This is a genomic window from Trinickia camelliae (genome assembly GCF_053525655.1).
Map to the genome: position 1 here is coordinate 1 of NZ_JBCHAA010000012.1, position 226,877 is coordinate 226,877.

The 226,877-nt window shown below is 63.9% G+C and carries 204 protein-coding genes, 2 tRNA genes, 1 pseudogene and 1 riboswitch (1 of these 208 running past the window's edge); of the genes and pseudogenes, 91 read left to right on the forward strand and 116 right to left on the reverse strand.

Annotated features, from left to right (window positions below; translation table 11 throughout):
• Positions 1–370: 370 nt before the first annotated feature.
• Entirely contained in the window at positions 371–1,792 is a 1,422-nt protein-coding gene (locus AAHK20_RS19745; protein ID WP_449183202.1) for a xylulokinase, read from the reverse strand.
• Positions 1,793–2,200: 408 nt separating this feature from the next.
• Here AAHK20_RS19745 and AAHK20_RS19750 point away from each other — a divergent pair, with 408 nt between their 5' ends.
• Entirely contained in the window at positions 2,201–3,619 is a 1,419-nt protein-coding gene (locus tag AAHK20_RS19750) for a nucleobase:cation symporter-2 family protein (protein WP_449183203.1), read from the forward strand.
• A 177-nt stretch (positions 3,620–3,796) separates the two neighbouring features.
• Here AAHK20_RS19750 and AAHK20_RS19755 read toward each other — a convergent pair whose 3' ends face one another.
• From AAHK20_RS19755 to AAHK20_RS19765, 3 genes are all read right to left on the reverse strand, one after another.
• Complete coding sequence (locus AAHK20_RS19755) at positions 3,797–5,353, reverse strand: efflux transporter outer membrane subunit (RefSeq protein ID WP_449183204.1); 1,557 nt, start codon at positions 5,351–5,353, stop codon at positions 3,797–3,799.
• A gap of 85 nt (positions 5,354–5,438) precedes the next feature.
• Entirely contained in the window at positions 5,439–8,630 is a 3,192-nt protein-coding gene (locus AAHK20_RS19760; RefSeq protein ID WP_449183205.1) for an efflux RND transporter permease subunit, read from the reverse strand.
• A gap of 18 nt (positions 8,631–8,648) precedes the next feature.
• A complete protein-coding gene (locus tag AAHK20_RS19765) occupies positions 8,649–9,869 on the reverse strand; it encodes an efflux RND transporter periplasmic adaptor subunit (protein ID WP_449183206.1) in 1,221 nt (406 codons plus the stop codon).
• A 401-nt stretch (positions 9,870–10,270) separates the two neighbouring features.
• Here AAHK20_RS19765 and AAHK20_RS19770 point away from each other — a divergent pair, with 401 nt between their 5' ends.
• Positions 10,271–10,936 (forward strand): TetR family transcriptional regulator, encoded by a 666-nt coding sequence (locus AAHK20_RS19770; RefSeq protein ID WP_449183207.1) that lies wholly within the window; start codon positions 10,271–10,273, stop codon positions 10,934–10,936.
• Here AAHK20_RS19770 and AAHK20_RS19775 read toward each other — a convergent pair.
• Positions 10,933–11,559: a cysteine hydrolase family protein gene (locus AAHK20_RS19775; protein ID WP_449183208.1), complete on the reverse strand. Its 627-nt coding sequence runs from the start codon at positions 11,557–11,559 to the stop codon at positions 10,933–10,935. The two genes, AAHK20_RS19770 and AAHK20_RS19775, sit on opposite strands and share 4 nt — an antisense overlap.
• 153 nt (positions 11,560–11,712) lie before the next feature.
• On the opposite strand from AAHK20_RS19775, the gene AAHK20_RS19780 reads away from it, so the two are divergent.
• On the forward strand, positions 11,713–12,711 hold the full coding sequence (locus AAHK20_RS19780) for a helix-turn-helix domain-containing protein (protein WP_449183209.1): 999 nt from the start codon (positions 11,713–11,715) through the stop codon (positions 12,709–12,711).
• 67 nt (positions 12,712–12,778) lie between these two features.
• On the opposite strand, the gene AAHK20_RS19785 is transcribed toward AAHK20_RS19780, so the two are convergent.
• The 6 genes from AAHK20_RS19785 to AAHK20_RS19810 form a co-directional block, all read right to left on the reverse strand.
• Positions 12,779–13,540, reverse strand: a complete 762-nt coding sequence (locus AAHK20_RS19785; RefSeq protein ID WP_449183210.1) for an SRPBCC family protein — start codon at positions 13,538–13,540, stop codon at positions 12,779–12,781.
• Between the two features lie 34 nt (positions 13,541–13,574).
• A complete protein-coding gene (locus AAHK20_RS19790; protein WP_449183211.1) occupies positions 13,575–13,934 on the reverse strand; it encodes a DUF427 domain-containing protein in 360 nt (119 codons plus the stop codon).
• 235 nt (positions 13,935–14,169) lie between these two features.
• On the reverse strand, positions 14,170–14,658 hold the full coding sequence (locus AAHK20_RS19795; RefSeq protein WP_449183212.1) for a carboxypeptidase-like regulatory domain-containing protein: 489 nt from the start codon (positions 14,656–14,658) through the stop codon (positions 14,170–14,172).
• Positions 14,659–14,891: 233 nt separating this feature from the next.
• Positions 14,892–16,379, reverse strand: a complete 1,488-nt coding sequence (locus tag AAHK20_RS19800) for a DegQ family serine endoprotease (protein WP_449183213.1) — start codon at positions 16,377–16,379, stop codon at positions 14,892–14,894.
• Positions 16,380–16,521: 142 nt separating this feature from the next.
• Positions 16,522–17,820, reverse strand: a complete 1,299-nt coding sequence (locus tag AAHK20_RS19805; RefSeq protein WP_449183214.1) for an ATP-binding protein — start codon at positions 17,818–17,820, stop codon at positions 16,522–16,524.
• A 13-nt stretch (positions 17,821–17,833) separates the two neighbouring features.
• A complete protein-coding gene (locus AAHK20_RS19810; protein WP_449183215.1) occupies positions 17,834–18,496 on the reverse strand; it encodes a response regulator in 663 nt (220 codons plus the stop codon).
• Positions 18,497–18,768: 272 nt separating this feature from the next.
• On the opposite strand from AAHK20_RS19810, the gene dacB reads away from it, so the two are divergent.
• From dacB to AAHK20_RS19825, 3 genes are all read left to right on the forward strand, one after another.
• Positions 18,769–20,382 carry a D-alanyl-D-alanine carboxypeptidase/D-alanyl-D-alanine endopeptidase gene (dacB, locus tag AAHK20_RS19815; protein ID WP_449183216.1) on the forward strand — a complete coding sequence of 538 codons (1,614 nt, stop codon included), beginning with the start codon at positions 18,769–18,771 and terminating at the stop codon, positions 20,380–20,382.
• 293 nt (positions 20,383–20,675) lie between these two features.
• Positions 20,676–21,614, forward strand: coding sequence for a sterol desaturase family protein (locus tag AAHK20_RS19820; protein WP_449183217.1), 939 nt, complete (start codon positions 20,676–20,678; stop codon positions 21,612–21,614).
• 94 nt (positions 21,615–21,708) lie between these two features.
• Positions 21,709–22,902: an SGNH/GDSL hydrolase family protein gene (locus AAHK20_RS19825; RefSeq protein ID WP_449183218.1), complete on the forward strand. Its 1,194-nt coding sequence runs from the start codon at positions 21,709–21,711 to the stop codon at positions 22,900–22,902.
• A 130-nt stretch (positions 22,903–23,032) separates the two neighbouring features.
• On the opposite strand, the gene AAHK20_RS19830 is transcribed toward AAHK20_RS19825, so the two are convergent.
• The 9 genes from AAHK20_RS19830 to AAHK20_RS19870 form a co-directional block, all read right to left on the reverse strand.
• Entirely contained in the window at positions 23,033–24,073 is a 1,041-nt protein-coding gene (locus AAHK20_RS19830) for an L-threonylcarbamoyladenylate synthase (protein ID WP_449183219.1), read from the reverse strand.
• A gap of 16 nt (positions 24,074–24,089) precedes the next feature.
• Positions 24,090–25,310 carry a 5-(carboxyamino)imidazole ribonucleotide synthase gene (locus AAHK20_RS19835; RefSeq protein WP_449183220.1) on the reverse strand — a complete coding sequence of 407 codons (1,221 nt, stop codon included), beginning with the start codon at positions 25,308–25,310 and terminating at the stop codon, positions 24,090–24,092.
• 76 nt (positions 25,311–25,386) lie between these two features.
• A complete protein-coding gene (gene purE, locus AAHK20_RS19840; protein WP_449183221.1) occupies positions 25,387–25,908 on the reverse strand; it encodes a 5-(carboxyamino)imidazole ribonucleotide mutase in 522 nt (173 codons plus the stop codon).
• A gap of 17 nt (positions 25,909–25,925) precedes the next feature.
• On the reverse strand, positions 25,926–26,816 hold the full coding sequence (locus tag AAHK20_RS19845; RefSeq protein ID WP_449183222.1) for a phosphoribosylaminoimidazolesuccinocarboxamide synthase: 891 nt from the start codon (positions 26,814–26,816) through the stop codon (positions 25,926–25,928).
• 192 nt (positions 26,817–27,008) lie between these two features.
• Entirely contained in the window at positions 27,009–28,073 is a 1,065-nt protein-coding gene (fba, locus tag AAHK20_RS19850; RefSeq protein ID WP_449183223.1) for a class II fructose-bisphosphate aldolase, read from the reverse strand.
• A 218-nt stretch (positions 28,074–28,291) separates the two neighbouring features.
• A complete protein-coding gene (gene pyk / locus AAHK20_RS19855) occupies positions 28,292–29,728 on the reverse strand; it encodes a pyruvate kinase (RefSeq protein ID WP_449183224.1) in 1,437 nt (478 codons plus the stop codon).
• Positions 29,729–30,195: 467 nt separating this feature from the next.
• A complete protein-coding gene (locus tag AAHK20_RS19860; protein WP_449183225.1) occupies positions 30,196–31,389 on the reverse strand; it encodes a phosphoglycerate kinase in 1,194 nt (397 codons plus the stop codon).
• A gap of 333 nt (positions 31,390–31,722) precedes the next feature.
• Complete coding sequence (locus AAHK20_RS19865; protein WP_449183226.1) at positions 31,723–32,049, reverse strand: AzlD domain-containing protein; 327 nt, start codon at positions 32,047–32,049, stop codon at positions 31,723–31,725.
• Positions 32,046–32,819, reverse strand: coding sequence for an AzlC family ABC transporter permease (locus AAHK20_RS19870; protein WP_449183404.1), 774 nt, complete (start codon positions 32,817–32,819; stop codon positions 32,046–32,048). Before AAHK20_RS19870 ends, AAHK20_RS19865 begins: the two co-directional genes overlap by 4 nt.
• 223 nt (positions 32,820–33,042) lie before the next feature.
• Between AAHK20_RS19870 and AAHK20_RS19875 the strand changes: the two genes are divergently transcribed.
• The 7 genes from AAHK20_RS19875 to moaC all read left to right on the forward strand — a co-directional run bounded on the left by AAHK20_RS19875 (position 33,043) and on the right by moaC (position 38,300).
• Positions 33,043–33,963, forward strand: coding sequence for a branched-chain amino acid transaminase (locus tag AAHK20_RS19875; protein WP_449183227.1), 921 nt, complete (start codon positions 33,043–33,045; stop codon positions 33,961–33,963).
• Between the two features lie 61 nt (positions 33,964–34,024).
• Positions 34,025–34,219, forward strand: coding sequence for a zinc-finger domain-containing protein (locus AAHK20_RS19880; RefSeq protein ID WP_449183228.1), 195 nt, complete (start codon positions 34,025–34,027; stop codon positions 34,217–34,219).
• 127 nt (positions 34,220–34,346) lie between these two features.
• A complete protein-coding gene (gene waaF / locus AAHK20_RS19885) occupies positions 34,347–35,381 on the forward strand; it encodes a lipopolysaccharide heptosyltransferase II (RefSeq protein ID WP_449183229.1) in 1,035 nt (344 codons plus the stop codon).
• Positions 35,382–35,463: 82 nt separating this feature from the next.
• Positions 35,464–35,916, forward strand: coding sequence for a nuclear transport factor 2 family protein (locus tag AAHK20_RS19890; RefSeq protein ID WP_449183230.1), 453 nt, complete (start codon positions 35,464–35,466; stop codon positions 35,914–35,916).
• 48 nt (positions 35,917–35,964) lie between these two features.
• Positions 35,965–37,026 carry a YheT family hydrolase gene (locus AAHK20_RS19895; protein ID WP_449183231.1) on the forward strand — a complete coding sequence of 354 codons (1,062 nt, stop codon included), beginning with the start codon at positions 35,965–35,967 and terminating at the stop codon, positions 37,024–37,026.
• Positions 37,019–37,597 carry a DUF2946 family protein gene (locus AAHK20_RS19900; protein WP_449183232.1) on the forward strand — a complete coding sequence of 193 codons (579 nt, stop codon included), beginning with the start codon at positions 37,019–37,021 and terminating at the stop codon, positions 37,595–37,597. The genes AAHK20_RS19895 and AAHK20_RS19900 overlap by 8 nt, the downstream gene beginning before the upstream one ends.
• A gap of 226 nt (positions 37,598–37,823) precedes the next feature.
• Positions 37,824–38,300 (forward strand): cyclic pyranopterin monophosphate synthase MoaC, encoded by a 477-nt coding sequence (gene moaC, locus AAHK20_RS19905; protein ID WP_449183233.1) that lies wholly within the window; start codon positions 37,824–37,826, stop codon positions 38,298–38,300.
• 3 nt (positions 38,301–38,303) lie between these two features.
• Here the strand turns inward: moaC and AAHK20_RS19910 are convergent, their stop codons facing one another.
• The 8 genes from AAHK20_RS19910 to recA form a co-directional block, all read right to left on the reverse strand.
• Positions 38,304–40,091 carry a PglL family O-oligosaccharyltransferase gene (locus AAHK20_RS19910; RefSeq protein WP_449183234.1) on the reverse strand — a complete coding sequence of 596 codons (1,788 nt, stop codon included), beginning with the start codon at positions 40,089–40,091 and terminating at the stop codon, positions 38,304–38,306.
• Positions 40,092–40,233: 142 nt separating this feature from the next.
• A complete protein-coding gene (locus tag AAHK20_RS19915) occupies positions 40,234–40,845 on the reverse strand; it encodes a pilin (protein ID WP_449183235.1) in 612 nt (203 codons plus the stop codon).
• A 109-nt stretch (positions 40,846–40,954) separates the two neighbouring features.
• Positions 40,955–41,680 (reverse strand): TerC family protein, encoded by a 726-nt coding sequence (locus tag AAHK20_RS19920; RefSeq protein ID WP_449183236.1) that lies wholly within the window; start codon positions 41,678–41,680, stop codon positions 40,955–40,957.
• Between the two features lie 258 nt (positions 41,681–41,938).
• On the reverse strand, positions 41,939–42,820 hold the full coding sequence (gene sucD, locus AAHK20_RS19925; protein ID WP_136894786.1) for a succinate--CoA ligase subunit alpha: 882 nt from the start codon (positions 42,818–42,820) through the stop codon (positions 41,939–41,941).
• A gap of 28 nt (positions 42,821–42,848) precedes the next feature.
• Positions 42,849–44,030: an ADP-forming succinate--CoA ligase subunit beta gene (sucC, locus tag AAHK20_RS19930; protein WP_449183405.1), complete on the reverse strand. Its 1,182-nt coding sequence runs from the start codon at positions 44,028–44,030 to the stop codon at positions 42,849–42,851.
• Positions 44,031–44,064: 34 nt separating this feature from the next.
• A complete protein-coding gene (locus AAHK20_RS19935; protein ID WP_449183237.1) occupies positions 44,065–44,739 on the reverse strand; it encodes a DUF2889 domain-containing protein in 675 nt (224 codons plus the stop codon).
• A gap of 166 nt (positions 44,740–44,905) precedes the next feature.
• Positions 44,906–45,628 (reverse strand): recombination regulator RecX, encoded by a 723-nt coding sequence (gene recX, locus AAHK20_RS19940; RefSeq protein ID WP_449183238.1) that lies wholly within the window; start codon positions 45,626–45,628, stop codon positions 44,906–44,908.
• A 10-nt stretch (positions 45,629–45,638) separates the two neighbouring features.
• On the reverse strand, positions 45,639–46,709 hold the full coding sequence (gene recA, locus AAHK20_RS19945; RefSeq protein WP_449183239.1) for a recombinase RecA: 1,071 nt from the start codon (positions 46,707–46,709) through the stop codon (positions 45,639–45,641).
• Between the two features lie 285 nt (positions 46,710–46,994).
• Between recA and AAHK20_RS19950 the strand changes: the two genes are divergently transcribed.
• The 7 genes from AAHK20_RS19950 to AAHK20_RS19980 all read left to right on the forward strand — a co-directional run bounded on the left by AAHK20_RS19950 (position 46,995) and on the right by AAHK20_RS19980 (position 55,480).
• Positions 46,995–47,750 carry a response regulator gene (locus tag AAHK20_RS19950; RefSeq protein ID WP_449183240.1) on the forward strand — a complete coding sequence of 252 codons (756 nt, stop codon included), beginning with the start codon at positions 46,995–46,997 and terminating at the stop codon, positions 47,748–47,750.
• Between the two features lie 9 nt (positions 47,751–47,759).
• Entirely contained in the window at positions 47,760–49,391 is a 1,632-nt protein-coding gene (locus AAHK20_RS19955; RefSeq protein WP_449183241.1) for a sensor histidine kinase, read from the forward strand.
• Positions 49,392–49,618: 227 nt separating this feature from the next.
• Positions 49,619–51,277 carry an MFS transporter gene (locus AAHK20_RS19960; protein ID WP_449183242.1) on the forward strand — a complete coding sequence of 553 codons (1,659 nt, stop codon included), beginning with the start codon at positions 49,619–49,621 and terminating at the stop codon, positions 51,275–51,277.
• Positions 51,278–51,401: 124 nt separating this feature from the next.
• Positions 51,402–51,478 (forward strand) — tRNA-Met (locus AAHK20_RS19965).
• Positions 51,479–51,796: 318 nt separating this feature from the next.
• Positions 51,797–52,639 carry an abortive infection family protein gene (locus AAHK20_RS19970; protein ID WP_449183243.1) on the forward strand — a complete coding sequence of 281 codons (843 nt, stop codon included), beginning with the start codon at positions 51,797–51,799 and terminating at the stop codon, positions 52,637–52,639.
• Positions 52,636–53,598, forward strand: coding sequence for an abortive infection family protein (locus AAHK20_RS19975; RefSeq protein ID WP_449183244.1), 963 nt, complete (start codon positions 52,636–52,638; stop codon positions 53,596–53,598). The genes AAHK20_RS19970 and AAHK20_RS19975 overlap by 4 nt, the downstream gene beginning before the upstream one ends.
• Positions 53,599–53,815: 217 nt before the next feature.
• On the forward strand, positions 53,816–55,480 hold the full coding sequence (locus AAHK20_RS19980) for a TIGR04141 family sporadically distributed protein (protein ID WP_449183245.1): 1,665 nt from the start codon (positions 53,816–53,818) through the stop codon (positions 55,478–55,480).
• A gap of 212 nt (positions 55,481–55,692) precedes the next feature.
• Here the strand turns inward: AAHK20_RS19980 and AAHK20_RS19985 are convergent, their stop codons facing one another.
• The 3 genes from AAHK20_RS19985 to AAHK20_RS19995 form a co-directional block, all read right to left on the reverse strand.
• On the reverse strand, positions 55,693–56,340 hold the full coding sequence (locus tag AAHK20_RS19985; protein WP_449183246.1) for a hypothetical protein: 648 nt from the start codon (positions 56,338–56,340) through the stop codon (positions 55,693–55,695).
• A gap of 8 nt (positions 56,341–56,348) precedes the next feature.
• Positions 56,349–56,561 carry a hypothetical protein gene (locus AAHK20_RS19990; RefSeq protein ID WP_449183247.1) on the reverse strand — a complete coding sequence of 71 codons (213 nt, stop codon included), beginning with the start codon at positions 56,559–56,561 and terminating at the stop codon, positions 56,349–56,351.
• A 161-nt stretch (positions 56,562–56,722) separates the two neighbouring features.
• Complete coding sequence (locus tag AAHK20_RS19995; RefSeq protein ID WP_449183248.1) at positions 56,723–57,385, reverse strand: hypothetical protein; 663 nt, start codon at positions 57,383–57,385, stop codon at positions 56,723–56,725.
• 572 nt (positions 57,386–57,957) lie between these two features.
• Between AAHK20_RS19995 and AAHK20_RS20000 the strand changes: the two genes are divergently transcribed.
• The 4 genes from AAHK20_RS20000 (at position 57,958) to AAHK20_RS20015 (ending at position 63,277) form a co-directional block, all read left to right on the forward strand.
• Positions 57,958–58,740 (forward strand): COG4705 family protein, encoded by a 783-nt coding sequence (locus tag AAHK20_RS20000; RefSeq protein WP_449183249.1) that lies wholly within the window; start codon positions 57,958–57,960, stop codon positions 58,738–58,740.
• Positions 58,741–58,769: 29 nt separating this feature from the next.
• Positions 58,770–59,207 carry a hypothetical protein gene (locus tag AAHK20_RS20005; RefSeq protein ID WP_449183250.1) on the forward strand — a complete coding sequence of 146 codons (438 nt, stop codon included), beginning with the start codon at positions 58,770–58,772 and terminating at the stop codon, positions 59,205–59,207.
• Positions 59,208–59,746: 539 nt separating this feature from the next.
• Positions 59,747–60,889 (forward strand): porin, encoded by a 1,143-nt coding sequence (locus AAHK20_RS20010; protein WP_449183251.1) that lies wholly within the window; start codon positions 59,747–59,749, stop codon positions 60,887–60,889.
• Between the two features lie 438 nt (positions 60,890–61,327).
• Entirely contained in the window at positions 61,328–63,277 is a 1,950-nt protein-coding gene (locus AAHK20_RS20015; protein ID WP_449183252.1) for a putative bifunctional diguanylate cyclase/phosphodiesterase, read from the forward strand.
• Between the two features lie 315 nt (positions 63,278–63,592).
• On the opposite strand, the gene AAHK20_RS20020 is transcribed toward AAHK20_RS20015, so the two are convergent.
• Both AAHK20_RS20020 and AAHK20_RS20025 read right to left on the reverse strand, forming a co-directional pair.
• The gene (locus AAHK20_RS20020) at positions 63,593–64,189 is read right to left on the reverse strand and encodes a class I SAM-dependent methyltransferase (RefSeq protein WP_449183253.1); all 597 of its coding nucleotides are present in this window, start codon (positions 64,187–64,189) and stop codon (positions 63,593–63,595) included.
• A 98-nt stretch (positions 64,190–64,287) separates the two neighbouring features.
• Entirely contained in the window at positions 64,288–65,001 is a 714-nt protein-coding gene (locus AAHK20_RS20025; protein ID WP_449183406.1) for a FadR/GntR family transcriptional regulator, read from the reverse strand.
• A 181-nt stretch (positions 65,002–65,182) separates the two neighbouring features.
• On the opposite strand from AAHK20_RS20025, the gene dgoD reads away from it, so the two are divergent.
• Complete coding sequence (gene dgoD, locus AAHK20_RS20030; protein WP_449183254.1) at positions 65,183–66,331, forward strand: galactonate dehydratase; 1,149 nt, start codon at positions 65,183–65,185, stop codon at positions 66,329–66,331.
• A gap of 220 nt (positions 66,332–66,551) precedes the next feature.
• Positions 66,552–66,854 carry a hypothetical protein gene (locus AAHK20_RS20035; protein WP_449183255.1) on the forward strand — a complete coding sequence of 101 codons (303 nt, stop codon included), beginning with the start codon at positions 66,552–66,554 and terminating at the stop codon, positions 66,852–66,854.
• 34 nt (positions 66,855–66,888) lie between these two features.
• Here the strand turns inward: AAHK20_RS20035 and AAHK20_RS20040 are convergent, their stop codons facing one another.
• Positions 66,889–67,821 carry a CopD family protein gene (locus AAHK20_RS20040; RefSeq protein ID WP_449183256.1) on the reverse strand — a complete coding sequence of 311 codons (933 nt, stop codon included), beginning with the start codon at positions 67,819–67,821 and terminating at the stop codon, positions 66,889–66,891.
• Between the two features lie 372 nt (positions 67,822–68,193).
• Here AAHK20_RS20040 and AAHK20_RS20045 point away from each other — a divergent pair, with 372 nt between their 5' ends.
• The 5 genes from AAHK20_RS20045 to AAHK20_RS20065 all read left to right on the forward strand — a co-directional run bounded on the left by AAHK20_RS20045 (position 68,194) and on the right by AAHK20_RS20065 (position 73,333).
• Positions 68,194–68,460 (forward strand): BufA1 family periplasmic bufferin-type metallophore, encoded by a 267-nt coding sequence (locus tag AAHK20_RS20045; RefSeq protein ID WP_449183257.1) that lies wholly within the window; start codon positions 68,194–68,196, stop codon positions 68,458–68,460.
• Between the two features lie 223 nt (positions 68,461–68,683).
• Positions 68,684–69,418, forward strand: a complete 735-nt coding sequence (locus AAHK20_RS20050) for a c-type cytochrome (protein ID WP_449183258.1) — start codon at positions 68,684–68,686, stop codon at positions 69,416–69,418.
• A gap of 21 nt (positions 69,419–69,439) precedes the next feature.
• Entirely contained in the window at positions 69,440–70,738 is a 1,299-nt protein-coding gene (locus AAHK20_RS20055; protein WP_449183259.1) for a c-type cytochrome, read from the forward strand.
• A gap of 140 nt (positions 70,739–70,878) precedes the next feature.
• Positions 70,879–71,499 carry a PAQR family membrane homeostasis protein TrhA gene (trhA, locus tag AAHK20_RS20060; RefSeq protein ID WP_449183260.1) on the forward strand — a complete coding sequence of 207 codons (621 nt, stop codon included), beginning with the start codon at positions 70,879–70,881 and terminating at the stop codon, positions 71,497–71,499.
• Positions 71,500–71,689: 190 nt separating this feature from the next.
• Positions 71,690–73,333 (forward strand): DEAD/DEAH box helicase, encoded by a 1,644-nt coding sequence (locus AAHK20_RS20065; protein ID WP_449183261.1) that lies wholly within the window; start codon positions 71,690–71,692, stop codon positions 73,331–73,333.
• 32 nt (positions 73,334–73,365) lie between these two features.
• Here AAHK20_RS20065 and AAHK20_RS20070 read toward each other — a convergent pair whose 3' ends face one another.
• The 3 genes from AAHK20_RS20070 to AAHK20_RS20080 all read right to left on the reverse strand — a co-directional run bounded on the left by AAHK20_RS20070 (position 73,366) and on the right by AAHK20_RS20080 (position 76,892).
• The gene (locus AAHK20_RS20070; protein WP_449183262.1) at positions 73,366–73,917 is read right to left on the reverse strand and encodes a pyridoxamine 5'-phosphate oxidase family protein; all 552 of its coding nucleotides are present in this window, start codon (positions 73,915–73,917) and stop codon (positions 73,366–73,368) included.
• A gap of 213 nt (positions 73,918–74,130) precedes the next feature.
• Positions 74,131–74,958, reverse strand: a complete 828-nt coding sequence (locus AAHK20_RS20075) for a ferritin-like domain-containing protein (protein ID WP_449183263.1) — start codon at positions 74,956–74,958, stop codon at positions 74,131–74,133.
• Positions 74,959–75,254: 296 nt separating this feature from the next.
• A complete protein-coding gene (locus AAHK20_RS20080; RefSeq protein ID WP_449183264.1) occupies positions 75,255–76,892 on the reverse strand; it encodes a gamma-glutamyltransferase family protein in 1,638 nt (545 codons plus the stop codon).
• Positions 76,893–77,191: 299 nt separating this feature from the next.
• On the opposite strand from AAHK20_RS20080, the gene AAHK20_RS20085 reads away from it, so the two are divergent.
• Positions 77,192–77,971 carry a DeoR/GlpR family DNA-binding transcription regulator gene (locus AAHK20_RS20085; RefSeq protein ID WP_449183265.1) on the forward strand — a complete coding sequence of 260 codons (780 nt, stop codon included), beginning with the start codon at positions 77,192–77,194 and terminating at the stop codon, positions 77,969–77,971.
• Positions 77,972–78,367: 396 nt separating this feature from the next.
• Positions 78,368–78,565: a hypothetical protein gene (locus AAHK20_RS20090; protein ID WP_137331073.1), complete on the forward strand. Its 198-nt coding sequence runs from the start codon at positions 78,368–78,370 to the stop codon at positions 78,563–78,565.
• Positions 78,566–78,757: 192 nt separating this feature from the next.
• Here AAHK20_RS20090 and AAHK20_RS20095 read toward each other — a convergent pair whose 3' ends face one another.
• Entirely contained in the window at positions 78,758–79,162 is a 405-nt protein-coding gene (locus AAHK20_RS20095; protein WP_449183266.1) for a hypothetical protein, read from the reverse strand.
• Between the two features lie 165 nt (positions 79,163–79,327).
• On the opposite strand from AAHK20_RS20095, the gene glpD reads away from it, so the two are divergent.
• The 4 genes from glpD (at position 79,328) to AAHK20_RS20115 (ending at position 84,225) form a co-directional block, all read left to right on the forward strand.
• Complete coding sequence (glpD, locus tag AAHK20_RS20100; protein ID WP_449183267.1) at positions 79,328–80,902, forward strand: glycerol-3-phosphate dehydrogenase; 1,575 nt, start codon at positions 79,328–79,330, stop codon at positions 80,900–80,902.
• 145 nt (positions 80,903–81,047) lie between these two features.
• The gene (glpK, locus tag AAHK20_RS20105; RefSeq protein ID WP_449183268.1) at positions 81,048–82,547 is read left to right on the forward strand and encodes a glycerol kinase GlpK; all 1,500 of its coding nucleotides are present in this window, start codon (positions 81,048–81,050) and stop codon (positions 82,545–82,547) included.
• A gap of 113 nt (positions 82,548–82,660) precedes the next feature.
• Entirely contained in the window at positions 82,661–83,368 is a 708-nt protein-coding gene (locus AAHK20_RS20110) for an MIP/aquaporin family protein (RefSeq protein WP_449183269.1), read from the forward strand.
• Between the two features lie 170 nt (positions 83,369–83,538).
• A complete protein-coding gene (locus AAHK20_RS20115) occupies positions 83,539–84,225 on the forward strand; it encodes an HAD family hydrolase (RefSeq protein ID WP_449183270.1) in 687 nt (228 codons plus the stop codon).
• Positions 84,226–84,334: 109 nt separating this feature from the next.
• Here the strand turns inward: AAHK20_RS20115 and ribB are convergent, their stop codons facing one another.
• The 3 genes from ribB to AAHK20_RS20130 all read right to left on the reverse strand — a co-directional run bounded on the left by ribB (position 84,335) and on the right by AAHK20_RS20130 (position 87,483).
• Positions 84,335–85,039, reverse strand: coding sequence for a 3,4-dihydroxy-2-butanone-4-phosphate synthase (gene ribB, locus AAHK20_RS20120; RefSeq protein WP_449183271.1), 705 nt, complete (start codon positions 85,037–85,039; stop codon positions 84,335–84,337).
• Between the two features lie 122 nt (positions 85,040–85,161).
• Positions 85,162–85,339: riboswitch (FMN riboswitch) on the reverse strand.
• 133 nt (positions 85,340–85,472) lie between these two features.
• Entirely contained in the window at positions 85,473–86,150 is a 678-nt protein-coding gene (locus AAHK20_RS20125) for a helix-turn-helix domain-containing protein (RefSeq protein WP_449183272.1), read from the reverse strand.
• 157 nt (positions 86,151–86,307) lie between these two features.
• The gene (locus tag AAHK20_RS20130; RefSeq protein WP_449183273.1) at positions 86,308–87,483 is read right to left on the reverse strand and encodes an MFS transporter; all 1,176 of its coding nucleotides are present in this window, start codon (positions 87,481–87,483) and stop codon (positions 86,308–86,310) included.
• Between the two features lie 116 nt (positions 87,484–87,599).
• Here AAHK20_RS20130 and AAHK20_RS20135 point away from each other — a divergent pair, with 116 nt between their 5' ends.
• The 5 genes from AAHK20_RS20135 (at position 87,600) to AAHK20_RS20155 (ending at position 92,427) form a co-directional block, all read left to right on the forward strand.
• Entirely contained in the window at positions 87,600–88,568 is a 969-nt protein-coding gene (locus AAHK20_RS20135) for a LysR family transcriptional regulator (RefSeq protein WP_449183274.1), read from the forward strand.
• Between the two features lie 105 nt (positions 88,569–88,673).
• A complete protein-coding gene (gene miaB / locus AAHK20_RS20140; RefSeq protein WP_449183275.1) occupies positions 88,674–90,044 on the forward strand; it encodes a tRNA (N6-isopentenyl adenosine(37)-C2)-methylthiotransferase MiaB in 1,371 nt (456 codons plus the stop codon).
• Between the two features lie 42 nt (positions 90,045–90,086).
• Complete coding sequence (locus AAHK20_RS20145; RefSeq protein WP_449183276.1) at positions 90,087–91,157, forward strand: PhoH family protein; 1,071 nt, start codon at positions 90,087–90,089, stop codon at positions 91,155–91,157.
• Between the two features lie 67 nt (positions 91,158–91,224).
• The gene (ybeY, locus tag AAHK20_RS20150) at positions 91,225–91,716 is read left to right on the forward strand and encodes an rRNA maturation RNase YbeY (RefSeq protein ID WP_449183277.1); all 492 of its coding nucleotides are present in this window, start codon (positions 91,225–91,227) and stop codon (positions 91,714–91,716) included.
• Between the two features lie 153 nt (positions 91,717–91,869).
• A complete protein-coding gene (locus tag AAHK20_RS20155) occupies positions 91,870–92,427 on the forward strand; it encodes a gamma-glutamylcyclotransferase (protein ID WP_449183407.1) in 558 nt (185 codons plus the stop codon).
• A gap of 54 nt (positions 92,428–92,481) precedes the next feature.
• Here the strand turns inward: AAHK20_RS20155 and AAHK20_RS20160 are convergent, their stop codons facing one another.
• Positions 92,482–92,685: a hypothetical protein gene (locus tag AAHK20_RS20160; protein ID WP_449183278.1), complete on the reverse strand. Its 204-nt coding sequence runs from the start codon at positions 92,683–92,685 to the stop codon at positions 92,482–92,484.
• A gap of 163 nt (positions 92,686–92,848) precedes the next feature.
• Positions 92,849–93,445, reverse strand: a complete 597-nt coding sequence (locus AAHK20_RS20165) for a DUF4337 domain-containing protein (RefSeq protein WP_449183279.1) — start codon at positions 93,443–93,445, stop codon at positions 92,849–92,851.
• A 258-nt stretch (positions 93,446–93,703) separates the two neighbouring features.
• On the opposite strand from AAHK20_RS20165, the gene AAHK20_RS20170 reads away from it, so the two are divergent.
• The 7 genes from AAHK20_RS20170 (at position 93,704) to AAHK20_RS20200 (ending at position 102,061) form a co-directional block, all read left to right on the forward strand.
• Positions 93,704–94,597 carry a CorC family transporter gene (locus AAHK20_RS20170; RefSeq protein ID WP_449183280.1) on the forward strand — a complete coding sequence of 298 codons (894 nt, stop codon included), beginning with the start codon at positions 93,704–93,706 and terminating at the stop codon, positions 94,595–94,597.
• A gap of 96 nt (positions 94,598–94,693) precedes the next feature.
• The gene (gene lnt, locus AAHK20_RS20175; protein WP_449183281.1) at positions 94,694–96,418 is read left to right on the forward strand and encodes an apolipoprotein N-acyltransferase; all 1,725 of its coding nucleotides are present in this window, start codon (positions 94,694–94,696) and stop codon (positions 96,416–96,418) included.
• 191 nt (positions 96,419–96,609) lie between these two features.
• Entirely contained in the window at positions 96,610–97,617 is a 1,008-nt protein-coding gene (glyQ, locus tag AAHK20_RS20180) for a glycine--tRNA ligase subunit alpha (protein ID WP_449183282.1), read from the forward strand.
• A gap of 15 nt (positions 97,618–97,632) precedes the next feature.
• Entirely contained in the window at positions 97,633–99,768 is a 2,136-nt protein-coding gene (glyS, locus tag AAHK20_RS20185; RefSeq protein WP_449183283.1) for a glycine--tRNA ligase subunit beta, read from the forward strand.
• Between the two features lie 10 nt (positions 99,769–99,778).
• Positions 99,779–100,342, forward strand: coding sequence for a D-glycero-beta-D-manno-heptose 1,7-bisphosphate 7-phosphatase (gene gmhB, locus AAHK20_RS20190; protein ID WP_449183284.1), 564 nt, complete (start codon positions 99,779–99,781; stop codon positions 100,340–100,342).
• 48 nt (positions 100,343–100,390) lie between these two features.
• Positions 100,391–101,149, forward strand: a complete 759-nt coding sequence (locus tag AAHK20_RS20195; protein WP_449183285.1) for a lysophospholipid acyltransferase family protein — start codon at positions 100,391–100,393, stop codon at positions 101,147–101,149.
• A gap of 45 nt (positions 101,150–101,194) precedes the next feature.
• Positions 101,195–102,061: a M48 family metallopeptidase gene (locus AAHK20_RS20200; protein WP_449183286.1), complete on the forward strand. Its 867-nt coding sequence runs from the start codon at positions 101,195–101,197 to the stop codon at positions 102,059–102,061.
• Positions 102,062–102,077: 16 nt separating this feature from the next.
• On the opposite strand, the gene gloA is transcribed toward AAHK20_RS20200, so the two are convergent.
• Positions 102,078–102,464: a lactoylglutathione lyase gene (gloA, locus tag AAHK20_RS20205; RefSeq protein ID WP_449183287.1), complete on the reverse strand. Its 387-nt coding sequence runs from the start codon at positions 102,462–102,464 to the stop codon at positions 102,078–102,080.
• 222 nt (positions 102,465–102,686) lie between these two features.
• On the opposite strand from gloA, the gene AAHK20_RS20210 reads away from it, so the two are divergent.
• Positions 102,687–103,619 (forward strand): DMT family transporter, encoded by a 933-nt coding sequence (locus AAHK20_RS20210; protein ID WP_449183288.1) that lies wholly within the window; start codon positions 102,687–102,689, stop codon positions 103,617–103,619.
• A gap of 17 nt (positions 103,620–103,636) precedes the next feature.
• Here AAHK20_RS20210 and rsmA read toward each other — a convergent pair whose 3' ends face one another.
• The 4 genes from rsmA to AAHK20_RS20230 form a co-directional block, all read right to left on the reverse strand.
• Positions 103,637–104,476 carry a 16S rRNA (adenine(1518)-N(6)/adenine(1519)-N(6))-dimethyltransferase RsmA gene (gene rsmA, locus AAHK20_RS20215; RefSeq protein WP_449183289.1) on the reverse strand — a complete coding sequence of 280 codons (840 nt, stop codon included), beginning with the start codon at positions 104,474–104,476 and terminating at the stop codon, positions 103,637–103,639.
• A gap of 30 nt (positions 104,477–104,506) precedes the next feature.
• On the reverse strand, positions 104,507–105,505 hold the full coding sequence (gene pdxA / locus AAHK20_RS20220; RefSeq protein WP_137331048.1) for a 4-hydroxythreonine-4-phosphate dehydrogenase PdxA: 999 nt from the start codon (positions 105,503–105,505) through the stop codon (positions 104,507–104,509).
• Positions 105,506–105,513: 8 nt separating this feature from the next.
• Positions 105,514–106,899: a peptidylprolyl isomerase gene (locus tag AAHK20_RS20225; protein WP_449183290.1), complete on the reverse strand. Its 1,386-nt coding sequence runs from the start codon at positions 106,897–106,899 to the stop codon at positions 105,514–105,516.
• A gap of 66 nt (positions 106,900–106,965) precedes the next feature.
• Positions 106,966–109,347, reverse strand: coding sequence for an LPS-assembly protein LptD (locus AAHK20_RS20230; protein ID WP_449183291.1), 2,382 nt, complete (start codon positions 109,345–109,347; stop codon positions 106,966–106,968).
• Positions 109,348–109,573: 226 nt separating this feature from the next.
• Here AAHK20_RS20230 and AAHK20_RS20235 point away from each other — a divergent pair, with 226 nt between their 5' ends.
• Positions 109,574–110,608: an aminoglycoside phosphotransferase family protein gene (locus tag AAHK20_RS20235; RefSeq protein WP_449183292.1), complete on the forward strand. Its 1,035-nt coding sequence runs from the start codon at positions 109,574–109,576 to the stop codon at positions 110,606–110,608.
• Positions 110,609–110,614: 6 nt separating this feature from the next.
• A complete protein-coding gene (gene murU, locus AAHK20_RS20240; protein WP_449183293.1) occupies positions 110,615–111,355 on the forward strand; it encodes an N-acetylmuramate alpha-1-phosphate uridylyltransferase MurU in 741 nt (246 codons plus the stop codon).
• Here the strand turns inward: murU and AAHK20_RS20245 are convergent.
• Positions 111,294–113,234: an ABCB family ABC transporter ATP-binding protein/permease gene (locus AAHK20_RS20245; RefSeq protein ID WP_449183294.1), complete on the reverse strand. Its 1,941-nt coding sequence runs from the start codon at positions 113,232–113,234 to the stop codon at positions 111,294–111,296. The genes murU and AAHK20_RS20245 overlap by 62 nt on opposite strands.
• A gap of 325 nt (positions 113,235–113,559) precedes the next feature.
• On the opposite strand from AAHK20_RS20245, the gene AAHK20_RS20250 reads away from it, so the two are divergent.
• Positions 113,560–113,955 carry an acyl-CoA thioesterase gene (locus AAHK20_RS20250; protein WP_449183295.1) on the forward strand — a complete coding sequence of 132 codons (396 nt, stop codon included), beginning with the start codon at positions 113,560–113,562 and terminating at the stop codon, positions 113,953–113,955.
• Between the two features lie 91 nt (positions 113,956–114,046).
• On the opposite strand, the gene AAHK20_RS20255 is transcribed toward AAHK20_RS20250, so the two are convergent.
• Together AAHK20_RS20255 and AAHK20_RS20260 are read right to left on the reverse strand one after the other, a co-directional pair.
• Positions 114,047–117,163, reverse strand: coding sequence for a sensor domain-containing protein (locus tag AAHK20_RS20255; protein ID WP_449183296.1), 3,117 nt, complete (start codon positions 117,161–117,163; stop codon positions 114,047–114,049).
• Between the two features lie 158 nt (positions 117,164–117,321).
• Entirely contained in the window at positions 117,322–117,804 is a 483-nt protein-coding gene (locus tag AAHK20_RS20260; protein WP_449183297.1) for a nitrate reductase associated protein, read from the reverse strand.
• 139 nt (positions 117,805–117,943) lie between these two features.
• Between AAHK20_RS20260 and fdhD the strand changes: the two genes are divergently transcribed.
• Positions 117,944–118,768 (forward strand): formate dehydrogenase accessory sulfurtransferase FdhD, encoded by an 825-nt coding sequence (gene fdhD / locus AAHK20_RS20265; protein ID WP_449183298.1) that lies wholly within the window; start codon positions 117,944–117,946, stop codon positions 118,766–118,768.
• Positions 118,769–118,801: 33 nt separating this feature from the next.
• On the opposite strand, the gene AAHK20_RS20270 is transcribed toward fdhD, so the two are convergent.
• The 18 genes from AAHK20_RS20270 to AAHK20_RS20355 all read right to left on the reverse strand — a co-directional run bounded on the left by AAHK20_RS20270 (position 118,802) and on the right by AAHK20_RS20355 (position 141,186).
• The gene (locus tag AAHK20_RS20270; protein WP_449183408.1) at positions 118,802–119,656 is read right to left on the reverse strand and encodes an enoyl-CoA hydratase; all 855 of its coding nucleotides are present in this window, start codon (positions 119,654–119,656) and stop codon (positions 118,802–118,804) included.
• Between the two features lie 13 nt (positions 119,657–119,669).
• Positions 119,670–120,869 (reverse strand): acetyl-CoA C-acyltransferase, encoded by a 1,200-nt coding sequence (locus AAHK20_RS20275; RefSeq protein ID WP_449183299.1) that lies wholly within the window; start codon positions 120,867–120,869, stop codon positions 119,670–119,672.
• Positions 120,870–120,903: 34 nt separating this feature from the next.
• A complete protein-coding gene (locus AAHK20_RS20280) occupies positions 120,904–123,336 on the reverse strand; it encodes a 3-hydroxyacyl-CoA dehydrogenase/enoyl-CoA hydratase family protein (protein WP_449183300.1) in 2,433 nt (810 codons plus the stop codon).
• Between the two features lie 134 nt (positions 123,337–123,470).
• A complete protein-coding gene (locus AAHK20_RS20285) occupies positions 123,471–125,258 on the reverse strand; it encodes an acyl-CoA dehydrogenase C-terminal domain-containing protein (protein ID WP_449183301.1) in 1,788 nt (595 codons plus the stop codon).
• A gap of 54 nt (positions 125,259–125,312) precedes the next feature.
• Positions 125,313–125,912 (reverse strand): TetR/AcrR family transcriptional regulator, encoded by a 600-nt coding sequence (locus tag AAHK20_RS20290; protein ID WP_137331034.1) that lies wholly within the window; start codon positions 125,910–125,912, stop codon positions 125,313–125,315.
• Between the two features lie 212 nt (positions 125,913–126,124).
• Positions 126,125–127,417 (reverse strand): cardiolipin synthase ClsB, encoded by a 1,293-nt coding sequence (gene clsB, locus AAHK20_RS20295; protein WP_449183302.1) that lies wholly within the window; start codon positions 127,415–127,417, stop codon positions 126,125–126,127.
• Positions 127,414–127,890, reverse strand: a complete 477-nt coding sequence (gene nudB / locus AAHK20_RS20300) for a dihydroneopterin triphosphate diphosphatase (protein ID WP_449183303.1) — start codon at positions 127,888–127,890, stop codon at positions 127,414–127,416. The genes clsB and nudB overlap by 4 nt, the downstream gene beginning before the upstream one ends.
• 185 nt (positions 127,891–128,075) lie before the next feature.
• Positions 128,076–129,878: an aspartate--tRNA ligase gene (aspS, locus tag AAHK20_RS20305; RefSeq protein WP_449183304.1), complete on the reverse strand. Its 1,803-nt coding sequence runs from the start codon at positions 129,876–129,878 to the stop codon at positions 128,076–128,078.
• A gap of 61 nt (positions 129,879–129,939) precedes the next feature.
• Complete coding sequence (locus tag AAHK20_RS20310) at positions 129,940–130,590, reverse strand: DUF502 domain-containing protein (RefSeq protein ID WP_449183305.1); 651 nt, start codon at positions 130,588–130,590, stop codon at positions 129,940–129,942.
• A gap of 99 nt (positions 130,591–130,689) precedes the next feature.
• Entirely contained in the window at positions 130,690–131,067 is a 378-nt protein-coding gene (locus AAHK20_RS20315; RefSeq protein WP_449183306.1) for an FmdB family zinc ribbon protein, read from the reverse strand.
• 158 nt (positions 131,068–131,225) lie between these two features.
• Complete coding sequence (locus AAHK20_RS20320; protein WP_449183307.1) at positions 131,226–131,870, reverse strand: class I SAM-dependent methyltransferase; 645 nt, start codon at positions 131,868–131,870, stop codon at positions 131,226–131,228.
• Between the two features lie 36 nt (positions 131,871–131,906).
• Entirely contained in the window at positions 131,907–133,484 is a 1,578-nt protein-coding gene (gene ubiB, locus AAHK20_RS20325; RefSeq protein ID WP_449183308.1) for a ubiquinone biosynthesis regulatory protein kinase UbiB, read from the reverse strand.
• 15 nt (positions 133,485–133,499) lie between these two features.
• On the reverse strand, positions 133,500–134,147 hold the full coding sequence (locus tag AAHK20_RS20330) for a ubiquinone biosynthesis accessory factor UbiJ (RefSeq protein WP_449183309.1): 648 nt from the start codon (positions 134,145–134,147) through the stop codon (positions 133,500–133,502).
• Positions 134,148–134,255: 108 nt separating this feature from the next.
• On the reverse strand, positions 134,256–135,266 hold the full coding sequence (locus AAHK20_RS20335) for a Tim44 domain-containing protein (protein WP_449183310.1): 1,011 nt from the start codon (positions 135,264–135,266) through the stop codon (positions 134,256–134,258).
• A 36-nt stretch (positions 135,267–135,302) separates the two neighbouring features.
• On the reverse strand, positions 135,303–136,034 hold the full coding sequence (gene ubiE, locus AAHK20_RS20340) for a bifunctional demethylmenaquinone methyltransferase/2-methoxy-6-polyprenyl-1,4-benzoquinol methylase UbiE (protein ID WP_449183311.1): 732 nt from the start codon (positions 136,032–136,034) through the stop codon (positions 135,303–135,305).
• A gap of 128 nt (positions 136,035–136,162) precedes the next feature.
• Positions 136,163–136,576 (reverse strand): gamma-butyrobetaine hydroxylase family protein, encoded by a 414-nt coding sequence (locus AAHK20_RS20345; protein ID WP_449183312.1) that lies wholly within the window; start codon positions 136,574–136,576, stop codon positions 136,163–136,165.
• Between the two features lie 90 nt (positions 136,577–136,666).
• Positions 136,667–137,095: an HIT family protein gene (locus AAHK20_RS20350; RefSeq protein WP_449183313.1), complete on the reverse strand. Its 429-nt coding sequence runs from the start codon at positions 137,093–137,095 to the stop codon at positions 136,667–136,669.
• A 32-nt stretch (positions 137,096–137,127) separates the two neighbouring features.
• Complete coding sequence (locus AAHK20_RS20355) at positions 137,128–141,186, reverse strand: DUF3683 domain-containing protein (protein ID WP_449183314.1); 4,059 nt, start codon at positions 141,184–141,186, stop codon at positions 137,128–137,130.
• 540 nt (positions 141,187–141,726) lie between these two features.
• On the opposite strand from AAHK20_RS20355, the gene ilvA reads away from it, so the two are divergent.
• The 3 genes from ilvA to queF are packed head-to-tail and all read left to right on the forward strand — an operon-like array spanning position 141,727 to position 144,998.
• Complete coding sequence (ilvA, locus tag AAHK20_RS20360) at positions 141,727–143,250, forward strand: threonine ammonia-lyase, biosynthetic (RefSeq protein ID WP_449183315.1); 1,524 nt, start codon at positions 141,727–141,729, stop codon at positions 143,248–143,250.
• An 18-nt stretch (positions 143,251–143,268) separates the two neighbouring features.
• Positions 143,269–144,174, forward strand: a complete 906-nt coding sequence (locus tag AAHK20_RS20365) for a 5'-nucleotidase (protein WP_449183316.1) — start codon at positions 143,269–143,271, stop codon at positions 144,172–144,174.
• Positions 144,171–144,998: an NADPH-dependent 7-cyano-7-deazaguanine reductase QueF gene (queF, locus tag AAHK20_RS20370; RefSeq protein ID WP_449183317.1), complete on the forward strand. Its 828-nt coding sequence runs from the start codon at positions 144,171–144,173 to the stop codon at positions 144,996–144,998. Before AAHK20_RS20365 ends, queF begins: the two co-directional genes overlap by 4 nt.
• 47 nt (positions 144,999–145,045) lie before the next feature.
• Here the strand turns inward: queF and AAHK20_RS20375 are convergent, their stop codons facing one another.
• From AAHK20_RS20375 to AAHK20_RS20390, 4 genes are all read right to left on the reverse strand, one after another.
• Complete coding sequence (locus tag AAHK20_RS20375) at positions 145,046–145,936, reverse strand: LAPAL motif-containing putative phage structural protein (protein ID WP_449183318.1); 891 nt, start codon at positions 145,934–145,936, stop codon at positions 145,046–145,048.
• 119 nt (positions 145,937–146,055) lie between these two features.
• Positions 146,056–146,448, reverse strand: a complete 393-nt coding sequence (locus AAHK20_RS20380) for a RidA family protein (protein ID WP_449183319.1) — start codon at positions 146,446–146,448, stop codon at positions 146,056–146,058.
• A 102-nt stretch (positions 146,449–146,550) separates the two neighbouring features.
• Entirely contained in the window at positions 146,551–148,032 is a 1,482-nt protein-coding gene (locus AAHK20_RS20385; RefSeq protein WP_449183320.1) for an N-acyl-D-amino-acid deacylase family protein, read from the reverse strand.
• Positions 148,033–148,035: 3 nt separating this feature from the next.
• Positions 148,036–148,929 carry a MurR/RpiR family transcriptional regulator gene (locus AAHK20_RS20390; protein ID WP_449183321.1) on the reverse strand — a complete coding sequence of 298 codons (894 nt, stop codon included), beginning with the start codon at positions 148,927–148,929 and terminating at the stop codon, positions 148,036–148,038.
• A gap of 135 nt (positions 148,930–149,064) precedes the next feature.
• Between AAHK20_RS20390 and AAHK20_RS20395 the strand changes: the two genes are divergently transcribed.
• On the forward strand, positions 149,065–150,342 hold the full coding sequence (locus AAHK20_RS20395) for an amino acid deaminase (RefSeq protein ID WP_449183409.1): 1,278 nt from the start codon (positions 149,065–149,067) through the stop codon (positions 150,340–150,342).
• 35 nt (positions 150,343–150,377) lie between these two features.
• On the opposite strand, the gene AAHK20_RS20400 is transcribed toward AAHK20_RS20395, so the two are convergent.
• Positions 150,378–150,836 carry a MarR family winged helix-turn-helix transcriptional regulator gene (locus AAHK20_RS20400; protein ID WP_449183322.1) on the reverse strand — a complete coding sequence of 153 codons (459 nt, stop codon included), beginning with the start codon at positions 150,834–150,836 and terminating at the stop codon, positions 150,378–150,380.
• Positions 150,837–150,865: 29 nt separating this feature from the next.
• A complete protein-coding gene (locus AAHK20_RS20405; RefSeq protein ID WP_449183323.1) occupies positions 150,866–152,458 on the reverse strand; it encodes an MDR family MFS transporter in 1,593 nt (530 codons plus the stop codon).
• A gap of 125 nt (positions 152,459–152,583) precedes the next feature.
• On the opposite strand from AAHK20_RS20405, the gene AAHK20_RS20410 reads away from it, so the two are divergent.
• Positions 152,584–153,429, forward strand: coding sequence for an EcsC family protein (locus AAHK20_RS20410; RefSeq protein ID WP_449183324.1), 846 nt, complete (start codon positions 152,584–152,586; stop codon positions 153,427–153,429).
• Here AAHK20_RS20410 and AAHK20_RS20415 read toward each other — a convergent pair.
• The 9 genes from AAHK20_RS20415 to AAHK20_RS20455 all read right to left on the reverse strand — a co-directional run bounded on the left by AAHK20_RS20415 (position 153,399) and on the right by AAHK20_RS20455 (position 164,254).
• Positions 153,399–154,358, reverse strand: coding sequence for an alpha/beta hydrolase (locus tag AAHK20_RS20415; protein WP_449183325.1), 960 nt, complete (start codon positions 154,356–154,358; stop codon positions 153,399–153,401). The genes AAHK20_RS20410 and AAHK20_RS20415 overlap by 31 nt on opposite strands.
• A gap of 199 nt (positions 154,359–154,557) precedes the next feature.
• On the reverse strand, positions 154,558–154,992 hold the full coding sequence (locus AAHK20_RS20420; protein ID WP_449183326.1) for a CHRD domain-containing protein: 435 nt from the start codon (positions 154,990–154,992) through the stop codon (positions 154,558–154,560).
• Between the two features lie 282 nt (positions 154,993–155,274).
• Positions 155,275–155,667 (reverse strand): surface-adhesin E family protein, encoded by a 393-nt coding sequence (locus AAHK20_RS20425; protein ID WP_449183327.1) that lies wholly within the window; start codon positions 155,665–155,667, stop codon positions 155,275–155,277.
• A gap of 132 nt (positions 155,668–155,799) precedes the next feature.
• On the reverse strand, positions 155,800–160,257 hold the full coding sequence (locus AAHK20_RS20430) for an ATP-binding protein (protein ID WP_449183328.1): 4,458 nt from the start codon (positions 160,255–160,257) through the stop codon (positions 155,800–155,802).
• Positions 160,258–160,267: 10 nt separating this feature from the next.
• Positions 160,268–161,014, reverse strand: coding sequence for an aquaporin Z (aqpZ, locus tag AAHK20_RS20435; RefSeq protein WP_449183329.1), 747 nt, complete (start codon positions 161,012–161,014; stop codon positions 160,268–160,270).
• 187 nt (positions 161,015–161,201) lie between these two features.
• Positions 161,202–161,846 carry a response regulator gene (locus tag AAHK20_RS20440; protein ID WP_449183330.1) on the reverse strand — a complete coding sequence of 215 codons (645 nt, stop codon included), beginning with the start codon at positions 161,844–161,846 and terminating at the stop codon, positions 161,202–161,204.
• Positions 161,847–161,990: 144 nt separating this feature from the next.
• The gene (locus AAHK20_RS20445; protein WP_449183331.1) at positions 161,991–162,671 is read right to left on the reverse strand and encodes a response regulator; all 681 of its coding nucleotides are present in this window, start codon (positions 162,669–162,671) and stop codon (positions 161,991–161,993) included.
• A 162-nt stretch (positions 162,672–162,833) separates the two neighbouring features.
• The gene (locus AAHK20_RS20450; protein ID WP_449183332.1) at positions 162,834–163,544 is read right to left on the reverse strand and encodes a response regulator; all 711 of its coding nucleotides are present in this window, start codon (positions 163,542–163,544) and stop codon (positions 162,834–162,836) included.
• A 131-nt stretch (positions 163,545–163,675) separates the two neighbouring features.
• A complete protein-coding gene (locus tag AAHK20_RS20455; protein WP_449183333.1) occupies positions 163,676–164,254 on the reverse strand; it encodes a transglycosylase SLT domain-containing protein in 579 nt (192 codons plus the stop codon).
• Between the two features lie 249 nt (positions 164,255–164,503).
• Here AAHK20_RS20455 and AAHK20_RS20460 point away from each other — a divergent pair, with 249 nt between their 5' ends.
• A complete protein-coding gene (locus AAHK20_RS20460) occupies positions 164,504–164,644 on the forward strand; it encodes an entericidin A/B family lipoprotein (RefSeq protein ID WP_137331004.1) in 141 nt (46 codons plus the stop codon).
• 143 nt (positions 164,645–164,787) lie between these two features.
• Here the strand turns inward: AAHK20_RS20460 and AAHK20_RS20465 are convergent, their stop codons facing one another.
• Both AAHK20_RS20465 and AAHK20_RS20470 read right to left on the reverse strand, forming a co-directional pair.
• Entirely contained in the window at positions 164,788–165,312 is a 525-nt protein-coding gene (locus tag AAHK20_RS20465) for a single-stranded DNA-binding protein (protein WP_449183334.1), read from the reverse strand.
• Positions 165,313–165,511: 199 nt separating this feature from the next.
• Positions 165,512–166,699, reverse strand: a complete 1,188-nt coding sequence (locus AAHK20_RS20470; RefSeq protein ID WP_449183335.1) for an MFS transporter — start codon at positions 166,697–166,699, stop codon at positions 165,512–165,514.
• 127 nt (positions 166,700–166,826) lie between these two features.
• Between AAHK20_RS20470 and uvrA the strand changes: the two genes are divergently transcribed.
• Positions 166,827–169,688, forward strand: coding sequence for an excinuclease ABC subunit UvrA (gene uvrA, locus AAHK20_RS20475; RefSeq protein ID WP_449183336.1), 2,862 nt, complete (start codon positions 166,827–166,829; stop codon positions 169,686–169,688).
• Positions 169,689–169,741: 53 nt separating this feature from the next.
• Entirely contained in the window at positions 169,742–170,830 is a 1,089-nt protein-coding gene (locus tag AAHK20_RS20480; RefSeq protein WP_449183337.1) for an AI-2E family transporter, read from the forward strand.
• 79 nt (positions 170,831–170,909) lie between these two features.
• Here the strand turns inward: AAHK20_RS20480 and purU are convergent, their stop codons facing one another.
• The 5 genes from purU to AAHK20_RS20505 form a co-directional block, all read right to left on the reverse strand.
• Entirely contained in the window at positions 170,910–171,779 is an 870-nt protein-coding gene (purU, locus tag AAHK20_RS20485) for a formyltetrahydrofolate deformylase (protein WP_449183338.1), read from the reverse strand.
• A gap of 29 nt (positions 171,780–171,808) precedes the next feature.
• Positions 171,809–172,654 carry an NUDIX hydrolase gene (locus AAHK20_RS20490; protein WP_449183339.1) on the reverse strand — a complete coding sequence of 282 codons (846 nt, stop codon included), beginning with the start codon at positions 172,652–172,654 and terminating at the stop codon, positions 171,809–171,811.
• A 24-nt stretch (positions 172,655–172,678) separates the two neighbouring features.
• Entirely contained in the window at positions 172,679–173,293 is a 615-nt protein-coding gene (locus AAHK20_RS20495; protein ID WP_449183340.1) for a LysE family translocator, read from the reverse strand.
• A 44-nt stretch (positions 173,294–173,337) separates the two neighbouring features.
• Positions 173,338–173,904: an adenine phosphoribosyltransferase gene (locus AAHK20_RS20500; RefSeq protein ID WP_449183341.1), complete on the reverse strand. Its 567-nt coding sequence runs from the start codon at positions 173,902–173,904 to the stop codon at positions 173,338–173,340.
• Positions 173,905–174,029: 125 nt separating this feature from the next.
• Positions 174,030–176,015 carry a monovalent cation:proton antiporter family protein gene (locus AAHK20_RS20505; protein ID WP_449183410.1) on the reverse strand — a complete coding sequence of 662 codons (1,986 nt, stop codon included), beginning with the start codon at positions 176,013–176,015 and terminating at the stop codon, positions 174,030–174,032.
• Positions 176,016–176,181: 166 nt separating this feature from the next.
• Between AAHK20_RS20505 and kdsD the strand changes: the two genes are divergently transcribed.
• From kdsD to AAHK20_RS20560, 11 genes are all read left to right on the forward strand, one after another.
• On the forward strand, positions 176,182–177,165 hold the full coding sequence (kdsD, locus tag AAHK20_RS20510; protein ID WP_449183342.1) for an arabinose 5-phosphate isomerase KdsD: 984 nt from the start codon (positions 176,182–176,184) through the stop codon (positions 177,163–177,165).
• 1 nt (position 177,166) lies between these two features.
• The gene (locus AAHK20_RS20515) at positions 177,167–177,706 is read left to right on the forward strand and encodes a KdsC family phosphatase (RefSeq protein WP_449183343.1); all 540 of its coding nucleotides are present in this window, start codon (positions 177,167–177,169) and stop codon (positions 177,704–177,706) included.
• 5 nt (positions 177,707–177,711) lie between these two features.
• Positions 177,712–178,308, forward strand: coding sequence for an LPS export ABC transporter periplasmic protein LptC (lptC, locus tag AAHK20_RS20520; RefSeq protein ID WP_449183344.1), 597 nt, complete (start codon positions 177,712–177,714; stop codon positions 178,306–178,308).
• A 29-nt stretch (positions 178,309–178,337) separates the two neighbouring features.
• On the forward strand, positions 178,338–179,018 hold the full coding sequence (lptA, locus tag AAHK20_RS20525; RefSeq protein WP_449183345.1) for a lipopolysaccharide transport periplasmic protein LptA: 681 nt from the start codon (positions 178,338–178,340) through the stop codon (positions 179,016–179,018).
• Positions 179,015–179,824: an LPS export ABC transporter ATP-binding protein gene (lptB, locus tag AAHK20_RS20530; protein ID WP_449183346.1), complete on the forward strand. Its 810-nt coding sequence runs from the start codon at positions 179,015–179,017 to the stop codon at positions 179,822–179,824. The genes lptA and lptB overlap by 4 nt, the downstream gene beginning before the upstream one ends.
• A gap of 192 nt (positions 179,825–180,016) precedes the next feature.
• On the forward strand, positions 180,017–181,528 hold the full coding sequence (locus AAHK20_RS20535; protein ID WP_449183347.1) for an RNA polymerase factor sigma-54: 1,512 nt from the start codon (positions 180,017–180,019) through the stop codon (positions 181,526–181,528).
• 169 nt (positions 181,529–181,697) lie between these two features.
• Positions 181,698–182,069, forward strand: coding sequence for a ribosome hibernation-promoting factor, HPF/YfiA family (gene hpf / locus AAHK20_RS20540; protein WP_137330991.1), 372 nt, complete (start codon positions 181,698–181,700; stop codon positions 182,067–182,069).
• A 238-nt stretch (positions 182,070–182,307) separates the two neighbouring features.
• Complete coding sequence (gene ptsN, locus AAHK20_RS20545; protein ID WP_206997576.1) at positions 182,308–182,820, forward strand: PTS IIA-like nitrogen regulatory protein PtsN; 513 nt, start codon at positions 182,308–182,310, stop codon at positions 182,818–182,820.
• Positions 182,821–182,960: 140 nt separating this feature from the next.
• A complete protein-coding gene (hprK, locus tag AAHK20_RS20550) occupies positions 182,961–183,929 on the forward strand; it encodes an HPr(Ser) kinase/phosphatase (RefSeq protein WP_137330989.1) in 969 nt (322 codons plus the stop codon).
• Between the two features lie 84 nt (positions 183,930–184,013).
• Complete coding sequence (rapZ, locus tag AAHK20_RS20555; protein ID WP_449183348.1) at positions 184,014–184,907, forward strand: RNase adapter RapZ; 894 nt, start codon at positions 184,014–184,016, stop codon at positions 184,905–184,907.
• 37 nt (positions 184,908–184,944) lie between these two features.
• Positions 184,945–185,580: an LON peptidase substrate-binding domain-containing protein gene (locus tag AAHK20_RS20560; RefSeq protein WP_449183349.1), complete on the forward strand. Its 636-nt coding sequence runs from the start codon at positions 184,945–184,947 to the stop codon at positions 185,578–185,580.
• Positions 185,581–185,612: 32 nt separating this feature from the next.
• Here the strand turns inward: AAHK20_RS20560 and mutY are convergent, their stop codons facing one another.
• Both mutY and mutM read right to left on the reverse strand, forming a co-directional pair.
• The gene (gene mutY, locus AAHK20_RS20565) at positions 185,613–186,713 is read right to left on the reverse strand and encodes an A/G-specific adenine glycosylase (protein WP_449183350.1); all 1,101 of its coding nucleotides are present in this window, start codon (positions 186,711–186,713) and stop codon (positions 185,613–185,615) included.
• Positions 186,714–186,736: 23 nt separating this feature from the next.
• Entirely contained in the window at positions 186,737–187,567 is an 831-nt protein-coding gene (mutM, locus tag AAHK20_RS20570; RefSeq protein ID WP_449183351.1) for a bifunctional DNA-formamidopyrimidine glycosylase/DNA-(apurinic or apyrimidinic site) lyase, read from the reverse strand.
• 87 nt (positions 187,568–187,654) lie between these two features.
• Between mutM and AAHK20_RS20575 the strand changes: the two genes are divergently transcribed.
• The 8 genes from AAHK20_RS20575 to hisC all read left to right on the forward strand — a co-directional run bounded on the left by AAHK20_RS20575 (position 187,655) and on the right by hisC (position 194,855).
• Complete coding sequence (locus tag AAHK20_RS20575; protein ID WP_449183352.1) at positions 187,655–189,511, forward strand: tetratricopeptide repeat protein; 1,857 nt, start codon at positions 187,655–187,657, stop codon at positions 189,509–189,511.
• The gene (gene lolB, locus AAHK20_RS20580) at positions 189,511–190,143 is read left to right on the forward strand and encodes a lipoprotein insertase outer membrane protein LolB (RefSeq protein ID WP_449183353.1); all 633 of its coding nucleotides are present in this window, start codon (positions 189,511–189,513) and stop codon (positions 190,141–190,143) included. The genes AAHK20_RS20575 and lolB overlap by 1 nt, the downstream gene beginning before the upstream one ends.
• A gap of 59 nt (positions 190,144–190,202) precedes the next feature.
• On the forward strand, positions 190,203–191,084 hold the full coding sequence (ispE, locus tag AAHK20_RS20585) for a 4-(cytidine 5'-diphospho)-2-C-methyl-D-erythritol kinase (protein ID WP_449183354.1): 882 nt from the start codon (positions 190,203–190,205) through the stop codon (positions 191,082–191,084).
• A 53-nt stretch (positions 191,085–191,137) separates the two neighbouring features.
• Positions 191,138–191,214: transfer RNA gene (locus AAHK20_RS20590), tRNA-Gln, on the forward strand.
• A 43-nt stretch (positions 191,215–191,257) separates the two neighbouring features.
• Positions 191,258–192,214, forward strand: a complete 957-nt coding sequence (locus tag AAHK20_RS20595; RefSeq protein WP_449183355.1) for a ribose-phosphate pyrophosphokinase — start codon at positions 191,258–191,260, stop codon at positions 192,212–192,214.
• Positions 192,215–192,377: 163 nt separating this feature from the next.
• Complete coding sequence (locus AAHK20_RS20600; protein WP_449183356.1) at positions 192,378–192,995, forward strand: 50S ribosomal protein L25/general stress protein Ctc; 618 nt, start codon at positions 192,378–192,380, stop codon at positions 192,993–192,995.
• Between the two features lie 129 nt (positions 192,996–193,124).
• Positions 193,125–193,727, forward strand: coding sequence for an aminoacyl-tRNA hydrolase (gene pth / locus AAHK20_RS20605; protein ID WP_449183357.1), 603 nt, complete (start codon positions 193,125–193,127; stop codon positions 193,725–193,727).
• Between the two features lie 60 nt (positions 193,728–193,787).
• Positions 193,788–194,855: a histidinol-phosphate transaminase gene (gene hisC, locus AAHK20_RS20610; RefSeq protein WP_449183358.1), complete on the forward strand. Its 1,068-nt coding sequence runs from the start codon at positions 193,788–193,790 to the stop codon at positions 194,853–194,855.
• 94 nt (positions 194,856–194,949) lie between these two features.
• Here hisC and AAHK20_RS20615 read toward each other — a convergent pair whose 3' ends face one another.
• From AAHK20_RS20615 to rsmD, 3 genes are all read right to left on the reverse strand, one after another.
• The gene (locus AAHK20_RS20615) at positions 194,950–195,207 is read right to left on the reverse strand and encodes a YfhL family 4Fe-4S dicluster ferredoxin (RefSeq protein WP_137330977.1); all 258 of its coding nucleotides are present in this window, start codon (positions 195,205–195,207) and stop codon (positions 194,950–194,952) included.
• Positions 195,208–195,328: 121 nt separating this feature from the next.
• Entirely contained in the window at positions 195,329–195,835 is a 507-nt protein-coding gene (gene coaD, locus AAHK20_RS20620) for a pantetheine-phosphate adenylyltransferase (RefSeq protein ID WP_449183359.1), read from the reverse strand.
• 111 nt (positions 195,836–195,946) lie between these two features.
• Positions 195,947–196,561 (reverse strand): 16S rRNA (guanine(966)-N(2))-methyltransferase RsmD, encoded by a 615-nt coding sequence (gene rsmD / locus AAHK20_RS20625; RefSeq protein ID WP_449183360.1) that lies wholly within the window; start codon positions 196,559–196,561, stop codon positions 195,947–195,949.
• A gap of 276 nt (positions 196,562–196,837) precedes the next feature.
• Here rsmD and ftsY point away from each other — a divergent pair, with 276 nt between their 5' ends.
• Positions 196,838–197,965 (forward strand): signal recognition particle-docking protein FtsY, encoded by a 1,128-nt coding sequence (gene ftsY, locus AAHK20_RS20630; protein ID WP_449183361.1) that lies wholly within the window; start codon positions 196,838–196,840, stop codon positions 197,963–197,965.
• Positions 197,966–198,062: 97 nt separating this feature from the next.
• Here ftsY and maiA read toward each other — a convergent pair whose 3' ends face one another.
• Entirely contained in the window at positions 198,063–198,707 is a 645-nt protein-coding gene (maiA, locus tag AAHK20_RS20635; protein ID WP_449183362.1) for a maleylacetoacetate isomerase, read from the reverse strand.
• Between the two features lie 32 nt (positions 198,708–198,739).
• Entirely contained in the window at positions 198,740–199,438 is a 699-nt protein-coding gene (locus AAHK20_RS20640; protein WP_449183363.1) for a fumarylacetoacetate hydrolase family protein, read from the reverse strand.
• 175 nt (positions 199,439–199,613) lie between these two features.
• Between AAHK20_RS20640 and ybiB the strand changes: the two genes are divergently transcribed.
• Positions 199,614–200,591 carry a DNA-binding protein YbiB gene (ybiB, locus tag AAHK20_RS20645; RefSeq protein WP_449183364.1) on the forward strand — a complete coding sequence of 326 codons (978 nt, stop codon included), beginning with the start codon at positions 199,614–199,616 and terminating at the stop codon, positions 200,589–200,591.
• A 398-nt stretch (positions 200,592–200,989) separates the two neighbouring features.
• Complete coding sequence (gene leuA, locus AAHK20_RS20650) at positions 200,990–202,645, forward strand: 2-isopropylmalate synthase (RefSeq protein ID WP_449183365.1); 1,656 nt, start codon at positions 200,990–200,992, stop codon at positions 202,643–202,645.
• A 165-nt stretch (positions 202,646–202,810) separates the two neighbouring features.
• Here leuA and AAHK20_RS20655 read toward each other — a convergent pair whose 3' ends face one another.
• A complete protein-coding gene (locus AAHK20_RS20655) occupies positions 202,811–203,194 on the reverse strand; it encodes a nuclear transport factor 2 family protein (protein ID WP_449183366.1) in 384 nt (127 codons plus the stop codon).
• 46 nt (positions 203,195–203,240) lie between these two features.
• The gene (locus AAHK20_RS20660; RefSeq protein WP_449183367.1) at positions 203,241–203,804 is read right to left on the reverse strand and encodes an acyloxyacyl hydrolase; all 564 of its coding nucleotides are present in this window, start codon (positions 203,802–203,804) and stop codon (positions 203,241–203,243) included.
• A gap of 361 nt (positions 203,805–204,165) precedes the next feature.
• On the opposite strand from AAHK20_RS20660, the gene rpoH reads away from it, so the two are divergent.
• The 5 genes from rpoH to cydX all read left to right on the forward strand — a co-directional run bounded on the left by rpoH (position 204,166) and on the right by cydX (position 208,648).
• Positions 204,166–205,101: an RNA polymerase sigma factor RpoH gene (gene rpoH, locus AAHK20_RS20665; protein ID WP_449183368.1), complete on the forward strand. Its 936-nt coding sequence runs from the start codon at positions 204,166–204,168 to the stop codon at positions 205,099–205,101.
• 329 nt (positions 205,102–205,430) lie between these two features.
• Complete coding sequence (cydP, locus tag AAHK20_RS20670) at positions 205,431–205,718, forward strand: cytochrome oxidase putative small subunit CydP (protein WP_449183369.1); 288 nt, start codon at positions 205,431–205,433, stop codon at positions 205,716–205,718.
• On the forward strand, positions 205,705–207,300 hold the full coding sequence (locus AAHK20_RS20675; protein ID WP_449183370.1) for a cytochrome ubiquinol oxidase subunit I: 1,596 nt from the start codon (positions 205,705–205,707) through the stop codon (positions 207,298–207,300). The genes cydP and AAHK20_RS20675 overlap by 14 nt, the downstream gene beginning before the upstream one ends.
• 34 nt (positions 207,301–207,334) lie before the next feature.
• Positions 207,335–208,471: a cytochrome d ubiquinol oxidase subunit II gene (cydB, locus tag AAHK20_RS20680; RefSeq protein WP_449183371.1), complete on the forward strand. Its 1,137-nt coding sequence runs from the start codon at positions 207,335–207,337 to the stop codon at positions 208,469–208,471.
• A gap of 60 nt (positions 208,472–208,531) precedes the next feature.
• Entirely contained in the window at positions 208,532–208,648 is a 117-nt protein-coding gene (gene cydX, locus AAHK20_RS20685) for a cytochrome bd-I oxidase subunit CydX (protein WP_449183372.1), read from the forward strand.
• Positions 208,649–208,883: 235 nt separating this feature from the next.
• Here the strand turns inward: cydX and nagE are convergent, their stop codons facing one another.
• The 4 genes from nagE to nagA all read right to left on the reverse strand — a co-directional run bounded on the left by nagE (position 208,884) and on the right by nagA (position 215,521).
• Positions 208,884–210,647 (reverse strand): N-acetylglucosamine-specific PTS transporter subunit IIBC, encoded by a 1,764-nt coding sequence (nagE, locus tag AAHK20_RS20690; protein ID WP_449183373.1) that lies wholly within the window; start codon positions 210,645–210,647, stop codon positions 208,884–208,886.
• Between the two features lie 171 nt (positions 210,648–210,818).
• Complete coding sequence (gene ptsP / locus AAHK20_RS20695; protein ID WP_449183374.1) at positions 210,819–213,404, reverse strand: phosphoenolpyruvate--protein phosphotransferase; 2,586 nt, start codon at positions 213,402–213,404, stop codon at positions 210,819–210,821.
• A 13-nt stretch (positions 213,405–213,417) separates the two neighbouring features.
• Positions 213,418–214,425 carry an SIS domain-containing protein gene (locus tag AAHK20_RS20700; RefSeq protein WP_449183411.1) on the reverse strand — a complete coding sequence of 336 codons (1,008 nt, stop codon included), beginning with the start codon at positions 214,423–214,425 and terminating at the stop codon, positions 213,418–213,420.
• On the reverse strand, positions 214,418–215,521 hold the full coding sequence (gene nagA / locus AAHK20_RS20705) for an N-acetylglucosamine-6-phosphate deacetylase (protein WP_449183375.1): 1,104 nt from the start codon (positions 215,519–215,521) through the stop codon (positions 214,418–214,420). Before nagA ends, AAHK20_RS20700 begins: the two co-directional genes overlap by 8 nt.
• Positions 215,522–216,047: 526 nt before the next feature.
• Between nagA and AAHK20_RS20710 the strand changes: the two are divergent.
• Positions 216,048–216,476, forward strand: a pseudogene (locus tag AAHK20_RS20710) (MarR family winged helix-turn-helix transcriptional regulator); the annotation flags it as partial.
• A gap of 148 nt (positions 216,477–216,624) precedes the next feature.
• Here AAHK20_RS20710 and AAHK20_RS20715 read toward each other — a convergent pair.
• The 7 genes from AAHK20_RS20715 to AAHK20_RS20745 all read right to left on the reverse strand — a co-directional run bounded on the left by AAHK20_RS20715 (position 216,625) and on the right by AAHK20_RS20745 (position 223,925).
• Positions 216,625–217,437 carry a MetQ/NlpA family ABC transporter substrate-binding protein gene (locus AAHK20_RS20715; protein WP_449183376.1) on the reverse strand — a complete coding sequence of 271 codons (813 nt, stop codon included), beginning with the start codon at positions 217,435–217,437 and terminating at the stop codon, positions 216,625–216,627.
• A 246-nt stretch (positions 217,438–217,683) separates the two neighbouring features.
• Positions 217,684–219,534 (reverse strand): methyl-accepting chemotaxis protein, encoded by a 1,851-nt coding sequence (locus tag AAHK20_RS20720; RefSeq protein ID WP_449183377.1) that lies wholly within the window; start codon positions 219,532–219,534, stop codon positions 217,684–217,686.
• A gap of 209 nt (positions 219,535–219,743) precedes the next feature.
• Positions 219,744–220,358 (reverse strand): SCO family protein, encoded by a 615-nt coding sequence (locus AAHK20_RS20725; RefSeq protein WP_449183378.1) that lies wholly within the window; start codon positions 220,356–220,358, stop codon positions 219,744–219,746.
• A gap of 7 nt (positions 220,359–220,365) precedes the next feature.
• Positions 220,366–221,268: a heme o synthase gene (gene cyoE, locus AAHK20_RS20730; protein WP_449183379.1), complete on the reverse strand. Its 903-nt coding sequence runs from the start codon at positions 221,266–221,268 to the stop codon at positions 220,366–220,368.
• A gap of 5 nt (positions 221,269–221,273) precedes the next feature.
• The gene (locus AAHK20_RS20735) at positions 221,274–222,383 is read right to left on the reverse strand and encodes a COX15/CtaA family protein (protein WP_449183380.1); all 1,110 of its coding nucleotides are present in this window, start codon (positions 222,381–222,383) and stop codon (positions 221,274–221,276) included.
• Between the two features lie 49 nt (positions 222,384–222,432).
• Positions 222,433–223,104: an SCO family protein gene (locus tag AAHK20_RS20740; RefSeq protein WP_498063347.1), complete on the reverse strand. Its 672-nt coding sequence runs from the start codon at positions 223,102–223,104 to the stop codon at positions 222,433–222,435.
• A gap of 59 nt (positions 223,105–223,163) precedes the next feature.
• Complete coding sequence (locus AAHK20_RS20745; RefSeq protein ID WP_449183382.1) at positions 223,164–223,925, reverse strand: SURF1 family protein; 762 nt, start codon at positions 223,923–223,925, stop codon at positions 223,164–223,166.
• Between the two features lie 87 nt (positions 223,926–224,012).
• On the opposite strand from AAHK20_RS20745, the gene AAHK20_RS20750 reads away from it, so the two are divergent.
• A complete protein-coding gene (locus AAHK20_RS20750; protein WP_137330950.1) occupies positions 224,013–224,225 on the forward strand; it encodes a twin transmembrane helix small protein in 213 nt (70 codons plus the stop codon).
• A gap of 216 nt (positions 224,226–224,441) precedes the next feature.
• Here AAHK20_RS20750 and AAHK20_RS20755 read toward each other — a convergent pair whose 3' ends face one another.
• The 5 genes from AAHK20_RS20755 to ctaD all read right to left on the reverse strand — a co-directional run.
• Entirely contained in the window at positions 224,442–225,299 is an 858-nt protein-coding gene (locus AAHK20_RS20755) for a cytochrome c oxidase subunit 3 (protein ID WP_449183383.1), read from the reverse strand.
• Between the two features lie 151 nt (positions 225,300–225,450).
• Positions 225,451–225,657, reverse strand: coding sequence for a DUF2970 domain-containing protein (locus AAHK20_RS20760; RefSeq protein ID WP_449183384.1), 207 nt, complete (start codon positions 225,655–225,657; stop codon positions 225,451–225,453).
• A gap of 19 nt (positions 225,658–225,676) precedes the next feature.
• Positions 225,677–226,282 carry a cytochrome c oxidase assembly protein gene (locus tag AAHK20_RS20765; protein WP_449183385.1) on the reverse strand — a complete coding sequence of 202 codons (606 nt, stop codon included), beginning with the start codon at positions 226,280–226,282 and terminating at the stop codon, positions 225,677–225,679.
• A 44-nt stretch (positions 226,283–226,326) separates the two neighbouring features.
• Positions 226,327–226,461, reverse strand: coding sequence for a cytochrome oxidase small assembly protein (locus AAHK20_RS20770; protein ID WP_449183386.1), 135 nt, complete (start codon positions 226,459–226,461; stop codon positions 226,327–226,329).
• A 111-nt stretch (positions 226,462–226,572) separates the two neighbouring features.
• Positions 226,573–226,877 carry the 3' end of a cytochrome c oxidase subunit I gene (gene ctaD / locus AAHK20_RS20775; protein ID WP_449183387.1) on the reverse strand. It continues 1,312 nt past the right edge of the window, so the window shows 305 of its 1,617 coding nt (coding positions 1,313–1,617); its start codon lies beyond the right edge, outside the window; the stop codon is at positions 226,573–226,575.

Genomic DNA, 226,877 nt, shown 5'->3' on the forward strand with positions numbered 1-226,877 from the left:
CTTTCACTTCGATCAGCACTTCGCCCGCGCGCGGCCCTTCGAGATCGACCTCTTCGATCGTGAGCGGTGCGCCCGCTTTCCATGCGATGGCTGCTTTTGTCTTCATCGTGATTGCTCCCTTGTGCTCTGAGTACAGGCGTCGAATCGACTTAGGGCCAATTCGATCGTTCGATACGGCGGCGACTCACTGCGTCACCGTCAATGCGTGCCGTCCGGCTTCGGCCGATGATCGCCTGAAAGCGCGCGGCTGTCGTTCGGCGGTCGGCCGCATGCTTGCCAATTTGCGTCATCGTCGTCGGCGCTCGTGGCTCGGCAGCGGCGCCGCTGCGCGTCAACTGCCGACTGTCGTGTCGCGCGTTAGTTTATTAGCTTAAGCAGATGCCGAAAACCAGCTTTCCGTGCGCTGATACAAGTCGATGAAACGCGCGTGGCGGGCGGCGAGCGCAGCGTCGCGCTGCGGACTCGCCACGAGCGTCGCCGCCGGCGTGAGCGCCGCGAGATCGGCGGCATGCCAGTGGCCGCTCGCGAGCCCCCCGAGCATGGCGGCGCCGCGCGCCGCGGCGTTCGGGCAATCGACCGCATGCAACTCGGCCTCCAGCGCGTTCGCGAGCAACTGCCGCCAGCGCGCATCGACCGAGCCGCCGCCTGCAAGACGCAGCGACCGCACCGGCGCACCGTTCGCGCGGATCGCATCGAGCCCGGCACGCAGCGAGAAGGCGACGCCTTCGAAAGCGGCACGCATCATCGTCGCGCGCGAATCGCTGAGCGCCATGCCGAGCCAGCCGCCGCGCGCGGCCGGGTTCATCCAGGGCGAACGCTCGCCGGTCAGGTAGGGCAAGAACGTCAGCGTGGTCGAAGGGTCAGTGCCGAACGCGTCCTGATACGCGTCGGCCCATGAATACGACAGCCAGCCCCGCACGGCTTCGAGCGCAACGCCGACGTTCTGCATCGCCGCCATCCGGTACCAATGATCAGTCGACGCGCGATACGCGTGCAGTCCGCGAGCCGCTTGCGGCGCAGCCGTCGCTAGCACGACGATCTGGCCGCCGGTGCCGGTGGTCAGGAGCGCGTCGCCGTCGTGCGCGAGACCGCTGCCGAGCGCAGCGCAAGGCGTGTCGCCCGCGCCGACCGCAAGCACGATGCCTTCGCGCAAGCCGAGCGCGCGAGCCGCGTCCGCCGACAGCGTGCCGCCCGCCGCATAAGACGGCGCAAGCGGCGCGAACCATTGCGGCGGCAAGCCAAGCGCGTCGATCTGCGCGCGGTCCCACGCGCCCGACGTGTCGGCAAGCGCAGTCGCGCACGCATCGGACGGATCGGTCGCGACCACCCCGCCCAGCGCCGCGCGCAGCCAGTCCTTCGGCTGCAACGCCCAGCGCGTCGCGGCCGCCGACTGCGGCTCGTTGCGCACGATCCAGCGCAAGAGCGGCCCGGCCATGCCCGGCGCAACCGGATTCGGCTGCGGCTCGGGCCATGCGTCGAGCAGGCCGGCCGCGCGCGTGTCGGGCCAGAGCAGCGCCGGCCGCACCGCGCTGCCGTCCTCGGCCGTCAGCACGACACCGTGCATCTGCCCCGAAAAACCGATCGCGCACACCGCATCGCGTTCCTGCGCAGGCAAGCGCGCCGCCGCTTCGACGAGCGCGCGCCACCACACCTCGACGTGCATCTCTGCCCAGCCCGGCTGCGGCGTCTCGACGGCGTACGCGACGCTTGCGGTTGCGCATTCGCGTCCGTCGCCGTCGATCGTCGCGAGTTTCAGGGAGCCAGTGCCAAGATCGATGCCGAGAAAACGCATAGCGAAAAGTGTGATCGGGTGGAGTCGTCATCGATGATAACCGCGCCGCGAATTCGGGCCCGACACACCTGCCCGAATCTTCGCCGCCGGCTGAAGAACGGCGTCTGGCGCGGGTTTACCCACCCATGCGCGCCGCGACGCCAAAACACCACTATGCTCGTATCGAAATACACCCCATAGCCACATCGACACGTCGCGATCCGCCATCGCAGCCGACGGATCCGCGCAACACGCTTCGTACGGGCCTCCGTCCGCCCGACGCGGCGCGCGCGGCGCCGCTCATACGTCTTTTCGCATGCAGCGCATATCGATGCCGGAAAGTACGGAATAGCCTCCAGCGGTCTTGTTGGGGCTTTTCGTTCCGCATACCTTGGAGGCACCCAAAAACGAGATATTGGAGTGAGACACATGCAATCGAATTCGGTCCATCCGGTCGACGAGCGACTGCCCTTCGGGCAGCTGCTCACACTCGGCATTCAACACGTGCTGGTCATGTACGCCGGCGCGGTCGCGGTGCCGCTGATCGTCGGCGGCGCACTGCACCTGCCGAAAGACCAGATCGCCTTCCTGATCAGCGCCGACTTGTTCTCCTGCGGCATCGCCACGCTGATCCAGACCCTCGGCCTGTGGATCTTCGGCATCCGCCTGCCAGTGATCATGGGCTGCACGTTCGCCGCTGTCGGCCCGATGGTCGCGATCGGCACCAACCCCCATCTCGGCATTCTCGACATCTTCGGCTCGACGATCGCCGCCGGCGTCATCGGCATCGTGCTCGCGCCGATGATCGGCAAGCTGCTGCGGTTCTTCCCGCCGGTCGTGGTCGGAACCGTGATCGCGGTGATCGGGCTGTCGCTGATGGAAGTCGGCATCAATTGGGCAGCAGGCGGCGTCGGCAATCCGGATTACGGCAATCCGCTCTACATCGGCCTGTCGCTCATCGTGCTCACGCTGATCCTCCTGATCAACAAGTTCGGCCGCGGCTTCGTCGCCAATATCTCGGTGCTGCTCGGGATCGTCGCGGGCTTCGTGATCGCGTTCGTCACGGGTCACGTGAACACCGAAGGCGTGACGGCCGCCCCGTGGGTCGGCTTCGTGATGCCGTTCCACTTCGGCCTGCCGCACTTCGACCCGCTCGCGATCGCGACGATGGTCACCGTGATGTTCGTCACGTTCATCGAATCGACGGGCATGTTCCTCGCGGTCGGCGACATGGTCGAGCGTCCGGTCGATCGCGAGACGCTCGTGCGCGGCCTGCGCGTCGACGGCCTCGGCACGTTGATCGGCGGCATCTTCAACTCGTTCCCGCATACCTCGTTTTCGCAGAACGTCGGCCTGATCGGCGTGACCGGCGTGAAGAGCCGCTTCGTCTGCGCCACGGGCGGCGTGATCCTCGTGCTGCTCGGCTTGTTCCCGAAGATGGCTCAGGTCGTGGCGTCGGTGCCGGCGTTCGTGCTCGGCGGCGCGGGCATCGTGATGTTCGGGATGGTCGCGGCCAACGGGATCAAGGTGCTGTCGCGCGTCGACTTCGTGAAGAACCACAACAACCTGTTCATCGTGGCAGTGAGCGTCGGCCTGGGTCTCGTGCCGGTGGTTTCGCCGCACTTCTTCCAGCAACTGCCGGGCGCGCTGTCGCCGGTTCTGCACAGCGGCATCCTGCTCGCGTCGGTGTCGGCGGTCGTGCTGAACCTGATCTTCAACGGCGTGAAGGGCGAGAAGGACGCGAAGAAGGACATTCGGCAAGCTGGCCGCGATCTCGAACGGCATCCTGACGCGGCGCCTTCCGCGAGCGGTCATGAGCTCGAGCGGCGGATTGCGGATGCGCATTGAGGTGATTTGACGCGAACCGCTAGTGCTCGCAACCATCACCCCTGAATGAAAAAAGCCACGGGAGACCGTGGCTTTTTCCTTTGCTGCTGTGCTTTGCTGCGTGAAGCGGTAATCGACCCATCGACAACACACAGCGGAGTCAGCGAGTTCGCCCCGCTGCTTCCGCTGTCGTCCTGATCACCCCGCCTTCGCCGCCGACGCCGGCACGGCCGCAGCCGGAGCCGCGGCAGCCGGTGCGGACGCCCCAGCCGGCTGATCGGCCGAGCCGTAGTCGGCCGTGTCGTCAGCCGGACGCGGCGTATCGCCCGTGTGCTGGATCCAGCCGCCACCCAGCGCGACGTACAGATCCACCAGGCTCGTGAGCCGGTTCACGCGCGCGTTGATCAGCGACTGCTGCGCCGAATAGAGCGCGGTCTGCGCTGCCAGCACCGCCAGATAGCTGTCGACGCCGTTGTGATACCGCAGCTCCGACAGATCGAGTGCACGCTGCTCCGCGAACACATCGCGCTCGAGCGCCGCGATCTGCTGGTCGTAGGTGCCGCGCGCGGCGAGCCCGTCGGCGACCTCGCGGAACGCCGACTGAATCGACTTCTCGTACTGCGCGATCTGAATCTTCTTCTGGACGTTCGCAAGATTCAGGTTGGCGATATTGCTGCCACCCTCGAAGATCGGCAGGTCGATCGTCGGCGCGAAGGTCCATGCGAACGAACCCGGCTTGAAGAGCCCGCCGAGCGTCGGGCTCGCCGTGCCCGCCGAACTCGTCAGCGAGATCTTCGGGAAGAACGCCGCACGAGCCGCGCCGATATTCGCGTTGGCCGCGAGCAGGTTCTCCTCGGCCTCCATGATGTCGGGACGGCGCGTGAGCAGATCTGACGGCAGGCCCGCGGGAATGTCGGTCAGGATTTTCTGATCGCTAAGCGACAAGCCCGGATCGAGATCGGCCGGCAACGGCTCGCCGAGCAGTAGCACGAGCGCGTTCTCGGCCTGCGCGCGCTGGCGCGCCTCCGCCTGCATGTTCGCCTGCGCCTGCTCGACCACGGTTTGCGCCTGACGCAAATCGAGTTCCGAGCCGGTGCCGTTGTCGAACTGCAGCTTCGTCAGGTTGTACGAGTCCTGCGCGGTCTTCAGCGTTTGCTCTGTGATCCGCAGCAGGTCGTCGAACGAAAGCATCGTCAAGTACTGGTCGGCGACTTGCGAGACGAGCGAGATTTCCGCCGCCTTGCGTGCCTGTGCCGTCGACAAGTATTGCGCGAGCGCCTGGTCCTTCAAGCTGCGGATACGGCCCCAGAAGTCGATTTCCCACGACGTCTGCAGACCGACGTTGTAAGTCCGCGAGATCGTCTGGTCGAAGAGCGACAAGTCCTTCGGCGTGCGCGAGACGCTGCCGGTTCCCACCGCATTGAGCGTCGGGAACAGCTCCGCGCGCGTGATGCGGTACTGCTGCTGCGACGCCTCGACGTTCAGCACCGACACGCGCAAGTCGCGGTTGTTCTTCAGCGCGATCTCGATGACCTGCTGCAGACGCGGGTCGGCGAAGAACTCGCGCCAGCCGATGTCGCTGGCGGCCGCGCCGTTCGCTGTGCGCTCGGCGCCGCTGCCCGGCTGCGTCTGATAGACGCCGCCGGTCGGGAACGACGCCGGCACCGGAGCGGCCGGACGATTGTAGTGCGGCTCCATCGTGCAGCCGGCCGCGAAAACGCCGACTGCGATGGCAATCAAAGAAAGTTTTCGCATCCCAGCACGCGCCGGGCCGCCCCAAGCGTGCTGGGACGCCCCCTCGGGGGGCAGCGAACGAAGTGAGCGTAGGGGTCGTTTCATTTTAATGTCCTTCCTTGCCCGAACCGTTGCCGTTCGAGTCCTTATGCAGCGCGTCCGACAGCCGCATCGCCTCATCCGGATCTTCCTTCTCGCCCGAGAACTTCGAGCGGATCACGACGAAGAACATCGGGATCAAGAAGATGGCGAAGAAGGTCGCTGTCAGCATCCCGCCGATCACGCCCGTGCCGATCGCGTGCTGGCTCGCCGAACCGGCGCCGTTGCTGACCGCGAGCGGCATCACGCCGAGAATGAACGCCATCGAGGTCATCAGAATCGGCCGCAACCGCAGGCGGGCGGATTCGAGCGCGGCTTCCACCGGCCCCATCCCTTGACCCTGCTGCAGTTCCCGCGCGAACTCGACGATCAGAATCGCGTTCTTCGCCGACAGACCCACGGTGGTCAACAGACCCACCTGGAAGAACACGTCGTTTTCGAGCCCGCGCAGCGTGGCGGCCAAGAGTGCGCCGATCACGCCGAGCGGCACGACCATGATCACCGAGAACGGAATCGACCAGCTTTCATAGAGCGCCGCAAGGCACAGGAACACGACGAGGATCGAGATCGCATACAGGATCGGCGCCTGCGAGCCCGACTGGATTTCCTGGAACGACAAGCCGGTCCACGAGTAGCCGATGCCCGGCGGGAGCTTCGCCGCGATTGCTTCCATCGCCTTCATCGCCTGGCCGGTACTCTTGCCTTCCGCAGCCGCGCCCTGGATTTCGACCGACGAGATACCGTTGTAGCGTTCGAGCTTCGGCGAGCCGTAGGTCCAGTGGCCAGTCGCGAATGCGCTGAACGGCACCATCCCGCCCGCACCGTTGCGCACGTACCAGATGTTCAAGTCGTCCGGGTTCATGCGGAATGGCGCGTCGGCCATCACGTACACCTTCTTGATCCGGTTGTCGGTATCGAGGAAGTTGTTCACGTACTGCGATGCCCACGCGATCGAGAACGTCTGGTCGATCGCCGACGCCGACACGCCCAAGGCCTGCGCCTTCTCGCGATCGATGTCGATCTTGTACTGCGGCGTGTCGTTCAGGCCGTTCGGACGCACGAGCGCGAGCGTCGGGTCTTTCGAAGCCATGCCGAGCAGCTGGTTACGCGCGGCCATCAGCGCTTCGTGGCCGAGACCCGCGTTATCGGTCAGCTCGAAGTCGAAGCCCGATGCGGTACCCAGTTCAGGAATCGACGGCGGATTGAACGGGATCACCATCGCGTCCTTGTAGCCCGCGTAGTGCATGAACATCCGCTGGATGATCGCCTGAACCTTCTCGTTCTTGTGCTGGCGCTGCGAGTAGTCCTTCAGCTTGACGAACACGAGACCGGAGTTCTGGCCGCGGCCGGCGAAGCTGAAGCCGTTCACCGTGAACGCCGATTCGACCAGATCCTTTTCCTTCGTGAGCAGGTAGTCGTTGATGTTCTCGAGCGTCTTTGCGGTCGTCTCCATGGTGGAGCCCGACGGCGTCTGCACGATCACGAACATCAGGCCCTGGTCTTCGTCAGGCAGGAACGACTTCGGCAGCTTCACGAACAACAGGCCGACCGCCGCGATCACCGCGAGATAGATGATGAGCCAGCGGCCCGAGCGCTTGATCACGTGAAACACGCCCGAGTGGTACTTGTCGCGGCTCTTCTCGAAGGTCCGGTTGAACCAGCCGAAGAAGCCCTTCTTCGCTTCCTCATGGCCTTTTTCGATCGGCTTGAGAATCGTCGCGCAGAGCGCCGGCGTCAGAATCAACGCGACCAGCACCGACAGCACCATCGCCGACACGATGGTCAGCGAGAACTGCCGGTAAATCGCGCCGACCGATCCGCCCGAAAAGGCCACCGGCACGAACACCGCCGACAGCACGAGCGCCACGCCGACGAGCGCGCCGGTGATCTGGCCCATCGCCTTCTTGGTCGCCTCTTTAGGCGACAAGCCCTCTTCGGCCATCACCCGCTCGACGTTCTCGACCACCACGATCGCATCGTCCACCAGCAAGCCGATGGCGAGCACGAGACCGAACATCGATAGCGTGTTGATCGAGAAGCCCACGAGCTGCATGATCGCGAACGTGCCCAACAGCACCACGGGCACCGCGATCGTTGGGATCAGCGTGGCCCGCAGGTTCTGCAGGAACAGGTACATCACGAGGAACACGAGCACGATGCCTTCGAGCAGCGTCTTGATCACGTCCTCGATCGACAGCTTCACGAACGGCGTCGTGTCATACGGGTACTTCACGACGAGGCCGTGCGGGAAGTACTTCGACAGCTCGTCGACCTTCTGCTTCACTTCCTTCGCCGTCTGCAGCGCGTTCGCGCCCGTCGCGAGCTGAATCCCGAGACCCGCAGTCCATTGCCCGTTGTACTTCGTCTCGAAGTTGTACGTTTCGCCGCCCAGATCGATGCGCGCGACGTCCTTGATGCGAACTTGCGAGCCGTCCTGGTTCACCTTCAGCAGAATGTTGCCGAACTGCTCAGGCGTACGCAGAAGCGTCGATTCGGTGATGGTCGCCTGGATGACCTGCCCCGGCTTCGCCGGCGTGCCGCCAATCTGGCCGCCCGCGATCTGCACGTTCTGCGCCGAGATCGCGTTCGTCACGTCGACGGGTGTCAAGCTGAAGTTGTTCAGCTTGTTCGCGTCGAGCCAGATCCGCATTGCGTACTGCGTGCCGAACAGCGTCACCGTACCGACCCCGTCGAGACGGCTGATCGGGTCCTTGACGTGCGAGGCCACGTAGTTCGCGAGGTCGTAGCGGTCCATGCTGCCGTCTTCGGAGTTGAAGGCGAGCACCAGCAAGAAGCTGCTGCTCGACTTCGTCACAGTCGTGCCGAGCTGCTGCACGACCTGCGGCAGAAGCGGCGTGGCAAGCGACAGCTTGTTCTGCACCTGCACCTGCGCGATGTCCGGATTCGTGCCGGCGGCGAACGTCAGCGTGATCGTCGCGGTACCGGAGTCATCCGAAGTCGACGACAGATACAGCAAGTGGTCGAGACCGCTCATCTGCTGCTCGATCACCTGCGTGACGGTATCTTCCACCGTCTTCGCCGACGCGCCCGGATAGCTGGCGCTGATCTGGATCGACGGCGGCGCGATGGTCGGATACTGCGCGATCGGCAAACTGAAGATCGACGCGATACCCGCGAGCATCAAAATAATCGCGATCACCCATGCAAAAATCGGGCGATCGATAAAGAACTTTGCCATGAAGCAGGCTCCCTGTTATTACGCGCCCGATGCGCCGTGCGCCTGCTGCGCGCCGCTTGCCGCGGGGGCCGCGCCGGCCGCCGCGCCGGATGTGGGGCTCGCCGGCATCTGCGCCGGCACCGCCTTCACTTCCATCCCCGGGCGGACCTTTTCGGTGCCCTGCACGATCACCCGGTCGCCCGGCTGCACGCCGCTCTCGACGATCCAGTCCGCGCCATGCATGCCCGCCGTGACGAGCGTGCGCGGCGCGACCTTGTTGTCCTGACCGACGACCAGCGCAACCGCCTCACCCTTCGGGTTGTGCGTGACGCCGATTTGCGGCACGAGCATCGCGTTGTCGTTTACGCCCTCTTCGATGTGCGCACGCACGAACATGCCCGGCAGCAGCACGCGATTCGGGTTCGGGAAAATCGCACGGACCGTGACCGAGCCCGTGGTTTGATCGACCGTGACGTCGGAGAACTGCAGCTTGCCCGGCTCAGAGTAGGTGCGGCCGTCTTCGAGGATCAGCGACACCTTCGCGGCGTTCGGGCCGCTCGTCTTCAGGCGGCCTTCCTGCACATCGCGGCGCAGGTTGAGGCCTTCCAGGCTCGATTGCGTCAGATCGACGTAGACCGGGTCGATCTGCTGGATCGTGTCCATCAGCGTCGCCTGGCTCGCTTGCACGTAAGCGCCCGGCGTGACTTGCGACACGCCCGTGCGGCCGGTGATCGGCGAGATCACGTCGGTATAGCCGAGATTGATCTGCGCGGTCTCGACCTGCGCGCGGCCGGCGGCCACATCGGCCTCGGCCTGGCCTTGCGAGGCGACGGCGTTGTCGTAGTCCTGCTTGCTGACTGCGTTGGCGGCCACCAGCACCTTGTAGCGGTTGGCCTGCGCGGTGACCGACACCAGGTTCGCCTGGGCCTTCGCGAGCGTGGCCTTCGCGTTGTTGAGCGTGGCGATGTAAGGCGCCGGATCGATCTTGTACAGGCGTTGGCCGGCCTTCACTTCACTGCCTTCAGTGAAGTCGCGCGACAGCACGATGCCATCGACCCGCGCGCGCACTTGCGCGACGAGGAAGGCGTTGGTGCGGCCCGGCAGCTCGGTGACGACCGGTACGGCCGATTGCTGGATGGTGACGACGCCGACTTCCGGCGTTTGCTGCGGCGGTGCCGATTGTTTTTGTCCGCATGCTGCAAGAAATACGGCAGCCGTCGCGACACTGATTAAGCGGTATGGAACCCGTTCGACGCGCATGGAGCGACCTCTGTCAATGACTGAGAATGAAAAGTGTGCCGGCGCTTCTGCCCCCGCGGAACGCGCAGCACAAATACGTCCTGAGACGTTGGATCGATAGCCCGGATGCGGTCGTCAGGGTCGTCGGCGCAGCGCGCCGCGCCGAGAAAGCGCCGCATGACACCGCCGTGACAATGCGCGGTGATTAGCCTTGGGGCAGGCAACAGTGACGGATATTACCCGGGTTTACAGCTAGGCTATTCAATCGTCTGCGTGATTATATATACAATCACGAATGTACGTAAAAGTACGCTCGCGTGTTGGGACGATCAGGGCGAGTAGAAACTACTCAACAGACCCTTCCCTATAGTTATATAGAGAATGACCTCACCGCTTCATCCGGTAGAGAGCCAAAACGACAAATGGTCAGACGAACCAAGGAAGAAGCCCAGGAAACGCGACATCGAATTCTCGATGCCGCGGAACACGTGTTCTTCGAAAAAGGCGTTTCGCGCACATCGCTCGGAGACATCGCGCAGCATGCCGGCGTGACGCGCGGCGCCATCTATTGGCATTTCGCCAACAAGGGCGACCTGTTCACGGCCATGTTCGACCGCGTGCTGCTGCCGCTCGACGAGCTCGGCGCGGCGTCGCTGGATCCGCAGGAAGCCGACCCGCTTGGCCGGCTCAAGGAAATCGTCAACTGGTGTCTGCGCAGCACGGCGACCGACCCGCAGCGCCGCCGGGTGTTCGACATCCTGTTTCTGAAGTGTGAATTCGTCGAGGACATGGGCCCCGTCATGGCGCGTCATCAGACGAACATGCGCGACGGCCTGCAGAAAATCGAGGGCGGCTTGAAGAATGCCGTGTCGAAAGGCCAACTGCCCGCCGACCTCGATACGCAAAAGGCGGCAACCATCCTGCATGCGTTGGTCGGCGGATTCCTGCGCGATATGCTGATCCTGCCCGACAAGGTCGATATCGCCACGCATTCGGAGCAGCTCGTCGACGCGTGCTTCGACATGCTGCTCTATAGCCCCGCGTTGCGCGGGGCGGCGCCGGAACCGGGCTCGACACTGGACACTTAACGCGCGCGAGCCTTCTGGTTCGACGCGTAAATCGAGCCCCGCTGCGGCAGCGCGCCGGACGCGAGCGCGGCGATCCACTCGTCGGTGCCCAGCACCGCTGCGAAGCGCGATTGCAGCACGACGCTGAACACGCGGTGGATGTCCTCCGCGCTCGCGTATCCCGCGGCATTCTCATACGGCACGGCCCCGGTCGCGTCCGACAGAAACTCCACCGCATAGCCCGCATGCAGCGCGTGATTGATCGTCGACGCGTCGCAGTTGTGGGTCATGTAGCCGACGATGGTCAACGTGTCGATTTCGTTCTCCTTCAGCCAATCGGCGAGATCGGTGCCGGTGAATGCGCTAGGCAGCGACTTCTCCAGGTAGTGATCGCGAGGGCGCGACGCGACGACCGAGTGCAACTCCCCACCCTCCGAACCGCGCGCAAATATTGGCGCAGTGGTCGGCGCGAAGTTCTGCACGACGACGACCGGCACCGATGCGACGCGCGCCGCATCCATGGCGCGGCCGATGTTGGCGAGCGACACGTTGACGTCCGGGTATTCGATCGGCAGATCGCCGGTCACGTATTCGTTTTGGACGTCGATCACGATCAGCGCGCGGCGCGGGTTGGCTTGGGACATGGTGCGGCTCCTTTTCGAGGTTGGTGTTTGTTTTCGCTTCGTTCGCCAAGGCAGCGACGGGAGCCATTCTTCGCTTTTACGCGCGCCGCAGATAGTGGCCTGAATGACAATATTCGCTAGAATCGGGCCAACGCCATTTACGTAGAGTCGTCGATGCCGCGAGAGACTTCCACCGCCAGTCCCGCAGCAATGGCCGCCGGGACACACGTCGTCGCCGTCGTCGCTTTCGACGGCATCAGCCCTTTCCATCTGTCCGTGCCATGCCTCGTTTTCGGTGAAGACCGCAGCGCGGGCGGCGTGCCGCCCTTCGAGTTGCGCGTTTGCGCCGCCGAACCCGGCACGCTGACGACGACCGCCGGCTTTACGATCACCGCGCCCCACGGTCTCGATGCGATCAACGACGCCGATATCGTCGTCGTCCCGAGCTGGCGCGACACTGGCGAAGCACCGCCCGCCGCTCTCCTCGACGCCTTGCGCGCCGCCCACGCACGCGGAGCGCAACTGGTTGGCCTATGTCTCGGCGCGTTCGTGCTGGCGGAAGCGGGCGTCCTCGACGGCCGCCCCGCCACGACCCACTGGGCCTGGGCCGACGCGTTCGCCCACCGCTACCCGAACGTCCGGCTGGACCCGGCCGTGCTCTACGTCGACGACGGCAACATCTTGACGTCGGCCGGCACTGCCGCGGGCATCGACTGCTGCCTGCACGTGCTGCGCAAGCTCTGCGGCGCGCAGGCGGCGAGCTACACCGCGCGGCGGCTCGTCGTGCCACCGCATCGGCAAGGCTCGCAGGCGCAGTTCATCGAGCAGCCGATCGCCGCCGACGCGCGCGACGGCCGGCTCGCCGAACTGCTCGACTGGGTCCGTGCCAATCCGCGCGAGCCGCACACGCTCGACTCGCTCGCCGAGCGCGCGCTGATGAGCCGGCGCACTTTCACGCGGCGCTTCCGGCAAGCGACAGGGACGACGGTCAGCGCGTGGCTCCTTGCCACGCGCCTCTCGCGAGCGCAGCAAATGCTGGAGATGACGGAGCAATCCGTCGACGCCATCGCCGACGCAGCGGGATTCGGCTCGACGGTATCGATGCGCCAGCACTTCGCCGACGCACTCAAAACGTCGCCTTCGGCGTACCGGCGGGAGTTCAGGGGAGCTTGAAAAGCGGACGGAGAGCGCGCCGGACCGACCGCACGGCGCGCTGAATGGAAAGAAACAGGTTAGCTCGTCAGCCGAACCAGCGCGACGCGTATAACAGCACGGCGACGAAGAAGACCATCGCCGCCCACGCCCACGCGGGCATCGCATGCGGCTCATGTCCGCGATGGAGCCCGTGCGCGCGGGTGCTGACGAGCGTGCCGGCGGCGCGACCCGTCAGGGTCCCGCCCGCACCATGCGGATAGGCGCGGCGCGCGATGCCGGCCAGATTGATCGGCCGCAGAAAGACGTGCTGACGCCGGCCATGCCCGCCGCGCGCGCGGTTCGGCCCCAGCCCGTGCTTGGCCTGCACGACCGCGCAGAACTCCGTGAAAAAGTCGTCGGCGAGCTCGTGCATCGCGTTTTCAATTTGGCGCGGCGGCAGTTCGGTCAGCGGGCCAGTGAGCGTCGCCCAGACGGAGTAGTCGATCCGCGTGGAGGGTTCCGCTTGCGAAGCATCCGACGACGCGGCGCCGCTCTCCGCATCGGCCCGCAGCGCGACGTCGATCTGGCCTCGCAACGCACCGACACCCGGCGCACGCGCCTTGAAGTTGAGCGTGCGATGCGGCGCGTCGACGGCCGTGCCGTTCTGGCTCGCCACGTGCGCACGCACGTCGTAGCGGGCCCTGAGCGGGCCGAGCGGCACGGTCAGCGTGAGCACGTACTCGCCGCCCACGAGGCGTGCGAACGATTCGCAGTTTTCGAGGCTTGCGCGCAGCAGCGCGAGATCCTGCAACGCGTCCCAGACCGCGGACGGTGCAAGCGGAATGCGTAACGCGTCGTTCAGTTCCATGGCGATTTCCCCCTATGCACGCGCGATTGCGGGATCAAGACGTCTGATCGATGCGATCGACGCGCGATGCATAAAACGCCAAATACCCTTTGATTTGGGCGGCCATTTCGAGCGGTTCCTCATAGGTCCAAACCGCGTTTTCGACGAGACCGTCCTCGGTTTGCAAATGGAAATACGATGCATGTCCCTTGTAGGGACAGAACGATGTATGGTCCGAGCGCTTGAGCCGCGCCATGTTGACGTCTTCGCGCGGGAAATAGGTGACGTCGGGAAGGCCCGTTTCGCTCAGCGTGAGCGCGTGGAGGGTATCGGCAACCGTGACGCCATAGTGGATCACCCGCACCCGATGGCGGTTCCGCACGATCTCAATGCGATGGTCGTCGACGTTCGTCATTGCTTTCCCCTGTACATCTCGTGCGCGGCCTGTGCCGCCGATGTGCCGCCGCTTCTCGGGCGACAGCCAACGGCGTGTGTTTGGATAGGGCCGGTGCGTAGCCTGGGGCTTTTTTGCAGCGCTCGCTCTGCATGGGACAAAAAAAAGCCACGGCGTCCGTGGCTTTTATTATGGGCGAAACTCGTGTCGCTTGTGCGCGCTTCCGATCGCTACTGGAAATTCCCTATGGCTGGTCTCAAAGGGCGTTCCAATAAAAGTCCGCTTTGGTACTGCCGCTGCCCGAAATCGTCACCGTTTTCTTCTGATCCTGGCCGTTATACGTCGCATGCACGGTGTAGCGGCCGGGACGAAGCCTGACGAGCATATACGGCCCGCGCGATTGCGCGTTGAGCACTTCGCCGTCGTGCGCGTTGACGATCCTCACGTGCACGTCCGCCAGAAATTCCGAACTCGGCCCGGTGAAGCGCATGGCAAGCGGCCAGTCGTGCTGGGCCCGCTTGAGCGCGGCCGACTCGTCGCTGCCCACGCCGCCCGACACGAACGACACCTCGCCTTGCTGTTGGATCTGCGGCATGCCGCCGCCGTTCGCATTGCCGGCGCTGCTGTTGTCGGTCGTCGAGCCGCCCACCGTGCCCGACTGCGCAAACGCGCCGCCCGCCGCACCGAGTGCGAGCGCCGCGGCAACCGCCGCGATCGCCGCTCGCTTGTTGCTTGGCGTGTTCATTGACTCTCCTTTCGTCGTAAATGGATTCGAATGGGTTGTCTGTCTTGGAGCAATTTGCGCGCCTGCAGGGAACGGCCCCCACGCTCACTTCGTTCGCTGCCCCCCAAGGGGGCGATCAGTACGCTTGGGGCGGCCCGGCGCGTACTGAAACGAACGCGCCGCACCGTCCATGGTAGGACGGTGCGGCGCGTTTGGAACAGCCTCCGATGCCCGCGGGCAACGGTTCGCGGCAATTAGCCGAGATCGACCGGCACAAAGATCTGGGCATTGTCGCGCTGGATCAGCAGCGCGATGCTATTGCCCGCCTTCGAGATCATCTCGCGCAGTTGATCCGCATTCGACACCGGACGACCGTTGACCGCGAGAATCACATCGCCCGGCTGAATGCCCGCGGTTGCCGCAGGCCCCGACGATTGCTGCACGAGCAGCCCGTGCGTGAGCGACGCGCCGCTCTTTTCCTGCGGCGTCAGCGGACGGACCGCCACGCCCAAGCGCCCTTGCTCCTGTGACTGCGTGTCGTTCGAGGCCACCTTCGCGTCCGTGAGCGCGCCGATCGTCGCGGTCACATCCTTCTTGGCCTTGTCGCGCCAGACCTGGATGTCGGCCTTGCTGCCCGGCTTGATGCCCGCGATCATCGACGGCAGGTCGGTCGAATCGTTGATCGCCGTGCCGTTCACCGCGAGAATCACGTCGCCCGCTTGCAGGCCCGCCTTCGCGGCCGGGCCGCCCGGATCGACCGAGCTCACGAGCGCGCCGTTCGGCTTTTGCAGCCCGAACGAATCGGCGAGCGTCTGGTTGAGGCCCTGCACCGCGACGCCAAGGCGCCCGCGGCTCACGTGGCCGGTCTTGACGAGCTCGTCCTTGACCTTCATCGCCTCGTTGATCGGAATCGCGAACGACAGACCCTGGAAGCCGCCCGTCTGCGAGTAGATCATCGAGTTGATGCCGATCACCTCGCCCTGCAGATTGAAGAGCGGTCCGCCCGAGTTGCCCGGGTTCACCGGCACGTCGGTCTGGATGAACGGCGTGTAGTTCTCGTCAGGCAGCGAGCGCGACTTCGCGCTGATGATGCCCGAGGTCACCGTGTTGTCGAAGCCGTACGGCGAGCCGATCGCGACGACCCACTGGCCGACCTTGCTCTGGCGCGGGTCGCCGATCTTCACGGTCGGCAGATCCTTCGCATCGATCTTGAGCACCGCGACGTCCGAATCCTTGTCCGCGCCGACGACCTTCGCCTTGTATTCGCGCTTGTCGGTCAGCTTGACGGTGACGACGTTCGCGCCGTCGACAACGTGCGCGTTGGTCAGGATGTAGCCGTCCGGGCTGATGATGAAGCCCGAGCCGAGGCTCGCGCTCGGCTGATCGCCCTGGCCGCCGTCATCGCCGCCCTGGCCCGGCATCTGGCCGTAGAAGTGCTTGAAGAACTGGTAAAACGGGTCGCTCGGATCGATCGGCAATTGCTGCATCGATTGGCGCTGCGACACCTGCTTCACAACGTGCTTGGCGCTGATGTTCACGACGGCCGGGCCATAGGTTTCGACCAGACCGGAAAAATCGGGGATGCCGGTCTTCGCGGCAGCTTCGGCAGGCATCAGCGCCGCAGCCTGGGCGGACTGGATGATCTGCGGGTCGGTATGGCGGGTGCCGGCGACGTATCCCGCCGACAACGCAACGGCGACCGCGATGGCGACGGCGCTGCGAGACAGAATCTTGGTATTCATCGAAGGAACCTCCTTGGTGACGTACGCAGAGTAAGGGTGCTGTCTTAAAGGAGTCTTAACGACGAATTTCAGCGGAAATACGGCCAAATTGCCGCGTCTCGCGCACGGCGGGCCGCATTCGCGCCCGCACTCGACGCGCCGCTCAGAACCGCACGCTGACGAGAAGGCCGCCGAGCGGCGCGTCGTCCAGTTCGATCTCGACGCCGTGCTGGACCGCAATGCGCTTGACGATCGCGAGCCCCAGGCCGCTGCCCGACACGTCGGTGCGCGCCCGCGCCGAGGTGTCGCGATAGAAGCGGTCGAACACGCGCTCGCGTTCGTCCTCGGGAATGCCGGGGCCGCTGTCGGCGATATTCACGCGCGGATGGCCGTCGGGATCGAGCGCGAGCGAGACGTCGATCCGGCCGCCCTCCGGCGTGTATTTCACGGCGTTGTCGAGCAGATTGCCGAACATCACGCGCAGCGCTTCGGCATCGGCCGTCACATTGGCGGACTGCGCCTCTTCAAAGCCGAGATCGATCGCGCGCCGCTGCGCGAGCGGCGCGTGCGCTGCCACGCACTCGGCAAGGAGCTGGCGCAGGTCGAGCGACTTTCTCGCGCCCGCGCCATCCGGCTCGGCACGCGCGAGCGCGAGCAATTGCTCGGCAAGACGCGTTGCGCGCGTCACGCCGGCCTGCAAATCAGCGAGCGCTTCGCGGCGCGCATCGTCGTCATGCGCGCGCGCGACCAGTTGCGACTGGATCTGTACCGCCGCGAGCGGCGTGCGCAGTTCGTGAGCGGCGTCGGCGACGAACGCCTTTTGCGTATCGAGCGCGGCTGAAAGGCGCGCGAGCAGTCCGTTCAATGCGCGTACGAGCGGCCGCACTTCGAGCGGCAAGCGTTCGTCCGGCAGCGGATCGAGCGCTTCGGGGCGGCGCGTTTCCAGCGCGCGCGTCACGCGCGCGAGCGGCGCGAGGCCGCGCCCGACGATCCCCCAGACGGCCAGACCGAGAAACGGCAACACGACGATCAACGGCCACAGCGTGCGCAGCGCGACGTTCGCGGCTAGCCGGTTGCGCACCGACAGCGGCTGCGCGAGCTGCACGACGTTATCGCCGACGATCGCGCCATACACACGCCACTCGCCGCGGTCGGTGCGCTCCGTCGAAAAGCCCAGCTCGGCGCGCGGCGCGAGCGGTGCGCGTGGATGCGAGTAGTACATCAGTGCGCCGTTGCGATTCCAGATCTGGATCACGACGCCCTCGTCGGCATCGGAATGCGCGCCGAGGATTTGCGCGAATGGCTCCGACGGCAGCGCCGCGGCGATCTCCTGCAGCTGGTAATCGAACAGCTCGTTGGCTTCGGCGAGCGCCTGCCGATAGATCAGCCAGCCCGCGAGGCCCACGCCCGCGACGACGATCGCAACGAGCCAGAACAGCAATTGACGACGAATCGAACTCATGGAGAGAGTGGTCTCACGCTTCCTTGGCGATCATGTAGCCGAGGCCGCGTACGTTGCGGATCAGATCGGCGCCAAGTTTTTTGCGCAGCGCGTGGATATAGACCTCGACCGTGTTGCTGCCGATCTCCTCGCCCCAGCCGTACATCTTGTCTTCGAGCTGGCTCTTCGAGAGCACCGCGCCGGGACGCGCCAGCAGCGCTTCGAGCAGCGCGAATTCGCGCGCGGACAGCGCGACCGGTGCGCCGTCGAGCGTGACTTGGTGGGAAGCGGGATCGAGCGTCAGCGCGCCGTGACGCATCACCGATTCGCTGCGCCCCGACTGACGGCGAATCAGCGCGCGCATTCGCGCGCCGAGTTCGTCGAGATCGAATGGCTTGACGAGATAGTCGTCGGCGCCGGCGTCGAGACCTTTGACGCGGTCCGCGACCGCATCGCGAGCCGTGAGGATCAGCACCGGGCACGCATGGCCTCGGGCTCGCAAGGTACGCAGCACGTCGAGGCCGTCGCGCTTCGGCAAGCCCAGATCGAGCAGCATGAGATCGTAAGATTCGCCGGTCGCGGCGGTCAGCGCGGCCTCGCCGTCCTGCACCCAATCGACGGCAAAGCCCTCGCCGCGCAACGCCTTGCGCACGCCTTCGGCAATCATCCGGTCGTCTTCGACAAGCAATACGCGCATCGGTGTTTATCCCGCGGCAAAGATGTGTAATGAACCCATTTTAACGTCTCGCGTGCGCCACGCGGCGCGCGCTCTTTTTCCGCAGCGCCGCAGCATGTCTCTACAATGAGCGCTTTTGGCGCGGCATGGCGCAATGGCACGGTCGCGGCGACGCTATTGCGCTGCTATTGCACGCGCGCCAATCGTGTTGCCTGCCCGCTTGTCGCGATCGATGTCGCCACGACGTTCGCTGTCGTCGCTTCGATCGACTTGATTTACAGAACCAGCCGTCCATGACGAACGCATTTCTCTCTTCAGTTGCACGCCGCGCACTGCCGCGACGCGTGTCTCACCCCGCACCGCTTTCGTCATCGATCACCTCATCGCTCACGTCATCTAGCAACGAATCGCAAAAGCCGAATCGTTTTCATCGCTCGAAGACACTCGCACGCATCGCCGTCGCTTTGCTGACCTGCACCGCGCTCGCCTTCGCCGCGCCGGCCGAGGCGCGCAAGAAAGCGCGCCATCCGGCCGTCAGCGTCACGACCGTTTTGCCCGCACCGGTCATGAGGGGACTCGAAAAAGCGCACGTGCCGCTGACGGCGGTGAGCGTGGTCGTCGAGAAGATCGGCGATCGCACGCCGATCCTCGCGTTGAACGCCGGCAAGCCGATGATGCCCGCCTCGACAATGAAGCTCGTCACCACCTACTCGGGCCTGTCGATCCTCGGCCCGGACTATCGCTGGCGCACCAACGCCTACGCGGACGGCACTGTCGACGAGCATGGCGTCCTGCACGGCAACCTCTACATCCAGGGGACGGGCGATCCGAAGCTCGTACCGGAAGAGCTGATCGATCTCGTCGACAAGATTCACAAGGCCGGCATCACGGGCATCGACGGCGCCCTGGTGCTCGACAAGCGCTTCTTCGATCCGTCGACGCGCGACCTCCCGCCGTTCGACGACGACGCCACCGCCCCGTACAACGTCGGCCCCGACCCGCTGCTGTACGCCTTCAAATCGCTGACGTTTACGCTGACACCTTCACCCGACGGCACCGTCGCGATCGACGTGCTGCCGGCGCTTTCGCAACTGCAAATCGACAACGAACTGCACGCGACGCGCGGCGCGTGCGTCGGCGCGGAAACCGCGGTCACGCCGACCGTCACGCCGGAGGCGAGCGGCACCGTCGCCGCGCTGTTCTCGGGCGACTACCCGGTGCGCTGCGGGATGCGCTCGATCAACCTCGCGGTGCTCGACCACTCGCAGTTCTTCGCGGGCGGATTCCTCGCGCTGTGGCAGCAGACGGGCGGCACCTTCAACGGCGCGACGCGCGAAGGCCCCGTGCCCGTCGATGCGCGCCTGGTCGCGACTCACCAAGGCCCGGTGCTGTCCGATATCGTTCGCGACATCAACAAGTTCAGCAACAACGTGATGGCGCGCAACCTGTTCCTCACGATCGGCGCGGTCAAGGAGAAGCCGCCTGCGACGCCCGAGAAGTCCGCGAATACGATCCGCGCGTTTCTGAACGCGAACGGTCTGCCGATGCCGGAGCTCGCGCTCCAAAACGGCTCGGGATTGTCACGCGACGAGCATATTTCGGCGTTGTCGCTCGCCGACTTGCTGCAGCACGCGAATGCGAGCCCCGTCGCGCAAGTGTTCGTCGAATCGCTGCCGGTAGCGGGCGTCGACGGCACGATGCGCAACCGCTTGAAATCCGCGCCGGTGCTCGGCAATGCGCACATCAAGACCGGCACGCTGCGCGATGTGCGCGCGATCGCCGGCTATGTGGCCGGGGCGGACGGACAGAGCTATGTGGTCGTCAGCATCATCAATGACGAGCACGCGGAAGCTGCGCGCGCGGCGCACGACGCGCTGCTCGAGTGGGTATATCAAGGCGCTCGCTAAGCATCAACTAAGCCTCCACCCGGCGTGCCGAGCGCGCCCTCCCACCTCCCTCCATTCCCATTTCTCCCAGCCGCCCCCGCGTGCTGGGAGAAACCCTCACCCGCCTTTACAGACGGCGCCTGCATCGAATAATCCTTCTACGAAGAATGGCGCGGCGCGTGACGCGACCGTGTACGCTGTCGGGCAATGTCCGAAGCGCGAAATCATGCTCGATTGCGTGACGCGATACTCGGTACAACTCGACAGCGTTCACGCTGCAACAAGACCAACTCGAGACACGGAGGGAGACGCCCATGCAATTCGATGCCGAATTGCTCCTGCTCGCGATGGCGCCCGTCTTTCTCGCATGCATCGGCTGGGAGGCGTGGCACCTGCGGCGCGCACGCCCGAACGCGCAAATCTACCGATGGGCCGACACGCTTTGCAACGCGTCGCTCGCCCTCATGCATCAAGCCGCCGACAAGCTCGCATGGCTCGCGGTCATTCCGCTGTACGCCTTCGTCTACGATCATTTCCGGCTGATTACGTGGCATGCCGGATGGCTGTCGTTCGCCGTGTTGTTCGTCGCCCAGGATTTGCTCTACTACGTCTTCCACCGTAGCAGTCATCGCGTGCGCTGGTTGTGGGCCGCGCACGTCGTCCATCATTCCTCCGAGCGGCTCAATTTATCGACCGCGTTCCGCCAGAGTCTCATGTATCCGATTGCCGGCATGTGGGCGTTCTGGACGCCGCTCGCCGTGCTCGGCTTTCCGCCCAAGCAGATCGTCGCGATCGTCCTCATCAATCTCGCGTTCCAGTTCTTCGTCCACACGCAGGCGATCGGCCGGCTCGGCTGGCTCGAATACGTCTTCAACACGCCGTCGATCCATCGCGCGCATCACGCCCGCAACCCGCGTTATATCGATCGCAACTACGCGGGCGTGCTGGTCGTCTGGGATCGCCTGTTCGGCAGCTTTGTCGATGAAGACCCGCGCGAAGCCCCCGAGTACGGAATCGTCGAGCCGCTGCGCAGCTACAACCCGCTCAAGGCGACGTTTCACGAATGGGCCTCGATGGCCGCCGATGCGGCGCGCGCCGAGCGCTTCACCGACAAGCTGCGCGCTCTGTTCGGTCCGCCCGAATGGGCTGCGGCGTTTCACGGCGCGAGCGATATCCGCATTGGCTTGCCAGTACCAGAAAGCGGGTTGCGCGAACCCGACACCCAGGCATTTCCAACATCGCGCAAGACATGACAGATTCTGTAAGCTGTCGCTACGCCGCGCCTCACAAGCGGCGAGCGCTGCCTGCAACACACGGCCAAGCCGCACATTCGAGGAGATGAGATAGATGGAACAAAGCAAAAAGACACAGCCCAAGGGCCTGCTGCGCGTCGCGCAAACGGCCGTCGCCTGCGCCGCGTTCGCGCTTCTGGCGGCTTGCGGCGGCGGGGGCAGCAGCAGCTCGACGACCAGCAACAGCAGCACGCCGCCGGGCGGCGTATCGCTGCAGGTCGTGTCGTTCGGCACGAGCCTTTCGGATGTCGGCACCTATTCCCCGTTCATCCTGCCGAGCTTCGGCGGCGGCAAGTTCACGACGAATCCTGGCCAGGTCTGGACGCAAAACGTCGCGAACTACTACGGCGGCACCCTCACGCCGGCCTATCTCGGCGGCTTCAGCGTGCAACTCGCCGCAGCCGGCGGTCTCGGCTACGGGGAAGGCGGCGCGCTCATCAGCGGGGAACAAGGCATCGGCTGGGCGCCGAACGACGCCGCGGCAACGACGATGCCGGTCGTCGACCAGGTCACCAACTATCTGAACGCCCACGGCAGTTTCAATTCGAACCAGCTCGTGCTCGTCGAAGGCGGCGCAAACGACATCCTGACGAACGCGACGGCCATCGGGACCGCCGTGCAGACCGGCGTAGCCAATGGCACCTATCCGAGCCTCTCGGTCGCGGTCCAGGCAGTCACCTTGTCGACACTCGGACCGGCTGCGCAGGCGTTTGTCACGCAAGTGGGCAAAATCCTCGCCGCCGGCGCAACCAAGGTCGTGGTCGTCAACGTGCCCGACATCGGCCAGACGCCGCTCGGTATCTCCGAAGGCGCGACGGGCTCAGCGCTCCTGAGCGGTATCACGCAGACCTTCAACGGCATCGTGCAGGCCGGACTGGCCCAAGCGGGCCTTTCGTCGAAGGTGATCTACGCCGACGCATTCACGTGGCTCGACCAAAGCGTTCTGCCGAATGTTTCGTCGCTCGGCTTCCAAGTCGGGAACACGGGCACAGCGTGCAATCTGGCGCAGATGCAGGCGAACGCCACTCAGTATGGCCAACAGAACCCGTCCGCACTCAACGGGCTGACGCCTGCGCAGTTCGGCGCGCAATTCGCCTCGTCGCTGTTCTGCTCGCCGCAGACGCTGACGGTCGCGGGCGCAGACCAGACCTACGTGTTCGCGGACTCGATTCACCCGTCGACGCATACGCACGCGCTTTTCGCCCAATTCATCGAGAGCAAGGTTGCGGCGGCAGGCATCGGTCATTGATCGCGGTGTCGACGTGATATAGCCGTTCGATCAGGACGGCAAACAGAAACGCCCGGCTTGGTTCAAGCCGGGCGTTTTGCTTTTGAGGCGCTGTCGATCCGATCGATTGGAAAGGCGCGTGGCGGTGCGCTCAGCCCTGCGCTTCGAACGCCGCCGCCGCACGGCCGAGCCGGTCGTTGACCGCGATCCACTCGATCGTGTCGGGCAGCTTTTCGATCAGAATGCGCGCAACATCCGCGCGATCGAGCGCTCGCAGCAAGCCGTAAAGCTCACGTGCGTACGCAAGCGGATCTTCGGGCGCCGCAACGAAATGCACACCTTCCGCGCCTGCCCAGCGGCCCGCACGCGACTTGCGTGCAACGAGCGCCACGCGCTCGCCGGCATCGCGCGCGGCGCTCAAGATCGGCTCCAACGCTTCGAACGGCAGCAACGCGAGCGGCGTGCGCGGGGCATAGTGGGCCTTCAACGTGCCCGAGGCGCGCGGCGCGGTGGCGTCGCTGCCGTCTGGCAAGCGCGGAGCGACGCCCAGCACGTCGGCGAGATCCTGCGGCGTCACGTGACCCGGGCGCAGCAGCGCCGGAAAGCCGCGCGACAAGTCGAGAATCGTCGACTCGATTCCGACATCCGACGAGCCGCCGTCGAGCACGTGAATCGCGTCGCCGAATTCATCGCGCACGTGCTGAGCCGAGGTCGGGCTCACGTGACCGAAGCGGTTCGCGGACGGCGCCGCGACACCGCCATGCCCGCCGCGCCGCGCGCCGAACGCATCGAGCAGTGCCTGCGCGACCGGATGAGACGGGCAGCGCAGCCCCACCGAATCCTGTCCTCCACTGACCGCCGCGGGAATATGCGCGGCGCGCTTCAGGATCAGCGTGAGCGGTCCGGGCCAAAACGCGTCGATCAGTTTTTGCGCCTCGGCGGGTAAATGCTCGACCCAGTAGTTCGGGTCGCCATGCGGCGCGAGGTGGACGATCACCGGATGATTCGCCGGGCGCCCTTTCGCCGCATAAATGCGCGCGACGGCCTCCGGGCTCTCGGCGTCACCGCCGAGACCGTAGACCGTCTCGGTCGGAAAGGCGACGAGCTGACCGGCATCGAGCAGTTCGGCGGCATGCGCGATCTGCTCGTCCGTCACGGCGGGGGCCGAAGGGAAATTCGAACGAATGGGCATCGATCGGCGGCCGGCGTCAGCCAAGCGGAATATGCAGCAGCCGCGCGCAGTCGCGAGCGGCCGTGCGGGCTTCGTCGAGCGTCGCGGCGGTGAAGTTCACATGCCCCATCTTGCGGCCGGGACGCGCGTCCTCCTTGCCGTACAAATGAAGGCGTGCAGCCGGCATCGCGGCGACTTCATGCCAGGGCGGCGTCACGGGAACGACCTTCGACGCCGCTCCCGGCGCACTCTTCGGCGCTTCGTGGAACCAGACATCGCCGAGGATGTTGAGCATGACGGCCGGCGAATGCTGGCGCGTGTCGCCGAGCGGCATCGCGGTCATCGCGCGCACTTGCTGCTCGAACTGGCTCGACGCGCACGCGTCGACGGTGTAGTGCCCGGAGTTGTGCGGACGCGGCGCCATCTCGTTCGCGACGAGCGAGCCGTCTTCCAGCACGAAGAATTCGACGCACAGCACGCCCACGTAGCCGAGCGCGTCCGCGATCCGCAAGGCCGCCTGCTGCGCCTGCTCGACAAGCGCCGCGCTAGCATCCGGCGCAGGAACCATCGTGTGCGCCAGCACGCCGTTGCGATGCGCGTTCTGCGCAAGCGGGAACACCGCCGACGCGCCATTCGCGCCGCGCGCAATCAGCGCCGACACCTCGAACTTCAGCGGCAAGCGCTTTTCGAGCACGCACGGCACGCCGCCGAGCGACGCATGCGCCTCGCGCACTTCCTCGGCATTACGCACGCTCACCTGACCCTTGCCGTCGTAGCCGAGCCGCGCGGTTTTCAGAATGCCGGGCAGCACGGCTTCGAGTTCCGCGTCGCCGATCGCCGCGAGCGCATCGGACGACTCGATCGCCACATGCGGCGCCACCGGCACGCCCGAGCCGGCGATAAACCGCTTCTCCGCGATCCGGTCCTGCGCGATCGCGACGCAGCGCCCCGCCGGGCTCACGAACGTCGTGCGCGCGAGGAAATCGAGGCTGGCCGCAGGCACGTTCTCGAACTCGGTCGAGACCGCCGCGCACAAGCGCGCGAGTTCGGTGAGCGCCGCCTCGTCGGTGTAGGCGGCGCGCAGGTGCTTGTCCGCCACCGCGCCGGCCGGGCTGGTTTCGTCGGGGTCGAGGACTGCGACGCGATAGCCCATCGCCTGGGCAGCGAAGCAGAACATGCGGCCGAGCTGGCCGCCTCCCACCATGCCGAGCCAAGCGCCGGGCAGAATTGGAGAAACGGGGGTGTTGTCTGAATTCATCTCAGTGGTCGGTCGCGCCCGACGCATGCGCATCGGGCCGGGGTCAAACGGATTCCTGCATGCAGGCCGAAAAGCCTCAAAGCTCGGGCAGCACCATCGCGTGGGCGGCCTCGTTCTGCCGCACGCGGAATGCAGCGAGCCGGTTCGCGTAGTCCGCCGAGGTCGTGCTCAACAGCGCGATCGCGAACAGCGCCGCATTCGCCGCGCCCGCTTCGCCGATCGCGAACGTGGCGACCGGCACGCCCTTGGGCATCTGCACGATCGAATGCAGCGAATCGACGCCCTTCAGATACTTGCTCGCGACCGGCACACCGAGCACCGGCACGGTGGTCTTGGCGGCCAGCATGCCGGGCAGATGCGCCGCGCCGCCCGCGCCCGCGATGATCGCGCGCAGTCCGCGCTCGCGCGCGCGCTCGGCGTAGTCGAACATCTCATCGGGCATGCGGTGCGCGGACACGACCTTCGCTTCGTACGGCACGCCGAACTCCTGCAAGATCGCGACCGCGTGCTTCATCACGTCCCAATCGGAACTGGACCCCATCAGGACGCCGATGAGCGGCGCGCTATGCGTGTGGGCGGTCTGGACGGCTTCGGTCATCGTTGGGCTTTCCTTTATCAAGCGAGCTTCTGCCCGGTGAGGCGTTCGAGCGCTTCCTGGTACTTCTCGCTCGTCTTCGCGATCACGTCGTCCGGCAGCTTCGGCGCAGGCGGCTCTTTCTTCCAGTCTTGCGTTTCGAGCCAGTCGCGGACGAACTGCTTGTCGAACGACGGCGGATTCGTGCCGACCTGGTACTGATCCGCCGGCCAGAAGCGCGACGAATCGGCGGTCAGGGCTTCGTCCATCAGATACAGCGCGCCGTGATTGTCGAGGCCGAATTCAAACTTCGTGTCGGCGATGATGATGCCGCGCGTTGCCGCATATTCGGCGGCTTCCTTGTACAGCTTGATCGAGATGTCGCGGATCGTGGCCGACAGCTCGGTGCCGATGCGGCGCTCCATCTCATCGTAGGTGATGTTTTCGTCGTGATGACCCATCTCCGCCTTCGCGGCCGGCGTGAAAATCGGCTCGGGCAGCTTCTGCGCGTTTTGCAGGCCCGGCGGCAGTTGCACGCCGCACACGGCGCCCGTCGCCTGGTAGTCCTTCCAGCCGCTGCCGGCCAGATAGCCGCGCACTACGGCTTCGACAAGGATCGGCTCGAGACGCTTCACGACCACCGCGCGGCCCTTCACCTGCTCGACTTCGTCCGCCGCGACAACCGTCTCGGGTGCGACGCCCGTCATGTGGTTCGGGACGATGTGCTTGAGCTTGTCGAACCAGAAGTTCGCCATGTGGTTCAGCACCTGACCCTTGCGCGGAATCGGCTCGCCCATGATGACGTCGAACGCGGACAGGCGGTCGGTCGTGACGATCAGGAGGCGATCGTTGCCCACGGCGTAGTTGTCGCGGACCTTGCCGCGGCCAAGCAGAGGCAGCGAGCGGAGCGTGGATTCGTAGAGGGTAGACATCGTCGTGGGCCGTGTGTGGTGAGTTGGGGTGAAAAACGAGCTAAATCCGAACCAAAATCGGGCAAAACAACGTTAAAAAACTTGTCTTAAACAAAAGCCAAACGCCGTTCCCCAAATGATGCGGGAACGGCGATCGGTCGACAACTCGGCCGTCCGGCCTAAGCCGAAAGCGGCGCGAGCAGTCCGCCAGGCTTAGCGCACGACTTGTGCGAGTTCGCCCGACTTGTACTTCTCGGCGATCTTGTCGAGCGGCAGCGGCTTGATCTTGCCCGCCTGGCCTTCGCAGCCAAACGCCAGATAACGGTCGACACAGATCTTCTTCGCGGCTTCGCGCGCCGGCTTCAGGTAGTCGCGCGGATCGAACTTGCCGGGATTTTCCACCATGTAGCGGCGGATCGCACCGGTGATCGCAAGGCGCAGGTCGGTGTCGATGTTGACCTTGCGCACGCCGTGCTTGATCCCTTCCTGAATTTCCTCGACGGGAACGCCGTAGGTTTCCTTCATGTCGCCGCCGAACTCGCGGATTTCCGCGAGCAGCTCCTGCGGCACCGACGACGAACCGTGCATCACCAAGTGCGTATTCGGGATGCGCGCGTGGATTTCCTTGATGCGGTCGATCGCGAGGATGTCGCCCGTGGGTTTCTTCGTGAACTTGTACGCGCCGTGCGAGGTGCCGATCGCAATCGCCAACGCGTCGCACTGGGTCTTGCGAACGAAGTCGGCAGCCTGCTCGACGTCGGTCAGCAGTTGCTCGCGCGTCATCGTCCCTTCCGCGCCGTGGCCGTCTTCCTTGTCGCCCTTCATCGTTTCGAGCGAGCCGAGCACGCCCAGCTCAGCCTCGACCGTCACGCCGATCGCGTGCGCCATTTCGATGACTTTGCGCGATACGTCGACGTTGTACTCGTACGACGCAACCGTCTTGCCGTCGGCTTCCAGCGAACCGTCCATCATCACGCTGGTAAAACCGCTGCGGATCGCCGCCATGCACACCGCCGGCGACTGGCCGTGGTCCTGGTGCATCACGACCGGGATGTGCGGATACGACTCGATCGCCGCTTCGATCAGGTGACGCAGGAACGGCTCGCCCGCGTATTTCCGCGCGCCGGCCGACGCCTGCATGATGACGGGCGCGCCGACCTGGTCGGCGGCGGCCATGATCGCCTGCACTTGCTCCAGGTTGTTCACGTTGAACGCGGGCAACCCGTAGCCGTTTTCGGCTGCGTGATCCAGCAGTTGACGCATTGATACGAGAGGCATGCTTGTACTCCTTGGATTGAACGAATCTTTTTGCTTGGCGGCAGCCGAGGTGCGGCGCCGGTGCGGTTAGGCGCAATTTTATCGCGAAGCGCGTCGCGCTCCGGTGCGTTTGCGAACGCCGGCTCGTGACCGGCGCCGCAAACTTCGTTCCTATCACGGCAAATGCGGCAAATAAAGCGCAAAAAATGCCGCGAAATATCGCGGCATCCGACACACGCTCAGAACGCCTCGCCGACGCGCACGATCTTCAGCGTGTTGGTGCCGCCGGCCTGCCCCATCGGCTCGCCGACAGTCAGCACGACCATGTCGCCGCGCGACGCGTGGCCCTTCGACACGACCACTTCGAGCGCGCGCTGCAGCGCCGCGTCGCGGTCGTTGTTCGACTCGACGGGCAGCGGCGTCACGTTGCGGTAGAGCGCCATCGCCCGCTGGCTGTTGATGCGCGGCGTGAGCGCGAAGATCGGCACGTGGGTCCAGTGACGCGACATCCACAGCGCGGTCGAGCCCGACTCCGTGAGCGCGACGATCGCCTTCGCACCGAGGTGGTACGCGGTGAAGAGCGCGCCCATCGCGATCGATTGGTCGATGCGGGTGAACGTGCGGTCGAGGAAATCCTTATCGAGCTCCACATGCTCCGACTTCTCGGCCTCGACGCAGATCGCGGCCATCGTCTCGATCGTCTGCACCGGGTATTTGCCCGCCGCCGATTCGGCCGACAGCATGACCGCGTCGGTGCCGTCGAGCACCGCGTTGGCGACGTCCGACACTTCGGCGCGCGTCGGCACCGGCGCGTGGATCATCGATTCCATCATCTGGGTCGCGGTGATCACGAACTTGTTCGAATCGCGCGCCATGCGGATCATGCGCTTTTGCAGCGCGGGCACCGCCGCGTTGCCGACTTCGACGGCCAAATCACCGCGCGCGACCATGATGCCGTCCGACGCGTCGAGAATGCCCTGCAGCACCGGAATCGCCTCGGCGCGCTCGATCTTCGCGATCATCTTCGGCTTGATGCCGTACGGCATGCCCGCGATGTTCGAAAGCTGGCGCGCCATTTCCATGTCGGTCGCGTTCTTAGGGAACGACACCGCGATGAACTCGACACCGATCGACATCGCCGTCTTGATGTCCTCCATGTCCTTCGCGGTCAGGGCCGGCGCGGTCAGGCCGCCGCCCTGGCGGTTGATGCCCTTGTTGTTCGACAGCTCGCCGCCGACCTTCACGACCGTGTGGATCTCTTCGCCGATCACGCGCTCGACCGTCAGCACGATGAGGCCGTCGTTCAGGAGCAGGACGTCGCCGGCCTTCAGGTCGCGCGGCAGATCCTTGTAGTCGAGGCCGACGCGATCGTCGTTGCCGAGCTCGCAGCCGGCGTCGAGGATGAACGGGTGGCCCGGAACGAGCGTGGTCTTGCCGTTTTCGAACTTGCCGACACGGATCTTCGGACCTTGCAGGTCGGCCATGATGCCGACCTCGCGGCCCGCGATGCGCGCCGCCTCGCGCACGAATTCGGCGCGCTGGCGGTGATCGTCGGCCGTGCCGTGCGAGAAATTGAGCCGCACCACGTCGGCCCCGGCTTGAATCATCTGCAGCAGAATTTCCGGCGTGCTGGATGCCGGGCCGATGGTGGCGACAATCTTGGTGGCGCGATGCATGAGTCTCCTCGTCTGAGTGGAATCGCTGGGATTAACAACGCTGCGAGTCGGGTGCGATGGCTGCGCCGCTAACGGTGCAGCCGGCTGGATTGCGCCGGTTTGGGCCGGCGTCTCATGGTCGGTCAGAATGGGAGCTGCTGCGCCAGCAGGCTCAGCCGGTGCTTTCGCACCGGGCTGCGCCGCCGGTTGGGACACTGCAACGGCCGCCGCTTGCGCGGCTGCCGAGGTGGCTGAATCGACTGCTTGCTCGGCCGACTGACCGCGGGGGCGCGCGGTGGGGTGGTCAGTCGTCGAAGCTGTGGTGGTGTTTTCCGTCACATCGGCCGGGCGGGCTGACGCCGTGGCCGATGCGTTTGCGGTGGCGTTTGCAGTAACTTCTGCGCCCGGCGCGACACGCGCGCCGGACTTCGCCTTAGCCGGCTTGACAAGCTTTGCCGGCTTACCCGAGGGAGCGCGCGCCGACACGATCAGGCCCGCGCTTCGAGCACTTCGACCGCGGGCAGCTTCTTGCCCTCGAGGAACTCGAGGAACGCGCCGCCGCCCGTGGAGATATAGCTGACCTTGTCGTGGATGCCGTACTTCGCGATGGCCGCGAGCGTATCGCCGCCGCCGGCGATCGAGAACGCGGGCGACTTCGCGATCGCCTCGGCGAGCGTCTTGGTGCCGTTGCCGAACTGGTCGAACTCGAACACGCCGACCGGGCCGTTCCAGACGATTGTGCCCGCGCTGCCGAGCTGGGTGGCAAGCGCTTTGGCCGTCTCCGGCCCGATGTCGAGGATCATGTCGTCGTCTTCGATCTGGCTCACGGGCTTGGTCACGGCCGCGGCCGTCGGCGCGAATTCCTTCGCGGTGACGACGTCGCTCGGGATCGGCACCGACGCGCCGCGCGCGCGGGCCGCATCGATGATCGCCTTCGCTTCGTCGACCAGATCCGTTTCCGCCAGCGACTTGCCGATCTTGAGGCCGGCCGCGAGCATGAACGTGTTCGCGATGCCGCCGCCGACGATCAGCTGATCGACCTTCTCGGCCAGCGACTTGAGGATCGTGAGCTTGGTCGACACCTTCGAGCCCGCGACGATCGCCACGAGCGGGCGCTTCGGGTTGCCGAGCGCCTTGCCGAGCGCGTCGAGCTCGGCCGCGAGCAGCGGGCCGGCGCAGGCGATGGGCGCGTACTTCGCGATGCCGTGCGTGGTGGCCTCGGCGCGGTGCGCGGTGCCGAACGCATCGTTGACGTAGACGTCGCAGAGCTTCGCCATTTTCTGCGCGAGCTCGTCGGAATTCTTCTTCTCGCCCTTGTTCACGCGGCAGTTTTCGAGCAGCACGACCGAGCCGGGCGCGACGTTCACGCCGTTCTCGACCCAATTCGCGACGAGCGGCACGTCGCGGCCGAGCAGCTCGGCCAGGCGCTTCGCGACCGGCGCGAGCGAATCTTCCGGCTTGAATTCGCCCTCGGTCGGGCGTCCAAGGTGCGAGGTGACCATCACGGCGGCGCCGGCGTCGAGCGCGGCCTTGATGGCCGGCACCGAGGCGCGGATGCGGGTGTCTTCGGTGATGTTGCCGTCGTCGTCCTGCGGCACGTTGAGGTCGGCGCGAATGAACACGCGTTTGCCGGATAGCTTGCCTTCTGAGATCAAATCGGAGAGACGCAGTACTTGGCTCATAAGAATCGATTTTGCGGGTTGATTGGAAGGCGAGTCTTGCGCGGTGCGCCGCCGGCTTGTCTCCAGGGCCGGCCTCCGTTCCGGACTGCGAAGGGCCCAAAGCGGCCTCGAAGCGATCCGGAAGCGGCCCGAAAGGCTTGGCCCGCCGTGCGCGTCGCAGCGTGAGCCGCGCCGCGGCACCACGAGCGCACCGCAACAGAAAACGAGCATTTTAGCCGATCCCCATGTCGGACTGACCCGTCCGGGAGCGAATGTCTCGTATTTGGCGGCAGCGCGATATGCTGCGACGCAGCAGCAAGCGCCTCATCCGCACGCCGCGCGAACGCCGGTCCGCTAGACCAGAAACCGCATCGCGGTAAAAACCAGCATGCCGACGACGATCGTCCCGATCATGCTGCGGCGCCACAAAAACCATGCAAGACCGGCCAGCGAGCCGTAAAACGCATGGTTCGCGAGACCAAACGACACCGCCCCACCGGACGTCACCAGCACGTCCGGAAGGACTACGGCGATCAGAGCGGCCGCCGGCGCGTAGCGCAGTCCGCGCTGCACGCGCTCTGGCAGCACCGTGCGCTCCCCGCCGATCAGGAACAGCGCGCGAGTCACCGCAGTGACGACGAGCATCCCGAAGATGGCGAGCCAGATTTGCGTCGTCGTCATTGCGCGTCTTCCGCTTGGTTGTGAGGGCTGCCGCCCTTGCCCGCGGCCCGGACGCGCTTCAAATCGGCGCGCTCGGCCATCAGATCGGCCACGCTGCCAGCGGCGAGCGCGGCAAGCACGGCAAGCGGCAGCGCAAGCCGATAGGGCAGCGCATTGGCAAGCAGCGCGACGATCCCGGCCACGACGACTGCGACCAGCGTCGAGCGGCTCACGATCGCCGAGATCATGATCGGGATCAGCGCGAGCGTGCCGGCGAGGTCCAAGCCCCAGCTGTCGGGAAAGAGGCTCGCGAGCAGGATGCCGATGATCGACGAGACCTGCCACGTGACCCAGCTCGTCAACGACATCCCCCAGAAGTAGGCTTGCTTGCCCGGCACGTGGCCGATGGCGAAGTTCTTTTTCTGGAACAGCAGGTAGACCAGGTCGCCGTTGAAGTACCCGAGCACCAGCCGGCGCGGCAACGACAAGTAGGAGAAGTGCGGCGCGAGCCCGGCGCTGAAGATCACGAAGCGCGTGTTCACCATGGCCGCGGTGAGCAGCACGGTCCAGACCGGCAGCTTGGCGGCAAGGAGCGGCAGCACGGCGAGCTGCGACGACCCGGCGTAGACCAGGAGCGACATCGCGAGCGCCTGCGGCACGGTCAGCACCGATTTGCTCATCGCGATGCCGGTGACGAGCCCCCACGAGAACATCGCTGTCAGGGTCGGCGAAATCGTGCGGACGCCCTGCTTGAAGGCGGCGCGGTCGGTGTCGGACAGGCGGGCGAGCATGGCGTGGCGGTGGCGGCGGAACACCGGAAGAGCGTGTGGGCGAAATCGGGACCAGACCGGGTAGTCTGCGCTTGTCTCGGGCCTCGTTGCCGCTCGAGTCCGCCGGTTTGGGCGAGCGGCAAATTATAAGATGAGGCGGCGCGCAAACGCCCGGCCCAGATGCAAAAGACGCTAAAATGTGCCCCTTATCGCCTGAAACGCCCCACCCCGTTAGGAGAAACGTATGTCAATGGCCGATCGCGACGGCAAGATCTGGATGGACGGCAAGCTGATCGACTGGCGCGATGCCAAGATCCACGTCCTGACCCATACCCTGCACTACGGCATGGGCGTTTTCGAAGGCGTGCGGGCTTATCAGACCGATAGCGGCACCGCGATCTTCCGTCTGAAAGAACACACGAAGCGCCTCTTCAATTCCGCCAAGATTTTCCAGATGGACGTGCCGTTCGATCGCGAAACGATCGAAGGCGCGCAGCGCGAAGTGGTGCGCGAAAACAAGCTCGAATCGTGCTACCTGCGTCCGATCATCTGGGTCGGCTCGGAAAAGCTCGGCGTGTCCGCCAAGGGCAACACGATCCACGTCGCCATCGCTGCTTGGCCGTGGGGCGCCTATCTCGGCGAAGACGGGCTCGCCAAGGGCATCCGCGTCAAGACCTCGTCGTTCACGCGCCACCACGTGAATGTGTCGATGGTGCGCGCGAAGGCGTCCGGCTGGTACGTGAATTCGATTCTCGCGAACCAGGAAGCCACCGCCGACGGCTACGATGAAGCGCTCCTGCTCGACGTGGACGGCTACGTTTCGGAAGGCTCGGGCGAGAACTTCTTCCTCGTGAACAACGGCAAGCTGTACACGCCCGATCTGTCGTCGTGCCTCGACGGCATCACGCGCGACACCGTCATCACGCTCGCGAAAGACGCCGGAATCGAAGTGATCGAAAAGCGCATCACGCGCGACGAAGTCTATACGGCCGACGAAGCGTTCTTCACCGGCACCGCCGCCGAAGTCACGCCGATCCGCGAGCTCGACAACCGCACGATCGGCAGCGGCGCGCGCGGCCCGATCACCGAGAAGCTGCAATCGGCGTTCTTCGACGTGGTCGCTGGCAAGAACCCGAAATACGCGCACTGGCTGACTAAAATCTAATTCCGGCGCCGCCCGCGAGAGACGAGCGGCGCACACACGCATACAACGAGAAATTGTCCTCATGAGCGAAATCAAGGAAATGCCGCTGGTCGAACTGACCGCGAAGGATCTGCCCGCGTACTGCCCGAATCCGAAGATGGATCGCAAGATGACGCATCCGCGCGTGTTCATCGACGTGACGCACGGCGAAGCTCGCTGCCCGTACTGCAGCACGCGCTACAAGCTGCGCGACGGCGAGGTCATCCGGGGTCATTGAGCCCGCGCGGACTGCGCCCGGTGCCCGCCGGCCGCTCGCGCCGGCGCTGTCACCCGTTCTCCTACACAACCCAAACGCGACGCGCACCCGCGCGCCGCGTTTTCTCACGACATCGGAATCCCTACTGATGCGTCGCGCGTTGGTTATCGCCCCAAATTGGATTGGTGACGCATTGATGGCGCAACCGCTGTTTGCGCTCCTGAAGAAACTCCATCCGCGCATCGCGATCGATGCGGTCGCGCCCGGGTGGGTCGCGCCCGTGCTCGAACGGATGCCGGAAATCCGCGACGTTTACGCGACCGATCTCGCCCACGGCAAGCTGCAATTGCTGCGCCGCTGGCAACTTGCAAGCGACTTGCGCGACGTCGGCTACGACGCCGCCTACGTGCTGCCGAATTCGCTCAAATCGGCGCTGATTCCGTGGCTGGCGGGAATCGCGCTGCGCATCGGCTACACCGGAGAAAACCGCTTCGGCCTCTTGAACGTGCGCCACGCGAATCCGCGCAAGGACGAGCGGCCGCCGATGAGCGGCCATTACGCCGCCCTCGCCTACGCGCCCGGCGCCAACGTGCCGAAGCTGCAGGAAAGCCTGCCGATGCCGCGGCTCGAGTCTGATCTCAATGAAGCGTCGCGCGTGTCGGCGCGCTTCAACCTCGACACGCGCGTGCCGCTCGTCGTGTTCTGTCCCGGCGCGGAATACGGCGCCGCCAAGCGCTGGCCGCCCGAGCATTTCGCGGCGCTCGCGCAGATCGTCGGACAGTCGTTCCCGTACACGCAGATCGTCGCGCTCGGTTCCGGCAAGGACAGCCCGATTGCCCAGCAGATCTCCGAGCGCGCGCCGAACGTGCGCAACCTGTGCGGACAAACGTCGCTTAGCGAAGCCTGCGCGCTGATCTCGCGCGCAAGCGCCGTCGTCACCAACGATTCAGGCCTGATGCACGTCGCGGCCGCCCTGCGGCGCCCGCTCGTGGCCGTCTACGGCTCGACGGATCCGCGCCACACGCCGCCATTGTCGGAGCTCGCAAAGGTACAATGGCTGCATCTCGAATGCAGTCCCTGTTTTCAGCGCGAATGCCCGCTGGGCCATCTGAACTGCCTGCGTGAATTGAGCGCGGAACAGGTGTTCGGCGACCTGCGCGGGATGCTGCTCGGCGAGCGCTGACGCACGGAAGCCGCGAATCGTTTGTGCGTTCAATATCCCTGACCGAAACGGCGCGCCGCCGCGCGCAAGAGACTAACGAGCCATGCCACGTTTTGCCCGCCTCTTTGAAGCCGCAGCCGATTCCCTCAACGCGTTCTACCAGGCCGTCACGGATGGCAGCATCGACAGCATGATGAGCCTGTGGATCGACGAGGACTTCGCGAGCTACATCTGCGCGGACGGCTCGCACTGGCACGGTCTCGAGCACATTCGCGCGGGGCTTGCGGCGCAGTTGGAAGCGGGAGCGTTGCCGGCATCGATCGAGCCGCTCGACATTCGCGTCTACGACAGCCTCGGCACCGTCGTCTACGCGATCGCCGAAGCGCACCAGCCGGCCGATCCGCTCGACACGCCGCGCATGGTGTTCTCGACGTACGTGATGGTTCACGAGCGCGGCGAATGGCGCATCGCGCACATTCACGCGAGCCCGATGCCGGAAGAAACGGCCACGCACTTTGCCGCGAAGTTGCGGCACGGACAGGGGCCGCTGCACTGAGCGCGCAGAGCGCTTGATGGGTAGAGATTGGGTTTGTGGGGGGATGGCATGAGTACGGCGCATAAGAACTCGGCGTCGATGCCGGCGGCCGAAAGGTCCGCAAAGGGCGGCAGCGCGCTCGTCGACATGCTGTACAACCCGCCGCTCTGGCTCCCGACGAGCCACGCACAGACCATCGTTCCCGCGCTGTTCGGGCGCCGCCCTTCCGTCGACTACCGGCGCGAGCGCTGGGACACGCCCGACGGCGACTTCATCGAACTCGACTGGCTCGATTACCGCGCACGGGGCGCAACCGCCACACCCGCCTCGACCGCGCCGCTCTTCGTGCTGTTCCACGGCCTCGAAGGCAATTCGGACTCGCATTACGCGCGCACGCTGATGTCGGCCGCCTATGCGCGCGGCTGGCACGGCGTCGTTCCCCACTTCCGCAGCTGCAGCGGGCCGCTCAACCTGATGCCGCGCTTCTACCACCTCGCCGATAGCAACGAAGTCGACTGGGTCCTGCGCCGCTTGCGCGGCGTGCATCCGGGACCGATCGTCGTCGCGGGCGTGTCGCTCGGCGGCAACGTGCTGTTGCGCTGGCTCGGCGAGCGGCGCGAAGACGCGTCGTTCATCGCGGCGGCGGCGGCCATCTCGGCGCCGCTCGACGTCCACGCGGGCGGGCACGCGCTCGCGCAAGGCTTCTCGAAGGTCTACACGAGGAGCTTCCTGAAGACGCTCAAGCACAAGGCGCTCATGAAGCTCGACCAATACCCGGGCCTTTTCGATCGCGACGCGATGCTCGCGAGCCGCACGATGTACGAGTACGACAACGTCGTCACCGCACCGCTGCACGGCTTTCGCAATACCGACGACTACTGGACGCGCGCGACCACGCGCCCGCTTCTGCCGCACGTCGCCGTGCCGACGCTCGTCCTCAACGCACGCAACGACCCGTTCCTGCCGTGCACGGCGCTGCCGACGCGCGCGGACGTCTCGGCTGCGATCGAGCTCGACCAGCCCGACGCGGGCGGCCACGTCGGCTTCATGACGGGGCCGTTCCCGGGCCGTATCGACTGGCTGTCGCGCCGCGTGTTCTCCTACCTCACGCCCTTCGCTATCGATGGATGAAATCGTCAAACAGGCGCTCGCCAAATGGCCGAACGTGCCGCATTGCACCGGATGGCTACTGCTCGACCGGCGCGGAGACTGGCGCATGCGCGATGAAGCGGCGCAGGCGTCCGGCGCGAGCGGCACGCCAATCCGTCATGCGGCGCTGATCGGCTTCATCTGCCGCAACTACGAGTCCGACGAGCGCGGCCAGTGGTTCTTTCAGAACGGGCCGCAGCGCGTGTACGTCGAATTGGCCTATACGCCGTGGATCGTGCGGCTGGCGCGCGATGCCGCTGGCGGCGGTGCACTGACGCTGACCGATCAGACTGGGGGCGTGTTCGAGCCCGCAGCTGTGTTTGCCGACGATGAAGGCGGCATCCTGTTCGCCAATGCGGCTGAGCCGGCGCGCGTCGCAGCGCTGCACGACCATGACCTCGATTTGTTCGCGGACTCGTCGACGCTGTCCGCCGATGGGCTCGGCGGTCAGTTCCACTGGCGTGTGGGTGTCGATTTGGCGCTGCAGACGGTGCTGCGCGCGGAGGTGGCGGCGCGTTTCGGGTTTGTTGCAAGTCCGGCGGCGTCGCAGTAACAGCGCGCTCACCGCATGTGCAAGACGCACACACGCGCACGCACCAATCCGAACTCCGGCAACTGGCGCGACCTGCCGCGGACACCGCCGCTGCTATGATGGGCGCCCTCTAGCGACACATGGGACCGAAACAGGCCCCCTTAAGCGCTAACAGCTTTCCATGAGGCCGGACTCAGCGCCAAGGCGCCAAGTCCGAATCGACATCTCGCCGACAAAGGAGCCCGACATGCCAGAACTCACCCATTTCGACTCAGCCGGCCAGGCCCACATGGTCGACGTCGGCGGTAAGCAAGAAACTAAGCGCATCGCGCTCGCGCGCGGTTCGATCCGCATGCTGCCTGAGACGCTCGAGCTGATCCGCGGCGGCAACGCCAAGAAGGGCGACGTGCTCGGCATTGCGCGTATTGCGGCGATCCAAGGAGCGAAGCGCACCGCCGACCTGATTCCGCTGTGCCATCCGCTCGCGTTGACGCGCGTCACCGTGGATTTCGCACTCGACGACACGCTGCCGGGCGTCGTCTGCACCGCGCAGGTCGAGACACTTGGCCGCACCGGCGTCGAAATGGAAGCGCTGACGGCTGTGCAGGTCGGCTTGCTGACGGTCTACGACATGTGCAAAGCCGTCGATCGCGGGATGACGATCACTGAAGTGAAGGTGCTCGAAAAGCACGGCGGCAAGTCGGGAGATTGGGTCGCGCCGTAACGGTCAATCGTCGCTATCGTCATCGTCCGGCGTGACGTCCTTGGGCGGCAAGCCGTACTTCTTCACCAGTTCTGCCTTGAAACCGGCCAGCACCGCCTGCTGCTGGTCGCACAGCGCGTAGAGCGAAGCGAGTTGCGACGGCCAGTCGTGCAGTTCCTCCGCGAAGATCTTCAGGCGCGCCACCGTATCGAACGCCGCGCTCTGCTGCCCGTCGAGCGCCTGAAGCACCGCGTAGCGGCGCAACACGGTCTCGCCCGGCAATAGCGCAATCGCCTGCTTATGCATGTCGAGCTTCATCGGCAGATCCTTGCGGTCGATCGGCAGCAGCGTCGCCATCCCGTACTCGCCCCAGGCGTTAAACAGGAACGACGGATCGGCGCGATATTCCTCCGCGGGATGTGAGCCGTAATACAGCACCTCCGAACGCTGGTAGTCGCGGTAGATCGGATACAGCGCAGCCAGACCGCCGACGACGAGCACCACCTGGATGCCAAGCGACAACCCGCTCGGCACGAATCGCAGCGGTTTGGTTTCGAGAAGCCCGAAGATGAACATCGCCGGCAGCAGGAAGAACATGTACTGCTGCGGATATTCGACGAGCGCGTGCATCAGCAGCACGCCGATGAGCGCAACACCGAACACGCGCGGCGCGCACTGCGGTGCGCTCACCACGCGTACGAGCCAAGCCAGAAGGCCGATCAGGAGAATACCGAGGCCGATCAGCCCGGACTTCGCGAGCAGGTCGATGAAGATGTCGTGCGAGTTGTTCGCGATTTCGACGCCGCCAAGCGCGTTCGCGAGCGCGAACTGAAAGCGCGGAAACTCCCCCCAGCCGACACCGAGAAGCGGATGCGACTTGAACATCGTCAAGCCGTATTTCCAAAGCGCGATGCGCGGCGCGATCTGGCCTTGGTCCTTGAAGCGGTCCGCTGCCGATACGGCCAGATCAAGGTTGTAGTGCACGTTGGCCCAGCGCACCGCCACGTTCACGACGAGGAAGATCGCGACGAGCGCGAACGGAATCAGCCATTCGCGCGTATTACGCCGCGCGCCGCCATGCCTGCGCGATTCGGCGGCCGCCATCCAGAAGCCCGCGACGACGATCACGCCCGTCTGCAGCCAGGGCCCGCGCGACACGGTAAGCGCCTGCCCGAGCGCGCAGATCGCCGACACCAGCGCCCACAGAACCAGGTTGAGCCGGCGCGTTTGCGCGAGGAACATCGCACCTGCCATGCCGAACGCGATCACGGTGGCGAGGTGATTCGCCTGCGCCATGTTGCCGAACGGCCGGCGCTCGACGGTGATGTTGTACGCAACGACGAACGGCGAGAAACGCACCTCCGCATGAAAGAGCTGGACCAGCTGACACAGCACCGCGAAAAGCGCGCCGGCGATCAGCGCGCCCGCCGCCCAGCGCAACGCGTCCTCGGACATGCTCGCGCGAGCGAACCCATAGCCCGCGTGCACAGTCATGAAGGCGGCGAGCAGGAAACCGGCGCCAAGCCAGTTCATCGACGGCTGGGCGACCGGCAGCAAGAATGTCTGCGCTACGAGCACCAGGCCGAACGCAAGCGGCACGAGCGCGACGACGGGCGAAGCGTACGGAATGCGCGGCCGCGCGCTCGTCACGAGAAACAAGACGCCGGCGCCGACCAGCAAATACAGCGCGAGCGCCGTGAATTCCGCGTAGAAAGTCGGGATCGGATAGGTATGGTTGGTGACCGCGTAGGGAAGAATCAACGCGAAAGCCAACAAAACCAGCGACAAATAACGTGCAAATGGGGAGGGCATGAGGAACCGGTGGCGTCAGCAACCGGCGCACTATACAAAAAAATTCTTTCACTGTGCGCCGGACGACGGGAATATCGGCGAATTCGCGAGCCGCGTGTTGCGGCGACGCCATCCGGCAAGCGACCGCCCTACCCCTGTGCGATCACGCGCGGCACTCGGGCGGCGCCAGATTCGCGGGCAGCGTCGGGGCGTCGGACGGCAGCGGTCCCGCTCCCGGAGCCGGCAGCGACGACGCGCTCTTGCCGCCCGCGAAGCACTCCCACGTCACCGAACCGGCGAGCGCCGCGCCCTTCGAAAGCGCGATGCGCGCCGTCGGCGTATCCGCATTGTCGGGCAGCGATGGCACCAGCACGAGCGTATTGGAGCCCTCGGGCGCAACGCGCGTTGAATAGCTCACGGTGATTTGACCAGTGTCGTCGTCGATACGCACCGACTCGACGTTGCGCGTGGCCGGCGGCGCCGAGTAGCCTCCAGCGAGCCCATTGCCGCTGGCCGCGTTCTCAGCGACGGCAAGCCGCGCCGACGACGCCAGCGACAAGCCCTCGCCCACCCGGCTGCGCGCCAGATAGTCCTGATAAGCGGGGATCGCATACGCGGCAATGACCCCGACGATCGCGAGCACGATCATCAACTCGATCAGCGTGAAGCCGGCCTTGCGGCACGTACGCGCGATGCGGGCGCCCCATAGCCCGGCAAGAGAAAAGGGCGAGCCGCCGCTGCGGCTCGAGATACGGAGAAGAGAAAAAACGGACATCGGCTGGCTCCCTGAATGAAAACGCCTGCCCGGAAACTGGGCAGGCGTCCTCATCGTAGCCAGCGGGGGGAATGCCCGGCACTCGGCCGGTCGGCTAACGTGCGGGCAATCAGTGCGAGCCGGAGGAGGCGCTCGCGTCAGCGCGCCGCACGGCCCGTCGCTTGAGGCAATACCCGACGATGACCACGAACACCGCTCCCGCAATGTGCGCGCCGTATTCGGCGGCGGGCGTATCGAGCAACGGCCAGCGGTCGCCTGCCGGATCGTTGATGATGAGGCCGCCCGCGATCCAGCCGAGCAGCGCCGCGCCGAGCGTGACGATGATCGGGAAGCGATCGAGCAGCTTCAGCACCAGCGTGCTGCCCCACACGATCAGCGGAATGCTGAGGATGAGGCCGAAGATCACGAGCGCGATCCGGTGCTGCGGATCAGCGGTTTCGGCCGCGCCGGCGATGGCGATGACGTTGTCGAGGCTCATCACCGCGTCGGCGATGACGATCGTCTTGATCGCGGACAGCAGCTTGTCGGCAGGCTTGATGTTTTCATGGACATCGTGTGCCGGCGCCATCAGACGCACGCCGATCCACAAGAGCAGCAAACCGCCCGCGAACTTCAGGAGCGGCACGTCCAGCAGCACCACGGCAAACGAAATCAGCGCGACCCGCAAGACGATGGCGCCCGCCGTGCCCCACAGAACGCCGCGCACGCGCTGCTCTTGCGGCAGATTGCGGCACGCAAGTGCGATCACGACTGCGTTGTCGCCGCCGAGGAGGATGTCGATGATGACGATCTGGAGGACCGCGCCCCAGTGGAGCGACGTGAAGAATTCGAGCATGGAAAAAGAGGGAAAAGGCGACGAACCGGCAGCTTTGCATGGGACCGGAGTCATGCTCTGCATGGGACCAAAGTAAGCGCTAAAGCGCTAACTCTGGTCGACACGCTGAAGCGCTAACTCCGGCCGACATAAAAAAGCGAGGAAGCAATCTTTGCTCCCTCGCTTCAGATCCGCCATCTTACGAAAGGGTTTCGCAAGAATAACAAAAAACGCCGGCGAACCGGCGTTTTCTGTTTGAGGCTTGAGTCGCGTCGTCGATTACAGAATCGACTTCAGCAGGCGGCCCATTTCCGACGGGTTGCGCGTCACCTTGATGCCGCAGCCGTCCATGATTTCGAGCTTCGCGTCGGCCGTATCGGCACCGCCCGAGATCAGCGCGCCGGCGTGGCCCATGCGCTTGCCCGGAGGCGCCGTCACGCCTGCGATGAAGCCGACCACCGGCTTCTTCATGTTGTCCTTGATCCAGTACGCCGCGTTCGCTTCGTCCGGGCCGCCGATCTCGCCGATCATGATGACGGCGTCCGTATCCGGATCGTCGTTGAACATCTTCATCACGTCGATGTGCTTGAGACCGTTGATCGGATCGCCGCCGATACCGACCGCCGACGATTGGCCGAGGCCGAGCGCCGTCAGCTGAGCCACGGCTTCATACGTCAGCGTGCCCGAACGCGACACGACGCCGATGCGGCCCTTGCGGTGGATGTGACCCGGCATGATGCCGATCTTCAGCTCGTCCGGCGTGATCGTGCCCGGGCAGTTCGGTCCGAGCAGCAGCGTCTTGCGGTTTTCGCGGCGCATGCGGTCGCGCACTTCGATCATGTCGCGAACCGGAATGCCTTCGGTGATGCAGATCGCGAGATCGAGATCGGCTTCCACCGCTTCCCAGATCGCCGCAGCCGCGCCTGCCGGCGGCACGTAGATGACCGACACGGTTGCGCCCGTCTCAGCCTTCGCTTCCTTGACGCTCGCGTAGATCGGAATGCCTTCGAAATCTTCGCCGGCCTTCTTCGGGTTCACGCCCGCGACGTACGCTTCGCGGCCGTTCGCGTATTCACGGCAAGCGCGCGTGTGGAACTGGCCGGTCTTGCCGGTGATGCCCTGCGTGATGACCTTGGTGTCTTTGTTGATCAGAATCGACATGTATTTGACCTCTGTTCGTTGAGCGCGCTTACTTGCCGGCAGCAGCCGCGACGACCTTCTGCGCAGCTTCTTCCATGCTGTCCGCCGAGATGATCGGCAGGCCGGATTCGGCGAGCATCTTCTTGCCCAGGTCTTCGTTGGTGCCCTTCATGCGCACGACGAGCGGCACGCCCAGGTTCACCGCCTTCGAACCGGCGATCACGCCTTCCGCGATCACGTCGCAGCGCATGATGCCGCCGAAGATGTTCACGAGGATCGCCTTCAGGTCCGGGTTCTTCAGCATCAGCTTGAACGCTTCGGTGACCTTCTCGGTCGTGGCGCCGCCGCCGACGTCGAGGAAGTTGGCCGGTTCGCCGCCGAACAGCTTGATGGTGTCCATCGTCGCCATCGCGAGGCCCGCGCCGTTCACGAGACAGCCGATGTTGCCGTCGAGCGAGATGTACGCGAGGTCGAACTTCGACGCTTCGACTTCAGCCGGATCTTCTTCGTCCAGATCGCGGTACGCGACGATTTCCGGATGACGGAACAGCGCGTTCGAATCGAAGTTGAACTTGGCGTCGAGCGCGATCACCTTGCCGTCGCCCGTCAGGATCAGCGGGTTGATTTCGGCGAGCGATGCGTCGGTTTCCCAGGTCGCCTTGTAGAGACCTTGCAGGATGGCGCGCGCTTGCGGAATCGAAGCATCGGGCACGCCGATCTTCTTCGCGAGATCGTCGGCATCGGCGTCTTGCAGACCCTTCGACGGATCGACTGCCACCTTGTGGATCGCTTCCGGCGTCTTCGCGGCGACTTCTTCGATGTCCATCCCGCCTTCGCTCGAAGCCATCACGACGACCTTCTGCGACACGCGATCGATCACGAGGCCAACGTACAGTTCCTTCTTGATGTCGGCGCCTTCTTCGATCAGCAGACGATTCACCTTCTGGCCTTCCGGGCCGGTCTGGTGCGTGACGAGCTGCATGCCGAGGATCTGGTTCGCGTATTCACGCACCTGTTCCAGCGACTTGGCGACCTTCACGCCGCCGCCCTTGCCACGGCCACCCGCGTGGATCTGAGCCTTGACGACCCACACCGGGCCGCCCAGCTCTTCAGCGGCCTTGACCGCATCTTCCACCGAGAACACCGGCGTGCCGCGCGGTACCGCGACCCCGAATTTCCGCAGGATTTCCTTACCCTGGTACTCGTGAATCTTCATGCGTGATTCCTTCAGTCTGAGAGTTGGATTGAACTTCGATGACGCTAATTTATTTCGAGGCAAGCGCCTCAGCTTTGGTATGTGTGCCGCCTTCCTCGCTGCCGGCAGCTAGCGCCGCATCCTGGCGTTCCGCTGCGCGCGGCGCGTGGCCGTACCAGCGGGGATAAAACTGACGGACCGCTTCGCCGTCGAACCGCAATGCCTGACAGCGATCGAGCTGAAACGGCGGCTTGGTGTTTGCAGCCTCGCCGTTGCCGCCTTGACTTGCCTCACCCGGTGAATCGTCGCGCGTGTTCCAGACGTCGCCCGCGAAAGCCTGAATTGCGGCGGTCGGCAGGATGGCGCACAACTCGGTGAGATGCGTGCATCCCGCGACGCCACCCAACAGGCGGTTCGCTTCGCGGCGGAAATTCTGGAACAGGTTGAGCCCGATAAGGGCGCGGTAGGCGGGATTGGCGGCTTCGCAGTGACCGGGATAGGGCACCCAGTCGGACGACGCTTCCGCGTCGACGACGTTGAGCTTGCGATCGATCGTGATGCGAAGCCAGAGTTCATGAATCGGCAGGCCGTTGGGCCGGACACCGGGCGCAAGCGCCACGTCACGCGGCTTATGATCGGTCAGGCACGCCTCGATGTCCCACAAGCCGTCTTCACGCTCGAACGCTTCCGCTCGAATTGCGCGGCGATGGCGCAACTTGCGGGAGACGGGCGGGGAAAGCGGCATGCGAGAGGAGACGGCTGAATGGGAAAACCCGGGGATTTTAGCATACTGGGTATTTGAGATAGACCGAGGTCCCCACAAGCCGAGGCTGTGGCGGACGTGGACGGTTGCACCGGTCGCAACCTTCTCTTTATAGGCTGTCGTTACACCCTGTCGTCACTCGTCCTCCTTACACGCCGTCCCAATCCTCGTCGCCGCCCTTCAGGATTTTGACGATCGTCGCGCGGGAGAAACCACGCATGGCCAGAAAGCGCGCTTGCTTGGCGCGCTCGGCAGGGGTTTCGGGAAGGTGGCCGTACTTCTTGCGCCAAACGGCTTGCGCGCGAGCCAGTTCGGTCTCGCGAAGCTGCGCGCCGACTTCTTCGATCAGGGCGTCGCCCACCGCATGGCGGCGCAGTTCGCCGACAATCCGGCTCGTCCCCATGCGCGCCGCGCGGCGATGAACGAGACTTTCGGCAAAGCGTGAATCGGACAGCCAGCCTTCGCTCTCGAGCGAATCGAGCAGCGGTTCGAGCGCGTCGGCCTCTTCGACAAAGGAAGCGAGCTTGCGCGAGAGTTCGGAGCGGCTGTATTCGCGTCGCGACAGATAGTCGAGCGCACGAGCCTTCAATGAGCGGGCTGGCTTTTTCGAGCGCCCGGAAGACTCGTCAGATGAGGCCGAGGGCTCTCGACGCGAGCGGGTATAGGTGGGTTCGTTCGATTGACCGGTTAATGACCCGGCATTCGCCGAGTCAGAACCGGTCACATCTGCTGTCGACGCGCGACGACCCTCTGCGAGATCGTGCGCGTCGAATGACTCAAATGGATCGAAAGGATCAAGCGGATCGGACCGAGCCGCTTCACGCTCTTCTTTACCGCGCCCCGAATTCGACGCCGCCCGACCCTTGCGCATCACGCGATGCTTACTCTTCGTCCGCGACTTCGACGCCTTCCGCAGCGCCAGCCGGCATCGCGTTCACGCCAAGCGATTCGCGGATGCGGTTTTCGATCTCGAGTGCGATGTCGGGATTCTCACGCAGGAATTCGCGTGCGTTGTCCTTGCCCTGGCCGATGCGCTCGCCGCTATAGCTGTACCACGCACCCGCCTTGTCGACGATCTTCGCTTGCACGCCGAGGTCGATGACTTCCCCTTGGCGCGAAATGCCTTCGCCGTAGAGAATGTCGAAAATCGCTTCGCGGAACGGCGGCGACACCTTGTTCTTGACGACCTTCACGCGCGTTTCGTTGCCGATCACTTCGTCGTTCTTCTTGATCGAGCCAATGCGGCGAATGTCGAGGCGCACCGACGCGTAGAACTTCAGCGCGTTGCCGCCCGTGGTGGTTTCCGGGTTGCCGAACATCACGCCGATCTTCATGCGGATCTGGTTGATGAAGATGACGAGGCAGTTGGTGCGCTTGATCGTGCCGGTGAGCTTGCGCAGCGCCTGCGACATCAGACGCGCTTGCAGACCCGGCAGCGAATCGCCCATTTCGCCTTCGATTTCGGCCTTCGGCACGAGCGCCGCGACCGAGTCGATCACGATCATGTCGATCGAGCCCGAGCGCACCAGCGCGTCGGCAATTTCAAGCGCCTGCTCGCCGGTATCAGGCTGCGAGACCAGCAGATCCGACACGTTCACGCCAAGCTTGCTGGCATAGTTGATATCGAGCGCGTGTTCCGCGTCGATGAACGCGGCCGTGCCGCCGAGCTTCTGCATTTCGGCGATGACTTGCAGCGTCAGCGTGGTCTTGCCCGACGATTCCGGCCCGTAGATTTCGACCACACGGCCACGCGGCAGACCGCCGACGCCGAGCGCGATATCGAGGCCGAGCGAGCCCGTCGACACCACTTGAATGTCTTCGGCCACCTCGCCGTCGCCGAGCCGCATGACCGACCCTTTGCCGAACTGCTTTTCGATCTGCGCGAGCGCTGCAGCGAGTGCCTTGCTCTTTTCAGCAGTCAGTCCAGCCGAGCCTTTCTTGCTTTCTTCCATGAATCGTCCTTTGCTATGATGAACGGCGTCTGAGGTGGGTGCGCGGGCCCTTAGCGGTTAGTTGCTGAACCAGCGCACGAAACGCAGACACTGTATAAAAAAACAGTGGTTTTTGCAAGCCCGAGGCAACGCGTATTGGCGTCGCATGTGCGAATTGACAACGGGTAACAACCGGGCACGCCCCCGGGCAGCCAACACCACACGATATTCGGAGACCGCCGCGCGCCGGGCGACGCTGTGGCACAGCGCGGTGCCGCGGTAACTGCAACGCGGCAGCGGCACATCATGCGAATTCTCATTGCTGAAGATGACAGCATACTCGCGGACGGTCTCGTCCGATCACTCCGCCAATCGGGCTATGCCGTCGATCACGTGAAGGGTGGCGCCGAAGCCGATGCCGCCCTCTCGGTGCAAGCCTTCGACCTCCTGATCCTCGATCTCGGGCTGCCGCGCCTGTCCGGCCTCGAAGTGCTGCGGCGCCTGCGCGCCCGCAATTCGAACCTGCCCGTGCTGATCCTCACCGCCGCCGACAGCGTCGAAGAGCGCGTGAAGGGCCTCGACCTCGGCGCCGACGACTATATGGCCAAGCCGTTCGACTTGAACGAGCTCGAAGCGCGCGTGCGCGCGCTCACGCGCCGCGGCGCGGGCGGCGGCCCGACCGTCGTGCGGCACGGCTCGCTCGCGTTCGACCAGGTGGGCCGCATCGCCACCGTGAACGATCAGGTGATCGACCTCTCGGCACGCGAACTCGGCCTGCTCGAAGTGCTGCTGCAACGGATCGGCCGGCTCGTGTCGAAGGAGCAGCTCGTCGACCATCTGTGCGAATGGGGCGAGGAAGTCAGCAACAACGCGATCGAGGTCTACGTGCACCGGCTGCGCAAGAAGATCGAGCCGAGCGGCGTGCGGATCATCACCGTGCGCGGCCTCGGTTACTGCCTCGAGAAAGCCGCCCCGGCCGCCGGCGCCGCGCCATCGTCCAGTGCTTCGGACGCGACTTCGAACGGCGCAGCCAAGTCGCCGGCGAATCACTCGTCCAAGTAGAGACGTCACATGGCCTCGCCAGCTTCCGCGGAAGGCGCCGCGGCACCCGCAGAGCGTCCGGGGCACACGCCGCCGGAGCCCGCGGCCACGCGCGCGGCAGACCCCGACGAGGTCCGCGACGCCACCTACGCCAACCCCTTCGCGCCGCCCGACGAGACCGAGGCCACGCCCGAAGCGCGCCCGCGCTCGCTGTTCGGCGAGATTCTCGACTGGATGCTCGCGCCGCTCCTGCTGCTCTGGCCGATGAGCATCGCGGTCACCTATCTCGTCGCGAAGACGATCGCCAACGGTCCGTTCGACCGCGCGCTCGAAACCGACGTCTACGTGCTCGCTCGTCAAATCCAGCCGGTGAACGGCGTCGCTGAACTGACGCTGCCCGCGTCGACGCGCGACTTCCTCTCCGCCGACAACGTCGACAAAGTCTTCTACCAAGTGCTCGGCACACGCGGCGAGCTGGTCGGCGGCGATGCCGACCTGCCGCTGCCGCACGAAGACGACCGCCCGCAGCCCGGCATCGTCGAGTTCCGCGACGACATGCTGCACGGCAACGACATCCGCATCGCGTACACGACGGTCGAGTTTCCGCACGAGGCCGCCTGCGAGGACGCCGCAGTCCGCGCCGCCGGGTCGGCGGTCTGCGGGGCGCCGGTGCTCGTGCAAGTCGCCGAGACGCTCGACAAGCGCAGCCAGCTCGCCAACGACATCATCAAAGGCGTGATCCTCCCGCAGTTCGTGATCCTGCCGCTCGCGATCGTGCTCGTCTGGTTCGGGCTGTCGCGCGGCCTTGCGCCGCTCACGGCGCTGCAATCGAACCTGCGCGCGCGGCGGCTCGACGACCTCTCGCCGCTAGAAGCGCGGCGCGCGCCGCCCGAGATCGAGCCGCTCGTCACCTCGTTCAACGACTTGCTCACGCGTCTCGCGCAGAACATGGAGCTGCAAAAGCGCTTCATCGCCGACGCCGCGCATCAGATGAAGACTCCGCTCGCCGGCCTGCGCACGCAAGCGGAGCTGGCGCTGCGGCAGGACGTATCGGCCGAGGTGCGCCGCTCGCTCGAACAGATCGCGACGAGCTCGGAGCATGCCGCGCGCCTTGTCACGCAGCTGCTCGCCCTCGCACGAGCGGAAAGCAGTATGTCGGGGCAAGCGTTCGCGCGAGTCGAGGTGTCCGAGCTGGCGCGGCTCACGGTCCGCGACTGGGTGGAGCCGGCGCTCGCCAGGCAGATGGATCTCGGCTACGAAGGCCCCGATGCACCTATAACGGTCGACGGCAACCCGGTCATGCTGCGCGAGATGCTGTCGAATCTGATCGACAACGCGATTCGCTATACGCCTCAAGGCGGCCGCATTACGGTTCGCGTGCGGCCCGACGAGCCGAATCAGCAAGTGCACCTCGAAGTCGAGGACACCGGGCCCGGCATTCCGCTCGCCGAGCGCGCCCGAGTGCTCGAGCGGTTCTATCGGATTCTCGGCCGCGAGGGCGACGGCAGCGGGCTCGGGCTCGCGATCGTCCGCGAGATCGCGACGATGCACGGCGGCACGCTCGCGATCGACGACAACGTCTATCAATCCGAGCCGCGCCTGGCCGGTACGCTCGTGCGCGTCAGCCTGAGGACCTCTGAAGCGGTTCAGGACTTACCCTGAGTGCGTCGGTTTTCGCCCGCCACCAAGCGCGACACAGAAAGCATATGGGCGACGTTGAATGCGCAATGCGAGAAATTAGATGAAGAACGCCGCAAATCGCACCTGTGTGCACTAGACCCCATTTTGAGATTTCGCGTCAGTACGCCGTAAGTTTCCGCTCCAATAATCGTCGACGGGAGCGCCTTACCCAGCGCTCCCTGCGCGTATATCAAAATTGGAGACAGCACATGGCAACCGTAGGCGGTCAAATTTCACACGCGCCGATGACAAGCGACGAGAAGCGGGTGATCTTCGCGTCGTCGCTCGGCACCGTTTTCGAGTGGTACGACTTCTATCTGGCCGGCTCGCTGGCCATCTACATCAGCAAGAGCTTCTTTTCCGGCGTCAACCCGACCGCGGCGTTCATCTTCACCCTGCTCGGCTTTGCCGCCGGCTTCGCGGTGCGGCCGTTCGGCGCGATCGTGTTCGGACGGCTCGGCGACCTCGTCGGCCGCAAGTACACGTTCCTGATCACGATCGTCATCATGGGCCTGTCGACGTTCATCGTCGGCTTCCTGCCCGGCTATGCGGCGATCGGCATTGCGTCGCCGGTGATCTTCATCGCCATGCGGCTGCTGCAAGGCCTGGCGCTCGGCGGCGAGTACGGGGGCGCCGCGACCTATGTCGCCGAACACGCGCCCGCCAATCGGCGCGGCTACTACACGTCGTGGATCCAAACGACGGCGACGCTCGGCCTGTTCCTTTCGCTGCTCGTGATTCTCGGCGTGCGCACCTCGATCGGCGAGGAATCGTTCGGCGCCTGGGGCTGGCGCATTCCGTTCGTCGCGTCGTTGATCCTGCTCGGGGTATCCGTCTGGATCCGGCTGCAGCTCAACGAATCGCCGGCGTTCCTGCGCATCAAGTCGCAAGGCAAGACTTCGAAGGCGCCGCTGACCGAAGCGTTTGGCGAGTGGAAGAACCTGAAGGTCGTGATCCTGGCGCTGGTCGGCTTGACGGCCGGGCAAGCGGTGGTCTGGTACACGGGTCAGTTCTATGCGCTCTTCTTCCTCACGCAAACGCTCAAGGTGGACGGCACCAGCGCCAACATCCTGATCGCGCTGGCGCTTCTGATCGGCACGCCGTTCTTCGTGTTCTTCGGCTCGCTGTCGGACCGGATCGGCCGCAAGCCGATCATCATGGCCGGCTGCCTGATCGCGGCGCTCGCGTACTTCCCGCTCTTCAAGGCGCTCACGCACTTCGCAAACCCGGCGCTCGAAGCCGCGACGCAGAAGTCGCCGATCGTCGTCGTCGCCAATCCCGACGAGTGCTCGTTCCAGTTCAACCCGGTGGGTACGGCGAAGTTCACGAGTTCGTGCGACATCGCGAAGAGCGCGTTGTCGAAGGCTGGCTTGAACTACGCGAACGTGGCGGCGCCGGCGGGTTCGCTCGCACAGATCAAGGTCGGCGACACCGTGATCGACACCTACGACGGCAAGGCCGCCGACGCGAAGGACAAGGGCAAGGCGTTCGACAAGACGCTCGCCACGACGCTCAAGAGCGCCGGCTACCCAGCGAAGGCCGACCCGTCGCAGCTGAACTGGCCGATGACGGTCGTGATCCTGGCGATCCTCGTGATCTTTGTGACGATGGTGTACGGGCCGATCGCAGCAATGCTCGTGGAGATGTTCCCGACACGGATTCGCTACACGTCGATGTCGCTGCCGTATCACATCGGCAACGGCTGGTTCGGCGGCTTCCTGCCGGCGACGGCGTTCGCGATCGTCGCGGCGCGCGGAGATATCTACTCGGGGCTCTGGTATCCGATCGTGGTGGCGCTGATCACGTTCGTGATCGGCATGCTGTTCGTCAAGGAGACCAAGGACTCGAATATTTATTCGAGGGATTGAGCTCCTCGAGTTGACGGACGGAGGCGGCTCTTGGCCGCCGGATGAGGTAGATGACGAGGCAGTCGAAAAACTGAGATGGTGGGGTTGACAGGCTGCCTTGTCGTCGTCATAATTTGCCTTCTTTGGCGAATTAGCTCAGTCGGTTAGAGCGACGGAATCATAATCCGCAGGTCCGGGGTTCGAATCCCTGATTCGCCACCAAATGCAAAAAGCCGCTGATCCGCAAGGTTCAGCGGCTTTTTCGTTTGGCGCGCGATGGGCCGCCTGGTAAGCCATCCGCGAATGCACAAGCTGCCGCACCGCTATCAAAACCGCTTTGGGGTCTACTATCTCCGGCTGATCCGCGCCGGGCGGGAACGAAGAAATCCCTGCGCATGAAGGACTTCCGCCAAGCTAAACCCGCTATCAGCAGACCAAGCCGCTGATGGAGTTCAATGCGACACTCGATCGTTTCGACATTGAATTGCCGATGCCTTTTAAGTGAGAGAATGAAACGAGCAAATCACTCAAAGAACGAAAATGCTCCTTCCACTTAACGACGCCGTCGTCGCGGCAGTCTGCCAACTGGTCGACGACTCTAAGGCGAAACAATCCGGCGGCGACTACCGCGAGCCAAGCCATTCCGACATTGAATTTTTGGTTAACAGGGCCGGCCTGGGCGCTCTTGACCCGAAGCAGCAGGGGCAGCAGATCGGCAAAGCGAAGCGGGTTCGTGCAATCCTGCACGACGCGATGCTCAACGACGAAGAAGCCGGGGCGCAACTCGTTCACGCCCTGCTCGCCAAGGTTCGCGCGTGCGGAGGCTTCCGCAAGGGGTCCGAGAACTACGTCGGTGACGAGGCCATTGCCAACGCCAAGGCAACATTTGATACCGAGGGCTTCTGGCTAGCAGACGACGGCACCTTCGGGGCCAAGGTTCTCGACGGGTTAAAGGGCACGGAAATGACCACCGCCCTCCAAGCCTATGCCGTTCGGGCGCAGCGCGGCTCGCAAGACGCCGCGCTACTAATGGGGACCGGCAAGGACTTGATGGAAGCAACAGCCGCTCATGTGTTGATGTCGATAGGCGGCGCATACCCCACGGGAGCGAACTTCGGGTCATTGCTCGGCATGGCGTTCATGGCGCTCGGCTTGAAGGTTCCGGAGCAGCAGCCCGAACCTGGTGAACTACCCATCGGCGCTTTGGAACGCAGCCTCTTTTCGGCGGCCTGCGCGGCCAACAAGTTGAGGAACAAGGAAGGAACCGGCCATGGGCGCCCGTGGCTACCACGCGTAGGTAACGCGGAGGCCAAGGCGGCAGTCGAAGTCGCGGGATCCGTTTCAGCCTACATGCTCGCGAAACTGCAATCGAGAACTCGTTGAAAATCGCAGTCCGAAGCGAGCCCACGAACCAGGCGCACGACACCGAGATCGCCATGAAAATAAGCGAAGTCACTCGCCGTGACATCATCGACTCGCTCGTTTCGGAGGGCGTGGAGTGGAGCGGGCGACTGGAAGACCAGGAATTCCTTGCCCGGCTGTTCGACTTGAATAGCCTGCCGTCAACCGATCACAGGTTTTCCAATGCCGCTGGCGACATCTGGAAGCATCGCATCGCCAATTTCGATTGGCCTTCCGATTGGGTTTTCTATGACGAGCGCTTCAACCTTTTGCATGGCGACGACGAAGTGTTTCTCCGCTTTCTCTGTGAGATGCTTCACCCCGTTGTGCGGCCTGACCCAACGGAATGTGAGCGCCTTCTCCAAATGTTCAATCAGCGGCTAGTCGCCGACGGGTTTGAGCTCGCCGAGCGGACCCGCATTTCCGGCCGGCCGGTTTACGCCGGGCGGCAGGCTGGGCTCGCGAACTCGAAGCCAGGGGTGTCGGCCGCGAAGCAAGCCCTCGCGGGCACCGATCCCGGATATGTGTCGCAGCAAATCACCCGTATGGAGGCAGCTCTCGATAGCGATCCTAGCTTGGCAATCGGCACCGCGAAGGAGCTGGTCGAGTCATGCTGCAAAACCATTTTGTCGGAACGCAGCGTGGATTTCGCCAGCGGCGCAGCGCTACCCGAGCTAGTGAAGTTGGTCGCCAAAGAACTGCGTCTCACGCCCGACGGAATTCCCGACGAGGCCAAGGCCGCCGAAACGATCAAGCGGCTGCTCAGCAACCTCGCGAGCATCACCCAAGGGGTTTCTGAACTTCGCAACCACTACGGCACCGGCCACGGCAAAGCCGCGGGCGCCCGAGGGTTGCAGCCACGCCACGCGCGGCTGGCCGTCGGAGCGGCGTCGACTCTGGCGGTTTTTCTCGCCGAAACGCATGTCGCGAGGGCGAAGTAGGCCGTCCGCGAGAAGCGCGGCGTCCGCTGACTCAAATATCCTAGCGTCGAGCTCGCCGAAACCGACCCTGGTAACAAGTCCCGTCACCAGCGTTGCCCAAACTTTTCCGAATTGACTATCTGAACGAAAACGTCGGAAACTCTCCAAAAACATTATTGCAAATCAACCAGTTATTCGAATCGCATACGGCAAAAGCATTAGCCGAACGGGGATAGGAATGGCGGTAAAAGAGGCAAAGACCAGAAAGGAGCGGCTGACTATATATAGGATTGTCGGCGACGCGATTCGCGACGAGCTGATCGTCAAAACCGACATGGCGAAGGCGCCGATTCCGCTTAAAATCGCCTACGGCGAAGCGACCCTGTATGTGAAAACATCTCCACCGCTCGCTCCGCCGGGCTGGACGACGTTTTTGCTGGACGGCCAAGATGTCGAGCCTGGGCTGTTCATCGGCAACAAATCCGAAGGTGCTGTACTCGTTGTCCGCGACTTGGGCGAAACATTCGCGCTGTCGTTCGGCATGGGGTATCACTTGGTCAACCAAGACCACGTCGAGCGAGATTTCGGCTTGCGCGTGACCCTCAACTCGGTGAACCCAGACAGGTTGCGGAGCCTCGACAAAGCCAGCTATGAAGATAACTGGCTGAACACCCGGAACCAAAGCCCCCGAGACGCGGATATCTTCGACCTTCGGGCCGATTGGGAAATGGACATGGTGCACGCCGTCACGGGCGCCTCGGCTGTTGAACTCTTTGGCGACCAGGTGACCGGCCGCGACGCGCTGTCTATCGCGCCTGCCGCGAAGCTCGACGACTTGCGCAAGATCCTAAAAGAATCCCTCGATCGACGAAACAGACCGCTACCGGAGCGATTCGCCTGGATCGACAACGTGAATCGCGTCAAAAAACGCGAATTGATCCAGGCGCTGGACGAACTGCTCGACGAAATGTTGAAAACCGATCCGCAAAACCCGTGCATCTGGATGGGCGAGCCGGAAATAGTCGATTGGGAGCGCCAAGCGGGATATTCGTTCGACCGGCGGTCGTCCTCGCCAATCCATTCAACTCTGCAATTGGGCGCGCTGCTTCAACACATTCGTGACCGCAACGAGACAGTCTGTTTGGCTGCAATGAGGACAAATCATGTCTATGCGAATGACGCCAACGGCCTGTGCATCGACTCATGGTCCGCCCACCGGTGCCTCTATGCAGAATTTGACTTGCACGGCGAGACCTATATTTTGCGCAACGGCGACTGGCACGTGGTCAACCGCGACTTCATGGAAAAGGTCGATCTCGCGCTGAGAAAATTAGAAGTCGACTCGACCCCGATGCCTGTCTACAACCACGCAAACGAGGGCGAATACAACGCGGCGGTTGAGGCTGGTGACCCGCGCATCGAGCTAATGGATAAGAAAAACATCGCTGTTGGCGGCCCGTTCGACAAGATCGAATTTTGCGATCTCGTCAGAAACGGCCGGGACCTCATTCACGTCAAGTATTACCGAAGCTCGGCGACACTAAGCCATTTGTTCGCCCAAGGCATGGTTTCTGGCGAAGCCTTTGTAAAGCACGAGGAATTTCGACGAAAACTCAATGACAAGCTGCCCGAGAGCATTCGACTTTCAGACATTTCGGCGATTCCGAATTCTCGTAACTACCGAATCGTTTACGCGATCGCCACCAGCAAAGATTTGCCGAAAGATTTGCCGTTTTTCTCGAAAATTTCCCTAAAAAACGCCGCTCTTTCTCTGCAAACTCTCGGCTACAAGGTGGCGATCGCCAAGATTTCAGTCGATCCCGTTCTGGTGAACACTAAAAAATTCCGCCGCGTTGAACCCCGCAAGAAACGCTCGTCGCAAAAAGCAGCCGCAACGGCATGATTGCCCCACGGTGGAAACGACGGGACAATTATTGGGGCCAAGAACTGAGGCGTGGTATGCGACAGACAACTCGCCCCAGACTCTCACCCGGCTCATTTGGCACCTCGGCAAGCCCAAAGGTAGATGGGCCCCATTCGCCTGTCGATGAACCTACGGAATTCGTCAAATGAAAAAAGCCCGCTAAGGGGCTTTTTTCATTTCGCTGGATGCAACTACGCTAAGCAGGCATCAGCCTCTTCCTGTTCTAAATTAAATGGTTGCAGTTTCGATTTTTCCAGCGGCTTGGTTCGCTTCCTTGGAAAAGCATAGCGATCAGCAGCAAGCAGTCCTGTGGAATCGAAAAGTACCTCAATACCTCGAGCCGAATATAAACGCCGCCGAAAAATCGTCTGCTTTTGCGCAGACATCGGCGCTAGCATTTTAATGATTTCTTCAAGCGACATATCAGCAGTCGCCGGGGCGAGACGGGACCACTCTGCATGCACGTCAACCATCCAAGCTTCTGCCATATCAACGGCATTCGCCTTGTCTTCTATCGCAACTGGCTTAGAGAAGGTAACGGTATGGACATCCTCTGATTGCTCGTGATCGGCACCCCTGCTCGCATGGGTAGCCACTCCGCCAAACGCCCGTCGCCCGGCGGGCTGTGGAGAAGCCGCCGCCTTTCGCTCAGCCTGGCGGTCACTTTCTCGCCCACGAGCAATGTACAAAGCGACACATAGCACGCAAGCCGCTCCCGACAGACCGATAAAAGTCGGAGCGACCCAGTTTGCCGGAGGGAGGTGTTGCGCTACCAGCACCATAAGCGCGACGCCGAACAAACAGACGTTCGTCACCCGAACATATGTCTTGTCAGACATTAGCACTCTCACGATTCTTTCTCCTTACTTGAGTGTTGGGCCAGCAGCGTCGTCCATCCAAGTCCAGCCCCGAAAGCTTGCGGCCATGTTGCAGGCTGCGCGAAAAGCAGCGCAATGAATGTTCCGCAGACAACAAATGCGAGTAACTCAAGCGACATCCGCACTCGGCCCGGCTTGACGTCGAAGCGGTCAAACGCCATCGAAAAGCCGTGTGTTCTCATATCCTTGGCGCCAAGACGGCACCATAAGATAGTAACTCCAAAAGCTATTACCACGAGAACCGACCACGTCGGCTGCGGTCCCGTAATGTTGTCCAAATGCAGGCCCAATGGTCCATCGCTGGACACCGCTGCGCTAGCAGCCGTCATACCAGCAATCACCGTTAACCCTCCCCGAGACCCAGTTTATTCTGAGTAGCCTCCAATTTTTGCAGCGCAGCATCAAAATCTGCGCGCAAACGTGTCAGCTGCTCTTTCGTCATTTGGCACCAAAGTACCTGTCCTTCTGCATCAGTGTCTATGTTTGCTACGACAACAGGTACCATTGAACGAACTTCGTTGCCCTCGAACGAGACGCGAACATCGATTCCCAAAGTGAAACTTGTAAGGTTGGGGAGGACCGCCCGAGCGTCATCAGTTCGCTCAACCTCGCTGCGAAGGGCCTGCCTCTCAGCGCATGCTATCTCAAAGAAATTCTTAAGAGCGTCAGATAACGTCTCGTCTATGACGCCCGCCTTAATAAAAATCTGACGAAATCGCTCCGGGGCGAGGTCCACGGAGGTGCGAGCAAAAATCGTTGTCGTTAGCGCTGCCGCGGCGATTGCTGGAGCGGCGACGTTCGCGTCCTTTCCCAGCCGAGCGGCAACTTCATCAGAGTCGGGCAGGGACGTCGCGATAGCTTGGCGAGCGCCTTCAACCACGATTCGTTGCTGCTGCTCGCTCATCTCACTCAGCAACGAAAATCCAAAACGAAACAATGACTTAGCTTGAGCAGGTAGGTGTGTAACGTAGTCCAGCGCCTGCGCTTCGTTCACGAATTCGATCATTTTTACCTTCTAGCCTTCGCGTTTTTATCGCCAGTTTACCCCAGCGACAGTCTGGGCGAAATTGATACACCAGTCGTGTTAACGGCAGAACTGTCTTTCAGCGCAGGCCTTGATAACGGCAGCACCACTGATACCTGTATAAAAACACAGTAGTCCATCGCTTTTTCCGGCAACGCGGGACTAGCCGATTAGCACGAAGGATGATACGCCCTGCGTCACGGAAATACCGCGACACCTGTCAGCCCTTCGGCCAGACAGGCCCTTGTAACCAGGGGTTCAGAGCGATTTGGCAGGTACGTCCCTGATTCGCCACCAAATGCAAAAAGCCGCTGATCCGCAAGGTTCAGCGGCTTTTTCTTTGTGCTCGACCGGAAATTGCGTCACTGGTCGCTGAGCGGCAGCCACTATCAGCGCGCTCCCCCCGCTGCATCCACCTTCCATTCGACGTCGCCGGCACATCCTCGACCAGTCAATCGACTAAAAGACCCCATGCGCAGTCATCGCCCTATGACTGCCCTAAGCCTGTCTTGCCACACTGCGTCCATCCCAATCATCTCGACCGAGAGACCACGATGAACGCGCTATCGACACCTCCATCGACAAGCTGGCTCAGCAAAGTCCCCGAAATCGCCTTGTCCTTTTGGATCATCAAGATCATGTCCACCACGGTCGGCGAAACGGGCGCCGACTTCCTGGCGGTCAATGCCGGCTGGGGCCAAGGCATGACGCGCGCGGTCATGGGCGCACTGCTCGCAGCCGCCCTCTTTGCGCAGTTGCGCACGCGGCGCTACACACCTTGGATTTACTGGCTGACGGTCGTCCTGGTTAGCGTCGTCGGCACCCAGATCACAGACTTGCTCACCGATGGTCTCGGCGTCAGCTTGTACGTCAGCACATCGGCGTTTGCCCTGGCGCTCAGCGTCATCTTCGCGGTCTGGTATCGCGTGGAGCGCACCCTCTCCATTCACGACATCGTCACGCGCAGCCGCGAGCTGTTTTATTGGGCCGCCATCCTCTGCACGTTTGCGCTCGGCACGGCGGCAGGCGATCTGGCGACCGAGGCCCTGAGCCTTGGCTTCGCCTGGGGCGCCGTGTCGTTCGGCGCGCTGATTGCCCTCACGTACGCGGCCTGGCGCATGGGCGGCAATGCCGTTCTGACCTTCTGGATCGGCTACATCCTGACGCGCCCCTTCGGCGCCGCGCTTGGCGATTTGCTGACGCAGGCCAAGACCTACGGCGGCGTCGGCATGGGCGCGATGTGGACCAGCGCCCTCTTCCTGACCGTGATCGTGATGCTGGTGGCCGTCGAGCAATTCAGCGCGGGCGGCCGCCGGAACACGCGAGCCATTCAGTAACCCGCCATCCATAACTCAAGGAAAAAATCATGCGCGACCTTCTTTCGCTCGTCCGTCCCATTGCCGCAACGTCGGCCATCGCGGTCCTGGCCCTGGCGGCCGGATGCTCCAAGTCCGCGGACACGGCTGCAGCAAGCACGGCCTCGGCGGTCCCTCAAACCAGCTCGGCCGTCGAGGCAAAAACCGCCTCCCGACTGGGCGACTTGAGCGCGTTTCGCAGCATTGCCGCCGACGTCGCCGCCACCGTCGACAAGGGCGACCTTCCTGCGGCCAAGGCACGGATCAAGGACCTGGAGGTCGCATGGGACTCCGCCGAAGCCGGCTTGAAACCGCGCTCGCCGCAGGACTGGCACACCGTCGACAAGGCCATCGATCGCGCACTGGCCGCGCTCCGCGCCGACGCCCCCACCCAGAGCGACTGCAAAAAGGCCATGTCGGATCTGCTGAAGACCTTCGACACCGTCTGATAGTCAGGTCGAGCGCAGCACGGGCTTCTCCCCGAGCGAGTTCATGCAGCGCTTCGCCGAGGACGAATCTTTCCGGATGTTTCGGCTGTGGGCGTGATGCTACTTCCGGCGGGCGGCGCATTTCCCCGATGAAAGTTCGCGTAATTTCAATTAACAATTGCCAGCGGAAAATAGTATAGGCACGTCAATTGGGAAAAATCAGATTGCCATTGTTCGAAATCCAACAATTAACCGGCAGTAATATTTCAAAAGAAAGTTGGCGAAATGTTATTGGATATTACACCAATAACATACCCCGATATTCATGCTATTCTGGACGCGCTTGATTGACCAGAAGAGTCTTTTAATCAGGCAGTTGGGGCGTGTCCTGGACAGCGGGCACGCCCCGTTTTTTTGCATTACATTCGCACTTTTTCAGCTCAATATTACAAAGAAAGAATCTGAAAACAGCAAAAAAGCAACACCAAATCAATTTAATAAAAATATTGCGATATTCTCCGCAACTCGATAACAACCGCTTGACGGTTAACGGAGAAAAGATGAAGAAGATCGCATTATCCAGCCTCTCGCTGGCCATACTCGGCACGGCCGGCGCGGCGCATGCGCAGAGCAGCGTCACGCTGTACGGCTTGATCGACGCCGGCATCACTTACACCAGCAATCAGGGAGGCTCGCACAACTTCCAGGAAACCAGCGGTTCGGTGAACGGCAGCCGCTGGGGCCTGCGCGGCTCGGAAGACCTGGGCGGCGGCCTGAAGGCGATCTTCACGTTGGAAAACGGCTTCAGCATCACCAACGGCAAGCTCGGCCAGAACAGTCTCGAGTTTGGCCGGCAGGCATTCGTCGGTCTGTCGAGCGACCAGTACGGCGCGGTCACGCTCGGCCGCCAATACGATTCCGTCGTCGATTACCTGGGCCCCCTCGCGCTGACCGGCACCGGCTACGGCGGCACCATGACTGCGCACCCGTTCGACAACGATAACCTCGACAATTCTTTCCGCATCAACAACTCGGTCAAGTACCAGAGCGCGAACTTCGGCGGCCTCAAGCTCGGCGCGCTGTATGGCTTCTCGAACGAATCGGGCGGCTTCGCCACGAACCGCGCGTACAGCTTCGGCGCGTCGTACAACTACGGTCCGTTGAATTTCGCGGCCGGCTATCTGCAGTTGAACAACTCGGGCACCTCGCTGAATTCGAGCGGCGCAGTCACCGCCGACACCACCTTCACGGCCGGCACGCAACGCACCTATGGCGCAGGCTTGAACTACACGTTCGGCCCCGCGGTCGTCGGTCTCGTGTTCACGCAGACCCACCTCGACAACGCCACCGGCATCGGCGCATCGGCGTCGGGCACGTCGAGCGGCTTGACGCTGACGGACGGCAGCGCGCGCTTCACGAACTATGAAGCGAACGCGCGCTACAGCATCACGCCGGCGTGGTCGGTTTCGGGCGCTTACACGTTCACCGACGCGCGCCTCGACGGCGTGAGCCCGAAATACAACCAGGTCAGCCTGCAGACGGCGTACGCGCTGTCCAAGCGCACCGACATCTACCTGATGGCCGTGTACCAGCACGTCAGCGACACGGGCAATTCCGGCATCACGGCGGATATCAATGGCCTGAGCAGGTCGTCGACGGACAGCCAGGTGGCCACGACGATCGGCTTGCGACATCGCTTCTGACGCTGGTCTCGCTGCACCTGAAGCACGGGAACCCGGCCACGCGCCGGGTTTTTTGTTTTCCCGCACCTGGGCGCAACTACGCCCAACCTGCCGCCACAACCGCCCCACAAGACTCGCGCCCCATTTCCCGACATCAAATTCAGGCAATCCTGATACAAACCCGCCCTTTAGCCACCCCGTCCGACTGCCGTATACGCCGTTGTGTATGACCCGAATCTGCGCCTGCCACCGTCGGACACCCAGCGTGACCAGCCCTAGGCAAGCCCCGTAGTCGAAACTTCCGGCCAGCGAGAAAAAGGTGACAAAAGACTTTGCGAGAAGCGCAGCTTCGCGCGCACCCGATTTCAGCCGCGCCGCACCAGATTAGGTTCAAGCCGGGTCACTGAAATGCGTCTTACCAAACTGATGCCGAAAAGCCGCGGGGAGCACAGCGTACTCATGCGCTCCCAGTTCGAAGCATTTTCGAGGCAGTTGCCGCTGCTTTATCTGATTCTCGTCATCAACAGCCTCGCGGTCGCCTACACCCACATCGGGAAAGCGCCCGCGCTGCTCAGCGAGTACATCCCGTTCACGCTCTGCGTCGCATGCGTGGTGCGCCTGTGGATCTGGTCGCGGCGCAGGAAGTTGATTGCCTCCCTGAGCGACCGCCAGATCGCCCGGCGTCTGACGAACACCATCTGGCTGATCGTCCTGCTCGGTTGCTTGTTCACGGCCTGGGGACTGAGCCTGTACCCATACGGGGACGAGTACGAGAAGGCCCACGTCGCGTTCTACATGTCGATCACCGTGATCGGCTGCATCTTCTGCCTGATGCACATGCGCACGGCCGCGCTGCTCTTGACGGCAATCGTGCTGATCCCGTTTGCGCTGTACTTCTCGACGACCGGCAACCCCGTGCTTGTCGCGATCGCCGCCAACATGGTTCTGGTGTCGATGGCGATGATCAAGGTTCTCCTGACCTACTATCGAGACTTCTCCGATCTGGCGCGCTCGCAGATCGCGCTCGAACAAAAGCAACACGAACTCGAAGCGCTCAACGCGGAAAACCACCGCCTGGCCAATGCGGACAGTCTGACCGGACTCCCCAATCGGCGTCACTTCCTTAGCCTGTTGGCGGACCGGTTCGAGCGCGGCCCGTTGCCGGAAAGCCGCTTCGCAGTGGGCATCATCGATCTCGACGGTTTCAAGCAGGTCAACGACCTGCACGGCCATGGCGCGGGCGACACCCTGCTCGAAGAAGTCGGTCGAAGATTGCTGGCATTTTCGGATGGACAACTGCAAATCGCGCGCCTCGGCGGCGACGAGTTCGGCTTGTTCATTCGCAGCCTCGAGACGGAGCAACAGCTTCTCGACGTCGGCTCGGCTATATGCGACGCGTTGCGCAAGCCCTACGAGTTGCCGCGCGCGACAGCGCGAATCTCCGCGTCGATCGGCATCGCCATGTTTCCCGAGGCGGGCAGAACCTCGGAGCAGCTATTCGAGCGCGCGGATTACGCCCTTTACTACGGCAAGGAAAATCGCCGCGGACACACCACGATCTTTTCCGAGCAGCATGAAAGCCGCATCCGCGAGTTCAGCAGCGTCGAGCAGGCGCTGCGTCAAGCCGATCTCGAGAAGGAAATGGCGCTGCACTATCAGCCGATCGTCGATGGCAGGACGCGCGAAATCAGGGCATACGAAGCGCTCGCGCGATGGCACAGTCCGGCGCTGGGCGACGTTCCACCGAATCTGTTCATCCGGGTCGCCGAGAAGAGCGATCTGATTCATCAAGTGACGGCCGTGCTGATCGGCAAGGCCCTCGCATGCATGACGCAGTGCGACCGGCACATCCATGTTTCATTCAATCTTTCGGCTCGCGATATCGCGTCTCCCGAGGCGGTGGAGAAGATTCGGGAGACGGTGCGGAAAAGCCGCGTCGATGCCGGCAGGCTCACGTTTGAGATCACCGAAACGGCAGTCGTACAGGACTTCGAGCAAGGGCGCGCGGCCCTATCCGAGCTGAAAGCGCTGGGCGCGAAAATCTCGCTCGACGACTTCGGCACCGGCTACTCGAGCTTGCACTACATCCATCAGTTGCCGCTGAACGATGTGAAGGTCGACCGGAGCTTCGTGCAGAACATTGCACACGACACCGCCGCGCAGGGCATCGTGCGCAGCATCGTGGAGCTATGCCGCAACCTCGGGCTCACGTGCGTGATCGAAGGCGTGGAGACGGACGAACAGGTGGCCGTGCTTCAACGTCTCGGATGCACGTTCATGCAGGGTTATCACTTCGGCAGGCCCGCCCCGTTCGATACCGTTCAATCCCAGCAATTCCGAAACGCCACGGCCGCAATCACCGGCACGCAGATCACGAGCGGAATCGCGAAGATCGGCAGCTCGGCGTAAATCACCCACGCCACTCCGACGGCGAACGTCGCCAGTCCGATCAGGACAGAAAGCACGTTCACCATGCGCTTGGACGGGCCCTTCTTCGCCGTTTGAGGTTCTACTGATTGGGGGTCCATCGCCGGCTCCCTGTCTCGCGTTAGCGCTCGTGGTTCGACGGTTTTATTGATTCGCGGTCTGTTCGCGATAGCACGCATCCTTCCACGAACTGCGGACGTCGCGCAGTTGCCAAGCGTACGGTGCTAATGCTGTAAGTAAAACGAACTAGGGTCTGCCGCACGTAAACCGTGTGGCCAATCGCCGAGTCAATTCGGCTCAACGATCCGCTTTCTTCACGACGAGGCGATGGATCACCTTGCCCGACGACGCGCTGACTTCCTCGCGATCGAGCAGCACGGTATCGCCCGCGCCGATTTCACGCATCACGAGGTGCTTATCGAATGCCGAGTAGAGGCGGCCGCGCTTGTCGCGCTCGGACTCGCCTTCGGTCACCCGCCAGCTTAGATACAAGGTGCCGCCGGGTTTCAGGATGTCGAACAAACGCCGTACTGCCGGCCCGATCAGTTCGGGCTCGAGATGCATGACGACCGTCTCGCACAGCACGTTTTCGAACGTGTGCGACGCGATGTTCGCCAACTCCGGCAAGCGGGCGACGTCGAAGCGCAGTTCGGGATAGCGCGTCCTGGCCTCGCTCAGCAATCCCTCGGACGCGTCGTAGCCGCATGCATCGAAGCCGTTCGCCGCCAGCCACGCGACATCGCGCCCCGCTCCGCAGCCGATGTCGACGGTCGGACCCGGCTTGAAGTACTGGCTCAGCAGCCGGTACATGTCGTCCGGGGCAGGCTGGCCGATCCAGTCGTCGGCGAACGACGCCGCGGCCTCGTCGTAGGCCGCCAAAGTTTTCTCGTCCATCGTCGGGCTCTCTTCAGGGATCTTGAGGGGAATCTCGGCGGATTATCGACGAAGTCGATGTGCCGTGCTCGACGCGGCCTCATGGTTCGGCGCGGGCTTCAACCCTCGATCCGTCCGCGTGTCGTGCCGAGCAATTCGGCCATCGCGCGGCGCGCGCCCTGCGCGTCGCGCGCCTTGATCGCGTCGAACACCGCCGTGTGCTCGGCAAGCGACGCGTTGAACACATCCGCCCGCTTCGCATTCAGCCGCAACTGCCCTTCGAGCGTGCGCTCGATCAGCGCGCCGAGCGGCAGCAGCAACTCGTTGCTGCACGCGTTCAGCACGCTCAAGTGAAAGCGCAGATCGGCGCGCACCCATTCGTCGACGTTCTGCGCCGCCGCCATGGCCGCATGCGCGTCTTCGATGACGCTCAGCGTCGCTTCGGAATGCGCGCGCGCCGCCAGTTCGGCCGCGAACGGCTCGATCATCTCGCGCATCTCCTGAAGCTTGAGCGCGAACGTCATCGGCTCGGCGACGCGCGCGTACCAATCGAGCAAGTCCGCATCGAGCAGATTCCACGCGATGCGCGGCCGCACGCGCGTGCCGACCTTCGGACGCGATTCGACGAGCCCCTTCGACGTCAGCGTGCGCAGCGCCTCGCGCAGCACGGTACGGCTCACGCCGAACGACTCCATCAGTTCGGCTTCGCGCGGCAGCGTCGATTCGGGCGGGTAGTCGCCGCGCAGGATCGCCGTGGCGAGCAGATGGGCGACGCGCCCGTGCAGATCGTGCTGAATAGTGTCCTCCGGTGGTGGGCCGGCGCGTTCGGTCACTTCTTTCACTTCGGTCGCGCGCCGGGACCGCGATTATCACGTATCGGGACGCGGCCCTGACCGCTTGACCTCAACGCCTCCAGTCCGAATAATACTATTAATACTACAACATGCCGAAATTTGCGATAGCATAGGCGATCGGCATTCCACCGTCACTCTCAGGAACAGGAGACACCCGCCCATGAAAATCATCAAGCTCGAAACCTTCATCGTTCCGCCGCGCTGGCTCTTTCTCAAGATCGAGACGGATGAAGGCGTGGTCGGCTGGGGCGAGCCGATCGTCGAGGGACGCGCGCACACGGTCGAAGCCGCTGTCCACGAGCTTGCCGACTATCTGATCGGCAAGGACCCGCTTCTGATCGAAGACCACTGGCAAGTCATGTATCGCGCGGGGTTCTACCGCGGTGGCCCAATCTCGATGAGCGCGATCGCCGGCGTCGATCAGGCGCTCTGGGACATCAAAGGCAAGCACCACGGCGTGCCCGTGCACGCGCTGCTCGGCGGCCAGGTGCGCGATCGCATCAAGGTGTATTCGTGGATCGGCGGCGACCGTCCGAGCGACGTCGCGAACAACGCGCGCGCGGTGGTCGAACGCGGTTTCAAGGCGGTCAAGATGAACGGCTCGGAAGAGCTGCAGATCATCGACACGTTCGACAAAGTCGAAAAGGTGATCGAGAACGTCGCCGCCGTGCGCGAAGCGGTCGGGCCGCACGTCGGGATCGGCGTGGACTTCCACGGCCGCGTGCACAAGCCGATGGCGAAGGTGCTCGCCAAGGAGCTCGACCCGTACAAGCTGATGTTCATCGAGGAGCCGGTGCTGTCGGAAAACGTCGAGGCGCTGCGCGACATCGTCAACCAGACGAGCACGCCGATCGCGCTCGGCGAGCGGCTCTACTCGCGCTGGGACTTCAAGCACATTCTGGCGGGCGGCTACGTCGACATCATCCAGCCGGACGCCTCGCACGCGGGGGGCATTACCGAGTGCCGCAAGATCGCGTCGATGGCCGAGGCGTACGACGTCGCCGTCGCGCTGCACTGCCCGCTCGGCCCGATCGCGCTCGCCACGTGTCTTCAGATCGACGCGGTCAGCTACAACGCGTTCATCCAGGAGCAAAGCCTCGGCATCCACTACAACAAGGGCAACGACCTGCTCGACTACATCAAGAATCCCGCGGTCTTCCAGTACGAAGACGGGTTCGTGTCGATTCCGCAGGGCCCGGGGCTCGGCATCGAGGTCAATGAAGAGAAGGTGCGCGAGATGGCGAAGACCGGCCATCGCTGGCGCAACCCGGTGTGGCGTCACGCGGACGGCAGCGTCGCGGAATGGTGAGCGTGGCGTGATGCGCGCCCGCGTTACGCGGGCGGCGTCTCAGTTACGTGACGTTTCGGGCGGATGGATCGCGCGCGTCGCTTAAGCGGCTCGCGCGCGACTTCCATCAATATCGCGCGAGCCTTGCCGCCTGGGGCTTGCGCGTTCACTAGGCGCGTTCGCGTCACGATTGGCCCGCTCCTTGCTGACTTCCCTGCAAACGACAAACAGGGGGCAGCAAATGGGCGAGTTCCTGCCGGACTATCTAATTCGCGAGCAAGTGGCCGTGGGCACGCTGGTCGTCTTCGGCGTGCTGCGCGTGATCGCCGCGGTCATCGGCTACGGACGCGGCTGGCGCATCTCGGCGGTCGGTCAGTGCTGCATCGGCGCGGCGCTCATCTACTGCGCACCGCAGCTCTTCGATGTGCTCGTCAATGCGTATCAAGCGCGCATCGCGGCGGCCGAGCTCGAAGGCAAAATCGCGGGCTGCGCGATTGCGCTGTTCTGCGCGCCGATCGTCAGCCACAAGCTCGGCTACGAGTAAGTCTCAGCATTGAGACAGCCGCGGCCGACGAGACTCAACCCGCCGCGAGATACCCCGGCGCGCTGTGCGCCAACGCCGCTGCCGCGATGAACACGCCCATCATCACCAACGCCTCGAGATGCAGCACGTTGTTGAACGTGTGCGCATCCACCGTCGACGCCGTGCGGCGCAGACGCGGCAGCGCCGACATGCGGTTCATGCCGGCCAGCACCAGCGCAAACGCGACCAGCGCGAGCTTGAGCAAGAGCACATGGCCCCACGTGCTCGACTGAAGCGGCGCCAGCGAACCGCCGAGTCCGCGCTCCGCATTGAGCGCGCCCGTGACCACGACGAACCCCAGCGCGACCAGCGACACTTGCGACACCTGTCCCGCCACGCGAATCAACGCGCCGCGCGCCACCGACGTATCGAGCGCGGGCAGCACGCCGAATCCGCCGGCCATCACGACGCCGCCCCATGCGCCCGTCGCCAGGATATGAAGCGTGTGAATGGCGGCGGCGGCCGACCACACGCCCGCATCGGCGGCATGTCCGAGCAACGCCTTGCCTGCCGCAATCACGATGACCGCCAGCCAGAACAACGCATGACCGAGCGTGCCGTTGCGCCCGAAGAGCGCCGCGAGCAGCATCACCACCGCGCCGCCGAACGCCACGCACCATGCCTGGCCGACGTGCGTTTGCGCAAGCACAGTGGGCACGACGCCGAGCGCCGAGATCACGCCCGAGCCACTCATCGATGCGGCCTGATACACGAGCCAGCCGATATCGGCCAGCACAAGCACGATGGCGGCGGCCACGAGAGATCGTTGCGCGCGCAACCATGCATGGTGCGAAGGCGCGGCGATCGTGCGACCGCCTTCTTTCGCGAGCCATGCGTCGAGCAGCGCGGAGCCGATGGCAAACGCGAACGCGACGTTCATCAGCGCGGCCATCGCGACCTGGCCGACCCACAATCCATCGACCCTCATCGGACGACCCGCTCCGCTGCCTTCGGCGAATAACGTGGCGCCGAACGGGACGGGACAGCGTCGAAGCTGGAAGCGACTGCGCGCATCGACGACGCGCGCGGCAAGGGATCGGACAGATCGAAATAATTCATCGGCAGGCTATCGAAAGGAAGAAGTCAGGAGGAGCGCAACGGATGCATGACGCGCACCATCACGGCACGGTCCGTCCGCATGCGCAGGCGAGAGTGTACGCTTCGATGCCCCTCGCTCGCGACGGTTCAACCGGCGTTGGCGAATGGCCGTTCATGCTGCACAATGAATCGCTTTATCGCCCCACGCGAGGCGGCCACCGCTTGGCCACTCCGGTCACTTCGCCACCGACAGGAAACGATCATGAACAAGTCCGTATCGCGCCACGCTCTGTTCGCCGCCGCAGTCGCGGCCGCGGCGAGCGCCGCGCCGCTCGCCGCGCACGCCAGCGACGTCGACCAGACGAAAGTCAAAGTCGAGTGCTTCGGCGTCTCGAAGGCCGGCCAGAATGACTGCGGCACGGACTCGCACAGCTGCGCCGGACAGGCCAAGAAAGACAACGACCCCGCCGACTTCAAAACCATGCTGAAGGGCACCTGCCAGAAGCTGGGCGGCAAGTTCACTGAATAGCAGACGATGCGGCCGGCTTCTCCGGCCGCGTCAATCCACCCAATTCACCTGAGCAAAACCGCCGCGCGGCATATTGTCGCATCGACGCACTCACGGGAACCGGAACGGTGTAGGCCAAATAGCCGCCATCACCCATCGATGATAGAATGCTGCGTCGCAGCGCCCGGCTGCCTCATTGTGTGTGTACCGAGCCGATCGAAGCCCGGTCAGGTCCCCGAATAACATGGAGTTACGCGTGTCTTCAAGACGCATTTTCCGCCCGCTGCTCGCCCTTTTGCTGATCGGCATAGCAGGCGTCTATAGCGCTGCGAAAGCGCAGACTCAACCCAATCCCCCGGTCGATACGATGGAATCGCGAGTGCAAGGCTGCACCGCATGCCACGGCTCGCACGGGCAGGGCACCGACAATGACTACTTCCCGCGCTTGGCGGGCAAGCCGGCCGACTACCTGTACAACCAGCTGGTCAACTTCCGCGAAGCCCGCCGGAAGTACCCGCCGATGAACTACCTCGTCACGTATCTCTCGGACGACTATCTCCACCAGATCGCGACGTACTTCTCCCAGCAGCGTCCGCCGTATCCGCCGCCGGCCACGCCGACGGTGTCGCCGGCCACGCTCGCGCGCGGCAAGGACATCGTTCTGCACGGCATCCCGGGCAAGAACGTGCCGGCCTGCGCGGCCTGCCACGGCTCACAGCTGACCGGCATGCAGCCGGCCATTCCGGGCCTCGTCGGCCTGCATAGCGATTACATCAGCGCCCAGCTCGGCGCATGGCGCTCGGGCTCGCGTCACGCGATCGAACCTGATTGCATGCACGCCGTCGCGATCCGCCTGACCGACGACGACGTCAACGCCGTCGCTTCGTGGCTCGCCACCCAGCCTGCCCCGCAAAACCCCGTGCCGGCCCCGGCCCGCTCGCTGAAGACTCCGCTTGCCTGCGGCAGCGAACCGCAATAAGGCGCGAGGAGAGACATTCAAATGAAACGCAAGTCCCTGTTCGCTCTCTCGGCTGTCGTCATCGCGGCGGCGGTCGCGCTCGTTCCCGTCCTGTGGTCGGGCGGCGACCACCTGCACAACGGCGCAGCCATGGCGGCCACGCCGGAAGACCAGGCCGCGCTGATCAAGCGCGGCGAGTACCTCGCCCGCGCCGGCGACTGTATCGCGTGCCACACGGTGCGCGGCGGCAAGACCTTTGCCGGCGGCCTGCCGATGCTGACGCCGTTCGGCACGCTGTACACGCCGAACATCACGCCCGACGACCAATTCGGTATCGGCAAGTGGTCCTCGGACGACTTCTACCGCGCGCTGCACACGGGCCGCTCGAAGGACGGCAGCCTGCTCTACCCGGCGTTCCCGTTCGCGAGCTACACGAAGATCACGCGCGCCGATTCCGACGCGATCTACGCTTACCTGCGCTCGGTCGAGCCGGTCTCGCTGCCGAGCCATGCGCAAGAACTCAAGTTCCCGTTCAACAACCGGAACCTGCTGATCGGCTGGCGCACGCTGTTCTTCCGCGAAGGCGAGTACAAGCCTGATCCGACCAAGTCGGTCGAATGGAACCGCGGCGCGTACCTGATCGAAGGTCTCGGCCACTGCAGCATGTGCCACACGTCGATCAACGCGATGGGCGGCCCGGTCAATTCGGCAGCATTCGCCGGAGGTTTGATCCCGCTCCAGAACTGGTATGCGCCTTCGTTGACGTCGAACAAGGAGGCCGGCCTCGGCGACTGGGAAACTAAGGACGTCACCGATCTCCTGAAGAACGGCGTGTCGCAGCGCGGCGCCGTGTTCGGTCCGATGGCCGAAGTCGTGCACAACAGCATGCAGTACATGTCCGACGACGACGTCAAGGCGATGGCGACGTACCTGAAGACGATTCCGCAGAAGAGTGAAGCACCGGAAACGATGCAGCTCGAAACGTCCGAACAGTTCGGCAGCGAACTGTTGGACCAGGGTCATAAGATTTATACCAGTCAGTGTGCGAAGTGCCACGCGGAAAACGGTCTCGGCTTCCCGCCGGCCTTCCCGCCGCTCGCGAACAACCAGTCGATTCAGATGCCGTCGGCGGTCAATCCGATCCGCATGGTGCTGAACGGCGGCTACCCGCCGAGCACGGAAGGCAATCCGATGCCGCACGGCATGCCGCCGTTCGCTCAATCGCTGTCGAATCAGGAAGTGGCTGCGGTTGTGACGTACATCCGGAAGACGTGGGGCAACCACGGCACCGCGGTGTCGCCGCAACAAGTGAGCGACCTGCGTTCGGCGCCGCTCGACTAAGCGCGGCCTGACGCAACAGGGCGCGGCCTGCGGGAAACCGCGGCTGCGCCTTTCGCATTTTCAGGGCTGGAGGTTTTACCGGACCGTTCCAGCCTTGCCATCGCGCCAAGAGCGCAGACAAGCATTTAGGGGGTTTTGCCGTGCATATCGGTGAGCGTTTCAACAGCATCAGTCACCTGGTCGGCGCTGTGCTGGCGGTGGCGGGACTGGCGACGCTCGTCACGATGGGCGCGCTCGACGGCGATGCGTACAAGGTGGTGAGCTTCAGCGTCTACGGCTCGATGCTGTTCGTGCTGTACACGATTTCGACGCTCTATCACAGCATCCGTCATCCGCGCGTCAAGGCAATCCTGCAAAAATGCGATCACTCGGCGATCTATTTGCTGATCGCGGGCAGCTATACGCCGTTCACGCTCGTCACGCTGCGCGGGCCGTGGGGCTGGTCGCTGTTCGGCGTAAGCTGGGGACTGGCGGCGGTCGGTATCGTGCAGGAACTCACGCTCGGGCGCCGCACCCGCAGCGTTTCGATGGTGCTCTATGTGCTGATGGGATGGCTCGCGCTCGTGGCCGTCCGTCCGCTCATCGCGGCGCTTCCGCCGGCTGGCCTGGCATGGCTCGTTGCCGGCGGAATCATCTATAGCGCCGGCATCTATTTCTTCATCAACGACGAGCGCATTCGACACGGTCACGGCATCTGGCATCTGTTCGTGCTGGCCGGCAGCCTGTGTCAATTCGTCAGCGTCGCGGCGTATGTCGCGTAACGCCTCCGGTCAACCCATCGCGGCGTAATCGCCTGGCGATGCAACTAAACGCGCAGCACCGTGTCTTGAATGCACGTGCCTGCTATGCGGCGCATCACAGCGCCGCCGATTCACCCGGCCGTCAGCCGTTCGCGCCCCAGGGCTGCGTGAAGCGACGGTCGTCATTACCCGAATTGCTAGAAAATCCACTATGTCTTTTGATTCTCTCGGCTTGTCCGAACCGTTGGTGCGAGCCGTTCACGAACTAGGCTACACGTCCCCCACTCCGATCCAGAAACAAGCGATCCCGGCCGTTCTCAACGGCGGCGACCTGCTCGCCGGTGCGCAGACCGGCACCGGCAAGACCGCCGGCTTCACGCTGCCGATCCTGCAACGCCTGGAATCGATGCACGCCGGCACGCACAACGCGAAGCGCCCGGTGCGCGCTCTGATCCTCACGCCGACGCGCGAGCTCGCTGCTCAAGTCGAAGAAAGCGTGCGCGCGTACGGCAAGTATCTGAAACTGAAGTCGACCGTGATGTTCGGCGGCGTCGGCATCAATCCGCAAATCGATGCGTTGAAGCGCGGTGTCGATATCGTCGTCGCGACGCCGGGGCGTCTGCTCGATCACATGCAGCAAAAGACGATCGACGTATCGCAGCTCGAGATTCTCGTGCTCGATGAAGCCGACCGCATGCTCGACATGGGCTTCATCCACGACATCAAGCGCGTGCTCGCGAAGCTCCCGCCGAAGCGCCAGAACCTGCTCTTCTCGGCAACGTTCTCCGACGAGATCAAGGCGCTCGCCGACAATCTGCTCGATTCGCCCGCGCTGATCGAAGTCGCACGCCGCAACACGACGGCTGAGACGGTTGCGCAGAAGATCTATCCGGTCGATCGCGACCGCAAACGCGATCTGCTCACGCATTTGATCCGTCAGCACAACTGGTTTCAGGTGCTCGTCTTCACGCGCACGAAGCATGGCGCGAACCGTCTCGCCGAACAATTGACGAAGGACGGCATCAGCGCCCTTGCCATCCATGGCAACAAGAGCCAGTCGGCACGCACGCGCGCGCTCGCGGAGTTCAAGAACAACACGCTGCAAGTGCTCGTCGCGACCGACATCGCCGCGCGCGGCATCGATATCGATCAGCTCCCGCACGTCGTCAACTACGACTTGCCGAACGTGCCCGAGGACTACGTGCACCGGATCGGTCGCACGGGGCGTGCGGGCGCGAGCGGTGAGGCGGTGTCGCTCGTGTGCGTCGACGAACTGCAGTTGCTCAAGGACATCGAGAAGCTCATCAAGCGCAGCGTGCCGCAAGAAGTGATCGCGGGCTTCGAGCCCGATCCGAATGCGAAGCCCGAACCGATCCTACGCCGCGGACAAGGCGGTGGCGGTGGCGGCGGCCGTCAGCCGCGTCAAGGCCAAGGGCAAGCTCAGGGGCAGAAGCAAGGCGGCGCAGCGCGACGCGAAGGCGCGGCGCCGTCGGCTCCGAAGCAAGGGCAGCGTGCTCAGCAAGCGCCTCGTCGCGAAGGCGGCAGCGAGGCTGGAGCACGCCAAGGTCGTCCGGCGCCGGCAGGCTCGGCCGCCCCGGCACAGCCGCGTCAAGATGCACGCCGCGCACCCGCTCGCAATGCATCGGCGCCGAAGCCGCAATCGCAAAACACGCAGCGCCATGAGTCGGCCCGAGGTGAAGCGCGTGCACCGAAGCACGACAACGCTTCCGAGAACAACGGCCCTGCAGGCAACCGCAAGCCGCAAAGCAACCCCGGCGCGCTGCTCGGCGGCGCACCGCGCAGCGATACGTCACGCCGTCCCCAACCCGCACGCAACGGCCAGCGCGGCCGTTGATCGCGTCGCGATACGCGATAACCCGTTAGCCGTTAGCGGCCCGCTGCGCCGCTCGCGGCTTGTCTCAGGTGCTCGATCTGCCGTTCCCATCGATCGAGCACCGCGTCCCTTCCCTCTTCCAAATCGAACGTGATGCCGCTCGTCAAGCGCGCATAGCGGACGCGCTGCGATTCGCCCGTATCGATCGAGCCCGCGAAGCACGCCAACGATCCCGGCACGTCACGCTTATCGTCCTCACCCGCGTCCTCGTCGTTCGTGAGCGGCTGCACATCGAACTGCACTTGATAAAACGCCTCGTCGTGCACGAAGGTCAACGCGGCCTGAGCGCGCTCATGCAGCGCGCGCGCCGAGCGCGAGCTCGGCCATAGCGCGAAGCAAAGCGTGCGTGAATCGGGCGCATACAATTCGCCTGCGCTCAACAGGGACGTGCGCGCATGACCGTTCGCATCGATCGTCACCAGCGATGCCGTAAAGCCCACCTTGGCGGCAAGCGCCGTACCATCGAACAGGGCGCGCAATTCGGGCGGCCATTCATCGAAAGCGCTTTGCTCCAGCGCGGTTTCGCGAGAAGTGGGATCGGACATGGCTTGCCTCGCTCATCAGCGTATTTCGTGCGGAACTCGTGCCGCTTTGCATGGGACCCAAGTAAGGCTCTGCATGGGGCCGGAGTAAGTGCTGAAGCACTAACTCCGGCCGACACGCTGAAGCGCCAACTTGGGTCGACAAATGAAAATGGCCCGCATCGAGCGGGCCATTTCGTTGTAGCACAAACGAGCGGCGTGCATCACGCCATCTGCCTAGCGAAAGAAGACGTGCTGCGTGATCTTCGCGAGCGGATAGTGCACGCCCGGCTGAATCTTCGCGGGCAGATCGAGCGGTTTCAGCAGCATCTTCACGCACATATCGGCCGACAGATTGCGCCTCACCAGCGCATTGACGCGCGCCACACGATCCTTGTTGTAGTTCGAATCGTTGACGCGCTCGGGATAGCGAATCGCGAACACGTGCCGCAGCGCGATTTCCGAATCCTCGTTCTTGATTTCCATGACTCGTCGCATCAACGCGCCGAGCACCGCGAGCCGGCCGTTGCCCTCGGTCTTGTTGTACTTCTTGAAGTATTTGAAAAAATGCTTGTAGTGGCGGACTTCGTCGGTACGGATGTTGTCGGTGAGCTCCTTGAGCACGGGCTCGTCCGAACACTCGTTGATCGCGCGGTACAACGTAGCCGTGCCCGTCTCGACGACGCAGCGCGCGACCATCTCGAGCGCGCGGCTCTTCTCGAACTGTTCGACCGAGCACGTCTTCGAATACTCCTCGAAGAAGTTATGGAAGGCCGTGTCCCAGTCGAATTCCGGCCAGACGTAATGGATATAAGCCTTCAATGCGCGGCCGTGCTGAAGCTCCTCAGGCTCCCATTCGTGGTTGAGCCACGCGGACACTTCCGGATCGCCGTTGAAGAACGTGGTGAGATTGCTGGTGTAGAGGTCGGAACCGCTTTCGATAAACGATGCGGCGACGAGCAACAGCAAGAGATCCTCGTTTGCCGCGGCACGCTGACGATCGATCCGCGTGAGATCGATGTCCTCGATACGCCAGGGCATCACATGGTTGGAGTCAGGTTGCATTCGTTGCGCTCCCAAAGCCGCATTCAATTCTGTGTCCTGCACATACCGCACCTTCATGAGAAGTGCGTTGCCGAGTCCGCGTTGAATACAGCGCAATTGAGTTTGTTAAGCCTTATGTATTCGGAATGTTAGCCGGACTTTTGCAAAGCTGCCGGTAAGTAGCACAGACCATGCCGCGCGCCTGCGGTTCCTTGGTCCCCTGCCTCAAAATTAGACCGCATTCTCAAAGGCGCGCCAGCGCTCGCCGATTCGATCCGCAGTCGTCGAGTGCCATTCGTTACACGATATAACGCCGTTCAAAATCCTGCCGCGAGCCCATCGCGGCGGCTGTCGCTGGCAGCGACATATCCGCGCTCGGGATCGTTGCGGTCGAGCTTCCAGATGAATTGGCCCGAACCGAAATCCATATAGGGATCGTCGATGGACTGAATCGTATGGCCGCGCACTTCGAGTGCGCGCGCGGTATTCGCGTCGAGCGTCGCTTCGATATCGATCGTGAAATCGTGATTGACCTTCCAGCGCGGCGCATCGCAAGCGGCCTGCGGCTGCTGGCCGTAGTCGAGCATGCGCACGATCGTCTGCAGATGGCCTTGCGGCTGCATGTCGCCGCCCATCACGCCGAAGCTCATCACCGCTTCCTGCTTGCCGTCGACACGCTGCGTCAGGAATGCCGGAATGATCGTGTGGAACGGCCGCTTGCCGCCTTCCACCACGTTCGGCGACGCCGGGTCCATCGAGAAGCCATAGCCGCGGTTCTGCAGCGCGATGCCGGTATCGGGCACGACGATGCCGGAGCCGAAGCCCATGTAGTTCGACTGAATGAAGCTCACCATCATGCCGCGCTCGTCGGCCGCCGACAGATAGATCGTGCCGCCCGCACGCGGCATGCCGAAATCGAATTGCGTCGCGCGGCGCGGGTCGATGAGCTTGGCGCGCGAGGCGAGGTAGGCGTCGTCGAGCATTTGCTCGGGCGTCACTTCCATCGAGCGAGGATCGGCGACGTAACGATAGACGTCGGCGAATGCGAGCTTCATCGCTTCGATTTGCAGATGCTGCGACTCGATGCCGTCGACCGGCAACGAACCGATATCGAACTTCTCGAGGATGCCGAGCGCGATCAGCGCGGCGATGCCCTGCCCGTTCGGCGGAATTTCGTGGACCGTGTAGCCGCGATAGTCCTTGCTGATCGGCTCGACCCATTCGGCGCGGTAATTGCGCAGATCGTCGACGGTGAGCGCGCCGCCGCCCTCGCGCGCGAACGCCGCGATGCGCTCGGCGATCTCGCCTTCGTAGTACGCGCGCGGACCTTGCTCGGCGAGCTGGCGCAGCGTCCTGGCATGACCCGGAAAGCGCACCAGCTCGCTCACTTCCGGCGCGCGGCCGCGCGGCATGAAAGTCGCGGCAAAGCCCGGCTGGTCTTTCAGCTCAGGCACGGCCGCCGCCCACTTGTACGCGACGATGGAGGCGAGCGCATGCCCGCGCTCGGCGATCTCGATTGCCGGAGCCATCAGGTCGGCGAACGGCAGCGAGCCGAACTTGCCATGCAGCGCCTCCCAGCCGGCGATCACGCCGGGCACGGTCACCGAGTCCCAACCGCGCTTCGGATGCTTCGCCATCCCGTGCTCCTCGCCGTATTTGCGCTTGAAATAATCGACGTTCCAAGCAGCCGGCGCGACGCCCGACGAATTCAGCCCGTGCAGCTTCGCACCGTCCCAGACGAGCGCGAACGCATCGCTACCGAGACCGCACGACACCGGTTCGACGACGGTGATCGCGGCAGCCGCGGCGATCGCCGCATCGATCGCATTGCCGCCTTTCCACAGCATGCGCAGGCCCGCCTGAGCGGCGAGCGGATGCGAAGTCGAGACGATATTGCGAGCGAAGACGGGCAGGCGCTGTGTGGGATACGGGTTTTGCCAGTTGAAGCGGGTCATGTCGTGAACTCTCGGCGGAAGTCGGGTGAGATGGAAAAGTCTGACTGACTGCAGAGTTGCATTATGAATACAAGACTGGAATCGCGCTTTTCACGCCACGCGCTTTTCAAGCCACGGATTGCAACGAAACCGGGCACGTCAAGCCCCCTCGCCTGCCCGACAGATCCATGCGCTCGCAGCCGAATACTATGGCCCCGATTGCGAGAAACCATCGCAGAAGCCGCCTGAGCCAGCCGCCGCAGGTTTTACAATACGCTCACTCCAACCGCCGCGTGCCGAGCGCCGCCGATCACAAAACCATGACCCGAGACCCACGCCTGACCCTCAACGCGCGTCAACAGGAATTGCTCGAATGGGTGCAGCGTGACGGCTTCGTGACCGTCGACGATCTCGCCGCCCACTTCGACGTGACGCCGCAGACGATCCGGCGCGACGTCAACTGGCTCGCGGACATGAACCTGCTGCGCCGCTACCACGGCGGCGCGAGCCTGCCGACGAGCTCGGAGAACGTCTCCTATGCCGCGCGCCAGCGGATGTTCCATGACGAAAAGCGCCGCATCGCCGCGCTGGTCGCCACGCACATTCCGGACCAAGCATCGCTCTTCATCAACCTCGGCACGACGACCGAAGAAGTCGCGCGCGCGCTGAACCGCCATCAAGGTCTGCGTGTGATCACGAACAACCTGAACGTCGCGAACATGATGAGCGGCTACCCCGACTGCGAGGTGCTCGTGACGGGTGGCATCGTGCGTCCGTGGGACAAGGGCATCGTCGGCGAGCTGGCGATCGAGTTCATCAAGCAGTTCAAGGTCGATTTCGCGATCATCGGCACGTCGAGCATCGAGACCGACGGCACGCTGCGCGATTTCGACACGCGCGAGGTGCGTGTCGCCGAGGCGATCATGGAGCATGCGCGCACGGTCTATCTGGCCGCCGACCATTCGAAATTCGGACGCCCAGCCCTCGTGCGCCAGGGGCACCTGAATCAGATCGACGCTCTCTTCACGGACGCGCCCACGCCGCCCGAAATGGAAGAGACGCTCGCGAAAGCCGGCACGCAGGTATTCGTCGCCGAATGAGGGGTGCCGGTTCAACCGCTGAATCGCTGCTGAATAGCGTGTACTCACACACGCGCACCATGAAAAATCGCGCCAGGTGCTAAGCGCGTTTTAGCCATTCTCCTAGCCAAAGCCGCCGAAACACGCGCGCCGGGTGCTGCACCGCACGCAAAACTTCGAGTGAAATCAAGGATTTGTCGTCGAGACCCAACCGCCTCTCGGGCGCTCAATTGTCAAATGGAATATTTTCTCGGGACGGTTTGGAGAGGAACGCGCGCTTGACTACACTCCAGTTCCCCGACGTTCTTCAACGAGCGCCGAAGGTGGCAGTTTTTCCGCAACGACCCAAAAGGTTAGCGCGCGCCGGCCGCAGACGCTGCCGGTTCCTTGACAGTTATGGTTGCCATGGAGAGAACAATGCTGAGCCCGCACGAATTCGCCACATTGATGCTCGTAAAAGATGCTCCCAACCAGGTCGACATGGACCGCGAAGAACTCGACGCTTTACTCGAACACCAGCTCGTACAGCTCGAGAATCTGGCCTCCGGCCTCCAGCAATGGCGCATCACCGAGCACGGCGACTCCGCGCTCAAAGCGATTAAGCGTTTTTCTTAAGTCGGCGGCCGACGATTGAGAGGCCGCGTATCCGAAATGTGCGTTCGCACCGCCGGTGCGAAGATCAGGCACAACCATCTGATTCGTTTCGAACGCGAACGGGTCCGCATTTGCGCGGACCCGTTTCTATTCTTGCGCTGACGCGGGCCCAGCTCCGGCCGATGGCCGCGCGCTAGCGCTCGCCCAGGCTGCTCAGCCGGCCCTCAAGGTCGGATCGACCGCGGCTCGCCAGCTCAGCGCCTTCGCGCGTTGTTCATTGAAGAAAGCCGCCCACTGACCGCGCATTTGGCCGCTTCCCGCCCCGAGCGCCGAGTATTGCTGCGCAATCGACGCCTGGAACGCACAGAAATCCGGCTTCGAGATCTTGCCGTGGCGGCTCGCGACGTACGCATCGAAGAGCGCCGAATACACTGGCTGCGCATCGTCCCCGTAGTTCACCGGCTGCGCACCGCACATTTCCTGCAACGCGACCAGCGACGGCGCGCCAAATCCGCCGTTCAGACTCGGCGTCCCAACGCAGCCGGCCAGCAGCATCACCGCACCCACCGCCGCACTAGCCGCACTGACCGCCGTACCCATCGTCAACAGTCCACGCATGTTCACCTCGCCGTTTTTTCCATGATAGCGCGCGGCAGAATTCGAATCTTCGAACTCTAGTTTCGAACTTTACTTTTTCGATTTTGTTCGCTAAATTTCGCAAACGAACATTTTTGGTTCGTCTCATTTTCAATCGGCGAACTCAGAATTCAGGGGACAGAGTCAGTGACGCAAGGCACGAGATACGATTTGCTCGTCGTGGGCGGCGGGATCAATGGCGCCGGCATCGCGCGCGATGCGGCCGGGCGCGGCCTGTCGGTGCTGCTCGTCGAGCAGGACGATCTGGCGGCGCACACGTCGTCGTCGAGCACGAAGCTGATTCACGGCGGCCTGCGCTACCTCGAGTACAAGGAATTCGGTCTCGTCAGAAAGGCGCTGCAGGAACGCGAGACGCTCCTCTACGCCGCGCCGCACATCATGTGGCCGCTGCGCTTCGTGATGCCGCACATGCCGAATCTGCGTCCCGCGTGGCTGATCCGCGCCGGGCTCTTCCTCTATGACCATCTGGCGAAGCGCGAACTGCTGCCCGGTTCGCGCGGCATCGACATGCGCCGCCATCCGGCCGGCGCGCCGCTCGTCGATTCGATCAAGCGCGGCTTCGTCTATTCCGACGGCTGGGTCGACGACGCACGCCTCGTCGTACTGAATGCGCTCGACGCAGCCGAACGCGGCGCGACCGTCATGACCCGCACGAAGCTCGCGAGCGCCGTGCGCGCGGGCGGCGAATGGCATGCGCAGCTCGAATCCAAGGACGACGGCCGTCTCATCGACATCCGCGCCGGCGCGATCGCCAATGCCGCCGGGCCGTGGGTCGGCCAGCTGCTTTCGGGCGCGCTTGGGCGCGAAGCGCAGCACAGCGTGCGGCTCGTCAAGGGCAGCCACATCGTCACGCGGCGCCTGTTCGAGCACGATCATGCGTACATCTTCCAGAACCCCGACAAGCGGATCATCTTCGCGATCCCCTACGAGCACGACTACACGCTGATCGGCACGACCGACATCGAATATCGCGGCGACCCCGCGCAAGTCGCGATCACCGAAGACGAAACGCGCTACCTCTGCGAGTCGATCAACCGCTACTTCAAGCGCCATATTTCGCCGCAAGACGTCTGCTGGACGTATTCGGGCGTGCGTCCGCTGCTCGAAGAGGAAGGCGCCGACAACCCCTCCGCCGTCACGCGCGACTACAAGCTCGAACTCGACGCGAAGCCGGGCCAGGCGCCGCTGCTGTCGGTGTTCGGCGGCAAGATCACGACGTTCCGCAAGCTCGCCGAAGAAGCCACCGACATCCTCGCCGGCGCACTCGCCATCGACGCGCACGCATGGACCGCGCGCGTGCCGCTGCCCGGCGGCGACATCGCACAGGCCAAGTTCGAACCGTTCGCCGCGCGCTTCGCGGCGGAACACCCGTGGCTACCCGCCGAACTCGCGCGCCGCTATGCGCGCGCGTATGGCACGCGCGCAGCGCGCGTGATCGGCGACGCGAAATCGCTGTCCGGCCTTGGCCGCGCATTCGCGCCGGGTCTCTACGAAAGCGAGTTGCGCTACCTGCGCGACAACGAATGGGCGAAGAGCGCGCAAGACGTGTTGTGGCGGCGTTCGAAGCTCGGCCTGCATCTCGAGGCGGGCACGATCGACACCGTGCGCGCCGATATCGACCAGTGGTTCGCTCAAGCGCCGATTGCCGCCGCGGCGCCTGCGCCTGGCGCACCGCGAGCCGCGTCGCCCATGGCGGGCTGAATATCTTTTCGACATTGCGTTATGCAGCCTTAGACGCATTTGCATCACATCATCACCGCAGCCCCGAAGTCCCTTTAAAAAAACGCTGTAACCCCATCGCCCCGCTGTCCGCAGAGGCGAATCGACTACACATGGAGAAGAGACAATGCAGGATCAGTACATCCTAGCGCTCGACCAAGGCACCACCAGCTCGCGTGCGATGCTGTTCGACCGGCAGGGCAACGTCGTATCCGTCGCTCAAAAAGAATTTGGGCAGATCTATCCGCAGCCGGGCTGGGTCGAGCACGATCCGTGGGAAATCTGGTCGACGCAAGCCGGCGTCGCTGCCGAGTGCGTGACGCACGCGGGCATGAACGGCTCGTCGATCGCTTCGATCGGCATCACGAATCAGCGCGAGACGACCATCGTCTGGGACCGCGAAACCGGTCAGCCAATCTACAACGCGATCGTCTGGCAGGACCGGCGCACCGCCGAGTTCTGCGATCAACTGAAGGCACAGGATCTCGAAGCGAAAGTGCGCGCGAAGACCGGGCTGCCGATCGACGCCTACTTTTCCGCAACCAAGATCCGCTGGATTCTCGACAACGTCGAAGGCGCGCGCGAAAAAGCGAAGCAAGGCCGCCTCGCATTCGGCACGGTCGATAGCTGGCTCGTCTGGAACCTCACGAAGCACTCGCTGCACGTGACCGACGTGACCAATGCGTCGCGCACGATGCTCTTCAACATCCACACGCTCAAGTGGGACGACGAGCTGCTCGAGTTGCTCGACATCCCGCGCAGCATGCTGCCGGAAGTGCGCAGCTCGTCCGAGATCTACGGTCCGACCGTGACCACCGTGTTCGCCACCAAGATTCCGATCGGCGGCATCGCGGGCGACCAGCACGCCGCCCTCTTCGGCCAGATGTGCACGAAGTCCGGCATGGTGAAGAACACCTACGGCACCGGCTGCTTCCTGATGATGAACACCGGCGACAAGCCGATCGAATCGAAGAACAACCTCGTCACGACGCTCGCGTGGAAGATCGGCGACCAGGTCAACTACGCGCTCGAAGGCAGCATCTTCATCGCGGGCGCGGTCGTGCAATGGCTGCGCGACGGGCTCGGCATCATCAAGAGCGCGCCGGACGTCGAAGCGCTCGCCGCCGGCGTCACGCATAGCGACGGCGTCTACCTCGTGCCCGCGTTCGCCGGCCTCGGCGCGCCGCACTGGAACCCGCGCGCGCGCGGCACGCTGTTCGGCGTCACGCGCGGCACGACCGACGCGCACATCGCGCGCGCGGCGCTCGATTCGATCGCGTATCAATCGTTGGATGTGTTGAAGGCGATGGAAGCCGATTCGGGCATTCGCGTCGGCGAATTGCGCGTGGACGGCGGCGCTTGCGCGAACAACCTGCTGATGCAATTCCAGGCCGACATCCTCGGCGTCGATGCGGTGCGTCCGCAGGTCAGCGAAACGACGGCGCTCGGCGCGGCGTATCTGGCCGGTCTCGCGGTGGGCTACTGGAAGGACGTCGGCGAACTGCAAACCCAATGGCAACTCGACAAGCGCTTCTCGCCGAAGCTCGAGCAGCGCGAAGTCGAGCAGTGCCTCGCCGGCTGGCAGCGGGCGATCACCGCGGCGAAAGCCTGGGCCGACTCCAACTGACGCAACTGACACGAATGGCGGACCAGGCCGCCATTCGAGCCACTCCCTATACGAAATGAAAGCGGGCCCGGCGTCGCCGAGCCTGCAAGAATAATCTTTTGGAGAACAAAGCAATGTCCCCTTATATCGCGGAATTCATCGGCACGGCCGTGCTGGTTCTGCTAGGCAACGGCGCCGTCGCCAACGTCCTGCTCGCGCGCACGAAAGGCAAAGGCGCGGATTTGATCGTCATCGTCTGGGGCTGGGCGATGGCCGTGTTCATCGCGGTCTACATGACCGCCTCGTTCAGCGGCGCGCATTTGAACCCGGTCGTCACGATCGCCCTCGCGCTCGCCGGCAAGTTCGCATGGAGCAAGGTCGGCGGCTACATCGCCGCGCAGATGCTCGGCGGAATGTTCGGAGCCTTCGTCGTCTGGCTCGCGTATCGGCAGCACTTCTCGAAGACCGAAGACGCCGATCTCAAGCTCGCGTGCTTCTGCACCGCGCCGGCCATTCGCAGCGTTCCGCACAACGTGCTGACGGAAATGATCTGTACTTTCGTGTTGATTCTCGGCGTGCTGTATCTGGCGTCGCCGCAAGTGGGCCTCGGCTCGCTCGACGCGCTGCCGGTCGGCCTCCTCGTGCTCGGCATCGGCATCTCGCTCGGCGGCCCGACCGGCTACGCGATGAGCCCCGCGCGCGACCTCGCACCGCGTCTCATGCACGCCCTCCTGCCGATTCCCGGCAAGCGCGACAGCGACTGGCGCTATTCGTGGATTCCGGTCGCCGGGCCGCTCGCGGGCGGCGCGATGGCTGCGCTGTTCTACGCCCACGTGCACTGAGGCGCGCCCAACACTCGTTGAGCGTAAATCGCGCAGACGGAGTTTTGGCGCAGCGGCAATGCACGTATCATGATGCTTTCGGATAGAAAGCCCGCGAAGTTGCGGATAAACGCGGAAAACGCGGGCTTTCGTCAATTCAAAACGCTGCGCCGCACTCTCGCTTAGCTCCCATGCTCGACCATCTCATCTGTGACTGCGACGGCGTGCTCGTCGACAGCGAAATCATCGCCGATCGCGTGCTCGTCGAAACGCTGTCGGCCACCTTCCCCGGCATCGACTTCGAAGAAGTCGCGAAAACCGCGTTCGGTCAGCAGACCTCGCGCTTTCTCGCGAGCCTCGAAACGCAATTCGGCATCACGATGCCCGCCGATTTCCTCGATACGATCGACCGCAATATCGAAGCCGCGCTCGCGAAGTCGCTCGGACCGATCGCCGGCGTGCGCGATGCATTGCACCGCGTGACGCTGCCCGCCGCGGTCGTGTCGAACAGCCGCCTCGCGCGGGTCGGCGCATCGCTCAAGCGCGCCGGACTCACCGACGTCTTCGGCCCGCGCGTGTTCAGCGCCGAACAAGTCGCGCGGCCCAAGCCGTTTCCCGATGTGTATCTCTATGCCGCGCAGCAATTGGGCGTCGAGCCGGCGCGCTGCGTGGTCGTGGAAGATAGCGTGGCGGGCCTGCACGCGGCGCGCGCGGCGGGCATGAAGACGATCGCGTTCGTCGGCGCGAGCCATATTCCCGACGGCTACGCCGAGGTGCTGCGCGGCCTCGGCGTGACCCGCATCATGGAGCGGATGGAGCAATTGCCGGAATTTGTCGCTGCCGGGGCGCGCGGGGAGTTCGGGGATGTGCAGTCGTAAGTCGTAGCGGGCGCCGAAGGTTGCTGACGGCCGCTCGTTTGTTTCGTCGTTTTTGTACCGAATGCCGACGAGCGTTTTCAAAGCCCGTCGGCAGACTCATCGCTTAGCGTCAAACCGCATCCGCGACACACTCGCTCGCCGTGGCCGCCGCCAGCGCCGCGCGGAATTCCACCAGCTCCGCAATCGTCAGCATCGGCAGATCGTGCTTCGCCGCGAAACGCTCGACATCGGCGCCGCGCGTCATCGTCCCGTCCGGATTCATCAGTTCGCACAACACGCCGGCCGGCTTCAAGCCCGCGAGAATCGCGAGATCGACCGTGCCTTCGGTGTGTCCGCGACGCGTCAGCACGCCGCCGTGTGCGGCGCGCAGCGGGAACACGTGGCCAGGACGGACGATATCGGCGGGCTTCGCGTCGTCGGCGATCGCGGCGCGGATCGTCGTGACGCGATCCGCCGCCGAGACTCCCGTGCTCACGCCGTGGCGCGCCTCGATCGAGACCGTGAACGCCGTACCGTGACGGCTTTCGTTTTGCGCGACCATCGGCGGCAATTCGAGCGCTCGGATCTTGTCGTCGGGCAAGCACAGACACACGATGCCGCTGCATTCGCGGATCAAGAGCGCCATCGTTTCGACCGTGAGCCGCTCGGCGGCGACGATCAGGTCGGCTTCGTTCTCGCGATCGTGATCGTCTTGCAGCACGACGGCGCGGCCTTCGCGCAGCGCTTTGAGCGCGGCGTCGATGCGCGGCGGAACGGCTTCGGTGGACAGCAGCGGAAGTTCGGCGAACGCCGTGGAAACAACGGATTGAGACATGTGAAACGCTCCTCGCAAAGAGAGTAGGCGAAAAACGTTCCAGGGCATTGCAAACAGACAGAACGACGCATGCGCCGCGCAGCATGAGCCGCACGCCGCAAGCGAGACGGACGTGACTATCTGCACATCTTCTTCCATCCGGACTATGACCGTCGGCCCTGGCATCGCACCAGATCTGCTGACCCCGCTCTTTCGGCAACGCGACGATGTCGCGCCATGAAAGTGCAGGCGCTCGCGGGCTCGCCGGCTTTACGCCGGCATACCGCCGGTGGGGAATTTCGCCCCGCCCTGAAGACGCACTGATTGCCGGTTTGACCGGCGGGTGAAGCATACAACAGCTAAGCGCTGCTTGCAGGGCAGCGCTCAGCGAGCTGACAAGATTGAAATGAAGGCTGTTCTCTAGGGTCGGGTTGCGCCGCCCCCCCCGCTCCGGCTAATCGCGCGAACCGTCGTGCGGAAGCGGAATGTCCCAGCGCGGCGGCGTTTCCGCGTTGACGGTCACTTGGTACGCGCGCGCTTCGGTGTCGCCCGGGTTGCGCAGCGTGTGCGGCTGGTCGGCGTCGAAGACGATCGCATCGCCCGTCGCGAGCAATTGCCGCCTGTCGTGCACGCTGACTTCGAGCGTGCCGTCGCTGACGACGAGGTTGATCGTCGTCCCAGGCACGCGCGGCGCACCCTCTTCGGTATGCAACGGCGCGATGCGCAGCTCGTGGAATTCGGTGCTGGCGGGCTCGGCGTCGGGATAGAGCGCGCGCACGGAAAAGCGCCCGTTCGAGCTGATGACGCGCCGCGCGCGCTCGGCCGGCAGATGCTCGATGCCGTTCACCGCATGCCGGCGCAAGAACGCCGCCACCGACACCTTCAACGCCAGCGCGATCTTGCACAGCACCTTGATCGACGGAGTGCTGCGCGCCGACTCGATCTGCGCGAGCATCGCGCGCGACACGCCCGACGCCCGCGCGAGCGCATCGAGCGAGAGCTGCCGCTCGGCGCGCAAGCGCGCGAGGTTCACGCCGACGACGTGTTCGAGCGCATCGAACGGCTCGTTCAAACGGCTGCGAAGCTGCGCATCTTCGGCAGGTTCGCGGACCAGCGCTAAGGGGGAATGCATGTCGGTTGCCTCCATGGTCGCCGCGGCGCGGCGCTCAAACTCGAATGGAGGCAAGGCTAGCATCGGGGGTGCGGCGCTCAAACGAAGAAATCGTCACACTGTTATCACGTGCGGCGACGCGGGCATTGACCCACGCCGCCGACGCACCTGGAACGCCTTATGACGAAACCCGCTCGACGACACGCTTGGCCACCGGCGCATCGAGCCGCGCCGCGACCCACGTGAGCACGAGCGCCGCAACCGCTACCGCGGCCGCAACCAGCGGCAGCTTATCGAGCCCATGTCCGTGCGTCAGCACGAGCCCGCCGAGCCACGCGCCTGCCGCGTTGCCGAAGTTGAAAGCGCCGATGTTCAGCGTCGAAGCGAGATTCGGCGCGTGCTTCGCCTTCTCGACGACCCGCATCTGCAGCGGCGGCACCGTCGCGAACGCAGCGATCCCCCACACGAACACCGTCACCGCCGAGAGCACCGGCGAGTGGCTCGTCCTCGCGAAGATCACCATCACCACGGCGAGCGCCGCGAGGATGCCCATCAGCGACGGCATCAGCGCACGATCCGCGAGCTTGCCGCCGAGCGTATTGCCGATCGTCAGCCCCGCGCCGAACAGCACGAGAATCAGCGTCACCGAGCGCGGCGAGAAGCCGCCCAACTGCTCGAGAATCGGCGTGATGTAGGTGAACACGATGAACACGCCGCCGAAGCCGAGCACCGTCATCGCGAGCGCGAGCCACACCTGCGGCTCCTTGAGCACGCGCACTTCGTGGCCGAGCCCGACAGGGCCCGAGTCATGGTGGTTCGGCACCAGCGCCGCGACACTCGCGAGCGAAACGACGCCGATCGCGGCGACCACCCAGAACGTCATGCGCCAGCCGAACTCCTGACCGATGAAGGTCCCGAACGGCACGCCGAGCACGTTCGCGAGCGTGAGCCCGGTGAACATCATCGCGATCGCGCTGGCGCGCTTCTCCTGCGGCACGAGCGAGGCGGCGACGACCGCTCCGATCCCGAAGAACGACCCGTGCGCAAACGAGGTCACGACGCGCGCCACCATCAGCACCGTGTAATTCGGCGAGATCGCGCAGAGCACGTTGCCGATCACGAAGATCGCCATCAGCATTTGCAGCGTGAATTTGCGTGGCAACTTGCTCGTCACGACGGCCAACAGCGGCGCGCCGACGGTGACACCCAGCGCGTAGCCGGAGACGAGCAGCCCGGCGGACGGAATCGTCACGCCGAGATCACGCGCGACATCGGGCAGGATGCCCATGATGACGAACTCGGTCGTGCCGATCGCAAATGCGCTCATCGCGAGCGCTAACAGTGGAATTGGCATTTGAGGCCCCTTGAAACGGGATTTGGACAGGACGCATTCTCCCGGGGCCATTCGCTTTTGATAATTGGCGTAGCATTTAAATCATTCTCAAACGAAATCTAACAATCGAATCTCGAATGGATCGGCTCGGCGATATCAGGCTTTTCGTGGAAGCCGCGCAGCATGGGGGTATCTCGGCGGCCGGCCGCAAGCTCGGCCTCACGCCCGCGGCGGCCAGCGCGCGGCTTTCCAAGCTGGAAGCGGCATTGAGCACACGCCTCTTCGAACGCACTACGCGCCAGCTGCGCCTCACCGAAGAAGGACGGATCTATCTGAATCATTGCCAGCAAGCGCTGCAGGCGCTCGACGACGGGCAAGCCGCCCTGCACGCGGGGCGCAACGTCGTGAGCGGAAAGATCCGGGTCTCGACCACCTCGGACTTCGGCCGCAACCTGCTGATGGGCTGGCTCGACGAATTCAACGCGCTCTACCCCGAGGTCACGTTCGCGTTGACGCTGTCGGATTCGGTGTCGAATCTGCTACAGGACGACATCGACCTCGCGATCCGCTTCGGCGGCCCGCGCGAGGACAGCTCGCTCGTCGCCCGGCCTGTCGCCGTCAACCGGCGCGTGCTGGTCGCGTCGCCGGAGTACGTCGCACGGCACGGCATGCCCGAAACGCCCGCCGATCTGGCGCGCTTTGCCTGCATCGTCCTGGTGATCGCCTCCGGGCCGCTCAACGAATGGACCTTCGCGCGCGGCGACGAGATCCAGCACTACACGGCGCCGCTCGACACCTCGCGCGAGACGAACGACGGCGCCGTCGCGCGCATCTGGACGCTCAACGGCTACGGCATCTCGTTGAAATCTATGTGGGACATCGACGCGGATCTGTGCGCCGACCGCCTGAAAATCGTGCTGCCCGAATGGCGCTACACGGCCGACACGCCGCTGCACGCGTTCTATCACCGCAACCGCTACCAGCCGCCGCGCGTGACCGCGCTGCTGGACTTCCTGCGCGCGCGCTTCGAACGCGAGGAGCGCGAGCTGGAAACGCTGTTGAGCCTGCGCGGGCACCACCCGGAGGCCAAGGCTCGAAAAGTCTGAAAGGCTATAATAGAGGGCTCATCAGCGCACATTTGCGCCCTTTTTCTTTTCAACCCCACTTACGACGGACGCCCCCAGGTCAACCACTGCGAACGGCGAACCTCAATGACCAAGAAAGTTTATGTAAAGACCTTTGGCTGCCAGATGAACGAGTACGACTCCGACAAGATGGTCGACGTGCTCGGCGCTGCCGAAGGGCTCATCAAGACCGACTCCCCGGAAGACGCGGACGTCATCCTCTTCAATACCTGCTCCGTGCGGGAAAAAGCGCAGGAAAAAGTGTTCTCCGACTTGGGCCGCGTGCGCGAGCTCAAAGAGGCGAATCCGAATCTGCTGATCGGCGTGGGCGGCTGTGTCGCGAGCCAGGAAGGCGCGTCGATCGTCGCGCGGGCGCCGTACGTCGACCTCGTGTTCGGTCCGCAGACGCTGCACCGCCTGCCGCAGATGATCGATGCGCGCCGTGCGAGCGGCCGCGCGCAAGTCGATATTTCGTTTCCGGAAATCGAGAAGTTCGATCACCTGCCGCCCGCGCGAGTGGATGGCCCGAGCGCATTCGTGTCGATCATGGAAGGCTGCAGCAAGTACTGCAGCTATTGCGTCGTGCCGTACACGCGCGGCGAAGAAGTCTCGCGCCCGCTCGACGACGTGCTCACCGAAATCGCCGGTTTGGCGGATCAAGGCGTGCGCGAAGTCACGCTGCTCGGCCAGAACGTGAACGCGTATCGTGGTGCGCTGACTTTGGGCGCCACCGAGATCGCCGATTTCGCGACGCTGATCGAATACGTCGCCGAGATTCCCGGCATCGAGCGCATTCGCTACACCACTTCGCACCCGAAGGAATTCACGCAGCGCCTGATCGACACCTACGCGAAGGTGCCGAAGCTCGTCTCGCACCTGCATCTGCCCGTGCAGCACGGCTCCGACCGCATCCTGATGGCGATGAAGCGCGGCTACACCGTGCTCGAATACAAGTCGGTGATCCGCAAGTTGCGCGCGATTCGCCCGGACCTGTCGCTGTCGACGGACATCATCATCGGCTTCCCCGGCGAAACCGACGAAGACTTCGACAAGACGATGGCCCTCGTGCACGAGATGAGCTACGACACGAGTTTCTCGTTCATCTACAGCCCGCGTCCCGGCACGCCGGCCGCGAACCTGCACGACGACACGCCGCGCGAGGTCAAGCTCAAACGCCTGCAACATCTGCAAGCGACCATCGACGCGAACGTCAACAAGATCAGCGAATCGATGGTCGGCTCGGTGCAGCGCATCCTGGTCGAACGCCCCGCGCGCAAAGACCCGAACGAGCTCGCCGGACGCACCGCGAACAACCGCGTCGTCAATTTCCCGGCGCCCGTTGCCTCGCATGCGCGCCTCATCGGCCAGATGATCGACGTGAAGATCGTGCACTGGTATCCGCATTCGCTGCGCGGCGAGCTCGTGCTCACGCCGGAAACCGCGGCATCGACGCACTAAGCAAGTCAACGCAGCTACGTCATTAAGGATCGAATCCTCGCCTTGAAAGTCGCCCAGTCACTGGAATTCACCGCACCGCGCGAAGACAACGCGCGTCTCGCCAACCTCTGCGGCCCGCTCGACGAAAACCTGCGGCAGATCGAGCAGGCCCTCGATGTCACACTACAGCGCCGCGGCCATCGGATCGCAATCCGCGGGCGCGGCGCGAAAATCGCGCTAGGCGCCCTCGAAAACTTCTACAACCGCGCGGGCGAGCCGCTGTCGGTCGACGACATCCAGCTTGCGCTCGTCGAAGCGCGCCACCCCGGCAACAACAAGGGCGCGAACGGCGGCAGCGCCGAAATCGACGTGCGGTTCCGCGGCGATCCCGATCATCCGTTCGACGAACCCGCAAGCGTGGGCGACGAGGAGAACCTCGAAGAACTCGGGCCAAAGCTCTACACGCGCCGCGCCGACCTGCGCGGCCGCACGCCCGCGCAACGCGAGTACCTCAAGCAGATCGTGTCGCACGACGTCACGTTCGGCGTCGGGCCCGCGGGCACCGGCAAGACCTACCTCGCCGTGGCATGCGCGGTCGACGCGCTCGAGCGCGACCAGGTCAAGCGCATCGTGCTCACGCGTCCGGCCGTCGAAGCCGGCGAGCGGCTCGGCTTCTTGCCGGGTGACCTCGCGCAAAAGGTCGATCCGTATTTGCGTCCGCTCTACGACGCCTTGTATGACCTGATGGGCTTCGACAAGACCGCGAAGATGTTCGAGCGTCAGATGATCGAGATCGCGCCGCTCGCGTACATGCGCGGCCGCACGCTCAATCACGCGTTCATCATCCTCGACGAGGCGCAGAACACGACGCCCGAGCAGATGAAGATGTTCCTCACGCGTATCGGCTTCGGCTCGAAGGCGGTCGTGACCGGCGACACGACGCAGATCGACTTGCCGCGCGGCCACAAGAGCGGGCTCATCGAAGCGCAGCAGGTGCTCGCGAACGTGCGCGGCATCGCGCTCACGCGCTTCACGAGCGCGGACGTGGTGCGGCATCCGCTCGTCGCGCGCATCGTCGAAGCGTACGACGCGCACTCGCACAAGGAAGAGCATCACCAGCCCGACGGCCGCTGATCCTCATGCGAACGAGAACGACGAAAGCGACGAAAGCGCAACCGCCAAACCAGACCAAGCCGACCGCATGACCCGCGCGCCCAAACTGACGCTCAACCTGCAATTTCCGGCGGCGAAAGCCTATCCGGAGCACAAGGCGCTGCTGCCGCGCGCGACCGTCGCAAGCTGGATCAAGGCGGCGCTTTTCGCCGACGGCGAGCTGGCCGTGCGCTTCGTCGACGCCGACGAAGGCCGCACGCTCAACCGCACCTATCGCGGCAAGGACTACGCGACCAACGTGCTGACCTTCGCCTACGCCGAAACGGAAGACGACCCGGTCACGGGCGACTTGATCCTGTGCTGCCCGGTGGTCGAGAAGGAAGCCGCCGAGCAAGGCAAGCCGCTCGAAGCGCACTACGCGCACCTGATCGTGCACGGTACGCTGCACGCCCAGGGCTACGACCACGAAGTCGAAGAAGAAGCGGAAGAAATGGAAGCGCTCGAAATCGAGATCCTCGCGACGCTCGGTTTTCCGGATCCTTATCAAAACGATGGGAGCGAGCGGAACGATGGCCGATAATCATCCGAACGCCCGCCAATAGCCGCCCCGTTAGCCGACCGCCCGCCTCCCGTGAACGACTCGCACCCCGCCCCCGACCTACCCGATCTTCTCGCCGCCTGCCCCGGCTATCCGCCGAGGCTCGGCGTCGCGCGGTATCTGTCGGAAGAGGAAATGGCCGCGTCGCTCGCCGATACGCTGCAAGGCTGGGACAGATCGAGCGATCTCTGGCTCTTCGGCTATGGCTCGCTGATCTGGAATCCGGGGCTGCCGACCGTCGAAGCGGTGCGCGCCCGCGTTCACGGCTATCACCGCGGCCTGTACCTGTGGTCGCGCGTCAATCGCGGCACGCCCGAGCAGCCCGGCCTCGTGCTCGCGCTCGATCGCGGCGGCTCGTGCAGCGGCATCGCGTTTCGCCTCGCCGCGCCAGGCGCCATGCCCCATCTCGAAGCACTCTGGCGGCGCGAAATGCCGATGGGCTCGTATCGCCCGTCGTGGCTGCCGTGCTCGCTGGCGGACGGACAGCGCGTCTTGGCGCTGTCGTTCGTGATGCGGCGCGATGTGGTGACCTATACCGGCAAGCTGTCCGATACGGTCGTCAAGACCGTGCTCGGCTGCGCGCGCGGCCGCTACGGCACGACGCTCGACTACGTGAGCCGTACCGTCGAAGCGCTGCGCGAAAGCGGCATGCCGGACCGCGCGCTCGAGGCGCTGCTCGAGCGCTGCCGATAACGCACGGCCGCTGCTGCCGCAACCCAAGCGCCGGACACGCTCAGGCGGCTATCTCTACCTGACTGGCGTCGAGTTGTCGCCTGCCTCCACCGAAGCCGACGGCAACGCTGCCGTCCCAGCCAACGTCGTAGCCGGCGCGGTCTGCTCCAACGCCACCGCCTGCGCCTCGTGCGGCTGTGGCTGCACCGCGTTCTGAGCGGCCCCGCCGCCAAATGGAATCGCGAGACAAACGGCCAGCATCACCACGAAAGTCGCCATGGTTTCCTCCGCAACGCTTCCCCCGCGGACGGCCGCAGTGATGGTCGCTTTTCCTGCGTGTTTTATTTCTATTTATACGCAGGCAGCGGGATGGAAAACGCCAACGGCCCGCATGAAGGCGACCAAACGCTCGAAATTGGCGCGCGGGGGCGAACGCGAATCATCAGAGGCCGAGAAACGCAGCAAGGCCCACGAGCGCGCCAAACCCGGCCACGCCATAAGCGGCGATCTGCAGCCACCGCCGCCGCGTGAGCAAGGTGATCGCCGCCAGCGAGATGGCGATCTGCGTAAGCGTGGTCGCCTGCGCCCAGCGGTGATGGTGATGCAGCTGCTCCTCACTCATCTTGTCCGCCTCTTCGACCGATTTTTCCAGCGCCTGCGCCTTGGCGAAAATCTCCTGCTTCTGCTGGACGTACTTGTCGACGTCGGCCGCGAATTTCGCATGAGCTTTCGGATCGCTTGCACTAAGCGACGCACCGAGTTCCGCGAGATTCTCTTTCTCGCCCTTCGCCTGGTAGTAGCTCCACTGATTCGCCGCCTCGGTCTTGCGAATCGCCGCTTCGTTCTTGTAGTAAAGCGCGAGTCCCTCGGTCGAGCTGCCCTGATAGGAAAAAATGGCGCCGATGGTCGCGAGAATCGCGGTCATCACCGCGATGCGGCTGGCAAACGGGTCCGGGTCGCCGTGCCCTTCGTGCCCACCGTGGCCGGGGTGCTCGAGGGCTTCATCGTGCGGACCGCGCACTTCAAATTCGTCCGACATACTTTCTTCGCGCGAGAATAAGTTAGGATGGGTGCTCAGGCGCCATTGTGCGGCCGCTCTGCCGCGGGACTTTATCAGGATCCGTTTCCGAATGGCAGCTGTTGCGGCCCCTAAGTACCTTGGTTTTCAACCGAGCCGTCACCTCAGCGGTCCCCCTGTCGTGCGCCCTCCGCGGCCCAGCCGACACGGACGCGCAATACGCCTGGTGTATCCTTAACTCTCTGCAACAACGCGCCCGGCGCCGCCGCGCGCATCACCATGAACGACTCATATCCCAGTCGACGACACACCGACAAACCGCAAGAAAAGCGCTCGCTGCTCGAGCGCCTGACCGACTTCATCTCGCCCGAGCCCGATTCGCGGGCCGAGCTGCTCGAAATCCTTCAAGACGCGCACGAACGCAATCTGATCGACGCCGATTCGCTGTCGATGATCGAAGGCGTGTTCCAGGTCTCCGAGCTCTGCGCACGGGACATCATGGTTCCGCGCGCCCAAATGGACGCGATCAACATCGAGCAAAGCCCTGACGAATTCATTCCGTTCGTGCTCGAAAAAGCGCACTCGCGCTACCCCGTGTACGAAGGCAATCGCGACAACGTGATCGGCGTGCTGCTCGCGAAAGACCTGCTGCGCTACTACGCCGAAGAAGAGTTCGACGTGCGCGGCATGCTGCGCCCCGCGGTGTTCATCCCCGAGTCGAAGCGCCTCAATGTGCTGCTGCACGACTTCCGCGTGAACCGCAACCACATCGCGATCGTCGTCGACGAATACGGCGGCGTCGCGGGCCTGATCACGATCGAGGACGTGCTCGAGCAGATCGTCGGCGATATCGAGGACGAATACGATTTCGACGAGGAAAGCGGCAACATCATCGCCTCGCCGGACGGCCGCTATCGCGTGCGCGCGCTCACCGAGATCGAACAATTCAATGAAACATTCGGCACGCACTATTCGGACGAAGAGGTCGACACGATCGGCGGGCTCGTCACGCATCATTTCGGGCGCGTGCCGCACCGGGGCGAGAAAGTCCGCCTCGACGACTTGATCTTCGAAATCCAGCGCGGCGACGCGCGCCAGATCCACATGCTGCTCGTGCGGCGCGACCCGCTCGCCGGCCAGCGCGAGCGCGAAGCGCAGCACGTGGAAACGTAAGCCCTCTAGCCGCATCGGCGTTAGCGCGCCCGGCCACGGCGGGCGCGCCGCTTTGTTGAACCCAGCTTGACGCCCATCGGGCAAACCCGCGAACCCATGGCTGAACCGATTTCCTCCCGTCTGCGCCAAGGCGTGACGCCCGCCGCAGCAGACTCGAGCGGCCGTGCGCTGCCGCTGTGGCACTACCTCGCCGCGCTCGCGGCGGGCGCCCTCAATACGCTTTCGTTTGCCCCGACGCCGCACGGCGGCTGGCTCGAAATCGCGATCTTCGTGTTCCTGTACGCGTGGCTCACGCGCACGACCGGCTGGAAAAGCGCCGCGCTGACCGGCGGCGCGTTCGGCTTCGGCAACTTCGTGACGGGCGTCTGGTGGCTCTACGTGAGCATGCACGACTACGGCGGCATGGCCGCGCCGCTCGCGGGCGCGGCACTCGTGCTGTTTTCGCTGTATCTCGCGGTCTATCCGGCGTTCACCGCCGGACTGTGGTCGTTCTGTGCGGGGCACGCCCGCAATGGCAACACCTCCGACCTGCCGTTCTCGCCGACCTGGCACGGGGCGTTCGCCTTCGCGAGCGCCTGGGCGGTCGGCGAATGGCTGCGCGGCACCGTGTTTACCGGCTTTCCGTGGCTCGCGAGCGGCTACGCGCAAGTCGATGGGCCGCTCGCGGGCTTTGCGCCGGTGGCTGGCGTTTATGGCGTCGGCTGGGTGCTTGCGCTGGTGGGCGGGCTCGTCGTGCAAGCGCTCGCACAATTGCGCGGCGGACCGCTTGCGGCGGCGTCTGCGCAGTCGGCCTCCAATTCGGCGCCTCAGCGCGTTCGTCCGGCCCGCGCCATCTTGCCTGCTGTCGTCGCGGTTGCTGTCATGGCAACCGGCATGCTGCTTTCGCAAGTCACCTGGACCTTGCCCTCCAAGGCGCCGCTCTCAGTGCGGCTGCTGCAAGGCAATGTGAGGCAGGAGATGAAATTCGATCCGGTCGGCATCTCGGCCGCGATCGCGATGTACCAGCAGATGATCACCGAGAAGCCCGCCGACCTGATCGTGACGCCCGAGACGGCCATCCCCGTGCTCGTCCAGCAGGTGCCCGAAGACTTCGCGCGCGCGGTGCGCCAGTTCTCCGACACGACCGGCACGTCGATCCTGTTCGGCGCGATCGGCGGCACGATCACGCCCGAAGGCCAAGTCGTCGACTACACGAACAGCCTCTACGGCATCACGCCGAACTCGCGCGACCTGTTCCGCTACGACAAGCACCACCTCGTGCCCTTCGGCGAGTTCGTGCCCTGGGGCTTCCGCTGGTTCGTCAACCTGATGAGCATCCCGCTTGGCGACTTCGCGCGCGGCGCGCCGGTGCAAAAGCCGTTCATGGTCCACAACCAGCCGGTCGACGTCGACATCTGCTACGAGGACATCTTCGGCGAGGAGATCGCCCGCTCGCTGCGCGACAACGCAGTGCCGGCAGGGGTGCTCGTCAACACGACGAACCTCGCATGGTTCGGCAACACCATCGCGCTCGACCAGCACCTGCAAATCGCGCGGATGCGCTCGCTCGAAACCGGCCGCCCGATGCTGCGCGCGACCAACACGGGCGCGACCGCGGCCATCGACGCTCACGGCAACGTGATTGGCCGCTTGCCGGTGTTCACGGTCGGCTCGCTCGACGTGACCGTCCAAGGCACCACGGGCAACACGCCGTACGTCACGAGCGGCAACAACACGGTGCTCGCGGTGTCGCTGATCCTGCTCGCGTTCGGCTTCGCGTTTTCGCCTGGGCGCGACCGGAAAAACGGCAACGCCGACAAGAACGGCAGCGCGCGCAGCTAACTCCGGGGCCGGCTCACACCCAATACAGGCCCCGGGGCACACCCGCAAAAATCGCAATCGCGCACCAATCCGGTAAAATTCAACGTTTTAGCAACGAGCCGCGCAAAAAATGCGCGCAGGCCGCCCGCCTTGCGTTCAAGCGCGTGGCTCAGCGGCCGCTCCTCATGCCGTTTCCCGCCTGAAGGCACTACATGCTTACGTTTCAGCAAATCATCCTGACGCTGCAATCCTATTGGGACAAACAGGGTTGCGCGCTGCTCCAGCCGATCGACATGGAAGTCGGCGCCGGCACGTCGCACGTGCACACGTTTCTGCGCGCCATCGGCCCGGAACCGTGGCGCGCCGCCTACGTCCAGCCGTCGCGCCGCCCGAAGGACGGCCGCTACGGAGACAACCCGAACCGCCTGCAGCACTACTACCAATATCAAGTGGTGCTCAAGCCCGCGCCCGAAAACATCCTCGACCTGTACCTCGGCTCGCTCGAAGCGCTTGGCTTTGACCTGAAGCAAAACGACGTGCGCTTCGTCGAAGACGACTGGGAAAACCCAACGCTCGGCGCGTGGGGTCTCGGCTGGGAAGTCTGGCTGAACGGCATGGAAGTGACGCAGTTCACCTACTTCCAGCAAGTCGGCGGCCTCGATTGCAAGCCGGTGCTCGGCGAAATCACGTACGGCCTCGAGCGCCTCGCGATGTATCTGCAGAAGGTCGAGAACGTCTACGACCTCGTGTGGACCGAGTGGGAAGAAGCGGGCCCGAACGGCAACGAGCTGCGCCGCCTCACCTACGGCGACGTCTATCACCAGAACGAAGTCGAGCAGTCGACGTACAACTTCGAACACGCGAACGTCGAACTGCTGTTCTCGCAGTTCGCGAGCTACGAAGCGGAAGCGAAGCGGATGATCGAAACGTCGCTCGCACTGCCCGCCTATGAACTCGTGCTGAAGGCAGCGCACACGTTCAATCTGCTCGACGCGCGCGGCGCGATCTCGGTAACGGAACGCGCGGCGTATATCGGCCGCATTCGCGCGCTGTCGCGCCTCGTCGCGCAGGCTTACTACGATTCGCGCGAGAAGCTCGGCTTCCCGATGCTCGGCAACCCCGTGCACGGCGTGCCCGGCCTCACCACCGACGCACAGGACGCCGCGATGCCCGCGTGGGCGCCGCCGCTCAAAGTCGAACGCAAGATCGACCAGGACTGACGAGATTACATAGAAATGACTCAAGCCCATCAAGCCACCCTGCTCGTCGAACTGCTGACCGAAGAGCTGCCGCCGAAGGCCCTCGCGCGCCTTGGCGATGCGTTTGCCTCGAGCCTCGTCGAGCGGCTCGCCGCGCGCGACCTGATCGACGGCGAGCCGTCGTTCGAGAGCTTCGCCACGCCGCGCCGCCTCGGCGTCGTCGTCAAGAACGTGCGCGAGGTCGCGCCGGAAAAGCAAGTGCGCGAAAAAGTGCTGCCGGTGTCGGTCGCGCTCGATGCGAACGGCCAGCCCACTGCCCCGCTCGCGAAAAAGCTCGCGGCGCTCGGGTTTCCCGATGTCGCGGTAAGCGATCTCGAACGCGCATCGGACGGCAAGGCCGAAGCGTTCTTCCTGCGCTACGCGGCGCCGGGCGCGACGCTCGCCGACGGCCTGCAGGCCGCGCTCGACGAAGCCACCTCGATCAACAAGCTGCCGATCCCGAAGGTCATGACGTATCAGCGCCCGGACGGCGCGAACGTGCAGTTCGTGCGTCCGGTGCAGCGCTTGACCGTGCTGCACGGCGAGAAGGTCGTGCCCGTCAGCGCATTCGGCATCGATGCCGGCGATACGACGCTCGGCCACCGCTTCCTGTCGGAAGGGCTCGTCGCGATCCTGCACGCTGATCACTACGCTCTGACGCTGCGCACGAAGGGCCACGTGATCGCCAACTTCGGCGAGCGCAAGCAGACGATTCGCGAGCAATTGCTCGCTCAGGCCGACGGTGATGAAGTCGTGATGCCCGATTCGCTGCTCGACGAAGTGGCCTCGCTCGTCGAATGGCCGGTCGTGTACGCATGCCGTTTCGAGGACGAGTTCCTGCAAGTGCCGCAGGAATGCCTGATCCTCACGATGCAGACCAACCAGAAGTATTTCGCGCTCACCGATAAAGCCGGCAAGCTGCGCTCGCGCTTCCTGATCGTCTCGAACATCGCGACCGCGACGCCGGGCGACATCGTCGAAGGCAACGAGCGCGTCGTGCGTCCGCGCCTGGCCGATGCGAAGTTCTTCTTCGAGCAGGACAAGAAGAAGCCGCTCGCCGCGCGCGTGCCGCTGCTCGCGAACGTCGTCTATCACAACAAGCTTGGCTCGCAGTTGAAGCGTGTCGAACGCGTCGAAACGCTGGCGCGCGAAATCGCCCCGCTCGCGGGCGCCGATGCCACGCTCGCGGCGCGCGCCGCGCATCTGGCGAAGGCGGATTTGCTGACCGACATGGTCGGCGAATTCCCCGAGCTGCAAGGCACGATGGGCACGTACTACGCGCGCCACGACGGCGAGCACGAAGAAGTCGCACTCGCCTGCGCCGAGCACTACCAGCCGCGTTTCTCCGGCGACGCGCTGCCGTCGACGCCGACCGGCACCATCGTCGCACTCGCCGACAAGCTCGAGACACTCGTCGGCATCTGGGGCATCGGCTTGCAGCCCACGGGCGAAAAAGATCCGTTCGCGCTGCGCCGCCACGCGCTCGGCGTGCTGCGCATCCTTGTCGAAAAGCAGCTGCCTATCGATATCGTCTCGCTGCTGCGCGTCGCGTACGCGCGCTTTGCGGGCGAGTCGCAAGTCGCCGATCCGGTCGACGCGCTCTACGCGTTCTTCATGGACCGCCTGCGCGGCCTCCTGCGCGAGCGCGGCTACGCGGCGGGCGAAATCGACGCCGTGCTGAGCCTGAACCCGACGCGCCTCGACGACGTCGTCGCGCGTCTCGACGCCGTGCGCGAATTCGCGGCCTTGCCCGAAGCCAGCGCGCTCGCCGCGGCAAACAAGCGGATTTCGAATATCCTGAAGAAGTCGGAAGTGGAAACGGTGTCCGCTGCAACCGCCGGCGACAAGGCGAACCGCGCGGTGCAGATCTCGCTGCTCGTCGAAGAAGCGGAAAAGGTGTTGAACGCCCAGCTCGACCAAGTCACGCCGCACGTCCAGTCGCAACTCGCGCAGCGCGACTACACGCGCGCGCTGTCGGCACTGGCCGCGCTGCGCGATCCGGTCGACACTTTCTTCAACGACGTGATGGTCAACGCCGAAGACCCGGCGTTGCGCGCGAACCGTCTGGCCTTGCTCGGCGCACTGCACTCCCAGATGAACTGCGTCGCCGACATCTCCAAACTCGCGGCCTGAGACTGAAGACATGCCTACGAGCGCAAACAAGAAGCTGGTGATTCTCGATCGCGACGGCGTGATCAACGTCGATTCGGACGCGTTCATCAAATCGCCGGACGAATGGGTCGCAATTCCCGGCAGCCTCGAAGCGATCGCCCGGCTGAATCAGCACGGCTACCGCGTGGCCGTCGCGACGAACCAGTCGGGCATCGGGCGCGGCCTGTTCGACATGGCCGCGCTCAACGCGATGCACGTGAAGATGCAGAAGGCCGTCGCGGCGGCGGGCGGACGCATCGACGCGGTGTTCTTCTGCCCTCACACGGCCGACGACAACTGCGAATGCAGGAAGCCGCAGCCCGGCATGCTGAAGGCGATCGCCGAGCGCTTCGAGATCGCACCGGAAGTCACGCCGGTCGTCGGCGATTCGCTGCGCGATTTGCAAGCCGGAGCAGCGCTCGGTTTTCCGACGCATCTGGTGCTGACCGGCAAGGGCAAAGCGACGCTCGCCGCCGGCGGCCTGCCCGAAGGCACGAAGATCCACAACGACCTGAAATCGTTCGCGCTCGACTTCCTCTCCGAAGAACACGAGTGACGCGGACCAGCGCTTCTTTCACCTAGTCACACCGATTTCGTCATACCGATGCGCTTTCTCCGCTCCCTATTGCTCTTCATCTACTTCATCGTTTTCACCGTGCCGTACGCGACCGCGTGCTTCATCGCGTTCCCGTTCATGCACGCGGACCGGCGCTACTGGATGGCGGTGGGCTGGTGCCGCACGACGCTCGCGGTGGTGCGGCATCTGAACGGCATCCGCTACCGGATTGAGGGATTCGAAAACCTGCCTGACGGTCCCGCCGTCCTCCTCTCCAAGCATCAATCGGCGTGGGAGACGCTGGCGTTTCCGGCGCTGATGCCGCGGCCGCTGTGCTACGTCTTCAAGCGCGAACTGCTTTACGTGCCGTTCTTCGGCTGGGCGCTCGGCATGCTCAAGATGGTTCACATCAACCGCAAGGAAGGCAAGAACGCGTTCGTATCCGTGATCAAGCAAGGGCGCCTGCGCATGGACGAAGGCGCGTGGGTCATCATGTTCCCCGAGGGCACGCGCATTCCAGTCGGCAAGCAAGGCAAGTACAAGACGGGCGGCCCGCGTTTTGCTATCGAAGCGGGCGTGCCGGTCGTGCCGATCGCACACAATGCGGGACACGTATGGCCGCGCAACTCGTTCATTAAATATCCGGGTATAGTCACGGTGTCGATCGGCAAGCCGATTGAGACAACGGGGCTCACGCCCGACGAAGTCAACACGCGCGTCGAATCGTGGATCGAAACGGAAATGCGCCGCATCGATCCCGCCGCCTACCGTGATACGGCCAGCACGGCCGCCACCGCCCGGATCTGACGCGCCCGCGCCGCTCGCGGCGCGCTTTAGCGCGAAGCAAAATCGATGCACAAGCCCTCCACGCCGCGGCCCGCCGCGGCGCTCGACAGCCGGCAACTCGACCTGCCGCTCTTCGGAGAGCCGGCCGCCGACTCGCCCTCTTCGCCGACCAAGCCTCCCTCGTCCTTAGCACCGCCCGCGCCTGACGGCTCGCGCATGCGGCGCCTCACGATCAACGGCCGCACGCTCGACTACCGGCTCAAGCGCTCGTCGCGCCGCACGATCGGCTTCTCGATCGACGGCAGCGGTCTCGCGATCACCGCGCCGCGTTGGGTCACGCTCGCCGATATCGAAGTGGCGATCGTCGAAAAGGAACGCTGGATTTTCGCCAAGCTCGCCGAATGGCAAACGCGCGTCGAGCAGCGCGCGCTGCCGCGCATCGACTGGAAGGAAGGCGCGCAGATTCCGTACTTGGGCAAGCCGGTGAGCCTTACGCTCGCGTCGCCGCATGGCGCGCTGGCGTTCGATGCGGAGCACGCAACGCTTGCGCTCCCGCTGCCCGCGCATGCGGAAGAGCAGCAGATCAAGGACCGCGTGCAAGGCTGGCTGCAAGGCGAGGCGAAGCGTCTCTTCGGCGAGCGCCTCGCGATCTACGCGGACAAGCTCGGGGTGAACTTCAGGGCGTATGCGCTATCGTCGGCGGCGACGCGCTGGGGCAGTTGTTCGAGTGACGGGAAGATCCGGCTCAACTGGCGGCTGATTCACTTTCCGCTGTCGATCATCGATTACGTTGTCGCGCACGAACTCGCACACTTGCGCGAGATGAACCACAGCCCGCGATTCTGGCAAACGGTCGAGTCGATCTTCCCCGAGTTCCGCGAAGCGCGGCATACGCTCAAGCATCATCCGCCTGAGCTGCTGCCCGCGCTTTGAGCGCTGAGTTCGTCGATCAGCGCTTCTTCTGGATGAACTCGATCTTGTAGCCGTCGGGATCGGTGATGAAGGCGATCACCGTCGTGCCGTGCTTCATCGGGCCCGCTTCGCGCACGACCGTTCCGCCTTGGGCCTTGATCTTTTCGCAGGCGGCGTACGCATCCTCGACCTCGATCGCCAGATGGCCAAAGGCCGTGCCGATATCGTAGGCGCTCGTGTCCCAGTTGTGAGTCAGCTCCAGCACCGCGCCTTCGCTCTCCTCCGTGTAGCCGACGAATGCCAGCGTGAACTTGCCTTCGGGATAGTCATCGCGGCGCAGCAGTTTCATGCCGAGCAGTTCGGTGTAGAAAGCGATCGAGCGATCCATGTCGCCGACTCTCAGCATCGTGTGAAGCAAACGCATCTTGCACTCCGATTCGGTTCGTCAAAAAAGCGAATGTATCAAGAAAGCCGCGGCGCTGCTTGAGACCCGCACCGTTGCTCATCTCGCGCGACGCAACCCTGATACCGGTGGGCCTTTGACTCAGGCGCGCATCGATTTGCTATCGTACTAGGCCGTTCACCCGGGCTCGCGGCAGGACCCAGCATGACTGAGCCGCGCCTGCTCCACTACGACAATCCAACAATGAACACTGCTGCAATCTCCACGCGCCGTCCGCTGGACGGCTTTGCCGTCATGCTGATGGTCGTGCTGTGCGCGATCTGGGGATTCCAGCAAGTCGCCATCAAGAGTACGAACACAGCGCTCGGTCCCATGTTCCAAGCCGGTTTGCGATCGGCAATCGCGACGGTGCTCGTCTGGGCCTGGGCGCGCTCGCAGCGCACGCCGCTCTTTCGCGACGACGGCACACTCGGCGCCGGGCTCTTAGCAGGCCTGCTGTTCGCGGGCGAGTTCATCTGCATCTTCATCGGCCTGACGTTGACGAGCGCCTCTCGCATGGCCGTGTTCCTCTACACCGCGCCATGCTTCACTGCACTCGGGCTGCACGCGTTCGTCGCAGGCGAACGCATGCGCCGCGCGCAGTGGCTCGGCATCGGCATGGCATTCGCGGGAATGGCGCTCGCGTTCGCGGACGGTTTCGCACGCGCGCCCGCGCCCAGTTCGTCGATGCTGACGGGATTGATCGGCGATGCGCTCGGCGTGCTCGCGGGCGTCTTTTGGGCTGCGACTACGGTTGTCGTGCGCGCCACGTCGCTGTCGCATTCGAGCGCGAGCAAGACGCTGTTCTATCAGCTGGCCGTGTCGGCGGTCGTGCTGCTCGCGCTGGCGTACGTGCTAGGCGAGGGGCATGTCGACCACGTCACGCCGATCGCGCTCGCGAGCCTCGCGTATCAAGCGGTGATCGTCGCTTTCGTCAGCTATCTGACGTGGTTCTGGTTGCTCAAGCGCTATATGGCGTCGAGACTTTCGGTGTTCTCGTTTCTGACGCCGCTGTTCGGCGTGAGCTTCGGGGTCGTGCTGCTCGACGAGTCGTTCAGCGGCCGATTCCTGGTTGCGGCCGCGCTCGTGCTGATCGGGATTTTGATCGTGAATTCGCCAGCGCCGCGCAAGCGCTAAACGCCCGGCAGCGCTTATTACGCTGCGGGCGTTGCACCCGCAGCCACCACCTGCGCGACGCGCACGTACTCATCCACTGGCACGTCTTCGGCACGCCGGGCGAGATCGAAACCGAGCGCCTCGAAATCGACCGCATCGCGGTAAGCCGAAAGCGTATTGCGCAGCATCTTGCGCCGTTGCGAGAACGCCGCCGTCACGACTTCGCCGAGCACGGCCGGATCGACCGGCGCGAGTTCGTGCGGCGCATACGGAATCATCCGCACGATCGCCGAATCCACCTTGGGCGGCGGCTGAAACGCTTCAGGCGGGACGTCGATGAGCTTGTCGATCACGTAGCGATACTGGAGCATCACGGACAGCCGCCCGAACTCCTTGCTGCCCGGCTCGGCCACCATCCGTTCGACCACCTCGTTCTGCAGCATGAAGTGCTGATCGATTACGACCGGCGCGAACGTCGTCAGATGGAACAGCAGCGGGCTCGAGATGTTGTACGGCAAATTGCCGACGATGCGCAGCGTCGGCTTATCGACGGCCACGCCGGGTGCCGCCAGCGAGCCGAAGTCGAAAGCGAGCGCATCGCCCGCGTGCAGCTCGAGCAGGTCGCCGAATTTCTTCTTGAGACGCACGATCAGATCGCGATCCAGTTCGACCGCATGCAGCGGCGCTTCCGGGGTCGCGAGCCGCTCGATCAGCGGCTCGGTGAGCGCGCCCAGGCCCGGCCCGATCTCGACCATCCGTTCGCCGCGCTGCGGACGAATCACGTCGACGATCGAATCGATCACGCCCAGGTCGACCAGGAAGTTCTGCCCGAACCGCTTGCGCGCGAAATGGCCTTGGTGCTGTCTGCTAGTGGACATCGAAATCGAAGAGAAACGGAATAGGAAAACTCAGGCGCCGCGCCGGTTGCGCGCCATCGAGACGGCCGCGTCGATCGCCGCGATCAGGCTGCCTGCATCGGCGCGCCCCGTGCCCGCGAGATCGAGCGCGGTGCCATGATCGACCGACGTGCGGATGATCGGCAGACCGAGCGTGATGTTGACGCCCTCGCCGAAGGTCGCGTACTTGAGCACCGGCAGACCTTGATCGTGGAACATCGCGAGCACGCAGTCGGCCCCTTCGAGGTAGCGCGGCTGGAACAGCGTATCGGCGGGATACGGGCCGCGCGCGTCGATGCCGCGTTCGGCGGCGAGCTTGAGCGCGGGGGAAATCACGTCGATTTCCTCGTGGCCCAGATAGCCGTTTTCGCCTGCGTGCGGGTTCAGACCGGTCACGAGAATGCGCGGCACCGGCAGGCCGAAATCGCGCCGCAAGTCGTGGTCGATGATCGCGAGTGTTTCGAGCAAGCCGTCGATCGTCAGCGCCGCCGATACGTCCTTGAGCGGCAGATGCGTCGTCGCCAGCGCGACGCGCAGCGGCCGCGCGCCGGTGCCCGCCAGCATCATCACGACGCGTGGCGTGCGCGTGCGCTCGGCGAGATATTCGGTGTGGCCGGTGAACGGCACGCCGGCGTCGTTGATCGTGCTCTTTTGCAGCGGCGCGGTCACGATTGCGTCGAAGGTGCCGGCCACGGCGCCGTCGATGGCGTCGTCGAGCAGGCCGAGCACGTAACGGCCGTTTGCCGCGTCGAGCTTGCCGGCCTGCGCGGCCACCGCCAGCGGCCGGTGCGCGACACGCACGCGCGTGCCGCCGGTGAGATGAGCCCAATCGACGCCGACCGCCTTCGCCCGCGCTTCGAGCAGCCCCGCATCGCCGAGGACGGTGAATTGCGCGTCGGGCCAATGCGCCGCCGCAGCCGCCAGCGCCTGGGCCGTCAGCTCAGGCCCGACCCCGGCGGGCTCGCCCGTCGTGATCGCGATTTGCAAGGGCTTGCGGGAGGCGGCGGTCATCGAATGGATTACTGCTGCTGTTGTTGCAGGGCCGCGAGATCACCCTTGTATTGCACGTACGCGGAATCGCGCAGTTCGCGCAGCCAGTCAGCATAGGCTTGTTCGGCCTTGCGCTGGCCGATCGCTTGACGCGCGAGGTCCATTTGCTGCGCGACCGACCCTTCTGCTTCGCGACGGCCGAGCACCTGGATCAAGTGATAGCCGTATTCGCTGCGCACCGGTTCGCTGATCTCGCCGTCCTTCAGGTTGTTCATCGCGCGTTCGAAGTCAGGTACGGTCTCGCCCGGGCTGATCCATCCGAGGTCGCCACCTTGCGATGCCGAGCCGTCCTGCGAGTACGAGCTCGCGAATTTCGCGAAATCGCCGCCGGCCTCGATCTGCTGGCGGATATCGAGCATCTTCCGGCGAGCTTCAGGCTCGGACAAACCATCGCCGACACGCAGCAGAATGTGCCGCACGTGCGTCTGCACGAGCTTCGGCGCATCGGAGGCGTTGCCGCCCTGGCCTGCGCGGCGATCGACCAGCTTCACGATTTCAAAGCCGTCGGCGGTGCGGATCAGATCGGGGCTCACTTGGCCGGGACGCAACTGCGACGCCGCACTGACGAAATCGGCCGGCAGTTTCGACTGCGGCACGAAGCCCATGTCGCCGCCCTTCTTCGCGTCGTCGGCCTGGGAGTTGTCCTTCGCGAGCGATTCGAACTTCGCGCCGGGCGCCGTGGCTTGCTGCAGGATCGCTTGAGCCTTTTTCTGCGCCGCGTCTAGATCGGCTTGCGCCGCATTGGCCGGCACCTTGACCAGAATGTGATCGAGGTGCAGATCGAGCTGCACTTTCTCGGCCGGCCCACGCTGGCTCGCAATGTAGTTCGCGACTTCGGCGTCCGAGACCGTGATCTTGCTGTCGACTTCCTTCTCGCGCAGACGCGAGAGTGTCAGCTCGGTGCGCGCGTCGCGCGTGAACACCGACCAGGGCACCCCTTCGGCCTCGAGACGAGCGCGGTACATCTCCACCTGCATGTTGTTCGCCGCCGCGAGCTTCTGCAGCGTGGTCTGCACTTCGGCATCGCTGATCTTGATGCCGTCTTCATTGGCCTTCTCGATCTGGATGCGCTCGAGCACCATCTGATTCAGCACCTGGGCGCGCAATTGGTCGAGCGGCGGCACCGGCGCGTTCTGCTGCTGCAGACGCCGAGTGATCAGACCGACCCGTTGATCGAGCTCGCGCTGCGTGATGACGTCGTTATTGACGACGGCAGCGACGGAATCCGCCGTCTGGCCGCTCGTCGAGCCCAACGCTTGAGCGAATGCGCTCGACACCGGCAAAAAGGCGGCCGCGGCGGCAAAGCCAAGACTGGCCGCAAGCGTTGCCAAACGAAGATTCTTCATGATTCCCACAGCTACTCCAATGATATCGGGCTCGTCCCGCCCGTTCGATCGCATGTCGCCCGTGTCGGACCATGCTCATTCATAGTCAGTGAACCGCGCCTCGGGCGGCGGCGGCGGCGGCAGCGGCGTGTATCCCCGCACGCCTGCGCGGAAGGACTGGACCAAGCCGTTGTCGACGTTGGACAAGCCCTTGAGCGTGAGCTGCATCAGGTACTTCGTTCCCTGAGTCGGATTCCCGTTCGAACTCACGCCGTCCGCGTAGCGCTGAACGCCGAGACCCAGCGTCCAGCAGTCCGCATCGTACTGCAACCCGACCAGGCTATCGACTAAGGAATGCCCGGCCAGATCGTAGTTGATGCGCGCGACGCCATAAAAATGATGCGTGAGCGGCCACTGCGCGGAAATCGTGATCTGCCGGACCGGCGTGTAGTCGAGCGTGGTGTCCGCGCGCGTATAGCGATACGCGAAGTTGAGGATCTTGCCCGCTTCCGGGCTATACGCAAAACTCGCGACGGCCTGCCGGAGCTGGCTGTTGTCCGCATTATATTGGACGGCCGTTTCCGACGCGAAAGCGCTCCCCAGCTTGATCGACGCCCCAGCGATCAGATCCGAGCGCGTCGCCTGCGTGGGCGTCTCGCCCGGCAGCAGCGTGACTTGCTGATCCCGGAAATAGTATTCCTGCGCGAGAACGAAGCGCGAGCGCTCGTCGCCAGTCGCCGGATTGATGAAGCGCGTCGTGATCGCCGCCGTGATGCGATTGGCGTCGGCCACGCGGTCGCCGCCGACGAACGTGTTCGGCGTGAAGATTTCGGCGAGCCCGAAGTCCGCTTCCGCCGTGTCGAAGAGCGGCGCGAAATCCTGGTTGTGATACGGCGTGTAGACGTAGTACAGACGCGGCTCGAGCGTCTGGATGTAATCATCGCCGAAGAGCCGCACCGAGCGTTCGAAGATCAGCCCCGAATCGAACGAGAACGTCGGGACTTGCTCGGTGAAGTTCTTCGGCTGCCCGGCAAGCGGGGCCTGGCCGGTCTGGCTCAAGCCGATCGTGCTGAGCTGGTAAGACGCGAAGTGCCACTGCACCTTCGGCGTCACGAAGTAGCCGGGGCCGACGAGCGAATACGACAGATACGGATCGAAGGTGAAACGATCGCCCTGGGTCGTGTCCTGCGTCGTGATCGTGAAGCGCGTGTAGTCGGCCGTAGCGCCGAAGTCGAAGCCGCCGACGTTGTACTTCTGGTACTTGACGTTCAGCTCCGGCTCGCGGCCATAGGGCGCCACCGACGGGTAAAGCGTCTGCCAGTCCTGCACGCGCGTCAGCACGGACCACGGACCGTTGTTGTAGGTCAGCCCGGCTTCCTGCTGATACAGCAGCTGCGTGCCGTTGATGATCTGCGCCGTCGACGAGCCCAGATCCTCGGGAAACGTGTTATCCGAAACCCGGTTGTAGTAGATGTACCCACCGAACCCGTTGCCGAAGTTCTGGTTGTGGTTGATCGAGATCGAGTAACGGTTCGTCTTCGTGATCGAGTCATCGGGCAGGAAGATGCCCGTGATCGAGCCGGAATACGTCGGCGACAGATAGCGGAACTGCGCCTCCGTCTCCAGGCCGCGCTTCGAGATGATCGTCGGGGTCAGCAACAGATCCCGATTCGGCGCGATGTTGAAGTAATAAGGCACCGAAAGCTCGAAGCCATTGCTCCCGCCCGTCGACCACGTCGGCGGCAAGAGGCCGCTTCGGCGCGCGTCGGAAAGCGGAAACGACAGCCACGGGCTCGCGAAAATCGGCACGCCCTGGAAGAACACCACGGCGTTATGGCCAACGCCTTCATCCGCGCCCGTATCGAACTCGAATTCGCTGCCCCGGATGTACCACGCCGGATTCGCACACTGGCACGCCGTATAGGTGGCGTCCTGAAAAATCGACCGCTCGCCGTCGAGCAACTGCACTTGCTTGGCGCTGCCCGTCCCGCCTGAGAGGTTGAAGTGGTACTTCGGCGTCGGCATGTAGCCCTGGTTCGAGTCCACCTTCAAATGCGCTTCCGGACCGGCGAACGACACGCCATTGTTGATCACGCGCACCGTGCCGTAGGCATCGGCCATGTCGGTGTCTTCGTCGTAGTGCAGCGCGTCCGCCTTGATCACCGTGACATTGCGGCGAATCTCGGCGGAGCCTTTCGCGGCCATGTCCTGATCGGTGGTGCCGCTCGCCTGGTCGCCGAGCACGAAGGTGGCGGGCTTGTCGCCCGGCGTCACCGGATGCTCTTCGAGCTGCGGGGCGAGCCGCAGGCCCCACGGCGCGTCGATCGGTTGCGGCTGGGCGGCGGCGCCCGAAAGCTGTGCGCTCGATACCGACGGCAGCAGGCCCGGCACGGCGATCAACGCCGCGACGAGCCGCCTTTTGCGCGGCGGCGCATCGCTGGAGGGGTTCGTCGTTGGGAAAAGCTGTCTTGGCGGCATGTATTATTTGGCGAATCGGCCCGGCAGCCAAGCATTGTGGTCACACGAAGAGCCGCCCGCCCGGCGAGGACGCGGCGGTCTGAGTGCGCACGAAAGAGGAGTGATCGATCGGGCGATACAGCGGGCAGTTAAACTGACATCGTGAGAACCGTGCGAAGGCCGAACACGGGGCGCGTCAAAAAAGTCGTGGGGTATTATATGGCAAGATGTTTTGCTCCCCCATTTTATGACGCCGACTCCAGCCGATTCCCGCCGCGAACACCTTACGAACTGGTTGTCCTCGCTAGATCAACGCTACCTTCTCGACGTCAATTCGCTAGTCCCCGCCTCGTCAGACGCCAGTTTTCGCCGGTATTTCAGGCTCGACAGCGCCGGCGCGCACGGTGCAACGCTGATCGCCGTCGATGCGCCGCCGCCCGAAAAATGCCGCGAATTCGTTGACGTTGCGCACATGCTCGCCGCGGCCGACGTGCACGTGCCGACGGTGCTGGAATGTGATCTCGAACAAGGTTTCATGCTCGTGACCGATCTTGGCACGCAGTCGTACATCGCGAAGCTCGATCCGAACGACACCGCGGCCGCGCGGCCGCTCATGCGCGAGGCGCTCGATACGCTGATCCGCTGGCAGCTCGCGTCGCGCGAAGGCGTGCTGCCGCCGTTCGACGAAGCGTTCCTGCGCCGCGAAATGGAGCTGATGCCCGAGTGGTACGTGGGGCGGCACCTCGATCGCACGCTCGAGGCGCACCAGCGCGAGGTGCTCGACCGCACGTTTGCGCTGTTGATCGCTAGCGCACGCGCGCAACCGCAGGTCTACATGCTGCGCGATTTCATGCCGCGCAACCTGATGATCGCAGAGCCGAACCCCGGCGTGCTCGACTTTCAGGATGCGGTGTACGGCCCGATCACCTACGACGTGGCGTCGCTCCTGCGCGATGCGTTCATCAGCTGGGACGAAGAGTTCGAGCTCGACTGCTTCGCCTACTACTGGGAACGCGCGAGAAAGGCAGGGCTTCCGGTCGACGCCGACTTCGGCGAGTTCTACCGTCAGCTCGAATGGATGGGCCTGCAGCGGCACATCAAGGTGCTGGGACTCTTCGCCCGCATCAACTATCGCGACGGCAAGCCGCACTACCTTGCCGACCTGCCTCGCTTCCTCGATTACGCGCGCAAGGTCAGCGAGCGCTATCGCCCGCTCAGCGCCTTCGCGAAGCTGCTCGACGACCTCGCGGGCCGCGCAACCGAAGTCGGCTACACGTTCTAAAAAACGATGGCGCAAACCCTCAACAAAGCGATGATCTTCGCGGCCGGGCGCGGCGACCGGATGCGCCCGCTCACCGACACCTGCCCGAAGCCGCTGCTCGAAGCGGGCGGCAAACCGCTGATCGTCTGGCAGATCGAACGCCTGGCCGGCGCCGGGTTCGACACGATCGTGATCAATCACGCGTGGCTCGGCGAGCAGATCGAAAGCGCGCTCGGCGACGGCTCGCGCTGGGGCCTGCGGCTCGTTTATTCAGCGGAAGGCGAAGCGCTCGAAACGGCCGGCGGCATTGCGCAGGCGCTGCCGCTCCTCGAAGACGCCGGCGCGCCGCAGGTTTTCGTCGGCGTGGCCGGCGACGTGTATTGCGATTTCGACTACGCGCGCTTGCGCGAGCACGCATCGCGAATGGCCTCGGCCGGCGAGCCGGGCATGCATCTCGTGATGGTCCCGAACCCCGCGTTTCATCCGGCGGGCGACTTCGTGCTTGCTGACGGCACGGTGTCGCTCGACGGTGCGCCGCGCTGCACATTCGGCAGCATCGCGCTCTACGACACGCGGATGTTCCGCGATTTGCCTCGCGGCACGCGGCGGGCGCTGACGCCCTACTATCGCGAGGCCATCGGCGCGGGACGCGTGAGCGGCGAGCTTTACGAAGGTCCGTGGGAGAACGTCGGCACGCCCGCGCAGCTCAAGGCGCTGGACGAGACGCTGCGCTCTCGAGCGGGTCTTCCGCGGGGTTTTCCCCGCTAACGGGCGGCTCCGAACCGGGCGTCGTCTCGCCTTGCGACGCCGCGCGCTGCTGCTGCAGCGCCCACATCTGCGCGAACAGCCCGCCCGCGCGCAACAGGTCCGCATGGGTGCCCCGCTCGACGATCCTGCCGCGATCCATCACGATGATCTGCTGCGCGTGCACAACCGTCGATAGACGGTGCGCGATGACGAGTGTCGTGCGTTCGCGCGCGATATGGTCGAGCTCCTGCTGGATCGCGCGCTCAGAGCGCGAATCGAGCGCCGACGTCGCCTCGTCGAACAGCAGAATCGGCGGGTTCTTGAGGATCGTGCGCGCGATCGCGACACGCTGCTTCTCGCCGCCCGACAGCTTCAAGCCGCGCTCGCCGACCGGCGTGTCGTATCCCTTCGGCAGCCCCTCGATGAACTCGTGGATGTGCGCCGCGCGCGCCGCCGCGATCACTTCGTCGCGCGTGGCCGTCGGCCGTCCGTACGCGATGTTGTAGTAGATCGAATCGTTGAAGAGCACCGTGTCCTGCGGCACGATGCCGATCGATGCGCGCAGCGAATCCTGCGTCACGCCGCGAATGTCCTGGCCGTCGATCTTGATCGCGCCGCCTGCCGTGCGGTCCAGATCGTAGAAGCGGAACATGAGCCTCGCGAGCGTCGATTTGCCCGAGCCGCTATGGCCGACCACGGCCGTCGTCGTGCCGGCGGGAATCGTGAAGCTCACGTCGAAGAGAATCTGCCGCGCGGCCTCATAGGCAAAGCTCACGTTCTCGAAGCGCACTTCGCCGCCCTTCACCGACAACGCCGGCGCGCCCGGCGCATCGGGCACTTCGCGCGCGGCGCCGAGCAGCGTGAACATGCGGTCCATGTCGGTCAGGCTTTGCTTGAGCTCGCGGTAGACCACGCCCAGAAAATTCAGCGGGATATAGAGCTGCAGCATGAACGTGTTGATCAGCACGAGATCGCCGAGCGTAAGGCGTCCTGCCATCACGCCTTGCGTCGCGCGCCACAGGATGAACACGAGCCCCGTGCCGATGATCGCCTGCTGCCCGAAGTTCAGAAACGACAGCGAGTTCTGCGACTTGATCGCCGCCGCGCGATAGCGCTTTAAGTTCTCGTCGTAACGCTGCGCTTCCCACTCCTCGTTGCCGAAATACTTGACCGTTTCGTAATTGAGCAGCGAATCGATCGCCCGCGAGTTCGCTCGCGAATCGAGCTCGTTCATCGTGCGCCGAAAGTGCGTGCGCCATTCGGTGACCTTGATCGTAAACACGATGTACGTGACGAGCGCAATGCCCGTGATGATCGCGTAGTACGCGTCGTATTTGACGGCGAGGAAACCGAGCACGAGGCCGACTTCGACGAGCGTCGGCAGGATGCTGTAGAGCGAATACGAAATGAGCTGCTGGATGCCCCGCGTGCCGCGCTCGATATCGCGCGACATGCCGCCGGTCTGCCGGTCGAGGTGAAACCGCAGCGACAACGCATGCAGATGGCGGAACACCTTCAGCGCGAGCTGGCGCACCGCGCTCTCGGTCACTTTCGAAAAGAGGATCTCGCGCAACTCGGTGAACATCGATGTCGACAGCCGCACGACCGCATAGGCGACGACGAGAAGCCCGAGCCCTCCCGCGAGCACGATCGCCGGATCGTGCTGCGCGCGGCCGAGCGCGGTCAAATGGCGGATCGAAGCGAGGCTGTCGACGATCCGCTTCATCACGATCGGCACGCCCAGGTTCGCCACCTTCGCGCCGATCAAGCACGATAGCGCCAGAGCGACGCGCCACCTGTACGTCGCGAGATACGGCATCAGCGAGAGGATCGTCTGCCAGTCGTTGCGTGGTCCGGCCGAGACGGGCGCGGGTTCGGAGGGGGCGGAATAGCGGCGCATGATCGGAAGAAAGCGAGCGGCAAAGAAGGCGGCGAAGAGGACGGAACGTCTTAAGCGCTAGCCGGGTTCGAATGACGTGCGGATGATGCCCGTCAAAAACGAGCATGCGAACAGAGTGTGCTCGGCGTGCCGCCTTAGTTGGAACGCATAGTTTCCCGTACAATTCCAACGCTCTACTATTGTCGCAGAAGCCGACTGGCGCCGCTTTCCGTAGCCTCGGGCCGAGCGAACCGCCCTGTCCGGCGCGCCTGTCGCGATGCGCGGCGATGCCCGCTCACCGCGCCCAGCGCTTCTTGCCGACGTCTCTTTTCAACTGGAACCCTCGATGACCACCACCCCTCCGCTTCCGCAAAAACCGTGCGCGCTGCGCGTCGTGCCGCAGCCTTCGGACGCGAACGTCCATGGCGACGTGTTCGGCGGCTGGATCATGGCGCAAGTCGACATCGCCGGCTCGATTCCCGCGAGCCGCCGCGCCAACGGCCGCGTCGCGACCGTCGCGGTCAACTCGTTCATCTTCAAGCAGCCGGTGTTCGTCGGCGATCTGCTGAGCTTCTACGCCGAGATCGTGAAGACGGGCAATACGTCGGTGACGGTATCGGTCGAGGTGTACGCGCAGCGCATGAGCCTCGCCGACGAGACCGTGAAGGTCACCGAAGCCGAGCTGACCTACGTCGCGACCGACCTCGACCGCCGTCCGCGCAAGCTGCCCGACCTCGCTTAATCAAACGCAAGCCCACCTCACGACGGCGCGCACGCGGATTCACCGCGCGCCGCCGCCTGCCTTCCCCCGCTTTGCCGCGTTACTTGCCGCCTTACGCTTCTTGCTCCGCCGTTGCCATGCCTTGCTGCAGCAGCCCCGGAATCGCGTCGTGCGGCATCGGCTTGGAGAAGAAAAAGCCCTGCATTTCGTGGCATGAGCGCTCGCGCAGGAAGTCGAGCTGCGACGACGTCTCGACGCCCTCTGCGATCACCTGCAGCTCCAGCGAGTGCGCGAGCGCGATGATGGCCGACGTGATGGTCTCGTCGTCGTCCGAGGCGCCGATGTCCGACACGAACGAGCGGTCGATCTTCAAGCGATCGACCGGGAAGCGCTTGAGATAGCCGAGGCTCGAATAGCCGGTGCCGAAGTCGTCGATCGCGATGCTGATGCCGAGCGCGTGCAGCTCGTTGAGCATCACGACGGCCTCCTCCGCGTTGCGCATGATCATGCTTTCGGTCAGCTCGAGCTCGAGATACTGCGGCTCGAGCCCGGTCTCTTCGAGGATCGACATCACGAGCTTGGCGATGTCGCGCTGCTGAAACTGCCGCGCCGACAAGTTCACCGACACGCGCGCGGGCGGCAGCCCCGCGTCCTGCCAGGCCTTGTTCTGCTGGCACGCTTCGCGCAGCACCCATTCCGACAACGGCCCGATCAGCCCGCTCTCTTCCGCGACCGGAATGAACGCGGACGGCGGGACGAGCCCGACCTCGGGGTCGAGCCAGCGCACGAGCGCCTCCATGCCGACGATCTTGCCCGTCGCGATGTCGACCTGCGGCTGGTAGTGCAGCAGGAATTCGTTGTCGCGCAGCGCGCGGCGCAAGCGCCGCTCGAGGTTCAGGCGCGCGCCGACGCTCGTGTTCATCTCCGGCTGATAGAACTGGAACGTGTTGCGGCCCATGTCCTTCGCGCGGTACATCGCGAGGTCGGCCTTCTTCATCAGCGTCTCGGCGTCTTCGCCGTCCTGCGGGAAGAGGCTAGCGCCCATGCTGCAGCCGACGTATAGCTCGGTGCCGTCGAGCATCACCGGTTCCGAAATCGCCGCACGCACGCGCTCCATCCACGCGATCAGCGATTGCTCGTCGGTGACGTCGGTCAGCACGGTCACGAACTCGTCGCCGCCGTGGCGCGCGACGGTATCGCTCGCCCGCGCGCTCCTCGCGAGACGCTCGGCCACCACCGCAAGCAGGCGATCGCCGACGCTGTGGCCAAGACTGTCGTTGACGTTCTTGAAGCCGTCGAGGTCGATGAACACCACGGCCACGCGCTTGTTGCGCCGCTGAGACGTCGAGAGCGCCTGCTGCAGCCGCTCGCGCAGCAGATTGCGATTGGGCAGGCGCGTCAGGCCGTCGTAGTTCGCCTGGTATTCGAGCTGCTCCTGATAGCGGATCAGGTCGGTCACTTCGTTGATGACGCCGATGTGGTGCGTGGTCTCGCCGTCGGCGTTCGGCACCGGCGCGATGAAGAGCTGATTCCAAAACAGCGCGCCGTCCTTGCGGTAATTGCGCAGCACGGCGCTCACTTCGCGGTTCGCCGCGAGCCCCTCGCGAATCACGATGAGCCCCTCTTGGTCGCGGTCGTCGCGCTGCAGAAAACGGCAGTCCTGACCGATCACGTCGGCGGGATCGTAGCCCGTGATCCGCTTGAACGCCGGGTTCACGTATTCGATCAGGTGGCCGCCCTCGGCTGGGCCGGTGATCAGGATCGCGTTGACGCTCGCGTCGAGCGCGCGGCTTTGCAAGCGCAGCGCGAGATCCGAGCGCTTGCGGTCGGTGACGTCCGTGTACGAGCTCAGCACGCCGATCACTTCGCCATCGGCATTGGTGAGCGGAATCTTGCTCGCCACCGCCGCGCGGTGCGCGCCGTCGATCAGCAAGTCGAACTCGACGTTCATCTTCGGCACACTGGTCGCGATCACGTCCTGGTCGGCGCGGTGCAACTCGACCGCCGCCACCTTCCACGGCAGTTCGAAGTCGGTCTTGCCGACCACCTGCTCGGGGTACGCAAGCCCCGCGTCGCGCGCGAACGTCATGTTGCAGCCGAGATAACGCAGCTCGCGGTCCTTCCACGAGATGCGCTGCGGAATGTTGTCGATCACCGTTTCGAGCATCTGCGTCGAGCGCTGCGCTTCGGCTTCGGCGTTGATCTGGTCGGTCACGTCGTCGGCGAGCACGAACGTCGCCGGGCGGCCCATGAACGTGAGCGCGTGGATCGAGATATCGGCTGAGAGCAGCGAGCCGTCGCGGCGCCGATGCCGCCACACGCCCGCGCTCACGCGCCCGCGGCGCGGCGACGCGTCGCTGCGCGCCAGATAGGATTCGAGGCGCGGGATTTCATCGGCCGGACAGATCCCGCGGAACGTCATCGCGAGAAAGTCTTCCTCGGCGTACCCGTATTGCTGGATCGTCGCAGCGTTGACCGCGAGAAAGCGCAGCGTCTCGCGATCGTAGATCCACATCGGGACCGGGTGCGCGTCGAACAGTTCGCGGAAACGCTCGTCGCTGCGGCGCATCGCCCGCGCGACGCGAATCTTCGCGCGCGCGGCGCTTTCGCGCATGCCGAAGGTGTAGATCAGCAAGCCGCTGCCGACGATCATCGTAAAGATCAGCACCCAGGTCGCGCGCCGGGTGGAGCGCGCGGAGTCGGCGAGCGAGGCCTCGAGCGCCTCGTCCTCGCGCTGGCGCAGCAAAGCGAGCGCGGTATCGACGCCGCCCAGCTCCGAGCCGAGCCGCGCGTACGCCGACGCCGCCCAAACGCGCGCGGGGGCATTCGGCAGCGTCGCCGCGTGGGCCAGCGCCGCCTGGGTGTCGCGCTCGAAGCTCTGGCCGCTCGCGAGCAGCCAGTCGAGCGGCGCGGTCGTGTCGGGCTCGCCCGTCAGTTGGGAACGCAAGGAAGCCGCGAGGTTCGTCAGATCCTGCGTCTTCACGTTCTCGCGCCAGCCGTCCGGCACCAGCACGCCCGACGATTCGAAGTTGCCGAGTGCGGCGAGCCCTTCGCCTAGCGTCGAGCGATAGGCTTCGAGATCGTGCTTGACGCTCATCGAGCGCACCGTGCGCTCATCGGCTGCGCGCTGGCTGCGGATCTGCGTGTACGCGACAAACGCATTCGCGCCGACCGCCGCGGCGACGACTGCCATATTGATGAGCAGCCGCTTCGAAAAGGAAAAGGTCATGGATAACCGAACGCCGTTCGTTCTGAGAAGGCAGGCGCGGCTATCGTTCTCGGCTTACCCACATTCGCATTTCATCGGACGAATACGGGCTCTTTGCGCGCCAACTCATGGATAACGGCGCGGTTCGGAAAAGATTAAGGGGTCGCTGATATAAAAAATCACGGCGCGAGGCCGAACTCCTTCATCGCGGGGATGAAATCGTGATTGCCCTCAGGTTTCCTCGACAGTTTTGTCAGCACATAGCGCTTGAACGGATCGAGTTGCGCCCATTTTTCCGGCGTCGGCGCGATGAGGCTCGCGATGCTGCTTTGGTTGAGCACGCCTTCCGGCACGATTTCAGTATTGCGCCAGGCAGGGGACCCGTCCGGCGAAAACCAGTCGGGCTCGACGTTGGCGTGCGTGCGCATCATCTCGAAGAGGGCGTGGTCGAAGTTCGGTTCGATCGCCGTGTCGTTGTCATCTTCGACCGGGAAGCGCGCGAGCAACGCGCGGTCCTCGAGCGGCAGCATCTGCCATTGCGCGAGCGAAATGCGCAGGCCGAAGCGGTCGAGATTGAAGCGCACCGACATCGGCATAAAGGTGAGGTTCTCGGACGAAATCACTTCGAAATCGAAGAGAAGCGGCTTGTCATGCAATCCCATGGCGGTGTCCTCGTAAACGGCGCACGCGGCACGCGTTGCCTGCTTGGGGTATTTTAGAACCTTATCCGGCGCATAACGGACGAAGCGAGCCTTTGGCACGGCTGCCGCGACCCGCCGCCGCGCCGCGCGAGGAGTGAACTTGGACCCATTGGAAGCCGCCGAGCAGACCGGCGTCATCGAGCAAAACGTGCGCCGGCATCAGTCCGGCGCAATCGAATCCGTCACCGATCAGATCGGCCAGGAATGGCCGATCGCGCTCGTCTTCAACGGCATCTCCCACGCGGTGATGATGGCGACGCCGCGCGATCTGGAAGCGTTCGCGGTCGGGTTTGCGATCTCGGAGGGGATCGTCGAGCGCGGCAGCGACATTCAGGACATCGAGGTGACGCAGCGCACGGGCGAGATCCCGCATGCGGAAGTGCAATTGACGGTCGTGCAGCAGGCGTTCGCCGCACTCAAGGATAGACGCCGCGCGCTTGCCGGGCGCACCGGCTGCGGCGTGTGCGGCATCGAAAGCATCGACTTGCTCGATCTCGCGCCGGAGCGCGTGCCCGATACCGGCTTTCTCGCGCGCCTTGCGCCCGATGCGATTGCGCGGGCAGCCCGCGAGCTGCCCGCGCACCAAGCGCTCACGCGGCTCACGGGCGGCCTGCATGCCGCCGCCTGGTGCGATGCGGAGGGCGCGATCCGTCACGCGTTCGAGGACGTCGGGCGCCACAACGCGCTCGACAAGCTCATCGGCCAACTCGTGCTCGAACGCGCCGATACGACCGACGGCTTCGTGTTCCTGTCGAGCCGCGCGAGCTACGAGCTGGTGCGCAAGGCCGCGCGCGTCGGCATTCCGATGGTCGCGACGATTTCAGCGCCTTCGTCGCTCGCAATTGCCATCGCGCGGCAGGCGGGCGTGCGTCTCGTGAGCTTTTGCCGCGAGACGAGCTACGTCGACTACGACACCACCCAATAACGCCCAACGCCCGCCACCGCGCGCGAGCCACTCTCAATCGAACTGCTTGAAATCCGGCTTGCGCTTCTCGAAGAACGCCTTGAACGCCTCGCGCGCTTCGGGCGCAAGCAGCATCTTGGCGAAATGCACGGCTTCGTCGGTCATTTGCACGGCGATCTCGCGCCCGCTTGCGTGCTTCACCAGCGACTTCGTCACGCGCAGCGACGACGCGGGCAGCGCCGCCAGCTTCGCGGCCTGCGCGAGCGCGAACGCATCGACTTCCGCCGCCGGCAGCACGCGGTTGACGATCCCCATGCGGTGCGCTTCCCTCGCATCGAACGCTTCGCCGAGCATCAGTTTTTCCGCGGCGAGCTGGTAGCCCGCGATGCGCGGCAGCAAGAGGCTCGAAGCCGCTTCCGGGCACAGCCCGAGCTGCGCGAACGGGAGCGAGAACATAGCCGAATCGGCCGCGTAGACGACGTCGCAATGCAACAGCAGCGTCGTGCCGATGCCGATCGCAGCGCCCGCCACCGACGCCACCACCGGCTTGCTCATCGTGCTGATGCGCCGCAGGAACTGGAACACCGGCGCGTCGTCGCCCTTGGGCGGCTGCTTCATGAAGTCTTCGAGATCGTTGCCCGCGCTGAAGATGCCCACGCTGCCGCGGATCACGATCGCGCGCACTTTCGGATCGTCCTCCGCGCCGGCGAGCGCGTCGGCCATCGTCTGATACATCGCGGCCGTGATCGCGTTCTTCTTGTCCGGCCGGTTGAACGCCATCGTCATCACGCCTTCGGCGTGTTCGATCAGGATGTCCATCGTTGTCTCCTTGCCTGCAGTTCCTGCTGCTAAATAAAAAACGGTCCGCGCACTCCGGGTTTCGTCCCGACGCACGCGAACCGTAGTCAGTGCAATGCCGTGCTTACAGACGCTCGATGATGCCCGCCGCGCCCATGCCGGTGCCGACGCACATCGTCACCATGCCGTACTTCAGGTTGCGGCGGCGCAGGCCGTGAACGACCGTCGACGCGCGGATCGCGCCCGTCGCGCCGAGCGGGTGGCCAAGCGCGATCGCGCCGCCGAGCGGGTTGACCTTCGAAGGATCGAGACCGAGGTCCTGAATCACGGCAAGCGATTGCGCCGCGAATGCTTCGTTCAGCTCGATCCAGTCGATGTCGTCCTGCTTCAAGCCCGCGGCCTTGAGCGCGGCCGGAATCGCTTCCTTCGGGCCGATGCCCATGATTTCGGGCGGCACGCCGCGCACCGCGAAGCTCACGAAGCGCGCAAGCGGCGTCAGGTTGAATTGCTTGAGGATCTTTTCCGACACGACGATCAGCGCGCCCGCGCCGTCCGAGGTCTGCGAGCTGTTGCCCGCCGTGACCGAACCCTTCGCCGCGAACACCGCGCGCAGCTTCGCCAGACCTTCGAGCGACGTATCGGGACGCGGACCTTCGTCGAGCGCGATTTCACGCGCCTTCACCTTGATCTCGCCAGTCGCGAGATCGGGGAAGCGCTCCGCGAGCGTGTACGCCGCGATCTCGTCGTTGAATTCGCCGGCCTGCTGCGCGGCGATCGCCTTGCGGTGCGATTCGACCGAGAACTGGTCCTGCGCCTCGCGGCTGACTTTCCAGCGCTCCGCCACTTTCTCGGCGGTCAGGCCCATGCCGTAGGCGATGCCGAAGTCTTCGCTGCGATCGAAGATATGCGGCGACATCGACGGCTTGTTGCCCATCATCGGCACCATGCTCATCGATTCGCAGCCGCCGGCGATCATCGCTTCCGCTTCGCCGACGCGAATGCGGTCCGCCGCCATCGCGAGCGCGGTGATGCCCGACGCGCAGAAACGGTTGACCGTCACGCCACCGACCGACTGCGGCAGGCCCGAGAGCAGCGCGCCCATGCGCGCGACGTTCAGGCCCTGCTCCGCTTCGGGAATCGCGCAGCCGATGATCGCGTCTTCGATCACCGACGTATCGAGCCCCGGCACCTGCGCCACCGCCGACTTGATCGCGTGCACCAGCAGCTCATCCGGGCGCGTGTTCTTGAACACGCCGCGCGGCGCCTTGCCGATCGGCGTGCGGCTCGCTGCGACGATATATGCGTCTTGCAATTGTTTGCTCATTTGTAGCTCCAAGTTTCTCGCCAAACGCACTCGATCAGTTGCGCACCGGCTTGCCGGTTTGCAGCATGCCCATGATCCGTTCCTGCGTCTTCTGCGTGCCGAGCAGATCGACGAACGCACGGCGCTCGAGCGTCAACAGCCATTCTTCGTCGACGAGGCTGCCCGCTTCGACATCGCCGCCGCAGATCGCTTCGGCGATGCGGCTCGCGATCAGGTAGTCGTGCGCGCTGATGAAGCCGCCGTCGCGCATGTTCACGAGCTGCGCCTTGATCGTCGAGATCGCCGAGCGGCCCGCAACCGGGATTTGCGTGGCGCTCAGCGGCGGACGGTAGCCCGCTGCGGACAGCGCGCGCGCTTCCTTCTTCGCGGTGTCGAGCAGCTCGAACACGTTGAAGACGATCGTGTCGGACGGCTTGAGATAGCCCATCGAACGCGCTTCGAGCGCCGAGCCGGAGACCTTCGCCATCGCCGCGTTTTCAAACGACTTGGTCGCGAACTTCAGCAACTCGGTCGTCAGGCCGACCGCATTCGCCGCGTCGGCCGCGCGCAACGCCGCTTCCTTGAGACCGCCGCCGGCCGGCACTAGACCGACGCCGACTTCGACGAGCCCCAGATAGCTCTCGACGTGCGCGACGCGCTTCGCGCTATGCAGCGCGAGCTCGCACCCGCCGCCGAGCGCGATGCCCGACACGGCCGCGACGACCGGCACGTTCGCGTACTTCACGCGCAGCATGCCCTGCTGGAATTTCTTCACGAACGGCTCGATGCCCTTCGCGCCGCCCATCATGAACGCGGGCATCGCCTCTTCGAGATTCGCGCCCGCGGAGAACGGGCCGCCCGGCGTGCCGAGCTTGAGCGAGGTCGGCTGCCACACGACGACGCCCTTGTAGTCCTTCTCGGCCAGATCGATCGCCTGCACGAGGCCATCGATAACGCTCGGTCCGATCGTGTTCATCTTGCTCTTGAACGACACGATGACGACGTCGTCCTCGCCTGCGCGGTCATCGACCCATGCGCGCACCGAGTCGGTTTCGAACAGCGTCTTGCCGTAGGTCTTCGGATCGACCGTCTCGCCGATGATCGGCGCACGGAACACTTGCTTGTCGTAGATGGCGAGCTTCGAGCGCGGCACGAACGACTTCGATACGGGCGACCACGAGCCTTCGTTCGTGTGCACGCCGCCCTTCTCGGCAACCGGACCTTCGAGCACCCACGAAGGCAGCGGCGCCGTCGACAAAGCCTTGCCTGCCGCGATGTCTTCCTGCACCCACTCGGCGACCTGCTTCCAGCCTGCCGCCTGCCAGCCTTCGAACGGGCCTTCGTTCCAGCCGAAGCCCCAGCGGATCGCGAGGTCGACGTCGCGCGCGTTGTCGGCGATCGATTCGAGATGCACGCCGATGTAGTGGAACACGTCGCGGAAGATGGCCCACAGGAACTGGGCTTGCGGATGCTCCGATTCGCGCAGGAGCTTCAGGCGCTCCGCCGGCGGACGCTTGAGGATGCGGCCGATCAGTTCGTCAGCCTTCGCACCGCCTTCGACGTAGGTGCCCGTCTTCGGATCGAGCACCTTGATCGCCTTGCCTTCTTTCTTGTAGAAGCCCGCGCCGGTCTTCTGACCGAGCGCGCCAGCTTTCACGAGACCAGCCAGCACAGCCGGCGTCTCGTAGACCGGGAAGAACGGATCGTCGGCGAGGTTGTCCTGCATCGTCTTGATGACGTGCGCCATCGTGTCGAGACCGACCACGTCCGCCGTGCGGAACGTCGCCGATTTCGCGCGGCCGAGGCGCGCGCCCGTCAGGTCGTCGACTTCGTCGAAACGCAGGCCGAACTTCGCCGCTTCGGCGACCACGGCCAGGATCGAGAAAATGCCGACGCGATTCGCGATGAAGTTCGGCGTGTCCTTGGCGCGCACGACGCCCTTGCCGACGACGCTCGTCAGGAACGATTCGAGCTGGTCGAGGATTTCCGGACGCGTATGCGACGTCGGGATCAGCTCGACGAGGTGCATGTAACGCGGCGGGTTGAAGAAGTGCACGCCGCAGAAGCGCGCCTTCAGCTCATCGGCGAAGCCGTCGGACAGCGTCGTGATCGACAGCCCCGACGTGTTGCTCGCGAAGATCGCGTTCGCGCCCAGATGCGGCGACACCTTCTTGTACAGATCGTGCTTCCAGTCCATCCGCTCGGCGATCGCTTCGATCACGAGATCGCAATCGGCGAGCTTCGCGAGGTCGTCCTCGTAGTTGGCCGGCTCGATGTAAGCGGCGTCGTCCTTCACGCCAAACGGCGCGGGCGAGAGCTTCTTCAGGTTCTCGATCGCCTTGAGTGCGATCGCGTTCTTCGGGCCTTCCTTGGCGGGCAGGTCGAACAGCAGCACCGGCACCTTGGCGTTGATCAGGTGCGCGGCGATCTGCGCGCCCATCACGCCGGCGCCGAGCACGGCCACCTTGCGAATGATCAGATTGCTCACGTCTTTCCTCCGGAGTTTGCGAGTTTGCGGCGCCGTTTTCTAAGCGCCCGCGAGTCGCACATGAATTGCAGGTGTCTGGATAAGGAAAACGCGCCACGTTCTTTTGATGACGTGGCGCGTGAATCAAAAGGAGCTTAGAACAGCGCTTCGTCGACTTCCATCAGCGTCTTCGACCCGGCGCGCGCGGCGCGGATCGTCGAGGCCGTTTCGGGCAAGAGCTTCGCGAAGTAGAAGCGCGCGGTGGCGAGCTTCGACTTGTAGAACGGATCGCCCGACGCTTCCTTGTCGAGCGCGATGCGCGCCATGCGCGCCCAGAAGTACGAGAACACGAGATGGCCGACGGTGCGCAGATACGGCACGGCGGCGGCGCCGACTTCGTCCGGGTTCGCCATCGCCTTCATGCCGATTTCCATCGTGAGCTTCTGGACCTTGTCGCCGATGTCCGCGAGCGGGTTGATGAACTCCTGCATCTCCGGCTTCACGCCTTCGGCTTCGACGAAGTCCGTCACGAGCTTGCCGAACTTCTTCATCTTCGCGCCCATGTCGCCGAGCACCTTGCGGCCCAGCAAGTCGAGCGACTGAACCGCGTTCGTGCCTTCGTAGATCATGTTGATCCGCGCGTCGCGCACGTACTGCTCCATGCCCCACTCGGCGATGAAGCCGTGGCCGCCGTAGATCTGCATCGCATGGTTCGTGCACTCGAACGCGTTGTCCGACAAAAACGCTTTCAGGATCGGCGTGAGCAGCGCGACGAGATCGGCGCTCTCTTTACGCACCGCTTCGTCGTCGTGCGACAGCTCGTTGTCGATATGGAGCGCGGACCAGTACGAGAACGCGCGCGCGCCTTCCGCATACGCCTTCTGCGTGAGCAGCATGCGGCGGACGTCGGGATGGACGATGATCGGATCGGCCGCTTTTTCCGGCGCTTTCGGGCCGGTCAGCGAGCGCATCTGCAGACGCTCCTTCGCGTACACGAGCGAGTTCTGATACGCGACTTCGGTCAGACCCAGGCTCTGCATGCCGACGCCCAGACGCGCCGCGTTCATCATTACGAACATCGCCTGCAGGCCGCGGTTGGCTTCGCCGACGAGCCAGCCCTTCGCGTTGTCGAGATTCATCACGCAGGTGGCGTTCGCGTGGATGCCCATCTTGTGCTCGATCGAGCCGCACTTGATGCCGTTGCGCTCGCCCGGCTCGCCCGAGGCGTCCGGCACGAACTTCGGCACGATGAAGAGCGATATGCCCTTGGTTCCCGGCGGCGCGTCCGGCAGGCGCGCGAGCACGAGGTGGACGATGTTCTCCGCGAGGTCATGCTCGCCGCTCGAGATGAAGATCTTGGTACCGGTGATCGAATAGGAGCCGTCGCCGTTCGGCTCGGCCTTCGTGCGCAGGATGCCGAGGTCGGTGCCGCAGTGCGGCTCGGTCAGGCACATCGTGCCGGTCCAGACCCCGGAGACGAGTTTCGGCAAATAGACCTGCTGCTGTTCGGGGGTGCCGTGCGCATGCAGGCACTCATAGGCGCCGTGCGACAGGCCCGGGTACATCGTCCAGGCCTGGTTCGCCGAGTTGAGCATCTCGTAGAGCGCGTTGTTCACGAACGCCGGCAGCCCCTGGCCGCCATACTCGGGATCGCAGCCGAGCGAGGGCCAGCCCGCCTCGATGTATTGCTGGTACGCTTCCTTGAAGCCCTTGGGCGTCGTCACGACGCCGTCGCCGGCGTACGTGCAGCCTTCCTTGTCGCCGCTCTGGTTCAGCGGGAACAGCACTTCGGAGCAGAACTTGCCGGCTTCTTCGAGTACTTGGTTGATCGTGTCGGCGTCAAGATCCGCGTGCTTCGGCATCCCCTTGACTGCGGCTTCCACGTTGAGCAGCTCGTGCAACACGAATTGCATGTCGCGCAGCGGCGCGGCGTACTGTCCCATGACTCTCTCCAAAGGTTGGGGCAACGAGGTCGGCCGCGCGCTTTGTGTCGAGCGCTAGCGGCTTTCGCTCTGATACGAAACAATCAGTTTTTCCAGCGCGGCCCACGTGAGACGCACCGCATCCGGCAGATGCAGGAAGCGCGCGTCGTGATGCAGACCGAGCGTGAAGCTGTAAACCTCGAAGAGCATCAGGTTCGGATCGGTGTCCTTGCGCAGATGCCCCTCTTCCATCGCCTGCGAAATGGCCCTCAGAAGCGCCGAGCGCCACGTCGTGACGCTCAGCACGAGCTGCTCGCGCACCGGGTTGTCCCCGCGATCGTCGTATTCGACCGCGCCGCTGATGTAGATGCATCCAGTCGTCACTTCCTGGATGCGCTTTTCTATCCAGCGGGAGAGCATCGCGCGCAAGCGCGGCAAACCGCGCGGCTCGCGCAAGCTCGGGAAAAACACCTCGTCCTCGAAACGACGGTGATATTCGCGCACGACCTCGACTTGCAAGTCCTCGCGCGACCCGAAATGCGCGAACACTCCGCTCTTGCTCATCTGCATGCGCTCGGCGAGCAAGCCAATCGTCAGGCCTTCGAGCCCGTCGCGGCTTGCCAAGTCCAATGCAGCGTCGAGAATTGCGGCGCGTGTCTGTTCGCCTTTTCGCATAGCTTTGTACCGTTCTTATGTGACCGAAATCGAAAATCGAACGGCCGTACTATTATTGAGTGCAGCCGCTGACGAAACAAGGAATTTATTAGACACCGGTATCTAACCGGCATTTCCTATTCTTGCGGCGTTGCCGCAGCCCAGGAAGCGGGCTTTTTGCCGATTGCCTTGGGCGCGTCCGGCGTGGCACGCGCGTGGCGCGGCGTAGCGGATCAGTCGTAGCCGCCGACGGTCAGCAGCTTCATGACGGTACGGTAGGACAGGTACGCGAACCAGTTCAAGAGCCGCTCGCCGAGCGGACGCGCGGCGTAATGGCCAGCGTCGATCGGCCGTGCCTCGCCGAATGCGGCGAGGATCGCGTCGCGCAGCAATCCGATCTCGCTGTGCCGGACGAGCACCACGTTGGCCTCGTTGTTCAAAACGAGACTCAACGCGTCGAGATTCGAGGAACCGACTGTACCCCAATTCGAATCGATCACGGCGACTTTGCCGTGCAGCATCGTTTTTTCGTACTCGGCGATGCGCGCGCCGGCGTTGAGCAGCGTGCGGTAGAGGTACGGCACGGCGTAATCGAGCGCGGCGAACTCCTTGCGGCCGATCAGGATGCGCACATCGACGCCCCGCCGAGCCGCCCGCACGAGCGCGCGCCGCAGCTTGCGGCCCGGCATGAAGTACGGATTGGCGAGCAGCACCTCGTGGCGCGCGCGTCCGATGGCGGCGAGATACGCCTTTTCGATCGCGCGCCGGTTGACGACGTTGTCGCGCGCGATGAACGCGACGCTCGGTTCGCGAGTCGCCCGCGCCGCCGCCAGCGCCCGGCGGCGCGCACGCGCGGAGCGGCCCATCAACGCCGACGCAACGGCGCTTTCCGGCAGCGACCGCCGCGCCTCGGAACCGAGCGTCTGCAGCGGCCGCGGCCGGTGGCCGAGCTCGATACGCTGCCATTGCAGATCGAACGCCGCGCCGACTTGCGCGACCACCGGCCCGGTCAATTCGACCGCGAAGTCCCAACGCGCATAAGGCAGGCGGACGCGATCCTGGACGAAATCGTCGACGATGTTGATGCCGCCGCAAAACGCGAACCGTCCATCGACGACCGCGAGCTTGCGGTGCGTGCGCGAAAAGCCGAAGCGGCCAAACAAATGCGGGTTGAAGATGCGGTGCTCGACGCCTGCCGCGGGCCAGTCGTTGAACATCGGCAGGCGGTCGGTGCCGATGCCGTCGGTAATCACGCGCACGTCCACGCCTCGGCGGGCGGCGCGCATCAAGGCCTCGGAAACCGGGCGGCCGGCTGCGTCGTCGCAGAAGATGTAGGTCTCGAGCGCGATCGTTTCGCTGGCGGCGTCGATCCGCTCGATCAGCGCCGCAAAGAAATCCGCGCCGCCGAGCAGCAGGCGCACCGTATTGCCTGGCGTGAGCAGGAGCCGAGAAGACCGTCCCGATGTGATCGTCTGCCGAAGGCGCGCGAAAGGCCGCGTGGCGGCGTCGGCATCGGCTGCCGTCATGCCGCGCGTCCACGCACGCGGCGCGGCAACTGGAGAATCGCTTCGCGATTCGACCACGAGAAGCAGCGCGACGCTGCCTCTTCGTACGGCAACCACAAGAACGCGGTGTGCTCGCGTGGCGCGAGCGTCACCTCGACGCGGTGCGGCACTTCGAGGCTGAACCAGTGTTCGGTATTGCGCGTGACGCCCTCGGCGTAACGATGCCGCCACACCGGATAGATCTCGTAGTCGATTTGATGGCGCCAATCCACCAAGCCGCGCTCCGGCACTTGCTCGCTGCCGATGACGATCCCCGTTTCCTCCGCCACCTCGCGTATCGCGGTCTCGACGAGCGGCTCGCCAAGCGTGTCCTTCGAGCCGGTCACCGACTGCCAGAATCCCGGGCGGTCAGCCCGTTCTATGATCAGCACCTCGAGCGCCGGCGTATGAATGACGACGAGAACGGATTCCGGAATTTTCGGCGGTTTCGGCATGGTTCGGTACGGCGCGCTGCGCGCGCGGATCGGTCGATAGCGTCGAAGAAAGGGGTGGAACGACCGACTGTAGCGCAAAAAACAAGAAAGGCGCATGACGCGCCTTTCTCGTACTACATCGTGCCGTTGCGGGCGATTGCCGCACTGCCGCCGAACGCGCGCATCAAACGCGCGCGTTTCGACGCTTACGCCTTCGGCTGCTCCGGCTGGCGCAGGCGAATGTGCAACTCGCGCAATTGGCGCTCGTCGACCGGGCTCGGTGCTTGCGTGAGCAGGCACTGCGCGCGTTGCGTCTTCGGGAACGCGATCACGTCGCGAATCGAATCGGCGCCCGCCATCATCGTGACGATGCGGTCGAGACCGAACGCGATACCACCGTGCGGCGGCGCGCCGTACTGCAGCGCGTCGAGCAGGAAGCCGAACTTCGCGCGAGCCTCCTCCGGCCCGATCTTGAGCGCGCGGAACACCTTGCTCTGCACCTCTTCACGATAGATCCGCACCGAGCCGCCGCCGATTTCCCAGCCGTTGAGCACCATGTCGTACGCCTTCGCGAGACAACGGCCCGGGTCCGTTTCGAGGTACTCGAGGTGCTCGTCCTTCGGGCTCGTGAACGGGTGGTGAGCAGCAACGTGGCGCGCTTCTTCCTCGTCGTACTCGAACATCGGGAAGTCGATGACCCACAGCGGCTTCCAACCCGGCTCGACGAGGCCGTTCGCCTTGCCGAATTCCGAATGGCCGATCTTCAGGCGCAGCGCGCCGAGGCTGTCGTTGACGACCTTCGCGCGATCCGCCGCGAAGAAGATGATGTCGCCGTCCTGGGCGCCCGTGCGCTCGAGAATCGCCGCAATCGATGCGTCGTGCAGGTTCTTCACGATCGGGCTTTGCAGACCGTCACGGCCCTTCGCCACTTCGTTGACCTTGATCCACGCGAGGCCCTTCGCGCCGTAAATGCGCACGAATTCCGTGTAGCCGTCGATGTCGCCGCGCGACAGCTCGCCACCCTTCGGCACGCGCAGCGCCGCGACACGGCCGTCCTTCGTGTTGGCCGGCGCGCTGAACACCTTGAAGTCGACGTCCTTCATCGCGTCGGTCAGCTCGGTGAATTCGAGCTTCACGCGCAGGTCAGGCTTGTCCGAACCGAAGCGGGCCATCGCTTCCGAGTACTTCATGACCGGGAATGTCTCGTCGAGCTGCACGCCGATCGTCGCGTTGAACACGTGACGGATCATCTTCTCGAAGAGGTCGCGGATTTCCTGCTCGCTGAGGAACGACGTTTCGCAGTCGATCTGCGTGAATTCGGGCTGGCGATCGGCGCGCAAGTCTTCGTCGCGGAAGCATTTGACGATCTGGTAGTAGCGATCGAAGTTCGCCACCATCAACAGCTGCTTGAAGAGCTGCGGCGACTGCGGCAGCGCGAAGAACTGGCCCGCGTTCACGCGCGACGGCACGAGGTAGTCGCGTGCGCCTTCCGGCGTGCTCTTCGTGAGCATCGGCGTTTCGATGTCGATGAAGCCTTGCGCGTCGAGATACTTGCGCACTTCCATCGCCACGCGATAGCGCAGGCGCAGGTTCTGCTGCATCTGCGGACGGCGCAGATCGAGCACGCGATGCGTGAGGCGCGTGGTTTCCGAGAGGTTGTCGTCGTCGAGCTGGAACGGCGGCGTGACCGAAGCGTTCAGCACAACCAGCTCGTGGCACAGCACTTCGATCTTGCCGCTGTTCAGACCGGCGTTGGTCGTACCTTCCGGACGGTTGCGCACGACGCCCGTCACCTGGATGCAGAACTCGTTGCGCACGCCCTCGGCGGCCTTGAACATCTCGGCGCGATCCGGGTCGCAGACGACCTGGACCAAGCCCTCGCGGTCGCGAAGATCGATGAAGATGACGCCGCCATGGTCGCGTCGACGATGCACCCAGCCGCACAGCGACACGGTTTGCCCCAGCAGGTGTTCGGTCACCAGACCGCAGTATTCAGATCTCATCGACATGGTATTTGTCTATCGTTTAGTTTGATCAAGGGGACGCGCTCGTTTTGCGAGCGGTCCCGGCTTAGAGCGGCGGCTCGACGGGGCGGCGTGCCGGTGAGCTCACGTGCGGCACCGACGGCGCCACGACACCCATCGAAACGATGTACTTGAGCGCGGCGTCGACCGACATGTCGAGCTCGATGACTTCGCTTCTCGGCACCATCAGGAAAAAGCCCGACGTCGGGTTCGGCGTCGTCGGCACGTAGACGCTCACGTGCTCGCCCTTCAGGTGATTGACCACGTCGCCGCCGGGAATACCCGTCAGAAACGCAATCGTGTAAGAACCCCGGCGCGGATATTCGATCAGCAGCGCCTTGCGAAACGCATTGCCGCTGCTGGAAAGCAGCGTGTCCGACACTTGCTTGACGCTCGTGTAGAGCGGCCCGACCACCGGGATGTGACGCAGCACCGTGTCCCACCACGTGAGGAGCTTCTGGCCGACGAAGTTCTGCGTGAACAGGCCGACGATGAAGATGAACGCAAGCGTCAACACTGCGCCGATGCCAGGCAGATGGAACCCGAGCACCCGCTCGGGCTGCCACGATTCGGGCAGCAAGAGCAACGTCTGATCCATCGTGCCGATGACGAGCCCGAGCACCCACAACGTGATCGCCAACGGTACCAGGACCAGGAGGCCAGTCAGAAACACGGATTTGAGCGTCGTCTTTTTCATGTGTACCGCCAGAAAACCGCGCCGGAAATCAGCTGGCGCGGGGGGGCCCTATACAGTACCGATTGGGCGCGAGTTGGGGCGCCCGGTTGCGGCATGCCGTCAGGCGCTGGTGCTGCTGGCCGCTGCTGCCGGCGCCGCGGTGCTTGTGGTCGACGCCTCGGACGTGGCCGAAGCCGGTGCCGCGCTTGCGCCGTCGTTCGACGACGCCCCCGCCGTGCCGCCATCGGCCTTCGCGGATTCCTCGCTGGTCGCCGCACTAGCCGCCGCACCGGCTTTGGCCCCGGCGCCGTTAGAGCCGCCGCGGAAATCGGTGACATACCAGCCCGAGCCTTTCAGCTGAAAGCCCGCGGCCGTGACCTGCTTGCGGAACGTGTCCTTCGAGCACTCCGGGCACTGCGTCAACGGCGCATCGCTCATCTTCTGGAGCACATCTTTTTCGAAGCCGCACGACTCGCAGCGATAGGCATAGATCGGCATGATTCCCTTCCCGGCTTTTCCCGACAAAAAACTTTTAAGCGCTTGCAAAGCGCTGAATTATAGCTGCAAACCAATGGTCTACCTGGATTTCCCGGATGACGGCGGCGTACAGACCCGTGCTCTCAGGTAAGGGCGGCGGGGCCTGGATCAAGGTTAAATCACGGCCGGCGGCGCCACGTCAGCCATCGTTCGCGGCCTGCAAAAACCGCGATCGAATCGGTCACCGGCTCGTCTTCGATCAGCTCGAAATGCGGTGTCAGCAACGCGTCGAGTTCATCGCGCTCGATGCCGAACGGCGGACCCTTCGGCGTCGCGCCCAGGAAAAAGAATCCGGCGAGCAGTCCTTGCGATGGCAACAGCGCCGCCATGCGTTCGGCGTAATCGGTCCAACGCGCTCTCGGCAGCGCGCACATGAACGCGCGCTCGTAGATCCAGCCGGGAGCGAAAGGCGGCTCATACGCGAAGAAGTCAGCCTGCTCGACGAGATCGGCACGGTCGCCAAGCTGCGCCCGGGCTGCATCGACCGCTTGCGCGGCGAAATCGATCGCGCGCACGGGCCAGCCAGCCTGCGCGAGCCACAACGCTTCGTAGGCGCTGCCGCAACCGGGGATCAGAACCGGGCGTTTGTCGTGGCGGGCAACGAAGGCGCGGAATGCATCGGGCACGCCCGCGTGATCCCACGGCGTATATCCCCCCTCGAAGCGTTCGTCCCAGAATGCCGCGGTATTCGGGTCCCGCGCGCTGAAATTGGGGGCCTGCGGATTGGACTGCTCCGGACCGGACGGCTTCTTCGAATCGCTCATCGGGACATCCTCCTTCGGTTGCTTACCTGTCTTCCGCTAGGCGCCAAATGCAATGGCGAGCCACACGCGGGCAACCACGGCCCCGACGCCGACGGCGATCCCGAACACCAGCAGACCTTGCAGCAGCCGGTTGGTACGCTTCTGCTCGAGCAGAATCATCCGCATCACCTCTTCGTTCGCCACGCGCGACGAGTCGTGGCGATCGGACAGCACGTGATGGATCAGCCGCGGCAGTTGGGGCAGCGTTTTGCTCCACTGCGGCGCTTCGACCTTGAGTCGCTCGACCCAGCCGCGCAAGCCGATCTGCTCGTTCATCCAGCGCTCGAGATACGGCTTGGCCGTCTTCCAGAGATCGAGCTCCGGGTCGAGCGACCGGCCGAGCCCTTCGACGTTCAGCATCGTCTTTTGCAGCAGCACGAGTTGCGGCTGGATCTCGACGTTGAAGCGCCGGGAGGTCGAGAACAGCCGCATAAGCACTTGGCCCAGCGAGATGTCCTTCAGTGCGCGGTCGAAGTACGGTTCGCACACCGCGCGAATCGCGCTCTCCAGCTCCTCGACCCGCGTAGTCGGCGGCACCCAGCCGGACTCGAGGTGAAGCGTCGCGACACGGTGGTAGTCGCGCTTGAAGAACGCGAGGAAGTTCTGCGCGAGGTAGTTCTTGTCGAAGTCGGACAGCGCGCCAATGATCCCGAAATCGAGCGCGATATAGCGCCCGAAATGTTCGGGGTTCAAGCTCACCTGAATGTTGCCGGGGTGCATGTCCGCGTGGAAGAAGCCGTCGCGGAACACCTGCGTGAAGAAGATCTCGACGCCTTCGCGCGCGAGCTTCGGAATGTCGACGCCGGCGGCGCGCAGCGCGTCGACCTGGCTGATCGGCACACCGACCATGCGCTCCATCACGAGCACGTTCGCGGTGCAGAACTCCCAATACATCTCAGGCACGAGCAACAGATCGAGCCCGACGAAGTTGCGCCGCAGTTGGCTGCCGTTCGCGGCTTCCCGCATGAGGTCGAGCTCGTCATGCAGGTACTTGTCGAATTCGGCGACGACTTCGCGCGGCTTCAAACGCTTGCCGTCTGCCCACAGGCGCTCGGCCCAGACAGCGATATCGCGCAAGAGCGCGAGGTCGGAGTCGATCACGGGCAGCATGTTCGGCCGCAGCACCTTCACGGCAACCGACTTGCCCGCGTGCTGCCCGGCCTTGACCTTCGCGAAGTGCACTTGCGCGATCGACGCGCTCGCCACCGGCACTCGCTCGAACTCGTCGAACAGCTCGTCGACGGGCGCGCCAAGCGCTTTCTCGATGATGCCGATCGCGACGGCCGATTCGAACGGCGGCACCTGGTCCTGAAGTTTCGCAAGCTCGGCGGCGATATCGACCGACAGCAGATCGCGGCGAGTGGACAGCACTTGCCCGAACTTGACGAAGATCGGACCGAGACTTTCAAGCGCGAGCCGCAGCCGCACTGCGGGCGGCTGCTTGAAGCGCCGGCCGATGGTCGTGATGCGCAGCAACAGCCGCACGCGGCGGTCGTTGATGCGGCTATGCATCATCTCGTCGAGACCGAAACGGATGACAGTGAAAACGATCTTGATGAAGCGCAGAAAACGCATGAATGGACCCGGTGACTAGCGCGTGCCGCGCGATGTGGCGGCACCGCCCGGCGCACTGGCGCTCTCGCGGGCTTCTACTTTTTGTTCGATGCGCTCGATCCGCTTCTCAACGCGTGCGAGCGCGTCGCGTGCGCGCGCAAGCTCGGCGTTGAAATCGGTCAGCGCCGCTCGGCGCACGAGCTGCGGGTTCTCGTCGAGCAGATATTCGGCAACCGAGTCGCGCAGGTTGCGCCCGGTCCGCATCGCCCGTTCGCCGACGGTCTTCGCCAGCGTCGCAACGCGATATGCCGGAGCGTCCCCGATCAACTTCGCCAGGTCTTCTTCCGGCTCCCAGCGCAAATGCTCGGCGAGCTTCGCGATTTGCGTCGCGAATTCGGCATCGCCCTCGATCTTGACGTGCTTCATCACGGCAGCCTGTCCGCCTTGCACGAATGCCGGCAACGCATCGGCCGGCACCGAAATGGCGACATCACATTGCTGCGCCTCGTTCTCTTCGACGGCCGTCAGATAACCGTCGGGCTGCACAAGCAGCACCATGACGACAGGAGGACAGGCCAGCCGGGCAGTCTTGCCGGCATAAGGAGCGAGGCGCTCGCGGGCCCACGATTCGCGGGCGAGCAGGTGATTGACAGCAGCGGAAAAAGGCTTGGCAGCGAGGGTCATCGGGCGTGGGATGAAAAAACCCGCGCAGGCGACGGCCTGCGCGGGTTTCTATTGTAACGTCCGTTCGCCTACGGCTTATCTAGACCGAACGGACTACGAGACGTGGTCTCAGTGCGAGGAAACCTGCTGGATACCCGCCAGCAGCCAGCCTTCACCCGCGCGCGAGGACTTCGACAGGTTCCACACTTCGACGAACGGCTCGGCAGCCGCACCCGCCGTTTCGCGGATCAAGCCGCTGAAGCGCACGCTCGCCAAGTACTCGCTGCCGCGATCTTCGACTGCGAGCAACTGTGCGTCCAACTGCACGACGTCGGTCTGGTTGCGCTCGGCGCCGCGCGAATCGATGTCGATCTTCACCTCGGCGAACATTTCCGGCGTTGTGAACTCGCGGATATCGGCGACGTTGCCTTCGTCCCAGGCAGCCTGAAGCCGCACGAAATTCACCTTTGCGTTACGCAGGAAGGCTTCGGTATCGAAGCCGGCCGGAACGGACGGTGCTGCGTTCGCTTGCGGCGCCGAGTCGAAAGCCGCCGACGACGAGCCAAACGCGCCAGCCGCTGCCGGCGGCGTATAACGCGGCTCTTGCGAGTAGCTCGAGCCGTAACCGCCCGCGTTCATCGAAGCCGAACCTGCCGCGCCGTAGGCCGGCTCGTTCTGGCGGCGGCGCGCCATGAACTTGCGAATCAGCCAGATCGCAACCATCGCGATCAGCGCGATCACGATGAAGTTCGCCATCGCGCCGGCGAATGCCTCGCCGAGCCCGAAATGCGACAGCAGCGCGGCGATGCCCAAGCCCGCGGCGAGACCGGCGATCGGCCCCAGCCAACGCGAGCGGTTAGGCGTGGCGGCCGGCGTCGGCTGTGCCGGCGTCGCGCGCTGAGCTTGCGACGGCTGCATGGATTGCTGCTGCATCGGCTGCTGGGCCGGCGAAGTGGACTGCTGCTGTTGCACGGTCTGCGACTGGCGGCCGACGCTGCGGCCGCCGCCCATGCGCTTCGCCTCGGCGTCGAGCGTTGCAAACGTACTCGCAACGATCAAACCGACCACGGCGGCCCGTCCAATTCGCCTTGCCAGCGAAGCTGTAAGGTTTTTGGAAGACAACGAAAACGAAGCGGTCATGGAAAAATTCCTTTAAAAGACAATGATCTGGGAACACTAATACTTTGTCGCGACGTGCAAGGCTACCACGCCAGCTGACAAATTGTAATATTTGACGGCATCGAGGCCGCTTTGTTCCATCATCGTCTTCAAAGTTTCCTGGTCCGGATGCATCCGGATCGATTCCGCCAGATAGCGGTAGCTTTCGGCGTCTTTCGCGAACTTGTCGCCGAGCCACGGCAACACCTTGAACGAGTAGACGTCGTACGCTTTTTTCAGCGGGTCCCACACCTTCGAGAACTCCAGCACCAGCAGGCGCCCAGCCGGCTTCAGCACGCGCCGCATCTCGGCAAGCGCGGCATCCTTATGCGTCATGTTGCGCAGGCCGAATGCCACCGTCACCACGTCGAAGTAGTTGTCCGGAAAGGGAATTTTCTCGGCGTCGCAGAGCAGCGCCGGCGTGATCACGCCTTTGTCCAGCAGGCGGTCGCGGCCTACGCGCAGCATCGATTCGTTGATGTCGGTGTGCCAGACCTCGCCCGTCGGCCCCGCCTGCTTCGCGAACGCCATCGACAGGTCGCCCGTGCCGCCCGCGATATCGAGCACCTTGAAGCCCGGCCGCACGTTCGCCTGCGCGATCGTGAACGACTTCCAAATCCGGTGCAGCCCACCCGACATCAGGTCGTTCATCAGGTCGTAGTTGCTTGCCACCGAGTGGAACACGCCGGCAACCTTTTTCGCCTTGTCGTGTTCGTCGACTGTCTGAAAGCCGAAATGGGTCTTGCTCATCGCGCTCGTCCTCTCTTTACTTTGAATTTTGTTGCGCCGCACGATTTTGCGGCAGTCAGGCGGATCGTATCAGTTCGCGCCGGGCCGTCCCAAGCGGACTGATGCGCCCCCGCGGGGGCCCTCATATGTCAGTGACGATGGCCGTGCGGTGTGTCGGATGCGGCCATCGGCGCGTCCCGGTCGACGCCCGCCGCTGCCAGTTTGTCGAGATACTCGCGCCAGAGTTCATCCTGCCGAATCGCGAGGTCATAGAGCAGGTCCCACGAGTAGATGCCGGTGGAATGGCCGTCGGAGAAGGTCGGCTGCAGCGCGTAGTTGCCAACGCCTTCGAGCGACACAATCGACACGTCGCGCTTGCCGGTCTGCAGTGTTTCCTGCCCCGGCCCGTGGCCGCGCACTTCCGCCGACGGCGAATAGACGCGCAGCAGTTCGAACGGCAGCCGGTAGGTCTTGCCGTCAGCATATTGAAGTTCGAGCACGCGCGATTTGGCGTGCACGACGACGCCGGTCGGCACCGGCGTGGCTGGGGTCAGTCCGGGCATCGCAACCTCGTCTGGCAAAAGATATGGGCGATCGCAGCGCCGAATGCGCGCGGCTGTCAGTCGTAGCCGGCCATCATCGAGCCCAGGCGATCAAGCAAAAGCGCGTTCGATTTCGTGGCGTACCGCTTCGGCGAGCAGCGTGGCCTGCGCGCGCCGCTGAGACAAGAGCGCCTCGGAGACGGTCCGCTGGCGCGGCGCCCACACGGGCAACGGGAAATGCGCGTCGTTCGTGAAGCGCGGGATGACGTGCCAGTGCACGTGCGGCACCTGGTTGCCGAGGCTCGCGAGGTTCACCTTGACCGGGTGCATCACGCGCCGAATCGCACGCTCGACGGCGTTGACCACGCGCATCACGCGATCCCGCGCCGAATCCTCGAGATCGGAAAACTCGGCGACGTGCTCGTTCCAGATCACGCGGCAAAAGCCCGGGTAATCGTGTTCGTCGGCGAGGACGACGCGCATCGCGTCGTCCTGCCAGAGCACGGCGCCGCCCTCTTCACGGCAGAAAACGCATTCCATCGTCGGCCCCTAGCGGAATATAAGTGCCGGTATTAGACCAGCACTCGCTCGATCCCGCCATTGTTCGCGCGCTGAACGTAGTCGGCCATCCAGTCTTCCCCGAGCACGTGGCGCGCGATTTCGACGACGATGTAGTCGGCTTCGATGTTCGCGTCCTCGTTGTAGCGCGAGAGACCTTGCAGGCACGACGGGCAGCTCGTCAGGATCTTGACGTCGGGCGCGCCGTTGGCAGCCGAGGCTGCCGCGCCGTTCGCGGCCCCATTCGACGCCGTTTCGGAAGCGCCGCCGGCCACCACCGGAATCGCGCGCAGCTTCGCCGCGCCCTTCCTGATTTCTTCTTCCTTCCGGAAACGCACCTGCGTCGACACGTCCGGACGCGTCACCGCGAGCGTGCCCGACTCGCCGCAACAGCGATCGTTCTTCTCGATCTTGTAGCCGTCCTTCTCAGCGCCCATCAGTTCGTTGACGAGCTTCACCGGGTCCATCGTCTTGATCGGCGTGTGGCACGGGTCGTGGTACATGTAGCGCGTGCCCGTCACGCCGTCGAGCTTGATGCCCTTTTCCAGCAGGAATTCGTGGATGTCGATGATCCGGCAGCCCGGGAAGATCTTCTCGAATTCGTATCCGGCGAGCTGGTCGTAGCAGGTGCCGCACGACACGACCACCGTCTTGATGTCGAGATAGTTCAGCGTATTCGCGACGCGGTGGAACAGCACGCGATTGTCCGTCACGATCTTCTCGGCCTTGTCGAACTGGCCCGCGCCGCGCTGCGGGTAGCCGCAGCACAGGTAGCCCGGCGGCAAGACCGTCTGCACGCCCGCCTCCCACAGCATCGCCTGCGTCGCGAGTCCGACTTGCGAGAACAGCCGCTCGGAACCGCAGCCCGGGAAATAGAACACCGCTTCCGAATCGACGGTCGTCGTCTTCGGGTTGCGGATGATCGGCACGATCTTGTTGTCCTCGATGTCGAGCAGCGCGCGCGCCGTCTTCTTCGGCAGGTTGCCCGGCATCTTCTTGTTGACGAAGTGGATCACCTGCTCGACGACGGGCGGCTTGCCGACAGTCGCGGGCGGGTGCGCGGTCTGCTTCTTCGCGACTTTGTTGAGCAAGTCGTTGGCAAGACGCTGCGCCTTGTAACCGACGCCCATCATCGCCGTGCGGGCGAGGTTGATCGTCTGCGGATTGGTCGCGTTCAGGAAGAACATGCCCGCAGCCGAGCCCGGATTGAACTTCTTCTTGCCCATCTTGCGCAACAGGTTGCGCATGTTCATCGTCACGTCGCCGAAGTCGATCTTGACCGGGCACGGCGTCGCGCACTTGTGGCAGACCGTGCAGTGGTCGGCGACGTCGTTGAACTCGTCCCAGTGCTTGATCGACACGCCGCGGCGCGTCTGCTCTTCGTACAGGAACGCCTCGATCAACAGCGACGTGGCCAGGATCTTGTTGCGCGGGCTGTAGAGCAGATTCGCGCGCGGCACGTGCGTCGCGCACACCGGCTTGCACTTGCCGCAGCGCAGGCAGTCCTTCACCGAATCGGCGATCGCGCCGATGTCGGACTGCTGCATGATCAGCGACTCGTAGCCCATGAGGCCGAAGCTCGGCGTATAGGCGTTGCGCAGATCCGCGCCTTCGAGCAGCTTGCCCTTGTTGAAGCGCCCTTCCGGGTCGACGCGCTTCTTGTACTCGCGGAATTCGCCGATCTCGGCGTCGGTCAGGAACTCGAGCTTGGTGATGCCGATGCCGTGCTCGCCGGAAATCACGCCGTCGAGCGAGCGCGCAAGCTTCATGATGCGCGCGACGGCCTTGTGGGCGTCCTGCAGCATCTCGTAGTTGTCGGAGTTGACCGGGATGTTCGTGTGGACGTTGCCGTCGCCCGCGTGCATGTGGAGAGCGACGAACACGCGGCCGCGGAGCACCTGCTTGTGGACCGCCTGCGCTTCCTCGAGGATCGGCTTGAACTCGCCGCCGTTGAAGATCTGCCGCAGCTCCGCGCGGATTTCCTGCTTCCACGACACGCGCACGGTACGGTCCTGCGTCACTTCGAAGACGGTCACGCCAGGCTGGGCGTCGACGCGGTCCGCGAACTTCTCGGCGAGCGCTTCGTAGCCGAGCTGCACGAGGTGATGCTGGGCTTCGGCGAGCGGCATGTCGAGATGGTCGCGCAGGAACTCCCAGCGCACCTTCACGCGCTGCAGCAGATCGAGCGCTTGCTGCACGCGATCTTCGAGCAACTCGGCGCTCGGGATTTCGTTCGCGTCGTCGCTCTTGCCGAGCGGCAGCTTGCCGCCCTTGAAGAACGCTTGCAGCGCGTCGACGAGCTGCAGCTTGTTCTTGATCGACAGCTCGATGTTGATGCGCTCGATGCCGTCGGTGTACTCGCCCATGCGGTTGAGCGGGATCACGACGTCTTCGTTGATCTTGAACGCGTTCGTGTGTTTCGCGATCGCGGCGGTGCGGCTACGGTCGAGCCAGAAGCGCTTGCGCGCCTCGGCGCTCACCGCGACGAAGCCCTCGCCGCTTTTGCCGTTGGCCATGCGCACGACTTCCGAGGTGGCCGTGGCAACCGCATCCGCATCGTCGCCAACGATGTCGCCGATCAGCACCATCTTCGGAAACGCGTTGCGCTTGCTCTTGGTCGCATAGCCGACCGCGCGCAGATAGCGCTCGTCGAGGTGCTCGAGGCCCGCGAGAATCGCGCCGCCCTGCTTCGACGTTTCGAACAGATAGTCCTTGATCTCGACGATGCTCGGAATCGCTTCGCGCGCCTGACCGAAGAATTCGAGGCAGACGGTGCGCGTGTGCGCGGGCATCTTGTGCAGCACCCAGCGCGCGGACGTGATGAGCCCGTCGCAGCCTTCCTTCTGCACGCCGGGCAGGCCCGCGAGGAATTTATCGGTGACGTCCTTGCCGAGCCCTTCCTTGCGGAAGCGCTTGCCTTCGATGTCGAGCGTTTCGGAGCGCAACAGCTTTTCGCCGGGCGCGTGCTCGCCGTCGAACCACTTCAGTTCGAAGCGCGCGACCGCAATGTCGTGGATCTTGCCGAGGTTGTGATCGAGCCGCGTGACTTCGAGCCAGTTGCCTTGCGGGTCGACCATGCGCCACCACGCGAGGTTGTCGAGCGCCGTGCCCCACAGCACCGCCTTCTTGCCGCCCGCGTTCATCGCGACGTTGCCGCCGATGCACGAGGCGTCGAGCGAAGTCGGATCGACCGCGAACACGTAGCCCGCGGCTTCGGCCGCTTCGGTCACGCGGCGCGTGACGACGCCCGCGCCGGAGAAGATCGTCGGCACCTTGCGCGCGACGCCCGGCAGTTCCGTCAATTCGACGGCGCCGAGCTGCTCGAGCTTTTCGGTGTTGATGACGGCGGAGAACGGCGTGAGCGGCACCGCGCCGCCCGTGTAGCCCGTGCCGCCCCCGCGCGGAATCACCGTGAGACCGAGCTCGAAGCACGCCTTGATGAGACCGGCGATCTCGGCTTCGGTATCGGGCGTCAGCACGACGAACGGGTATTCGACGCGCCAGTCGGTCGCGTCGGTCACGTGGGAAACGCGCGAGAGGCCGTCGAAACGGATGTTGTCCTTCTGCGTGCAGCGGCCGAGCACTTTGGTCGCGCGGCGGCGCAGTTCGGCGGACTTGTCGAATTCGGCGGCGAACGCTTCGACCGCGCGGCGCGCCGCGACCACGAGCGTCTCGACGCGCGCAGCACGCTCGACGCCGCCCGCATCCTCCCGATGCTCCGACAAATCGGCACGGCGGCGCTTCTCGATCTCGTTCAGGCGGTGGTTCAGCGCTTCGATCAACAGCGCGCGGCGCTTCGGATTGTCGAGGAGGTCGTCCTGCAGATACGGATTGCGGCGCACGACCCAGATATCGCCGAGCACTTCGTACAGCATCCGCGCCGAGCGGCCCGTACGGCGTTCGGCGCGCAATTCGTCGAGCACGGCCCAGGCGTCGTCGCCCAACAGGCGGATGACGATTTCGCGGTCGGAAAACGACGTGTAGTTGTACGGGATTTCGCGCAAGCGCGGTTCAGGTTCGGCGGCCAGAGCGGTGGCGGCGCCGTGCGGATCGAAAACTTGAGGTGCGTTCATGGTCGGACGACTCTATGTGCCGCCGCGTCGCTCATTTGCGAGCACCGGGCCGGCATGCGCTTGGGGCGCAATTCTAGGGATTCTTCTATGAGGGCGAAGCGCAGACCGCGGCTCAAGCGACATAGCGCGAGCGTGCGGACCTTCGCAAGTCAGATGCAGCTACACGATCGTACGTGGCGGAGGTACGGCTGGCCGGCGTGACGCTGCGCCGCGGGACATGCGTCGCGCGAAGTCGGCATCAAATGGGCGGTCCGGGGCTGCCAGTGCATCTTTCGATCCTTGTTTCAAAACGGAATTCTACCCCATGATCCCAATACGCGTTGACGCTGGAAATCTGCCGAAACGGACGTTTTGGTGATCGAAAGCGGCGTTCGGAGGCAAATTCTCCGCACAAAAATTTACCGAACGGACGGTTGGCAAAATACGCGTACCGGCGCGAACCCAAGTGCCTGTATCGGCCGGAATCGAAGCCGTTGGCGCTATCATTGATCTTTTCCTCTTTGATTCTTGCGTACTGCCGAGCGCATCGCGCATCACCCCATGGCCCCACACGACTACCTGAAGAAGATCCTCACGGCGCGCGTCTACGACGTCGCCCGCGAGACCGAGCTCGAACCCGCCAGCAATCTGTCCGCCCGGCTGAAGAACCGTGTCTATCTGAAGCGCGAAGACAACCAGCCCGTCTTCTCGTTCAAGCTGCGCGGCGCGTACAACAAGATGGCGCACATTCCGGCCGAGGCGCTCGCGCACGGGGTCATTACGGCGTCGGCGGGCAATCATGCGCAAGGCGTCGCGTATTCGGCGGCGAAGATGGGCGTCAAGGCGGTCATCGTTGTGCCGGTGACGACGCCGCAGGTCAAGGTCGATGCGGTGCGCGCCCACGGCGGGCCGACCGTCGAGGTCGTGCAGGCCGGCGAATCGTATAGCGATGCCTACGCGCATGCGGTCAAGCTGCAGGAAGAGCGCGGCATGACGTTCGTGCATCCGTTCGACGATCCCTACGTGATCGCCGGCCAAGGCACGACCGCGATGGAAATCCTGAGCCAGCACCAGGCGCCGATCCACGCGATCTTCGTGCCGATCGGCGGCGGCGGGCTCGCGGCGGGCGTCGCGGCCTACGTGAAATCGGTGCGCCCCGAGATCAAGGTCATCGGCGTGCAGTCCGACGATTCGTGCGCGATGGCCCAGTCGATCAAGGCCGGCGAGCGCGTGACGCTTGCCGAAGTCGGCCTCTTCGCCGACGGCACCGCGGTGAAGCTCGTCGGCGAGGAAACGTTCCGCCTGTGCCGCGAATATCTCGACGAAGTCATGACCGTGAACACCGACGCCCTGTGCGCGGCGATCAAGGACGTCTTCCTCGATACGCGCAGCGTGCTGGAACCGTCCGGTGCGCTGTCCGTCGCGGGCGCAAAGCAATACGCGGAACGCGAAGGCATCGAGAACGAGACGCTGATCGCGATCACGTCGGGCGCGAACATGAACTTCGACCGCATGCGCTTCGTCGCCGAACGCGCCGAAGTCGGCGAGGCGCGCGAAGCGGTGTTCGCGGTGACGATCCCCGAGGAGCGCGGCAGCTTCAAGCGCTTCTGCGAACTGGTCGGCGAGCGCAGCGTCACCGAGTTCAACTACCGGATCGCCGATGCGCGCTCGGCCCATATCTTCGTCGGCGTGCAAATCAAGCGTCGCGGCGAATCCGATGCGCTCGCGGAGAACTTCCAGAAGCACGGCTTCCCCGCCGTCGACCTCACCAACGACGAGCTCTCGAAGCAGCACATCCGCTACATGGTCGGCGGTCACTCGCCGCTCGCGCACGACGAGCGCCTGTTCCGCTTCGAATTCCCCGAACGGCCGGGCGCGCTGATGAAGTTCCTGTCGTCGATGGCGCCGGACTGGAACATCAGCCTCTTCCACTACCGGAATCAGGGCGCGGACTACAGCTCGATCCTCATCGGCATCCAGGTGCCCGAAGCGGAGAACGCCGAATTCGAAGAGTTTCTGTCGACGCTCGGCTATCCGTATTGGGACGAAAGCCAGAACCCGGTCTATCGCCTGTTCCTGGCTTGAAGCGGCAGGAGCACGCGCATGCCTTTTTCGCTCGATGACAAGCTGGTCGTGGCGATCTCGTCGCGGGCGCTGTTCGACTTCGAGGAGGAAAACCGCGTCTTCGAAGAGGGCGACTTGAAGGCTTACGAGGCGCTGCAGCGCTCGCGCCTGAACGTCGCCGCGAAGCCTGGCGTCGCGTTCGCGCTGATCCGCAAGCTGCTCGCGCTCAATGCGGGCGAGCATCATCGCGTCGAAGTCGTGCTGCTGTCGCGCAGCGATCCGATCAGCGGCCTGCGCGCGTTTCGCTCGTGCGCCGAGCATGGGCTCGCGATCGAGCGCGGCGTCTTCACGCGCGGACGCGCACCGTTTGGGTATCTGAGTGCGCTGAACGCGTCGCTGTTTTTGTCGGCGAATCAGGGCGACGTGCGCGACGCGCTCGCCGCCGGCTTTCCCGCCGCGCGCGTGCTGCCGGAATCGGCACGCATGGCGAGCACCTATCCGGACGAGATCCGCATCGCGTTCGACGGCGACGCCGTGCTGTTCTCCGACGAAGCCGAGCGCGTCTTTCAGGCGAACGGCGTGGAGGCGTTCGTGAGCCACGAGCTCGACAACAAGGACCTGCCGCTCGCCGACGGTCCTTTGAAGCCGCTGCTCGAAGCACTGCACAAGCTGCAAAAGCTCGCGGACGGCGGCGTGCGGCCGCGCATTCGCACGGCGCTCGTCACCGCGCGCTCGGCGCCCGCGCATGAGCGCGCAATCCGTACTTTGATGGCCTGGAACATCGAAATCGACGAAGCGATGTTCCTCGGCGGACTCGACAAAGGTTCATTCCTGCGCGAGTTCGAACCCGATTTCTTCTTCGACGATCAAATCCGTCACTGCGAATCGGCCCGTGTCGTCACGGCGACCGGCCACGTGGTGAGCGGCATCGTGAACGCATCATGACACCCGAACAATCCCCTCTCGGCAAACCCGCCGCGTACACCGAGCAGTACGACCCGTCACTGCTCTTTCCGATTCCGCGCAACAAGGCGCGCGAGGCGATCGGCATCGGCGCGCAACTGCCGTTCTTCGGCACCGACATCTGGAACGCGTACGAGCTCTCGTGGCTGACTCCGCGCGGCAAGCCGCAGATCGCGATCGCGACGTTCTACGTGCCGGCCGAGTCGCCGAACATCGTCGAGTCGAAGTCGTTCAAGCTGTATCTCGGCTCGTTTGCCCAGACGCCAGTCGAGTCGCTCGATGCGCTGCGCGAAATGCTCAAGCGTGATGTGTCGGCGGCGTGCGGCGCGAGCGTGTCGGTGCGTCTGGCGACGCCGTCGTCGGAGTTCGCGAAGCTCAAGATCGAGGAATTCGAGGGCTTGTCGCTCGATCGGCTCGATCTCGATGCCGATGTCTATCACCCCGATCCTTCGCTGCTGAAAGCGGCGCTCAACGAAGCGCCGGTCGAAGAGACACTGTTCTCGAATCTGCTGAAATCGAACTGTCCGGTAACCGGGCAGCCCGATTGGGGCAGCGTCCAGATTCACTACGTGGGCCCGCAGATCGATCACGCCGGGCTCTTGCGCTACATCATTTCGTACCGCAACCACACGGGCTTTCACGAGCAATGCGTCGAGCGTATCTTCATCGACATCATGCGTGAATGCCAGCCGGTGAAACTCGCGGTGTACGCGCGCTATACGCGGCGCGGCGGGCTCGACATCAATCCGTTCCGCACGAGCTATAACCTGCCGATGCCGGATAACGCGAGGTTGGCGCGGCAGTAGGGTTTAGCCGGACACCTCGGCCCACGGGCTGGACCTGTCGTCATTGCCTACAGCAGCAACGGCTGTAGCGGCGCGCGATGCTCGTGGACCTTAGTGATCCGGTACTCTGTCTTCAGCGTACCGTCGACGATCATCTGAATCTGCCGGAGATCGACGATGAGCACGTCCCCTTTGCCAAATCGTTCGCCAGCATCAACTTTGGCAAGAAACCCTTCGTCGTCAAGGGCGGCGAAGAACGGGTACTGGCCATCGTGAACTCGCCACTTGTTGCCATCCTTGAACACCACCGACTCGAGCAACAGGACCTTTCGGGACGTTGAATCAGAGACCACCTCACCATCATTGTCAAAGACGGCAAACGACGCCAGCTCATCGGCCTCAACAACCAGTTCCACTTTGTCGTCACGCAAGATGCCGAAATTCGTGATGCCGTCGCGTTCCAGAGGTGAAAGCGTTTTATGAAGACTGGTTCGGATCGTTTTATTGCGCCATAGCCGAACGACTCGCTCGTCGACCTCGATCGTTTCGGCTTCGGTAATCCAAACCTTGGAAACCTCTCCCGTCTGCTCGATACGATGCGGACGCCGGCCTTGCATCTTTCGCGCAAGGTGAATTAGTCCCCCGCCGCCAATCAGCCCCAACATCCCGAGGATCGTGTAGGCATTCGAAATTGCAGATGCGTTCGCACCGGCAAACATGTCGCGCAGTTGCGTGAGAAGGTTCTGAACAAAGATCAGATCGAGATGAAACGAACCGGCCTTGAAGCTCCCCTTCACCTCCACGCGGACGTCCGCGGAGTCGCCATTCAACTCCTTGTTTGCCGCTGTGAACAGGTCCGAAATTGCGACAAGCGCAGGCGCCAAGTCGCGAACATCCATCCGGTGTTCGGCTAGAGCAGGACCGTCATAAACGACGTTGAAGTGTTCGTGATTGTTCATACCAGCATTATGCGGCTTCCCCGGCCAGTCCGCCGCATATCACGCATCGACTTTTTTACTTAACTGACCGCCGAAAGCATAGTCGGCAGTCAGTTAGTCATCTTAAACTCCAAGCAGCCTTAAGCCTTCCCCGCCGGCGCCTTATACGCGATGCAATCCACCTCGACCTTGCAGTCGATCACCATGCTCGACTGCACGCATGCACGGGCCGGCGGATTCGCGCCGAAGTAGGACAGAAACACCTTGTTGAAGGACGCGAAATCGCGCGCGTCGTCGAGCCACACGCCGCAGCGCACGACGTGTTCCGGGCTGTAGCCCGCTTCCTTGAGGATCGCCATCACGTTTTCGATCGCCTGCTTCGACTGCGTGACGATGCCGCCCTCGACCACTTCGCCGTTGACCATCGGCGTCTGGCCCGACACGTACAGCCAACCGTCCGCCTCGACCGCGCGCGCGAACGGCATCACCTGACCGCCGGTACCCTTGGCATCGCCAACTCCATATCGCTTCATCGTCTTGCACTCCTTTTGGTGGGTTTAGGCGCGCACCGTGCCGTGACATGCCGAGCGGCGGCGCCTTCACAGTTGATCAATTTCGCCAGCGCGGCGTGTCCCTCAGAACGCGCCTTGCGCATCGCCTTTCGATTGCGCGCCGCGCGCGACGAAGCGGCCGGCGCGCTCGCCGGTCGCCTGCCCGCTGCGGTATGACAGCACGCCGTTCACCCACACGGCTTCGATGCCGTCGGCCGGCTGCTGCGGGTTGTCGAACGTCGCGGCATCGCGCACACGGGCCGGATCGAATAGCACTAGGTCGGCGTGATAGCCGATGTGGATCTCGCCGCGCTGCGCGAGCCCAAAGCGCCGCGCCGAGAGCCCCGTCATCTTGCGCACCGCCTCTTCGAGCGGAATCAGCTGCGCGTCGCGCGCATAGTGGCCGAGCACGCGCGGAAAAGCGCCCCACAGACGCGGATGCGGCAGCGGATCGTTCGGCAAGCCGTCGGAGCCGACCATCGTCGCGGGATGCGACAGGATGCGCCGCACGTCCTCTTCCGACATGTTGTGATAAACCGCGCCCGCCGGCTGCAGACGCGCCGCCGCTTCCTGCTGCGACACGCCCCATTGCGCCGCGATCTCCTTCACGAGCTTGCCCGCCATCTCGGGATGCGGCGTCGACCAGGTGATCGTGATGTCGATATCGCCCGTCACCTGCTTCAAATCGAGCGTCGACGAACTGCGGTTGTACGGATAGCAATCGCATCCGACCGGCTGCATGCGCCGCGCGCCTTCAAGCGACGCCAGCACCTCGGTGCTGCGCCCCCAGTTCGACGGCCCCGCGCATTTCAGATGCGAGATCACCACCGGCACGCGCGCATGCCGCCCGACGCGGTACGCTTCGTCCATCGCATCGAGGATCGCGTCGAACTCCGTGCGCATGTGCGTCGTGTAGAGCGCCCCGGCCGCGGCGAGCGGCTCGGCGAGCGCCATCACTTCTTCGACCGGCGCGGCGAACGCCGAGCCGTACGCGAGCCCCGAACTCAAGCCCAGCGCGCCGTGCTGCAACGCCTCTTCGAGCTGCGCGCACATCGCCTGGATTTCGCTCGCGCTCGCAGCGCGGTCCAGCCGGTCCATCTGGTTGTTGCGCAGCGCAGTGTGGCCGATGAGCGCCGCCACGTTGACCGCGGGCTGCGCCGCATTCACCGCTTCGACATAAGCGGCGAAAGTCGGATAGCGAAATGCGTCGCGCTCGCCGAGCAGGTTCATCGGATCGGGCGGATCGCCCTTCAACGTGACCGGCGACGCGCTGATCCCGCAGTTGCCGACGATCACCGTCGTCACCCCTTGCGAGAGCTTCGGCAGCATCTGCGGCGCGCGGATCACGTGGGTGTCGTCGTGCGTGTGCACGTCGATGAAGCCCGGCGCGAGCGCCTGCCCGTTCGCCTCGATCACTTCTTCCGCAAGCCAGTTCGACAGATTGCCGATCGCCGCGATCTTGCCGTTGCGCAACGCGATATCGCGCTCGACGGGCGGCGCACCGGTGCCGTCGTAGAGTTGCACGTCGACGATCAGCGTATCGGCAGCTTCGGGATGCGAGTGCATGAGTCAGTCTCCTAGCGGTTGGCGTTCGCCGCCGCCGCGATGCGCGTCGAGCGCGTGCTTCATGCGGCGCAGCAGTTCGCGGCTCTCGTCGCCTTGCGCGAGCGCAAGCTCGGTGACGAGCACGTCGAGCGCCATCATCATCGCGTAGCGCGACGACGACGGCTTGTAGATGAAATCGGTTTCGAACGCGACGATCGGGATCAGCCAATCGGCGAGCTTGGCGAGCGGCGACGCGGGCGCGGTGATCGCAACGAGCGTCGCGCCGTAGCGCTGCGCGATCCGGCAGTTTTCAACCATCTCGGGCACGCGTCCAGTCGTCGACAACGCAATCACGACACAATCGCGTGACAAAGTACTCGCCACCATGCGCTGCAGCAGGCCGTCCTGATAGGTCGCGACCGGGCGACCGAGCCGCACGAGGCGAAAACGCATCTCGTCGGCGAGCGCGGTCGAGCCGCCGCCCATGCCGAATACGTAGATCATCTTCGCGGCGCGCAGCGTGGCGGCGGCCTCGGCGATCGGCGCCTGACGCAGCAGTTGATGGTTGTGAGCGAGCGCGGTCTGCACGTCGTCGAACACGCGCGTGGCGAGCGGCTCGGGCGTGTCGTCGTCGCCCGAGTCCGCTTTTAGAAAACGCTGGCCGACTGCGGCGGCCTGCGCGAGACGCAGCTTCAACTCGCGCACGTCGCGGCAGCCCACGGTCTTCGCGAAGCGCGTGACCGTTGCAACGCTGACTTCGGCGTCTTTCGCGAGCGAGCCGATGCTGGCACGCGACGCACCGGTCAGATCGTCGAGGATCAGCGCCGCGACCTTGCGCTCCGCCGAGCGCAGCTCGGGCGCGCATTCGGCGATGCGTGCGACGATATCGAAGGTGAGCGGTTCGCTGGTCGTGTTCATCCGTTCGCGCGCTTTGCACCAGGCGCTCTGCGGCAGCGTCTTGGTACTAAATAACAATTTCGCATCGATCGTACTTTCTGTACCATGACAAAGTCAACTTTCGATTCTATTTAACCGAACGATGAGGCAGAAATGCTGAAAGTTACAAACTATCAGACCGCAACGATCGATCCCTATAGCAAGGGGCTCGGCATGCTGCCGAGCGCGAGCGTCCAGCTCGACGAAGCGGCGCGCCTCGAGTGGAATCTGCTGAACGAGGATGTCAGTCTGCCCGCAGCGGTGCTGTACGCGGACCGGATCGAGCACAACCTGAAATGGATGCAGGCATTTGTCGCCGAATACGGCGTAAAGCTCGCGCCGCACGGCAAGACGACGATGGCGCCGCAACTCTTTCGCCGGCAGATCGAGACCGGCGCCTGGGGCATCACGCTCGCCACCGCCCACCAGGTGCGCGCGGCGTATCTCGGCGGCGTGCAGCGCGTGCTGATGGCGAACCAGCTGGTCGGCAAGCACAACATGGCGATGATCGCCGAGCTGCTCACCGATCCGGAGTTCGAGTTCTTCTGTCTCGTCGATTCGGCTGAAGGCGTCGAGCAACTCGGCGAATTTTTCGGCTCGGTCGGCAAGACGCTGCAAGTGCTGATCGAGCTCGGCGTGCCCGGCGGGCGCACGGGCGTGCGCGACGCGGCGCAACGCGACGCCGTGCTCGCCGCGATCGCGCGCTATCCGCGCGCGCTCAAGCTCGCGGGCATCGAGCTTTACGAAGGCGTGTTGAAGGAAGAGCCGGAGGTGCGCGAGTTCCTGCGCGGCGCGGTCGCGACGACACGCGAGCTGGCCGATGCGGGCCGCTTCGCCCGCACGCCGGCGATTCTCTCGGGCGCGGGGTCTGCGTGGTATGACGTGGTGGCGGAGGAGTTCGCGCAGGCGCAAGCCGCCGGCCAGATCGAAGTCGTGCTGCGGCCGGGCTGCTATCTGACGCACGACGTTGGCATCTACAAGAAAGCGCAAACCGACATCTTCGCGCGCAACCCGATCGCCAAAAAAATGGGCGAAGGGCTGTTGCCGGCGCTGCAGCTATGGGCTTACGTGCAGTCGATTCCCGAGCCGGACCGCGCGATCATCGGCATGGGCAAGCGCGACTCGGCGTTCGATGCGGGCCTGCCGGAGCCGGCGCGCCACTATCGTCCCGGCACGAGCAAGCCGCGCGATATCGGCGCCGGCGAGGGCTGGGAAGTGTTCGGCATGATGGATCAGCACGCCTATCTGCGGATTCCGCCGGGCGCCGATCTCAAAGTGGGCGACATGATCGCGTTCGATATCTCGCATCCGTGCCTCACGTTCGACAAGTGGCGGCAGGTGCTCGTCGTCGATCCGCAGTATCGCGTGACGGAAGTGATCGAGACGTACTTTTAAGCGCAGTCGAGATTTGCGCGCCCGAAGCGGCGCGCTCAGCGCTCAACAATCTCCTCAGGCATCGGCGCACCCACCTCGCCGATGCGCACTTCGAGCATCCTCAGCGCGCTGCCGAGCGCGGACAGCACGTCGTCCGGCAGCGCCGACATCGTGTCGTGCAGGAACGCGTTGCGCCGCGGCAGACTCGCCTCGATTGCTTCGCGTCCTACTTCGGTGAGCCTCACGTTGGTGATGCGGTTGTCGCGCACATCGGTGCTGCGCGCGATCCAGCCGAGCGCTTCGAGCGACTTCAATTGCCGCGTGAGCGCACCCGGGTCGACACGCAAGCGCTCCACCAGCCGCTTTTGCGACGACTCTCCCTTCTGATCGTGCAGCTCGCGCAGAATGCGCCAGCGCGGCAACGGATGCCCGACATGCGCCTCGAACGCCGACATGAAGACCCGGTAAGTCCGGCCGAATTGCTGAACGATGGCGACGCGATCCTGCTCTTCCATGCTGTAACCCGAAACCTTGATGTGTAACGTTAGTCGGCGTGCACGACCGGCTCGACGCGCCGGATCTTGACGTGCGGCACGCGCCGCGACTGCCACACGGACACGACGGCCACGACCGCCGCCACCGCCAGACCCACGTGAATAGCGCCGACCAGCGACTCGCGCGCCGCTTCGAGCAACGCCGCGCCATTGTGCCCTGCCTGCGTGAGCTGACCGATCAGCGTGCTTTGCGCGTCGCGATTGATGAGAATCTGCGGATCGCCCATCTGACTGAACCAATGCTCGGCGCCGTCCGCGGAGAGCGCACCGCGCACGCCGCTTGCGTACATGTGCGTGACGAGCGTGCCGGTCAACGCGGTGCCGATCATCCCGCCGATCATGCGCAGCGATTGTAATAGCGCCGTCGCGATGCCGAGATGCTCGCGGCCGGCGGTCTGTTGCGCGAACACCGTGAGGTTCGGCATCACGAAGCCGAGCCCGACGCCGCCCAACACCATGAACGCCATCAGGAGCGGCCGCGGCATGCTGTGTGTCGCGATCACCGCGCCGAGGCAGGACAACGCCAAGAGCGCAAAGCCGACGTACAGCATCGCGTTCGGATTGCGGATGCGCGTGACGATGCGCCCGTTCACGATGCTGCCGATCGTGATGAACACGACGAGCGGCGTGATGACGAGGCCAGCGTCCTTCGGCGAGAGACCGAAGCCGCCTTGGAACAGGAGCGGCGCGTAGAACAGCAGCGAAAACATCGAAAATCCGCCGAGCACCGCGAGCGTGAAGAGCGCGGCCAGGGCTTTGTTGCGGAACATGTCGACAGGCAGAATCGCGTGCTCGAAACGCTTCTCCCATTTCCACAGCGCCCAGCCCGACACAGCCGTGACAACCAGGAGCGCCGCCACGCTTGGCGTGACGCCATGCTTCGGCAGCAGCTCAACGAAAAGCTGCATGCAGCCGAGCGCCACGGCGATCAGGACCGCCCCCGGCCAATCGAGCCGCATCTTGCCGCGATGTTCGATATGGCGCAGATGGGGCAGGTAGCGCCAGACGAAGAACAGCGACAGCAGCCCGACCGGCAAATTGACGTAGAACACCGACCGCCAGCCGTAGTACTGCGTGAGGAAACCGCCGAGCGACGGCCCGACCGCGTTGGCGATGCCAAACGCCGAACTCATCATCACCTGCCAGCGCAGGCGCACCACGGAATCGGGAAAGAGATCGGGAATGCACGCGAACGCCGTGCCGACCAGCATCCCGCCGCCGATCCCCTGCAGGCCGCGCGCGAGCACGAGAAAGAGCATGTCGTTGGCGGCGCCGCACAGCACCGACGCACCGGTAAAGAGCACGATCGACGCGATCACGAACGGCTTGCGCCCGTAATAGTCACCAAGCCGGCCGAAGATCGGCACGGTGATCACGGAGGTCAGCAGGTACGACGTGGCGACCCACGCGTACAGCTCGAAACCCTTGAGTTCGGAGACGATGGTCGGCAGCGCGGTGCCGACAACGGTTTGATCGAGCGCGACGAGCATCGTCACGAAGGAAATGCCGAGCATCGCAAGGAGCGATTCCCGGAACGGAAGCACCTGCCCGCTCGAATGGTGGGCTGCGGTATGGACGGCCATTTTTTGATACTGCAACGGTTGACGAGTCAAAGAATGCGGAATCATAGCACGCCGGGTAATCTCTTGTCTTACAACCGAGCCGCGCACACACTGCTCGCCTCGTATCGTCTGACCAAAGGACGCTCATGGAGCCGATTCAACTTACCGCCACTTTGTCAACCGACGACCTGAAGGCGCTGCGCCTCGCGAAGGCGCAATTGGAAAGCTCGTCGCTGACGATGAAGCTTGCCGGGATGGTTGGCTCGCCGGTCGAAAAGCTCATTTCGAGCCTGCCGGCCGTCGCCAACGAAAAGATCGCGGACGCCACCCAGATCGCGCTGCGCAAATGTCTGCAAATCGCGCTGCGCACGCTCGGCAAGGCCGAGCAATCGTCGTCCGGCGCGTTCGAAAAGCCCAGCAACCTGCTGCACAAACTGGCCGTCGCGACCACCGGCGCCGCGGGCGGCGCGTTCGGGTTCCTCGCACTGCCGGTCGAGCTGCCGGTCACGACCACGCTGATGTTCCGCTCGATCTGCGACATCGCGCGCAGCGAAGGCGAGGATTTGACCGCGATCGATTCGCAACTGCAGTGCCTGGCCGTGCTCGGCATGGGCAGCCTGCCGAAGGCAGGCAGCGCCGGCGAAGACGCCGAATTCGGCTACTTCCTGGTGCGCGGCGCACTGGCCCAGCAGGTTTCGAAAGCGAGCTCGGAGATTGCGGCGAAGGGCTTCACTGCGCACAGCTCGACAGCGCTCGTGCGGCTCGTGAACGCGATCGCCTCACGCTTCTCGGTGCAAGTGAGCGAACAGGTCGCCGCGAAGTCGATTCCCGCGATCGGCGCGGTGCTCGGCGCGATGGTCAACACCGTCTTCATCGACCACTTTCAGCAAATGGCGCATGGTCATTTCACCGTGCGCCGGCTCGAGCGCCGCTACGGCCTGGAGGCCGTCAAGGCGGCGTATCAAACCATCGACGTATCGCTCGACGCGTGAGCGGGCTCATCGCGCGCCGCGCGGCGCACGAAAGCGGCGGCGCGATCTAGCGCCTTCCTGGCTTCCGGCACGAACGGCGCGTAGAGCTGCCAGACGTGCGGCATGTTCGGCCAAATCTCGAAGTCGACCGATACCCCGGCGGCGCGCGCCTTTTCGGCCACGCGGCGCGAATCGTCGAGCAGCACTTCGGTGCTGCCCGCCTGGATGAATAGCGGCGGCAGGCCGGCGAAATCGGCATAGAGGGGCGACGCATGCGGATGGGTCGCGGGTGTATCGGCAAGATAGAACTTCGCTGCCCGCTCGATCGCCACGCCGTAGAACATCGGGTCGAGGCCGTCGTTGGTCACGATCGTGGCGCCCGTCGCGGCGAGATCGGTCCACGGCGAAAACAGCAGCGCGGCGGCCGGCAGCGGATCGCCCGCGTCGCGCAGGGCAACAAGCGTGGCTAGCGCGAGGCCGCCGCCGGCGGAGTCGCCCGCCAGCACGATCGCCCCGGCCGGCGTGCCTTCGGCCAGCAAATGGCGGTACGCCGCCAGCGCATCGTCGAGCGCGGCGGGAAACGGTTGCTCGGGTGCGAGCCGGTAGTCGAGCGAGAACGTCCGGACACCGCAGCGCGCGGCCAATGCGAATACAAGCGAACGGTGAGTCTGGGGTGAGCAGAAGTAGTAACCGCCGCCATGGATGTAGAAGACGGTGCGAGCTGATGCCGCGGCGGGCATGGCGGCTGGCGGTTCCAGCCATTCGCCGCGCAAGGGCGCGTCGCCGGGCCCATATCGTTCGACAAGACGCCAGCCGCGAGGCACCTTCGGCGACCACAGCCGCTTGTCCGAATGCTCGCGCGTGCGCTCGACGCTGATCTCCGGCTTCAGCGTCTCCGGCCGGAACTGCCGGCGCAGGAACCAGCACGCTAGTGCGCTTTGCCAACTCATCGCGGCGCGCTCCCTTTTATTGATTTGGTGCTTCATGGTAAGGGCAAATCGCGGCGCGGCTGTGGGGGCGTGCACCTAAACAACGGCGAGAGCGGCGCACCGCACGCCATGCGGCGCGGCACACGCGCTTAAAACGCCCTCGCCTCAGGGCGAGGGTCCATCAGTCCATCACGCAGCGCTCAATCCAGCTCGGTCCGCATCAATTCGCCGGCAGAACCTGCCCGCGAATCTCACCGCTCGGATTCGCCGCAGTATGGATGTTGAAGTACCACTTCCCGGCCATCAGGTCGGCGACCTGCGAATCGGTCAGCGTAGCCGAACCGTCGATTGGGCTCGCGAGCTTGCCTTTCGGGATCGGCACCTGGACGTCCGCGTTCTGGCCGACCGGCGCCGGGCCGTGGAAATGCGCGGCGACCGCGGGACCGGAGAGCCCTGCGTACGTGATGTTCCATTTCAGCGCCTTGGACGACGTATCGAACGTCGCGTTCAGCGCGCCATGACCTTGACTCACCCTTGGCGGCACTTCGCTCGACGGCTCGAGATCCGCCTTGAGCGCAACCGTATCGGCATAGGCCGCACCCAGTGTCACTGCCCACAACAGCACGGCCACATGCAGCTTACGAATTGAAAACATTTTTTCTCCAGAACGTTGAAGCCGCCGATCGAACCTTGGAACGAGTCGCGCAGTAAGCGGCGGACTTTCATCCTAGTGCAAATGGCCGAATTTCTTCACCTCGTTGAAAACAGTCCATTGCAAATTTCGGACTCAATTCATTCATGCACTTTGACTACACTTGTTTCTGCGAGAAGTGACTCCTTCATCGAAGGCAGTCTCCAATGTTTGACGCGGCTTCGGCCGCGTTTTTTTTGCGCTTCGCACTCCGCCCTCCGCGCAAGCCTCACTCGACGCGCGTGCTCAGCAGACCTTCTGAAACATCGAGTCGACGACAGTACCCGGCGCGATCGACGCCCAATCGGCAGGCGCAGGCGAATACGTGCCGACAGACGAACCGTCCGCCGCCTGATAGTGCGTATCCAGCGCACGCCATTGCTTGTTGCCGCAATCGATCTGATAACGCGTGACCGACACCGCCACCGGCGCCGTCGAGCCCGGCAGCGGCGAAGGCGACGCCCAAGTGGTCTTCGCCAGATATTCGATGTAGCCCTGGGGGTTCTTCGCGATGCTGTCGGTATCGATCGCGTAGACAAGATCGCTCGCGCTCGACAGGTTGGTCCACTTGGTGGCCTGCGCGTAGCCGATCGCCGCGAGCGCCGGCACGATCATCAACAATCGACGGAGCAATTTCATTTCTAGTTCCTGTAGTCGAAAACGCCCAGGTAAGTCGATTTGCTCTTTTTATGCTCTGCGAATTCCAGTGTAGCAGAGGGGCACTGACGCCAGAATCCGTGGCTTTCCATGCACGACAGGCTCGGCGGCCCGCTACGAAAGACGCGACGCCTGCTCGTCGATACGATCGAGCATCGCCGTGCAGCTTTCGATGAGCAAAAGGCCCGCCGCGCACAGCTCGTCGTGCGGCTTCGTCGCCATATCGTTGCGAAAGGCTTCGAGCACGTCGAGCAGCGGCTGATAGCGCAGCACGCTCGCGGCACCCGACACGCGATGGTGCCAATGCCTCAGCTTCGTCACGTCCCCGCTCTCGTAAAGCGGCGGCAGCTTGCACAAATCGTCGCGCAGCGAAGTGACGAACGACTCGAGCAGCGCCTTGACCGTCGATTCGCTGCCCCACAGCTGCCGCATATAGGCGAGATCGTCGGGACCGAACTCGCTGGAGGCGCCCGCAAGCGGAGCAAGCGGCAGGCGAGGTTCTGCCAAGGCGGCGGCGGCGGCGACGTCGACTTCGCCTTCCGCACCGAACCAGCGATCGAGGTGATCGCGCAGCGTAGCGAGCCGCGTCGGCTTGACGAGGCAGTCGTCCATGCCGGCCTCGCGGCACAAGCGCAGTTCTTCCGGCGCCGTGCTCGCCGTCACGCCCAGAATCGGCAAACGGGCGGCGTTGCCGACGCGGCCCTCTTGCTCGCGCACCTGCCGCGCCAGCTCGTAGCCGGACAGGTTCGGCATGTGGCAATCGGTGATCAGGAAGCCGTAGGGGTGACGCTGGAGCGCCGAGAGCGCCTCGGCGCCGTCGTCCACCACGTCGCACGCAAAGCCGAGCAGCTCCAGCTGATGGCGGATCAGCTCCTGATTCACCGGATGATCTTCCGCCACCAGCACCAGACGGCCGCTCGCGATCGCACTGTCGCGATCAGGCGGCGCGTGGCGCTCGTCGAAAGGGCCGCCCTTCGCCGCCGGCTGAGCGGCGTCGGAAAGCGCTGCTACGCAGGCGGCGCCCAGGCCGTGCCAGGAAATCGGATTCACGCTCACACGGATGTCGTTTTCGAGCACGCGGTAGCCCGTCGCCTTTTTCTTCTCCGTCACGTGGATGATGCGGGACTTGCCGCGCCCGAGCCGTTGCACGTCGAAATCGTCGCGCACGAAGATCAGGTCGACTTCGGCCATCTTGGCCGAGTCGTCGAGTTCCGCGCTGCCCGGCGAAATGCGCCGCAGATCCATGCCGAGCGCCTGACCGAAATGCACGAGCGCGCGCGCAATGCGGAAGTCGTCGATGGCGACGATCCCGCGCTTGCCACGCAAACGCCCGGCGGCATAGTTCTGCTGCGCGACCGGCATCACGAGCCGCACCATCATCTTGGTGCCCGCACCAGGCGTGCTGTGCAGGCTGAGCGTGCCGCCCATCAGGTCGATGAGCTTGCGGCAAATCGCGAGGCCCAGACCCGTGCCGCCGAAGCGCCGCGTCGTCGACGATTCCGCCTGCACGAACGGCTCGAACAGGCGCGCCTGAACGTCCGGGGCGATCCCGATGCCGGTATCCTCGACCGACATGTCGATGCACTGCCCCTCCTCGGTCTGCGTGACAACGGCCACGTGCACCGACACCTCGCCGGTCAGCGTGAACTTGATCGCGTTGCTGAGCAGGTTGAAGAGGATCTGCCGCAGCCGCACGCTGTCGCCGCGCAGCGTCGCCGCGACTTCGGGCTCGACGTCGACGCGCATGCGCAGGCCCTTTTCGTGCGCGCGCCCCGCCAGGAGACCAACGGCGCCATCGACCAGCTCGCGCATGTCGATCGGCTCGGCCTCGATCGTGAGCGCGCCGGCCTCGATCTTCGAGTAGTCGAGCAAATCGTCGAGAATCTGCAGCAGCGCGCCCGCCGAATCGTGAATCATGCCGAGCATCTGCTGCTGATCGACGTTGAGCGGCGTGGTCTCCAGCACCTCGACGAGACCCAGCACGCCGTTCATCGGCGTGCGGATTTCGTGGCTCATCATCGCGAGGAAGTCGTCCTTGGCCTTCGACGCCGCTTCGGCCATGTCGCGCGCGTGCGCGAGCTCGTCGGTGCGCGCGCGCTCGACGCTCGCGTCGGCCCAATAGCCGCTCCACACGACGCCGCCGTTCGGCTCCTTGCGCGGCACGAGTTCGGCCCTGACCCAGCGCGCCGCCGCGTCGCCGCGGCGACGGAATTCAGCCAGGATCGGCTCGCCGGTCACCGCCGACAGTTCGAGCTCCGCCTGGATGCGCGCGCGGTCTTCGTCGCAGACGAGCGTGAACGAGCCGTCTTCGAACAGCGCGCTGTCTTCGCCGCCCAGCAAGTGAACCGTATCCCCGCCGATATAGGGCAGCGTGTACTCGCCGTTCGTGTCGCGCCGCAACTGGAACACGACGGCGGGCAGCGAGCGCGTGACGTCGAACAGGCGCCGCTCGGTTTCACGGGCACGGCGCTCGGCGCGGCGGATTTCCGTGATGTCGACCATCGTGCAGATCACGCCCGGCCCAGCCCCGTCGAGCCCCGCACAGGCGCCGACCCAGAACAGGCCGTGCCGCAAGTCGCCCGCGCGATTCATGAAATCGAGTTCGATGCTGCGCAGCGCGCCCATGCGCAGGGTTTCGGCCGTGAGACGGTCGAGCGTTTCGCTATGCTGACGCCCCCACGCGCATGCCTCGGCGCCAGTGCGCCCGATCACGTCGTTGCGATCGACGCCGAGCGTCAGCTCGAACGCCCGGTTGACCGCGATGTAGCGATTGCTGGAATCCTTCGCGATCAGCGGATACGGCACCATCTCCATCATGGTCTGCTGGAAGTTCAATTGCGACTCGAGCTGGCGCTCGGTCTGCTCGCGCCGCCGCACCTCGCGCTGCAGCAGTGCGTACGCGCGCAGCGTCACGAACAGTGCGACGCCGATCCCGATCAAGAGCGGCAACAGCCGCAGCGACGTCACCTTCACCGTGTGATCGTGCGCCCCATCGCCCTGCCATTTCTGGCGAATGCGCAGCTTCTCCGACTGCGGCATGGCGCGCAGCGCACGATCGATGAGTCCCGCCAGCGGCTTGAGGTCCGGGCTGAGCGCGAAGGCGATCGGGTCCGTCGCGTCGACCGTGCCGACGATCTTCAGGGTTCCTGCGTATTGATCCTGAATCGCGGCGTCGATCGTCGCGACGTTGTCGACGTAGGCGTCGGCTTCGCCGTCGGCCACCTTGCGCAGCGCGGCCTCGACAGTGGGCACCACGATCACGGACGCCTGCGGCGCCGCCCGCAAGAGCCGCCTTGGATCGACCAGATGCTCGGTCACGACGATGCGGCGATGCGCGAAATCGGCGAGGCTTTGGGCAGGAGGCGCGTTGTGCCGGGCGGCGACTACGAGCGGATAGCTTTCGTAGGCGTCGGTGAATTGCGCGCCGGGCAGGCGCGGATCACCTGCGGTCGCGGTCGCGAGCAGCGCGACGTTGTCGCGCTCGAACGAGTCGAGCGCGGCAGCCCAGTCGGCGTCCGGCGAGCGGCGAAACGACACGCCGAGCGCGCGGCTCAGGTAGTCGAGGTAGTCGGAGGCGATGCCGCTCGTGCGGCCCTCTTGATCGACATAGCTGAACGGCGCCCAGGACGCGTCGAAGCCGATCGTAATGACCGGCAGCGCGCGCAAGTAGGCTTGCTCCCGGGCGTCGAGTTCCAGACCCACCCCCGGCTCCCCGCTCCGAGCGTCGATCGTGGAGCCGATCCAGCGCGCGCGGATCGCGCCCTCGTCGACCGGACGCAGGCGAGCGAGCGCGGCGTCAATCTGGTTGCGCAGCGCCTCCCTGGTGCGCGGCATGGCGAAACGCAGCTCGTCCATCCGGTTCGCTTCTTCGAACGCGATGTGCAAGTTGCCGAAATCGCCTGCCGCCAGCGCGTGCCGCACGGCCGGCGCGAAACCGAAATAGGCGTCGGCGTGACCGTCCGCGACAGCGCGCAGCGCGGCCGACGTATCCGGCCGCACCACGATCTGCGCGCGCGGGTAGCGGTCGATCAACTGCCGCTCCAGCGAAAATCCCTGTTCCACCGCGATTCGGGCGTAGCCCACGCTGGCCGAGTCAAAGATGGCGCTGTCGCTCGTACGGGTTACGACGACCGTCGCGCCGCGGAAGTACGGCGCCGAGAACGTAAGGCAGCGCTCGCGCTCGGGCGTGCGCGCAAAGCTCGGCACGATGTCGACCTGGCCGTCGCACGCCGCCTTCAGCAGCGCCGCCATATTGGGGAACGTCTTGACGTCGAGCGCGACGCTATCGGGCAGCGTTAGATGAAGATAATCGATGCTGAGGCCAGCGGGCTTGCCGCCCACCCACTCCTCGAACGGCGCCCAACCGCTGACGAGCATGCCGACCGTCACCTTTGCCGGAGAGGGCGGCAACGCCGCGGCCGAACTGGCCGGCGTGGACGCCGCCGGTCGAGCCGGACCGATCGTGGCAAATGCGGCAGGTGCCGCAAGGAGAAGAACCAGCGCGAACGCGCACTGCAGATAGGACGTCCAGCCCGCAATGAATCGCTTTATAACCAACGTGGCGATACTCATCTGGCCACGCTTACCGACCCGCCGTGCGCTGCCGCGGAGCTGGCGTATCGACCATGCGCGACCCGCTCTGAACAAGCGGGAACAACAAGCCGGCGAGGATTGCCGCGGCCATCGGGGCCGCCCAGAAAAGCCAGAGTTGATCGAGCGCCCAGCCGCCCACGAGCAACGCTGGCCCGGTCGAGCGCGCGGGATTGGCGGCGCCGTTCGTGACGGGCAGCGAAACCAGGTAGATCAGCGCGATGCAAGTTCCGATCGTCGGCGGTCCGATGACGCGGGACAGGCGCCGGCCCGATACCAGCAGGTTGACCGTGACGAGCGCAAACGACATCGCAAACTCGAGCGCGGCAGCCGCATGCAAGCGATAGTCGAACGGAGAGTGGTCGCCGTACCCGTTGACCCCGAACTCCGCGGCGGCTAGATCGAATCCCGGCCGACCACCGGCGATGTAGGCGAGCAGCCACGCTCCAAACGTTGCGCCGACGACCTGTGCGGCGAGATACGGCACGAGTTCGCGAATCGAAAACCGCTGCGCGACCGCAAAACCAACCGTCACTGCAGGGTTCATGTGCGCGCCGGACATCGGCCAGATGGCGTAAGCCATCGTCGTGAAACTGAGCCCGAAGGCAAGCGATACACCAAGGAGACCTAAACCTTGAGCGCAGAAATTGGCGGATAGCACCATGCTGCCGCAACCAATGAACACTACCCACGCCGTTCCCGCGGCTTCGGCCATTAGCCGTCTTCTTAGATTCGACATCTCACCTCCATCGCCCGTCGCGCCGTGGGGGCCGCCCAACGTCGATCTCGGCGTATCCGATTGCTGCGCCGTCCGGATCGCGGAGTGCCGCCTCCCAGCGGCGTGTACCGATTCGTGCGCCATCGGCTAGTTTCGAGCGAAGGCTGCGAAAACTTAATCAGACGATTCCTAAATTAGGTAGACCGAACTAAGTGAGCCCGATTTGACGAGCATATTCGATCAGCTGCGCTTCCGTATCGAGACCGAGCTTGCGCATCGTGCTGCGCTTTTGTGTGCTGATCGTCTTGCCGCTGCGTCCAAGGCTCTTGGCGATTTGATGGATTGCCATGCCCTTTGCATAAAGCTGAAAGACCTCCCATTCCCGGCGGCTCAAGACACCGGCTCGGGATGCCGGAAATCCATCCGTCGTGCGGATCGTCTCGATGACGTGAGGGGACAGATAAGGTTGTCCCGTGCCGATCGATTCGATCGCCAAGATCAGCGAATCGACGGCATCACGTTTGTCGATAATTGCCGACACCCCCATTTGCAGCAAACCAATCAGCATTTGAGTGTGATTGATCATCGTGAGCACGATGACGTACGGTCGCGGGCCTTGGCGCAGCACTTTGCGCAGTAGCGAGATTGCGTTGCTTTCGCCGTTCAGGCCCGGCATGCCGATATCGGAGACGATGACGTCGCACGGATGGACGTCCAGACACTCGGCAAGCGACTGAGCATCCGACGCTTGCCCGACAACGGTGAATCTGGGTACGGACGACAAGAGACTGATAATTCCAAGACAAACGCTCGGATGGTCATCTGCAACGATGATTCGGATAGGGTTCGTCATCTTGTCTTTGCTTTTGTTGGTTGCCCCCGCCCTTTCTCGTCCCCAGCGGGCCTTCCGGCACTTTGTCTATCTCGGCTGCTCTCGATCAGCCCGTTTTTAACCTTGAAACACTGGCCCAAGTACCTCCGAGCCTCCTCTGCGGCGCTACCTAGACCGCTCCCCTGCGACGAGACCATGCTCGATCGCAAAACGATAGAGGTCGACATCGCTTTGCAACGCGAGCTTTTTCATTGCCGTGCACTTCTGCGCGCTAATCGTCTTCACGCTGCGGCCGGTTTGCCTCGCGATTTCCGTGATACCGAGTCCCGATGCGTAGTGGGTAAAAACTTCGAGCTCTCGCTTCGACAACAGCTGACGCACGCTTTCGAGCCTTTGCGCAAGTTTCGCATCAGCAAGCAACGTTCGGATGGTGGGACCGAGATAGAACTCGCGCGCGAGCGCCGTGACTACCGCGACATGTATGAGATCGATGCGGTCGCGCTTGCTGAGGACGGCATTGGCGCCGAGCGAGATGGCTTCGCGTAGCACATCGACGTCCGTCGACATCGTGAGTATGACCAGCGCCAGATCCGGATAGCGCGCCTTGAAAAGCCGAATGATTTCGAGGCCATCGCCCTGCGTGCCGCCGGGCATGAACAAGTCGGTCACCACGACATCGCATTCGAGCTGGTCGAGGTCGTTGAAGAGCTCCGTCGAATCGATCGCGCGACCGACAATCTGCATATCGGGCAGTGACGCGACGAGATTTTCAATCGCCAGCAGCACCAACGGGTGATCATCCGCAATGATCGTTCTAATCGGCACTACGGTGTCGATATCTGTCATCTATTTTGCCTCCGCCTTTGCCCCATCCCGGCGAAAGTTCTCGGAAATCGGGGTAATCAAGAGAGCATCGAATATTCTTTAGCACCCCGACATAGGAATGCTCTGAAAAGACAGATTATTGAGTAGGGGATTCCTTACCGTCGACAAATAGCTTGACCCTGCTCAAATCAAACCGTGTGCGTGAGCGAATGCAAAGAGCCCTGGATCATTGTGAACACCGAGCTTGACCATTGCATCGCGCTTCTGGCGGCTCACAGTGCGAACGTCCCGGTCGAGCTTGCATGCAATTTCGGTAAGCGAATGGCCACCCGCGAACAGTCGCACGACTTCCGTTTCACGCGGAGAGAGACGGGCTGACTTGAACGCTTCCGCGCCTGCGTTCGAAAGCGCACCGGCAATCGTGTCGCCGACGTGCGCCCGGCCTTGGGCCGCCAGGCGAACGGCAACGGCCACGTCCTCCATCGACTCCATTTTGTTGATGACGCTGATCGCCGGGTCCGTCACGATGGAGCGCAGGATCGAGCCGTTCGTCAGGCTGGTCAGCACGACGACGCCGAGTTGAGGCCATTCGCGGCGAATGCCGCGTATGAGTTGCAGGCCGTCCTCGTGAGTGCCGTCGGGGTCGGGCATCGCGAGATCCGTGACGAGCACGTCGCACGGCGTGGAATGCAGCATGTCAAGCAATTCGCTCGGCGTGCTTACGGTTCGGACCACCTTGATTCCCGCGTGTCTTTCGAGAGCCGCACTAATGCCGAGCAATACAAATGGATGATCGTCGGCCAGGATGACTCGAATGTTCACGGTAGGGCTCTCAGGGGTGATCCGCGCATTCGCGCGACGAGTTGCACATACGGCATGCGCGCTATTGCGCATGCGCCACAACTCGTCGATAAAACCACGACGAAATCCGACCGAAAATAGGACGTGTCTGAATCAGCGCCGAGCGTCGCTCGAGCGCGTTGTCAGGGTCAACGAGATATGCCGTTTGGATGAAAGCGTGCGGGTTAGCGTGATCCGGCAGGATCGCTTGCGGTTGTGTCGAACTGGAAGTCCTTTGCGCGCAGGCTCACTTTCGCCGCGTAGGCTTTCGATCCGCCGTAGCTTTTCAGCGCCGCGCCGACATCGCCCTGTGCCGACTGGAGGTACCCGTGAAGAATCGCGGAGCCTGCTTCGATGTTGTCTTCAGGCGCTGTCAGATCGAGATGCTTCACGAGTTGCTTGTGGGCCGCCGGCACCACTTGCATGAGCCCGGTCGCCCCATGCTGGCCCTTGGCCTTTTCTTTGAAGCGTGACTCGATCGAGATGATCGCGAGCACAAGCGCCGGTGGCAGCGAATACTTCGACGCCGACGACATCACCGCAGCCGAAATCTGCTCGGCCTTGGCGCGCGCGAGGCCGAACTTCTGCGTGAGCATGTCCGATATCGCGTGGATCTGGGGAGCCGTCGATGCGCTTGCGCCATCCGGCGCACTCGCCACGACCGATACATCGCTCGCCAACGCGTCTGTCTGGGCCCGATCCTGCGCGACGGCGCATTGCATCAGGCCTAGCGAAACGACTAGCAAGCAAAGAAGTCGGCTCATGGCGGGAAACGGAAATGGGTGCCGCATTATAACGACTTTTGTCAGGTGAATCCCCTGGTGGCAGGACGGCGTACCAGGCGGCAAACGGCAAGTGGCGGGCGGACGCCTCATCGCCGTTCGGAAGCGACCAGGCGCGCGATTTGCGGCTCGACTCCCGCGGGAAGGCAAACCGCCTCGATCGGGAGCGGCAGCCTGACTTTAGCGGCGTCCTACCCGTATTCAAGAAATCGCCGCACAGGAGGAAAAATCGTGAACAGATTGATCGCTTTGGTGCTGCTGAGCTGCACCGCATGGCTGACCGCGTGCAACACCGTAGCCGGCGCCGGCCAGGACATTTCGAATGGCGGGCACGCCATCACCAACAGCGCGGAGAAAGCGCAATCGCAATAGCGCGCGAGGCGTGGATGCCGCAGCGCTGGCGTGATGGGACGAGAGGTCCGTGAGCGCCAGGACAGACAAGCCAAATGAAAAAAGCCCGCGCTGCGGGCTTTTTGCTCAAGCGACGGATATCGTCCGTCAGAGGGTGATCGGCATCAAAACGGAATATCGTCATCCATCTCGTCAAACCCGCCGCCTGCCGGCGCGCTCGGACGGCTCGAACCGCTGCTAGAACCGGCACCACCACCGCTGCGCGCCGCACCGCCGCCAGCCACGCGGCCACCGCCGCGCTCGGCCGGTTCGCCACGGCTGTAGCCGCCGTCGTCCCCGCCGCCGCTCGAACCGCCACGGCCGCCCAGCATCTGCATCTGGTCAGCGACGATTTCCGTCGAGTAGCGCTCCGTGCCGTCCTGGCCCTGGTACTTGCGCGTACGCAAGCGGCCTTCGATATAAACCGACGAGCCCTTCTTCAAGTATTCGTTCACGATCTCGGCCAGACGGCCGAAGAACGCCACGCGGTGCCACTCGGTCATTTCCTTGAATTCGCCGGACTGCTTGTCCTTGTAGCGATCGGTCGTCGCGAGACGGATGTTCGCGACGGCGTCCCCGCTCGGCAGATAACGCACTTCAGGATCGGCGCCGAGATTGCCGACGAGAATGACCTTGTTGACGGATGCCATGTGTTTCTCCAGTTGATTCCGTGTCGACCGGAATTCACGCTCTAGCGTTTAGTCCGGTCCCATGCATACTTATCGCGCGGCGATGCGCGCTTCGCTTCGTTGTTTATTGCAGCCCGTCTCGCAGCTTCGTCGTCCGGCGCGAGTACACCGGACGCAACCGCACTGAGCACGCGCCCGGCACAGCCAAGCGAATGTGCGATCACGCCCTGCGGGGCGGCGCCTTCATAGTTGCGGCGATTATAAGCCACGCAAATACGAGGCCAGAACACGTGAAGAACACGGCGCTCTGACCATCCACCTTCAGCAGCCAGCCGCCGACCACGCCGCCAAGCGCGAGACCGATCGACTGCGTCGTGTTGTAGACACCGGCCGCCGCGCCCTTGCGCTGACCCGGTGCGAGCTTCGACACGAGCGAAGGCTGCGACGCCTCGAGAATATTGAAACCGAGGAAGTAGACGAAGAGGACCGCCGCGACAGTCAAGATGGTATGCGGCGCGGCCCCCAGCAACAATTGGCCGATCAGGATAAGGGCGATGGCGCCGAGCAGTACCGGCTTCATTTTTCCGCGCTTCTCGGCGGCGATGATGGCCGGCACCATCATGACGAATGAGAGCCCCATCACGGGCAGATAAACCTTCCAGTGCGAGGCGACCGGCAAACCGCCCGCTTCGAGAATGCGCGGCACCACGAGAAAGAGCGCGGTCTGCGTGGCGTGCAGCACCAGCACGCCGAAATTCAGACGCAGCAGCTCGACGTTATGCAGCACTTCGGCAAATGGCGCGCGCACGTGCACGGGCTTCGGCGCGTCGGGCACGACCCACAGCACGACGCCGATCGCGAGCAGCGAGAACACGCCGACGAGCGCGAAGAGACCGCTCATGCCGACCCACTGGAACACGATCGGCGCGCCGACGATCGCCACCGCGAACGACACGCCAATGCTCCCGCCGACCATCGCCATCGCCTTCGTGCGGTGCTCCTCGGCAGTTAGATCGGCGATGAACGCGATCACGGCCGACGACACCGCCCCCATCCCCTGAATCACGCGCCCAACAATAATCCACGTCATGTCGTGCGCGAAAGCGGCGACGAAACTGCCGATCGCGAAGATCAACAGCCCGGTTGCAATGACGGGCTTGCGGCCGATCTGATCGGAAACCCAGCCATAAAAGATGTAGAGCATCGATTGCGTGACGCCGTAGGCGCCGAGCGCAATGCCAACCAAAAGGACGTTATCCCCGCCGGGGATCGTTTTCGCGTAGATCGAAAACACCGGCATGATCATGAAGAGGCCGAGCATGCGCAGCGCGAAGATGGCAGCCAGCGACACGGTCGCGCGCATCTCGGGCGCGCTCATGCGCGAAGAAGTGGCGGAAGGATTGGACATCGGCGGCGAAGGAGGACCTGGAAATCGGCGCCTGTTCGCGCTCGCCGCGCGGTGTAAGGTCGCCGTAACGGCGGTCTGGAAAAGTCGTTATAGTAGCAGGTTTGGCCCCCTTCCCCGCCCAGGTTTCATGGAACAGATTCGCATCCGTGGCGCTCGCACCCACAACCTGAAAAACGTCAATCTCGACCTGCCGCGTCACAAGCTGATTGTGATCACCGGCCTGTCGGGATCGGGTAAATCGTCGCTCGCGTTCGACACGCTCTACGCGGAGGGGCAACGCCGTTACGTGGAGAGTTTGTCGGCCTACGCCCGGCAATTTTTGCAGCTGATGGAGAAGCCCGACGTCGATCTGATCGAGGGCCTCTCGCCCGCGATTTCGATCGAGCAGAAGGCGACGTCGCACAACCCGCGCTCGACCGTCGGCACCGTCACCGAGATCCACGACTATTTGCGGCTCTTGTACGCGCGCGTCGGGACGCCCTTTTGCCCCGACCACGAGATCCCGCTCGAAGCGCAAAGCGTCTCGCAGATGGTCGACGCCGCGCTCGCGCTGCCTGAAGAAACCAAGCTGATGATCCTCGCGCCGGTGGTGGCGAATCGCAAGGGCGAGCACACCGAGCTGTTCGAGGACATGCAGGCGCAAGGCTTCGTGCGTTTTCGCGTCCGCTCGGGCGGCGGCACGGCCAACGAGGGCGTCGCGAAAATTTACGAGGTCGAGTCGCTCCCGAAGCTCAAGAAGAACGACAAGCACACGATCGACGTCGTCGTCGATCGCCTGAAAGTGCGCGCCGACATGAAGCAGCGCCTCGCCGAGTCGTTCGAAACGGCGCTGCGTCTCGCCGACGGCCGCGCGATCGCCTTCGAGATGGATACGGAGAAGGAGCACCTGTTCAGCTCGAAGTTCGCGTGCCCGATCTGCTCGTACTCGCTGCAGGAACTCGAGCCGCGTCTCTTCTCGTTCAACAATCCGATGGGCGCATGCCCCGATTGCGACGGGCTCGGCCAGATCACGTTCTTCGATCCGAAGCGGGTGGTCGCGCATCCGTCGCTGTCGCTCGCGGCGGGCGCCGTGAAGGGCTGGGACCGGCGCAACCAGTTCTACTTCCAGATGCTGCAAAGTCTCGCGGCGTTCTACGAGTTCGATATCGACACCGCGTTCGAAGATCTGCCGGAGAAGGTCAAGAAGCTGCTGCTGTACGGCTCGGGCAAGGAAACGATCCCGTTCTCCTACATCAACGAGCGCGGCCGCACGTCGATCCGCGAGCACGTGTTCGAAGGGATCATCCCGAACCTCGAGCGCCGCTACCGCGAGACTGATTCGGTCGCGGTTCGCGAAGAGCTCGCGAAGTATCAGAACAACCAGGCGTGCCCGTCGTGCGAAGGCACGCGGCTGCGCCGCGAAGCACGCTTCGTGCGCCTGGGCGCCAACGGCGACGCGCGCGCGATCTTCGAAGTGAGCGGCTGGCCGCTGCGCGACACGCTCGGCTACTTCCAGACGCTGCGCCTCGAGGGCGCGAAGCGCGACATCGCCGACAAAGTCGTCAAGGAAATCGTCGCGCGGCTGATGTTCCTCAACAACGTCGGGCTCGACTACCTATCGCTCGAGCGCAGCGCGGAGACGCTGTCGGGCGGCGAGGCGCAGCGCATCCGCCTCGCGTCCCAGATCGGCTCGGGCCTGACGGGCGTGATGTACGTGCTCGACGAGCCGTCGATCGGCCTGCACCAGCGCGACAACGACCGCCTCATCTCGACGCTCAAGCACCTGCGCGACCTCGGCAATTCGGTGATCGTCGTCGAGCATGACGAAGACATGATCCGCATGGCCGACTACGTCGTCGATATGGGACCGGGCGCGGGCGAGCACGGTGGCATGGTGATCGCTGAAGGCACGCCGACGGAAGTCGAGAAGGACGCGGCTTCGATGACCGGCCAATATCTCTCCGGCGCGCGGACCATCGAGTATCCGGACGAACGCAAGGAGCCGGACGAGCGGCGCCTGCGCATCGTCGAGGCTTACGGCAACAACTTGAAGCACGTGACGCTCGATCTGCCGGTCGGGCTCTTGACCTGCGTGACGGGCGTGTCCGGCTCGGGCAAGTCGACACTGATCAACGACACGCTGTATCAGGCCGTCGCGCACCACCTGTACGGCTCGGCGACCGAGCCCGCACCCTACGAGGCGATCGAGGGCCTCGAGCACTTCGACAAGGTCATCAACGTCGATCAATCGCCGATCGGCCGCACGCCGCGCTCGAATCCGGCCACTTACACGGGCGTCTTCACGCCGATCCGCGAGCTGTTCGCTGGCGTGCCGGCCGCCAAGGAACGCGGCTACGAAGCCGGCCGCTTCTCCTTCAATGTGAAAGGCGGTCGCTGCGAGTCGTGCCAGGGCGACGGCGTGCTGAAGGTCGAGATGCACTTCCTGCCGGACGTCTACGTGCCGTGCGACGTCTGCCACGGCAAGCGCTACAACCGCGAAACGCTCGACGTCCAGTACAAAGGCAAGAACATCAGCGAAGTGCTCGACATGACCGTCGAACACGCGTACGAGTTCTTCAAGGCCGTGCCCGTGGTCGCCCGCAAGCTCAAGACGCTGCTCGACGTCGGCCTCGGCTATATCCGGCTGGGCCAGTCGGCGACGACGCTTTCGGGCGGCGAGGCCCAGCGCGTGAAGCTCTCGCTCGAGCTGAGCAAGCGCGACACAGGTCGTACCCTATATATTCTCGACGAGCCGACGACCGGCCTACACTTCCATGACATCGCACTTTTGCTCGAAGTGATTCACCGGCTACGCGATCAGGGCAATACCGTCGTAATCATCGAGCATAATCTCGACGTGATCAAAACCGCCGACTGGGTGATCGACCTAGGCCCGGAAGGCGGCGCGGGCGGCGGCCAGATCATCGCCCAAGGCACGCCGGAGCAGGTGTCCAAGTCGAAGTCGAGCTTTACCGGCAGGTATCTGGGCGCGCTGCTCAAGCGCCAATGATCGAACGGACGTATACCAATAGTTGGGAATCAGGTCGGAGACGGGAATGAGTCATGGCTAAGCGCAACGAGGCATCGTCGGAAGACGCGCAGGTTCGGGACCTGCAACCTCGTCACGTACGGCTGACGAGCGATATGAGCCTGCCGAAGCTGTCGGCGGTGGAAATCGGCAGCTACGCGCTGATGCTCGTCGGCATGGTGGTCGTGCTCGAGCTGAAGCTCTTGGGCGCGTTGCTGGCGGGCATGCTCGTCTATCAGCTCGTGCATATGATCGCGCCGGCGATCGAGCGCCACACGTCGAGTCACGGCGCGCGCTGGCTCGCGGTGGTGCTGCTGTCGATCGTGGTCGTCGGAGGGCTCGCGGGAATCACGATCGGCCTCATCGAGCACTTCGAGAATACGGTGCCCAACATCCAGAATCTGCTCGATCAGGTCATGCAGATGGTCGATCAGGCGCGCGTGCGTACGCCGCAGTGGATTGCCTCCGCCCTGCCCGTGGATGTCGCCCAAATGAAGGAAAAGGCCGCGACGCTGATGCATTCGCACATGGGGACGCTGTCGCAAGGCGGCAAGACCTTCGCGCGCGGCTTCGGGCACGTGCTGTTCGGCATGATCATCGGCGCGATGATCGCGATCACCGTGCAGCGCCACACACAGCGCCTGCCGCTTTCGACGGCCTTTGCCGCGCGCGTCGCGCGTTTCGCCGACGCGTTCCGGCGCATCGTGTTCGCGCAGGTTAAGATTTCGGCGATCAATGCGGTGTTCACTGCGCTTTATCTGCTGGTGGCGCTGCCGGCGTTTCATGAGCAGCTGCCGCTGTCGAAGACACTCGTCTTGGTCACGTTCATCTCCGGCCTCTTGCCCGTGATCGGCAATCTGATCTCGAACACGCTGATCGTGGCGGTGTCGATGTCGGTGAGCTTTCCGACGGCGGTCGCGTCGCTAGTGTTTCTTGTGGTCATTCACAAGCTCGAGTACTTTTTGAACGCGCGCATCATCGGCGGGCAAATCGAGGCGCGGGCATGGGAGCTGTTGTTGGCGATGCTTGTGATGGAAGCCGCGTTCGGCCTGCAGGGGGTGATTGCGGCGCCGATTTTCTACGCGTATATCAAGCGGGAGTTGATTTATTTGCGGTTGATTTGAGCGGCCGATTCAGCTGGTCGAAAAGAAAAAAGCCCGCATCGCGGGCTTTTTCATTGGCACATCGCTAAAGCGCAATCACTCAACGAAACACCACCGTCTTCGTCCCATTCAACACAATCCGATGCTCCGCATGCCACTTCACGGCGCGCGCGAGCGTCACGCACTCCACATCGCGCCCGATCGCCGTCAGTTGATCCGGCGTCATGCTGTGATCCACGCGCTCGACTTCCTGCTCGATGATCGGGCCTTCGTCGAGATCCGTCGTCACGTAGTGCGCGGTCGCGCCGATCAGCTTCACGCCGCGGTCGAACGCCTGGTAATACGGCTTCGCCCCCTTGAAGCTCGGCAGAAACGAGTGATGGATATTGATCGCGCGCCCCGCGAGCTTTTCGCACAGCTGCGGCGACAAAATCTGCATGTAGCGCGCAAGCACGACAAGATCGGTCTCATGCTGCTCGATCACTTCCAGCACGCGCGCTTCCTGCGCCGCCTTCGCACCCGCCGTCGATTCGGTCAGCGGGAAGTGGTGAAACGGGATGTTGTAGCTCGCGGCAAGCTGATAGAAATCGGTGTGATTCGAAATGATCGCGCTGATCTCGATCGGCAATTGACCGGTGCGGTTGCGGAACAGCAAATCGTTCAGGCAGTGACCGATCTTCGACACCATGATCACGACACGCGGCTTCACCGACGCGTCATGCAGCTCCCAGCGCATCGCGAAGCGCTCGGCGAGCGCCGCGAACGATTCACGCAGCGCGTCGAGGCCCGGGTCGCCGCCCACTTGCTGGAAGTGCACGCGCATGAAGAACTCGCCGGTACGGCTGTCGCCGAATTGCGCCGAATCGAGAATGTTGCTGCCGCGTTCGAACAGGAAACCCGAGACCGCGTGGACGATGCCGGGCCGATCTGGGCACGACAGTTTCAATATAAAGCTGTGTTCGGTCGACATGACCTTATAACTCCCTTCTAAAACCTGATTCAAACCGGTGCCACGAAGAGCGCCTCGATGCCCGCACACGCTTCTTCGTCGATCCATTGATGACGCAACAGGCAATCGAGAGTCGCGAGACTTGCGTCGACGGTCATCGCGCCGTCGTCGATCCATTGCGCGACTTCGTCGATGCGCGCGAGCCGATGCTCGCCGACTTCGCCGTCCTGGTTGTGCGGGACAAAATCCTCGGGCAGCGGTAGATCGTAGATGAAGATCTGCTCGGCCTGCGTGCCTTCCGGAATGGACTGCAGCACGTGGGCGGTACGCCCTGCCAATGCCTTCGCGGCAATTTCCTCGGGAATGCCCGCCTCTTCCCAGCATTCCTTGACGATCGTCTCGGCAATGCCAAAGCCCCAGCCGATGCCGCCGGCCACGACGTTATCGAGCATGCCGGGATCGGTCGCCTTCGTGTCGCTGCGGCGCGCGATCCACATTTGCGGCGCACGGTCCGCGTATTTTACGACGCCATTCAAGTGCACCGCGTACGTCATGGTGCCGAAGAAACGCGACGCGGCGCGTTCGATGAAGGCGAGCGGCGCGTCGCCGAACGCATTGCGGATCGCGTAGGTTTCGTCGCGCCAGCCGGGAATGCGGCCGTCCGCGGCGAGCGCGCCGATCACCGCACCGAGCGCGGCCGAGCGTGAGTCGACACTGCTATCGAAGCGCGCCGCGAGCGCAACGCGCGCCGAATCGATATCGAACACGTCAGGCCAGCGCGCGAGCAGCGGCACGTCCGTTTCGCGAATCCAGCCGACACGCTGCCCATCGATCCAGAACGGACGATGCGCACGCGCATCGAAGCGCCGCGCGGCGGCAATGCAAGGCAAAGTCATGAACGAAAACTCCTCTTTGCCGCGTCAATCGCGCAACGCGATGCGCAGACCGAGCGCGATGAAGGTCGCGCCGGCAAGCCGGTCGAGCCACACACCGACGCGCGGCCGGCGCTTCAGCCAGTTGCCGATCATGCCTGCGCAAACACCGAATGCCGAGAACACGACGACCGTCTGCAACATGAACAACACGCCCAACTCGAGCATCTGCACCATCACGCTCTGCGCGCCGTGCGGCTCGACGAATTGCGGCAGGAACACCACGAAGAAAAGCGTCACCTTCGGGTTCATCATGTTGCCGAGCACGCTCTGCCGGAACACGACGCCAAGCGCCTGCGGCGGACGCTCATGCGCGGTCGCGAGCCCCTGGCTTCGCAACGCCTTGACGCCGATCCAGATCAGATACGCGGCGCCCGCGAGCTTGACGACTTCGAATGCGACCTGCGACGAGCGCAAGAGCGCGGCCACGCCGAACGCAGCGAGCGTCGTATGAAACGTGATGCCGGCGGCAAAGCCGAGCGCGGCGACGAAGCCCGCGGCGCGCCCCTGCGAGATACCCCGCGCGAGCACTTGAAGATTGTCCGGACCGGGCGCCATCGTGATGGCGATCGACGTGGCGAGAAACAGCAGGAAGTTAGGCATCGCTCGAGCGCTCCGTGCAAAACACGACATGAAAAGTCAGCAAATCAATGGCCCGCGAATTCGGTGATCGTATAAAGCGGCAAACCGTTGTCGCGCAACAGCTTCGAGCCGCCGAGATCCGGCAAATCGATGATCGCCGCGCCTTCGACGACCACCGCCCCCAGCCGCTCGAGCAGCTTCTTGCCGGCCATCATCGTGCCGCCCGTCGCGATCAAGTCGTCGATGATAACGACGCGATCGCCTGCGCGGCACGCGTCTTCGTGAATCTCGACAGTTGCGCTGCCATATTCCAGTTCGTACGATTCGGACACTGTCCGGTACGGCAGCTTGCCGATCTTGCGGATCGGAATGAAGCCGAGATTCAGTTCGTAGGCGATGATCGGCGCGATGATGAAACCGCGTGCGTCGAGCCCGGCGACGTAGTCGAGCTTCGCCTCGACGTAGCGCTCGACCAGCAGGTCCGTCAGCATGCGCAGCGTCTTGGGCCGCTGCAAAAGCGGCGTGATGTCGCGAAATTGCACACCGGCCTGGGGCCAGTCCGGGACCGTGCGGATCTGGCTCTTGATGAACTCGGCCGCGTCGATGGGCGCACCGGTGCGTGCGTTGGACATGGATGTCTCCGCGAAAAAACGGCCTGCCGCTCGCGCTTGGCGCGCGACGCAACGGCCCGAAATACGATAAAAAAACCGGCGAAGCCGGTAGGAAAGCGGGTCGGCGGCGTGCGCCCGGCGCCGCGTCAAGCGGCGGAAGCCCCCGCGCGGCGATGACGCGAAAGGCGCTCCTCGGCGATCGCCAGCGCCTCGGGCAACCCGCGCAGCACGACGATGTCGGCGGCGCGCAGCTTCGTCTCGGGGCCCGGCTCGACGCCGCGAATGCCGTGACGGCGAATGGCCGTCACTTCGACGCCGATGCCGGCAAAACCAAGCTCTTCGAGCGAGCGCCCGACGGCGTCCGAATTCTCGTCGACCGGCACAGATTGTAGCCGCACCTGCTCGTGGCCGTCCTCGTCGCCGAGGTCGTCGGCGCCGTGAAAATAGCCGCGCAGCAAACTGTAGCGCTCGTCGCGCATTTCCTCGACGCGCCGCACGACGCGCCGCATCGGCACGCCCATCAGCACGAGCGTGTGCGACGCAAGCATCAGGCTGCCTTCGACGATCTCGGGAATCACCTCGGTGGCGCCGGCGGCGAGGAGCTTTTCGAGGTCGGCGTCGTCGACGGTGCGAACGATGACGGGCAGCGTCGGCTCGAGCTCGTGGATGTTGTGCAGCACGCGCAGCGCGGAGGGCGTGTTCGCGTAGGTGATCGCGATCGCGGCGGCCCGGTGGATACCGGCCGCGAGCAGCGATTCGCGCCGCCCCGCATCGCCGAACACGACCGATTCGCCGGCCGTGGCCGCGGCGCTCACGCGATCAGGGTCGAGGTCGAGCGCGACGTACGACAGGCCCTCGTGCTCGAGCATGCGCGCAAGGTTCTGCCCGGCGCGGCCATAGCCGCATATGATCACGTGGCCGCTTTGCTTCAGGCTCTGGGTGGCGATGCGCGTCATTTGCAGCGACTGCATCATCCATTCAGTCGACGACAAGCGCAGCACGATGCGATCGGCGTTCTGGATCAAGAACGGCGCCGCGAGCATCGACAGCAGCATCGACGCGAGAATCGCCTGCAAGAGCGTCGCGTCGACGAGGTGCTTGTCGAGGATCAGGTTCAAGAGCACGAAGCCGAATTCGCCGGCCTGCGCGAGCCCGATGCCGGTGCGCATCGCGACGCCCGGCGTCGCCCCGAACACGCGCGCGAGGCCGGTGATCATCAGCGCTTTCAGCAAGATCGGCCCGATCAGGAACGCGAGCACGATGAACGGATGCAAGATCAGCACGCGCGGATTGAGCAGCATGCCGGTCGTGATGAAGAAGAGACCGAGCAGCACGTCGCGAAACGGCTTGATGTCCTCCTCGACCTGATGCCGGTACGGCGTCTCCGCGATCAGCATCCCGGCAATGAACGCGCCGAGCGCGAGCGAGAGGCCGAACTTGTCGGTGATGAACGCGGCGCCGAGCGTGACGAGAAGCAGGTTCAACACGAACAGTTCCTGCGAGCGGCGCCGCGCGACGACGTTGAACCAGCGCGTCATGAACTTCTGCCCGACGATCAACAGCAGCGACAGCGCGACGACGATCTTGATCGCCGCGATGCCGAGCGTCGCCATGAGGCTCTTCGAATCGCCGCCGAGCGCGGCGATGATGATGAGGAGCGGCACGACCGCCAGATCCTGGAACAGCAGCACGCCGAAGATGTTGCGGCCGTGCTCGGTCTCGATCTCCAGCCGTTCGGCGAGCATCTTGCTGACGATCGCCGTCGACGACATGGCCAACGCTCCGCCGAGCGCGACGCTGCCCTGCCACGTAATATGCACCCAGCGCTCGAAGATGAGCCCGAGTATCACCGCGATCGCCACCGTGCCGATCACCTGCAGCAAGCCGAGCCCGAACACGAGCGTGCGCATCGAGCGCAGCTTCGAGAGCGAGAACTCGAGCCCGATCGAGAACATCAGGAACACGACGCCGAACTCGGCGAGATGCTGCGCCCGAGCCGTATCCGGAGCAATGCCGAGCGCGTTCGGACCGACCAGGATGCCCACGGTCAAATAGCCGAGCATCGGCGGCAGATTCAGGAAACGGAATAGGACAACGCCTGCCACTGAAGCGAGCAGCAGAAACAGCGTCATCTCGAGCGGCGAAATTACCACGGGCTAAGCGTCCTCGTTCGTCAGCGGAACCCGTCGCGCGCGCAGCAACCGGCGCATTCGGGACGGGATGTTGGAGCCGGGGAAGGCAGCAGACAGGCACAGGGGCCTGACGCGGCGAACAAACGCCTTTTGCTATACTCCGCGAATGATAGCGAAAATCAATGGCGACCGGGCGCTGGCGCTCGCCCGGGACGTGCTCGACATCGAAGCTGACGCCGTGCGCGGGCTTCGCAATCAACTCGACGACGGTTTTGTCAGCGCAGTCGATTTCCTCTTGAGCTGCCGCGGACGTGTCGTCGTATCAGGTATCGGCAAATCCGGCCACGTCGCCCGAAAACTCGCCGCCACGCTGGCAAGCACCGGCACGCCCGCATTTTTTGTGCATCCAGCCGAAGCGAGCCACGGCGACCTCGGGATGGTGACCGCCGACGACGTGTTCATCGCCATGTCCAATTCCGGCGAATCGGAAGAGCTGATTTCGATTCTGCCCTTGCTGAAACGCCTCGGCTCCAAGCTGATCGCGATTACCGGCCGCCCCGAATCGAGCCTCGCGAAGCTCGCCGACGTGCACCTGAACGCCGGCGTCGCGAAGGAGGCGTGCCCGATGAACCTCGCGCCGACGGCCAGCACCACGGCCGCACTCGCGCTCGGCGACGCGCTCGCGGTCGCGGTGCTCGACGCACGCGGCTTCGGCCCCGACGATTTCGCGCGCTCGCACCCCGGCGGTGCGCTCGGCCGGCGCCTGCTCACCTATGTGCGCGACGTGATGCGCACGGGCGACCAACTGCCGAAGGTGCCCGATAACGTCACCGTGCGCGACGCCCTCTTCCAACTGACCGCGAAGCGCATGGGGATGACGGCGATCGTCGACGAACACGACCGCGTCGAAGGCATCTTCACCGACGGCGACCTGCGCCGCGTGCTCGAACGCACGGGCGACTTCCGCGACCTGCCGATCGCCGAAGTGATGACGCGCGCCCCGCGCACGATCGGCGCCGATCATCTGGCGGTCGAAGCGGTGGAACTGATGGAGCGCCATCGGATCAATCAGATGCTCGTCGTCGACGAAGCGGGCAAGCTGATTGGCGCGCTCAACATGCACGACCTGTTTTCAAAGAAGGTGATTTGAGATGAGTGCTACGCCCCTGACCGTCGCCGAGCGCGCGAGCCGCGTCAAGTTGATGATTTTCGACGTGGACGGCGTGCTCACGGACGGCGGCCTGCTGTTCACGGCCGAGGGCGACACGATGAAGTCGTTCAATTCGCTCGACGGCCACGGCCTGAAGCTGCTGCGCGAAGCCGGCGTCGCCACCGCGATCATCACCGGCCGCAAGTCGGGCATCGTGCAGGTGCGCGCGCAGGAAATCCGCATCAACCATCTGTATCAAGGCGTGGAAGACAAGCGCAAAGCGTTCGCGGATCTCTTGGCGGCGACCGGCGTCGCGCCTGAAGAATGCGGCTATATGGGCGACGACTGGCCCGATCTCGCCGTCATGCTCCAGTGCGGCTTCGCAGCCGCGCCGGCCAACGCGCACCCCGAGGTGATCGCGCGCGCGCACTGGGTCTCCCAGGCACGCGGCGGCCACGGCGCCGCACGCGAGCTCTGCGAAACGATCCTCCGCGCCCAAAACCGCTACGACGCGCTGCTCGCCGCCGCCTGCGGAGCCTGAAACGGATGAACCAGTCCCGAATCACGTCACTGATTGCCCTCTTCGCGATGGCGTTGCTGGCGGGTGTCACCTACTGGCTGCTGGAAGCCACGCAAACGCAGCCGACCCAGCCCGAAAAGCCCAAAAGCCATTCGCCCGACTATTTCGCCGACAACTTCTCGGTTTCCGAACTCGATCAGACCGGCAGCACGCAGTACCGGCTGACGGCGACGAAAATGGTCCACTATGAAGACGACGAAAACAGCGATCTGACGATGCCGGCCATCCGGGCATTCCAGCCCGGCAAGCCGATCGTGACGGCCACGGGCCTGCGCGGCACGGTCAATGGCGACGCTTCGATCGTCGATCTGTATGACAATGCCCGCATCCTGCGCGCGCCGGGCTACGGCGACCCGGAAATGCAGGCCGATTCGTCACATTTCCGCGTGCTCGTCAACGACGACGTGATCGAGACCGAAAAGCCGGTTAAACTTCGGCGCGGCCTTTCCGTGGCGACGGCAAACGGCATGCACTACAACAACGTCACCCGGGTGATGCAGCTTTTCGGCAACGTCAAAGGCGCGATTGCCGCGTCGGACGTCGGCGGCGGCTCGTCCAAGTAACCCGGGCCATCTATTCCTAGCGTGACTGCATGAACGAATCGTTCTCTCGTTTTGACCTCGGCCGCGCACGCGCGTCGTTCGCGCGCCGCGCGGTACGCGCTGGACTGACGGCGGCGCTCGTCTCGCTGCCCTTCTTCGGCGTGGCTCCGCTCGCGCACGCCGAGCGCGCCGATCGCGACAAACCGCTCAATATCGAAGCGGATAACATGACTTACGACGATCTGAAGCAGATCAACATCTTTACGGGGCACGTCGTCGCCACCAAGGGCACGATCGTGATCCGCGCCGATCGCGTCGAAGTGACCCAGGACCCGCAGGGGTACCAATACGCCGTCGGCACGTCGGCGGGCAAGAACCTCTCGTACTTCCGCCAGAAGCGCGACGGCGTCGACGAATACATCGAAGGCACCGCCGTGCAAATCAACTACGACGGCAAGCAGGACCTGACCACGCTCACCACCAACGCGACGGTGCGCCGCCTGCAGGGCCTCTCGACGCTGATGGACGAAGTCCACGGCAGCGTCATCACGTATGACGGCCAAACCGACTTCTATACTGCGAAGGCCGGCAAGGACGTAGCAGGCCCCGGCAACCCGAGCGGCCGCGTGCGTGCGATGCTGTCGCCCAAGTCGGGCGGCGCCGCGCCGCTCAACGGGGCGTCGGCCACCCTCGCACCGTCGACCCAGATTCAAGGAACTCCGCCGCAGTGAACACCCTTTCCACTCCCGCCGCTACCGCGACGCACACGCTGCCCAACCGCAACGCGCCGGGCACCACGAGTTCGCTGGTGGTGCGCAACCTGAAAAAGCGGTACGGGTCGCGCACGGTCGTCAAGGACGTGTCGCTCGACGTGAAAAGCGGCGAAGTCGTCGGCCTGCTCGGGCCGAACGGCGCCGGCAAGACGACGTCGTTCTACATGATCGTCGGCCTCGTGCCGCTCGACGCCGGCGAAATCGTCCTCGACGGCAACTCGATCAGCCTGTTGCCGATTCACAAGCGTGCGTCGCTCGGGCTGTCGTATCTGCCGCAGGAAGCGTCCGTCTTCCGCAAGCTCACGGTCGAGGAAAACATTCGCGCCGTGCTCGAGCTGCAGCTCGACGAGCACGGCAAACGCCTGTCGAAAGCGCTGATCACCGAACGCACCGAGGCGCTGCTCGACGAACTGCAGATTGCGCACTTGCGCGAGAATCCGGCGCTGTCGCTTTCGGGCGGCGAGCGCCGCCGTGTCGAAATCGCGCGCGCGCTCGCGACGAACCCGAGCTTCATTCTGCTCGACGAACCGTTCGCGGGCGTCGACCCGATCGCCGTTCTGGAAATTCAGAAGATCGTTAAATTCCTGAAGCAGCGCAATATCGGCGTGCTGATCACGGACCACAACGTCCGCGAAACGCTCGGCATTTGCGACCACGCTTACATCATCAGCGACGGCAGCGTGCTGGCCGCTGGCGCACCGAGCGACATCATCGAAAACGAAAGCGTGCGCCGCGTCTACCTCGGCGAACACTTCCGGATGTAACCGGCGGCGCCCAGTGCGCCGCTAATGCGGCCGCCACGCCGGCCGCCTCCCCGCCGGGCTCGCGCCCGCGATCAGCAATTTTTACGGGGCTCACGCCCCGCCCTCCCGAACGCAAACCGTCAATACGCTATTTCCAGGCGTCGCAAGGTTTCGCTCGCGTGGCAAACTCTCTACAATGAAATTCAACTTGCCATGAAAGCCAGCCTCCAACTCCGCCTATCGCAGCATCTCGCGCTGACCCCGCAACTGCAGCAGTCGATCCGGCTGCTGCAGTTGTCTACGCTCGAACTGCAACAAGAAGTCGCGATGGCGGTCGCGCAAAATCCACTGCTCGAAAGCGAAGACGAATGGATCGCGAGTCCGTTGCGCGTCGCGGCGGACGGGTCGGTCATTGCGCAAACGCCGAACACGAACAGTCCCGAGCCGATGCCCGGGACGTCGAACTCGTCGAGCAGCACCGCCGAAAACGGCGAGGGCGGCGAACCGCAAAGCGTCGACGAATACAACGGCCTGTCCTCCGACAGCGGCTCCGATTCGAGCCAATGGAATCTCGACGACTACGGCCGCTCCGGCAACGCGTCGGATGACGACGACCTGCCGCCGCTGCAGATCCACGAATCGACGACCACGCTGCGCGATCACCTGATGGCGCAACTGCGAGTCACGCAAGCGAGCCAACGTGACCGCGCGCTAGTCACGTTCCTGATCGAATCGCTCGACGACGACGGTTACTTGACCGCCTCGCTCGATGAAGTGCTCGCCGATTTGCCGGAAGAACTCGAAGTCGATCTCGACGAACTGAACGCCGCCTTGGCACTGCTGCACAGCTTCGATCCGGCCGGGGTCGGTGCACGCACGGCGTCCGAATGCCTGAAGCTGCAACTGCTGCGTCTCGACGCATCGCCTACGCGCACGCTCGCACTCGAAATCGTCGCCCATCATCTGGAACTGCTCGCGGCGCGCGATTTCACGCGCCTGCGCAAACAACTGAAGGCCAACGACGACGACCTGCGCGACGCCCACACGCTGATCCGCTCGCTCGAACCGTTCCCCGGCGCCGCATACGGAAAAGCCGAGGCCGATTACGTCGTGCCGGACATCATGGTGAGAAGAACAGCACAAGGCTGGCAGGCCGAACTGAATCCCGAAGTGGTGCCGCGCCTGCGCATCAATCACCTTTACGCGAATATTTTGCGCAACAGCCGGGGCGATCCCGGCAGTGGTTCGCTGCGTCAACAGCTGCAAGAAGCGCGTTGGCTGATCAAAAATATTCAGCAGCGATTCGAGACTATTCTCAGAGTCGCGCAAGCCATTGTGGAGCGTCAAAAGAACTTTTTCACCCACGGCGAAATTGCGATGCGCCCCTTGGTTTTGCGGGAAATAGCTGATACGCTGGGTTTACACGAGTCAACGGTCTCGCGTGTAACGACCGGGAAGTACATGCTTACCCCGTTTGGGACGCTTGAATTTAAGTACTTCTTTGGATCTCACGTTTCGACCGATACAGGGGGCGCGGCCTCCTCAACGGCCATTCGCGCACTCATCAAGCAACTGATAGGAGCTGAAGACACCAAAACTCCTCTTTCAGACAGCCGCATAGCCGAACTGCTGGCGGAACAAGGATTCGTGGTCGCACGCCGCACGGTCGCGAAGTACCGCGAAGCCCTCAAGATCCCCGCAGTGAATTTGCGCAAGTCTTTGTAGCTCGCTGCCTTTTGCGGCGGGCATTTTCCGGCCGCGATGCTGTTGGCGGAGAAGGCCGGCCGATACGACCCGCCGCTCGTCAGTCACGGGGTGATGACTCGAGCGGGCCGCTCCCGACCGGTACTGCCGCACCAATGGGTGTCAGGCGGCCATTCGTTTGGAGAGCACTATGAATCTGAAGATCAGTGGACACCATCTCGAAGTAACGCCAGCGTTGCGGGAATACGTGATCACCAAATTGGACAAGGTGCTAAGACATTTCGATCAGGTGATCGATGGCAATGTGGTCCTCTCGGTCGACAATCACAAGGAAAAGGAAAAGCGTCAGAAGGTCGAAATCAATCTCCATCTGAAGGGCAAGGACATCTTTATCGAAAGCGCTGACGGCGACCTCTACGCCGCGATCGACCTGATGGTCGACAAGCTCGACAGGCAGGTCATCCGGCACAAGGACCGTCTCCAAGAGCACCAGCACCACGCGATCAAGCATCATCCGGAGGCGTCGCACATCGAGCTGCCGCCCGCAGTCGCGAATTCTTGAAGAAGCACTCTTCACCCCTGAAAAGCCGCCCGGAAACGGGCGGTTTTTTCGTCTGGCCGTGCGCCGAAGCAGCGCTCGAACCCGCGCTTTTTGGCGGCGAAACGACACCGCGTAGCAACGGATGGCGCGCTGCACCATCGACGCTCGCGCTGTTCTATAATGTCCCGGTTATTATCGGGGTCGCCAGACGTAGGGAACAATCCAGTCTCGCGCGCAATTCCCTGTGAGCACTGCGAATATGGACAACCAGTCAGTTGCCGCGAGGAGAATCCAGGCCACGCGTCCGCCTGCCAACATGAATCGTTTAGCCAAATTCCTTCCCCTCGAAAACGTCGTCGTCGGACTATCCGTTACCAGCAAGAAGCGCGTATTCGAGCAAGCGGGCCTGATCTTCGAAAATCAAAACGGGATCGCGCGCAGCACGGTCACCGACAATCTGTTTGCGCGTGAGCGCCTCGGCTCGACGGGCCTCGGCGAAGGCGTAGCGATTCCGCACGGCCGCATCAAGGGGCTGAAGCAACCGCTCGCCGCCTTCGTGCGCCTCGAGCAGCCGATTCCGTTCGAATCGCCGGACGGCCAGCCGGTCTCGCTCCTGATCTTCCTGCTCGTGCCGGAACAGGCCACGCAGCAGCATTTGGAAATCCTCTCGGAAATCGCGCAATTGCTGTCCGACCGCGAAGCGCGCGAACGCCTGCATTCGGAGCCTAGCGCCGCGGAGTTGCATCGGCTGCTCACCCAGTGGCACCCTTGAGGGTGCAACAGGGCAACGCGCATTGCGCCGGCCAGTGCGATGCGCGAGCGGGCGCACCCGGAACCGTTACGTTAGCCGACCGAACCGGCCGCTAGGAGGTCGATCGGAAAAACGGCCTGGCAACTTGGAGTCACGGATTCATGGATACGTCCAGCATCAACGCCCAAAGCATCTTCGACGATAACGCCTCCATGCTCAAACTGAGCTGGTTGACGGGGCATGAAGGCTGGGAGCGCGGTTTTTCGACCGAAACCGTCGCCACGGCGACCGCCAGTTCCGATCTCGTCGGCCACTTGAACCTGATTCACCCGAACCGGATTCAAGTGCTCGGCGACGCCGAGATCAACTACTACCAGCGCCAAACCGACGAAGACCGCTCGCGCCACATGGCCGAGCTGATCGCGCTCGAGCCGCCGTTCCTGGTGGTCGCGGGCGGCATCGCGGCGCCGCCGGAACTCGTCCTGCGCTGCACGCGCTCGTCGACGCCGCTCTTCACGACGCCGATGTCGGCGGCCGCGGTCATCGACAATCTGCGGCTCTACATGTCGCGCATCCTCGCTCCGCGCGCGACACTGCACGGCGTGTTCCTCGACATTCTCGGCATGGGCGTGCTGCTCACCGGCGACTCGGGTCTCGGCAAGAGCGAACTCGGCCTCGAATTGATCAGCCGCGGCCACGGCCTCGTAGCGGACGATGCCGTCGACTTCGTGCGGCTCGGCCCGGATTTCGTCGAAGGCCGCTGCCCACCGCTTCTGCAGAACCTTCTTGAAGTGCGCGGACTAGGTCTTCTCGACATCAAGACGATCTTCGGGGAAACCGCGGTACGCCGCAAAATGAAGCTCAAACTGATCGTGCAACTGGTGCGCCGGCCGGACGGCGAGTTCCAGCGCCTGCCGCTCGAAAGCCAGACGGTCGACGTGCTCGGCCTGCCGATCAGCAAGGTCACGATCCAGGTGGCGGCGGGCCGCAACCTCGCGGTTCTTGTCGAGGCCGCGGTGCGCAACACGATCCTGCAGCTTCGAGGCATCGATACTTTGCGCGACTTCATGGACCGCCAGCGCCTCGCGATGCAGGACCCGGAAAGCCAGTTCCCCGGCAAGCTGATTTGACGCCGGAGCGGCGGCCAACAACGCTGTCATGGGGGCGCGGTAGGCTGGGTCCGGTGCTATGATGAAACGAACGGATTTTTCTCCATGCGCATTGTTCTGATCACCGGCATCTCCGGCTCCGGCAAGTCTGTTGCTTTGAACGCGCTCGCAGACTCTGGCTACTACTGCGTCGACAATCTGCCGCCGCGTTTTCTGCCCGCGCTCGCCGAATATTTGGCGACCGACGGTCACGAGCGCCTCGCGGTCGCCATCGATGCCCGCTCGAGCGCATCGCTCAGTGACATGCCCGCCATCATCCGCAATCTGGCGAGCGATCACGACGTCCGGGTGCTGTTCCTGAACGCGAGCACGCAGGCGTTGATCCAGCGTTTTTCCGAGACGCGCCGCCGTCACCCGCTATCGGGCTCGCCCGCGCACGATGCCGACGTGGGTCTTATGACGTCGCTCGAAGAGGCCATCGAACGGGAGCGCGAACTCGTCGCCGATCTCGCCGAGTTCGGCCATCAGATCGACACCAGCAATCTGCGCGCGAACGTATTGCGCGCGTGGGTCAAGCGTTTCATCGAACAGGAGCATGCGGGTCTGATGCTGATGTTCGAATCGTTCGGCTTCAAGCGCGGCGTGCCGCTCGATGCCGATCTCGTCTTCGATGTGCGCACGCTGCCGAACCCGTACTACGACCACGAACTGCGCCCTCTCACCGGACTCGACAAACCTGTCATCGATTTTCTCGACGCATTGCCCGTCGTGCACGAGATGATCAACGACATCGAAGTGTTTCTGAGGAAGTGGCTGCCGCACTTTCGCGACGACAATCGCAGCTATCTGACCGTCGCGATCGGCTGCACCGGAGGACAGCATCGTTCGGTATTCATCGCCGAGACGCTTGCCGCGCGTCTCGCGAGTGAGGCAAACGTGATTGTGCGGCATCGAGATGCGCCGATCGACGTTGGAGAATCGTCGCGCCTGGTGGCCTAACTTGCCGCACTGCGCGGCCTTTTTCTAGCGTTGCGCCATGTCCTCTACTCCTGCCGTGCTTGCCGATTTGCCGCTCTTCCCGCTGCATACGGTGCTCTTCCCTGACGGGCTCTTGCCCCTGAAGATTTTCGAAGCGCGTTACCTGGACATGGCGCGAGACTGTCTGCGCGACGTGACGCCCTTCGGGGTCTGCCTGCTCAAAAGCGGCGCCGAAGTCGCGCGGCCTGACGAACCGGCCGTACCGGAACCGATCGGCTGCCTCGCCAAAATCGATCAATGCGACGTCGACGCCTACGGCATGCTGCTGATTCGTGCACGCGGCACGCAGCGCTTTCGGCTGCTGTCGCATCGAGTCGAAGCGAGCGGGTTGCTCGTCGGCATGGCGGAGCCGCTGCCCGAAGACATTCCGCTCGAAGGCACCGAGGCGCTCGCGAAATTCGGCGCATGCGCGGAAGTGCTCGAACGCATCATCGAGACGATCCGCGAGCGCGAGCCGCAAAGCCTGCCGTTTGGCGAGCCGTTTCGCTTCGACGATCCGACTTGGGTGTCGAACCGCTTGTCCGAAGTGCTGCAGATTCCGCTGCGTGCGCGTCAGAAGTTGATGGAGCTTCGCGACGCGGGCGCGCGCATCGACGTAGTCCATCACTACATGCAGCAGCATCAGCTGCTATAAGCATCGACGCCGACCCACGCGACTTCGCGAAGCTACAGCAACGATCCCTGAAGCGAATCCAGTAGCTTGCGCACGGGTGCGGGCAGACCGTATGCGTCGATTTCCGCAAGAGGCACCCAGGCGGTCTCGTTGTCGCTGGCCTCCAGATGTGCGCTCGTGTGTCCGAGATCGACGTCGACCACGCGCGGCTCGATCTCGAGCTTGAAATGCGTGAACGTGTGCGTGAACGGCGCGAGATGTTCCGGCGCGCACGAGCCGCCGAATGCGCGAGCGCGCTTCGCAAGCGCGGCTTCGTCGGCGGCTTCCGGAAGACTCCACAGCCCGCCCCAGATGCCGGTAGGAGGTCGCTTCTCGAGCAGCACCGAAGCGCCGTCGAGTAGCACGAGCATCCACGTGCGGCGCGTCGGCACCGTCTTCTTGGGACGCGCCGCCGGCAACTCGCGCTGCCTGCCGCTCACGTTCGCGATGCAATTCGCCGCGAAAGGACAGCGCGCGCAATCGGGTCGTCCGCGTCCGCACAGCGTAGCGCCGAGGTCCATCAAGCCCTGCGTGTAAGCGCTGATGTCGTCGTCGCTGCCGTCCATTGGAAAGAGCGATTCGGCCAGCGTCCACATCGCGTTCTCGATGCGCTTCTCGCCGGGAAAGCCTTCGACGCCGAACACGCGCGCGAGCACGCGCTTCACATTGCCGTCGAGAATCGTCGCGCGCACGCCGAACGCAAACGACGCAATCGCCGCAGCCGTCGAGCGTCCGATTCCGGGCAGCTCGGCAAGCGCTTCGACGGTCTTCGGAAACGCCCCGCCATGTTGCTCGACGACCGCCTGCGCGCATCGATGCAGATTGCGCGCGCGCGTGTAATAGCCGAGGCCGGCCCACAACGCCATCACATCATCGAGCGGAGCGGCGGCGAGCGCCGCAACGTCGGGAAAACGCGCGAGAAAACGCGTGTAGTACGAAATCACGGTCGAGACCTGCGTCTGCTGCAGCATGATCTCCGAGAGCCAGATTCGATACGGATCTCGCGTGTTCTGCCACGGCAGGTCGTGGCGTCCATGCTCGCGCTGCCATGCGATCAGGCGCACGGCGAAATCGGATTGAAGGCGTGAATCGGACGAAGCGAAAGGATGAGACATGAAGATTGAGTTCGGCGCCGGCATCAACGCTGGCAATGGGGACAAAAATAAGTGGAACGCTGCCCTTGCACGATTTGCTTAATCGGCGCGCCGCACACGCGGCACGGCAGACCTGCGCGATCATAGACAAAATAGTCGAGCTGAAAATATCCGCTCTCGCCGTCGCTGCCGACGAAATCGCGCAACGTGCTCCCGCCTTTGTCGATCGCGGCGGCAAGCGTCGCGCGCACTGCGGCGGCAAGCAAGTCGTAGCGGGCGAGCGAGACGCGCCCGGCTGGCGTCGTCGGCCTGATGCCCGCGCGAAAGAGGCTTTCGGACGCATAGATGTTGCCCACGCCGACCACGATATCCCCCGCGAGCAGCGCCTGCTTGACGGAAACCTTTCGGCCCCGCGTGCGTCGATGCATCAGGGTTCCAGAAAACTCGGGCGCGAATGGCTCGACGCCCAACGAGGCAAGCAGCGGATGCTCGAGCACATCGCCCGCCTCGCGCGGATGCCAAAGTACTGCGCCAAAGCGGCGTGGGTCACGGAAGCGCAGAATAAATTCGTCGAAAATCCAGTCGATGTGATCGTGCTTTGCAGGCGCGGGCGGCTCGGCGATATGCCGCAACACGCGCAGGGTGCCAGTCATGCCGAGATGGACGATGAACCAGCCGTCATCGAGTTCGAACAGAAGATACTTGCCGCGCCGCTCGACTTTGCGGATCAACTGCCTGGCCAACGTACTCGCGAAATCCGCGGGCACCGGCCAGCGCAGCGCCCGAGTCCGCACGTCGACGCGTTCGACGCGGCGCCCGGCAACGTACGGCTCGATTCCGCGCCGGGTGACTTCAACTTCTGGGAGCTCGGGCATGTCTGACTGGTGTGTAACTTGCGTGGTCGGTTGTGCGTGTATTGTAGCGAGCGCGTTACAATCGACCGAAACATTGAACGGATTTCCATGATCTTGTCCCTGAAGCTGTTTTCGAAGCGCCGGGCCGCCGCATCCGCCCGGCCTGTCGAGCACGCTGCGAAGCGCGCGCTGCCAGCCCGCCGCCTCCTCGGCGCCACGGTCCTCGCAGCCTGGGCGCTCGCCTTGAATCCCGCGTATGCGCAAGACCCATCGCCCACTTCGGACGACAACTCGGTCTCCGCGCCGGATATGTTCGCGCCCGCGTCGGCCAACGAGAAAAAAGATCTGCCGGATGTTCAGCTGACGAGCCAGATCGTCTTCCAGGTGCTAGCCGCGGAAATCGCGCTGCAGCGCGACCAGCCGGCGCCCGCCTATCAGACGTATCTGGCGCTCGCGCGCGATACGCACGATCCCCGCATGGCGGAGCGTGCCGCCGAAATCGCGCTGACGGCGCAAAGCCCGTCCGACGCGCTCGCCGCAGCGCAGCTCTGGCAGCAGTACGCGCCGAGTTCGGAGCGCGCGGCGCAGCTCGACGCCTCGCTGCTCGTGCTGTCGGGCAAGCCCGACGATGCCTCGCCGCTGCTCGCCCGCGAACTCGCGAAGGTGCCGGCGGAAAGCCGCGGCACGGCGATTCTCGCGCTGCAAGTGCTGTTGTCGCGCGGACCCAACCGGGTCGGTGGCCTGCACGTCTTGCAAGACCTGCTGAAGAACGATCTCGACCGCCCGGAAGCACAGCTCGCGATCGGCCGCCAACAGCTCGTCGCTGACGATCAGCCCGGTGCGCGCGCTTCGCTCGAGCAATCGCTCAAGCTGAAGCCCGACTATCTGCCGGCCGCGCTCACGCTCTCGCAGATGGGCCCCGACGAACGCAACGAAGGCATCGCGTCGTTCGAAAAGTACGTTCAGCAGAATCCCAAATCGCATGACGCTCGGCTCGCGCTGGCGCAACTGTATCTCGCGAGCGATCGCCTCGACGACGCGCAAAAGCAGTTCGAAATCATGCGCGCCAACGACCCGAAGGACCTGACGCCGCTGATGGCCCTGGGCCTTATCGACGTCCAGCAAAAGAAATACGACGACGCGCAAAAGTATCTGTCGCAATACGCACAGCTCGCGGAAAAAACGCCCGGCGCGGATCCGGGCCAGGCGTACATCTATCTGGCGCAGCTTTCGCTCGAACAGAAGAATGAAGCGGGCGCTGGCCAATGGCTCGACAAGATCACGCCGAAGAGCCAGCAGTACATTCCGGCGCAAATCACGCGCGCTCAACTGCTCGCGAAGCAAGGCAAGACCGACGCTGCGCGCAAGGTGCTCACCGATCTGCAAACTTCCGACCCGCACGATCAAGCGGTGATCGCCCGCACCGATGCCGCGATTCTGTTCGACGCCAAGCGCTATCCGGAAGCCGAGTCCCGCTTGCAGCAGTCAGCCCAAGACTTTCCGGACGATCCGGACATCCTGTACGACTACGCGATGGCGGCCGAGAAGAACGGCCACTACGACTTGATGGAGACGCAGCTGCGTCTGTTGATCCGCGCGCAGCCAGACAACCCGCAGGCGTATAACGCGCTCGGCTACTCGCTCGCCGATCGCAATCAGCGCCTCCAGGAAGCGGACAAGCTGATCGAAAAGGCATCGGCGCTTGCGCCAAACGATGCGTTCATCATGGACAGCCTCGGCTGGGTCAAGTACCGCCTGGGCGATACCTCCGATGCCGCGAAGCTGCTGCGCAAGGCGTACACCTTGCAGCCGAACGCGGAAATCGGCGCGCACCTCGGTGAAGTGCTCTGGAAGAGCGGTGAACAAGATCAAGCGCGCGCCGCATGGCGCGACGCGCAAAAGCTCGAGCCCGATAACGACACGCTCGTCAAAACGCTCAAGCGCTTCCAGGTGAACGATCTCTGATGCATGTCTCACGCTTAACCGTCGGCACCGTGAGCTGGCGTGGCGCGGCGTTTGCGCTTGCGTCGGCCGCGGTTGTCGCGCTCGCGGGCTGCGCCTCGGTCACTCCGCGCGGGCCGTCGACCTCCAACGCGGCCACCACGCTTTCAACGCAAACCACGCGTGCGTATCACGGCCGCTTCGCGATTCAATACGTCGATCAATACGGCAAGCAGCGCAATGCCTACGGCAACTTCGACTGGCAAGAACACGGCGATACGGTGACGCTGCAGTTGCTCAACCCGCTTGGGCAAACGATGGCGATCGTCACGTCCTCGCCGGCTTCGGCGACGCTGGAGCTGCCGAACCGTCAGCCGATGACCGCCGACAATGTGGCGACCTTGATGCAGAATGCGCTTGGATTTGCGCTGCCGGTCGAGGGTCTGCGCTATTGGCTGCAGCCGTCGCCGGCGCCTACCTCAAGAGCGACGACGGTGCCCGATCCGCAGCAGCAGACGCGCTTGAAGGAGATCGACCAGGACGGCTGGACGATCAGCTATCTCGCGTACGCCGATGCGCCGGCCACTGGCGTCAAGCGGCTTAACCTGACGCGCCAGGACCCTCCGCTCGATATCAAGCTCGTGCTCGACCAATGATCGCGCAGTTGTCGTGGCATGATTCGACGCACTTTCCGCCGCTTTTTCTGCTTTAAAGCATGATCGAAACGAACCAGTCCCTGCGGGATTGCTTGGCTCCGGCGAAGCTCAATCTCTTTCTGCACATCACGGGCCGCCGGCCCGATGGCTATCACGCACTGCAAACGGTCTTCCAACTACTCGATTGGGGTGACCGCCTGCACTTCACGCTGCGCCACGACGGACGTATCCACCGCAAGACCGACGTTCCCGGCGTGCCGGAAGAGAGTGACCTCGTCGTGCGCGCGGCTGCGCTGCTCAAAGCAGAGACCGGCACCGGCGCGGGCGTCGACATCGAGATCGACAAACGCCTGCCGATGGGCGCGGGCCTTGGCGGCGGCAGCTCCGACGCCGCAACGACGCTGCTCGCGCTCAACCGCCTATGGAAGCTCGATTTGCCTCGCAACGTGCTGCAAGGTCTCGCGCTCCGGCTCGGCGCCGACGTCCCTTTCTTCGTATTTGGAAAAAATGCATTCGCAGAGGGTGTCGGAGAAGCGCTTCAGGCTGTACAATTGCCGCCGCGTTACTTTCTTGTGGTGACGCCGAGGGTGCATGTTCCGACTGCTGCGATTTTTTCCGATAAATCGTTGACAAGAGATTCAAAAGCCCTCACAATTACGGACTTTCTTGCACAGCATAACTGCAGCGAAAATTGGCCAGACGGTTTCGGTCGAAATGACATGCAGCAAGTTGTCGTAGGAAAATACGCGGAAGTTGCTCGGGTGCTCGAATGGTTTGCTAACATCGCTCCCGCGCGGATGACCGGATCCGGCTCTAGTGTTTTTGCCGCGTTCCCAAGTCTCGGCGAAGCAGAAGCGGCGCAAGCCAAACTGCCGTCCGAATGGGCAGGCGCAGTAACAGCGAGTCTGGATACGCATCCACTCTTTGCCTTCGCGGCATAAGGTTTCGCATCATCGGGATGTCCTACACACCCGGTGAAGCTCAAAGTTAGTGTAGGGGAGTCGCCAAGTTGGTCAAGGCACCGGATTTTGATTCCGGCATGCGAGGGTTCGAGTCCTTCCTCCCCTGCCATATATTCTTCGCATTTCCCGCCTCCAGCTGAAGCAGGTGCACGATGAGCAGCCAAGACGGCCTGATGGTTTTTACTGGCAACGCGAATCCCGCGCTCGCTCAGGAAGTCGTCAAAATCCTCGGTATTCCCCTCGGCAAAGCGATGGTCAGCCGTTTCTCGGACGGTGAGATCCAGGTCGAGATTCAGGAGAACGTGCGCGGCAAGGATGCTTTCGTCCTGCAATCCACGTGCGCGCCGACGAACGACAACCTGATGGAGTTGATGATCATGGTCGATGCGCTCAAGCGCGCATCCGCCGGCCGGATCACCGCCGCCATCCCTTACTTCGGCTATGCGCGCCAGGATCGCCGCCCGCGTTCGGCGCGCGTCGCGATTTCGGCCAAGGTCATCGCGAACATGCTGGAGATTGCCGGCGTCGAGCGGATCATCACGATGGATCTGCACGCCGACCAGATTCAAGGCTTCTTCGACATCCCTGTCGACAACATCTACGCAACGCCTGTTCTGCTCGGCGATCTGCGCAAGCAGAACTATGAAGATCTGCTCGTGGTGTCGCCGGACGTCGGTGGTGTGGTGCGCGCCCGGGCGCTCGCAAAGCAGTTGAACTGCGATCTCGCGATCATCGACAAGCGCCGTCCGAAGGCGAATGTCGCCGAGGTGATGAACATCATCGGTGAAGTCGAAGGCCGCACCTGCGTGATCATGGACGACATGGTCGACACCGCCGGCACGCTCTGCAAGGCAGCGCAGGTGCTGAAGGAACGCGGTGCAAAGCAAGTTTTCGCGTATGCGACGCATCCGGTGCTGTCGGGCGGCGCGGGCGAGCGTATCGCCGGTTCGGCACTCGACGAACTCGTCGTCACCGACACGATTCCGCTCTCCGACGAAGCGCGCAGCTGCTCGAAGATCCGCTCGCTGTCGTGCGCGGGGCTGCTCGCCGAAACGTTCTCGCGGATTCGCCGCGGCGATTCGGTGATGTCGCTGTTCGCCGAAGCTTGAAGCGAACGTAAAGTATTTGCCGGCGGCGTTGCTCGATGCAACGCCGTCTGCACAATCGGCATGGGCTAATTCTGGTTCATGCCGCATGGTCCAGGGCCAGCGCGATGAGCGTGCAGGCCCTTAGTTTTTACTGCCTGGTCGCGGGCAGTGTATGGAGAACAACATGAAAGTCGTCGCTTTTGAGCGCAATCTGCAAGGTACGGGTGCGAGCCGCCGCCTGCGTATTTCCGGCAAGACCCCGGGGATCGTATATGGCGCCGATTCGGAACCGCAACTGATCGAACTCGATCACAACGCCCTGTGGCACGCCCTGAAGAAGGAAGTGTTCCACTCGTCGATCCTCGACCTGGAAGTGGCTGGCAAGTCGCAACAAGTTCTGCTGCGCGATGTGCAATACCACCCGTTCCGTCAGCTCGTGCTGCACGTGGACTTCCAGCGCGTCGACCCGAAGAAGAAGCTGCACACGAAGGTCCCGGTTCACTTCATGAACCAGGAAACCAACCCGGCCGTTAAGACGGGCGGCGCGATCATCGCTCACGTCGTGAACGAAGTCGAAATCGAATGCCTGCCGGCCGACCTGCCTGAATTCGTCGAGCTCGACCTGGCGAAGATCGAAGCCGGTCAATCGCTGCACGCCAAGGACATCACGCTGCCGAAGGGCGTGTCGCTCGTGGCCCACATCGAAAGCGAAAACCCGGTGGTCGCATCCGCGGCGATCCCGGCTGGCGCTGCTGCTGCTGAAGGTGAAGCTGCTGCCGAAGGCGAAACGCCCGCTGCATAAGCGCTAAAACAATCGGTATCCTCTCGATCCGTTCTTTGGAACGGTCGACGTGACCCGCCGCGGCTTGCCCGGCGGGTTTTTTTTCGGCTTTTCGGCATCGGGCGGCTTCGCGGCCGCCGCACAAGAATCATGATCAAGCTGATCGTCGGGCTCGGCAATCCGGGCGCCGAATACACCGCGACGCGCCACAACGCCGGTTTCTGGCTCGTCGATCAACTCGCGCGCGAAGCGGGCGCAATGCTACGCGACGAGCGGCGCTTTCACGGCTTTTATGCCAAGGCGCGGCTCTTTGGCGAAGAAGTGCATCTGCTCGAGCCGCAGACGTACATGAACCGCTCGGGCCAATCGGTGGTCGCCGTCGCGCATTTCTTCAAGATCCTGCCCGACCAGATCCTCGTCGCCCACGACGAACTCGATCTGCCGCCCGGCGCCGTAAAGCTGAAGCTCGGCGGCGGCAGCGGCGGACACAACGGGCTCAAGGACATCACCGCTCACCTGTCGTCGCAGCAGTACTGGCGGCTGCGGATCGGCATCGGACATCCGCGTGATTTGATTCCCGAGTCCGCACGCGCCGGCGCGAAGCCTGATGTCGCGAATTACGTGCTGAAGCCTCCGCGCAAAGAAGAGCAGGATACGATCGATGCCTCGATCGAGCGCTCGCTCGCCGTGATGCCGCATGTCGTCAAGGGCGAACTGGAACGCGCGATGATGCAGTTGCATCGCAACGCCTGATAGTCGTCGATCGAAGCGTTCCACGTCATGCCGCCGCGACCGCAATCCTAGGAGCCACCCTTGAGCCGCTATTGGAGCGACATCGTTCAGCACCTCACCCCGTATGTGCCCGGCGAGCAGCCCCCGCTCGTGAACCCGGTGAAGCTGAACGCCAACGAGAACCCGTACCCGCCGTCGCCGCGTGTTGTCGAGGCGATTCGACGCGAACTCGGCGATAGCGGCGAGGCGCTGCGCCTCTATCCGGATTCGACCGCGCGCAAACTGCGCGAGACGGTTGCCGCGCATCACGGCATCTCGGCCGACCAGGTGTTCGTCGGCAACGGCTCGGACGAGGTGCTCGCGCATACATTTCAAGCGCTGCTCAAGCACGACAAGCCGATTCTTTTCCCCGACATCACGTACAGCTTTTACCCGACGTACGCGCGTCTCTACGACGTCGCTTACCAGACCGTGCCGGTCGACGAAGCGTTCGCGATTCGCGTCGACGACTATCTCGTGCCGAATGGCGGCGTGCTGATCGCGAACCCGAATGCGCCGACGGGACGCGCGTTGCCGCTGACCGAGATCGAGCGGCTCGTCGCGGGGAATCCGGAATCGGTCGTGGTGGTCGATGAAGCGTATGTCGATTTCGGCGCACAGTCGGCGGTGTCGCTGATCGCGAAGTATCCCAATCTGCTGATCGTGCAGACCGTGTCGAAGGCGCGCTCGCTCGCCGGCATGCGGGTGGGCTTGGCGTTCGGCGACGCCGCGTTGATCGACGCGCTGAACCGCGTGAAAGATAGCTTCAATTCGTATCCGCTCGATCGGCTCGCGCAAGCCGCGGCGCAGGCCGCCTACGAGGACGACGCATGGTTCCGCGCATGCTGCGAGAAAGTCATCGCGAGCCGCGAGCGTTTGTCGGCGGGATTGGTTGAATTGGGCTTCGTTGTCGTACCGTCGGCCACGAGCTTCGTTTTGGCATCGCATCCGGCACATGACGCCGGGCAACTGGCCGCGAGACTGCGTGAGAGGGAGATCTTCGTGCGGCACTTCAAGCTGCCGCGAATCGACGCGTATCTACGCATTACCATCGGCACCGACGCCGAATGCGGCGCGCTGCTTGGCGCGCTACGAACTCACATCGGATAAATCGCAGACAGGATGGGCGAGCCGCTCGCAACGAGCGGCATAACGAGCGCGCCGCCCGACGCTCTCGGGCCCTAAGCGCTGCTGTCAGCGCGCATTAAGCGCCCTTCGCGGCCTGCAACGCGTGGTACTTCGCCATGAGCCCCTCAGGTGTTTCGACATGCTGAGGGTCGCGCGGAATACATTCGACAGGACACACCTGCTGGCACTGCGGCTCATCAAAATGGCCGACGCACTCGGTGCATTTGTTCGGGTCGATCACGTAGATTTCCGGGCCCATCGAGATTGCGTCGTTCGGGCACTCGGGCTCGCAGACGTCGCAATTGATGCACTCGTCGGTAATCATCAAAGCCATGCTTCACTCACAAAAAACGCCGGGCTGCCCCCAAGTCTACTCGCCCAACTGATGCGAAACGATAGACGCGGGGTGCCCGTTGCGGCTGACGCCTATCGGGCCCCAGCCATCGCAGCAATCATCAGGGTTGCGCCGCCGACGGCTGCGCCATCTCGGCAACCTTCTCCACCAGCCACTTCTCGACCGATGGAAACACGAACTTGCTGACATCGCCGCCCAATTGCGCGATTTCACGCACGATCGTGCCCGAAATGAACTGGTATTGATCGGACGGCGTCATGAACATAGTCTCGACGTCGGGCAGCAGATAACGGTTCATCCCGGCCATCTGGAACTCGTACTCGAAGTCCGACACGGCACGCAGACCGCGCACGATCACGCGCGCATTGTTGGTCCGCACGAAGTCCTTCAAGAGCCCCTTGAAGCTCATCACTTGCACATTCGGATAGTGCCCCAGCACTTCGCGCGCAATGTCGAGACGCTCCTGCAGCGAAAAAAACGGCTTCTTGGCGCGGCTGTCGGCGACACCGACGACCAACGTGTCAAATATGCTCGACGCACGCCTCACGAGGTCTTCGTGACCGCGAGTCAAGGGATCGAACGTACCCGGGTACACGGCGACTACCATGGAGCATCTCCTCTCTTCACGCAGATTGGGGTGCGGGCTCGCGATGAACAGCCGCCGCCCGCAGCGACGCGCGTGACGGCATACCGCCCGGCGCCTGTTTTGGAACGCGCATTATTCATCATTTTCGCGTTGCAGCAAATGATAATGGACCGCCCCCGCCTTGCCGTGTCGCACGACCGTCCAGCCCGCGAGCGCTTCCGTTTCGCCGGGCTCGATCGGCACGCCCGATTCGACGTAGAGAAAGCCGTCTGCGCTGACGAGCGGCGTAGCCAGCTCGACCGCCCGGCCAAGGATATCGTCGCCGAACGGCGGATCGAGAAAGACCACGTCGAACGAGCCCGGCGCGAGACTCGCCGCGAGACGCAACGCGTCCGCTTCGGCGATTTCGATTGTTGCCGCGCGCAGGCGCGTCTGATTGGCGCGCAACTGCTGTGCCGCGCGCGCATTGCGCTCGACCATCACGACGCGCGCCGCGCCGCGCGACGCCGCCTCGAAGCCAAGCGCGCCGCTGCCCGCAAACAAATCGAGGCAGCGTTGGCCGTCGAGACGCTGGCCCAGCCAGTTGAAGAGCGTCTCGCGCACGCGATCGGGCGTGGGGCGCAGGCCATCGAGATCGAGCACGGGCAGCGGCGTGCGTTTCCAGTCGCCGCCAATGATACGGATCGTGTGCGGCTTGCCACGGTTCGATGTCGAAGCCGGTGCGCGCGAAGGGGAAGAACGGGACATGCGGATTCGAATTGGGGAGGTTTTTTCTAGGGCGGGTATCCGGCGGCGAACATCTTGCTGCGCAAATACCGCATACGTTCAAGGTAATCAACGTTACCACAGCGTCGCAGACACGTTGCCACGCCTGCGTCCGACCACATAACCGCACTCACCCCGCTGCCTGCGGACACGCCTGATAAAATAGCGGCCTTCGAGCCTCATTCGGCAGCCCGCGACCGCGCGCCGCCCGTCGCTGCCACGCGCACGTTCCGTCAAGCGCACTCACCACCATCGACCATGTTCAGCTTTTTTAAACGATTCAAGGGCTCGAAAGCGCCCGAAACCGCGCAGGACGAGTCTCTGGACACCCAGGAAGCCGACGCCGAGCAAGCGGAAGCGCCCAGCCGCGCCGAATTCGCGCCGCCTGCCGAGCCCAGCGACGAGCTGTACGCCGAGCCGCAAACGCAGGCCGAAGCCGCGGTCGAGACCGTTGAAATCGTTCCGCCTCCCGCCGCCGAGCCTGCTGCAAAGAAATCCTGGCTCGATCGGCTGAAGTCCGGCTTGTCGAAGACAAGCGCGGGGCTGACCGGCATCTTCGTCGGCGCGAAGATCGACGATGATCTCTATGAGGAACTCGAAACCGCGCTCTTGATGTCCGACGCCGGCGTCGAAGCCACCACCTATCTGCTCGAGGCGCTGCGCGAAAAGGTTCGCGCCGAGCGTCTCACCGACCCGCTGCAAGTGAAGGCTGCTTTGCGCTCGCTGCTCGTCGGCCTCCTGAAACCGCTTGAAAAATCGCTGATGCTCGGCCGCGCGCAGCCTCTCGTGATGATGATCGCGGGCGTCAACGGCGCAGGCAAAACCACGAGCATCGGCAAGCTCGCCAAGCATCTTCAGCGCTTCGACCAATCGGTGCTGCTGGCCGCGGGCGACACGTTCCGCGCCGCCGCGCGCGAACAGCTTGCGATCTGGGGACAGCGCAACAACGTCACGGTCGTCGCGCAGGAAAGCGGCGATCCGGCTGCCGTGATTTTCGATGCGGTAAGCGCGGCGCGCGCCCGCAAGATCGACGTGCTGATGGCCGATACGGCCGGCCGCTTGCCGACGCAGTTGCATCTGATGGAAGAGCTGCGCAAGGTGAAGCGCGTGATCGGCAAGGCGCACGACGGCGCGCCGCACGAGGTGCTGCTCGTCATCGATGCGAACACCGGCCAGAATGCGCTCGCGCAAGTGAAGGCGTTCGACGATGCGCTCAACCTGACCGGCCTCATCGTGACGAAGCTCGACGGCACCGCGAAGGGCGGCATTCTCGCGGCGATCGCGCGTCAGCGGCCGGTGCCGGTGTACTTCATCGGCGTAGGCGAAAAGGTCGAGGATCTGCAGCCGTTCAATGCCGAGGAGTTCGCGGACGCGCTGCTTGGTTGATCGCGCACGCTTGCGGTAACGAAAAAGGCCGGTTCATCGAACTGGCCTTTTTTACGCCCGCGTCCATGTCCGCGGGAGACGTGCTGTCAGCGTCGCGTCACTCTGCGTCCGGCTGCTTCTCAGGCGCCGCGTTCGCGAACGCTTCGAACTGCATCGCGTGATCGTAGATACGCTGGATCGTCGGATAACGCTGCGTATCGACGTTGAAGCGCTGCGCGTTGAACACCTGCGGCGCGAGACACAGGTCCGCAAGCGTCGGCGTATCGCCGAAACAGAACTTGCCGGTGCGCGAATCGTTCGCGATCCGTCCTTCGAATATCTCGAAGCCAGCCTCGATCCAATGCCGGTACCAGGCGTTCTTCGCCTCTTCGTCCACCTTGAGCTCGTGCTTCAGGTACTTCAGCACACGCAGGTTGTCCAGCGGATGGATCTCGCAGGCAATCTGCAGCGCGAGCGCGCGCACGTAAGCGCGGTCTAGCGCAGCACGCGGCAAGAGCGGCGGATTCGGATGCGTCTCTTCGAGGTACTCGATAATCGCGAGCGACTGCTGGATCTGGGCATCACCATCGACGAGCGTCGGCACGAGCGCATCCGGATTCAGCTTGCGGTACTCGGGCGTCAGTTGCTCGCCGCCCGATCGCAAGAGATGAATCGGCATGTAGTCGTACGGCAGATTCTTCAAATTCAGCGCGATGCGCACGCGATACGACGCCGAGCTGCGGAAATAACTGTATAGCTTCATCGAGTCTCCCTGGATCTGGTCTGCATACACGCTCAAACGACACGCACGCTGAAATCACCCAGACCGTCGACCCCGCCCTTCATCAAATCGCCCTTGACGACCGCGCCGACGCCCTCCGGCGTGCCCGTGAAAATCAGGTCGCCGGGTTTCAGCTCGAACAGCGTCGACAGATACGCAATCGTCTCCGCCGTCGACCAGATGAGCTGCGAAACGTCGGAGCGCTGCTTCTCTTCGCCGTTGACGGTCAGCCAAATCGCGCCATGATCAATATGGCCGACCTTGGACACCGGATGAATCGGACCGAGCGGCGCCGAGTGATCGAAGCCCTTCGCGGTATCCCACGGACGTCCGAGCTTTTTCGCTTCGGCTTGCAGGTCGCGCCGCGTCATATCGATGCCCAGGGCATAGCCGTAGACGTGCTCGAGCGCCCGCTCGGCCGCAATATCCTTGCCCGCCTTGCCGATCGCAGCCACGAGCTCCATCTCGAAGTGGACGTTTTTCGATTGCGGCGGATACGGAAATTCGCCCGTCGCGCCGGGCGAGACATAGAGAACCGCGTCGGCCGGCTTGCTGAAGAAGAACGGCGGCTCGCGGTCGGGGTCGTGACCCATCTCGCGCGCGTGCGCCTCGTAGTTGCGGCCAACACAATAGATGCGGTGCACCGCGAATTGCTCGCTGGACCCAGCGATCGGCACCGCGACTACCGGCGCGGGCGCAAACACGTAGCTCATTCCGTTCTCCGTCGTTCTTGAGTGAGCGCCGCACGAATGGCGGCGAAACAGGGAGTTTATAACTATCGTGCGAGTGCGTTGCGAGCATGCGATACTCGACGAACTTCCCGCATATCTCCAAATTGCAGTGGGCGGACTCGCGAACTTCGCGCGCCGCCATGCCGTTTCTTTCCCGATGACCGATACCGTCGACACCGCTCTCACCGCCCCCTTTCCGTGCGCCCGCTTCATCAAGGAGATTGGCCGCGGACCGAACGGCGCGCGGGCGCTGTCGACCGACGACACTTACGCGCTCTACAGCGCAATGCTCGATGGCCGGGTGTCGGATCTCGAACTCGGCGCGATCCTGCTTGCCTATCGCGTGAAAGGCGAAAGCGCCGACGAGCTGGCCGCGATGCTAACCGCCGCGCACGCTTCATTCGAGCCGGTGCACGTACACGACAGCAAGCATCTCGCCGTCTCGATTCCAAGCTACAACGGCGCGCGCAAACAGCCGAACCTCGTGCCGCTGCTCGCGCTCTTGCTCGCGCGTGAAGGCGTGCCGGTGCTGGTGCATGGCGTCAGCACCGACCCAGGCCGCGTCACGAGCGCCGAGATTTTTTCGCAGCTCGGCGTCGAGCCTGCGCGCACGCATGGCGAGATTGAAGATGCGCTCGCCCGCCGCCGCGTCGCGTTCGCGCCGATCGCGACGCTCGCGCCGAAGCTCGCTCGTCTGCTTTCGTTGCGCCAGATCATGGGCGTGCGCAACTCGACGCATACGCTCGTCAAGATTCTCCAGCCGTTCGCCCCGGCCGGGCTGCGGCTCGTGAACTACACGCATCCGCCCTATCGCGAGAGCCTCACCAAACTATTCAGCGACCATCCGGAAGTGGCAACCGGCGGCGCGCTGCTCGCGCGCGGCACAGAAGGCGAGGCGGTGGCCGATACTCGCCGACAAGTGCAGATCGACTGGCTGCATGACGGGGTCAGCGAAATGCTGGTCGCACCGGAGCGCTCATCGTCCGACGCCCCCGAAGTCGACCTGCCCGAAGCGCGCGATGCGGCAACGACGGCGGCGTGGATCGAATCGGTGCTGCGCGGCGAAACGCCGGTTCCGGCGGCCGTCGCCAAGCAAATCGACGTGATCGCGGGCGTCGCGAAACGCGGCGATTGAACGCACGCGGATTCACCCCTGGACAATTTTTGAGACGAATCAAAGGGTTGACACGCTGCAGCACGCTGACATAAAGTGTCCCCACTATGTGTTCCCCGCAGAACTCCCTCCGAATTACTTCCGGCCGCCTAGCGCGGTCGCTATCGCTACGTCTAGCGTAATTAGCCAGGCGTAGCACCGCGTGCGTTTTGCGCGGTCCTCCCAGCAGTTCTCAGCAGTTTCCGTTTCACCCCAAACGCAGTCCCTTTTACAACCTGTAGTCGTCAGCATTCGGCCGAATACCGTTCGGACGGATCGCGAGAGCCACCGCGGCGCAACGCTGTTGCGACGCGCCGGCAGAGTCAGCCAGCCGCTCGACCCGCCACCTCCCGCAGACGACCCGACGAACGAGGCTCACAATGCTCCGCAACCCCGCCGAAAAGTACCGTCCGTTCCCGTCTGTGCGTTTGACCGGCCGCAAATGGCCGAGCCGAACGATCGAGCGCGCGCCGATTTGGATGAGCACCGATTTGCGCGACGGCAACCAATCGCTGATCGAGCCGATGACCATCCCGCAGAAGCTCGAATTCTTCGAGATGCTCGTCGCCATTGGCTTCAAGGAAATCGAGGTCGGTTTCCCCTCCGCATCGCAGACCGACTTCGATTTCGTGCGCAAGCTGATCGAGGAAAAGCGCATTCCCGACGACGTCACGATCGAAGTGCTCGTGCAATCGCGCGAAGACCTGATCGCGCGCACGTTCGAGGCGCTCGAAGGCGTGCCGCGTGCGATCGTCCACCTCTACAACGCGATCTGCCCGTCGTTCCGCCGTATCGTGTTCAACGCGTCGAAGGATGAAGTGAAGGCGCTGGCCGTCGAGGGCACACGGCTTATCAAGGAACAGGCGGCCAAGCGCCCCGGCACCCACTGGATCTACCAATACTCGCCGGAGACGTTCAGCATGACCGAGCTGCCGTTTGCGCGCGAAGTCTGCGACGCGGTCGCGCAAGTCTGGCGCCCGACGCGCGATCACAAGATGATCGTCAATCTCCCCGCGACGGTCGAAGCCGCGACGCCGAACGTGTTCGCCGACCAGATCGAATGGATGGACCGCAACCTCGGCTATCGCGACAGCATCGTGCTGTCGGTGCATCCGCACAACGATCGCGGCACGGCCGTGGCCGCCGCCGAGCTCGCGCTGCTCGCAGGCGCGGACCGCATCGAAGGGTGCCTCTTCGGCAACGGCGAGCGCACGGGCAACGTCGACCTCGTCACGCTCGCGATGAATCTCTACACGCAAGGCATCGACCCGGGCCTCGACTTCTCCGATATCGACGCCGTGCGCCGCCTCGTCGAGCGCTGCAACCAGATTCCGGTGCATCCGCGTCATCCGTACGCGGGCGACCTCGTCTTCACCGCGTTCTCGGGCTCACATCAGGACGCGATTCGCAAAGGGCTCGCACAGCAAAAATCCGACGCGATCTGGGAAGTGCCCTATCTCCCGATCGATCCCGCCGATCTCGGCCGCAGCTACGACGCCGTGATCCGCGTCAACAGCCAGTCGGGCAAGGGCGGCACAACCTATCTGCTCGAGCGCGGCATGGGCTTCACGCCGCCGCGCCGCGTGCAAATCGAGTTCAGCCATGCCGTGCAAGACATCGCGGATCAGTCGGGTGAAGAAGTGTCGGGCGATGCGATCTGCGCGCTGTTCGCTCGCGAGTATTTCGAAACGCGCGGCCCGGCCGGTCGCGTCGGCGCATCGGCCGTGCATTGGCAGCATCGCGAGATCGCCGGCGCAGCGCAGCATGGAACGAGCGTCGACGGTGAAGCGCGCGCTCAGGCGATCGCGAGCGCGATGGCAACGGCTGCGGGCCAGGCCATCGAGGTGTCGTCGTACGAGAGCATGACGGCGGCGGATGGGCGTACGGCGGTGTTCGTCGGGTGCCGCGTCGGACAGCAAGCGGTGCGCTACGGCGTCGGCGTGCATGAAGACGTCGTGACCGCCATCGTCGATGCTGTCGTCAGCGCAGTGAATCGCGCCGACTGGCGCTCCGGCGACGAACGCGCCGCGGCGTAGTCACGGTCAATAAGCAAGACAGGCGGCAAGCGGTGCGATACATCCCGGCGGCGTAACATGCCGCCGGGATGAAATTGGATCGGGGATGCGCAAAACGCCCCAGGCAGCGATCCAAATAGTAAAGCGGCCTAAAAGACCGCTTTTCGAGCGAACTCACACTCAGGGTTACTCGACAGCGCACCGCGTGGCCTGCCACGCGACAAGGCGCCACTGCCCATCCTGCTGCGTCTGAATCGACGTATAGGCAATCGGAAACAGCAGCGCCCCGTTGTTCGCTTCCATTTCGATCAGCACGCGCCCCGTCACCACACACGTTTCGCGGCCGACCACCACGACATCCTGCGATTGGATTTCGATCTGCCGATAGCGGCGACGGCCCGCCATGATGGCGTCGATGAATTGCTGCTTCGTCTCGCGCTTGCCGTTCGTATGAACGAAGCTCACGCTCTCCGAAAGCAACTCTTCAAGCAACTGACCATTGCCGTCGACCATCGCGCGAAACCGGTCACGCTCCAGCCCGCGAATCGCCTCGATTACTTTTGCCGCCATCGCTCAGCTCCCATGGCCTCGAGGCGCCGCTGCACGGACACGCTCGTCAGAAGTTGTATTGCAGATAAATCTGGCTGAAATTTATACCAGGATTGGGTCGTTTGATATCAGCGTTGGAAACATGCTGAAAACGAAAGCCGGCCAAGTACTGCTGGCGGCTGCCGAACTGAGCGCCGATGCCGACCATGTCCGCAAACTGGAACGACGTCGAGAGCGTGTAAGTGCTTGAAATAGTGGGATGCGACAGGAATCGCACGCCGACGCCCGCCTCGAAAAACGGCCGGATCGCGCCGGAATCCTTAATGAAGCGGAACACGGGCGTCGCGCCGAATGCGTAGATATTGCTGTTGATATTCGCGCCGTCCGCGTGCCAATACTCGACGTGCGCTTCGCCGACCACCGTGAAGTGGAAGCCGCCGATGTACCACCAGTTCAAGTTCGGATCCCACACGAAACCGAGATCGGCTTTCTTGACATCGTGGTCAGCGATCCCGCCCCCGATTTGCACGCCGAACTGGTCGGCGGATGCGGCAGAACATGCGCCGCAAAGGGTCAGAAGTACGGCTCCCTTGAGCGCCAACGCGCCTCGCCAGGGCTTTCTTTTTTTCATCGAACACTCCAACTAATCAGTTGAACATGTGTGCCGAGGGATATTGCGACAACGGTTTCCAGCGGAAATCGATCTTATGTTACGGGAAATTTCTGATGCGCGTCATTTTGAGAATAAAATTCTTTCAAAACCGAAAAAAACAGTAGCCTTTACCACACCGTCAAACGATCCTTGCCCAATTTGCCCGAGGCACTCCAGGCCACAATCGGGTGTAACATCAGCTATCAAATCTTCATTTTCGATAGGAACTCGGACAACCCTACTCGCTCTAAGTATTAGCACTCGGTAACCTGGAGTGCTAACATCCACGCTGGAGTCTTTTCTGAGTAAGCATTTGTCTGATTCCAAAGGAGTTTTACCCGTGAGCAACGCAATGACCCTTCCGAGCATGTTGAGCCCGGCGCCTGCCAAGGCGGATTCGGCAGGTGCACTGACGCTCGCGCAATCCTCGATGCTGCCCGGCCAGCTCGGCAACATCGACGCCTATATCCAGGCCGTCAACCGGATTCCGATGCTCACTGCTGCGGAAGAGCGTCAATTCGCCACCGAATTCCGCGAGCAAAACAATGTCGACTCGGCGCGCCGGCTCGTCCTGTCGCACCTGCGGCTCGTGGTGTCGATCGCTCGCAACTATCTCGGCTACGGTCTGCCGCACGCCGACTTGATCCAGGAAGGCAACATCGGGCTGATGAAGGCAGTAAAGCGCTTCGATCCCGAACAGAATGTGCGCCTCGTCTCGTATGCGATGCACTGGATCAAGGCAGAGATTCACGAATACATCTTGCGCAATTGGCGCATGGTGAAAGTCGCCACGACCAAGGCGCAGCGCAAGCTGTTTTTCAACCTCCGCAGCCATAAGCAAGGCTTGAACTCGCTCACGCCGGAAGAAATCGAAGGGCTCGCCAAAGAGCTCAACGTGAAGCGCGAGGAAGTCACGGAAATGGAAACGCGGCTTTCGGGCGGCGACATCGCGCTCGAAGGGCAAGTCGAGGACGGTGAGGAATCGTTCGCGCCGATCGCCTATCTGGCCGACTCGCACAACGAACCGACCAGCGTGCTCGCCGCGCGCCAGCGCGACAAGCTGCAGACGGACGGCATCGCCCAAGCGCTCGAATCGCTCGACGCGCGCAGCCGCCGCATCATCGAGGCACGCTGGCTAAACGTCGAGGACGATGGCTCGGGCGGCTCGACGCTGCATGAGCTGGCCGATGAATTCGGCGTTTCCGCCGAACGTATTCGTCAGATCGAAGCGAGCGCGATGAAGAAAATGCGCGCCGCGCTGACTGCCTATTCATAATCCACCGGGCGCCGGATCCGGCGCTTTTCCGGTTCGCGGATAGAGAGCCCGCCGTCAAAAGACGGCGGGCTTTTTTTCGTCTGCCTTTTCCTCGATATCAACAGATGATTGCGCTGCGACAATAATCTCAAAAAAACTGCGGCATTTACGAAAGTTTCGCGACCGTTTGTCGCATCTGCCCCTTAAGGGTTATCCTCCCCATACCGTAATATTTCCTAAGGGTTTAGCCGAATCTGTCAGTAAACATATCTCGTCCGGTTTAAAAAGATTGCGAGCGGCATTAGGCAATTCCGATTGAAAAGGCAATGCAACATCGTCCCTAAACAATCATGACCACCATACTTTCCAATAAAAATACGCCGCATAGAGCGCGTCCGCCCACGCCGAAACGTGGCATCAGGGCACGCATTTCCGCCTGGGTGCACGGCCCGACGCTCGCACGCGACATCACCGTCGTGCTCGCGATCAAGCTCGTGCTCCTGATGGCGCTCAAATACGCTTTCTTCAATCACCCGCAGGCGGAGCACATGTCGATGTCTCCCGCCGCAGTCGCACAGGCGCTGCTCGCCGTGCCGGCGTCCTCTTCGTTCCAAGGAGCTCAACATGCTCAGCAGTGAAGTCGTCGACCTGTCGCGGCTGCAGTTCGCCGTCACGGCGCTGTATCACTTTCTGTTCGTGCCGCTGACGCTCGGCCTTTCCTGGCTGCTCGTCATCATGGAAGCGGTCTACGTGATGACCGGCAAGCAAATCTACAAGGACATGACCCAGTTCTGGGGCAAGCTCTTCGGGATCAACTTCGCGATGGGTGTCGTCACCGGCCTCACGCTCGAATTCCAGTTCGGCACGAACTGGTCGTATTACTCGCACTACGTGGGCGATATCTTCGGTGTGCCGCTCGCCGTCGAAGGGCTGATGGCCTTCTTCCTCGAGTCGACCTTCGTCGGCCTGTTCTTCTTCGGCTGGAACCGGCTGTCGAGAGTCCAGCACTTGATCGTCACCTTCCTAGTGGCGCTCGGCTCTAATCTCTCGGCACTGTGGATTCTCGTCGCCAACGGCTGGATGAACAATCCGGTCGGCGCCGAGTTCAACTACGAAACGATGCGGATGGAGCTCACGAGTCTGTTCCAGGTCGTGTTCAATCCTGTCGCGCAAGTGAAGTTCGTGCACACGGTATCGGCGGGCTATGTGACGGCGTCGATGTTCGTGCTCGGCATCTCGTCGTGGTACCTGCTCAAGAAACGCGACACCCAGTTCGCACTCCGCTCGTTCGCGATCGCCGCGGGCTTCGGCTTGGCCTCGACGCTGTGCGTGATCGTGCTCGGCGACGAATCGGGCTACAACACGGGTGAAGTGCAGAAGGTCAAGCTCGCCGCGATCGAATCCGAATGGGAAACCGTGCCCGCGCCGGCGGCGTTCACCGTGTTCGGGATTCCCAATCAGGAAGCGCAGCGGACCGACTACGCGATCCGTGTGCCCTATGCGCTCGGGATCATCGCGACGCGTTCGATCGATGAACAGGTGATCGGCCTCAAGGACCTGATCGTGGAAAACGAAGGCCGCATCAAGAACGGCATGATCGCGTACGGTGCGCTGCAGAAGATCAAGGAAGGCGATACGACCGACGCCACGCGCGCCACCTTCGACAAGTACAAGGACGACCTCGGCTTCGGCCTGATGCTCAAGCAGTTCACGGCAAAGGTGACGGACGCGACGCCGGATCAAATCCAAGAGGCCGCGAAGAAGACGATTCCGCCAGTCGCGCCGTTGTTCTTCTCGTTCCGCATCATGGTTGGCTTGGGGATTCTGTTCCTCGCAACGTTCATCGCGGCGTTCTGGTTCTGCGCCCGGCGCACGCTGCTGCATGACAACAAGCGCTGGTTCCTGCGCTGGGCCGTGTGGGCGATTCCGCTGCCTTGGCTCGCCGCCGAATTCGGCTGGGTGGTCGCTGAGCTCGGCCGTCAGCCGTGGACGATCGCCGGCATTCTGCCGACCCACCTGTCCGCGTCGAGCCTTGCCCCCAGCGACTTGTATCTGAGCATCGCCGGCTTCGTGGTGTTCTACACGGTGCTCTTCATCGTGGAGATCACGCTGATGTTCAAGTACGCGCGCCTCGGCCCGTCGTCGCTGCATACGGGGCGCTACCACCACGAACTCGGCGAGCACGATCGCGCTGCCCTCTCGGGCCGCACCACGGCGTAACGAGACACGCGTCTAACCAAGGGAAAGAATCATCATGGATTACGCAACCCTCAAGCTGATCTGGTGGGTGCTGATCGGCGTGCTGCTGATCGGCTTCGCGCTCACCGACGGTTTCGACATGGGCGCCGCGATACTGCTGCCCTTCATCGGCAAGACCGACGAAGAACGGCGCATCGTCGTGAATACGGTCGGGGCCACCTGGGAAGGCAATCAGGTGTGGCTGATCACGGCCGGCGGCGCGATGTTCGCCGCCTGGCCGCTCGTCTACGCTGCGTCGTTCTCGGGGTTTTACTTCGCGATGCTGCTCGTGCTGTTCTCGCTGTTCCTGCGGCCGGTCGGCTTCGACTATCGCAGCAAGCGCCCCGATCCGCGCTGGCGCAGCGCGTGGGACTGGGCGCTCTTCGTCGGCGGCTTCGTGCCCGCGCTCGTGTTCGGCGTGGCGTTCGGCAATCTGCTCGAAGGCGTGCCGTTCTCGTTCGACAGCGACTTGCGCGTCACGTATCACGGCGGCTTCTTCGCGCTGCTCAATCCGTTCGCGGTGCTGTGCGGGCTCGTGAGCGTGGCGATGCTGGCCGCGCACGGCGCGGCGTTCGTGAAGATGAAGAGCGATGGCGCGATCGCGCGGCGCGCCTCGGTCGCGCTGCGCATTGCGTCGCTCGCGGCGGTCGTGTTCTTCGTGATTGCCGGCGTGCTGGTGGCGACGCTCATCGGCGGCTACGAGATCACGAATCCCGCGCCGCTCGACGCCGTCGCGAACCCGCTCCTCAAAAACGCCGAAGCCGGCGCAGGCATGTGGCTCGCGAACTACTCGCACTATCCGTGGATGATCGTGGCGCCGGTCGCCGGCATCGTGGGCGGCCTCTTGGCGCTCGTGCTCGCCGGCTCGCGCCTCGAAAAGACGGCGTTCATTTCGACCGGCCTCATGATCGCGGGCGTGATCCTGACGGCGGGCTTCTCGATGTTTCCGTTCATCATGCCGTCGTCGCTCGATCCGAAGAGCAGCCTCACGGTGTGGGACTCAACGTCGAGCCGCTTGACGCTCGAGATCATGCTCGGCGCGGTGATCGTGTTCCTGCCGATCGTGCTGCTCTACACCGGCTGGGTGTATCGCGTGATGCGCGGCAAGGTCACGCATCAGGCGCTCGAGCAGAACAAGCATTCGATGTATTGAGGCGGCAGCGCGCAGCCACGCGCTGCGCGCGCCGGACATCAGATCAAAGAGGAGTGGATCATGTGGTACTTCAGCTGGATTCTCGGGATCGGCGTGGCGCTGGCGTTCGGCGTCATCAACGTGATGTGGCTCGAATCGGAGCAAGGCAACGAGCCTCCCAAACGCAAAGCGAAGTGACGTATCGGGTTTTCCGGTAAGAACGCGGTTAATGGCATTCAGGTACCGTTATCGTCAAATCAAAAAAAGCCCTCGTAAGTGACGAGGGCTTTTTTCTTCATGTCGTGAAAATCTGCCACCGATTAACCTGAAACAATAATTCCGATTAATTCAGCAGCCGAAATTCTCGCGATTCAAGCGCTATTTGATCGATTAAATAGCGCGAAAATCGCGTTATGGCGGCTAGCGAATCGCATTACGCCGGCTGAGGCGCCGCTCCACCCGTCGAAGGCAGGCGCGCCGTCAGCTGCTCCTCATAGCGCTTTGCCGCTTGGCCGCAGACGATGTGGAACGTATCGGCCGACACCCACGCGACGTCGAGCGATGCGAGGCGCGAGCGGTCGACTGCCGACGGATCACGCACCACGACGCGCAGGCGCGTCGACGCCACCGCGTCGAGCGACACGACGTTCGTCGCGCCGCCGAACACGGCGAGCCAGCGCGACGGTTCCGGATCGAGCGGGCCCGCCTCCGACGACGCCACCGCCGCAGCCGCAACCGCTGCCTTGGCGCTGCCCGCCGCCGCAATGCCGGCGTCACCGCTGCCGATTGCCGTACGAATTTCGTCGGCGATGATGTCCGCCTCCGGTCCGATGATCACCTGCACCGCGTTCGCGCCGCGCTTGAGCACGCCGCGCGCGCCGATCGTCTTCAATTCCGCTTCCGAGACCTTGTCCGCATCGGCCACCTGCAAACGCAGACGCGTCGTGCAAGCATCGACCAGCGTCAGGTTCGCCGCGCCGCCGAGCGCCGCGATATAGCGTTGAGCACGCGGCACGGCAGCACCGGCCGTCGGCGCAACGAAGCCGCCCGATGCGAACGATTCGACTTGTGCGTCGGCGGCGGCAGGCTCGCGGCCCGGCGTCGCCATGTTGAACTTGCGGATGAAGAAGCGGAACAAGCCGTAGTAGACGACCGCGTAGGCGATGCCGATCGGAATCGCCAGCCAGCCCTTGGTCGACAGGCCGTAGTTCAGCACATAGTCGATCGCGCCGGCCGAGAACGTGAAGCCGAGGTGAATGCCGAGCGCCGAGCAGATCGCGAGCGCCAGCCCCGTCAGCACCGCATGGATCGCGTAGAGCACCGGAGCGAGGAACATGAAGCTGAACTCGATCGGCTCGGTCACGCCGGTCAGGAACGACGTCAGCGCCATCGAGAACAGCAGGCCGCCCACCATCGCGTGGCGCTCCTTCGGCGCTTCGTGGAGCATCGCCAGACACGCGGCCGGCAGGCCGAACATCATGATCGGGAAGAAGCCCGTCATGAAGCCGCCCGCGGTCGGGTCGCCCGCGAAGAAGCGGTGCAGGTCGCCGGTCACGGCCGCGCCGCCGCCCGCCGGCGTGAACGTGCCGAACACGAACCACGCGAGCGAGTTGAGGATGTGGTGCAGGCCGGTAACGAGCAGCAGCCGGTTCAGCACGCCGAACACGAACACGCCGATCGCACCCGCCGTGGTGAGCCAGTGGCCGGCTGCGTCGATCGCCGCCTGCACGGGCTGCCAGACGTAACCGAACACGATCCCTAGCACCACGCAGACGAGCCCCGTGATGATCGGCACGAAGCGTTTCCCCCCGAAGAACGCGAGGTAGTCGGGCAGCTTGATGTCTTTGTATTTGTTGTAGAGCGTCCCCGCGACGATACCGGCGATGATCCCCGACAGCACGCCCATGTTGAGCTTGTCGTTGATGTCCTTCATCACCGCGATTTCGACGAGGTAGCCGATCGCCCCCGCCAGCGCCGCCACGCCGTTATTGTCCTTCGCGAAACCCACCGCCACGCCGATTGCGAACAGCAACGGCAGATTGTCGAAGATCGCACCGCCCGCATCCGCGATCATCTTGATGTTCAAAACGTCGGCCTGGCCGAGCCGCAGCAGAATGCCTGCGACCGGCAGCACCGCAATCGGCAGCATCAGCGCGCGCCCTAGGCGCTGCACTTTCAAAAATGGATTCGCGTCCATTGATTCCTCCAATCCTAATGTGTCTCGTCGTTGGGTCGTTGAGTCGATTGCTCTACTTGAATCTTGCGATTTCCAGCCTGACCGAAGCGTTCTTGGACAAACACCTGCCCTGCCCCAAGGCTTGTTGCGGCCTTGGGGAGCACGGCGCGATGCGCCAGGTTTAGGGAACGCTCAGTCGAGCGGCCAGATTTCGCGGCTCACTGCTCTTACCGCCTGTGCCGAATCGAGCGCCAGGGCATCCTGGGCGCGCTGGCGGCACAGTTGATAATCGAGGCGGCGCACACGCGCCTTGATGCCCGGCACGGAGACCGGGTCCACCGACAATTCCGTCACGCCGAGGCCGACCAGCAGCGGCACCGCGAGCGGATCTCCGCCGAGCGCGCCGCAAACGCCGACCCACTTGCCGTGCTTGGCCGCGCCCTTCACGGTCATGTCGATCAAGCGCAGCACCGCCGGGTGCAGACCATCCGCTTGCGCGGCGAGATCGGGCTGGCAGCGGTCCATCGCGAGCGTGTATTGCGTGAGGTCGTTGGTGCCGATCGACAGGAAATCCGCGTGCTGCGACAGCTGATCGGCAAGCAGCGCCGCCGACGGCACTTCGATCATCACGCCCACCTCGATCGGATCGGTGCGGCCCGCGGCGCGCGCGAACTCGTCGATGCGTTTTCTCAGTGCGATCAGTTCGCCCGCGTCGGTCACCATCGGCAGCAGGATGCGCACAGCGCCTTGCGGCTGCACGGCGATGAGGCCGCGCAATTGATCGTCGAGCAGATCCGGGCGCACTTGCGCGAGACGAATGCCGCGCAGGCCGAGCGCCGGGTTCGGTTCCGGCGGCAGCGTCAGGTAGTCGACTTCCTTGTCCGCGCCGACGTCGAGCGTGCGAATGATCGCGGTGCGTCCGGCGAGCGCGTCGACGATCGACTGATAGCTCTGGCGATGCTCGTCGATGGTCGGCGCCGCCTGGCGGTGGATGAAGAGCAACTCGGTGCGCAGCAAGCCAACCGCATCGGCGCCGTTGTCGACGGCGGTCTTCGCGTCGTCGAGCGTCGCGATGTTGGCCGCGATTTCGATCGCGCGGCCATCGCTCGTCACGGCCGCTTCCTGCGACGTGCGACGGTTCGCTTCGCGCACGCCGGCCAGGCGCTGGCGTTCGAGCCGAGCGCGTTCGACGTCGAGTTCGGTCGGCGCATATTCAAGGCGCCCCGCGCTCGCATCGACGACCACCTGCGTGCCTTCGGGCACCGCATGAAGCATGTCGCCAACCGCTACGAGCGCCGGAATCCCGATCTGCCGCGCGATGATCGCCGCATGCGAGGTGGCGCCGCCGCCCGCCATCACGAGGGCGGTGACGCGCGTGCGGTCGAGCGAGGACAGATCGGACGGCGTGAATTCCTGCGCGGCCAGCACCGTTTCTTCGGGCAGCGTGCGCGCCGTCGCGCTCGAGTAGCCGAGCGCGCGCAGCACGCGCTTTTCGATGTCGCGCAGATCGGCGGCGCGCTCGGCGAGCAGCATGTCTTCGACTTTCATCAGCAGCGCGATCTGCGCGCGGATCGCTTCGCGCCACGCGTAGCCCGCGCTCTTGCCGAGGCTGATGAGGTCGCGCGCGGCGTCGACGAGCGTCGGGTCTTCGAGCAGTACGCGGTGCACGGCGAAAATGCCCGCCTCGCCGACGGCGCCACGCTGCGACGCGTCGCGCACCGTCGTGTTCAGTTCGGCGTCGACCGTGGCGAGCGCCTTGTCGAGCAGGCGGCTTTCCGCCGCCGGTGTGCCGTTTGCCGCCTCGGGCGGCGCAAGCTCGGCGTCGTCCCAGCGCACGAGCTTGCCGACCGCGATGCCGGGCGACGCGCACACGCCTGCGAGCGTGTTCGGATCCAACGGCGCACCGGCCGGGCGTACCGCCTGGACCGGTGCAGGCGAGGCCGCGCGCGCCGGTTTTTCTTCGACTTCGCCATGCACTTCGCGCAACAGCTCGCACGCGACCGCATCGATCGCCTTTCGCGCCTCCTGCCCAACCGCGAGAATCTCGACCGTCGCGCCTTGGCCCGCGCCGAGTCCGAGCAGGCCGACGACGCTTTCGATCGGCGCGCGCTTGCCGTCATAGCGAACCTCGACGCGCGCATCGATCCCGCGCGCCGCTTCGCGCGCACGCGCGGCCGGCCGCGCATGCAGGCCGCCTGCCTGCGACAGCGTGATGTGACGGCGCGCCTCCTCCTGCACGATCGACGAAGCGTCGACGGCGCGCGTCTGAACGCCCGCCTTCGAGCGCAGCACGAGCAGCCTGGTCGCGCCCGCTTTCGCGAGCCCGCGCCCGGCGCGCTCCACGACGTCGAACTTATCCGAATTCGCAATCGCCACCACCGACACGAGGCTGTGCGCCGACTGCGCGACGGCGTCCTGATCGAACTCGATCAGCACATCGCCCGCGCGCACCTGCGCGCCCTGCTCGACCATCGGCGCAAAGCCCTTGCCGTTCAGATCGACCGTGTCGATGCCGATGTGCAGCAGCACCTCGGCGCCCTCGGGCGTCTGGATGGTCGCCGCATGGCCGGTGCGCGCGAGATGCATGACCACACCGTCGCAAGGCGCAACGAGCTTGCCTTCGAGCGGATCGATCCCAATGCCGTCGCCGAACATGCCGCCCGCGAATACCGGGTCCGGCACGTCCGCGAGCGGCACGACCGGGCCGGTCAGCGGCGCCAGCAAGACGATCTGGTCTTGGGAATGACTCATCAAACGGGACTCCTCGACACGTTCCATCCGACTTCTCGCTTCAGTGGGTTTCGGTGACTTTGTTCAGATGGCGCGGCGCATCGGGATTGCGTCCGCGAGCGGCGGCAAGGCCGGCGGCCATCACGTAGAACGACAGGATCGCGGTGATCGGATCGAGCGCCGTGTGGTTCGCGGACACGAGCGGCAAGGTCGCCTCGGATACATCGGACGGCGCGGCGAGCAGCACGCGCGCGCCTCGCTCGCGCATGTCGTGCGCGAGGCGAATGAGGCCCGCTTGTTCCGGGCCGCGCGGCGCGAACACGAGCAGCGGGTAGTCGCGGTCGATCAGCTCCATCGGACCGTGCCGCACTTCGGCGCTCGAGAACGCCTCGGCCTGGATGCCGGAGGTTTCCTTGAGCTTGAGCGCCGCTTCCTGGGCAATCGCGAGGCCGAGCCCGCGGCCGATCACGATCATGCGTTCGATGTCGCGCAGCTCGTCGATCGCGGCCGACCAGTCGAGCGCGCCCGCGCGCTGCAGCGTGTCGGGCAATGCACGCAGCGCGCCGAGCAATTCGGGATCGCGCTGCCAGAACGCGACGATCTGCGCGGACAGCGACAGCATCGCGATGTAGCTCTTCGTGGCGGCGACGGAAACTTCAGGGCCGGCCAAGAGCGGCAGCTGCCATTCGCACGCTTGCGCGAGCGGCGAACCATCGACGTTCACGGCGGCGACGGTGAGCGCGCCCGCTTCGCGCAACGCGGTCATCGTGCCAACGAGATCCGGGCTCTTGCCCGACTGCGAAAACGCCAGCGCCAATTGGCCTTGCACGCGCAGCGGCGCTTGCTGAAGCGTGGCGACCGACATCGGCAGCGACGCGACCGGCAAACCGATGCGGCTCATCACGAGGCTCGCGAAATAGCTCGCGGCGTGGTCCGAGCTGCCGCGCGCGACCGTCAGCGCGACATGGCGCGGCTCGGCGGCAAGCGTCGTGGCGAGCGACTCGACGCGCGCCGTATCCGCAAGCTGCGCGGCGACCGCGTCGGGACAGGCCAGCGCCTCGTTAAGCATATTCGACAATCGATTCTCCTTCGACATAGGTTGCGGTCAGCGTCAGCTCGCGATCGAACACGACGAGGTCGGCCCACGCGCCGCGCGCGATGCGGCCGCGGTCTTCGATGCCGAGGTAGTCGGCGGCGTGACGCGACATGCGATTCGAGACGTCGGCGATCGGCAAGCCGAGCGACACGAGGTTGCGCAGCGCCTGATCCATCGTCAGCGTGCTGCCCGCGAGAGTGCCATCGGCGAGACGCACGCCGCCGAGGCACTTCGTCACGTGCTGGCTGCCGAGGCGGTATTCGCCGTCGGGCATGCCGGTGGCGGAGGTACTGTCGGTGACGACATAAAGACGCGGGATCGCGCGCAATGCGGCGCGGATCGCTCCGGGATGGACGTGCAGCAGATCGGGAATGATCTCGGCGAACTCGGCATGCGCGAACGCCGCGCCGACGAGGCCGGGATTGCGGTGATGCATCGGCGACATCGCGTTGAACAAGTGCGTGAAGCCGCACGCGCCGCGCTTCATCGCCGCGACCGCATCGTCGTAGGTCGCGAGCGAGTGGCCGAGCTGCACGCGCACGCCGCGCGCGGCCATCTCCGAGATGATGTCGAGGTGCCCGGCGATTTCCGGCGCGAGCGTGACGACGCGGATCGGCGCGATCGACAGGTACTTCAGCACTTCGTCGAGCACGGCCGACACGGCTGCATCGGGTTGCGCGCCGAGCTTGCCGGGATTGATGTACGGGCCTTCGAGGTGCACGCCCAACACGCGCGCGCCGCCGAGCGTGCGCTGCCGCGTCACCTTGCCCAGCTCGGCAACGACGCTCATCAGCTCGTCGCGCGGCGCGGTCATCGTGGTCGCGAGCAAGCTCGTCGTGCCATAGCGCGCATGGGTGCGGGTGATGGTTTCGATCGCATCGCCCGACTCCATCACGTCGGCGCCGCCGCCGCCGTGTACGTGCAGGTCGATGAAGCCCGGCAGGATGTACGGTGCGTCGTTCGTCGACGGGTCGGCGGGCGTGCCGTCGATGGACTTGATGCGCCCGTTTTCGGATTCGAGCGTGCCGTGGATCCAGCCTTCAGTGGTGAGTATGTTTCCGGTCAGCATGAATATCTCTGATATGACGTGGTGCGGGGTCGGGCTAGCAAGCCGTTGGCATGGCGCTCGAGCTCATCGAGAGCCGCGCGCAGGGAATACCTCGCAAATATCGCGCATGCCATCGTTCAGATTAGGTGAGCGGGGACGAAATTTTCGTGAATTCCGCGGGTTCGGCGTGCTTGCTTTGACTACCACGTCGGAGCCCATTATATAACCACAATAGCACCAGTCAATTTACTGGTTCGCGGGCCGGGCAAATCGTCGCAAAGCCTTTGCCGGTATGCGTTCTGAGGCGCATATCTGCCTGTTTTTCTGGGTTTTTTGGGATCGGGATTTACCCGGATCCGAGCGCGGAAACGGGGTTCGTTGGGCTCCACTGGTCTGCATAGCATCCAGGAATGAGCCCACTATGTGATACCTGTTTAGAACCACTTGCGCGCAGCGCCACGCTATAGCCGTTTGTATATCGTGCCCGATCTAATATAGTTGCTACTTAATTCATTAATCACTGCAAGATCTTCGGGGAGTGCTCTCGTTGACAGACTCCACCCTGCTCAAACGCGCGGAAGCCGTGCGCCATTTCAACCGCTTCTATACGAAGCACATTGGCGCGCTGCATGAAAGCCTGCAGAAAAGCGCGTTCTCGCTAACCGAAGTGCGCGTGCTGCGCGAGCTGCTGCACGGCTCGGCCACGACGGCGACGGAAGTCGCGCGCAACCTCGGCCTGGACAGCGGCTATCTGAGCCGGCTCCTGACGAGCTTCGAGCGTCAGGGGCTGATCACGCGCCGGCAGTCGGATGCCGACGCACGACAATCGCTTCTCACGTTGACCGACGAAGGCCGCGCTGCCTATGAACCGCTCGATGCGGCCGCCATCGAGGAGGTGTGCGCCGTACTCACGCGCCTGAGCAACGCGGACCAGGAGCAATTGATCGCGGCGATGCAGGCGATCGAGGCGCTTTTGAATCGATAGCGGCTGCTGCGAGAGGCAACCGCGAAAAAAAGCGTCCCGGCTGAACTGCACCGGGACGCTTTTTTATCTAGCACTCACATCGCTGCCATCGTCGCCGCGCACTCAAGTTGCGCGAGGACGGCAACTTCACCGCCGCTCCTTAGAACGACGGCACGACCGAACCCTTGAACTGCGTCTTGATGAACTGACGCACGTCGTCCGATTGGTACGCCGCGACGAGCTTCTTCACCCACGGCTGGTCCTTGTCCTTCGCGCGCACGGCGATCAGGTTCGCGTACGGGCTGTGGATATCTTCGAGCGCGATCGCGTCCTTGGTCGGCTGCAGGCCGGCGGCGAGCGCGTAGTTCGTGTTGATCGCGGCTGCGTCGACGTCGCCGAGCGCGCGCGGGAGCTGCGCCGCGTCGAGCTCAACGAGCTTGATCTTCTTCGGGTTCTCGGCGATGTCGAGCGGCGTCGCGCTGCTGCCGTTCGTGCCCGCGCCGGCCTTCAACTTGATGACGCCTTGCGCTTGCAGCAACAAGAGCGCGCGGTTTTCATTCGACGGATCGTTCGGCACAGCGACCTTCGCACCCGGCTGCAGATCCTTCACCGCCTTCAGCTTCTTCGAGTAGATACCGAGCGGCGAAATATAGGTGAGACCGGCGCTCACGATCTTGTAGCCGCGCTGCTTTACTTGGCTGTCGAGGTAGGGCTGGTGCTGGAAGCTGTTCGCATCGAGATCGCCTGCGTCGAGCGCGGCGTTCGGCTGGACGTAGTCGTTGAACTCGATGACCTTCACGTTAAGCCCCTCGCGCTGCGCCACCTTGGTCACGACCGCCCAGATTTGCGCATCCGGGCCGCTGATCGTGCCGACCTTGATGACTTTGTCGTCAGCGTGCGCAACTGCGCTCGTCAGGAGCGCCGCGGTAGCGGCAATTGCGGAAAAGGCTTTGAGAAGGGTTCTGCGCTGCATTCAGTACTCGCTTTCTTGCTGAGGCGGGGGAATTCAACCCGGGGGCGTGGGTTCGTGGCTGCGCCCCCGGCCAGGGAACGCAATGGTGTCATATCACTGAGGATATAGGAAATACCCTAACGGCATATTGATATGCACCAAGCGGGCGCGGCGACGCACTGAAGCGCGGCGCGCCGCCATCCGGCCCCGATAGGTTTCGATGCTGCGTTGCCTCGCGAGGTACCTAGCGTTTTTCTTCGCGTTCGATCAGAAAGTCGTCCAGTCGTCGTCGGAGGCCGCGATGGGCTCCGCTCGTCGGGCCACCGCCGGTGCCGGCGCTGGCGCCGGAGTCGGTGCCGCGACAGCCGCCCCGGCGGGAGCTTTTGACTCACCGCGTGCGCCGGCGGCTGACGGCTTGCGCGCCACCGCTGCATTCGACGCCTTCGCAGCCGTCGCGCCCGACGCCGCATTCGCCGCGCTGCGCGACACTTGGCGCGTTCCCGCTGACGTCACGACCTTCGCTACCGGTCGCGCCGTAACGGCTGCAGCCGCCGGCACCGCCACAGCCGCTTCTGTCACCCGGAATGCGCTAACCGTATCCCGCAGCCGGGCCGCCTGATCCTGCAGCGACGCCGCCGCAGCAGCCGCCTGTTCGACAAGCGCCGCGTTCTGCTGCGTCACTTCGTCCATTTGCGTCACCGCGCGCCCAACCTGCGTGATACCGCTCGCCTGCTCTTCGGACGCCGCCGCGATCTCGCCCATGATGTCCGTCACGCGGCGCACCGCCTGCAGGATCTCGCCCATTGTCGTTCCCGCCTGGCTGACGAGCGCGGTACCGTTATTCACGCGCTCGACCGAATCGCCGATCAGCGCTTTGATCTCCTTGGCCGCCGCCGCCGAGCGTTGCGCGAGATTGCGCACCTCGCCGGCCACGACCGCGAAGCCGCGCCCTTCCTCGCCGGCACGCGCCGCCTCGACCGCCGCGTTAAGCGCAAGGATGTTGGTCTGGAACGCGATGCCTTCGATCACGCCGATAATGTCGGCAATCTTCTGCGAACTGTCGTTGATTTCCCCCATCGTGCCAATCACGCGATGGACGACGTCGTTGCCCTTCGTCGCGATCTCCGAGGCATTGTTCGCCAAGCCGCTCGCTTGGCGCGCGTTGTCGGCGTTCTGCTTGACCGTCGCCGTGAGCTCTTCCATGCTCGCCGCCGTCTCTTGCAGCGACGCCGCCTGCTGCTCGGTGCGCTGCGACAGGTCGCTGTTGCCCGACGCGATTTGCTGCGTTGCCGACGCAATCGATTCCGACGAGTGCCGAATCTCACCGATAGTCCGCTGCAGACGCGCCTGCATCCGGTGCATGCCGGCCATCATGCTGGTCGAGTCGTCTCCGCGCAGCGCCACGGCGTGCGTGAGGTCGCCCTCGGCGATGCTCGCCGCGAGGGCCGCCGCCAACTCGGGCTCTCCGCCCAAGCTGCCACGTACGCTGCGAATGATTTGCAACATCGCGAGCGTAATCACGATGCCGATCGCGAAAATGACGGCGAGATGGACGAGCAGGGTCGAGTAGTAGACGGCGTCGACGTCCTGCAGGTACACGCCCGAGGCGAGGGTCCAATCCCAGGGCGCGAAGTGCGATGCATAGGTGAGCTTGCGCGCCTTCACTTCGCTGTGCGGCAAACGACCCTCGTATTGCGTGAAGCCATGCCCGGTCGCCTTCGCGGCATCGACAATCGATACGAACACGAGCTTGCCGTTCGGGTCCTTGTAATCGCCCATCGCCTTGCCGACGAGTTCCGGCTGCACCGGGTGCATCAGCACCACCGGCTTCGAATCCATCACGAACACGTAGCCCTTTTCGCCGTAGCGCATCGCGGCAAGCCGGACGAACGCCTCATGCTGCGCGTCGGCCTCGCTCATCTTGCCGGCTTGCGACTGCGCGTAATAACTGTTCACTACGCCCTGGGCCGAGTCGACAATGCCCGCCAGCCCCGCCCTGCGTTCGTCGAGCATCGTGTTGCGCGTTTCGATCGCGCTCCACAGGCCAACGCCCAATAGACCCAGCCAGACGAGGAGAACGGCGAGCCACAGCTTGCGGTTCAAAGTCATCTTGTTCATCGTATGCCTTCCGTAGGGTTGTCCCGTTCGATTGCGCATGCATAACGGCACGGAAGAGCGGCGGCTTGAGACCTCAACTCAACGGTAAACCCGGAGTCGACATTGGTCTGATGATTGTTTTACATATTGGTGCGGCGACACGGCTCGCGCCGGGGCTCAGCCTGCCAGCCCCGTGAAAGCGCTTAACCGTTTGAGGAAGTGCGCTGCTCTTAGCTGAGCAGCAATTTGAGATCGTGGACCCAGGGCGTGACGCCTTGCCCATCGCGCACGAAAAGACGCAGCTTGCCGGACGGATCGAAGACGTAGCTCGCTGCAGTGTGGTCCATCGTGTAGCTGTCGGGCGTCTTGCCCGGCACCTTCGCGTAGTAGACGCGGAAATCCTTCGCGACCTTGGCGAGCTGGGCGTCGTCGGCGGGACGCAGGCCGACGAACGACGGGTTGAACGCCGGCACATATTGCGAAAGCAGCGCCGGCGTGTCGCGCGCCGGATCGACCGTCACGAACAGCACTTGCACGCGCTGTGCGTCCGGGCCGAGTTGCTGCATCGCTTGGGAAAGCTCGGCCATCGTCGTCGGACACACATCGGGGCAATGCGTGTAGCCGAAGAACAGCACGACGGCCTTGCCCTTGTAGTCGGCAAGCGTGTGCATCTTGCCGCTCGTATCCGGCAGCGAGAAATCGCTGCCGAATTGCGTGTTGCCGGTGATGTCGAGATTCGTGAACGCCGGCTGATCCTTGCCGCATGCCGACAAGAAGACCGCTCCGCCGAGCGCGCAAAGAGTCACCGCAATGCGCGCCAGGCGCGCGATTCTGTTCGTCAGCATCGAAGGATTACGCGCCGATCAGGACGCGCGCATAGTGGTCGATGAGGAGCGCCGCGAAGAGCAGCGACAGATAAACGATCGAGTAACGGAAGGTTTTACGCGCGAGCGCGTCGGAATATTCCCGGTAGATCTTCCACGCGTAAGCGAGGAACACGGCGCCGAGCAGCACCGCCGACGCGAGATAAAAGACCCCGCTCATGCCCGAGATGAACGGCATCAGCGAGACCGCCAGCAGGATCACCGAGTAGAGGAAGATGTGCAGTCGCGTGAATTGCTCGCCGTGCGTGTTCGGCAGCATCGGCAAGCCGGCGTTCTCGTAGTCTTTGCGGCGGTAGAGCGCGAGCGACCAGAAATGCGGCGGCGTCCACACGAAGATGATCAGCACGAGAATCCAGGCGTCGCCGGGCACGTGGCCCGTCACGGCGGCCCAGCCGAGCGCCGGCGGCATCGCGCCCGACGCCCCGCCGATCACGATGTTCTGCGGCGTCGCGGGCTTGAGCAGCAGCGTGTAGATCACGGCGTAGCCGACGAACGTCGCGAGCGTGAGCCACATCGTCAGCGCGTTGGTGAACGTGTAAAGCGTCCACATCCCGAGGCCGCCGAGGATGGCCGAGAAAATCAGAATCTGCGTGGTGGTAATTTCGCCGCGCGCCGACGGACGCCATGCCGTGCGGCGCATCAATGCGTCGACCTTCTGCTCGACGAGGCAGTTGATCGCGAACGCTGCGCCCGCGAGCAGCCAGATGCCGACCGTGCCGCCGATCAGCACCGTCCAAGGCACCATGCCCGGCGTCGACAGAAACATGCCGATCACCGCGCAGAAGACGGCCAACTGCGTCACGCGTGGCTTCGTGAGCGCGAGGTATTGGGAGATTCGGGAACCGGGGGATTGGGAGAGTGTGCTGTCCATGTGGGTCACGCTGGCGCGGCGTCGCGCGCGGGAACAGTGGCGCGGCCGGGACGGCTATAAGCGATTCGAAAGTTTAGCATAACGGCAATCAGCAGCAGGATCGCGGCGCCACCGTTGTGAGCGACAGCGATCGGCAGCGGCCATTGCAGCACGATGTTCGACAGGCCCGTTACGAATTGGATCGCGACGACCAGCAGCACAGCGTTCGCGGGCCGTCGCAGCGACTCGAAGCGGCGCAATTTCAGCGCGAGCCAAGCCAGATAGGCGACCACGACGATCGCAAACGTGCGGTGCGTCCAATGGATCGCGACGAGGGCATCCTGCGTGATGACGTCGCCGTCGCTCGTCATGCCGAGCGCACGCCACAGGTGGAAGCCGTGCGTGAAATCCATCGGCGGAATCCATTGGCCGTTGCAGGTCGGGAAGTCGGTGCAGGCGAGCACCGCGTAGTTCGTGCTGACCCAGCCGCCGAGCGCGATCTGCACGATCAAGAGGATCAAGCCGGCGATGGCCGCTGCCCGATAGCGCGCGGCTTCGGGCTCGTACGCGGGCACCGGCGTCTGGCGCGCGGCCAGCCAGCCGAGCACGCCGAGCAGCGCGAGACCGAGCAGCAAGTGCGTCGTCACGATGATCGGCTGCAGCTTCATCGTCACGGTCCACGCGCCAAACGCGCCCTGCACGCAAATCAGGAGCAGCAGCCCGGTCGGCCACCACGGCGACACGTGGAGCGGACGGCGCTTGATGCGCGCGACCCAGGCGATCAGCGTCTGAGCGATGATCAACACGCCGATGGCCGTGGCGAAATAGCGGTGAATCATCTCGATCCACGCCTTCGACATGCTCACGGGCCCAGTCGGCAGCGCGGCGTGCGCGGCGGCGATCTGCGCGTGCGCGATGAACGGCGACGACGTGCCATAGCAGCCCGGCCAGTCCGGGCAGCCGAGCCCCGAATCCGTCAGGCGCGTGAAGCCGCCGAACATCACCAGGTCGAGCGTGAGAAAAGTGGTGATCCACACGAGCTTGCGGAATTTGTTGTCGTCCGCCTTGACCCACACGTAGGAGAGCGGCAACAACGCGATGCACAAGCCGATTAGGCCGATTTGCAATACGAACATCTCAAAATCTCTTATCGCGGAAAATCGCGCACGCGAACCATACCACCGGTCAGCCGATACTCGACCACTTCAGCAGCTTAGTTAAATCACCCTTGATCTTGCTCGGGTCCGGATTCTTCGGGAACCGCATCATCAGGTTGCCGTTCGGGTCGACCAGATAGATGTGATCGGTGTCCTGCGTGCCGGTGTCGGCGGGCAACCATGCCGCAACGGCGGCCGGATCGGCGACCAGCTTCCTCGTGTCCGGATACGCGTGTGCGATGGCATCCGGCACGGCGCCGGAATCGGTGCGCAGCCACACCGTCACGACGCGCTCGCGCTCGCCGCCTTGCGTCGCGCGCACCTGTCGCATGAAGTACAGCTTCGTCGCGCAGGCTTGGTCGCAGACGCTGCGGTCAACGGAAATCATCAGCCAGCGCCCACGCAACGAATCGAACTTGATCGGCTTGCCGTTTTCGTCGGTGACCATGAGCGACTCGGGTATCGGCCGCTGCGGCTCGACCAGCGTGCCGTAGTTCGTCTTGCCGCCAGACGGCTTGATCACGTAGTACGTCAGATACGAAACGACGATCGGCGCGGCGCAGACCAGCGCAAGCAGCAACAGCATCCAGCGGCCGCGCTGCCACGAGCCTTGCCCGGCAGGCTTTGCCGCCGAGGCATTCTGGGCGGCGGGGCGAGTGCTTGACTTAGCGCGCGGCGAACGGGGAGATTGCGTCGACAAAACGTTGGACCTCTTCAAATGATGCGCGGTGGCAAGGCGCCGCGCCGCCTTGGATGCGTCTAGTGTGACTGAGTGCGGCCGGATTGGCCTTCTTGCGACAGAGCCTCGGCGCGCCCCGCTTGCTCCTTCTTCGCTGCACGCCGTGCGGCATAGAGCCCGAAACCGAGCGCCGCCGCCGCCATGCCCCACCACTGGAGCATGTACCCGTAGTTCGTCTCGACACCGAGCGTCGGCGCCGGCCAGTCGCGCACGAGCTTGTCACCGTCGTCGCTCGTCTGCTGAATCACGAACGGTTGCAGCGGCAGGCCGATCTCGGTGGCGTACGCTTTGACATCGAGGTTCTGCCGAATCTTCTGACGCGGCGCGGAACCGCCCTGCCCCAACTCGAAGGCGCGCGAGGCATCGGCACGCGCGATGCCTTCGATCTCGACATCGCCGGGCGGCGTCACATAGGGCGCAATCGTCGTGCGATCGCTGAAATTGCGCGGCAGCCAGCCCCGGTTGACGAGCACGTATCCGCCGTCGGCCAGTTTAAAGGGCATCACGACGTAAAAACCCGGCTGATCGTTATACGGACGATTGTCGAGATACACCGCCAGATCGGGCACAAACCGCCCGGTGGCGCGCACGCGATGGTACTCGATCGCCTTCAGCGCGACCGGCGCGGCAGTGACAGTCTGCGCCGGCGCATTCTCGAAACGCGTGATGTTGGCTTCCAACGCTTCTTTCTGGTGGGCGCGATCGCGCTGCCAGAAGCCCAGCCGAATCGTCACCGCCATCACGATCAGGATCAGCAGCGCGGGCACGAGACGAATCTTCATACCGCGGATCCAGCGATCGCACGGCCGGGAACGCGCGATGCGATAATCTCAGTCATCCCTTCGTGTTCCCAAGTTTCAGTCAATTCCATGTTTCACTTTCTCGTCGCCATCGCCTTCGTCCTGATCATCACCAGCCTCGGTTCAGCGCTGTACTTCATGATGCACGATCAAGGCAAAACCAAGCGGATGGTGTGGTCGCTCGCGACCCGCGTCGGCTTGTCGATCTCACTGTTCCTTCTGCTGTGGCTCGCGCATTGGATGGGCTGGATTCAGTATTCCCAGGTCCCACTCGGCCGCTAAGCGGCGCGTTTTCGGCCCGCTCCTGCATCCAATCAAACGACATCGCCTCCGCGATGCGTCGACTCGCCAACACCACAGCACACCGCAAGTAAAAACGCCGCCCGGACGTAGTCGAGGGCGGCGTGCGGGTCTTGCATCATCGATTCCATTGCGCCCCCGCCGCTTGAGCGGGCAGCGCCGAGGCCCGCCACCACAAAGGCAGCAGGCCCAACTCCGTTACAGCCAGTAGACGACGACGTAGAGGCCAAGCCACACGACGTCGACGAAGTGCCAATACCAAGCCGCGCCTTCGAACGCGAAGTGGTGCTCCGCCGTGAAGTGGCCGCGAATCATGCGCACCAGCACCACCGTCAGCATCGTGCCGCCGAGGAACACGTGGAAGCCGTGGAAGCCGGTCAGCAGGAAGAACGTCGAGCCGTACACGCCGGAAGCCAGCGTCAGATTCAGTTCGTTGTAAGCGTGGTAGTACTCGAAGCCCTGCATGAAGAGGAAGCAGACGCCCAGCACGACCGTGGCGGCAAGCCAGGCGATCGCCTTGTTGCGATGGTTGTCGCGCAGCGCGTGGTGCGACACGGTAAGCGTCGCGCCCGACGACAGCAGAAACGCCGTGTTCAAAGTCGGCACCGGCCACGGCGTCATCGACTTGAAGTGACCGACGAGCGCAGCCGGCCCGACATTCGGCCATACGGCGGAGAAGTCCGGCCAAATCAGCTTGTAGTCGAGGCTGCCCAACTGATGCATCGCGATTTCGCGCGCGTAGAACAGCGCACCGAAGAACGCGCCGAAGAACATGACTTCGGAGAAGATGAACCAGCTCATGCTCCAGCGGTACGACACGTCGACGCGCTTGCCATACATGCCGCCTTCGGACTCGCCGATGGCGTCGCCGAACCAATGCCACAGGGTGAACAGCAGCCACAGCAGACCGAGCAGAGCCGTGAACGGCGCCCACGATGCCTCATTGATCCAAAACGCGACCGATCCGAGCATGACCAGAAGGCCCGCGGCCGCGCTAATCGGGTGCCGCGACGGATGCGGCACGAAGTAGTACGGGCTCTCGTTTTGACCGCTCATTCTTGATTCTCCACTTCAGTCCAGTTGTTCCGGTTTTCCCGGCTGTATCTTCGGCGGCGCGTCGACGCCCCAGGAAGTTCTTTTGGGGATACCGCACCGCTCTCTCTGATGCCAGGGCCGCGCTTCGCGCCGCGCCGCCCTTCTCAATGCTCTACTTACTGCCTACCACCGCATGCACGACCAAAATCAGCACAACGATGAAGATCGCCGCACACAACAGCCCCGCGAGGATGATGTGCACGGGATTCAGTTGCGTCGCGTCCGCTTCCAGATCGCGCCGCTTGCGTACCCCGAAGAACGACCACATCACCGCTTTCATCGTCTTGACGAACGAGCCCTTGCTGCCGCTCTCGGCCATACCGCCTCCCCTTACCTGCTCAAGCGGGATTGGCCGGCGCTTTCGCTGCGTCTCCCGCTGTCCCGCGCGCCGTTGGCGCAGGCGTGTTCAACTCGAAAAACGTGTACGACAGCGTGATCGTCTTCACATCCTTCGGCAATTTCGGATCGACGACGAACACCACCGGCATCCGCTTCGTCTCGTTCGCAGCGAGCGTCTGCTGCGTGAAGCAAAAACATTCGATCTTCTTGAAGTACTCGGTCGCCTGCATCGGCGCGTAGCTCGGGATCGCCTGCGCGTGCACCGTGCGCCCCTGCTCGTTCGTCACCCGGTACATCACCGTCGTCACTTCGCCCGGGTGCACGTCGATATACGACTGCTCAGGCTTGAAACCCAACGGACCGCGCGCGTTCGCATCGAATTCGATCGAGATCGTGCGCGACATGTCCACTTGCGTGTTCTTGGCGTCGCGCGCCGTCGCGTCGCGCTGCACCAGGTTATTGATGCCGGTCACCTGACAGATCGCGCGATACATCGGGATCAACGCGAAACCGAAACCAAACATCAGAAACGCAACGACCACGAGCTTCAACCGCATCGAACGGTTAAAAGAACGATCGGCCTTGGCCGGTGGTTGCGTCGACATCGAACTTCCTCAACGAGCCTTCAAACCCGATCCGTTCAAAGGGATCAGGAGAAATAACACTGCTTGATAAAGATACCCACAAAAAAAGCGCCTGCGATGACCAGCAGGATCAATCCGAGTCTCACGCTGCTCGCCCGAATTTGCTCGGGAGTACGCCTTTCTTGTGGATTTCGGGTCATTCCGAATTTTCTAGAGATGCTTTGCCGATAAGCGTCGCGGCGTGGTTTGCCGCTTCGCGGAGCCCCGGTCCGGCTTCTGCCCGGACCGGGAATCCCTGACTCGCCTGGTGTTTATTCAACCGTCGGCGGGTTTTCGAACGTGTGGAACGGAGCCGGGCTCGGCACGGTCCACTCGAGGCCCGTTGCGCCATCCCATGGCTTGTCGCTCGCCTTTTCGAGCTCGCCGCCGCCACGGTAGGCCGGCAGCACGACTGCGAACAGGAAGTAGACCTGCGTCAGACCGAAGCCGAAAGCACCGATCGTGATGACCTGGTTCCAGTCTGTGAACTGCGCCGGGTAGTCGGCGTAACGACGCGGCATGCCAGCGAGACCCACGAAGTGCATCGGCAGGAACGCGAGGTTGAAGAAGATCATCG

What these genes read in the sequence shown, in the direction of transcription:
- ilvA (WP_449183315.1), top strand. Translation starts at nt 141,727, where the DNA reads ATGGCCCCACACGACTACCTGAAGAAGATCCTCACGGCGCGCGTCTAC.
- AAHK20_RS20755 (WP_449183383.1), bottom strand. Translation starts at nt 225,299, where the DNA reads ATGAGCGGTCAAAACGAGAGCCCGTACTACTTCGTGCCGCATCCGTCG.
- aqpZ (WP_449183329.1), bottom strand. Translation starts at nt 161,014, where the DNA reads ATGTCGAATCTAAGAAGACGGCTAATGGCCGAAGCCGCGGGAACGGCG.
- glyQ (WP_449183282.1), top strand. Translation starts at nt 96,610, where the DNA reads ATGCTTACGTTTCAGCAAATCATCCTGACGCTGCAATCCTATTGGGAC.
- AAHK20_RS20745 (WP_449183382.1), bottom strand. Translation starts at nt 223,925, where the DNA reads ATGAAGATTCGTCTCGTGCCCGCGCTGCTGATCCTGATCGTGATGGCG.
- AAHK20_RS20070 (WP_449183262.1), bottom strand. Translation starts at nt 73,917, where the DNA reads ATGTCCGATCCCACTTCTCGCGAAACCGCGCTGGAGCAAAGCGCTTTC.
- AAHK20_RS20125 (WP_449183272.1), bottom strand. Translation starts at nt 86,150, where the DNA reads ATGCATTCCCCCTTAGCGCTGGTCCGCGAACCTGCCGAAGATGCGCAG.
- AAHK20_RS20600 (WP_449183356.1), top strand. Translation starts at nt 192,378, where the DNA reads ATGAAAGTCGTCGCTTTTGAGCGCAATCTGCAAGGTACGGGTGCGAGC.
- purE (WP_449183221.1), bottom strand. Translation starts at nt 25,908, where the DNA reads ATGACCGAAGCCGTCCAGACCGCCCACACGCATAGCGCGCCGCTCATC.
- kdsD (WP_449183342.1), top strand. Translation starts at nt 176,182, where the DNA reads ATGATAGCGAAAATCAATGGCGACCGGGCGCTGGCGCTCGCCCGGGAC.
- AAHK20_RS19980 (WP_449183245.1), top strand. Translation starts at nt 53,816, where the DNA reads ATGGCGGTAAAAGAGGCAAAGACCAGAAAGGAGCGGCTGACTATATAT.
- coaD (WP_449183359.1), bottom strand. Translation starts at nt 195,835, where the DNA reads ATGGTAGTCGCCGTGTACCCGGGTACGTTCGATCCCTTGACTCGCGGT.
- recA (WP_449183239.1), bottom strand. Translation starts at nt 46,709, where the DNA reads ATGGAAGAAAGCAAGAAAGGCTCGGCTGGACTGACTGCTGAAAAGAGC.
- lnt (WP_449183281.1), top strand. Translation starts at nt 94,694, where the DNA reads ATGGCTGAACCGATTTCCTCCCGTCTGCGCCAAGGCGTGACGCCCGCC.
- AAHK20_RS20135 (WP_449183274.1), top strand. Translation starts at nt 87,600, where the DNA reads ATGGATCGGCTCGGCGATATCAGGCTTTTCGTGGAAGCCGCGCAGCAT.
- AAHK20_RS19985 (WP_449183246.1), bottom strand. Translation starts at nt 56,340, where the DNA reads ATGTCTGACAAGACATATGTTCGGGTGACGAACGTCTGTTTGTTCGGC.
- AAHK20_RS20345 (WP_449183312.1), bottom strand. Translation starts at nt 136,576, where the DNA reads ATGCCCGGACTGACCCCAGCCACGCCGGTGCCGACCGGCGTCGTCGTG.
- AAHK20_RS20505 (WP_449183410.1), bottom strand. Translation starts at nt 176,015, where the DNA reads ATGACGCTGTTTCTGCTGCTCGCTTCAGTGGCAGGCGTTGTCCTATTC.
- pdxA (WP_137331048.1), bottom strand. Translation starts at nt 105,505, where the DNA reads ATGACCGCCGCCTCCCGCAAGCCCTTGCAAATCGCGATCACGACGGGC.
- moaC (WP_449183233.1), top strand. Translation starts at nt 37,824, where the DNA reads ATGCCAGAACTCACCCATTTCGACTCAGCCGGCCAGGCCCACATGGTC.
- AAHK20_RS20375 (WP_449183318.1), bottom strand. Translation starts at nt 145,936, where the DNA reads ATGAACAATCACGAACACTTCAACGTCGTTTATGACGGTCCTGCTCTA.
- mutM (WP_449183351.1), bottom strand. Translation starts at nt 187,567, where the DNA reads ATGCCCGAGCTCCCAGAAGTTGAAGTCACCCGGCGCGGAATCGAGCCG.
- AAHK20_RS20035 (WP_449183255.1), top strand. Translation starts at nt 66,552, where the DNA reads ATGGGCGAGTTCCTGCCGGACTATCTAATTCGCGAGCAAGTGGCCGTG.
- AAHK20_RS20595 (WP_449183355.1), top strand. Translation starts at nt 191,258, where the DNA reads ATGAGCAGCCAAGACGGCCTGATGGTTTTTACTGGCAACGCGAATCCC.
- AAHK20_RS19755 (WP_449183204.1), bottom strand. Translation starts at nt 5,353, where the DNA reads ATGCGAAAACTTTCTTTGATTGCCATCGCAGTCGGCGTTTTCGCGGCC.
- AAHK20_RS20090 (WP_137331073.1), top strand. Translation starts at nt 78,368, where the DNA reads ATGCTGAGCCCGCACGAATTCGCCACATTGATGCTCGTAAAAGATGCT.
- AAHK20_RS20055 (WP_449183259.1), top strand. Translation starts at nt 69,440, where the DNA reads ATGAAACGCAAGTCCCTGTTCGCTCTCTCGGCTGTCGTCATCGCGGCG.
- AAHK20_RS19795 (WP_449183212.1), bottom strand. Translation starts at nt 14,658, where the DNA reads ATGAACACGCCAAGCAACAAGCGAGCGGCGATCGCGGCGGTTGCCGCG.
- AAHK20_RS19845 (WP_449183222.1), bottom strand. Translation starts at nt 26,816, where the DNA reads ATGTCTACCCTCTACGAATCCACGCTCCGCTCGCTGCCTCTGCTTGGC.
- AAHK20_RS20045 (WP_449183257.1), top strand. Translation starts at nt 68,194, where the DNA reads ATGAACAAGTCCGTATCGCGCCACGCTCTGTTCGCCGCCGCAGTCGCG.
- AAHK20_RS19830 (WP_449183219.1), bottom strand. Translation starts at nt 24,073, where the DNA reads ATGCCCATTCGTTCGAATTTCCCTTCGGCCCCCGCCGTGACGGACGAG.
- AAHK20_RS20200 (WP_449183286.1), top strand. Translation starts at nt 101,195, where the DNA reads ATGCACAAGCCCTCCACGCCGCGGCCCGCCGCGGCGCTCGACAGCCGG.
- AAHK20_RS20350 (WP_449183313.1), bottom strand. Translation starts at nt 137,095, where the DNA reads ATGGAATGCGTTTTCTGCCGTGAAGAGGGCGGCGCCGTGCTCTGGCAG.
- gmhB (WP_449183284.1), top strand. Translation starts at nt 99,779, where the DNA reads ATGCCTACGAGCGCAAACAAGAAGCTGGTGATTCTCGATCGCGACGGC.
- AAHK20_RS20115 (WP_449183270.1), top strand. Translation starts at nt 83,539, where the DNA reads ATGCTCGACCATCTCATCTGTGACTGCGACGGCGTGCTCGTCGACAGC.
- pth (WP_449183357.1), top strand. Translation starts at nt 193,125, where the DNA reads ATGATCAAGCTGATCGTCGGGCTCGGCAATCCGGGCGCCGAATACACC.
- AAHK20_RS20230 (WP_449183291.1), bottom strand. Translation starts at nt 109,347, where the DNA reads ATGCCGCCAAGACAGCTTTTCCCAACGACGAACCCCTCCAGCGATGCG.
- AAHK20_RS19785 (WP_449183210.1), bottom strand. Translation starts at nt 13,540, where the DNA reads ATGGAACTGAACGACGCGTTACGCATTCCGCTTGCACCGTCCGCGGTC.
- AAHK20_RS20490 (WP_449183339.1), bottom strand. Translation starts at nt 172,654, where the DNA reads ATGACTTTGCCTTGCATTGCCGCCGCGCGGCGCTTCGATGCGCGTGCG.
- cydX (WP_449183372.1), top strand. Translation starts at nt 208,532, where the DNA reads ATGTGGTACTTCAGCTGGATTCTCGGGATCGGCGTGGCGCTGGCGTTC.
- ispE (WP_449183354.1), top strand. Translation starts at nt 190,203, where the DNA reads ATGATCGAAACGAACCAGTCCCTGCGGGATTGCTTGGCTCCGGCGAAG.
- AAHK20_RS20285 (WP_449183301.1), bottom strand. Translation starts at nt 125,258, where the DNA reads ATGGGACAGTACGCCGCGCCGCTGCGCGACATGCAATTCGTGTTGCAC.
- AAHK20_RS20655 (WP_449183366.1), bottom strand. Translation starts at nt 203,194, where the DNA reads ATGGCGGCAAAAGTAATCGAGGCGATTCGCGGGCTGGAGCGTGACCGG.
- ribB (WP_449183271.1), bottom strand. Translation starts at nt 85,039, where the DNA reads ATGTCTCAATCCGTTGTTTCCACGGCGTTCGCCGAACTTCCGCTGCTG.
- AAHK20_RS20290 (WP_137331034.1), bottom strand. Translation starts at nt 125,912, where the DNA reads ATGCGAAAAGGCGAACAGACACGCGCCGCAATTCTCGACGCTGCATTG.
- glpK (WP_449183268.1), top strand. Translation starts at nt 81,048, where the DNA reads ATGCAGGATCAGTACATCCTAGCGCTCGACCAAGGCACCACCAGCTCG.
- AAHK20_RS20260 (WP_449183297.1), bottom strand. Translation starts at nt 117,804, where the DNA reads ATGGGATTGCATGACAAGCCGCTTCTCTTCGATTTCGAAGTGATTTCG.
- aspS (WP_449183304.1), bottom strand. Translation starts at nt 129,878, where the DNA reads ATGTCGATGAGATCTGAATACTGCGGTCTGGTGACCGAACACCTGCTG.
- AAHK20_RS20165 (WP_449183279.1), bottom strand. Translation starts at nt 93,445, where the DNA reads ATGTCGGACGAATTTGAAGTGCGCGGTCCGCACGATGAAGCCCTCGAG.
- AAHK20_RS20640 (WP_449183363.1), bottom strand. Translation starts at nt 199,438, where the DNA reads ATGAGCTACGTGTTTGCGCCCGCGCCGGTAGTCGCGGTGCCGATCGCT.
- AAHK20_RS20365 (WP_449183316.1), top strand. Translation starts at nt 143,269, where the DNA reads ATGCCTTTTTCGCTCGATGACAAGCTGGTCGTGGCGATCTCGTCGCGG.
- AAHK20_RS20700 (WP_449183411.1), bottom strand. Translation starts at nt 214,425, where the DNA reads ATGCTTAACGAGGCGCTGGCCTGTCCCGACGCGGTCGCCGCGCAGCTT.
- AAHK20_RS20445 (WP_449183331.1), bottom strand. Translation starts at nt 162,671, where the DNA reads ATGACAGATATCGACACCGTAGTGCCGATTAGAACGATCATTGCGGAT.
- lptA (WP_449183345.1), top strand. Translation starts at nt 178,338, where the DNA reads ATGAACGAATCGTTCTCTCGTTTTGACCTCGGCCGCGCACGCGCGTCG.
- ftsY (WP_449183361.1), top strand. Translation starts at nt 196,838, where the DNA reads ATGTTCAGCTTTTTTAAACGATTCAAGGGCTCGAAAGCGCCCGAAACC.
- recX (WP_449183238.1), bottom strand. Translation starts at nt 45,628, where the DNA reads ATGCGCAAGGGTCGGGCGGCGTCGAATTCGGGGCGCGGTAAAGAAGAG.
- AAHK20_RS20500 (WP_449183341.1), bottom strand. Translation starts at nt 173,904, where the DNA reads ATGTCCAACGCACGCACCGGTGCGCCCATCGACGCGGCCGAGTTCATC.
- AAHK20_RS20195 (WP_449183285.1), top strand. Translation starts at nt 100,391, where the DNA reads ATGCGCTTTCTCCGCTCCCTATTGCTCTTCATCTACTTCATCGTTTTC.
- AAHK20_RS20765 (WP_449183385.1), bottom strand. Translation starts at nt 226,282, where the DNA reads ATGTCGACGCAACCACCGGCCAAGGCCGATCGTTCTTTTAACCGTTCG.
- cydB (WP_449183371.1), top strand. Translation starts at nt 207,335, where the DNA reads ATGGATTACGCAACCCTCAAGCTGATCTGGTGGGTGCTGATCGGCGTG.
- AAHK20_RS20235 (WP_449183292.1), top strand. Translation starts at nt 109,574, where the DNA reads ATGACGCCGACTCCAGCCGATTCCCGCCGCGAACACCTTACGAACTGG.
- AAHK20_RS20160 (WP_449183278.1), bottom strand. Translation starts at nt 92,685, where the DNA reads ATGGCGACTTTCGTGGTGATGCTGGCCGTTTGTCTCGCGATTCCATTT.
- leuA (WP_449183365.1), top strand. Translation starts at nt 200,990, where the DNA reads ATGCTCCGCAACCCCGCCGAAAAGTACCGTCCGTTCCCGTCTGTGCGT.
- AAHK20_RS19765 (WP_449183206.1), bottom strand. Translation starts at nt 9,869, where the DNA reads ATGCGCGTCGAACGGGTTCCATACCGCTTAATCAGTGTCGCGACGGCT.
- AAHK20_RS20405 (WP_449183323.1), bottom strand. Translation starts at nt 152,458, where the DNA reads ATGGCCGTCCATACCGCAGCCCACCATTCGAGCGGGCAGGTGCTTCCG.
- AAHK20_RS20440 (WP_449183330.1), bottom strand. Translation starts at nt 161,846, where the DNA reads ATGACGAACCCTATCCGAATCATCGTTGCAGATGACCATCCGAGCGTT.
- AAHK20_RS19995 (WP_449183248.1), bottom strand. Translation starts at nt 57,385, where the DNA reads ATGATCGAATTCGTGAACGAAGCGCAGGCGCTGGACTACGTTACACAC.
- AAHK20_RS20480 (WP_449183337.1), top strand. Translation starts at nt 169,742, where the DNA reads ATGGCTAAGCGCAACGAGGCATCGTCGGAAGACGCGCAGGTTCGGGAC.
- AAHK20_RS20130 (WP_449183273.1), bottom strand. Translation starts at nt 87,483, where the DNA reads ATGCCAATTCCACTGTTAGCGCTCGCGATGAGCGCATTTGCGATCGGC.
- AAHK20_RS20515 (WP_449183343.1), top strand. Translation starts at nt 177,167, where the DNA reads ATGAGTGCTACGCCCCTGACCGTCGCCGAGCGCGCGAGCCGCGTCAAG.
- AAHK20_RS20425 (WP_449183327.1), bottom strand. Translation starts at nt 155,667, where the DNA reads ATGAAATTGCTCCGTCGATTGTTGATGATCGTGCCGGCGCTCGCGGCG.
- AAHK20_RS20170 (WP_449183280.1), top strand. Translation starts at nt 93,704, where the DNA reads ATGAACGACTCATATCCCAGTCGACGACACACCGACAAACCGCAAGAA.
- nudB (WP_449183303.1), bottom strand. Translation starts at nt 127,890, where the DNA reads ATGCCGAAACCGCCGAAAATTCCGGAATCCGTTCTCGTCGTCATTCAT.
- AAHK20_RS20275 (WP_449183299.1), bottom strand. Translation starts at nt 120,869, where the DNA reads ATGAGCAAACAATTGCAAGACGCATATATCGTCGCAGCGAGCCGCACG.
- AAHK20_RS20470 (WP_449183335.1), bottom strand. Translation starts at nt 166,699, where the DNA reads ATGTCCAATCCTTCCGCCACTTCTTCGCGCATGAGCGCGCCCGAGATG.
- AAHK20_RS20330 (WP_449183309.1), bottom strand. Translation starts at nt 134,147, where the DNA reads ATGACCCTCGCTGCCAAGCCTTTTTCCGCTGCTGTCAATCACCTGCTC.
- waaF (WP_449183229.1), top strand. Translation starts at nt 34,347, where the DNA reads ATGCGTCGCGCGTTGGTTATCGCCCCAAATTGGATTGGTGACGCATTG.
- gloA (WP_449183287.1), bottom strand. Translation starts at nt 102,464, where the DNA reads ATGCGTTTGCTTCACACGATGCTGAGAGTCGGCGACATGGATCGCTCG.
- ptsN (WP_206997576.1), top strand. Translation starts at nt 182,308, where the DNA reads ATGGACAACCAGTCAGTTGCCGCGAGGAGAATCCAGGCCACGCGTCCG.
- AAHK20_RS20770 (WP_449183386.1), bottom strand. Translation starts at nt 226,461, where the DNA reads ATGACCCGAAATCCACAAGAAAGGCGTACTCCCGAGCAAATTCGGGCG.
- AAHK20_RS20250 (WP_449183295.1), top strand. Translation starts at nt 113,560, where the DNA reads ATGACCACCACCCCTCCGCTTCCGCAAAAACCGTGCGCGCTGCGCGTC.
- AAHK20_RS20080 (WP_449183264.1), bottom strand. Translation starts at nt 76,892, where the DNA reads ATGACCCGCTTCAACTGGCAAAACCCGTATCCCACACAGCGCCTGCCC.
- AAHK20_RS20420 (WP_449183326.1), bottom strand. Translation starts at nt 154,992, where the DNA reads ATGTTTTCAATTCGTAAGCTGCATGTGGCCGTGCTGTTGTGGGCAGTG.
- AAHK20_RS19900 (WP_449183232.1), top strand. Translation starts at nt 37,019, where the DNA reads ATGGATGAAATCGTCAAACAGGCGCTCGCCAAATGGCCGAACGTGCCG.
- AAHK20_RS20390 (WP_449183321.1), bottom strand. Translation starts at nt 148,929, where the DNA reads ATGAACACGACCAGCGAACCGCTCACCTTCGATATCGTCGCACGCATC.
- AAHK20_RS19800 (WP_449183213.1), bottom strand. Translation starts at nt 16,379, where the DNA reads ATGAATACCAAGATTCTGTCTCGCAGCGCCGTCGCCATCGCGGTCGCC.
- AAHK20_RS20725 (WP_449183378.1), bottom strand. Translation starts at nt 220,358, where the DNA reads ATGCTGACGAACAGAATCGCGCGCCTGGCGCGCATTGCGGTGACTCTT.
- ybeY (WP_449183277.1), top strand. Translation starts at nt 91,225, where the DNA reads ATGACCCGCGCGCCCAAACTGACGCTCAACCTGCAATTTCCGGCGGCG.
- AAHK20_RS19865 (WP_449183226.1), bottom strand. Translation starts at nt 32,049, where the DNA reads ATGACGACGACGCAAATCTGGCTCGCCATCTTCGGGATGCTCGTCGTC.
- AAHK20_RS20675 (WP_449183370.1), top strand. Translation starts at nt 205,705, where the DNA reads ATGCTCAGCAGTGAAGTCGTCGACCTGTCGCGGCTGCAGTTCGCCGTC.
- rsmD (WP_449183360.1), bottom strand. Translation starts at nt 196,561, where the DNA reads ATGTCCCGTTCTTCCCCTTCGCGCGCACCGGCTTCGACATCGAACCGT.
- AAHK20_RS19950 (WP_449183240.1), top strand. Translation starts at nt 46,995, where the DNA reads ATGCGAATTCTCATTGCTGAAGATGACAGCATACTCGCGGACGGTCTC.
- rsmA (WP_449183289.1), bottom strand. Translation starts at nt 104,476, where the DNA reads ATGTCCACTAGCAGACAGCACCAAGGCCATTTCGCGCGCAAGCGGTTC.
- clsB (WP_449183302.1), bottom strand. Translation starts at nt 127,417, where the DNA reads ATGACGGCAGCCGATGCCGACGCCGCCACGCGGCCTTTCGCGCGCCTT.
- AAHK20_RS20320 (WP_449183307.1), bottom strand. Translation starts at nt 131,870, where the DNA reads ATGAGCGATTCGAAGAAGCCGTCCGGTCCGGAGCAGTCCAATCCGCAG.
- AAHK20_RS20000 (WP_449183249.1), top strand. Translation starts at nt 57,958, where the DNA reads ATGAACGCGCTATCGACACCTCCATCGACAAGCTGGCTCAGCAAAGTC.
- AAHK20_RS19760 (WP_449183205.1), bottom strand. Translation starts at nt 8,630, where the DNA reads ATGGCAAAGTTCTTTATCGATCGCCCGATTTTTGCATGGGTGATCGCG.
- AAHK20_RS19745 (WP_449183202.1), bottom strand. Translation starts at nt 1,792, where the DNA reads ATGCGTTTTCTCGGCATCGATCTTGGCACTGGCTCCCTGAAACTCGCG.
- ubiE (WP_449183311.1), bottom strand. Translation starts at nt 136,034, where the DNA reads ATGAGCAAGACCCATTTCGGCTTTCAGACAGTCGACGAACACGACAAG.
- rapZ (WP_449183348.1), top strand. Translation starts at nt 184,014, where the DNA reads ATGCGCATTGTTCTGATCACCGGCATCTCCGGCTCCGGCAAGTCTGTT.
- AAHK20_RS19875 (WP_449183227.1), top strand. Translation starts at nt 33,043, where the DNA reads ATGTCAATGGCCGATCGCGACGGCAAGATCTGGATGGACGGCAAGCTG.
- AAHK20_RS19890 (WP_449183230.1), top strand. Translation starts at nt 35,464, where the DNA reads ATGCCACGTTTTGCCCGCCTCTTTGAAGCCGCAGCCGATTCCCTCAAC.
- AAHK20_RS19895 (WP_449183231.1), top strand. Translation starts at nt 35,965, where the DNA reads ATGAGTACGGCGCATAAGAACTCGGCGTCGATGCCGGCGGCCGAAAGG.
- purU (WP_449183338.1), bottom strand. Translation starts at nt 171,779, where the DNA reads ATGTCGACCGAACACAGCTTTATATTGAAACTGTCGTGCCCAGATCGG.
- pyk (WP_449183224.1), bottom strand. Translation starts at nt 29,728, where the DNA reads ATGCATCGCGCCACCAAGATTGTCGCCACCATCGGCCCGGCATCCAGC.
- mutY (WP_449183350.1), bottom strand. Translation starts at nt 186,713, where the DNA reads ATGTCTCATCCTTTCGCTTCGTCCGATTCACGCCTTCAATCCGATTTC.
- uvrA (WP_449183336.1), top strand. Translation starts at nt 166,827, where the DNA reads ATGGAACAGATTCGCATCCGTGGCGCTCGCACCCACAACCTGAAAAAC.
- AAHK20_RS20385 (WP_449183320.1), bottom strand. Translation starts at nt 148,032, where the DNA reads ATGCACTCGCATCCCGAAGCTGCCGATACGCTGATCGTCGACGTGCAA.
- AAHK20_RS20335 (WP_449183310.1), bottom strand. Translation starts at nt 135,266, where the DNA reads ATGACCGCTTCGTTTTCGTTGTCTTCCAAAAACCTTACAGCTTCGCTG.
- AAHK20_RS19805 (WP_449183214.1), bottom strand. Translation starts at nt 17,820, where the DNA reads ATGAGTTCGATTCGTCGTCAATTGCTGTTCTGGCTCGTTGCGATCGTC.
- AAHK20_RS20715 (WP_449183376.1), bottom strand. Translation starts at nt 217,437, where the DNA reads ATGCAGCGCAGAACCCTTCTCAAAGCCTTTTCCGCAATTGCCGCTACC.
- AAHK20_RS19960 (WP_449183242.1), top strand. Translation starts at nt 49,619, where the DNA reads ATGGCAACCGTAGGCGGTCAAATTTCACACGCGCCGATGACAAGCGAC.
- ybiB (WP_449183364.1), top strand. Translation starts at nt 199,614, where the DNA reads ATGACCGATACCGTCGACACCGCTCTCACCGCCCCCTTTCCGTGCGCC.
- AAHK20_RS19860 (WP_449183225.1), bottom strand. Translation starts at nt 31,389, where the DNA reads ATGAGCCAAGTACTGCGTCTCTCCGATTTGATCTCAGAAGGCAAGCTA.
- AAHK20_RS19750 (WP_449183203.1), top strand. Translation starts at nt 2,201, where the DNA reads ATGCAATCGAATTCGGTCCATCCGGTCGACGAGCGACTGCCCTTCGGG.
- AAHK20_RS19790 (WP_449183211.1), bottom strand. Translation starts at nt 13,934, where the DNA reads ATGACGAACGTCGACGACCATCGCATTGAGATCGTGCGGAACCGCCAT.
- AAHK20_RS20065 (WP_449183261.1), top strand. Translation starts at nt 71,690, where the DNA reads ATGTCTTTTGATTCTCTCGGCTTGTCCGAACCGTTGGTGCGAGCCGTT.
- murU (WP_449183293.1), top strand. Translation starts at nt 110,615, where the DNA reads ATGGCGCAAACCCTCAACAAAGCGATGATCTTCGCGGCCGGGCGCGGC.
- AAHK20_RS20465 (WP_449183334.1), bottom strand. Translation starts at nt 165,312, where the DNA reads ATGGCATCCGTCAACAAGGTCATTCTCGTCGGCAATCTCGGCGCCGAT.
- glyS (WP_449183283.1), top strand. Translation starts at nt 97,633, where the DNA reads ATGACTCAAGCCCATCAAGCCACCCTGCTCGTCGAACTGCTGACCGAA.
- AAHK20_RS20210 (WP_449183288.1), top strand. Translation starts at nt 102,687, where the DNA reads ATGAACACTGCTGCAATCTCCACGCGCCGTCCGCTGGACGGCTTTGCC.
- dacB (WP_449183216.1), top strand. Translation starts at nt 18,769, where the DNA reads ATGACGAACGCATTTCTCTCTTCAGTTGCACGCCGCGCACTGCCGCGA.
- AAHK20_RS20615 (WP_137330977.1), bottom strand. Translation starts at nt 195,207, where the DNA reads ATGGCTTTGATGATTACCGACGAGTGCATCAATTGCGACGTCTGCGAG.
- AAHK20_RS20075 (WP_449183263.1), bottom strand. Translation starts at nt 74,958, where the DNA reads ATGCAACCTGACTCCAACCATGTGATGCCCTGGCGTATCGAGGACATC.
- AAHK20_RS20560 (WP_449183349.1), top strand. Translation starts at nt 184,945, where the DNA reads ATGTCCTCTACTCCTGCCGTGCTTGCCGATTTGCCGCTCTTCCCGCTG.
- AAHK20_RS19870 (WP_449183404.1), bottom strand. Translation starts at nt 32,819, where the DNA reads ATGCTCGCCCGCCTGTCCGACACCGACCGCGCCGCCTTCAAGCAGGGC.
- AAHK20_RS19920 (WP_449183236.1), bottom strand. Translation starts at nt 41,680, where the DNA reads ATGCTCGAATTCTTCACGTCGCTCCACTGGGGCGCGGTCCTCCAGATC.
- lptC (WP_449183344.1), top strand. Translation starts at nt 177,712, where the DNA reads ATGAACCAGTCCCGAATCACGTCACTGATTGCCCTCTTCGCGATGGCG.
- AAHK20_RS19910 (WP_449183234.1), bottom strand. Translation starts at nt 40,091, where the DNA reads ATGCCCTCCCCATTTGCACGTTATTTGTCGCTGGTTTTGTTGGCTTTC.
- AAHK20_RS19820 (WP_449183217.1), top strand. Translation starts at nt 20,676, where the DNA reads ATGCAATTCGATGCCGAATTGCTCCTGCTCGCGATGGCGCCCGTCTTT.
- AAHK20_RS19880 (WP_449183228.1), top strand. Translation starts at nt 34,025, where the DNA reads ATGAGCGAAATCAAGGAAATGCCGCTGGTCGAACTGACCGCGAAGGAT.
- AAHK20_RS20660 (WP_449183367.1), bottom strand. Translation starts at nt 203,804, where the DNA reads ATGAAAAAAAGAAAGCCCTGGCGAGGCGCGTTGGCGCTCAAGGGAGCC.
- AAHK20_RS20535 (WP_449183347.1), top strand. Translation starts at nt 180,017, where the DNA reads ATGAAAGCCAGCCTCCAACTCCGCCTATCGCAGCATCTCGCGCTGACC.
- AAHK20_RS20410 (WP_449183324.1), top strand. Translation starts at nt 152,584, where the DNA reads ATGGAGCCGATTCAACTTACCGCCACTTTGTCAACCGACGACCTGAAG.
- AAHK20_RS20095 (WP_449183266.1), bottom strand. Translation starts at nt 79,162, where the DNA reads ATGCGTGGACTGTTGACGATGGGTACGGCGGTCAGTGCGGCTAGTGCG.
- AAHK20_RS20760 (WP_449183384.1), bottom strand. Translation starts at nt 225,657, where the DNA reads ATGGCCGAGAGCGGCAGCAAGGGCTCGTTCGTCAAGACGATGAAAGCG.
- AAHK20_RS19775 (WP_449183208.1), bottom strand. Translation starts at nt 11,559, where the DNA reads ATGTCCCAAGCCAACCCGCGCCGCGCGCTGATCGTGATCGACGTCCAA.
- AAHK20_RS19955 (WP_449183241.1), top strand. Translation starts at nt 47,760, where the DNA reads ATGGCCTCGCCAGCTTCCGCGGAAGGCGCCGCGGCACCCGCAGAGCGT.
- AAHK20_RS20400 (WP_449183322.1), bottom strand. Translation starts at nt 150,836, where the DNA reads ATGGAAGAGCAGGATCGCGTCGCCATCGTTCAGCAATTCGGCCGGACT.
- AAHK20_RS19970 (WP_449183243.1), top strand. Translation starts at nt 51,797, where the DNA reads ATGCTCCTTCCACTTAACGACGCCGTCGTCGCGGCAGTCTGCCAACTG.
- ubiB (WP_449183308.1), bottom strand. Translation starts at nt 133,484, where the DNA reads ATGCGTTTTCTGCGCTTCATCAAGATCGTTTTCACTGTCATCCGTTTC.
- fba (WP_449183223.1), bottom strand. Translation starts at nt 28,073, where the DNA reads ATGCCTCTCGTATCAATGCGTCAACTGCTGGATCACGCAGCCGAAAAC.
- AAHK20_RS20015 (WP_449183252.1), top strand. Translation starts at nt 61,328, where the DNA reads ATGCGCTCCCAGTTCGAAGCATTTTCGAGGCAGTTGCCGCTGCTTTAT.
- AAHK20_RS20255 (WP_449183296.1), bottom strand. Translation starts at nt 117,163, where the DNA reads ATGACCTTTTCCTTTTCGAAGCGGCTGCTCATCAATATGGCAGTCGTC.
- AAHK20_RS20040 (WP_449183256.1), bottom strand. Translation starts at nt 67,821, where the DNA reads ATGAGGGTCGATGGATTGTGGGTCGGCCAGGTCGCGATGGCCGCGCTG.
- AAHK20_RS20110 (WP_449183269.1), top strand. Translation starts at nt 82,661, where the DNA reads ATGTCCCCTTATATCGCGGAATTCATCGGCACGGCCGTGCTGGTTCTG.
- AAHK20_RS19915 (WP_449183235.1), bottom strand. Translation starts at nt 40,845, where the DNA reads ATGTCCGTTTTTTCTCTTCTCCGTATCTCGAGCCGCAGCGGCGGCTCG.
- AAHK20_RS20380 (WP_449183319.1), bottom strand. Translation starts at nt 146,448, where the DNA reads ATGAAGCGATATGGAGTTGGCGATGCCAAGGGTACCGGCGGTCAGGTG.
- dgoD (WP_449183254.1), top strand. Translation starts at nt 65,183, where the DNA reads ATGAAAATCATCAAGCTCGAAACCTTCATCGTTCCGCCGCGCTGGCTC.
- AAHK20_RS20050 (WP_449183258.1), top strand. Translation starts at nt 68,684, where the DNA reads ATGGAGTTACGCGTGTCTTCAAGACGCATTTTCCGCCCGCTGCTCGCC.
- AAHK20_RS20085 (WP_449183265.1), top strand. Translation starts at nt 77,192, where the DNA reads ATGACCCGAGACCCACGCCTGACCCTCAACGCGCGTCAACAGGAATTG.
- AAHK20_RS20750 (WP_137330950.1), top strand. Translation starts at nt 224,013, where the DNA reads ATGTTTCACTTTCTCGTCGCCATCGCCTTCGTCCTGATCATCACCAGC.
- AAHK20_RS19990 (WP_449183247.1), bottom strand. Translation starts at nt 56,561, where the DNA reads ATGAGAACACACGGCTTTTCGATGGCGTTTGACCGCTTCGACGTCAAG.
- AAHK20_RS20415 (WP_449183325.1), bottom strand. Translation starts at nt 154,358, where the DNA reads ATGAGTTGGCAAAGCGCACTAGCGTGCTGGTTCCTGCGCCGGCAGTTC.
- AAHK20_RS19935 (WP_449183237.1), bottom strand. Translation starts at nt 44,739, where the DNA reads ATGCCGCTTTCCCCGCCCGTCTCCCGCAAGTTGCGCCATCGCCGCGCA.
- miaB (WP_449183275.1), top strand. Translation starts at nt 88,674, where the DNA reads ATGACCAAGAAAGTTTATGTAAAGACCTTTGGCTGCCAGATGAACGAG.
- AAHK20_RS20245 (WP_449183294.1), bottom strand. Translation starts at nt 113,234, where the DNA reads ATGCGCCGCTATTCCGCCCCCTCCGAACCCGCGCCCGTCTCGGCCGGA.
- maiA (WP_449183362.1), bottom strand. Translation starts at nt 198,707, where the DNA reads ATGAAGCTATACAGTTATTTCCGCAGCTCGGCGTCGTATCGCGTGCGC.
- nagA (WP_449183375.1), bottom strand. Translation starts at nt 215,521, where the DNA reads ATGCTGACCGGAAACATACTCACCACTGAAGGCTGGATCCACGGCACG.
- AAHK20_RS20155 (WP_449183407.1), top strand. Translation starts at nt 91,870, where the DNA reads ATGGCCGCGTCGCTCGCCGATACGCTGCAAGGCTGGGACAGATCGAGC.
- sucD (WP_136894786.1), bottom strand. Translation starts at nt 42,820, where the DNA reads ATGTCGATTCTGATCAACAAAGACACCAAGGTCATCACGCAGGGCATC.
- AAHK20_RS19835 (WP_449183220.1), bottom strand. Translation starts at nt 25,310, where the DNA reads ATGAATTCAGACAACACCCCCGTTTCTCCAATTCTGCCCGGCGCTTGG.
- ptsP (WP_449183374.1), bottom strand. Translation starts at nt 213,404, where the DNA reads ATGGAACGTGTCGAGGAGTCCCGTTTGATGAGTCATTCCCAAGACCAG.
- lolB (WP_449183353.1), top strand. Translation starts at nt 189,511, where the DNA reads ATGCATGTCTCACGCTTAACCGTCGGCACCGTGAGCTGGCGTGGCGCG.
- AAHK20_RS20430 (WP_449183328.1), bottom strand. Translation starts at nt 160,257, where the DNA reads ATGAGTATCGCCACGTTGGTTATAAAGCGATTCATTGCGGGCTGGACG.
- AAHK20_RS20315 (WP_449183306.1), bottom strand. Translation starts at nt 131,067, where the DNA reads ATGCCGATCTATGCCTATCGCTGCGAGTCGTGCGGCTTCGAAAAAGAT.
- queF (WP_449183317.1), top strand. Translation starts at nt 144,171, where the DNA reads ATGACACCCGAACAATCCCCTCTCGGCAAACCCGCCGCGTACACCGAG.
- AAHK20_RS20005 (WP_449183250.1), top strand. Translation starts at nt 58,770, where the DNA reads ATGCGCGACCTTCTTTCGCTCGTCCGTCCCATTGCCGCAACGTCGGCC.
- AAHK20_RS20720 (WP_449183377.1), bottom strand. Translation starts at nt 219,534, where the DNA reads ATGAACAAGATGACTTTGAACCGCAAGCTGTGGCTCGCCGTTCTCCTC.
- AAHK20_RS20735 (WP_449183380.1), bottom strand. Translation starts at nt 222,383, where the DNA reads ATGTTCGTATTGCAAATCGGCCTAATCGGCTTGTGCATCGCGTTGTTG.
- AAHK20_RS19825 (WP_449183218.1), top strand. Translation starts at nt 21,709, where the DNA reads ATGGAACAAAGCAAAAAGACACAGCCCAAGGGCCTGCTGCGCGTCGCG.
- cydP (WP_449183369.1), top strand. Translation starts at nt 205,431, where the DNA reads ATGACCACCATACTTTCCAATAAAAATACGCCGCATAGAGCGCGTCCG.
- hpf (WP_137330991.1), top strand. Translation starts at nt 181,698, where the DNA reads ATGAATCTGAAGATCAGTGGACACCATCTCGAAGTAACGCCAGCGTTG.
- AAHK20_RS20575 (WP_449183352.1), top strand. Translation starts at nt 187,655, where the DNA reads ATGATCTTGTCCCTGAAGCTGTTTTCGAAGCGCCGGGCCGCCGCATCC.
- AAHK20_RS20310 (WP_449183305.1), bottom strand. Translation starts at nt 130,590, where the DNA reads ATGAAAAAGACGACGCTCAAATCCGTGTTTCTGACTGGCCTCCTGGTC.
- nagE (WP_449183373.1), bottom strand. Translation starts at nt 210,647, where the DNA reads ATGGACGCGAATCCATTTTTGAAAGTGCAGCGCCTAGGGCGCGCGCTG.
- AAHK20_RS19770 (WP_449183207.1), top strand. Translation starts at nt 10,271, where the DNA reads ATGGTCAGACGAACCAAGGAAGAAGCCCAGGAAACGCGACATCGAATT.
- AAHK20_RS20355 (WP_449183314.1), bottom strand. Translation starts at nt 141,186, where the DNA reads ATGAACGCACCTCAAGTTTTCGATCCGCACGGCGCCGCCACCGCTCTG.
- AAHK20_RS20020 (WP_449183253.1), bottom strand. Translation starts at nt 64,189, where the DNA reads ATGGACGAGAAAACTTTGGCGGCCTACGACGAGGCCGCGGCGTCGTTC.
- hprK (WP_137330989.1), top strand. Translation starts at nt 182,961, where the DNA reads ATGGATACGTCCAGCATCAACGCCCAAAGCATCTTCGACGATAACGCC.
- AAHK20_RS20495 (WP_449183340.1), bottom strand. Translation starts at nt 173,293, where the DNA reads ATGCCTAACTTCCTGCTGTTTCTCGCCACGTCGATCGCCATCACGATG.
- AAHK20_RS20450 (WP_449183332.1), bottom strand. Translation starts at nt 163,544, where the DNA reads ATGCGCAATAGCGCGCATGCCGTATGTGCAACTCGTCGCGCGAATGCG.
- cyoE (WP_449183379.1), bottom strand. Translation starts at nt 221,268, where the DNA reads ATGGACAGCACACTCTCCCAATCCCCCGGTTCCCGAATCTCCCAATAC.
- AAHK20_RS19780 (WP_449183209.1), top strand. Translation starts at nt 11,713, where the DNA reads ATGCCGCGAGAGACTTCCACCGCCAGTCCCGCAGCAATGGCCGCCGGG.
- AAHK20_RS20010 (WP_449183251.1), top strand. Translation starts at nt 59,747, where the DNA reads ATGAAGAAGATCGCATTATCCAGCCTCTCGCTGGCCATACTCGGCACG.
- AAHK20_RS20455 (WP_449183333.1), bottom strand. Translation starts at nt 164,254, where the DNA reads ATGAGCCGACTTCTTTGCTTGCTAGTCGTTTCGCTAGGCCTGATGCAA.
- AAHK20_RS19810 (WP_449183215.1), bottom strand. Translation starts at nt 18,496, where the DNA reads ATGCGCGTATTGCTTGTCGAAGACGACCGGATGATTGCCGAAGGCGTG.